The sequence below is a fragment of the Pseudomonas sp. NLJ1 genome (genome assembly GCF_049486705.1).
GTDB classification, from domain to species: Bacteria; Pseudomonadota; Gammaproteobacteria; order Pseudomonadales; family Pseudomonadaceae; genus Aquipseudomonas; species Aquipseudomonas inefficax.
The window spans coordinates 3109275-3337031 of the sequence record NZ_CP137735.1; the positions used below are offsets into that span (position 1 = coordinate 3109275).

The 227757-nt window shown below is 61.6% G+C and carries 204 protein-coding genes, 8 tRNA genes, 3 rRNA genes and 2 pseudogenes (2 of these 217 running past the window's edge); 130 read left to right on the top strand and 87 right to left on the bottom strand.

What is annotated here, in order from left to right:
• A protein-coding gene (locus R9B85_RS13950; protein ID WP_112251374.1) for a hypothetical protein crosses the window boundary here: on the bottom strand, positions 1 to 325 show its 5' portion. It extends 119 nt beyond the left edge of the window; the window shows 325 of its 444 coding nt (coding positions 1–325); the start codon lies at positions 323 to 325; its stop codon lies off the left edge, out of view.
• A gap of 233 nt (positions 326 to 558) precedes the next feature.
• On the opposite strand from R9B85_RS13950, the gene R9B85_RS13955 reads away from it, so the two are divergent.
• Positions 559 to 792, top strand: coding sequence for a hypothetical protein (locus R9B85_RS13955; protein ID WP_112251376.1), 234 nt, complete (start codon positions 559 to 561; stop codon positions 790 to 792).
• Positions 793 to 846: 54 nt separating this feature from the next.
• Here R9B85_RS13955 and ppk2 read toward each other — a convergent pair whose 3' ends face one another.
• Positions 847 to 1827, bottom strand: a complete 981-nt coding sequence (gene ppk2, locus R9B85_RS13960; protein WP_112251378.1) for a polyphosphate kinase 2 — start codon at positions 1825 to 1827, stop codon at positions 847 to 849.
• Positions 1828 to 1975: 148 nt separating this feature from the next.
• Between ppk2 and R9B85_RS13965 the strand changes: the two genes are divergently transcribed.
• Both R9B85_RS13965 and R9B85_RS13970 read left to right on the top strand, forming a co-directional pair.
• Positions 1976 to 2266: a type II toxin-antitoxin system RelE/ParE family toxin gene (locus R9B85_RS13965; RefSeq protein ID WP_112251380.1), complete on the top strand. Its 291-nt coding sequence runs from the start codon at positions 1976 to 1978 to the stop codon at positions 2264 to 2266.
• Positions 2267 to 2275: 9 nt separating this feature from the next.
• Positions 2276 to 2578 carry an addiction module antidote protein gene (locus tag R9B85_RS13970; protein ID WP_423770303.1) on the top strand — a complete coding sequence of 101 codons (303 nt, stop codon included), beginning with the start codon at positions 2276 to 2278 and terminating at the stop codon, positions 2576 to 2578.
• 137 nt (positions 2579 to 2715) lie between these two features.
• On the opposite strand, the gene R9B85_RS13975 is transcribed toward R9B85_RS13970, so the two are convergent.
• From R9B85_RS13975 to R9B85_RS13990, 4 genes are all read right to left on the bottom strand, one after another.
• Positions 2716 to 2791, bottom strand: a tRNA-Phe gene (locus tag R9B85_RS13975).
• Positions 2792 to 2881: 90 nt separating this feature from the next.
• On the bottom strand, positions 2882 to 3154 hold the full coding sequence (locus tag R9B85_RS13980; RefSeq protein WP_003257478.1) for an oxidative damage protection protein: 273 nt from the start codon (positions 3152 to 3154) through the stop codon (positions 2882 to 2884).
• Positions 3151 to 4218, bottom strand: a complete 1068-nt coding sequence (mutY, locus tag R9B85_RS13985; protein WP_112251384.1) for an A/G-specific adenine glycosylase — start codon at positions 4216 to 4218, stop codon at positions 3151 to 3153. The genes R9B85_RS13980 and mutY overlap by 4 nt, the downstream gene beginning before the upstream one ends.
• A complete protein-coding gene (locus R9B85_RS13990) occupies positions 4215 to 6461 on the bottom strand; it encodes an AsmA family protein (protein WP_207878605.1) in 2247 nt (748 codons plus the stop codon). The genes mutY and R9B85_RS13990 overlap by 4 nt, the downstream gene beginning before the upstream one ends.
• A 388-nt stretch (positions 6462 to 6849) precedes the next feature.
• Here R9B85_RS13990 and R9B85_RS13995 point away from each other — a divergent pair, with 388 nt between their 5' ends.
• The 6 genes from R9B85_RS13995 (at position 6850) to hisF (ending at position 11823) form a co-directional block, all read left to right on the top strand.
• Positions 6850 to 8511 (top strand): OFA family MFS transporter, encoded by a 1662-nt coding sequence (locus tag R9B85_RS13995; RefSeq protein ID WP_112251388.1) that lies wholly within the window; start codon positions 6850 to 6852, stop codon positions 8509 to 8511.
• 272 nt (positions 8512 to 8783) lie between these two features.
• Positions 8784 to 9377 (top strand): imidazoleglycerol-phosphate dehydratase HisB, encoded by a 594-nt coding sequence (gene hisB, locus R9B85_RS14000; protein ID WP_003255736.1) that lies wholly within the window; start codon positions 8784 to 8786, stop codon positions 9375 to 9377.
• Positions 9378 to 10016 (top strand): imidazole glycerol phosphate synthase subunit HisH, encoded by a 639-nt coding sequence (hisH, locus tag R9B85_RS14005; protein ID WP_013970493.1) that lies wholly within the window; start codon positions 9378 to 9380, stop codon positions 10014 to 10016.
• Positions 10017 to 10277, top strand: a complete 261-nt coding sequence (locus tag R9B85_RS14010) for a DUF2164 domain-containing protein (RefSeq protein WP_046614499.1) — start codon at positions 10017 to 10019, stop codon at positions 10275 to 10277.
• A gap of 27 nt (positions 10278 to 10304) precedes the next feature.
• Positions 10305 to 11042: a 1-(5-phosphoribosyl)-5-[(5-phosphoribosylamino)methylideneamino]imidazole-4-carboxamide isomerase gene (gene hisA / locus R9B85_RS14015; protein WP_003257484.1), complete on the top strand. Its 738-nt coding sequence runs from the start codon at positions 10305 to 10307 to the stop codon at positions 11040 to 11042.
• 10 nt (positions 11043 to 11052) lie between these two features.
• Complete coding sequence (hisF, locus tag R9B85_RS14020; protein ID WP_025337372.1) at positions 11053 to 11823, top strand: imidazole glycerol phosphate synthase subunit HisF; 771 nt, start codon at positions 11053 to 11055, stop codon at positions 11821 to 11823.
• 120 nt (positions 11824 to 11943) lie between these two features.
• Here the strand turns inward: hisF and choV are convergent, their stop codons facing one another.
• The 3 genes from choV to R9B85_RS14035 all read right to left on the bottom strand — a co-directional run bounded on the left by choV (position 11944) and on the right by R9B85_RS14035 (position 14995).
• Entirely contained in the window at positions 11944 to 13122 is a 1179-nt protein-coding gene (choV, locus tag R9B85_RS14025; protein ID WP_112251390.1) for a choline ABC transporter ATP-binding protein, read from the bottom strand.
• The gene (gene choW, locus R9B85_RS14030; protein WP_181457319.1) at positions 13119 to 13967 is read right to left on the bottom strand and encodes a choline ABC transporter permease subunit; all 849 of its coding nucleotides are present in this window, start codon (positions 13965 to 13967) and stop codon (positions 13119 to 13121) included. The genes choV and choW overlap by 4 nt, the downstream gene beginning before the upstream one ends.
• Before the next feature lie 80 nt (positions 13968 to 14047).
• Entirely contained in the window at positions 14048 to 14995 is a 948-nt protein-coding gene (locus tag R9B85_RS14035; RefSeq protein ID WP_112251394.1) for a choline ABC transporter substrate-binding protein, read from the bottom strand.
• A gap of 453 nt (positions 14996 to 15448) precedes the next feature.
• Between R9B85_RS14035 and R9B85_RS14040 the strand changes: the two genes are divergently transcribed.
• Positions 15449 to 16825 (top strand): L-serine ammonia-lyase, encoded by a 1377-nt coding sequence (locus tag R9B85_RS14040; protein WP_112251396.1) that lies wholly within the window; start codon positions 15449 to 15451, stop codon positions 16823 to 16825.
• A 498-nt stretch (positions 16826 to 17323) separates the two neighbouring features.
• The gene (locus R9B85_RS14045; protein ID WP_112251398.1) at positions 17324 to 18430 is read left to right on the top strand and encodes a GlxA family transcriptional regulator; all 1107 of its coding nucleotides are present in this window, start codon (positions 17324 to 17326) and stop codon (positions 18428 to 18430) included.
• Between the two features lie 119 nt (positions 18431 to 18549).
• On the opposite strand, the gene R9B85_RS14050 is transcribed toward R9B85_RS14045, so the two are convergent.
• From R9B85_RS14050 to choX, 5 genes are all read right to left on the bottom strand, one after another.
• A complete protein-coding gene (locus R9B85_RS14050; RefSeq protein WP_046614493.1) occupies positions 18550 to 18807 on the bottom strand; it encodes a hypothetical protein in 258 nt (85 codons plus the stop codon).
• A gap of 386 nt (positions 18808 to 19193) precedes the next feature.
• Positions 19194 to 19670 (bottom strand): thioesterase family protein, encoded by a 477-nt coding sequence (locus R9B85_RS14055; RefSeq protein ID WP_112251400.1) that lies wholly within the window; start codon positions 19668 to 19670, stop codon positions 19194 to 19196.
• A 10-nt stretch (positions 19671 to 19680) separates the two neighbouring features.
• Positions 19681 to 20646, bottom strand: a complete 966-nt coding sequence (locus tag R9B85_RS14060) for an L-carnitine dehydrogenase (RefSeq protein ID WP_112251402.1) — start codon at positions 20644 to 20646, stop codon at positions 19681 to 19683.
• Positions 20647 to 20666: 20 nt separating this feature from the next.
• A complete protein-coding gene (locus R9B85_RS14065; RefSeq protein ID WP_207878597.1) occupies positions 20667 to 21551 on the bottom strand; it encodes a 3-keto-5-aminohexanoate cleavage protein in 885 nt (294 codons plus the stop codon).
• Between the two features lie 124 nt (positions 21552 to 21675).
• Positions 21676 to 22620: a choline ABC transporter substrate-binding protein gene (gene choX / locus R9B85_RS14070; protein WP_112251406.1), complete on the bottom strand. Its 945-nt coding sequence runs from the start codon at positions 22618 to 22620 to the stop codon at positions 21676 to 21678.
• Positions 22621 to 22765: 145 nt separating this feature from the next.
• Here choX and R9B85_RS14075 point away from each other — a divergent pair, with 145 nt between their 5' ends.
• Positions 22766 to 23710, top strand: coding sequence for a GlxA family transcriptional regulator (locus tag R9B85_RS14075; RefSeq protein ID WP_112251408.1), 945 nt, complete (start codon positions 22766 to 22768; stop codon positions 23708 to 23710).
• A 98-nt stretch (positions 23711 to 23808) separates the two neighbouring features.
• Here the strand turns inward: R9B85_RS14075 and R9B85_RS14080 are convergent, their stop codons facing one another.
• From R9B85_RS14080 to R9B85_RS14090, 3 genes are all read right to left on the bottom strand, one after another.
• Entirely contained in the window at positions 23809 to 24360 is a 552-nt protein-coding gene (locus R9B85_RS14080; RefSeq protein ID WP_423770304.1) for a hypothetical protein, read from the bottom strand.
• A 65-nt stretch (positions 24361 to 24425) separates the two neighbouring features.
• Entirely contained in the window at positions 24426 to 25142 is a 717-nt protein-coding gene (locus R9B85_RS14085) for a hypothetical protein (RefSeq protein ID WP_423770305.1), read from the bottom strand.
• A 116-nt stretch (positions 25143 to 25258) separates the two neighbouring features.
• Complete coding sequence (locus R9B85_RS14090) at positions 25259 to 25660, bottom strand: lysozyme inhibitor LprI family protein (protein ID WP_112251414.1); 402 nt, start codon at positions 25658 to 25660, stop codon at positions 25259 to 25261.
• Between the two features lie 286 nt (positions 25661 to 25946).
• On the opposite strand from R9B85_RS14090, the gene R9B85_RS14095 reads away from it, so the two are divergent.
• The 7 genes from R9B85_RS14095 to R9B85_RS14125 all read left to right on the top strand — a co-directional run bounded on the left by R9B85_RS14095 (position 25947) and on the right by R9B85_RS14125 (position 35284).
• Positions 25947 to 26924: a dipeptidase gene (locus R9B85_RS14095; RefSeq protein ID WP_003257506.1), complete on the top strand. Its 978-nt coding sequence runs from the start codon at positions 25947 to 25949 to the stop codon at positions 26922 to 26924.
• Positions 26925 to 27001: 77 nt separating this feature from the next.
• The gene (locus R9B85_RS14100) at positions 27002 to 27532 is read left to right on the top strand and encodes a DUF5943 domain-containing protein (RefSeq protein ID WP_013970507.1); all 531 of its coding nucleotides are present in this window, start codon (positions 27002 to 27004) and stop codon (positions 27530 to 27532) included.
• 15 nt (positions 27533 to 27547) lie between these two features.
• Positions 27548 to 29608, top strand: coding sequence for a dimethylglycine demethylation protein DgcA (dgcA, locus tag R9B85_RS14105; RefSeq protein ID WP_025337383.1), 2061 nt, complete (start codon positions 27548 to 27550; stop codon positions 29606 to 29608).
• A 187-nt stretch (positions 29609 to 29795) separates the two neighbouring features.
• Positions 29796 to 31748, top strand: a complete 1953-nt coding sequence (gene dgcB, locus R9B85_RS14110) for a dimethylglycine demethylation protein DgcB (RefSeq protein WP_112251416.1) — start codon at positions 29796 to 29798, stop codon at positions 31746 to 31748.
• Positions 31748 to 32980: an electron transfer flavoprotein subunit alpha/FixB family protein gene (locus tag R9B85_RS14115; RefSeq protein WP_252378478.1), complete on the top strand. Its 1233-nt coding sequence runs from the start codon at positions 31748 to 31750 to the stop codon at positions 32978 to 32980. Before dgcB ends, R9B85_RS14115 begins: the two co-directional genes overlap by 1 nt.
• A 10-nt stretch (positions 32981 to 32990) precedes the next feature.
• Positions 32991 to 33761, top strand: coding sequence for an electron transfer flavoprotein subunit beta (locus R9B85_RS14120; RefSeq protein ID WP_112251418.1), 771 nt, complete (start codon positions 32991 to 32993; stop codon positions 33759 to 33761).
• 776 nt (positions 33762 to 34537) lie between these two features.
• Positions 34538 to 35284 (top strand): RHS repeat-associated core domain-containing protein, encoded by a 747-nt coding sequence (locus R9B85_RS14125; RefSeq protein WP_112251419.1) that lies wholly within the window; start codon positions 34538 to 34540, stop codon positions 35282 to 35284.
• Positions 35285 to 35332: 48 nt separating this feature from the next.
• On the opposite strand, the gene gbcA is transcribed toward R9B85_RS14125, so the two are convergent.
• On the bottom strand, positions 35333 to 36625 hold the full coding sequence (gbcA, locus tag R9B85_RS14130) for a glycine-betaine demethylase subunit GbcA (protein ID WP_112251420.1): 1293 nt from the start codon (positions 36623 to 36625) through the stop codon (positions 35333 to 35335).
• Between the two features lie 306 nt (positions 36626 to 36931).
• On the opposite strand from gbcA, the gene gbcB reads away from it, so the two are divergent.
• Positions 36932 to 38032: a glycine-betaine demethylase subunit GbcB gene (gbcB, locus tag R9B85_RS14135; protein WP_085626183.1), complete on the top strand. Its 1101-nt coding sequence runs from the start codon at positions 36932 to 36934 to the stop codon at positions 38030 to 38032.
• Between the two features lie 126 nt (positions 38033 to 38158).
• On the opposite strand, the gene R9B85_RS14140 is transcribed toward gbcB, so the two are convergent.
• The gene (locus R9B85_RS14140; protein WP_404943662.1) at positions 38159 to 39031 is read right to left on the bottom strand and encodes a methyl-accepting chemotaxis protein; all 873 of its coding nucleotides are present in this window, start codon (positions 39029 to 39031) and stop codon (positions 38159 to 38161) included.
• Positions 39014 to 39784, bottom strand: a pseudogene (locus R9B85_RS14145) (MCP four helix bundle domain-containing protein); the annotation flags it as partial. The pseudogene R9B85_RS14145 and the gene R9B85_RS14140, both read right to left, overlap by 18 nt.
• Before the next feature lie 275 nt (positions 39785 to 40059).
• Between R9B85_RS14145 and R9B85_RS14150 the strand changes: the two are divergent.
• The 4 genes and pseudogenes from R9B85_RS14150 (at position 40060) to R9B85_RS14165 (ending at position 42705) form a co-directional block, all read left to right on the top strand.
• On the top strand, positions 40060 to 40290 hold the full coding sequence (locus R9B85_RS14150) for a hypothetical protein (protein ID WP_025337390.1): 231 nt from the start codon (positions 40060 to 40062) through the stop codon (positions 40288 to 40290).
• Complete coding sequence (locus R9B85_RS14155; RefSeq protein ID WP_112251423.1) at positions 40287 to 40589, top strand: cell division protein ZapA; 303 nt, start codon at positions 40287 to 40289, stop codon at positions 40587 to 40589. Before R9B85_RS14150 ends, R9B85_RS14155 begins: the two co-directional genes overlap by 4 nt.
• 223 nt (positions 40590 to 40812) lie before the next feature.
• Positions 40813 to 41841, top strand: a pseudogene (locus R9B85_RS14160) (HAMP domain-containing protein); the annotation flags it as partial.
• Between the two features lie 135 nt (positions 41842 to 41976).
• On the top strand, positions 41977 to 42705 hold the full coding sequence (locus tag R9B85_RS14165) for a methyl-accepting chemotaxis protein (RefSeq protein ID WP_375149417.1): 729 nt from the start codon (positions 41977 to 41979) through the stop codon (positions 42703 to 42705).
• Between the two features lie 153 nt (positions 42706 to 42858).
• Here the strand turns inward: R9B85_RS14165 and R9B85_RS14170 are convergent, their stop codons facing one another.
• Positions 42859 to 43899, bottom strand: a complete 1041-nt coding sequence (locus R9B85_RS14170; RefSeq protein ID WP_112251425.1) for a threonine aldolase family protein — start codon at positions 43897 to 43899, stop codon at positions 42859 to 42861.
• 338 nt (positions 43900 to 44237) lie between these two features.
• Between R9B85_RS14170 and R9B85_RS14175 the strand changes: the two genes are divergently transcribed.
• From R9B85_RS14175 to fdhA, 7 genes are all read left to right on the top strand, one after another.
• Positions 44238 to 45491, top strand: coding sequence for a serine hydroxymethyltransferase (locus tag R9B85_RS14175; RefSeq protein ID WP_003255681.1), 1254 nt, complete (start codon positions 44238 to 44240; stop codon positions 45489 to 45491).
• Positions 45492 to 45506: 15 nt separating this feature from the next.
• Complete coding sequence (locus tag R9B85_RS14180; RefSeq protein ID WP_003255680.1) at positions 45507 to 46757, top strand: sarcosine oxidase subunit beta family protein; 1251 nt, start codon at positions 45507 to 45509, stop codon at positions 46755 to 46757.
• Between the two features lie 14 nt (positions 46758 to 46771).
• Positions 46772 to 47107, top strand: coding sequence for a sarcosine oxidase subunit delta (locus R9B85_RS14185; protein WP_039613194.1), 336 nt, complete (start codon positions 46772 to 46774; stop codon positions 47105 to 47107).
• Positions 47104 to 50121: a sarcosine oxidase subunit alpha gene (locus tag R9B85_RS14190; protein WP_112251426.1), complete on the top strand. Its 3018-nt coding sequence runs from the start codon at positions 47104 to 47106 to the stop codon at positions 50119 to 50121. The genes R9B85_RS14185 and R9B85_RS14190 overlap by 4 nt, the downstream gene beginning before the upstream one ends.
• Positions 50122 to 50293: 172 nt before the next feature.
• Positions 50294 to 50926: a sarcosine oxidase subunit gamma gene (locus R9B85_RS14195; RefSeq protein WP_112251428.1), complete on the top strand. Its 633-nt coding sequence runs from the start codon at positions 50294 to 50296 to the stop codon at positions 50924 to 50926.
• Positions 50927 to 50938: 12 nt separating this feature from the next.
• Complete coding sequence (gene purU, locus R9B85_RS14200; RefSeq protein WP_423770306.1) at positions 50939 to 51796, top strand: formyltetrahydrofolate deformylase; 858 nt, start codon at positions 50939 to 50941, stop codon at positions 51794 to 51796.
• A gap of 305 nt (positions 51797 to 52101) precedes the next feature.
• On the top strand, positions 52102 to 53301 hold the full coding sequence (fdhA, locus tag R9B85_RS14205; RefSeq protein WP_003255673.1) for a formaldehyde dehydrogenase, glutathione-independent: 1200 nt from the start codon (positions 52102 to 52104) through the stop codon (positions 53299 to 53301).
• 42 nt (positions 53302 to 53343) lie between these two features.
• Here the strand turns inward: fdhA and R9B85_RS14210 are convergent, their stop codons facing one another.
• Positions 53344 to 53553: a hypothetical protein gene (locus tag R9B85_RS14210; protein ID WP_112251432.1), complete on the bottom strand. Its 210-nt coding sequence runs from the start codon at positions 53551 to 53553 to the stop codon at positions 53344 to 53346.
• A gap of 515 nt (positions 53554 to 54068) precedes the next feature.
• Positions 54069 to 54995, bottom strand: coding sequence for an RHS repeat-associated core domain-containing protein (locus R9B85_RS14215; protein ID WP_423770307.1), 927 nt, complete (start codon positions 54993 to 54995; stop codon positions 54069 to 54071).
• Positions 54996 to 55160: 165 nt separating this feature from the next.
• On the opposite strand from R9B85_RS14215, the gene R9B85_RS14220 reads away from it, so the two are divergent.
• Entirely contained in the window at positions 55161 to 55748 is a 588-nt protein-coding gene (locus R9B85_RS14220; RefSeq protein WP_112251436.1) for a DUF2780 domain-containing protein, read from the top strand.
• A 247-nt stretch (positions 55749 to 55995) separates the two neighbouring features.
• Here R9B85_RS14220 and R9B85_RS14225 read toward each other — a convergent pair whose 3' ends face one another.
• Both R9B85_RS14225 and R9B85_RS14230 read right to left on the bottom strand, forming a co-directional pair.
• On the bottom strand, positions 55996 to 57345 hold the full coding sequence (locus R9B85_RS14225) for an APC family permease (RefSeq protein WP_423770308.1): 1350 nt from the start codon (positions 57343 to 57345) through the stop codon (positions 55996 to 55998).
• Between the two features lie 245 nt (positions 57346 to 57590).
• The gene (locus R9B85_RS14230) at positions 57591 to 58478 is read right to left on the bottom strand and encodes an acyltransferase (protein ID WP_207878589.1); all 888 of its coding nucleotides are present in this window, start codon (positions 58476 to 58478) and stop codon (positions 57591 to 57593) included.
• Positions 58479 to 58660: 182 nt separating this feature from the next.
• Here R9B85_RS14230 and R9B85_RS14235 point away from each other — a divergent pair, with 182 nt between their 5' ends.
• Positions 58661 to 59161, top strand: a complete 501-nt coding sequence (locus R9B85_RS14235) for an ATP-dependent zinc protease (RefSeq protein ID WP_015268670.1) — start codon at positions 58661 to 58663, stop codon at positions 59159 to 59161.
• 96 nt (positions 59162 to 59257) lie between these two features.
• Here the strand turns inward: R9B85_RS14235 and R9B85_RS14240 are convergent, their stop codons facing one another.
• The 5 genes from R9B85_RS14240 to aceE form a co-directional block, all read right to left on the bottom strand.
• Positions 59258 to 59881: a glutathione S-transferase gene (locus R9B85_RS14240; RefSeq protein WP_207878587.1), complete on the bottom strand. Its 624-nt coding sequence runs from the start codon at positions 59879 to 59881 to the stop codon at positions 59258 to 59260.
• 3 nt (positions 59882 to 59884) lie between these two features.
• Positions 59885 to 60553, bottom strand: coding sequence for a peptide-methionine (S)-S-oxide reductase MsrA (gene msrA, locus R9B85_RS14245; protein ID WP_056805689.1), 669 nt, complete (start codon positions 60551 to 60553; stop codon positions 59885 to 59887).
• A 165-nt stretch (positions 60554 to 60718) separates the two neighbouring features.
• The gene (locus R9B85_RS14250) at positions 60719 to 63409 is read right to left on the bottom strand and encodes a putative bifunctional diguanylate cyclase/phosphodiesterase (protein WP_112251444.1); all 2691 of its coding nucleotides are present in this window, start codon (positions 63407 to 63409) and stop codon (positions 60719 to 60721) included.
• 375 nt (positions 63410 to 63784) lie between these two features.
• Positions 63785 to 65428 (bottom strand): dihydrolipoyllysine-residue acetyltransferase, encoded by a 1644-nt coding sequence (aceF, locus tag R9B85_RS14255; protein ID WP_207878585.1) that lies wholly within the window; start codon positions 65426 to 65428, stop codon positions 63785 to 63787.
• A 13-nt stretch (positions 65429 to 65441) separates the two neighbouring features.
• The gene (gene aceE / locus R9B85_RS14260; protein ID WP_112251448.1) at positions 65442 to 68087 is read right to left on the bottom strand and encodes a pyruvate dehydrogenase (acetyl-transferring), homodimeric type; all 2646 of its coding nucleotides are present in this window, start codon (positions 68085 to 68087) and stop codon (positions 65442 to 65444) included.
• A gap of 383 nt (positions 68088 to 68470) precedes the next feature.
• Between aceE and glnE the strand changes: the two genes are divergently transcribed.
• The 8 genes from glnE (at position 68471) to R9B85_RS14300 (ending at position 78587) form a co-directional block, all read left to right on the top strand.
• On the top strand, positions 68471 to 71404 hold the full coding sequence (gene glnE / locus R9B85_RS14265; protein WP_423770309.1) for a bifunctional [glutamate--ammonia ligase]-adenylyl-L-tyrosine phosphorylase/[glutamate--ammonia-ligase] adenylyltransferase: 2934 nt from the start codon (positions 68471 to 68473) through the stop codon (positions 71402 to 71404).
• 222 nt (positions 71405 to 71626) lie between these two features.
• On the top strand, positions 71627 to 72676 hold the full coding sequence (gene waaF, locus R9B85_RS14270; RefSeq protein ID WP_423770310.1) for a lipopolysaccharide heptosyltransferase II: 1050 nt from the start codon (positions 71627 to 71629) through the stop codon (positions 72674 to 72676).
• The gene (gene waaC / locus R9B85_RS14275; protein WP_015268679.1) at positions 72677 to 73735 is read left to right on the top strand and encodes a lipopolysaccharide heptosyltransferase I; all 1059 of its coding nucleotides are present in this window, start codon (positions 72677 to 72679) and stop codon (positions 73733 to 73735) included.
• Complete coding sequence (locus R9B85_RS14280) at positions 73735 to 74859, top strand: glycosyltransferase family 4 protein (protein WP_207878581.1); 1125 nt, start codon at positions 73735 to 73737, stop codon at positions 74857 to 74859. The genes waaC and R9B85_RS14280 overlap by 1 nt, the downstream gene beginning before the upstream one ends.
• Positions 74856 to 75662, top strand: coding sequence for a lipopolysaccharide core heptose(I) kinase RfaP (gene rfaP / locus R9B85_RS14285; protein ID WP_112251454.1), 807 nt, complete (start codon positions 74856 to 74858; stop codon positions 75660 to 75662). Before R9B85_RS14280 ends, rfaP begins: the two co-directional genes overlap by 4 nt.
• Positions 75662 to 76396, top strand: a complete 735-nt coding sequence (locus tag R9B85_RS14290; RefSeq protein WP_112251455.1) for a lipopolysaccharide kinase InaA family protein — start codon at positions 75662 to 75664, stop codon at positions 76394 to 76396. Before rfaP ends, R9B85_RS14290 begins: the two co-directional genes overlap by 1 nt.
• Positions 76393 to 77145: a lipopolysaccharide kinase InaA family protein gene (locus R9B85_RS14295; RefSeq protein WP_252378483.1), complete on the top strand. Its 753-nt coding sequence runs from the start codon at positions 76393 to 76395 to the stop codon at positions 77143 to 77145. The genes R9B85_RS14290 and R9B85_RS14295 overlap by 4 nt, the downstream gene beginning before the upstream one ends.
• Entirely contained in the window at positions 77145 to 78587 is a 1443-nt protein-coding gene (locus R9B85_RS14300) for a lipopolysaccharide kinase InaA family protein (RefSeq protein ID WP_112251457.1), read from the top strand. Before R9B85_RS14295 ends, R9B85_RS14300 begins: the two co-directional genes overlap by 1 nt.
• Here R9B85_RS14300 and R9B85_RS14305 read toward each other — a convergent pair.
• The 8 genes from R9B85_RS14305 to R9B85_RS14340 all read right to left on the bottom strand — a co-directional run bounded on the left by R9B85_RS14305 (position 78548) and on the right by R9B85_RS14340 (position 89878).
• Entirely contained in the window at positions 78548 to 81367 is a 2820-nt protein-coding gene (locus R9B85_RS14305; RefSeq protein WP_423770311.1) for a dermonecrotic toxin domain-containing protein, read from the bottom strand. The genes R9B85_RS14300 and R9B85_RS14305 overlap by 40 nt on opposite strands.
• A 67-nt stretch (positions 81368 to 81434) precedes the next feature.
• On the bottom strand, positions 81435 to 81620 hold the full coding sequence (locus R9B85_RS14310; protein ID WP_112251460.1) for a hypothetical protein: 186 nt from the start codon (positions 81618 to 81620) through the stop codon (positions 81435 to 81437).
• Positions 81617 to 82729, bottom strand: coding sequence for a PepSY-associated TM helix domain-containing protein (locus R9B85_RS14315; RefSeq protein WP_423770312.1), 1113 nt, complete (start codon positions 82727 to 82729; stop codon positions 81617 to 81619). Before R9B85_RS14315 ends, R9B85_RS14310 begins: the two co-directional genes overlap by 4 nt.
• 142 nt (positions 82730 to 82871) lie before the next feature.
• Positions 82872 to 85307, bottom strand: a complete 2436-nt coding sequence (locus R9B85_RS14320) for a TonB-dependent siderophore receptor (protein ID WP_215521045.1) — start codon at positions 85305 to 85307, stop codon at positions 82872 to 82874.
• A gap of 219 nt (positions 85308 to 85526) precedes the next feature.
• Positions 85527 to 86483 (bottom strand): FecR domain-containing protein, encoded by a 957-nt coding sequence (locus R9B85_RS14325; RefSeq protein ID WP_207878573.1) that lies wholly within the window; start codon positions 86481 to 86483, stop codon positions 85527 to 85529.
• On the bottom strand, positions 86480 to 86998 hold the full coding sequence (locus R9B85_RS14330) for an RNA polymerase sigma factor (protein ID WP_015268687.1): 519 nt from the start codon (positions 86996 to 86998) through the stop codon (positions 86480 to 86482). Before R9B85_RS14330 ends, R9B85_RS14325 begins: the two co-directional genes overlap by 4 nt.
• Positions 86999 to 87233: 235 nt before the next feature.
• Complete coding sequence (locus tag R9B85_RS14335) at positions 87234 to 87944, bottom strand: PolC-type DNA polymerase III (protein WP_423770313.1); 711 nt, start codon at positions 87942 to 87944, stop codon at positions 87234 to 87236.
• A complete protein-coding gene (locus R9B85_RS14340; RefSeq protein ID WP_207878571.1) occupies positions 87941 to 89878 on the bottom strand; it encodes a DUF294 nucleotidyltransferase-like domain-containing protein in 1938 nt (645 codons plus the stop codon). Before R9B85_RS14340 ends, R9B85_RS14335 begins: the two co-directional genes overlap by 4 nt.
• Positions 89879 to 90058: 180 nt before the next feature.
• On the opposite strand from R9B85_RS14340, the gene R9B85_RS14345 reads away from it, so the two are divergent.
• Positions 90059 to 90535 carry a response regulator gene (locus tag R9B85_RS14345; protein ID WP_112251471.1) on the top strand — a complete coding sequence of 159 codons (477 nt, stop codon included), beginning with the start codon at positions 90059 to 90061 and terminating at the stop codon, positions 90533 to 90535.
• Between the two features lie 147 nt (positions 90536 to 90682).
• Here R9B85_RS14345 and R9B85_RS14350 read toward each other — a convergent pair whose 3' ends face one another.
• Positions 90683 to 92860, bottom strand: a complete 2178-nt coding sequence (locus tag R9B85_RS14350) for a malate synthase G (RefSeq protein WP_112251473.1) — start codon at positions 92858 to 92860, stop codon at positions 90683 to 90685.
• Positions 92861 to 93310: 450 nt separating this feature from the next.
• Here R9B85_RS14350 and R9B85_RS14355 point away from each other — a divergent pair, with 450 nt between their 5' ends.
• A complete protein-coding gene (locus R9B85_RS14355; protein ID WP_112251475.1) occupies positions 93311 to 93829 on the top strand; it encodes a glycine cleavage system protein R in 519 nt (172 codons plus the stop codon).
• Positions 93830 to 94075: 246 nt separating this feature from the next.
• Here R9B85_RS14355 and rarD read toward each other — a convergent pair whose 3' ends face one another.
• From rarD to R9B85_RS14375, 4 genes are all read right to left on the bottom strand, one after another.
• A complete protein-coding gene (gene rarD, locus R9B85_RS14360; RefSeq protein WP_252378489.1) occupies positions 94076 to 94963 on the bottom strand; it encodes an EamA family transporter RarD in 888 nt (295 codons plus the stop codon).
• A 64-nt stretch (positions 94964 to 95027) separates the two neighbouring features.
• Positions 95028 to 96002, bottom strand: coding sequence for a serine/threonine protein kinase (locus R9B85_RS14365; protein WP_313852362.1), 975 nt, complete (start codon positions 96000 to 96002; stop codon positions 95028 to 95030).
• A 163-nt stretch (positions 96003 to 96165) separates the two neighbouring features.
• Positions 96166 to 96930: a TOBE domain-containing protein gene (locus tag R9B85_RS14370; RefSeq protein WP_112251481.1), complete on the bottom strand. Its 765-nt coding sequence runs from the start codon at positions 96928 to 96930 to the stop codon at positions 96166 to 96168.
• 172 nt (positions 96931 to 97102) lie between these two features.
• Entirely contained in the window at positions 97103 to 97834 is a 732-nt protein-coding gene (locus R9B85_RS14375; protein WP_112251483.1) for a ComF family protein, read from the bottom strand.
• A gap of 89 nt (positions 97835 to 97923) precedes the next feature.
• On the opposite strand from R9B85_RS14375, the gene bioB reads away from it, so the two are divergent.
• The 9 genes from bioB to R9B85_RS14420 all read left to right on the top strand — a co-directional run bounded on the left by bioB (position 97924) and on the right by R9B85_RS14420 (position 108488).
• Positions 97924 to 98982 (top strand): biotin synthase BioB, encoded by a 1059-nt coding sequence (gene bioB, locus R9B85_RS14380; protein WP_013970556.1) that lies wholly within the window; start codon positions 97924 to 97926, stop codon positions 98980 to 98982.
• A 1-nt stretch (position 98983) separates the two neighbouring features.
• Positions 98984 to 100156 carry an 8-amino-7-oxononanoate synthase gene (gene bioF, locus R9B85_RS14385; RefSeq protein WP_423770314.1) on the top strand — a complete coding sequence of 391 codons (1173 nt, stop codon included), beginning with the start codon at positions 98984 to 98986 and terminating at the stop codon, positions 100154 to 100156.
• Positions 100149 to 100880 (top strand): alpha/beta fold hydrolase, encoded by a 732-nt coding sequence (locus R9B85_RS14390; protein ID WP_252378493.1) that lies wholly within the window; start codon positions 100149 to 100151, stop codon positions 100878 to 100880. Before bioF ends, R9B85_RS14390 begins: the two co-directional genes overlap by 8 nt.
• Complete coding sequence (gene bioC / locus R9B85_RS14395) at positions 100873 to 101691, top strand: malonyl-ACP O-methyltransferase BioC (RefSeq protein WP_347931744.1); 819 nt, start codon at positions 100873 to 100875, stop codon at positions 101689 to 101691. Before R9B85_RS14390 ends, bioC begins: the two co-directional genes overlap by 8 nt.
• Before the next feature lie 10 nt (positions 101692 to 101701).
• Complete coding sequence (bioD, locus tag R9B85_RS14400; RefSeq protein ID WP_133970033.1) at positions 101702 to 102382, top strand: dethiobiotin synthase; 681 nt, start codon at positions 101702 to 101704, stop codon at positions 102380 to 102382.
• 230 nt (positions 102383 to 102612) lie between these two features.
• Positions 102613 to 102909 carry a pyrroloquinoline quinone biosynthesis protein PqqE gene (locus R9B85_RS14405; protein ID WP_112251493.1) on the top strand — a complete coding sequence of 99 codons (297 nt, stop codon included), beginning with the start codon at positions 102613 to 102615 and terminating at the stop codon, positions 102907 to 102909.
• A gap of 288 nt (positions 102910 to 103197) precedes the next feature.
• On the top strand, positions 103198 to 105003 hold the full coding sequence (locus tag R9B85_RS14410) for a phenylacyl-CoA dehydrogenase (protein ID WP_025337435.1): 1806 nt from the start codon (positions 103198 to 103200) through the stop codon (positions 105001 to 105003).
• Positions 105004 to 105302: 299 nt separating this feature from the next.
• A complete protein-coding gene (locus R9B85_RS14415) occupies positions 105303 to 106586 on the top strand; it encodes a GGDEF domain-containing protein (RefSeq protein WP_112251495.1) in 1284 nt (427 codons plus the stop codon).
• Between the two features lie 123 nt (positions 106587 to 106709).
• Positions 106710 to 108488 carry an acyl-CoA dehydrogenase C-terminal domain-containing protein gene (locus tag R9B85_RS14420; RefSeq protein ID WP_423770315.1) on the top strand — a complete coding sequence of 593 codons (1779 nt, stop codon included), beginning with the start codon at positions 106710 to 106712 and terminating at the stop codon, positions 108486 to 108488.
• Between the two features lie 383 nt (positions 108489 to 108871).
• Here R9B85_RS14420 and R9B85_RS14425 read toward each other — a convergent pair whose 3' ends face one another.
• Positions 108872 to 109795, bottom strand: coding sequence for a LysR family transcriptional regulator (locus R9B85_RS14425; RefSeq protein ID WP_112251499.1), 924 nt, complete (start codon positions 109793 to 109795; stop codon positions 108872 to 108874).
• A gap of 209 nt (positions 109796 to 110004) precedes the next feature.
• Here R9B85_RS14425 and R9B85_RS14430 point away from each other — a divergent pair, with 209 nt between their 5' ends.
• Entirely contained in the window at positions 110005 to 111285 is a 1281-nt protein-coding gene (locus R9B85_RS14430) for an aspartate aminotransferase family protein (protein WP_375149415.1), read from the top strand.
• 139 nt (positions 111286 to 111424) lie between these two features.
• Positions 111425 to 111583 carry a YqaE/Pmp3 family membrane protein gene (locus R9B85_RS14435; RefSeq protein WP_009681539.1) on the top strand — a complete coding sequence of 53 codons (159 nt, stop codon included), beginning with the start codon at positions 111425 to 111427 and terminating at the stop codon, positions 111581 to 111583.
• Positions 111584 to 111715: 132 nt separating this feature from the next.
• On the opposite strand, the gene R9B85_RS14440 is transcribed toward R9B85_RS14435, so the two are convergent.
• From R9B85_RS14440 to R9B85_RS14480, 9 genes are all read right to left on the bottom strand, one after another.
• Complete coding sequence (locus tag R9B85_RS14440; protein WP_252378495.1) at positions 111716 to 113539, bottom strand: S9 family peptidase; 1824 nt, start codon at positions 113537 to 113539, stop codon at positions 111716 to 111718.
• Positions 113505 to 114665 carry a pyrroloquinoline quinone biosynthesis protein PqqE gene (pqqE, locus tag R9B85_RS14445; protein ID WP_252378496.1) on the bottom strand — a complete coding sequence of 387 codons (1161 nt, stop codon included), beginning with the start codon at positions 114663 to 114665 and terminating at the stop codon, positions 113505 to 113507. Before pqqE ends, R9B85_RS14440 begins: the two co-directional genes overlap by 35 nt.
• On the bottom strand, positions 114637 to 114912 hold the full coding sequence (pqqD, locus tag R9B85_RS14450; protein WP_085626239.1) for a pyrroloquinoline quinone biosynthesis peptide chaperone PqqD: 276 nt from the start codon (positions 114910 to 114912) through the stop codon (positions 114637 to 114639). The genes pqqE and pqqD overlap by 29 nt, the downstream gene beginning before the upstream one ends.
• Complete coding sequence (gene pqqC / locus R9B85_RS14455; RefSeq protein ID WP_423770316.1) at positions 114909 to 115664, bottom strand: pyrroloquinoline-quinone synthase PqqC; 756 nt, start codon at positions 115662 to 115664, stop codon at positions 114909 to 114911. Before pqqC ends, pqqD begins: the two co-directional genes overlap by 4 nt.
• A gap of 159 nt (positions 115665 to 115823) precedes the next feature.
• Positions 115824 to 116735: a pyrroloquinoline quinone biosynthesis protein PqqB gene (pqqB, locus tag R9B85_RS14460; RefSeq protein ID WP_215521055.1), complete on the bottom strand. Its 912-nt coding sequence runs from the start codon at positions 116733 to 116735 to the stop codon at positions 115824 to 115826.
• Between the two features lie 78 nt (positions 116736 to 116813).
• Positions 116814 to 116885, bottom strand: a complete 72-nt coding sequence (gene pqqA / locus R9B85_RS14465; RefSeq protein WP_003243383.1) for a pyrroloquinoline quinone precursor peptide PqqA — start codon at positions 116883 to 116885, stop codon at positions 116814 to 116816.
• A 158-nt stretch (positions 116886 to 117043) separates the two neighbouring features.
• Complete coding sequence (pqqF, locus tag R9B85_RS14470; protein WP_423770317.1) at positions 117044 to 119344, bottom strand: pyrroloquinoline quinone biosynthesis protein PqqF; 2301 nt, start codon at positions 119342 to 119344, stop codon at positions 117044 to 117046.
• 164 nt (positions 119345 to 119508) lie between these two features.
• Complete coding sequence (locus R9B85_RS14475; RefSeq protein ID WP_423770318.1) at positions 119509 to 120297, bottom strand: carbon-nitrogen hydrolase family protein; 789 nt, start codon at positions 120295 to 120297, stop codon at positions 119509 to 119511.
• Between the two features lie 14 nt (positions 120298 to 120311).
• The gene (locus R9B85_RS14480) at positions 120312 to 121994 is read right to left on the bottom strand and encodes a flavin monoamine oxidase family protein (RefSeq protein ID WP_112251513.1); all 1683 of its coding nucleotides are present in this window, start codon (positions 121992 to 121994) and stop codon (positions 120312 to 120314) included.
• A 604-nt stretch (positions 121995 to 122598) separates the two neighbouring features.
• On the opposite strand from R9B85_RS14480, the gene R9B85_RS14485 reads away from it, so the two are divergent.
• A complete protein-coding gene (locus R9B85_RS14485; protein WP_112251516.1) occupies positions 122599 to 122889 on the top strand; it encodes a hypothetical protein in 291 nt (96 codons plus the stop codon).
• 13 nt (positions 122890 to 122902) lie between these two features.
• On the opposite strand, the gene R9B85_RS14490 is transcribed toward R9B85_RS14485, so the two are convergent.
• Positions 122903 to 123364, bottom strand: coding sequence for an Lrp/AsnC family transcriptional regulator (locus R9B85_RS14490; RefSeq protein WP_112251518.1), 462 nt, complete (start codon positions 123362 to 123364; stop codon positions 122903 to 122905).
• Positions 123365 to 123922: 558 nt separating this feature from the next.
• Between R9B85_RS14490 and R9B85_RS14495 the strand changes: the two genes are divergently transcribed.
• The gene (locus R9B85_RS14495) at positions 123923 to 125119 is read left to right on the top strand and encodes a phospholipase D-like domain-containing protein (RefSeq protein WP_423770319.1); all 1197 of its coding nucleotides are present in this window, start codon (positions 123923 to 123925) and stop codon (positions 125117 to 125119) included.
• On the opposite strand, the gene R9B85_RS14500 is transcribed toward R9B85_RS14495, so the two are convergent.
• The 3 genes from R9B85_RS14500 to mobC form a co-directional block, all read right to left on the bottom strand.
• Positions 125116 to 126744 (bottom strand): Eco57I restriction-modification methylase domain-containing protein, encoded by a 1629-nt coding sequence (locus R9B85_RS14500; protein WP_423770320.1) that lies wholly within the window; start codon positions 126742 to 126744, stop codon positions 125116 to 125118. The two genes, R9B85_RS14495 and R9B85_RS14500, sit on opposite strands and share 4 nt — an antisense overlap.
• 5 nt (positions 126745 to 126749) lie before the next feature.
• On the bottom strand, positions 126750 to 126971 hold the full coding sequence (locus R9B85_RS14505) for a hypothetical protein (protein WP_423770321.1): 222 nt from the start codon (positions 126969 to 126971) through the stop codon (positions 126750 to 126752).
• Positions 126972 to 127218: 247 nt separating this feature from the next.
• Positions 127219 to 127764: a plasmid mobilization relaxosome protein MobC gene (gene mobC / locus R9B85_RS14510; RefSeq protein WP_423770322.1), complete on the bottom strand. Its 546-nt coding sequence runs from the start codon at positions 127762 to 127764 to the stop codon at positions 127219 to 127221.
• 476 nt (positions 127765 to 128240) lie between these two features.
• Here mobC and virB5 point away from each other — a divergent pair, with 476 nt between their 5' ends.
• The 5 genes from virB5 (at position 128241) to R9B85_RS14535 (ending at position 131239) form a co-directional block, all read left to right on the top strand.
• Positions 128241 to 128933, top strand: a complete 693-nt coding sequence (gene virB5 / locus R9B85_RS14515; RefSeq protein WP_423771065.1) for a P-type DNA transfer protein VirB5 — start codon at positions 128241 to 128243, stop codon at positions 128931 to 128933.
• 1 nt (position 128934) lies between these two features.
• Positions 128935 to 129426: a hypothetical protein gene (locus R9B85_RS14520; RefSeq protein WP_423770323.1), complete on the top strand. Its 492-nt coding sequence runs from the start codon at positions 128935 to 128937 to the stop codon at positions 129424 to 129426.
• A complete protein-coding gene (locus R9B85_RS14525) occupies positions 129423 to 129677 on the top strand; it encodes an EexN family lipoprotein (protein WP_119368615.1) in 255 nt (84 codons plus the stop codon). The genes R9B85_RS14520 and R9B85_RS14525 overlap by 4 nt, the downstream gene beginning before the upstream one ends.
• Entirely contained in the window at positions 129674 to 130759 is a 1086-nt protein-coding gene (locus R9B85_RS14530; RefSeq protein WP_423770324.1) for a type IV secretion system protein, read from the top strand. The genes R9B85_RS14525 and R9B85_RS14530 overlap by 4 nt, the downstream gene beginning before the upstream one ends.
• Positions 130760 to 131047: 288 nt before the next feature.
• Positions 131048 to 131239 carry an antitoxin VbhA family protein gene (locus R9B85_RS14535; RefSeq protein ID WP_027917478.1) on the top strand — a complete coding sequence of 64 codons (192 nt, stop codon included), beginning with the start codon at positions 131048 to 131050 and terminating at the stop codon, positions 131237 to 131239.
• Positions 131240 to 131763: 524 nt separating this feature from the next.
• Here R9B85_RS14535 and R9B85_RS14540 read toward each other — a convergent pair.
• The 7 genes from R9B85_RS14540 to rpsU form a co-directional block, all read right to left on the bottom strand.
• Complete coding sequence (locus R9B85_RS14540) at positions 131764 to 132717, bottom strand: hypothetical protein (RefSeq protein ID WP_423770325.1); 954 nt, start codon at positions 132715 to 132717, stop codon at positions 131764 to 131766.
• A gap of 800 nt (positions 132718 to 133517) precedes the next feature.
• Positions 133518 to 134594 carry a tyrosine-type recombinase/integrase gene (locus R9B85_RS14545; RefSeq protein WP_423770326.1) on the bottom strand — a complete coding sequence of 359 codons (1077 nt, stop codon included), beginning with the start codon at positions 134592 to 134594 and terminating at the stop codon, positions 133518 to 133520.
• A 126-nt stretch (positions 134595 to 134720) separates the two neighbouring features.
• Positions 134721 to 134797, bottom strand: a tRNA-Ile gene (locus R9B85_RS14550).
• 16 nt (positions 134798 to 134813) lie between these two features.
• On the bottom strand, positions 134814 to 138557 hold the full coding sequence (locus R9B85_RS14555) for an EAL domain-containing protein (protein ID WP_423770327.1): 3744 nt from the start codon (positions 138555 to 138557) through the stop codon (positions 134814 to 134816).
• A 185-nt stretch (positions 138558 to 138742) separates the two neighbouring features.
• On the bottom strand, positions 138743 to 140593 hold the full coding sequence (rpoD, locus tag R9B85_RS14560) for an RNA polymerase sigma factor RpoD (RefSeq protein WP_112251522.1): 1851 nt from the start codon (positions 140591 to 140593) through the stop codon (positions 138743 to 138745).
• Between the two features lie 67 nt (positions 140594 to 140660).
• Positions 140661 to 142643, bottom strand: a complete 1983-nt coding sequence (dnaG, locus tag R9B85_RS14565; protein ID WP_207879282.1) for a DNA primase — start codon at positions 142641 to 142643, stop codon at positions 140661 to 140663.
• Between the two features lie 303 nt (positions 142644 to 142946).
• A complete protein-coding gene (gene rpsU / locus R9B85_RS14570) occupies positions 142947 to 143162 on the bottom strand; it encodes a 30S ribosomal protein S21 (protein WP_003255575.1) in 216 nt (71 codons plus the stop codon).
• Positions 143163 to 143366: 204 nt separating this feature from the next.
• On the opposite strand from rpsU, the gene tsaD reads away from it, so the two are divergent.
• Positions 143367 to 144392 carry a tRNA (adenosine(37)-N6)-threonylcarbamoyltransferase complex transferase subunit TsaD gene (gene tsaD / locus R9B85_RS14575; protein WP_112251526.1) on the top strand — a complete coding sequence of 342 codons (1026 nt, stop codon included), beginning with the start codon at positions 143367 to 143369 and terminating at the stop codon, positions 144390 to 144392.
• Positions 144393 to 144395: 3 nt separating this feature from the next.
• Here tsaD and plsY read toward each other — a convergent pair whose 3' ends face one another.
• Positions 144396 to 144965, bottom strand: coding sequence for a glycerol-3-phosphate 1-O-acyltransferase PlsY (gene plsY / locus R9B85_RS14580; protein WP_112251528.1), 570 nt, complete (start codon positions 144963 to 144965; stop codon positions 144396 to 144398).
• A 74-nt stretch (positions 144966 to 145039) separates the two neighbouring features.
• Here plsY and folB point away from each other — a divergent pair, with 74 nt between their 5' ends.
• Positions 145040 to 145396: a dihydroneopterin aldolase gene (gene folB, locus R9B85_RS14585; protein ID WP_004375185.1), complete on the top strand. Its 357-nt coding sequence runs from the start codon at positions 145040 to 145042 to the stop codon at positions 145394 to 145396.
• Positions 145387 to 145896: a 2-amino-4-hydroxy-6-hydroxymethyldihydropteridine diphosphokinase gene (folK, locus tag R9B85_RS14590; RefSeq protein ID WP_112251532.1), complete on the top strand. Its 510-nt coding sequence runs from the start codon at positions 145387 to 145389 to the stop codon at positions 145894 to 145896. Before folB ends, folK begins: the two co-directional genes overlap by 10 nt.
• A gap of 111 nt (positions 145897 to 146007) precedes the next feature.
• Here the strand turns inward: folK and R9B85_RS14595 are convergent, their stop codons facing one another.
• The 11 genes from R9B85_RS14595 to R9B85_RS14645 all read right to left on the bottom strand — a co-directional run bounded on the left by R9B85_RS14595 (position 146008) and on the right by R9B85_RS14645 (position 160105).
• Positions 146008 to 147114, bottom strand: a complete 1107-nt coding sequence (locus tag R9B85_RS14595; RefSeq protein WP_112251534.1) for a multifunctional CCA addition/repair protein — start codon at positions 147112 to 147114, stop codon at positions 146008 to 146010.
• 55 nt (positions 147115 to 147169) lie between these two features.
• Positions 147170 to 148738, bottom strand: a complete 1569-nt coding sequence (locus R9B85_RS14600; RefSeq protein WP_112251536.1) for a SpoVR family protein — start codon at positions 148736 to 148738, stop codon at positions 147170 to 147172.
• Positions 148735 to 150006 (bottom strand): YeaH/YhbH family protein, encoded by a 1272-nt coding sequence (locus R9B85_RS14605; RefSeq protein ID WP_112251538.1) that lies wholly within the window; start codon positions 150004 to 150006, stop codon positions 148735 to 148737. The genes R9B85_RS14600 and R9B85_RS14605 overlap by 4 nt, the downstream gene beginning before the upstream one ends.
• A 130-nt stretch (positions 150007 to 150136) precedes the next feature.
• A complete protein-coding gene (locus R9B85_RS14610; protein WP_133970054.1) occupies positions 150137 to 152059 on the bottom strand; it encodes a PrkA family serine protein kinase in 1923 nt (640 codons plus the stop codon).
• A 283-nt stretch (positions 152060 to 152342) separates the two neighbouring features.
• Positions 152343 to 152672 (bottom strand): thiosulfate sulfurtransferase GlpE, encoded by a 330-nt coding sequence (gene glpE, locus R9B85_RS14615; protein ID WP_112251542.1) that lies wholly within the window; start codon positions 152670 to 152672, stop codon positions 152343 to 152345.
• A gap of 14 nt (positions 152673 to 152686) precedes the next feature.
• The gene (locus tag R9B85_RS14620) at positions 152687 to 153553 is read right to left on the bottom strand and encodes a symmetrical bis(5'-nucleosyl)-tetraphosphatase (RefSeq protein WP_423770328.1); all 867 of its coding nucleotides are present in this window, start codon (positions 153551 to 153553) and stop codon (positions 152687 to 152689) included.
• Positions 153553 to 153933, bottom strand: a complete 381-nt coding sequence (gene apaG / locus R9B85_RS14625) for a Co2+/Mg2+ efflux protein ApaG (RefSeq protein WP_012270198.1) — start codon at positions 153931 to 153933, stop codon at positions 153553 to 153555. Before apaG ends, R9B85_RS14620 begins: the two co-directional genes overlap by 1 nt.
• A 287-nt stretch (positions 153934 to 154220) precedes the next feature.
• Positions 154221 to 155021, bottom strand: a complete 801-nt coding sequence (gene rsmA, locus R9B85_RS14630; protein ID WP_423770329.1) for a 16S rRNA (adenine(1518)-N(6)/adenine(1519)-N(6))-dimethyltransferase RsmA — start codon at positions 155019 to 155021, stop codon at positions 154221 to 154223.
• A complete protein-coding gene (pdxA, locus tag R9B85_RS14635) occupies positions 155018 to 156007 on the bottom strand; it encodes a 4-hydroxythreonine-4-phosphate dehydrogenase PdxA (protein WP_112251548.1) in 990 nt (329 codons plus the stop codon). Before pdxA ends, rsmA begins: the two co-directional genes overlap by 4 nt.
• Positions 156004 to 157323 carry a peptidylprolyl isomerase SurA gene (surA, locus tag R9B85_RS14640; protein WP_215521059.1) on the bottom strand — a complete coding sequence of 440 codons (1320 nt, stop codon included), beginning with the start codon at positions 157321 to 157323 and terminating at the stop codon, positions 156004 to 156006. Before surA ends, pdxA begins: the two co-directional genes overlap by 4 nt.
• Complete coding sequence (locus R9B85_RS14645) at positions 157304 to 160105, bottom strand: LPS-assembly protein LptD (protein ID WP_423770330.1); 2802 nt, start codon at positions 160103 to 160105, stop codon at positions 157304 to 157306. The genes surA and R9B85_RS14645 overlap by 20 nt, the downstream gene beginning before the upstream one ends.
• Before the next feature lie 130 nt (positions 160106 to 160235).
• Between R9B85_RS14645 and R9B85_RS14650 the strand changes: the two genes are divergently transcribed.
• Genes R9B85_RS14650 through R9B85_RS14660 form a run of 3 tightly spaced genes read left to right on the top strand, consistent with a single transcriptional unit; the run spans position 160236 to position 162692 of the window.
• Entirely contained in the window at positions 160236 to 161255 is a 1020-nt protein-coding gene (locus tag R9B85_RS14650; RefSeq protein WP_112251554.1) for an aminoglycoside phosphotransferase family protein, read from the top strand.
• Entirely contained in the window at positions 161252 to 161923 is a 672-nt protein-coding gene (gene murU, locus R9B85_RS14655; protein ID WP_112251556.1) for an N-acetylmuramate alpha-1-phosphate uridylyltransferase MurU, read from the top strand. Before R9B85_RS14650 ends, murU begins: the two co-directional genes overlap by 4 nt.
• Before the next feature lies 1 nt (position 161924).
• Positions 161925 to 162692, top strand: coding sequence for a TerB family tellurite resistance protein (locus R9B85_RS14660; RefSeq protein WP_112251558.1), 768 nt, complete (start codon positions 161925 to 161927; stop codon positions 162690 to 162692).
• A 126-nt stretch (positions 162693 to 162818) separates the two neighbouring features.
• Here R9B85_RS14660 and R9B85_RS14665 read toward each other — a convergent pair whose 3' ends face one another.
• A complete protein-coding gene (locus tag R9B85_RS14665) occupies positions 162819 to 163811 on the bottom strand; it encodes an alpha/beta hydrolase family protein (RefSeq protein WP_112251561.1) in 993 nt (330 codons plus the stop codon).
• A gap of 94 nt (positions 163812 to 163905) precedes the next feature.
• Between R9B85_RS14665 and R9B85_RS14670 the strand changes: the two genes are divergently transcribed.
• The 9 genes from R9B85_RS14670 to trpE all read left to right on the top strand — a co-directional run bounded on the left by R9B85_RS14670 (position 163906) and on the right by trpE (position 174812).
• On the top strand, positions 163906 to 166293 hold the full coding sequence (locus R9B85_RS14670) for a PAS domain-containing sensor histidine kinase (RefSeq protein WP_215521061.1): 2388 nt from the start codon (positions 163906 to 163908) through the stop codon (positions 166291 to 166293).
• Positions 166294 to 166300: 7 nt separating this feature from the next.
• Entirely contained in the window at positions 166301 to 166933 is a 633-nt protein-coding gene (locus tag R9B85_RS14675; RefSeq protein ID WP_170929296.1) for a response regulator, read from the top strand.
• Positions 166934 to 167229: 296 nt separating this feature from the next.
• The gene (locus R9B85_RS14680) at positions 167230 to 168354 is read left to right on the top strand and encodes an ABC transporter ATP-binding protein (protein ID WP_112251565.1); all 1125 of its coding nucleotides are present in this window, start codon (positions 167230 to 167232) and stop codon (positions 168352 to 168354) included.
• A 40-nt stretch (positions 168355 to 168394) separates the two neighbouring features.
• On the top strand, positions 168395 to 169429 hold the full coding sequence (locus R9B85_RS14685; protein WP_215521062.1) for an ABC transporter substrate-binding protein: 1035 nt from the start codon (positions 168395 to 168397) through the stop codon (positions 169427 to 169429).
• 61 nt (positions 169430 to 169490) lie between these two features.
• Positions 169491 to 170738 (top strand): ABC transporter permease, encoded by a 1248-nt coding sequence (locus tag R9B85_RS14690; protein WP_013970602.1) that lies wholly within the window; start codon positions 169491 to 169493, stop codon positions 170736 to 170738.
• Between the two features lie 11 nt (positions 170739 to 170749).
• A complete protein-coding gene (locus R9B85_RS14695; protein WP_423770331.1) occupies positions 170750 to 171577 on the top strand; it encodes an ABC transporter permease in 828 nt (275 codons plus the stop codon).
• 194 nt (positions 171578 to 171771) lie between these two features.
• Positions 171772 to 172446 carry a ribulose-phosphate 3-epimerase gene (gene rpe, locus R9B85_RS14700; protein WP_027917448.1) on the top strand — a complete coding sequence of 225 codons (675 nt, stop codon included), beginning with the start codon at positions 171772 to 171774 and terminating at the stop codon, positions 172444 to 172446.
• The gene (locus tag R9B85_RS14705) at positions 172443 to 173261 is read left to right on the top strand and encodes a phosphoglycolate phosphatase (protein ID WP_112251569.1); all 819 of its coding nucleotides are present in this window, start codon (positions 172443 to 172445) and stop codon (positions 173259 to 173261) included. The genes rpe and R9B85_RS14705 overlap by 4 nt, the downstream gene beginning before the upstream one ends.
• Before the next feature lie 69 nt (positions 173262 to 173330).
• Positions 173331 to 174812, top strand: coding sequence for an anthranilate synthase component I (gene trpE, locus R9B85_RS14710; RefSeq protein ID WP_013970606.1), 1482 nt, complete (start codon positions 173331 to 173333; stop codon positions 174810 to 174812).
• 132 nt (positions 174813 to 174944) lie between these two features.
• On the opposite strand, the gene estP is transcribed toward trpE, so the two are convergent.
• Positions 174945 to 176825 carry an esterase EstP gene (estP, locus tag R9B85_RS14715; protein WP_112251571.1) on the bottom strand — a complete coding sequence of 627 codons (1881 nt, stop codon included), beginning with the start codon at positions 176823 to 176825 and terminating at the stop codon, positions 174945 to 174947.
• Between the two features lie 369 nt (positions 176826 to 177194).
• Between estP and R9B85_RS14720 the strand changes: the two genes are divergently transcribed.
• The 4 genes from R9B85_RS14720 to R9B85_RS14735 all read left to right on the top strand — a co-directional run bounded on the left by R9B85_RS14720 (position 177195) and on the right by R9B85_RS14735 (position 180532).
• Positions 177195 to 177788: an aminodeoxychorismate/anthranilate synthase component II gene (locus R9B85_RS14720; protein WP_112251573.1), complete on the top strand. Its 594-nt coding sequence runs from the start codon at positions 177195 to 177197 to the stop codon at positions 177786 to 177788.
• 9 nt (positions 177789 to 177797) lie between these two features.
• The gene (trpD, locus tag R9B85_RS14725; RefSeq protein WP_087502057.1) at positions 177798 to 178847 is read left to right on the top strand and encodes an anthranilate phosphoribosyltransferase; all 1050 of its coding nucleotides are present in this window, start codon (positions 177798 to 177800) and stop codon (positions 178845 to 178847) included.
• Positions 178844 to 179677: an indole-3-glycerol phosphate synthase TrpC gene (trpC, locus tag R9B85_RS14730; RefSeq protein WP_423770332.1), complete on the top strand. Its 834-nt coding sequence runs from the start codon at positions 178844 to 178846 to the stop codon at positions 179675 to 179677. The genes trpD and trpC overlap by 4 nt, the downstream gene beginning before the upstream one ends.
• Before the next feature lie 150 nt (positions 179678 to 179827).
• Positions 179828 to 180532, top strand: coding sequence for a lipoate--protein ligase family protein (locus tag R9B85_RS14735; RefSeq protein WP_423770333.1), 705 nt, complete (start codon positions 179828 to 179830; stop codon positions 180530 to 180532).
• Here R9B85_RS14735 and crp read toward each other — a convergent pair.
• Positions 180529 to 181173, bottom strand: a complete 645-nt coding sequence (gene crp, locus R9B85_RS14740; protein ID WP_112251579.1) for a cAMP-activated global transcriptional regulator CRP — start codon at positions 181171 to 181173, stop codon at positions 180529 to 180531. The two genes, R9B85_RS14735 and crp, sit on opposite strands and share 4 nt — an antisense overlap.
• Before the next feature lie 192 nt (positions 181174 to 181365).
• Here crp and R9B85_RS14745 point away from each other — a divergent pair, with 192 nt between their 5' ends.
• Positions 181366 to 181788, top strand: a complete 423-nt coding sequence (locus R9B85_RS14745; RefSeq protein WP_112251581.1) for an OsmC family protein — start codon at positions 181366 to 181368, stop codon at positions 181786 to 181788.
• A gap of 132 nt (positions 181789 to 181920) precedes the next feature.
• On the opposite strand, the gene R9B85_RS14750 is transcribed toward R9B85_RS14745, so the two are convergent.
• From R9B85_RS14750 to hemJ, 6 genes are all read right to left on the bottom strand, one after another.
• Complete coding sequence (locus R9B85_RS14750; RefSeq protein ID WP_207879300.1) at positions 181921 to 182961, bottom strand: DUF2157 domain-containing protein; 1041 nt, start codon at positions 182959 to 182961, stop codon at positions 181921 to 181923.
• A 10-nt stretch (positions 182962 to 182971) separates the two neighbouring features.
• Positions 182972 to 183619, bottom strand: a complete 648-nt coding sequence (gene coq7 / locus R9B85_RS14755; protein ID WP_003258825.1) for a 2-polyprenyl-3-methyl-6-methoxy-1,4-benzoquinone monooxygenase — start codon at positions 183617 to 183619, stop codon at positions 182972 to 182974.
• A gap of 65 nt (positions 183620 to 183684) precedes the next feature.
• Entirely contained in the window at positions 183685 to 184023 is a 339-nt protein-coding gene (locus R9B85_RS14760) for a histidine triad nucleotide-binding protein (protein WP_012316537.1), read from the bottom strand.
• A gap of 63 nt (positions 184024 to 184086) precedes the next feature.
• The gene (locus R9B85_RS14765) at positions 184087 to 184869 is read right to left on the bottom strand and encodes an SDR family NAD(P)-dependent oxidoreductase (protein ID WP_112251585.1); all 783 of its coding nucleotides are present in this window, start codon (positions 184867 to 184869) and stop codon (positions 184087 to 184089) included.
• 67 nt (positions 184870 to 184936) lie between these two features.
• On the bottom strand, positions 184937 to 185893 hold the full coding sequence (locus R9B85_RS14770; protein ID WP_112251587.1) for an NAD(P)H-dependent flavin oxidoreductase: 957 nt from the start codon (positions 185891 to 185893) through the stop codon (positions 184937 to 184939).
• A gap of 28 nt (positions 185894 to 185921) precedes the next feature.
• Positions 185922 to 186347: a protoporphyrinogen oxidase HemJ gene (gene hemJ, locus R9B85_RS14775; RefSeq protein WP_112251589.1), complete on the bottom strand. Its 426-nt coding sequence runs from the start codon at positions 186345 to 186347 to the stop codon at positions 185922 to 185924.
• A 142-nt stretch (positions 186348 to 186489) separates the two neighbouring features.
• On the opposite strand from hemJ, the gene argC reads away from it, so the two are divergent.
• Both argC and erpA read left to right on the top strand, forming a co-directional pair.
• Positions 186490 to 187524, top strand: a complete 1035-nt coding sequence (argC, locus tag R9B85_RS14780; protein WP_112251591.1) for an N-acetyl-gamma-glutamyl-phosphate reductase — start codon at positions 186490 to 186492, stop codon at positions 187522 to 187524.
• Positions 187525 to 187670: 146 nt separating this feature from the next.
• On the top strand, positions 187671 to 188021 hold the full coding sequence (gene erpA / locus R9B85_RS14785; RefSeq protein WP_015268740.1) for an iron-sulfur cluster insertion protein ErpA: 351 nt from the start codon (positions 187671 to 187673) through the stop codon (positions 188019 to 188021).
• A 57-nt stretch (positions 188022 to 188078) separates the two neighbouring features.
• On the opposite strand, the gene R9B85_RS14790 is transcribed toward erpA, so the two are convergent.
• A complete protein-coding gene (locus R9B85_RS14790) occupies positions 188079 to 189170 on the bottom strand; it encodes an anhydro-N-acetylmuramic acid kinase (RefSeq protein ID WP_112251593.1) in 1092 nt (363 codons plus the stop codon).
• 4 nt (positions 189171 to 189174) lie between these two features.
• Entirely contained in the window at positions 189175 to 190596 is a 1422-nt protein-coding gene (locus R9B85_RS14795) for a peptidoglycan DD-metalloendopeptidase family protein (RefSeq protein ID WP_112251595.1), read from the bottom strand.
• Between the two features lie 213 nt (positions 190597 to 190809).
• On the opposite strand from R9B85_RS14795, the gene tyrS reads away from it, so the two are divergent.
• From tyrS to rplO, 47 genes are all read left to right on the top strand, one after another.
• Positions 190810 to 192009 carry a tyrosine--tRNA ligase gene (gene tyrS, locus R9B85_RS14800; RefSeq protein WP_112251597.1) on the top strand — a complete coding sequence of 400 codons (1200 nt, stop codon included), beginning with the start codon at positions 190810 to 190812 and terminating at the stop codon, positions 192007 to 192009.
• Between the two features lie 714 nt (positions 192010 to 192723).
• Positions 192724 to 194260: ribosomal RNA gene (locus tag R9B85_RS14805) — 16S ribosomal RNA — on the top strand.
• Between the two features lie 85 nt (positions 194261 to 194345).
• Positions 194346 to 194422: transfer RNA gene (locus R9B85_RS14810), tRNA-Ile, on the top strand.
• A gap of 24 nt (positions 194423 to 194446) precedes the next feature.
• Positions 194447 to 194522: transfer RNA gene (locus R9B85_RS14815), tRNA-Ala, on the top strand.
• Between the two features lie 243 nt (positions 194523 to 194765).
• Positions 194766 to 197657 (top strand): 23S ribosomal RNA (locus R9B85_RS14820).
• 144 nt (positions 197658 to 197801) lie between these two features.
• A 5S ribosomal RNA gene (gene rrf / locus R9B85_RS14825) occupies positions 197802 to 197917 on the top strand.
• Together the 16S, 23S and 5S rRNA genes with 2 tRNA genes alongside form the textbook arrangement of a ribosomal RNA operon.
• 295 nt (positions 197918 to 198212) lie before the next feature.
• Positions 198213 to 199172, top strand: coding sequence for a bifunctional biotin--[acetyl-CoA-carboxylase] ligase/biotin operon repressor BirA (gene birA / locus R9B85_RS14830; RefSeq protein WP_112254064.1), 960 nt, complete (start codon positions 198213 to 198215; stop codon positions 199170 to 199172).
• A complete protein-coding gene (locus R9B85_RS14835; RefSeq protein WP_207879403.1) occupies positions 199162 to 199911 on the top strand; it encodes a pantothenate kinase in 750 nt (249 codons plus the stop codon). Before birA ends, R9B85_RS14835 begins: the two co-directional genes overlap by 11 nt.
• Before the next feature lie 7 nt (positions 199912 to 199918).
• Positions 199919 to 200344, top strand: a complete 426-nt coding sequence (locus tag R9B85_RS14840) for a hypothetical protein (RefSeq protein WP_112254065.1) — start codon at positions 199919 to 199921, stop codon at positions 200342 to 200344.
• Between the two features lie 152 nt (positions 200345 to 200496).
• A tRNA-Tyr gene (locus R9B85_RS14845) sits at positions 200497 to 200580 on the top strand.
• A 24-nt stretch (positions 200581 to 200604) separates the two neighbouring features.
• Positions 200605 to 200678: transfer RNA gene (locus R9B85_RS14850), tRNA-Gly, on the top strand.
• Positions 200679 to 200707: 29 nt separating this feature from the next.
• Positions 200708 to 200783, top strand: a tRNA-Thr gene (locus tag R9B85_RS14855).
• A 78-nt stretch (positions 200784 to 200861) separates the two neighbouring features.
• Positions 200862 to 202055, top strand: a complete 1194-nt coding sequence (gene tuf, locus R9B85_RS14860; protein WP_013970626.1) for an elongation factor Tu — start codon at positions 200862 to 200864, stop codon at positions 202053 to 202055.
• A gap of 54 nt (positions 202056 to 202109) precedes the next feature.
• Positions 202110 to 202185, top strand: a tRNA-Trp gene (locus R9B85_RS14865).
• A gap of 44 nt (positions 202186 to 202229) precedes the next feature.
• Complete coding sequence (gene secE / locus R9B85_RS14870; RefSeq protein WP_112249307.1) at positions 202230 to 202598, top strand: preprotein translocase subunit SecE; 369 nt, start codon at positions 202230 to 202232, stop codon at positions 202596 to 202598.
• Positions 202599 to 202607: 9 nt separating this feature from the next.
• Positions 202608 to 203141, top strand: coding sequence for a transcription termination/antitermination protein NusG (gene nusG / locus R9B85_RS14875; RefSeq protein ID WP_003255501.1), 534 nt, complete (start codon positions 202608 to 202610; stop codon positions 203139 to 203141).
• Between the two features lie 119 nt (positions 203142 to 203260).
• Positions 203261 to 203692 (top strand): 50S ribosomal protein L11, encoded by a 432-nt coding sequence (gene rplK, locus R9B85_RS14880; RefSeq protein ID WP_003255500.1) that lies wholly within the window; start codon positions 203261 to 203263, stop codon positions 203690 to 203692.
• On the top strand, positions 203692 to 204387 hold the full coding sequence (rplA, locus tag R9B85_RS14885; protein ID WP_085626170.1) for a 50S ribosomal protein L1: 696 nt from the start codon (positions 203692 to 203694) through the stop codon (positions 204385 to 204387). Before rplK ends, rplA begins: the two co-directional genes overlap by 1 nt.
• 197 nt (positions 204388 to 204584) lie before the next feature.
• Positions 204585 to 205085, top strand: a complete 501-nt coding sequence (gene rplJ, locus R9B85_RS14890) for a 50S ribosomal protein L10 (protein WP_016715872.1) — start codon at positions 204585 to 204587, stop codon at positions 205083 to 205085.
• Between the two features lie 77 nt (positions 205086 to 205162).
• Positions 205163 to 205528 carry a 50S ribosomal protein L7/L12 gene (rplL, locus tag R9B85_RS14895; RefSeq protein WP_003255496.1) on the top strand — a complete coding sequence of 122 codons (366 nt, stop codon included), beginning with the start codon at positions 205163 to 205165 and terminating at the stop codon, positions 205526 to 205528.
• A 220-nt stretch (positions 205529 to 205748) separates the two neighbouring features.
• Entirely contained in the window at positions 205749 to 209822 is a 4074-nt protein-coding gene (rpoB, locus tag R9B85_RS14900) for a DNA-directed RNA polymerase subunit beta (RefSeq protein ID WP_013970631.1), read from the top strand.
• A gap of 64 nt (positions 209823 to 209886) precedes the next feature.
• The gene (gene rpoC / locus R9B85_RS14905; protein ID WP_112249306.1) at positions 209887 to 214086 is read left to right on the top strand and encodes a DNA-directed RNA polymerase subunit beta'; all 4200 of its coding nucleotides are present in this window, start codon (positions 209887 to 209889) and stop codon (positions 214084 to 214086) included.
• Between the two features lie 211 nt (positions 214087 to 214297).
• Positions 214298 to 214669 (top strand): 30S ribosomal protein S12, encoded by a 372-nt coding sequence (gene rpsL / locus R9B85_RS14910; RefSeq protein ID WP_003255492.1) that lies wholly within the window; start codon positions 214298 to 214300, stop codon positions 214667 to 214669.
• Between the two features lie 106 nt (positions 214670 to 214775).
• A complete protein-coding gene (gene rpsG / locus R9B85_RS14915; protein ID WP_003246741.1) occupies positions 214776 to 215246 on the top strand; it encodes a 30S ribosomal protein S7 in 471 nt (156 codons plus the stop codon).
• Between the two features lie 30 nt (positions 215247 to 215276).
• Positions 215277 to 217424, top strand: coding sequence for an elongation factor G (fusA, locus tag R9B85_RS14920; protein ID WP_112249305.1), 2148 nt, complete (start codon positions 215277 to 215279; stop codon positions 217422 to 217424).
• A gap of 27 nt (positions 217425 to 217451) precedes the next feature.
• A complete protein-coding gene (tuf, locus tag R9B85_RS14925) occupies positions 217452 to 218645 on the top strand; it encodes an elongation factor Tu (RefSeq protein WP_013970626.1) in 1194 nt (397 codons plus the stop codon).
• Between the two features lie 141 nt (positions 218646 to 218786).
• Complete coding sequence (rpsJ, locus tag R9B85_RS14930; protein ID WP_003186070.1) at positions 218787 to 219098, top strand: 30S ribosomal protein S10; 312 nt, start codon at positions 218787 to 218789, stop codon at positions 219096 to 219098.
• An 80-nt stretch (positions 219099 to 219178) separates the two neighbouring features.
• Positions 219179 to 219814: a 50S ribosomal protein L3 gene (rplC, locus tag R9B85_RS14935; RefSeq protein ID WP_003257089.1), complete on the top strand. Its 636-nt coding sequence runs from the start codon at positions 219179 to 219181 to the stop codon at positions 219812 to 219814.
• Between the two features lie 12 nt (positions 219815 to 219826).
• Complete coding sequence (gene rplD, locus R9B85_RS14940; protein ID WP_008089819.1) at positions 219827 to 220429, top strand: 50S ribosomal protein L4; 603 nt, start codon at positions 219827 to 219829, stop codon at positions 220427 to 220429.
• Positions 220426 to 220725 carry a 50S ribosomal protein L23 gene (rplW, locus tag R9B85_RS14945; RefSeq protein WP_003255484.1) on the top strand — a complete coding sequence of 100 codons (300 nt, stop codon included), beginning with the start codon at positions 220426 to 220428 and terminating at the stop codon, positions 220723 to 220725. Before rplD ends, rplW begins: the two co-directional genes overlap by 4 nt.
• Positions 220726 to 220739: 14 nt before the next feature.
• Positions 220740 to 221564, top strand: a complete 825-nt coding sequence (gene rplB, locus R9B85_RS14950) for a 50S ribosomal protein L2 (protein WP_003255483.1) — start codon at positions 220740 to 220742, stop codon at positions 221562 to 221564.
• 16 nt (positions 221565 to 221580) lie between these two features.
• A complete protein-coding gene (rpsS, locus tag R9B85_RS14955) occupies positions 221581 to 221856 on the top strand; it encodes a 30S ribosomal protein S19 (RefSeq protein ID WP_003255482.1) in 276 nt (91 codons plus the stop codon).
• 11 nt (positions 221857 to 221867) lie between these two features.
• Complete coding sequence (gene rplV / locus R9B85_RS14960; protein ID WP_003103908.1) at positions 221868 to 222200, top strand: 50S ribosomal protein L22; 333 nt, start codon at positions 221868 to 221870, stop codon at positions 222198 to 222200.
• Positions 222201 to 222213: 13 nt separating this feature from the next.
• On the top strand, positions 222214 to 222900 hold the full coding sequence (gene rpsC, locus R9B85_RS14965) for a 30S ribosomal protein S3 (protein ID WP_003255481.1): 687 nt from the start codon (positions 222214 to 222216) through the stop codon (positions 222898 to 222900).
• Between the two features lie 12 nt (positions 222901 to 222912).
• Positions 222913 to 223326, top strand: coding sequence for a 50S ribosomal protein L16 (gene rplP, locus R9B85_RS14970; protein WP_003255479.1), 414 nt, complete (start codon positions 222913 to 222915; stop codon positions 223324 to 223326).
• Positions 223326 to 223517 (top strand): 50S ribosomal protein L29, encoded by a 192-nt coding sequence (rpmC, locus tag R9B85_RS14975; protein ID WP_002555481.1) that lies wholly within the window; start codon positions 223326 to 223328, stop codon positions 223515 to 223517. Before rplP ends, rpmC begins: the two co-directional genes overlap by 1 nt.
• Before the next feature lie 2 nt (positions 223518 to 223519).
• Complete coding sequence (rpsQ, locus tag R9B85_RS14980) at positions 223520 to 223786, top strand: 30S ribosomal protein S17 (protein WP_008089812.1); 267 nt, start codon at positions 223520 to 223522, stop codon at positions 223784 to 223786.
• 23 nt (positions 223787 to 223809) lie between these two features.
• The gene (gene rplN, locus R9B85_RS14985) at positions 223810 to 224178 is read left to right on the top strand and encodes a 50S ribosomal protein L14 (RefSeq protein WP_002555479.1); all 369 of its coding nucleotides are present in this window, start codon (positions 223810 to 223812) and stop codon (positions 224176 to 224178) included.
• Between the two features lie 11 nt (positions 224179 to 224189).
• A complete protein-coding gene (gene rplX, locus R9B85_RS14990; RefSeq protein ID WP_016715319.1) occupies positions 224190 to 224504 on the top strand; it encodes a 50S ribosomal protein L24 in 315 nt (104 codons plus the stop codon).
• A 20-nt stretch (positions 224505 to 224524) separates the two neighbouring features.
• On the top strand, positions 224525 to 225064 hold the full coding sequence (rplE, locus tag R9B85_RS14995) for a 50S ribosomal protein L5 (RefSeq protein ID WP_003255474.1): 540 nt from the start codon (positions 224525 to 224527) through the stop codon (positions 225062 to 225064).
• Positions 225065 to 225077: 13 nt separating this feature from the next.
• Positions 225078 to 225383, top strand: a complete 306-nt coding sequence (gene rpsN, locus R9B85_RS15000; RefSeq protein WP_110637824.1) for a 30S ribosomal protein S14 — start codon at positions 225078 to 225080, stop codon at positions 225381 to 225383.
• Between the two features lie 209 nt (positions 225384 to 225592).
• Entirely contained in the window at positions 225593 to 225985 is a 393-nt protein-coding gene (rpsH, locus tag R9B85_RS15005; protein WP_009681971.1) for a 30S ribosomal protein S8, read from the top strand.
• Positions 225986 to 225997: 12 nt separating this feature from the next.
• Positions 225998 to 226531, top strand: coding sequence for a 50S ribosomal protein L6 (gene rplF, locus R9B85_RS15010; RefSeq protein WP_009681972.1), 534 nt, complete (start codon positions 225998 to 226000; stop codon positions 226529 to 226531).
• 10 nt (positions 226532 to 226541) lie between these two features.
• Positions 226542 to 226892, top strand: a complete 351-nt coding sequence (rplR, locus tag R9B85_RS15015; RefSeq protein WP_009681973.1) for a 50S ribosomal protein L18 — start codon at positions 226542 to 226544, stop codon at positions 226890 to 226892.
• A 3-nt stretch (positions 226893 to 226895) separates the two neighbouring features.
• Positions 226896 to 227396, top strand: coding sequence for a 30S ribosomal protein S5 (rpsE, locus tag R9B85_RS15020; protein WP_003255465.1), 501 nt, complete (start codon positions 226896 to 226898; stop codon positions 227394 to 227396).
• Between the two features lie 2 nt (positions 227397 to 227398).
• On the top strand, positions 227399 to 227575 hold the full coding sequence (gene rpmD, locus R9B85_RS15025; protein WP_003255463.1) for a 50S ribosomal protein L30: 177 nt from the start codon (positions 227399 to 227401) through the stop codon (positions 227573 to 227575).
• A 3-nt stretch (positions 227576 to 227578) separates the two neighbouring features.
• Positions 227579 to 227757, top strand: partial view of a 50S ribosomal protein L15 gene (gene rplO, locus R9B85_RS15030; RefSeq protein ID WP_003257107.1) — the beginning only. 256 nt of this gene lie beyond the right edge of the window; 179 of the gene's 435 nt are visible here — the first part of the coding sequence; its start codon is at positions 227579 to 227581; its stop codon lies off the right edge, out of view.

Sequence of the window (227757 nt, forward strand, 5' to 3'; positions counted from 1 at the left end):
CCAGCCATTTACGGTAGGCGTTGAACACCAGCACGATGTAGTCGGTGGCGTGTTCTTCCTTGTGCCCCTTGAGCACCAGGGCCAACAGCGGGTCCACCAGGAATACCGAAATCATCGGCACCAGGCCGCCTTCCTGGGCTTCCTTCATTTTCTTGAACAGCGGGTCGTAGCTGCCCGACTCCATGGCCTTGTTGTACACCTGCTCGACGCTGGCGCTGTCACCGGCACTGGCCTTGACCGCCTGGCCGCTGCGCACCATGCGGTTCTGCTTGGCCTTGCTGGCGGCGCGCTTGGCGCGTTTCTGTTGCTTGGTTGGGGTGGCCATGGGGCAATCCTGAGGCTGCTGAAAATTGCGCGTATTGAAGCGCAATTGCCCGATAAACCCAAGCCGTGTGCCGACACTGGGCTGATGCATTCTGCTATGGACATGCCTCCTGCTTATGCCCGCTGCCTGAACTGCATAACGTCTCTGCACCGTCATCCATGTCTGGATGGCGGCTCACTGCTATGTCAATCGGCGTTTGCAAAATGCGCGCAGCTGCGCGTAAGGAGAGAGCCATGAAGCATTATTATCTTGTAACCCTGTATGGCTATGACGAGGAGGGTAAGCTTTTTTATGCCACCGGTTTCGCCGAGTGCGACCGACAGTCGATCACAAAGGCTGACGTTCTTGCAATTAGCGAAAAAGCCGAGAAAGACAGTGAGTTTCCGCTTGGTCTGCACGGAATCTCCTATATGGGCTGCATGACCCAAGATGCTTTCGAGCATCTTCGCTCCATGTCAGGCGACTAAGATGCGCCGGCAGCCCGTCTCGGGCTGCGGCGTTTGTCGATGGCAGGTCGGGCGTCAGCCTGCTGGCTGTGGTGTCTCGTCTTCTTCGAAACCACGTGAAGCCCGGCCTACCAGCTGCGGGTCCGGGGCGTGTGCCACCTGTGGGTCTTTGCCCGGGTAGTCCAGCGAATGCAGGAAATGGCGTATGCAGTTGATCCGCGCCCGTTTCTTGTCATCGGACTTGATCACCGTCCACGGTGCATCGGCCGTGTCGGTATGGAAGAACATTGCCTCCTTGGCGGCGGTGTAGTCGTCCCACTTGTCCAGCGACTTGATGTCGATGGGTGACAGCTTCCAGTGCTTGAGCGGGTCGTCCCGGCGCGAGATGAAACGGCGCAGCTGCTCTTCGCGGTTCACCGAGAACCAGTACTTGAACAGCAGGATACCGCTGTTGCACAGCATCCGTTCCAGGTCCGGGGCCTGGCGCATGAATTCCAGGTACTGCAGCGGCGTGCAGAAATCCATCACCTTCTCGACCCCGGCGCGGTTGTACCAGGAGCGGTCGAAGAACACCATTTCGCCCGCCGTGGGCAGGTGCTGGATGTAGCGCTGGAAGTACCACTGGCCTTTTTCCTGCTCGGAAGGCTTTTCCAGGGCGACGATGCGCGCGCCACGCGGGTTCAGGTGTTCCATGAAGCGCTTGATGGTGCCGCCCTTGCCCGCAGCATCGCGCCCCTCGAACAGGATCACCACGCGCTGGCCGGTTTCCTTCACCCAGCTCTGCACCTTCAGCAGCTCGATCTGCAACGCATGCTTGGCCTTTTCGTAGTCTTGGCGTCGCATACGGGTGCGGTAGGGGTAGCTGCCTGGCAGACGGGCTGATGTGCTGTCTTCGTTGCTGCCCTTGGGGGCGGTGGCAACTTCCAGTGCTGCGGGTTGCTGGCTGATGCTGGTGATCGTCGGCTCCGGCTTGCGCTGGCGGGGGCGGCGCGTGCGGGCTGTGGTGATGGCGGGCTCGCTGGGGGCGGGGAGCAGGAGGGGGGATTCTTCGCTCATGGAGGTCCTTGCTGGTCGAGTCGGGTAGCCTCCGGCATTTTAGGCCCAGCGATTAATGGCCTTTTGATGCTGGTCAACAGTGTGTCGATAAACAGTTTGAAACAGCTGCAAATTGAATGTAGTGTGAACTACGGTTTACATTTTGCTCATGCATACACTAATCCAAACCGAAACTTACCGACGGTGGTTCGCTGCTTTGCGTGATCCGCGGGCAAAGGCTCGCATCAACGTCAGGTTGCGTCGAGCGGAGCTAGGAGTGATGGGTGACTGTAAGCCGGTTGCTGAGGGAGTATTCGAACTGCGGATCGATTATGGTCCGGGCTATCGGGTGTATTTCGTTCAACGAGGCTATGAGGTGATCATCCTCTTGGCGGGTGGCGATAAGGCCAGCCAATCCAGAGATATCAAATCTGCCCTCAAGCTGGCACGCGACCTTTAGGAGGCCACCATGACAAATATCAAGCTGAGCAAATGGGACGTCGTTGACCATTTGAAGACAGAGGAAGACATGGCCTTGTACCTTGAGGCGTGTCTGGAGGAAAACGACCCGGCACTGCTTGCTGCTGCCTTGGGCGACATCGCCCGGGCCCGAGGTATGGCTCAGTTGGCACGTGACACCGGGCTGACACGGGAAGGGCTGTACAAGGCGTTGTCTGCGGAAGGTAACCCGAGTCTGGCGACCATCATGAAAGTGATGGCGGCGCTGGGGGTAAGGCTTCATGCCGAGGTGCTCCCGCGCGCAGCGGGATAAGGTTGGTGCTTGGGATGGATAGCAAGGCCGGTAGGCTGCCATTCTTTCAGCAAAAATGACAGACAACAAAAAACCCGCACTAGGCGGGTTTTTTGTTGTCGCTTCGGGTAACTTTGCAACCACCAGAAGCTTGAAGGTGGTGCCCAGAGACGGAGTCGAACCGCCGACACGAGGATTTTCAATCCTCTGCTCTACCGACTGAGCTATCTGGGCGACGAGGTGAATTAAATAGACTTTCAGACCGCTCGTCAACGACTTTTTGAAAAAATTTTAAATTAATTCCGTCGCTTACGTTCCGTGGGGTCATTCCGACGGTGGAACGTAGCCTTCCGCCTGGGCGTATTCTTCGCCGGCGAAAAACTTGTCCATCTCGCCCTGGAGGAACTTGCGGTCCTCGGCGTTCATCATGTTCAGGCGCTTTTCGTTGATCAGCATGGTCTGGTGCTTCTGCCAGTCGGCCCAGGCCTTCTGCGAGATGTGTTCGAAGATGTCCTGGCCCTTGGCGCCGGGGTAGGGCGGGCGCTCCAGGCCTGGCAGTTCTTCTTTGTACTTGCGGCACATCACGGTGCGGGTCATCGGGCGTCTCCTGCAGTCAGTTCGTCGGCCGCGCGTTTGAGCAGCTTTTTCACCGGGGCGGCGAGGCCCAGGCGCGGCGGGGTGGCGAGGTTATACCAGAGCCAGTCGGCCTCGGCCACGGGCTGGCCGACCGGGTCGACGCGCACCAGCCAGGGCTCGATCGCCAGCTGGAAGTGGCTGAAGGTATGGGTCAGGCCGTCCATGGCGCGGCTGCCAGCCAGGCGCAGGCCGTGCTGGTAGGCCAGGTCGTCGAGCTGGGCGATGTCGTCCAGCTCCGGCAGGCTCCACAAGCCACCCCAAAGGCCGCTGGACGGGCGGCGGTAAAGCAGGATGGCGCCTTCGTGGTTGGCCAGCAGCGGCATCAGTGTGCGGCGTTGCGGCAGTGCCTTGCGCGGCTTTGGCTCTGGGTAACGGGTTTCTTCACCGTGCAGGTGCGCTTCGCAGCCGCGCTGCAGCGGGCAGATCAGGCAACTGGGTTTGCTGCGGGTGCACAGCGTGGCGCCCATGTCCATCATTGCCTGGGTGTAGTGGTTGGCCCGCTGTTGCGGGGTAAAGCGCTCGGCCGTGGCCCACAGTTGGTTGGCCACCTTGGGCTCACCGGGGTAGCCGGCCTGGGCGGTGTAGCGGGCCAGTACGCGTTTGACGTTGCCGTCGAGGATCGGTGCGCGGATGCCCATGCTGATGCTGGCGATGGCACCGGCAGTCGAGCGGCCGATGCCGGGCAGCTCGGTGAGCTGCTCGACACTGCGCGGGAATTCGCCGCCATGCTGTTCGACCACGATCTTCGCGGCCTTTTGCAGGTTACGTGCCCGGGTGTAGTAGCCCAGGCCCGTCCACAGGTGCAGCACTTCGTCCTCCGGCGCTTCGGCCAGGGCTTGCACGGTCGGCAGGGCCTGCATGAAGCGGTCGAAGTAGTTGAGCACGGTGCTGACCTGGGTCTGCTGCAACATGATTTCCGACACCCACACCCGGTACGGGTTGATGCCCTGTTGCCAGGGCAGGTCGTGCCGGCCGTGTTCGTCATACCAGTCCAGCACTGCGCTGGAGAACTGCTCGGGGCTCATCGCTTGAACAGCCCCTTGAGCGCGTCTTTCAGTTCCGGGCTCACTTTGTCTCCGAGTTTTTCATCGATCTTGTCTTGCAGGCGGTTGCCGGCCAGTTTGGCAGCTACCTTGCCCAGGCCGTCCTGGTCCAGGCGGCAGGCCTTGGCGCCCAGCTCCAGCGGGCCGCGGCAGCGCAGCGGTATTTCGACACCGACATAGCGTTCGTTGACCTGGCAGGCCGGGTCCGGCATGGCGCGCTGGTCGCCTTCGACGACCACGCCAACGTTGTAGTCCATGCCCAGTACACGCAGGTCGAGGTCACCATGGCCATTGGCGGTCAGGCCCGGAATGCGCGCCTTGAGGTCCGGGTTGCTGGCGACGCCATTACGCACCACCAGGCTGCCGCGCAGTTCCTGGAACGGGGTGTCCTTGCCGCGTGGCTCGCCGGTGAGCGATTTGCGGTTCAGCGTGGCGATGGCCTTGCACAGCTGCTGTTCCAGGTTGGCATTGACCAGCACGCCGTCGTTGATGACGAAGTTGGCGTTGCCGTTCAAGGTATCGACCAGGGCCTTCTGGCTGTTGCCGGTGGCGGTCAGGTCGCTGGTCAGCGTCAGCAGGCCTTTGACCGGTGGCGTCTGTTCCTTGCCCTCGGTCTTGATGAAATGTTCCACCGGCACCCGCTGGATGCTGGTGTTGACGCCCAGTTGCGGCACGGCAGGGCGCACGTCGACGGTGCCCTTGGCCTCGAAGGTGCCGTTGTACAGTTCACCGCGAAGGGTTTGCAAGGTCAGCAGGCCGCCCTGGCCGATAGCCTTGAGCTGGGCGTCTTCGATCGGCAGTTTGTCCAGGGTCAGCGAGCCGAAGGCCAGGTCGGCCTGCAAGTCGAGGGCGCGCAGGCGGTCGACCGGCAGCAGCTTGTCGTCGCTCCAGGCGACCTGGGTCGGGGCGTTGGGAAGCGGCGTGGTACCAGGGCCGGCGACCGCGCTGGCTTCCTGTTGCTTGACCTCGGCCTGACGCGCGGCGGTGGCGCCCTTGGCTTCTTCACTCTTGGCCGGCAGGTAGCGGTCGGCGTTGAAGGTGTCGCCTTTGAGCTGCAGGCGCAGGGCCTGCTTGGCGAAGTCATCGATGGCCACGCGGCCACTGAAGGTGCTGTCGTCCAGCTTCACCGCCAGGTCTTCCAGGGCCAGGCTGTTCGGCGTGCCCTGCAGGCGGGTGACCAGTTCCAGCTTGGCGAAGGCCGCCGGGTCGTTGGTGGCCGGCAGCGGGCGGCCGATGCTGTCGAGGAAGGTGCGCAGGTCGAACTGGGCGATGGACAGGCCGCCGCTCAGCTGTGGCGCCTTGTCCAGGTCCCGCAGGTTCAGTTCGCCCAGGGCGCGCAGCTGGTTGGCCGAGACTTTCAGGCCGTTCCACGAGGCGACATTGGCGGCCAGGTCGACCAGCAACTGGCCTTGGGCGGCGAAGGTCACGGTCTTGCCGCCGGTGGGCTCACCCGAGGTTTCGCCCGACAGGCGCATGTCTTCGAAGTTGTAGCGCTTGAGCTTGCGGTCAAAGCGCAGTTCGCCGGCCAGTTCGGTGCGAGCCTTGATGTTCGGCTGGCTGGCACTGAGGAAGGCGCTGGCCTTGAGCGGAATGTTCGCCCCTTCGTGGACCGGGCCGGTGCTCAGCTGGATGCTTTCGGCGCTGTAGCTCTGGCCGGTCTTGGCATCGGTGTACTGCACGCGGGCGTTGTTTACGGTCAGGCTGTCGATGTCCAGCTTGACGGCGCGCTCGTTGCTGGCGACCGGTGCCGACGGCTGTTCGGCCGGCGCCTGGGCCGGGGCACCGGCCTGCGTATCGGCGCTGGCACCGTTCTGCGCAGGCAGCGGCTTGCCGATGTCTTCCCAGTTGCCATGGCCGTGTTCGTCACGAGCCAGGGTCAGGTTCAGGCCCTCCACGCGCACGTCGCTCATCTGCACTTCGCGGCGCAGCAGTGGCAGCACACGTACCGACAGGCCGAGCATCTGCAGGTCGGCGAATGGCTCCTTGGGTTTGTTCAAGGTGGCGATGCTCGCCTCGTGCAGCTCCAGGCCCAGCCACGGGAACAGGCTCCAGCCAATGTCACCGTTGAGGGTCAGCTCGACGTGAGCCTTGTCACGTGCCAGCTGGCGAATCTCGTCTTTGTAGTCGTTGGGATCGAAGAGGTGGGTCAGGGCGAAGCCCAGTGCCACGATGATCAGCAGCAACCCGAGAAGCCCAAGTCCCAGGATTTTGCCGAACGCTTTCATGGGCGAGTCCTTGTAGTCCGTTTTTGAAATTCAGGCGGCAGAGTATAGCGCCGCAGTGGTTGCCCCTGCGTATTCGACCAGAGATACGGGGCATTTCCTACGTGTACAGCAGATGGTACGGCTTTCGACAGCCACGATTTTGTCAGTTCCGAATGTGTGGCCTGTACTGGCCCTATCGCCGGCAAGCCAGCTCCCACAGGGATCCCGCTGTTCCCGAGGTCGGTGGGGTACTTGTGGGAGCTGGCTTGCCGGCGATAGGGCCGGTACAGGCCACATGACCGTTTCAGCCGAGCAAAAATTAACGATATCAGATTGCTTTCACGCCACTTGATGCTGCTACCCTTGCGCCGCTTTGCCTGCACCCTCCCTATAAGAAGGATCTAATCCTATGAGCAGTACCGTCGCGGCGGGGACCTTGGCCAGTGCGCCAGGCTTCCTGTCGAAGGAGCGCATCATCGCCCGCCCGGGCTTCAACCGCTGGCTGGTCCCGCCAGCCGCCCTGGCCATCCACCTGTGCATCGGCATGGCCTATGGCTTCTCGGTGTTCTGGCTGCCACTGTCGCAAGCCCTCGGCATCACCGCCCCGGTCGCCTGCGCAGCGGACATGGGCTTCATGGCCCGAATGTTCAGCGCCGAATGCGATTGGCCGATTTCCATGCTGAGCTGGATCTACACCCTGTTCTTCGTCTTCCTCGGTTGCTCGGCAGCCGTGCTGGGTGGTTGGCTGGAACACGCCGGCCCGCGCAAGGCCGGCTTGGTGTCGGCGTTGTGCTGGTGCGGCGGCATGCTTATTTCAGCCATTGGCGTGAAGACCCACCAGCTGTGGCTGATGTGGCTGGGCTCCGGCGTAATCGGCGGTATCGGCCTGGGCCTGGGCTACATCTCGCCGGTTTCGACCCTGATCAAATGGTTCCCGGACAAGCGCGGCATGGCCACCGGCATGGCGATCATGGGCTTCGGTGGCGGGGCCATGGTCGGTGCACCGCTGGCCACCGCGCTGATGGGCCATTTCGGCAATGCGCAGGAAGTGGGCGTGTGGCAGAGCTTCGTCGTCATGGCGGCGATCTACTTCGTGTTCATGACCGCCGGTGCCCTGGCGTATCGCGTACCGCCAACCGGCTGGAAGCCCGAAGGCTGGAGCGCCCCGGTGAAGAAAGCTGGTAACACCATGGTCACCGACCGCCACGTGCACGTCAGCGTGGCCTGGAAGACCCCGCAGTTCGCCCTGATCTGGCTGGTGCTGTGCCTGAACGTGTCGGCGGGTATCGGCATCCTCGGCATGGCTTCGCCGTTGCTGCAGGAAGTGTTCGCCGGCAAGCTGCTGGGCAACGGGTTGAGCTTCAGCGAGCTGAACAGCACCCAGCTGGCGCAGATTGCCGCGATCGCCGCCGGCTTCACCGGCCTGCTGAGCCTGTTCAACATCGGCGGGCGGTTCTTCTGGGCGTCGTTCTCGGACTACATTGGCCGCAAGAACACCTATTTCGCCTTCTTCGCCCTGGGCGTGGGCTTGTACAGCCTGGTACCGAACATGGGGCACCTGGGTAACGTGGCGCTGTTCGTGGCGGCGTTCTGCATCATCCTGTCGATGTACGGCGGTGGCTTTGCCACGGTACCGGCCTACCTGGCCGACCTGTTCGGCACGCAGATGGTCGGTGCCATTCATGGCCGCCTGCTGACCGCCTGGGCGGCGGCGGGAGTGCTGGGGCCGGTGCTTATCACCTACCTGCGCGAGTACCAGTTGGCAGCCGGGGTGGAGCGTGCGGCTGCCTATGACATGACCTTGTACATCCTCGCCGGCCTGCTGGTGCTGGGCTTTGTCTGCAACATGCTGGTGCGACCGGTGGCCGACAGGCATTTCATGAGCGATGCCGAACTGGCTGCCGAGCGGGCGTTGAGCCATGACAAGGGCGCCGATGGGGCGCGCTCGCTGGAGTGGAAGGCGGCACCGGGCAGCCTGCCCCTGGTGCTGCTGGCCTGGGCTGTGGTGGTCGTGCCGTTGGCTTGGGGCGTTTGGATTACCCTGCAGAAGACGGCTGTGCTGTTCCATTGATTTGGGGCGCTTTGCGCCCCATCGCGACACAAGGCCGCTCCTACATTGGTCCCCGTTTCATCTTCGAGCGCGGTCCCCTGTAGGAGCGGCCTTGTGTCGCGATGGGCTGCAAAGCAGCCCCATACCCTCCCGAACCACCTGGTTGTATAGACCGGTAACGGCATCCAGTCCCCGTAATTACGTGCTTTGCCATATGTCATCCGCGTTTCAAGCCGGCGCGTTCTAGGCCTATAATGAAGCCCTTTTCGCCTAATGATTTTGCGGAGCTGGTGATGGTCGAACGTAAGGCTTCCGTCGAGCGCAATACCCTGGAAACCCAGGTCAAGTGCTCGATCAACCTCGATGGCAGTGGCAAGGCCCGATTCGATATCGGTGTGCCTTTCCTTGAACACATGCTGGACCAGATCGCCCGCCATGGGCTGATCGATCTGGATATCGAGTGCAAGGGTGACACGCATATCGACGATCACCATACCGTCGAAGACGTCGGCATCACCCTGGGCATGGCATTCGCCCAGGCCATCGGTGACAAGAAGGGCATCTTCCGCTACGGCCACGCCTACGTGCCTCTGGACGAAGCGCTGTCGCGCGTGGTCATCGACTTCTCCGGTCGCCCGGGCCTGCAGATGCACGTGCCGTACACCCGCGCCAGCGTCGGTGGCTTCGATGTCGACCTGTTCCAGGAGTTCTTCCAGGGCTTCGTCAACCACGCCCTGGTGACCCTGCACATCGACAACCTGCGTGGCCACAACACCCACCACCAGATCGAAACCGTGTTCAAGGCTTTCGGCCGCGCCCTGCGCATGGCCATCACCCTCGACGAGCGCATGGCCGGGCAGATGCCTTCCACCAAAGGGTGCCTGTAAATGCAGACGGTAGCCGTAATCGACTATGGCATGGGTAACCTGCACTCGGTGGCCAAGGCACTCGAGCATGTAGGTGCCGGTAAGGTGCTGGTCACCAGCGATGCCACGGTCATCCGCGAAGCCGACCGCGTGGTATTCCCAGGCGTGGGCGCAATTCGCGACTGCATGGCAGAAATCCGCCGCCTGGGCTTCGACAGCCTGGTGCGCGAAGTCAGCCAGGACCGCCCGTTCCTCGGCATTTGCGTGGGCATGCAGGCATTGCTCGACCACAGCGAAGAAAACGACGGTGTCGACTGCATCGGCCTGTTCCCGGGCCAGGTGCGCTTCTTCGGCAAAGACCTGCAGGAAGACGGCGAGCACCTGAAGGTGCCGCACATGGGCTGGAACGAAGTCGGCCAGACCAACGACCACCCGCTGTGGCACGACATCCCCGACCGCGCGCGGTTCTACTTCGTGCACAGCTACTACATCAATGCCGGCAAGCCGGCCCAGGTGGTCGGCCGCGGCCATTACGGTGTCGATTTCGCCGCTGCGCTGGCCGATGGCTCGCGCTTTGCCGTGCAGTTCCACCCGGAGAAGAGCCATACCCATGGCCTGCAGCTGCTGCAGAACTTCGTCGCCTGGGACGGGCGCTGGTAAATGAGCAGGTCGAAGACCAAGGCCCCGGTCATCACCCTGGCCCCCGAGCAGGAGCGCGAAGCGCTGCACACGCTCAAGCGCTTCCTCGAAGACCGTTTCGAGCTGGAGCTGGGGTCGTTCGAAGTGGCCGAGGTCCTCGAGCTGTTCAGCAAAGAAATTGCACCCCATTACTACAACAGGGCGATTGCCGATGTTCAGCTGCACCTCAAGGAGCGGTTCGAGAGCATCGAAAGCGATCTGTGGGCGCTCGAAAAGCCCTGAAACCCCAAGAACAGACAGGTTCCCAAGATGCTGATTATCCCCGCTATCGATCTGAAGGACGGTGCCTGCGTGCGCCTGCGCCAAGGCCGCATGGAAGACTCCACGGTATTTTCCGACGACCCGGTGAGCATGGCCGCCAAGTGGGTCGAGGGTGGCTGCCGCCGCCTGCACCTGGTCGACCTCAACGGCGCCTTCGAAGGCCAGCCGGTCAACGGTGAAGTGGTCACTGCCATCGCCAAGCGCTACCCGACCCTGCCGATCCAGATCGGCGGTGGCATCCGCTCGCTAGAAACCATCGAGCACTACGTCAAGGCTGGCGTCAGCTACGTGATCATCGGTACCAAGGCGGTCAAGCAGCCGGAGTTCGTCGCCGAAGCGTGCAAGGCCTTCCCGGGCAAGGTCATCGTTGGCCTGGACGCCAAGGACGGCTTCGTCGCCACCGACGGCTGGGCTGAAGTGAGCTCGGTGCAGGTCATCGACCTGGCCAAGCGTTTCGAGGCCGATGGCGTCTCGGCGATCGTCTACACCGACATCGCCAAGGACGGCATGATGCAGGGCTGCAACGTGCCGTTCACCAAGGCGCTGGCAGAAGCCACCTCGATCCCGGTGATCGCCTCGGGCGGCATCCACAACCTGGGTGACATCAAGGCCCTGCTGGACGCCAAGGCCCCGGGCATCATCGGCGCCATCACCGGCCGTGCCATCTACGAAGGCACTCTCGATGTCGCCGAGGCCCAGGCCTTCTGCGACAACTACCAAGGCTGAGGACTGAACCATGGCACTGGCCAAGCGCATCATCCCTTGCCTGGACGTGGACAACGGCCGGGTGGTCAAGGGCGTCAAGTTCGAGAACATCCGTGATGCTGGCGACCCGGTGGAAATCGCCCGTCGCTACGACGAGCAAGGTGCCGACGAAATCACCTTCCTCGACATTACTGCCAGCGTCGATGGCCGTGACACCACCCTGCATACCGTCGAGCGTATGGCCAGCCAGGTGTTCATCCCGCTGACCGTGGGCGGTGGCGTGCGCACCGTACAGGACATCCGCAACCTGCTCAATGCCGGTGCCGACAAGGTCTCGATCAACACGGCCGCGGTGTTCAACCCGGAGTTTGTTGGCGAGGCCGCGGACCGTTTCGGTTCGCAGTGCATCGTTGTGGCCATCGACGCCAAGAAGGTATCCGGCCCGGGTGAGCAGCCGCGTTGGGAGATTTTCACTCACGGCGGGCGCAAGCCGACCGGGCTGGATGCCGTTGAATGGGCGAAGAAGATGGAAGGCCTGGGGGCCGGCGAGATTCTGCTGACCAGCATGGACCAGGACGGCATGAAGAACGGCTTCGATCTTGGCGTTACCCGCGCGATCAGTGATGCGCTGGGTATTCCGGTGATTGCCTCGGGCGGGGTGGGTAACCTGCAGCACCTGGCTGACGGCATTCTGGAAGGGCATGCCAGTGCGGTGCTGGCGGCCAGTATCTTCCACTTTGGCGAGTACACGGTGCCGGAGGCCAAGGCCTACATGGCTTCGCGCGGGATCGTCGTTCGCTGACCCATTGTTGGGAGGGCTTTGCCCTCCTTTCGCGACACAAGGCCGCTCCTACAGGGATATGCGTTCCCCTGTAGGAGCGGCCTTGTGTCGCGAAAGGGCCGCAACGCGGCCCCAATGGCATCAACCGTGGTTCTTGCCGAGCAGCGCGTGATATAGCTCGCTGTCGCCCAGAATCCCCACCACCTTGTCATTCTCCTGCAGCACCAGCTTGTTCCCGGTCTGGTAGCGAATCTGCAGCGCATCGCGCATGCCGATATCCGCATGCACCAGGGTCGGTTTGCGGCCCAGCCCTTCCACCGACTGCCCCGGTGCCCAGTTCTGCATCTCCAGCCCGTTCTGCCCCTGGCGCGCACGCTTGATCGAGTTGCCTTCGCCCAGGTCCAGCCACGAATCGCCACCCGGGTCCAGGCACACCGAGCCATTCACCCGCTTGCAGTTGTCCAGGCTGCGCATCAGGCTGCGCCCGCACAGCACGTTCAGCGGGTTGGTATGGGCGACGAAGGTACGCACATACTCGTCGGCCGGGTTGAGCACGATCTCTTCCGGCTTGCTGTACTGGATGATCCGCCCGTCCTTCATGATGGCGATGCGACTACCCAGCTTCAGCGCTTCGTCCAGGTCGTGGCTGACGAACACGATGGTCTTGCTCAGCTTGGCCTGCAGGCCAAGCAACTCGTCTTGCAGGCCCTGGCGGATCAGCGGGTCCAGTGCCGAGAACGGTTCGTCCATCAGCAGGATGTCGGCATCCATCGCCAGCGCCCGGGCCAGGCCCACGCGCTGCTGCATGCCGCCTGACAGTTCGTCCGGCTTCTTGTTGCGCCACTGGGTCAGGCCCACCAGCTCGAGCTTTTCGTCGACCAGCTTGCGCCGTTCCTTCTCGGGGCGGCCCTGCATTTCCAGGCCAAAGCTGATGTTCTCGCGTACCGTCAGCCAGGGCATCAGGGCGAATTTCTGGAACACCATGGCAATGCGCTTGGTGCGCATCATCTTCAGTTCGGCGGGGGTACAGTGGGCAATGTCGATGTGCTTGCCTTCGTGCTCGACAAACAGCTTGCCGCGGCTGACGGTGTTGAGGCCGTTGATGCAGCGCAGCAAACTCGACTTGCCCGAACCGGACAGGCCCATCAGCACGCAGATTTCGCCCTTCTGGATATCCAGGTTGGCCTTCTCGACCCCCACAACCAGGCCGGTCTGCTTGAGAATCTGCTCGCGGGTCTGGCCTTGGTCGAGCAGGGCCAGCGCTTCGCGCGGCTTGTTGGAGAAGATGACGTCGACGTCTTCGAAACGAATGATGCTCATGCTTCACCCCTTACCGGCAGGTCCGGTTGCTTGCAGATACGGTCGAGCATGATCGCCAGCAGCACGATCGCCAGGCCCGCTTCGAAGCCCAGGGAAATATCGGCGGTGTTCAGTGCGTTGACCACAGGTTTGCCCAGGCCGTCAGCACCGACCAGGGCGGCAATCACTACCATCGACAGCGACAGCATGATGCACTGGGTAACGCCGGCGGCGATGCTCGGCATCGCGTGCGGCAGTTCGATACGGGTGAGCAGCTGGCGCCGCGAGCAGCCAAAGGCCTTGCCGGCGTCCATCAGCTCCTGCGGGACATCGCAGATGCCCAGATAGGTGAGGCGGATCGGCGCGGCGATGGCGAACACCACCGTCGAGATCAGCCCCGGCACCACACCCAGGCCGAACAGGGTCAGGGTGGGGATCAGGTAGACGAATGTAGGTACCGTCTGCATCAGGTCGAGTACCGGGCGCATGGCGGTATAGAACATCGGTTTGTGCGCGGCGACGATGCCCAGTGGCACGCCGATGGCCACGCAAACCACGGTGGCGAAGGTGACCTGCGCCAGGGTTTCCATGGTTTCCTGCCAGTAACCCAGGTTGAGGATCAGCAGGAACGACAGGGCGACGAATGCGGTCAGCGCCCACTTGCGCTGGATGAAATGCGCCAGGGCGGCGAACAGAGCGATGAGCACGAACGGATTGAAGAAGGTCAGGGCACTGGTGACGCCATGGATCATGAACTCCAGGCCCTGCGCGATGGCGTCGAAGTAGTTCGCGCCGTTCTGGGTCAGCCACTCGACGAACGACGCGATGTACTCACCCAGGGGTATTTTCTGATCGATAAGCATGATAGCGAGCTTCCACCTGCATAGATTGAAATCAACCCGGGGCAGGCACGGCCTGCCCCGAGGTAGCGCTATGGCGTATTGCGTTATTGCGTCAGCTTGGCCTTGGCCGCCTCCAGGCCTGGTTTGCCATCAACGGTGGTGACACCGGCCAGCCAGGCATCCAGCTTGCCAGGGTTGTCCTTGAGCCACTTCTTGGCAGCCGCCTCGGGTTTCATCTTGTCGTCCAGGACATAGCCCATCATGGTGCTTTCATCCTTGAGCTCGAACGACAGGTTCTTCAACAGCTGGCCAACGTTGCTGCATTCCTGCACATAGCCCTTGCGGGTGTTGGTCAATACGGTCGCCTTGCCGAAGTCGGGGCCGAAGAACTCGTCCCCACCGGTCAGGTACTGCATCTTGAAGCGGGTGTTCATCGGGTGCGGTTCCCAGCCGAGGAACACCAGCGCCTCGCCGCGTTTCTGCGCGCGGTCGACCTGCGACAGCATGCCGGCCTCGCTGGACTGGACGATCTTGAAGCCGGCGTCCTTCAGGCCGAAGGCGTTCTTGTCGATCATGCTCTGGATGGTGCGGTTGCCATCGTTGCCAGGCTCGATGCCGTAGATCTTGCCGCCCAGTTCCTGCTTGAACTTGGGAATGTCGCTGAAGTCCTTCAGGCCCTTGTCATACAGCGCCTGGGGCACAGCCAAGGTGTACTTGGCGTTTTCCAGGTTGGCGCGCACGGTTTCCACAGTACCTGCGTCGCGGTACTGCTTGATGTCGTTCTCCATGGTCGGCATCCAGTTGCCGAGAAACACGTCCAGGTCCTTGCCGGTGGCCAGCGACTTGTAGGTCACCGGTACCGAGATCATGGTGGTGTGGGTCTTGTAACCCAGTGCTTCGAGCACAACGCTGGTGGTCGCGGTGGTGACCGTGATGTCGGTCCAGCCGACATCCGAGAACCGTACCGTCTTGCATTGCTCGGGTTCGGCGGCCTGGGCCAGCAAAGGCGCGGACAGCATCGCAACCAGCAACAGCGAGGGTGAACCTTTCATGGATGGACTCCTGTGATTTTGTCTTCGGGTTCGCGTGGGTCGCCGGGCTTTCTCAGGGTCCGGTCGACCAGGCCTGCAGAGGGCAGGATGCGTGGCCGTGCTTTACGAGTCGCTTTCGATAATCCTCCAGCGCCGGGCAATCGCCTACTGGTGGGGTCGTAACCAGTACGGAACGGGTCGTATCCAGTATGGGCGATGTCGTTTATGGGTTTTTCCACCCCCTCAGCCGCATTTTTACGTCGCCAGGCCGCCGGAAAGCGGCCTGGTGAGGGCTACTCCCCGGTAGAAAACAGCGCGGCGCTGCTGGACAAAAGTACGTCGGTTGCAGACGGCGAGGGGTGCGGTAAAAGCCCGATGATGCGTGCATTCAAGGCGGCCCGCTGCTTCAGCCTAGCAGCTGCCCCGCCCTGCGCATGGCGCGCAGAGACAAGCCCAGCAAGAGGTGATTCAACAATGGCCATCAGCGTGTTCGACCTGTTCAAGATCGGTGTCGGGCCCTCCAGCTCCCACACCGTCGGCCCCATGCGTGCTGGCGCCCTGTTCGTCCAGGGCCTGCGCGAGCGTGGCGAGCTGGAACGTGTGAAGCGGATCGAAGTGCGCCTGTATGGCTCGCTGTCGGCCACGGGTGTGGGGCATGGCACCGACAATGCCACCATCATGGGCCTGATGGGCGAATGGCCGGACGCCATCGACCCGACCCAGATCGCGCCGCGTATCGCCGACCTGCGCGAAACCAATACCCTGCAGCTGGACCGCCGCCTGCCCATCGAATTCGTCTGGGCCCGCGACATGCTGCTGCTGGACGAGAACCTGCCGTACCACCCCAACGCCATGACCCTGATTGCCGAAGGCGAGCAGGGCGAGCTGCACCGCGACACCTATTACTCGGTGGGTGGCGGCTTTGTGGTCGATGCCGCCCAGGCCGCCAGCGGCGTGCTGGATGCCGACCAGACGGTGCTGCCGTACGACTTCGACAGCGCCGCCGAGCTGCTGCGCCTGTGCAAGCAAAACGACCTCAGCGTGTCGCAATTGATGATGGCCAACGAGAAGGTCTGGCGCAGCGAGGAAGAGATCCGCGCCGGCCTGCACAAGCTCTGGGAAGCCATGCAGGAATGCGTCAACAATGGCCTGAAATACGAAGGCACGCTGCCCGGCGGGCTGAACGTACGCCGTCGCGCCGCCAAGCTGCACCGCAGCCTGCAGGAAATCGGCAAGCCCAACGTGATCGGCTCGACCATGAGCGCCATGGAGTGGGTCAACCTGTTCGCCCTGGCGGTCAACGAAGAAAACGCCGCCGGCGGGCGCATGGTTACCGCGCCGACCAACGGCGCGGCGGGCATCATCCCGGCGGTGTTGCACTACTACATGCGCTTCAGTGATGCGGTGGACGAGTCCAGCGTGGTCGATTTCTTCCTCGCTGCCGCCGCGGTGGGCATTCTGTGCAAGAAGAACGCGTCGATCTCTGGTGCCGAAGTGGGTTGCCAGGGGGAAGTCGGTTCGGCTTGCGCCATGGCCGCGGCGGGCCTCGCTGAGGTGCTGGGCGCGACCCCACCGCAGGTGGAGAACGCTGCCGAGATTGCACTGGAGCACAACCTGGGCCTGACCTGCGACCCGGTCGGCGGGTTGGTGCAGGTGCCGTGCATCGAGCGCAACGCGATTGCCGCGGTCAAGGCCATCAACGCGGTGCAGATGGCCCTGCGTGGTGACGGCGAGCACTTCATTTCCCTCGACCAGGTTATCCGCACCATGCGCGATACCGGGGCCGACATGCACGACAAGTACAAAGAGACCTCGCGTGGTGGCCTGGCGGTCAGCGCCATTGAATGCTGACTCTTGATCTGACCTTAAGGGCCTCTTCGCGGGTGAACCCGCTCCCACAGGGACTGCATCATCCTTGTGGGAGCGGGTTCACCCGCGAAGGGGCCCTTGAGATTGAAACAGGTGCAGCACAGCCACAAATGTCTCTTTATGGTGCAGCGCGACGCATACCGATCGTCGGGTGTCGTTATCAGTGTGGGCGTTGTCGGTGACACTCAAGAGTGTCGTTTCTGGGCATCCTACACTGCGCGTGTCACCAAATTGCTCAGCCGTTACAGGCACAGCGCCTAGCACGCCCGTTCCACGAAGATTGGCCAGCTCGATCAAAGCGCTTGATTTGCCTGATAAAGGCGTCGTTTTCAGGTTTTTTTGGATAGCCGTTCAATTTCAGGCACGGCGTTTGCGTTGAGATTGGCACCAAGGCCCCTGCACATGAAACCGGGGCCATACATAACAAGAAATCAGTGCTCGCCTGAGGCACACCCTGCATTTGTGTGAGGAGAAATCGCGATGACGTCGTACACCTCCGGGACCCCAACCCAGAACCGCACAGCCCCCCAGTCCATCGGGTTTCTCCTACTGGACAATTTCACTCTCATTTCCCTGGCGTCGGCCGTCGAGCCGCTGCGCATGGCCAACCAGCTTTCCGGCCGCGAGCTGTACCGCTGGCACACCCTGACCGTCGATGGCGGCCAGGTGTGGGCCAGCGACGGCCTGCAGATCACTCCCGACGCGGCCATGCACAGCGCCCCGCCGATGGATACAGTGATTGTTTGTGGCGGTGTCGGCATCCAGCGCACCGTTACCCGTGAGCATGTCACCTGGCTGCAGGCCCAGGCTCGCCAGTCGCGACGCCTGGGTGCAGTGTGCACCGGCAGCTGGGCCCTGGCCTGCGCCGGCCTGCTCGATGGCTTTGATTGCAGCGTGCACTGGGAATGCCTGGCTGCCATGCAGGAGGCCTACCCGCGGGTCAACATGAGCACCCGCCTGTTCACCCTCGACCGTAACCGCTTCACCAGCTCCGGCGGCACTGCGCCGCTGGACATGATGCTGCACCTGATCAGCCGCGATCACGGCCGTGAACTGTCGGCGGCAATCTCCGAAATGTTCGTCTACGAACGCATCCGCAACGAGCAGGATCACCAGCGCGTGCCGCTCAAGCACATGCTTGGCACCAACCAGCCGAAGCTGCAGGAAATCGTCGCGCTGATGGAGGCCAACCTCGAAGAGCCGATCGACCTGGACGAACTGGCGGTATACGTGTCGGTATCGCGCCGGCAGCTCGAGCGCCTGTTCCAGAAGTATCTGCACTGTTCGCCGTCGCGTTACTACCTGAAGCTGCGCCTGATCCGCGCCCGGCAGTTGCTGAAGCAGACGCCGATGTCGATCATCGAGGTGGCGTCGGTATGCGGCTTCGTGTCGACCCCGCACTTCTCCAAGTGCTACCGCGAGTACTTCGGCATTCCGCCGCGTGATGAGCGCGTGGGCTCCAACACCGCGCAGCAGGTGGCGATGATGCCGATCCCGCAGGCCATGACTCTGTCGCCGCACAGCGGGCCGATGGCGGCCCTGAGCCAGGCGCGCAACGAGTCGACCTTTGCCAGTGTGAGGCTCTGAAATGGCACTGGCCTCTTCGCGGGTGAATCCGCTCCCACAGGTACTGCACTGCTTTCGAGTTCAGTGCAGAACCTGTGGGAGCGGGTTCACCCGCGAAGAGGCCAGTACAGGAAAACGATTCAGGCGCGCTTGTTGAACTGCGCCAACGCCGGCAACAGCTGTTTGTCGATGGCTTGGCGCACCGCCGGCAGGATCGTCGCACTACCGGTATACATCTGCTCCACCATCCCCTTCAGCGCCCGTGCATTGGGCTCGGTCAGCCCGCGCACCACCGCTTCGCACGCCTGCTCGGCAGTAGCGCCGGCCGGAATCTCGAACCCGCGCGCGCGCAGGTGGCCTGCCAGATCGTCCTGGTCAATCAAATCCGCATGCATCATGGCTGTTGTCCCTTTTATCGCTAAGAGAGTGCTGCTGTGATTTACGACCGATTCTGTGACGCCGGCGACATGCCCGCAACAACAGAATGGCGCCATGGCTGCATTGGCTAAGAACAGGTCGTTTCCGGCTAAATCGAGCACCTTGGAAGGCCGCACACTGAAGCCATTCACGGTACCTGAGGGTTTGGTCACCCTCGTTCATGCACAGTGGATGTTGCTCGCTCTTGGCCCCGGATGCTCACGGCTTTCCGGGGTTATTTTTTTTCCGAAGCAACACTTGAAGGCATGCACAAATCCCTGTGGGAGCGGGTTTACCCGCGAATGCGATGGTGAAGTTACCAAAGCATTCGCGGGTGAACCCGCTCCCACAGGGCGCGCAGTCACCTTCAGGATTTTGTGTTCAGGCCTATTACCCTGCCCAAGAATTCAGCCGACGGCAGGCCCTGCTGCTCATCCACCAACCCTTGCAGCAACCCGACGCTACGCTCACTGAACGGCGCCGACTTCGGCCCCGCCAGGTCCACATGCAGCAGCATCTGCTCACTGGCCGCCAGTGCTTCGTCGAAGCCTGCCCGGTGCAGGCTGTGATAGACATGCAGGCGCTTGCGGTCGAAGCCGATGATCTGCGTCTGCGCCCACACTTCGGTACCCAGCTTCACTTCGTGCAGGTAGTTGATGTGCGCCTCCAGGGTGAACAGCGAGTTACCGCTCTGGCCGCGGCTGTCGGCATCCAGGCCGATGCGCTCCATCAGCGCATCGGTGGCGTAGCTGAAGATCAGCAGGTAGAAGGCATCGCGCAGATGCCCGTTGTAGTCGACCCAGTCCTCCTGGACCGGGGTGCGGTAGGTGATCAGTGCGGGCATCGCGGTCTCCTCAATCGCCGAAAGCCATACCGTGCCTGGCCTTGCTGGTCTTCACCGCCTCCAGCACTGCCAGCAGCGTGTCATCACGATAGCGCTCCAGCGCCGCGATGCTGCGTTCGCCCAGCTGTTCCGAAGTGCCTTCGACCACATCGTCGATCAGCTTGTCGGTCAACTCCGGTGCCGGCAGGTAGGTCCAGGGCAGCTTCAGCGCCGGGCCGAACTGGGCCATGAAGTGGCGCATGCCGGCGTCGCCACCGGCCAGGGTGTAGGTGAGGAAGGTGCCCATGAACGACCAGCGCAGGCCGGCGCCGAAGCGGATCGCGTCGTCGATCTCGCCAGTGCTGGCCACGCCGTCGTTGACCAGGTGCAGGGCCTCGCGCCACAGCGCTTCGAGCAGGCGGTCGGCGATGAAGCCAGGGACTTCCTTGCGCACATGCAGCGGGCGCATGCCGAGTGCGGTGTAGATGGTTTTCGCGGCCTCGATAGCTTCGGGTGCCGTGCGGTTGCCGCCGACGATCTCCACCAGCGGCAGCAGGTAAACCGGGTTGAACGGGTGACCGACCACGCAACGCTCAGGGTGAGTGGATGACTCGTAGAACTCGCTGGGCAGCAGACCCGAGGTACTGGAGCCGATGATTGCATTGGGCTTGGCGGCAGCGCTGATCTTCGCGTGCAGGTCGAGCTTGAGGTCCAGGCGCTCGGGTGCGCTTTCCTGGATGAAATCGGCGTCGCGCACGCATTCCTCGATGGTGGCCACGAATTTCAGCCGGTCTTGCGCTGCACCTGGCGCCAGGCCTTGTTTCTCCAGTGCAGGCCAGGCGTTGGCGATGCGTTTGCGCAGGGCGTGCTCGGCGCCGGGCGCCGGGTCCCAAGCGACCACGTCCAGGCCATGGGCCAGGGCGCGGGCGACCCAGCCGCTGCCGATCACGCCACTACCCAGGGCGGCGAAGGACTTGATCTCGGTGATGAAGGGCATATCGGTCTCCTGAAAGGGAATCAGCGGCGCTTGAGGTTCATTTTTTCCCGGCCTTCTGCCGGGCTGAGCACGCGGCCACCCATGCGGGTGATGATCTCTGCCGCCCGCTCGACCAGCTGACCGTTGCTGGCCAGTACGCCACGGTCCAGGTACAGGTTGTCTTCCAGGCCCACCCGCACGTTGCCACCCAGCAGCACCGCTTGGGCGGCCATCGGCATCTGCATGCGGCCAATGCCGAAGCCGGCCCAGGTGACGTTGGCTGGCAGGTTGTCGACCATGGCCTTCATGGTGGTGGTATCGGCCGGCGCACCCCACGGGATGCCCAGGCACAGCTGGAACAGCGGGTCGTTGAGCAGGCCTTCCTTGATCATCTGCTTGGCGAACCAAAGGTGGCCGGTGTCGAAGATTTCCAGCTCGGCTTTCACTCCCAGCTCGGTGATGCGCTTGGCACCGGCGCGCAGTTGCGCCGGGGTAGAGACGTAGATCGAGTTGCCATCGCCGAAATTGAGGGTGCCGCAGTCGAGGGTGCAAATTTCCGGCAGCAGCGCTTCGACATGGGCCAGACGTTCCAGTGGGCCGATCAGGTCGGTGCCCGGGCCGAATTCCAGTGGTGTTTCACCCGGGCCGATTTCCAGGTCGCCACCCATACCGGCGGTAAGGTTGACGATGATGTCCACGTCAGCTTCGCGGATGCGTTCCATGACTTCGCGATACAGCGCCACGTCACGGCTGAAGCGGCCGGTTTGCGGGTCGCGCACGTGGCAGTGGACTACGGTGGCGCCGGCTTTGGCGGCCTCTACGGCAGACTCGGCGATCTGCTTGGGGGTGACTGGAACAAGGTGGCTTTTCGAGGCGGTGTCGCCAGCGCCGGTGAGGGCGCAGGTGATGATGACGTCGTGGTTCATGGCGGGGGTCCTTGTGGTGTCTGTGGTGGCCTTTTCGCGGGTGAACCCGCTCCCACAGGAGCACCGTGGTGTTCCTGGCATGCGCGTAACCTGTGGGAGCGGGTTTACCCGCGAAGGGGCCGGATCAGTTGGCGCCGAGCTTGAGGTTGTCCGCAGCCGGCTTGCCATCGAAGGTGGTCACACCCTCCAGCCAGCGGGCCTTGTCCTCGGGGTGGTCCTTGAGCCACTGGCGGGCCGATTCCAGCGCGTCCTTGTGGTCGAGCAGCGGCTGCATCATGCGGCTCTCGTCCTCGGCGCTGAAGTTCAGGTTGGCCAGCAGGCGGTGGGCGTTGGGGCAGCGTTCGGCATAGTCCGGCGCAGTCACCGTCCACACTGTCGCGCGGCCTTCGTCAGGGCCCAGGGCGTCCTGGCTGTCGCCCAGATAGACCATGTCGATATTCACGTTCATCGGGTGCGGTGCCCAGCCAAAGAACACCACAGCTTCGTTGCGCCGCACCGCGCGGTCGACGGCGGCGAGCATGCCGGCCTCGCTGGATTCGACCAGCTGGAACTTGCCAAGGCCAAACTGGTTCTTGGTGATCATCGCCTTGATCTGGGTGTTGGCGCCGGAGCCTGGTTCGATGCCGTAGATTTTCCCGCCCAGTTCCTTTTCGAACTTGTGAATATCGGCGAACGTCTTCAGGCCCTTGTCGGCCAGGTACTTGGGCACCGCCAGGGTGGCGCGGGCGTCTTCCAGGCTGGGCTTGTCGAGCACCTTGACCTGCTTGGCATCGACGAACGGGGTGATGGTCTGGGTCATGATCGGGTTCCAGTAACCCAGGAACATGTCCAGGCGTTTGTCGCGGATGCCGGCGAAGATGATCTGCTGCGAAGCGCTGGTCTGCTTGGTCTGGTAGCCAAGGCCATCGAGCAGCACCTGCGCCATGGCGCTGGTGGCGATGACATCGGTCCAGTTGACCACGCCCAGACGGACGTTCTTGCAGGCCGCGGGTTCCGCGGCATACAGCGGGGAAGCGACGATAGTGGTCAGGGCTACGGATAACAGGCTGCGGCGGATCAAGCGTTGCATGGTGGCTCTCCATCGGCAGGGCATTTTTTATAGGGGCCGGCCTCTCTGGGCCGTGTGAACACGCTACGCTGCTGCCAGGGTGGTAAATCGCACCCTGGCGACCAACATTTGCACGGAGGCGACCACCTTTGCCGTGGAGCATGCAATGCCGCAAATCATTCATTTCCTGTTGTTACCCGGTTTCTCGGCCATGGGTTTCATCAGTGCTCTGGAACCACTGCGGGTGGCCAATCGTTTCAAGGGCCCGTTGTATCGCTGGCAGGTGTTGAGCCTGGACGGCGGGCCGGTGCTGGCCAGCAATGGCATGTCGGTAAACGCCGATGCAGCGCTGGCGGCGGGCGAACCTGGCGGCATCCTGCTGATCGTCGCGGGCTTCGAGCCGTTGGCCTGTTACGGGCCGGCACTGCAGCAGGCGCTACGCCGCCTGGACCATGAGGGAGTTGTTCTGGGTGGCATCGATACCGGCGCGGTGGTGCTGGCCGAGGCCGGCCTGCTCGACGGCCACCGCGCCACCGTGCACTGGGAGGCGCTGGAGGCATTCAAGGAGCGCTATCCACGCTTGCAGGTGACCCAGGAGCTATTCGAGATCGATCGGCGGCGCATTACCTGCGCAGGCGGTACCGCGTCAATCGACCTGATGCTTGACCTGATCGGCCAGGCCCATGGCAGCGAGCTGGCTGTGCAGGTATCCGAGCAGTTCGTGCTCGGGCGCATTCGCCAACGCCAGGACCACCAGCGCATGCAGATCGCCAGCCGTTACGGCATCAGCAACAAGAAGCTCGTGAAGGTGATCGGCGAGATGGAGCGAAATATCGAGCAGCCGCTCAATACCCAGGTGCTGGCCGATGCAGTGCAGGTGACCCGGCGGCAGCTGGAGCGCCTGTTCCGCTTGCATCTGGACGACACGCCCAGTGGCTTCTATCTGCGATTGCGACTGGACAAGGCTCGGCAGCTATTGCGCCAGACCGACATGAGTGTGCTGGAGGTGGCGGTGGCGTGCGGGTTCGAGTCGGCGTCGTATTTCACACGGAGTTACCGGGCACGGTTCGAGCGGTGTCCGCGGGAGGATCGGTTGGTCCGAGTGGTGTGACTGGTCCTCGTTAGTCTTCGAGGTTCAACTCTCGCGTTACTGGAAAACCTGTTTGGTTAGACGAGGTGGGACCCCGCGCAGCGTGCAATGCCGCCTGGCTAGAACTGATCGAGATCGGATAGCGCCTGGAGGCGGTTTTCGACCTGTTCTCGCCGCGTCTCGAAAGCCCGGGCGTCGAGCTTCGCGCCCATGTGGTCCAGCTGCAGGGCAAGGCGCGTCCGCGGGGTATCCGGGTCGGTCGAACAGCAAAGGTTAAAGACGATCGCTACCGGGCTACCGCTGTCATCCAGGTCAAATTCGATGCGCAGGTGCGAGCTGGCCGAGGTGCTGCGCAGCAGGGCGAGGTCTGGCTGTTGCAAGCCATGGAGTATGTCCTTGGCAGCCCGCTCGAATTTGAGGTTGCGCCTCTGGGGCGCTGGAATCCAGCCGCTGAAGACGTCTTCGAACACGGCATCCGTGGGTACGTAGTCTAGGCTTTTCGTCGTCCGTTCGATCAGTTTGACACCGCTGTCTTCCAGGCCCTGCAGAAAACGGCTGAACCAGCGCTGGCCATCCTGTTGGCGATCGTGAACCTGGTTGGCCTCCAGTTGCGCCAGGCGCAGGCAGGCATGAAGGTCTTCCCAGGGTTGGTTGGCAGGTTTGGTGGGCATGCTTCTGGCCTCGCGGCAGGAGGAGGAAGGGGAGCCTGGCGCCGCAGGGCGGCGCCAAGTCCAGGTCAGATGTCCAGCGCCAGGATGTCGAACGCCTGGCTGGCCAGTTTCAGCCTGACGGCTTCGCGCATGGCGTCGAAGTGGCGAACACTGAACGAGCCCTGTTGCGAGGCCCGGTATACCCGGGTGTTCGACTTGTCGATGATGCGGCCAGCGGACCCTGCGGTTTTCTCGGCCTTGTCATAGCTCAGCTGAACGCTGGTCATGTGCATGATCGGCAGGCCTTGCGGAGTCATCTCGCAGGCGGAAATCTGAATGGTGCTGGATTTGCCCGAAACGCTCACGCTGCTTTCTTCAAGCAGTTGCTGCGCCTTCGGTGTTTTCACGATCACTTCGAAGGAGCGTTTTACACAGCGGCTCAGGCGGTGGCCGGCGCCGATCTGGACGGTGACGATCTGAGGCACCAGGGTGGCCAGCGTGTGGGTGTCCTTGTCGATTGCTTCCTCGACATGGGCGGCGCCGGTCAGCGTCCAGCCGAACTTGCCCAGGCCGTCGTTGTAGAAGTTGTACCACTCGCGCTGCTGGGTTTCCTTGTCGAACTTCTTGTTCGCCGACAGGTTCATCAGGCGCATGCCATCGAGCACGTCTTCAGCAACGCTGGCGGGTACATCCGGGGCAAAGATGCAGATGGTGTTGGCAACCATGACGGCGCGTTCTTCGCCTTCTTTCTTCAGGGCGGCGATGGCGCTGTTCATGTCGGTCTTGCTGATAGTGGTGGTCATGTCTTGGTTTCCGATCAAGTTCATCATCGGCGCCTCGGGCGAGGCGCCTGGGACGTACTTTGGTTCGGGTCGTCAAGACAGATAAGCCGAAAGCCTTTCCTGCGGAGGAAGGCCCCCTACTGCTGGCCGATGGACTGCAGGTACTCCGAGCGATCATCGCTGCGCTGTGCCACGCAGGTGTTCCACGCCGCTTCGAACGCCTTGCTGCCGGGCTTCTCGGCGTAGGTTTCGACCTTGCAGTCGGCATCGCGCAGTTGCGTCCACAGTTTCTCGGCCGCCTCCATGCGCCCGGCCAAGGCCGCGGCCTTGTCGCCTTCGTCGGCGTACTGGTCGCGAATGCGCTGGATCAGGTCGTCATACGCGGATTTCAGTTCACGCTCGGCCGTCTGCTTGTTGAACGCCGCGCAAGCGAATGTCTGCTGGTCGCTCTCAACGTTGTCGCACGGGGTGCTTTCTTCCTCGCCGGCCTGGGCGCCCGATACCACAGCCAGTAATACCAGCCATGCCATTGATTTCATCCGTTTTCTCCTCAACAAGGCTGACGAATCGGCTGGATTCTCGCTCAGCCGCAGACAAGACGATAGCTCCCTGAAGAAATGTTCATGAAACGGCCGGAAATGTCGTTATCGAGACTGTCTCTCATCGCCAGACAGCGTGCCAGAGGGCGCGATGTCGCGCATTGACGCTTTCGGCAAACCCCCTGTCGTTTTTGCATCGGGGCGCCTTTGGGCACAGGCATATGCTGGCCCCAAAGCGCCGACACAAGGTTTGGCGCAAACCCATTCAATAAAAGGGGACAGCCTGATGAGCCCAGCCGAACTTCACGCCGACAGCATCGTCATCGACGGCCTGATCATTGCCAAATGGAACCGCGAGCTGTTCGAGGACATGCGCAAAGGCGGTTTGACTGCGGCCAACTGCACGGTATCGGTCTGGGAAGGCTTCAAGGCAACTGTCGACAATATCGCCGCCAGCCAGAAGCTGATCCGCGACAACAGCGACCTGGTGATGCCGGTACGCACCACTGCCGACATCCGCAAGGCCAAGGAGCTGGGCAAGACCGGTATCCTCTTCGGCTTCCAGAACGCCCATGCCTTCGAAGACCAGATCGCCTACGTCGACGTGTTCAAGCAGCTGGGCGTGGGCATCGTGCAGATGTGCTACAACACCCAGAACCTGGTCGGCACCGGCTGCTACGAGCGTGACGGCGGCCTGTCGGGCTTCGGCCGCGAGATCGTTGCCGAAATGAACCGCGTCGGCATCATGTGCGACTTGTCCCACGTAGGCTCCAAGACCTCCGAAGAAGTCATCCTCGAGTCGAAAAAGCCGGTCTGCTATTCGCACTGCCTGCCATCTGGCCTGAAAGAGCACCCGCGCAACAAGTCGGACGAAGAGCTGAAGTTCATCGCCGACCACGGCGGCTTCGTCGGCGTGACCATGTTCGCGCCGTTCCTGGCCAAGGGCATCGACTCGACCATCGACGACTACGCCGAAGCCATCGAGTACACCATGAACATCGTCGGTGAAGACGCCATCGGTATCGGTACCGACTTCACCCAGGGCCACGGCCAGGACTTCTTCGAGTACCTGACCCATGACAAGGGTTACGCCCGTCGCCTGACCAACTTCGGCAAGATCATCAACCCGCTGGGCATCCGCACCGTGGGCGAATTCCCCAACCTCACCGAAACCTTGCTCAAGCGCGGCCACTCCGAGCGCGTGGTACGCAAGATCATGGGTGAGAACTGGGTCAACGTCCTCAAGGACGTGTGGGGCGAGTAAGCCGCTCTCCAAGCCTGAAAGCCCCTGCCAGCAACGCCGGGGCATCCCAATAAAAAATTTTATGGAGTTGAGTTTCCATGGCCAAGATCGCCCCGCAATTGCCAATCGAAGTAGACAGCGAGACCGGTGTCTGGACCAGCGACGCCTTGCCGATGCTGTATGTGCCGCGCCATTTCTTCGTCAACAACCACATGGGTATCGAAGAAGTCCTGGGCGCTGACAAGTACGCCGAGATTCTCTACAAGGCCGGCTACAAGTCCGCCTGGCACTGGTGTGAAAAAGAAGCCGAGTGCCACGGCCTGGAAGGCGTGGCGGTGTTCGAGCACTACATGAAGCGCCTGAGCCAGCGTGGCTGGGGCCTGTTCGAAATCCAGGACATCGACCTCGACAAGGGCACCTGTAGCGTCAAGCTCAAGCACTCTGCGTTCGTGTACGTCTATGGCAAGTGCGGCCGCAAGGTCGACTACATGTTCACCGGCTGGTTTGCCGGCGCCATGGACCAGATTCTCGCTGCCCGCGGCAGCTCGATCCGCACCGTGGCCGAACAGGTCTATGGCGGGTCGGAAGAAGGCCACGAAGATGGCCTGTTCGTTACAAAGCCGTTGTAAGCCGGAGATAGCGTCATGGCATTCGAAGCAATGTTCCAGCCGATCCAGATCGGCAAACTGACCATCCGCAACCGTGTGCTCAGCACCGCGCACGCGGAGGTCTACGCCACTGACGGCGGCATGACTACCGACCGCTATGTGAAGTACTACGAAGAAAAGGCCAAGGGCGGTATCGGCCTGGCGATCTGCGGCGGTTCGTCGGTGGTGGCCATCGACAGCCCGCAGGAGTGGTGGGCATCGGTCAACCTGTCGACCGACCGCATCATCCCGCACTTCCAGAACCTGGCCGACGCCATGCACAAGCATGGCGCCAAGATCATGATCCAGATTACCCACATGGGCCGTCGCTCGCGCTGGGACGGTTTCAATTGGCCGACCCTGATGTCGCCGTCGGGTATCCGTGAACCCGTGCACCGCGCCACCTGCAAGACCATCGAGGTGGAAGAGATCTGGCGCGTGATCGGCAACTACGCCCAAGCTGCGCGTCGCGCCAAGGAAGGCGGCCTGGACGGCGTTGAACTGTCGGCCGTGCACCAGCACATGATCGACCAGTTCTGGAGCCCGCGGGTCAACAAGCGTACCGACGAGTGGGGCGGTACCTTCGAAGGCCGCATGAAGTTCGGCCTGGAAGTATTGAAAGCCGTGCGTGCCGAAGTCGGTGACGACTTCTGCGTGGGCATGCGTATCTGTGGTGACGAGTTCCACCCCGATGGCCTCAGCCACGAGGACATGAAGCAGATCGCTGCCTATTACGACGCCACTGGCATGCTCGACTTCATCGGCGTGGTCGGTTCGGGTTGCGACACCCACAACACCCTGGCCAACGTCATCCCGAACATGAGCTACCCGCCGGAGCCGTTCCTGCACCTGGCGGCCGGCATCAAGGAAGTGGTCAAGGTCCCGGTGCTGCACGCGCAGAACATCAAGGACCCGAACCAGGCCACGCGTATCCTCGAAGGCGGCTACGTGGACATGGTCGGCATGACCCGTGCGCACATGGCCGACCCGCACCTGATCGCCAAGATCAAGATGGGCCAGATCGACCAGATCAAGCAGTGCGTCGGTGCCAACTACTGCATCGACCGCCAGTATCAGGGCCTGGATGTGCTGTGCATCCAGAACGCCGCGACCTCCCGTGAATACATGGGCGTGCCGCACATCATCGAGAAGACCACTGGCGCCAAGCGCAAGGTGGTGGTGGTTGGCGCCGGCCCGGCCGGCATGGAAGCGGCCCGCGTGGCTGCCGAACGTGGCCATGACGTGACCCTGTTCGAGAAGAAGGAGCAGATCGGCGGGCAGATCACCATCGCCGCCAAGGCGCCGCAGCGTGACCAGATCGCCGGTATCACCCGCTGGTATCAGCTGGAGCTGGCGCGCCTGAAGGTCGACCTGCGCCTGGGCACCGCCGCCGACGTGGCCGCCATCCAGGACCTGCGCCCGGACATCATCGTGCTGGCGGTGGGTGGGCATTCCTTCCTGGAGCAGAACGAGCACTGGGGCGCTGCCGAAGGGCTGGTGGTCAGCAGCTGGGACGTGCTCGACGGCAAGGTTGCGCCGGGCAAGAACGTGCTGGTGTACGACACCATCTGCGAGTTCACCGGTATGTCGGTGGCGGACTTCATTGCCGACAAGGGCAGCCAGGTCGAGATCGTCACCGACGACATCAAACCGGGTGTGGCCATGGGCGGTACTACCTTCCCGACCTACTACCGCAGCATGTACCCGAAAGAAGTGATCATGACCGGCGACATGATGCTGGAAAAGGTCTACCGCGAAGGCGACAAGCTGGTGGCGGTGCTGGAGAACGAATACACCGGCGCCAAGGAAGAGCGCGTGGTCGACCAGGTGGTTGTAGAGAACGGCGTGCGTCCTGACGAGCAGCTGTATTACGCGCTGAAGGAAGGTTCGCGCAACAAAGGCCAGATCGACGTGGAGGCGCTGTTCGCCATCAAGCCACAGCCGATCCTCAGCCAGCCGGGCGAAGGCTACCTGCTGTACCGCATCGGCGACTGCGTGGCCCAGCGCAACGTGCATGCGGCGATCTACGACGCCTTGCGCCTGTGCAAGGACTTCTGATCGCACTGGCATGAACACCGCCCCCGAGGGCGGGATTGGCCCCCTGTGGGAGCGGGTTCACCCGCGAATGCGTCAGCACTGACAACATCGTTGCCTGATCGGACGCATTCGCGGGTGAACCCGCTCCCACAGGGTCCGCGCCGCCCTTGAGAGTGGCGCAAGAATCCAGCTGTTGTGGGAGCCTCCCATGTTGAACACCCTTCTACCCATCCTGCTGTTCGCTGCCCTTGGCCTGGCGGCGCTCGGCGCCCTGCGCCGGGTGCGCATGTGGCGGCGTGGCCGGCCTTCCAAGGTCAACCTGATCGGCGGCCTGCTGGCCATGCCGCGCCGCTACCTGGTGGACTTGCACCATGTGGTCGAACGCGACAAGTACATGTCCAAGACTCACGTGGCCACTGCTGGCGGCTTCGTGCTGTCAGCCGTGCTGGCGATCCTGGTGCACGGTTTCGGCCTGCAGAGCAAGATCCTCGGCTACGCGTTGCTGGTGGCCACCGTGATCATGTTCAGCGGCGCCATCTTCGTCTTCAAGCGCCGCCTCAACCCGCCTTCGCGCCTGTCCAAAGGCCCGTGGATGCGCCTGCCGAAGAGCCTGCTGGCGTTTGCCGTGAGCTTCTTCATCGCCACCTTGCCAGTCGCCGGCATCCTGCCGGCCAACACCGGCGGTTGGGTGATGGTGGGCATTCTCGGCCTGGGCGTGCTGTGGGGCGTGTCGGAGCTGTTCTTCGGCATGACCTGGGGCGGCCCGATGAAACACGCCTTCGCCGGTGCCCTGCACCTGGCCTGGCACCGCCGCGCCGAACGCTTCGGCGGCGGCCGTTCCACCGGCCTCAAGCCGCTGGACCTGGAAGACCCGAACGCGCCGTTGGGCGTGGAAAAGCCGGTGGACTTCACCTGGAACCAGCTGCTGGGCTTCGACGCCTGCGTGCAGTGCGGTAAATGCGAAGCCATGTGCCCGGCCTTTGCTGCCGGCCAGCCGCTGAACCCGAAAAAGCTCATTCAGGACATGGTCATCGGCCTGGCCGGTGGCACCGACGCGCAGTTCGCCGGCAGCCCATACCCGGGCAAACCGATCGGTGAGCATGGCGGCCATCCGCACCAGCCGATCGTCAATGGCCTGGTCGACGCCGAAACACTCTGGTCGTGCACCACCTGCCGTGCCTGCGTCGAGGAATGCCCGATGATGATCGAGCACGTCGATGCCATCGTCGACATGCGCCGTCACCTCACCCTGGAAAAAGGCGCCACCCCGAACAAGGGCGCCGAAGTGCTGGACAACCTGATCGCCACCGACAACCCGGGCGGCTTCGCTCCTGGCGGGCGCATGAACTGGGCCGCCGACCTCAACCTGCAACTGCTGTCGGAGGTGAAATCCACCGAAGTGCTGTTCTGGGTCGGTGACGGTGCGTTCGACATGCGCAACCAGCGCACCCTGCGCTCGTTCGTCAAAGTGCTCAAGGCTTCTGGCGTGGACTTTGCCGTGCTCGGCCTGGAAGAGCGCGACAGCGGCGACGTGGCGCGTCGTCTGGGCGATGAAGCGACCTTCCAGCAATTGGCCAAACGCAATATCCAGACACTGGCCAAGTACAAGTTCCAGCGCATCGTCACCTGCGACCCGCACAGCTTCCATGTGCTGAAGAACGAGTATGGCGCCCTGGGCGGCGACTATCAGGTGCAGCACCACAGCACCTACATCGCCGAATTGATCGCAGCGAAAAAACTCAACCTGGGCCAGCACAAGGGTGGCAGCGTCACCTACCACGACCCTTGCTACCTGGGCCGTTACAACGGCGAATACGAAGCCCCGCGTGAAGTACTCAAGGCGCTGGGCATCGAAGTGCGCGAAATGGAGCGCTCGGGCTTCCGCTCCCGCTGCTGCGGTGGTGGCGGCGGTGCGCCGATCACCGATATCCCTGGCAAGCAGCGTATCCCGGACATGCGCATGGACGACATTCGCCAGACCGAGGCCGAGCTGGTAGCCGTGGGTTGCCCACAGTGCACCGCGATGCTCGAAGGCGTGGTCGAACCGCGCCCACAGATCAAGGACCTGGCCGAGCTGGTTGCCGACGTATTGATCGAAGAGGATGCGCCGGCCACCGCAAAGCCGCAAACGGCCAAACGTGAACCTGCGGAGGTGCACTGATGAGCGACATTATCCGCCGCGACCCGCGCGCCGAGTGGATCGCCCGTAACCGTCTGCACCCGCTGCATGCAGCGATGCAGACGCAGCAGACCAGCTGGATGGGGCCCAACGGCCTCATCCGCAAGAACCCCCATGCGATTGCCGCAGGTTTCATCGGCCCGGCCGGGCTCAAGCGCATCGACCGCAGCGGCGCCCAGCAGGGCACCGCTGTGGGCGGGCGACGCACAGCGGCGACCGAGGTCAAGCTGCCCCTGCATCAGGTGCCGGCGCCGGCGTTCTACATCGCCGTTGTACCGGACATGGTCGGTGGCCGCCTGAGCAGCCACGACCGTGACCTGCTCGGCCTGGCCCACAGCCTGGCCGGCAGCGACGGTGCGGTGCTGGCAGTGGTGTTTGGCGAGCACAAGGAAAGCAACTTTTCCACAGCCGGGGTTGACCGCCTGCTGGTTATCGAGGGCGAAGCCTTCGAAGGTTATGCACCGGAGCAACTGGTGCAGGGCCTGCGTGCTGTGGATAACCAGTTCACGCCACGTCACTGGCTGCTGCCCGACAGCCGCACCGGTGGCGGCGAACTGGGCCGGCGCCTGGGCGCGGCACTGGGCGAGCGCCCGGCGACGCGGGTTTGGCAGGTCAAGGACGGCCAGTGCATCGGCCGTGCCGGTGCCGGCCAGCAAGACCTGCAGCGCGCCGTCCCACGCCTGATCCTGGCGGCGGCCGAGTGCGCCGAGCCAGTCAGCGAGACCCGTCACGAAGCGCTGCCCGTGGAGTTGTCCACAAGCGTGGCGCGCAGCCTGTCGCGCATCGAAGACCTTGGTTCGGTGGCCGTGGACCCGGCCACCATTGCCATGGCCGAGGCCGAGTTCATCGTCTCGGGCGGCAACGGCGTCAAGGACTGGGACCTGTACCACAGGGCCACCGCGGCCCTGGGTGCCACCGAAGGCGCCTCGCGGGTGGCGGTGGACGACGGCTTCATGCCGCGCAATCGCCAGGTGGGCGCCACCGGCACCTGGGTTACCGCGCGGGTCTACGTGGCTGTGGGTATCTCGGGCGCGATCCAGCATCTGCAGGGCATCGGTGCCTGCGACAAGGTGGTGGCGATCAACATGGACCCGGGCTGCGACATGATCAAACGGGCTGACCTGTCGGTGATTGGCGACAGTTCGGCGATTCTCCAGGCACTGATCGAGGCTGTGGACAACTACCGCAGCGGCGGCCAGCGCGACGCGGCATAAGGGCACGAGCATGAGTACGAAAGTGATCAGCCTGGTTTCCATCGGTGCCCACCCCAGCTCGGGCCGCGCTCGCCGCGCCGAGCAGGATGCACGCGCTGTGGAGCTGGGTTTGCAGCTGGCTGGAGATAACTTGCAGGTGGTGCATGCCGGCGACCCTCGGGAGGAAGCACTGCGCGCCTACCTGGGCATGGGCCTGGACCATCTGGATGTGCTGGAGCAGCCCGCCGGTGCCGACGTACTGGGCGTCCTCGGCGATTACCTGCGCGACGCCGGGGCACAGCTGGTGCTGACCGGCAGCCAGGCCGAAACCGGCGAAGGCTCGGGCATGCTGCCCTTCCTGCTGGCGGAAAAGCTTGGTTGGCCGCTGATTGTCGGGTTGGCTGAAGTGGAGTCGATCGACAACGACACCGCCCAGGTGCTGCAGGCGTTGCCGCGTGGTCAGCGGCGTCGGCTGAAGGTGCGCCTGCCGTTGCTGGCGACTGTGGATAACGCTGCGCCCAAGCCGCGCCAGAGCGCTTTCGGGCCGGCGCGCCGGGGTGTACTGGCGGCGCGCAACGTAGCGATTGTCGAAGATGAACTGCTGGCCGAAGCCGAACTGCAACCAGCTCGCCCGCGGCCCAAGCGGCTTAAGGTGATCAAGGCCAAGAGCGGCGCCGACCGCATGAAGGCAGCGACGGCCAAGGCCAGTGGCGGCGGTGGCAAGGTGCTGAAGGATGTTTCGCCTCAGGAAGGCGCCGAGGCCATCCTCAAGCTGCTGGTGGAAGAGGGCGTGCTGCGCTAGAGCCTGAAGCGTCATGTAACTCTTTGTGGGAGCGGCCTTGTGTCGCGAAAGGGCCGCATAGCGGCCCCAGGTTTCTGCAATATCGCAGAAATTGCCGGGCTGCTACGCAGCCCTTTCGCGACACAAGGCCGCTCCCACATAGATCGCATTGCCTCAAGCCATGCGCAGTCCCTGTAGGAGCCTGGCTTGCCAGCGATGAGGCCCTTACAGACAACCCAACACATTAGCTCCCACTCAATATCCAGAACCACTGCGTATTTTGCCCACCAAATCTGTTCGCCAACATGTGGATAAAGTGTTGGCGCATAGCCGCAGCCCTTGTATGACGGGGTTTCCAAGCTTTTGATCAAAAAACGATCAGTCTTATCCTGCCTTCGCATGCAACGCGCGGCAGCACCCTCCTGATTTTGCCCACAATCGCTGTTAGCCGGTCTGTGGATAATCTGTTCGGTATCTCCTGTAAGCGGCGTAGTGAAAGGGTTTGACAGACTTGCTCAAAAATTGATCAATTCCGCCAGGATCCTCCGGAATGCCTGAAAATCAAGCTCTTGGGTGACTTATCAACAGGGCGATCGCAAAACACTTATGGGTTGCTCACAAACTCTGTTGGTGGCTCTGTGGACAAGGTGTACGAACTCCGCTGTAGCCCAGGAATGACACCGCGTTGGCCGTTATGATCAAATAATGATCAATGTACGGCCTGATATTTTTGCCAGTATCAAAACTTGCAGGCGCTGGTTAGCGTATCCACGAAAGCGCCTAATTGTGGATAAATCATGGCCAGACGTTTGTTGGGGACCGATCGGCAGCATTCGATTTTGAGCGGCATTCCTTTTCAAGTGAATGCATATTCACCCTATGGCGTTATGGCAGCTGCCGCTGTGCCGGGTCTGGCGTTCTGTGGTCAGTATCGTGATCCACTGACGGGTGGCTACCCGTTGGGCAATGGCCACCGCGTCTACAGCCCGAGCCTGGGGCGGTTCATTGGCCCTGACGCGTTAAGCCCGTTCGGCAAGGGGGGGCTCAATGCTTATGCCTACTGCCAAGGCGACCCTGTCAACTTTGTTGACCCAAGTGGTCGTTTCCCCGCCATCATGGCGCCGATCAGGAACATCGTCACGGGGGTGATCAACCTGGCAATCAGTGCCGTGAAAGCGTACCGGAACTACCGTGTCGAGCGAGACTTCGCCCTGAATAGTGGTTACCCGGCAAGCCGCTCTGGGGTTTTGACTTACAACACGGCAGAGCAACCCGTCGCACCATGGACTAAGCAGGATAAGGCGCTTTCGGTCGCTGGAGGCGTCATCGCCTCGATGAGTATTGGCACGGCTATCGGACGGCTGTTCACACCGGCGGCAGAGGGGTTGGCCTGGGTTGATTTTGGGATGTCCTCAGTTGCTACGGCCCTGTCAGCTTATGAGCTTTATGGGTTGGCAACGTCGTCTGCCGAACGGCGCTATCCGATACAACCGATGGCTTATCATGTGCGTACAGACGCACAGCGGCCAGATACAGCGGTGTAAAAGCGCCATGCTTCGGCCTGCTGCCGAAGCATGGCGGGTGTGTATGTATTACTGCGCCTGCACTTCCTTCAAATACGCCGCCGGCTCCGCCCCCAGGTTGTTCAACACTCGCTGGCTGTACCAGTCAATGAAGTTCACCACGCCAAACTCATAAGTCTTCGAGTACGGCCCTGGCTGGTAAGCAGTGGAGTTGATCCCGCGCTGGTTCTCTTCGGCCAGACGACGGTCCTGGTCGTTGGTGGCGTCCCACACCTTGCGCATGTTTTCCGGGTTGTAATCCACGCCTTCCACGGCGTCCTTGTGCACCAGCCACTTGGTGGTGACCATGGTTTCCTGGGCGCTGATCGGCCACACGGTGAACACGATCATGTGGTCGCCCATGCAGTGGTTCCAGGAGTGCGGCAGGTGCAGGATGCGCATCGAGCCCAGGTCCGGGTTCTTGATGCGGCCCATCAGCTTCTGGCAGGCCTGCTTGCCGTCCATGGTCATCGACACGGTGCCCTTGAGCAGCGGCATGCGCACGATACGGTTACGCAGGCCATGGCTCTTGTGCAGGTACGGGATCTTCTCGGCTTCCCAGGCGGCAGCGGAGGCGGCCACGTGGTCCTTGAATTCCTGGCTGGCGCGTGGGTCGTTGGTGTCGTCCCATTCCAGCAGGGTTTGCAGCAGCTCCGGGTGCGAACCGTTGCAGTGGTAGCACTCGCGGTTGTTTTCCAGTACCAGCTTCCAGTTGGCCTTTTCCATCAAGGTGGTCTGTACCGCCACCTTGGTGTTTTCCATGTCGTACGGTTCCATGTAGTGGTCCAGAGTGGCCAGGAACTCGTCGATGGCAGGCGGGTTTTCCGCCAGGCTGATGAAGATGTAGCCGCCGGCAACCTTCACGTTCACTGGCTTCAGGCCATACTGGTTCATGTCGAAGTCGGCACCCATTTCGGTGCCGGCGAACAGCAGGCGGCCGTCCAGCTCGTAGGTCCACTGGTGGTATGGGCAGACCAGCTTGGCCACTTTGCCCTTTTCGCTGACGCACAGGCGCGAACCACGGTGGCGGCAGACGTTGTGGAAGGCATGCACCTTACCTTCGGCGCCACGCACCACGATGATCGGGTTCTTGCCGATCTGCAGGGTGATGTAGTTGCCCTTGGCCGGGATCTCGCAGGTCATGCCGGCGATCAACCACTCCTTGTGGAAGATCTCCTGCATGTCGATCTGGAACAGACGCTCGTCGGTGTAGAAAGGCTGGGGCAGCGAATAGGTGCGTTCGCGGGTCTGCAGCATTTCGGCGGTGGCCTTGCGTGCAGGTTCCAGTGGATCGCCCAGGCTCAGGGTTGCGGTGACGTCCATCGTGTATTCCTCGGGGCCGTGTGCGGCCGGCAAAAGGTGGCTAATCGTTGTTGTGCCGCAAGGCTGTTCTCACGGCTCTTTGTTTCAACAGCAGGCTGGTTGTTTTGCCGTGGAGTGTGCGTCCGAAGGCGTCATGAACCGTATCCATGGGCGACATGGCCGATTTGAATTACGACGCGCCAGCCCTTGCAGCGCGGGGCTGGTCGCGATAAGCACGCCGATGTCGCAGGCAGGAATGTACGTCGTCTTCAGCTTGCGCATTATCCAAGCCATAAAAAGGCCAATAGTCGGCTGCTGGAGATGAACATGTCCGATACCTTCCTCAATCCGGTCACTACCCAGACCTGGGCCAACGGCCGCCACATCGTGCGCTGCGTCAAGGTCATCCAGGAGACCTGGGACGTGCGCACGTTCTGCTTCATGGCCGACCAACCGATCATGTTCTTCTTCAAGCCAGGGCAGTTCGTCACCCTGGAGCTTGAGATCGAAGGCAAGCCGGTGATGCGCTCCTACACCATTTCCAGTTCGCCGTCGGTGCCGTACAGCTTCTCGATCACCGTCAAGCGCGTGCCGGGTGGCCTGGTTTCCAACTTCCTGCACGACACCATGCACGAAGGTGCCGAGCTGCCGGTGCACGGCCCGGTGGGGCTGTTCAACGCCATCGATTTCCCGGCGCAGAAGGTGCTGTACCTTTCCGGCGGTGTCGGTATTACGCCAGTGATGTCGATGGCCCGCTGGTTCTACGATACCAACGGCAATGTCGACATGGTCTTCGTGCACAGCGCCCGTTCGCCGAAGGACATCATCTACCACCGCGAGCTGGAGCAGATGGCCTCGCGCATCCCCAACTTCAGCCTGCACATCATTTGTGAAAAGCACGGCCTGGGTGAGCCTTGGGCGGGTTATCGCGGCTACCTCAACCAGCGCCTGATGGAGCTGATCGCGCCGGACTACATGGAGCGCACGGTGTTCTGCTGCGGCCCGACGCCCTACATGAGCGCGGTCAAGCGCATGCTCGAAGCGGTCGGCTTCGACATGAAGAACTATCACGAGGAATCGTTCGGTGCGACGCCGCCCGAGGCCAAGGCCGATGCGGTGGAGCATGCCGAGCAGGCGGCCGACGCACCGGAGCTGGATGCGGCCGATCTCAACCTGGTGGAGTTCATCGGCAGCGAGAAGAGCATCCGCATCGCCCCGGGCGAGACCGTGCACGCGGCGGCTGCCAAGGTAGGCCTGATGATCCCGAAAGCCTGCGGCATGGGTATCTGCGGCACCTGCAAGGTACTCAAGCTGGGCGGCGAAGTGGAGATGGAACACAACGGCGGCATTACCGAAGAGGACGAAGCCGAGGGCTACATCCTGTCGTGCTGCAGCGTGCCGAAAGGGGATGTGCGGATCGATTACTGATCCGGCTATGCAGGGGGCTGCCTTGCAGCCCATCGCCGGCAAGCGCGGCTCCCACAGGTACTGCGCTTGCGGCCGGTGTGGGAGCCGCGCTTGCCGGCGATGGGCCGCAAAGCGGCCCCAGCTTCTTCAGGTGCGGAAACGGGCTACGAGGCCGTTGAGGTCTACAGCAAGGCGCGACAACTCCGCACTCGCCGCACTGGTCTGATGCGCCCCGGTAGCACTTTGCACCGACAGATCATTGATGTTCACCAGGTTGCGGTCCACTTCCCGCGCCACCTGCGCCTGCTCTTCCGCCGCGCTGGCAATCACCAGGTTACGCTCGTTGATCTGCGCCACCGCCCCGGCGATGGTGTCCAGCGCCATACCTGCGCCACGTGCAATGTTCAGGGTGGATTCGGCGCGCTCGGTGCTGGTGCGCATCGATTCCACCGCTTCTTCCGTGCCCCCCTGAATACTGCCGATCATCCGCTCGATCTCACTGGTCGACTGCTGGGTACGATGAGCCAGCGCCCGCACCTCATCGGCCACCACGGCAAACCCACGGCCCGCCTCACCGGCACGTGCCGCCTCGATGGCGGCGTTCAGCGCCAGCAGGTTGGTCTGGTCGGCCAGGCCACGGATCACGTCCAGCACCTTGCCAATATCGCGCGACTGTTCGGCCAGGTGAGTAATCAGTTTGGCAGTGGCCTGCACATCGCCGCTCATGCGCTCGATGGCACCCACGGTCTCCATTACCAGGTCACGCCCATCGCCGGTGGAGCGGCTGGCTTCACTGGACGCTTCCGAGGTGCTTACGGCATTGCGCGCCACTTCTTCCACAGCGCTGGTCATTTCAGTCACCGCAGTGGCAGCCTGCTCGATCTCGTTGTTCTGCTGCTGCAGGCCACGGGCACTTTCGTCGGTGACGGCATTCAATTCTTCGGCCGCCGAGGCCAGCTGGGTAGCGGAGCCCGCGATCTGTTGCAGGGTGTCGCGCAGCTTGTCCTGCATGCGGGCCATGGCGCGCAGCAGGCGCGCGGCTTCATCGGTGCCTTCGGCGCGGATGATGTGGGTCAGGTCTCCGTCGGCGACCTGTTCGGCGCTTTTGAGTGCTTCTTCAATCGGTTTGACGATGCTGCGGGTCAGCAGGAAGGCGCAGACGAAAGTCAGCACGGTGGCGGCGACCAGCAGGCCGATCACCAGGGCGAAGGCAGCGGCATACTGGTTGGCAGCCTTCTCGTTGGTGGCGCGGGTCTGGTCGGTGTTGATGCGCACCAAGGTGTCCATGACCTTGTTGATCTGTTCGGAGTTGGCCAGCAGGTCGCGGTTGAGCAGGTCGCGCAGTTCGTCGACGCGGTCGGCCTGGCTCAGGCTGCGCAAGCGCGACTCAAGCTGGCGGTACTGGTTGAGCAACAGGCCGTACTGGTCGAACGCAGCTTGCTCGTCGGCGGCGCCGATCATCGGCAGGTAGGCCTGGCGTGCACGGTCGATCTGGCTGTTGCGCTCGTCCAGCAGGCTAAGGGTCTCGCGCTGGGTTGCCGGCTCGCGGTTGAGCAGCAGGCGATAGGAGAGGGTGCGCATGCGCAGGTTCAGGGCGGTGAGCTCGTCGAGGATCTTGATGCTGGGCACGCTGACCTGTTCGATTACGACGCCGGCCTGGCGGATGTTGCCCATCTGGATGAGCGAGAAAATACCGAGGCCAAGCATCAGCAGGCCGATGAGCGCGAAGCCGAGCAGCGCGCGCGGGGCGATGTTCATATTGCGTAGAGACATGGAGGGGACGATCCAGGCAAGGGAAAAATGGTGCGCAAGTGCGACAAAACATGACTTGCCGGGCTATCGGTTGTGACTGCTCAGTCTTGAGTGCTATTGGCGAAAATTGTGAGGTTGCTAACCTTTTCCTGACCGGCGGTTGACCCAGGTCGGAACAAGGGGGTGGTTCCTCTGTCAATCTGCGGGTTAGACACCTCGTGAATCCGATATTTAATGGCGATGGGCCGCACTTTTCTTTATCGTGTGCGCCCCTCGCAACAACCTGAGATAGACCCATGCTGGAAGCTTCCCTTAACCAAATCGAGCAACTGGTCAGCGACCTGATGCAGAAGAACGCTCAACTCACCGAGCAGAACACCGCCCTCGGCCAGGAACTGGCCCAGGCCAAGGAAGAGAACGAAACCCTGCAGCTGTCGCTGATGGAGCAGGAAGAGAAGAACGGCAGCACCGCCGCACGCCTGCAGGCCCTGCTCGAGCGCGCCAACGCCGGCGTCGTAGGCGCATGACACTGCAAGCGCAGCCGATCAATGTCGTGTCGATCCTCGGCAACGACTATTCGATCAAGGCGCCTGAAGGCCAGGAAGCGACCCTGGCCCAGGCGGTGCAGATGCTCAACACCGCCCTGGCCCAGACCAAGCGTCAGTACCCGACCCTGATCGGCGACAAGTTGCTGGTACTGGCCGCGCTGAACCTGTGTTCGCGGCAGATCGAACTACAGGATGAGCACCGCAAGACGTTGGAGCGTACCCAGGCGCAGATCGACGCCACGGTGGACGCCATCGTGCGGACCATAGCCGAACAATAAGGCCTTGCATCGACCTCTGTGGGAGCGGGTTCACCCGCGAATGCGTCAGTGCATTCAGCATCGCATTCGCGGGTAAACCCGCTCCCACAGGGCATATGATTGCTTCAGATCACTGGATTAACTGGATACGCAAGTGTATACACTTTCCGCAAAACAATAATTATGCGGGGAGTAGGGCATGCGTATCTGGCGCAAGAGCATCCAGTGGCAGTTGATCACCAGCATGGGCGCTGCCCTGCTGGCGAGTATCCTGGTGGTGGTCATCATTTTCACGGTGGCGCTCAACCGCCTCACCGAGCGCTACCTGGTCGACACGGCCCTGCCCGCCAGCATCGAGGCCATCCGCAACGACATCGAGCGCATGTTTGGCCAGCCGCTGGTGGCGGCGGCGGACATCGCCGGCAACACCCTGCTGCGCGACTGGCTAGCCGCCGGCGAAGACCCCGCGCAGGTCGCACCATTCATCGAATACCTGACCGCCGCCAAGCAGCGCAACCAGGCCTTCACCACTTTATTCGTCTCGACCGAAACCGGCCGCTACTACAACGAGAATGGCCTGGACCGTACCCTCAGCCGCAGCAATCCCAAGGACAAATGGTTCTACGGCTACATCGACAGCGGCGCCGAACGCCTGATCAACATCGATATCGACGGTGCTACCGGCGAGCTCGCCCTGTTCATCGACTATCGCGTGGAAAAGAACGGCCAACTGGTCGGTGTGGCCGGCATGGGCCTGCGCATGACCGAGCTGTCGAAACTGATCCATGACTTTAAGTTTGGCGAGCACGGCAAGGTGTTCCTGGTGCGTAACGATGGCCTGATCCAGGTTCATCCGGATGCTGCCTTCAGCGGCAAACGCCAGCTCACGGAACAGCTTGGCGCGGATGCCGCCAAGGCGCTGATGACCGGCGGCGAAGGCCTGCGCAGCAGCCGCTTCAGCCGTGACGACGAAAGCTACCTGGCGCTCGGCCTGCCGCTGCGCGACCTCAACTGGACCTTGGTGGCCGAGGTGCCCGAGGAGGAAATCTACGCGCAAATGCATCAGGCGGTATGGCTGACAAGTCTGATCGGTGGAGCCGTGGCCCTGGTGTCGCTGCTGCTGGTGGTGCTGCTGGCGCGTGGCTTGGTGCGGCCGATCCGCCGCGTCACAGCGGCGCTGGTGCAGATTGGCAGCGGCGCGGGTGACCTCAGCCACCGGCTGGACGATTCACGCCAGGACGAACTGGGTGACCTGGCGCGTGGCTTCAACCGTTTCCTCGACAGCCAGCGCCGCTTGATCGGCGAGGTACTGCACACTTCCGAGCGGCTGCACCTGGCGGTCGAGCAGGTGACACAGGTGGTGGACAACACCGCCGAGCGTTCCGGACGCCAGCAGGAAATGACCGAAATGGTCGCTACCGCCGTGCACGAAATGGGTTTGACCGTGCAGGACATTGCCCGCAATGCCGGCGATGCGGCCCAGGCCTCGCAGTCGGCGCGGGAGGAAGCCTTGCAGGCGCGTGAAGTGGTGCAACGCTCGATCCGGGGTATCGAGGGGATGTCGGGTGATATCGGCAAGGCGGCCGATGCAGTCAGCCAGTTGGCTGATGAAGTGGCCTCGATCGACGAAGTTCTCGCGGTGATTCGTAGTATTTCCGAACAGACCAACCTGCTGGCGCTGAATGCCGCCATCGAGGCGGCCAGGGCAGGGGAGATGGGGCGTGGATTTGCCGTGGTGGCTGATGAGGTGCGTACTTTGGCCCGGCGCACGCAGCTGTCCACCGACGAAGTGCAGCAGATGATCCAGCGCTTGAAGCAGGGCGCGGGTTCGGCGGTGAGTTCGATGCAGGCGGGGCAGCAGGCTACCGGCAGTGGCGTGGAGTCGAGCCAGCGTACCGGGGCGTCGTTGGGCGCGATTACCGACCAGGTGGAGCACATCAGCGACATGAACCATCAGGTGGCTACTGCGACCGAAGAGCAATCGGCGGTGACCGAGGAGATCAACCTTACGGTGCAGGGGATTTCCGACCTGGCGCGGGAGACGGCGGCAGAGGTGCAGGGGTGCCGCGAAGAGTGCCAGGCGCTGCGTGGCCTGGCGGATGACCTGGCGCGGCAGATGGGCGGGTTCAGGCTTTAGATCAGTGTTGGCTTCTTCGCGGGTAAACCCGCTCCCACAGGTTCATCATTGCTCTTGAGGGCAGAGCTGTATCTGTAGCTCCCACAGGCTCACCTCAGGCCTTGAAACCTGCGCGATCCCTGTGGGAGCGGGTTTACCCGCGAATGCGGCCTGTCAGGCGCCGATGATGGCGCGGATATCCGCCGCCAGTTCGCGCACCCGCTCTTCCTCGGTATCCCACGAGCACATGAACCGCGCCCCGCCGCTACCAATGAAGGTATAGAACCGCCACCCTCTGCCGCGCAGCGCTTCGATCGCGTGCTCCGGCATCTGCAAGAACACCCCGTTGGCCTCCACCGGGAACATCAGCTCCACCCCCGGCAAGTCACTCACCAGCGAGGCGAGCAGCTGCGCACAATGGTTGGCATGCGCGCCATGGCGCAGCCAGGCGCCATCTTCCAGCAGGCCTACCCAAGGCGCCGACAGGAAGCGCATCTTCGATGCCAGTTGCCCGGCCTGCTTGCAGCGGTAGTCGAAGTCCTCGGCCAGCTGGCGGTTGAAGAACAGGATCGCCTCGCCCACCGCCATGCCGTTCTTGGTGCCACCGAAGCACAGCACGTCGACGCCGGCCTTCCAGGTCAGCTCTGCCGGGCTGCAGCCCAGGAACGAGCAGGCATTGCTGAAGCGTGCGCCGTCCATGTGCAGGTTCAGGCCCAGCTCCTTGCAGGTGGCGCTGATCGCCTTGAGCTCATCGGGGCGGTAGATGGTCCCGACCTCGGTGGCCTGGGTCAGGGTCACCACCCGTGGCTTGGGGTAGTGGATGTCCTGGCGCTTCAGCGCCACTTCGCGGATCGACTGCGGCGTCAGCTTGCCGTTGACGCTGGGCGCGGTCAGCAGCTTGGAGCCGTTGGAGAAGAACTCTGGCGCGCCGCACTCATCGGTTTCGACGTGGGCGGTCTCGGAGCAGATCACACTGTGGTAGCTCTGGCACAGCGAGGCCAGGGCCAGGGAGTTGGCGGCGGTGCCATTGAAGGCGAAGAACACCTCGCAGTCGGTTTCGAACAGCTTGCGGAAGTATTCCGCGGCGCGTTCGGTCCACTGGTCGTCGCCGTAGGCGCGGTCGTGGCCATGGTTGGCTTTTTCCATCGCCGCCCAGGCTTCGGGGCAGATACCGGAATAGTTGTCGCTGGCGAATTGTTGGCTCTTGTCTGTCATGGCACTGTCCTGTGAACGACGCAGAACAGCACTGTAAACCATCGATTCAGCGGTTGCCTATACAAGCTGTGGATCGTTTGATTTCGGCATTGCCTGTACTCGCCTCTTCGCGGCTAAAGCCGCTCCCACAGGGACATTACAAGCATTAAAGCATCGCCGTACCTGTGGGAGCGGGTTCACCCGCGAAAGGGCCGGCATGGTCAACACAAATGCCAATGTCGTAAACGCGCCATTGCAAGGCGTGCGCAGGCATCTGACCCGTCCCGGCCAGTCATAACATCGCCACAAAGGGCCACAGTGCCCCAAGACAAGAAATGATCGCTGCCGGGAGATACACGATGTTCAGCAAGCAAGACCAGATCCAGGGTTACGACGATGCACTGCTGGCGGCGATGAATGCCGAAGAACAGCGCCAGGAAGACCACATCGAGCTGATCGCCTCGGAAAACTACACCTCCAAGCGCGTGATGCAGGCCCAAGGCAGCGGCCTGACCAACAAGTACGCCGAAGGCTACCCGGGCAAGCGCTACTACGGTGGCTGCGAGCACGTGGACAAGGTCGAGGCCCTGGCCATCGAGCGCGCCAAGCAGCTGTTCGGTGCCGACTACGCCAACGTCCAGCCGCACTCCGGCTCCTCGGCCAACGGCGCTGTCTACCTGGCCCTGCTGCAGGCTGGTGACACCATCCTCGGCATGAGCCTGGCTCACGGCGGCCACCTGACCCACGGCGCCAAGGTGTCGTCCTCGGGCAAACTGTACAACGCTGTGCAATACGGCATCGACACCAACACTGGCCTGATCGACTACGACGAAGTCGAGCGCCTGGCTGTCGAGCACAAGCCGAAAATGATCGTTGCCGGCTTCTCGGCCTACTCCAAGACCCTCGACTTCCCACGCTTCCGCGCCATCGCCGACAAGGTCGGTGCGCTGCTGTTCGTCGACATGGCCCACGTAGCCGGCCTGGTTGCCGCTGGCCTGTACCCGAACCCGATCCCGTTCGCCGATGTGGTTACCACCACCACCCACAAGACCCTGCGCGGCCCACGTGGCGGCCTGATCCTGGCCAAGTCGAACGAAGAGATCGAGAAGAAGCTGAACGCTGCGGTGTTCCCTGGTGCCCAGGGCGGGCCGCTGATGCACGTGATCGCCGCCAAGGCCGTGTGCTTCAAGGAAGCGCTGGAGCCTGGATTCAAGGCCTACCAGCAACAAGTGATCGAAAACGCCCAGGCCATGGCCCAGGTGTTCATCGACCGCGGCTACGACGTGGTTTCCGGTGGCACCGACAACCACCTGTTCCTGGTCAGCCTGATCCGCCAGGGCCTCACCGGCAAAGATGCCGACGCCGCCCTGGGCCGCGCGCACATCACCGTCAACAAGAACGCCGTGCCGAATGACCCACAGTCGCCATTCGTCACTTCGGGCCTGCGCATCGGCACCCCGGCCGTTACCACCCGTGGCTTCAAGGTCGCGCAATGTGTAGCCCTGGCCGGCTGGATCTGCGACATCCTCGACAACCTCGGTGACGCAGACGTCGAAGCCGATGTGGCGAAGAACGTCGCGGCCCTGTGCGCAGATTTCCCTGTTTACCGCTGAGTGGAGTCACACACCATGCAACGTTACTCGGGCTTCGGCCTTTTCAAGCACTCCCTCAGCCACCACGAGAACTGGCAGCGCATGTGGCGCACGCCAACCCCTAAAAAGGTCTACGACGTGGTCATCGTCGGCGGTGGCGGCCATGGCCTGGCAACCGCCTACTACCTGGCCAAAGAACACGGCATCACCAACGTTGCCGTGATCGAGAAAGGCTACCTGGGCGGCGGCAACACCGCCCGTAACACCACCATCGTGCGTTCCAACTACCTGTGGGACGAGTCGGCGCACCTGTATGAGCACGCCATGAAGCTGTGGGAGGGCCTGTCCCAGGACCTCAACTACAACGTGATGTTCTCCCAGCGCGGCGTGTACAACCTGTGCCACACCCTGCAGGACATGCGTGACTCCGAGCGCCGGGTCAGCGCCAACCGCCTGAACGGCGTGGACGGCGAGCTGCTCAACACCGCCCAGGTCGCAGCCGAGATCCCGTACCTGGATTGCTCGAAGAACACCCGCTACCCGATCCTCGGTGCCACCGTGCAGCGCCGTGGCGGCGTGGCCCGTCACGACGCCGTAGCCTGGGGCTTCGCCCGTGCCGCCGACGCCCTGGGCGTGGACCTGATCCAGCAGACCGAAGTAATCGGCTTCCGCAAGGAAAACGGCGCGGTCATCGGCGTGGAAACCAACAAAGGCTTCATCGGCGCCAAGCGCGTCGGCGTGGTCACCGCCGGTAACTCCGGGCACATGGCCAAGCTGGCCGGCTTCCGCCTGCCGCTGGAATCGCACCCGCTGCAAGCACTGGTATCCGAGCCGATCAAGCCGATCATCGACAGCGTGATCATGTCCAACGCCGTGCACGGCTATATCAGCCAGTCCGACAAGGGCGACCTGGTGATCGGTGCCGGTATCGACGGTTGGGTCGGCTACGGCCAGCGCGGTTCGTACCCGGTGATCGAGCACACCCTGCAGGCCATCGTCGAGATGTTCCCCAACCTCTCGCGCGTGCGCATGAACCGTCAGTGGGGCGGCATCGTCGATACCTCGCCGGACGCTTGCCCGATCATCACCAAGACCCCGGTCAAGAACATGTTCTTCAACTGCGGCTGGGGTACTGGCGGCTTCAAGGCGACCCCGGGTTCGGGCAACGTCTTCGCCGCGAGCCTGGCCAAGGGCGAAATGCACCCACTGGCCGCGCCGTTCTCCATGGACCGCTTCTACAACGGCGCACTGATCGACGAACACGGCGCCGCCGCCGTCGCCCACTAACCGGAGACACCGTCATGTTGCATATTTTCTGTCCCCACTGCGGCGAGCTGCGCTCCGAAGAAGAGTTCCACGCCTCTGGCCAGGCCCACATCGCCCGCCCGCTGGACCCCAACGCCTGCTCCGACGAGGAGTGGGGTACCTACATGTTCTACCGTGACAACCCGCGCGGTATTCACCACGAACTGTGGGACCACGTTGCCGGCTGCCGCCAGTACTTCAACGTCACCCGTGACACCGTGACCTACGAGATTCTGGAAACCTACAAGATTGGCGAGAAGCCGCAAGTGACCGCCAGCGGCAAGCAAAGCAGCGCCGCGTCGACCGTCAAAGGCCAAGGGGAAAAAGTATGAGCCAGACCTATCGCCTCGCCAGCGGCGGCCGTATCGACCGCAGCAAGGTCCTGAACTTCACTTTCAACGGCAAGACCTACCAGGGTTATGCCGGTGACAGCCTGGCCGCCGCGTTGCTGGCCAACGGCGTCGACATTGTCGGCCGCAGCTTCAAGTACTCGCGTCCGCGCGGCATCATCGCCGCCGGTACCGAAGAGCCGAATGCCATCCTGCAGATCGGCTCCAGCGAAGCCACCCAGATCCCCAACGTGCGTGCCACCCAGCAGGCGCTGTACGCCGGGCTTGTAGCCACCAGCACCAATGGCTGGCCGAACGTCAACAACGACGTCATGGGCATCCTTGGCAAGGTTGGCGGCAGCATGATGCCGCCGGGCTTCTACTACAAAACCTTCATGTACCCGAAATCGTTCTGGATGACTTACGAGAAGTACATCCGTAAAGCGGCAGGCCTTGGCCGCGCGCCGCTGCAGAACGACCCGGACAGCTACGACTACATGAACCAGCACTGCGACGTGCTGATCGTCGGCGCCGGCCCTGCTGGCCTGGCCGCCGCGCTGGCCGCTGCCCGCAGCGGTGCCCGCGTGATCCTGGCTGACGAACAGGAAGAGTTCGGCGGCAGCCTGCTCGACACCCGCGAAACCCTCGACGGCAAGCCTGCCACCGACTGGGTCAACGCCGTGGTCAAGGAGCTGGAAAGCCTGCCGGAAGTGACCCTGCTGCCACGCGCCACGGTCAACGGCTACCACGACCATAACTTCCTGACCATTCACGAGCGCCTCACCGACCACCTCGGCGACCGCGCCCCGATCGGCCAGGTGCGCCACCGCGTGCACCGCGTCCGCGCCAAGCGCGTGGTGCTGGCTGCCGGCGCCCACGAGCGCCCGCTGGTGTACGGCAACAACGACGTGCCGGGCAACATGCTGGCCGGTGCAGTTTCCACCTACGTGCGCCGCTACGGCGTGGCCCCGGGCCGCAAGCTGGTGCTGTCGACCAACAACGACCACGCCTACCGCGCCGCGCTGGACTGGCACGATGCCGGCCTGCAAGTGGTCGCCATTGCCGACGCTCGCCACAACCCGCGTGGCTCGCTGGTTGAAGAAGCACGTGCCAAAGGCATCCGCATCCTCACATCCAGCGCCGTGATCGAGGCCAAGGGCACCAAGCACGTTACCGGCGCCCGTGTGGCCGCCATCGACGTGCAGGCACACAAGGTCACCAGCCCGGGCGAAACCCTCGACTGCGACCTCATCGCTACCTCCGGTGGTTACAGCCCGATCGTGCACCTGGCTTCGCACCTGGGTGGTCGCCCGGTATGGCGTGAAGACATCCTCGGCTTCGTACCGGGCGATGCTCCGCAGAAACGCGAATGCGTGGGTGGCATCAACGGCGTCTACGCCCTGGGCGACGTGATCGCCGATGGCTTCGAAGGCGGCGTTCGCGCAGCCACCGAAGCGGGCTTCAAGGCCACCGTCGGCAGCCTGCCGAAAACCGTTGCGCGCAAGGAAGAGGCCACCGTGGCGCTGTTCCAGGTGCCGCACGACAAGGGCACTGCCCGCGCACCCAAGCAGTTCGTCGACCAGCAGAACGACGTCACCGCAGCCGCCATCGAACTGGCCACCCGCGAAGGCTTCGAGTCGGTCGAGCACGTAAAACGCTACACCGCGCTGGGCTTCGGTACCGACCAGGGCAAACTGGGCAACATCAATGGCCTGGCCATCGCCGCCCGTTCGATCGGCATCACCATCCCGGAAATGGGCACCACCATGTTCCGCCCCAACTACACGCCGGTAACCTTCGGCGCGGTAGCGGGCCGTCACTGTGGTCACCTGTTCGAGCCCGTACGCTTCACTGCCCTGCATGCCTGGCACGTGAAGAACGGCGCCGAGTTCGAAGACGTCGGCCAGTGGAAGCGCCCCTGGTACTTCCCGAAAGCCGGTGAAGACATCCACGCCGCCGTGACCCGTGAATGCAAGGCCGTGCGCGACAGCGTGGGCCTGCTGGACGCTTCGACCCTGGGCAAGATCGACATCCAGGGCCCCGATGCGCGTGAGTTCCTCAACCGCATCTACACCAACGCCTGGACCAAGCTCGACGTGGGCAAGGCCCGCTATGGCCTGATGTGCAAGGAAGACGGCATGGTCTTCGACGACGGCGTAACCGCCTGCGTCGGCGACAACCACTTCATCATGACCACCACCACCGGCGGCGCCGCCCGCGTGCTGCAGTGGATGGAGCTGTACCACCAGACCGAATGGCCGGAACTGAAGGTGTACTTCACCTCGGTCACCGACCACTGGGCCACCATGACCCTGTCCGGCCCCAACAGCCGCAAGCTGCTGAGCGAGCTGACCGACATCGACATGGACAAGGAAGCCTTCCCGTTCATGACCTGGAAGGAAGGCAACGTCGGCGGCGTACCGGCCCGGGTGTTCCGTATCTCGTTCACCGGCGAGCTGTCGTACGAAGTCAACGTGCAGGCCAACTACGCCATGGGCGTGCTGGAACAGATCATCGAGGCAGGCAAGAAATACAACCTGACCCCGTATGGCACCGAGACCATGCACGTACTGCGTGCCGAGAAGGGCTTCATCATCGTTGGCCAGGACACCGACGGCTCGATGAACCCGGACGACCTGAACATGAGCTGGTGCGTAGGCCGCAACAAGCCATTCTCGTGGATCGGCCTGCGTGGCATGAACCGCGAAGACTGCCTGCGCGAGAACCGCAAGCAGCTGGTAGGCCTGAAGCCGATCGACCCGACCAAATGGCTGCCGGAAGGCGCCCAGCTGGTGTTCGATCCGAAGCAACCGATCCCGATGGACATGGTTGGCCACGTCACCTCCAGCTACGCCTCCAACTCCCTGGGCTATTCGTTCGCCATGGGTGTGGTCAAGGGCGGCCTCAAACGCATGGGCGAGCGCGTCTACTCGCCGCAGGCGGATGGCAGCGTGATCGAGGCGGAGATCGTGTCTTCGGTGTTCTTCGATCCGAAGGGTGAGCGGCAGAACGTCTAAGGCCCCGGATGGCACACGGTGCCTGGCTGGTAATGAGGTCCCTGTGGGAGCGGGTTCACCCGCGAAGAGGGCGGTGAATCCACCATCGCATTTGCGGGTAAACCCGCTCCCACAGAGTGCACCAACAGCCACAGCACCGCATGCGACCTACAGAATTCAAGGCAGGTAAGAAATGAGCGCTATCAACGTCTTCCAGCAAAACCCCGGCGCCGAGGCCAAGGCCCAGTCGCCACTGCACCACGCCGACCTGGCCAGCCTGGTTGGCAAAGGCCGCAAGAACGCAGGCGTGACCCTGCGTGAACGCAAGTTCCTCGGCCACCTGACCCTCCGTGGCGACGGCCACGACCCGGAATTCGCCGCCGGCGTGCACAAGGCCCTGGGCCTGGAGCTGCCAGTGGCCCTGACCGTGGTCGCCAACAACGAAATGTCGCTGCAATGGGTCGGCCCAGACGAGTGGCTGCTGATCGTGCCAGGCGGCCAGGAGCTGGCGGTCGAGCAGAAACTGCGCGCCGCCCTCGAAGGCCAGCACATCCAGGTGGTCAATGTCAGCGGTGGGCAGAGCCTGCTGGAACTGCGCGGCCCCAACGTGCGTGAAGTGCTGATGAAGTCCACCAGCTATGATGTTCACCCGAACAACTTCCCGGTTGGCAAGGCAGTCGGCACCGTGTTCGCCAAGTCGCAACTGGTGATCCGCCGTACCGCCGAAGACACCTGGGAGCTGGTGATTCGCCGCAGCTTCGCCGACTACTGGTGGCTGTGGCTGCAGGACGCTTCGGCCGAGTACGGCCTGAGCATCGAGGCTTAAGGAGAGCAGAACATGAGTCGGGCACCGGATACCTGGATTCTCACCGCCGACTGCCCGAGCATGCTCGGCACCGTCGACGTGGTGACGCGTTACCTCTTCGAGCAGCGCTGCTACGTGACGGAGCACCATTCCTTCGATGACCGGCTGTCGGGGCGTTTCTTCATTCGCGTGGAGTTCCGCCAGCCGGACGATTTCGACGAGGCAGGTTTCCGGGCCGGCCTCGCCGAGCGCAGCAATGCGTTCGGCATGACCTTCGAGCTGACCGCCCCTAACCACCGCCCCAAGGTGGTGATCATGGTGTCCAAGGCCGACCATTGCCTTAACGACCTGCTGTATCGCCAGCGTATCGGTCAGCTGGCCATGGACGTGGTCGCGGTGGTGTCCAACCACGCCGATCTCGAACCCCTGGCGCACTGGCACAAGATCCCTTACTACCACTTCGCCCTCGACCCCAAGGACAAGCCTGGGCAAGAGCGCAAGGTGCTTCAGGTGATCGAGGAAACCGGCGCCGAGCTGGTGATTCTTGCGCGCTATATGCAGGTGCTGTCGCCAGAGCTGTGCCGGCGACTGGATGGTTGGGCGATCAACATTCACCACTCGTTGCTGCCAGGGTTCAAGGGCGCCAAGCCTTATCACCAGGCATACAACAAAGGCGTGAAGATGGTCGGTGCCACGGCGCACTACATCAACAACGACCTCGACGAAGGGCCGATCATTGCCCAGGGTGTGGAAGTGGTCGACCACAGCCATTACCCCGAAGACCTGATTGCCAAAGGGCGCGACATCGAATGCCTGACCCTGGCGCGGGCTGTCGGTTATCACATCGAGCGGCGGGTGTTCCTCAACGCCAACCGGACCGTTGTTCTGTAACAACCTGTACCGGCCTCTTCGCGGCTAAAGCCGCTCCCACAGAGTTTGTGCAGGTTTAAAGACTGGCGCAGTACCTGTGGGAGCGGCTTCAGCCGCGAAGAGGCCAGCACACGCCGCCACCTTTGTTTGCCCCCATATCTTCCAACGACAATCCTGCCGCTAAATGGCATCTCCCTGTCGCTCCCAGTCAGTGCATCCCGCCCTATCAGGCCCACAATTCCCCTCATTCCAGAAACACATGCCGCCCACGGAAGGCGGCGCGTTCAACCACCGCTGCATAAATAAAAATCAAGCGAGGTAAGAGCATGTCTGGCAATCGTGGAGTGGTATATCTCGGCGCCGGCAAGGTCGAGGTGCAGAAGATCGACTACCCGAAAATGCAGGACCCACGCGGCAAGAAGATCGAGCACGGCGTGATCCTGAAGGTGGTCTCCACCAACATCTGCGGCTCCGACCAGCACATGGTCCGTGGCCGCACCACTGCCCAGGTCGGCCTGGTCCTGGGCCACGAAATCACTGGCGAGATCGTCGAGAAGGGCCGTGACGTCGAGCGCATGCAGATTGGCGACCTGGTCTCGGTGCCATTCAACGTCGCCTGTGGCCGCTGCCGCTCCTGCAAGGAAATGCACACCGGTGTCTGCCTCACCGTCAACCCGGCCCGCGCCGGCGGTGCCTACGGTTACGTCGACATGGGCGACTGGACCGGCGGCCAGGCCGAATACGTGCTGGTGCCTTACGCCGACTTCAACCTGCTGAAACTGCCCGAGCGCGACAAGGCCATGGAGAAGATCCGTGACCTTACCTGCCTGTCCGACATCTTGCCGACCGGCTACCACGGTGCCGTGACTGCTGGCGTCGGCCCAGGCAGCACCGTCTACGTGGCTGGCGCTGGTCCGGTCGGCCTGGCCGCCGCTGCCTCGGCGCGCCTGCTGGGCGCTGCCTGCGTCATCGTCGGCGACTTGAACCCGGCCCGCCTGGCCCACGCCAAGTCCCAGGGCTTCGAAGTGGTCGACCTGTCCAAGGACACCCCGCTGCACGAGCAGATCGTCGACATCCTCGGTGAACCGGAAGTGGACTGTGCCGTCGACGCCGTAGGCTTCGAAGCCCGCGGCCATGGCCACGAAGGTGCCAAGCACGAAGCGCCAGCCACCGTGCTGAACTCGCTGATGCAGGTGACCCGCGTTGCCGGCAACATCGGTATCCCGGGCCTGTACGTGACCGAAGACCCGGGCGCGGTGGATGCCGCCGCCAAGATCGGCGCGCTGAGCATCCGCTTCGGCCTGGGCTGGGCCAAGTCGCACAGCTTCCACACTGGTCAGACCCCGACCATGAAGTACAACCGCCAGCTGATGCAGGCGATCATGTGGGACCGCATCAACATCGCTGAAGTGGTGGGTGTGCAGGTGATCAACCTGGATCAGGCGCCGGAAGGTTATGGCGAGTTCGATGCAGGTGTGCCGAAGAAATTCGTGATCGACCCGCACAAGATGTGGGGCGCGGCGTGATCGCGTGATGTAATAACGAGCCCCTCGATATGAGGGGCTTTTTTATGGCTGCTCGCCGGCGTCCTGCACGACAAGGACAGAGCCTTTGTCATCGGTGGCCAACAAGCCTCCGGTGTGGGTTTCGTCTGTACTCAGCTCTGCCAGCGGTTGTGCCCCGTTGCGGAAAATGGCGCGTTGCTGGTCGCCTTGTTTCACAGTGATCAGCTTGTCGCCCTGGTAGAAGAAAAGCGTACCGTTCGTTGCTTTGCTCATGGTTCAAGTCCCTGCGGTGCTGGATGAATGGGGGCTGCTTGCAGCCCATTCTGAACAGCCGCAGGGATTTTGATACTGGCAGAAATAACAGTTTTCGACGCTCACGCGGGCTCTGTGGGAGCTGGCTTGCCGGCGATGAGGCCAGCACAAGGCTCAGCGCATCATTCCCAGTTCGGCATCATCCATCAGCGCCTTGGCCAGCGCGACCAGATAGCGGCAAAAGTCATGTGGTTGACGAAGGTGGCCTGTCAAAGCCGGTCACTGATTTCGCAGCGACCGTCCGAGACTAGAGCCCAGTCCAGATCATCGCAATGGCTTAAGCGGCTTGGGACTGTAATTCAGAAGCGTCCAGCAAGTAAGGGGGAAATTCCGAAATTCTGAGAGCGATTGTTGTGCTGAGCACCCGAGCCTCAATATTAGTGCCCCTTGCGGAGCAACGGCCTTCAGCAGGTAGATCAGCTAGTAAATCAAGAAGCGACATGGGATCCGCGCCGCAATAGCTAAATCAGTAGATGTTAGGGGGACGCTCTAACTTGTGTCTGCTGTTGAGTAAGCGTTGCATAGCCAGGTAGCTCATTATTAGTCGCTGGTGTTTGAGATGCAACTAATTGCTGGGCGTTGAGAAATTTTTCGTGGGTGCGCTCAATGTATGCTTCTAGTTTTGTCAGTTTGTTGTCCTGTTTGTTAAGTTTGGCTTCATTTCTGCCTATATCGTGATTTAGGGTTGCTACTTGCTCTGAGGGTCGATTGCCGCGCCGATCAGGGTAATTATTGTCTAAGGCCGCTGTTCGCCACTGGTTTCTCTCGCCGGTAAGTTCCTGAATTTTCGTCTCGTAATGTGAAATTTTATTTTTGATCTTTATTTCTTTGTCTGCCAGTAATTGTTTTTTGGTGGTGTAGTGGCTAAGTTTCGAAATTGGGCTCCGTTTAAGGAAAGGGATCCTGAAATGCCCATTAGCATCAGTGTTATTTACCGGGTCGCCTATGCAGTATGCGTAGGCATTCAAGCCGCCTCTACCGAAGGGGCTCATAGAATCCTGGCAGCAAAACCGCATTAGGCACGAATTAAATAGTCTATAGCCGCTACCTAGTAAATACCCCTGTGTTATTGGGTCGTACTCGTACCCGTTGTAAGCGAGAAGCGCATTTGAATGTATTGCGTGCAGATAGCCATAGGGCGAATAGGTCATCGAGTTCGGAGGCATGCCCATAACAGATTTGGAGCTGTCAGTGAGCAGCATTTTTGGCGCTTGTTTTTGCTCAAGCTGAGCCAATGCCACGTCTTGCATCCGGAGAAGTTGAAAACTCCTCTGCGCAGAAACTTTGGTAGTCAGCAAGTCATTTTGGTAAAAATGCATATGGCTAACATTTTTCTCCTTGCTTGGCTGCACCTTGATGGTAGCCGCTGCATCTCCGTTGCTGGGTTCGACGTTGTTGGTCATGGTTTGTCACCCAAGGAACTGTGCGATGTTGATTTGACTGTGCCCAACATTTTCGACCGCTACAACTAGCAGTTTTGTCAGGTAACGAATGGTCGGAACAAACCCCCAACCCACGAGTCAAACCCCTCGTTTCCCAGGCCATCCCGGCCAACGAGGTCCCTCCCGATGAAAGCAGTCACCCTGGCAACCCTGATGACCCTGGCCGCAAGCCCGGTGTTCGCCTTCAACCTCAGCGACGCCGCCAACGCCGTGTCGGCCATGCAGAACCAGAATCAAAGCCAGCAAGGCCAGGTGCAGGCGCCCGAGGCGCAGGCCAATCTGCTCAACACCTTGGGCAGCGAATTGAAGATCACCCCCGAACAAGCCGTGGGTGGGGCAGGGGCGATGTTGGGGTTGGCGCGTAACAACCTCAGCAGCGAGGACTATGGCCAGCTGACCAAGGCGGTGCCGGGGCTGGACCTGCTGGCTGGCGCCAGTGCGCTGGGTGGGTTGAGTGGGTTGGGTGATTTGCTGGGCAAGAACAGTGAGAACCCGTCGGCGTTGAGCAATGCGCTGGGTAGCAATGTGCAGAACCGCAGTGACCTGGACAATGCGTTCAAGGCACTGGGCATGGATACCGGGATGATCGGGCAGTTTGCGCCGTTGCTGCTGCAGTACCTGGGGCAGCAGGGTATTGCCGGGGCTTTGTTGCAGAACCTGGGGAGCTTGTGGACTACGCCGACGCCGGCGCCGTTGGCCCAGCCTTCGGTCTGAAGGTTTTGTAGGGGCAGTGCTGGCCCTATCGCCGGCAAGCAGCTCCCACGGGGTTATCACAGGCCTCAAGGACTGGCGCTGTACCTGTGGGGCATCTGTCTTGATCAAAGTTCAAGAGCCTGCGCTGTTTTTGTGGGAGCGGGCATGCCCGCGAACTCCGGCGAAGCCGGTGCCAGACACCGCGCTGAATTCTTCGCGGGCGCGCCCGCTCCCACAAAACAAAAGCAGATCTGCGTCGGGCCGGCAGTCAGGCAGCTTCAGTGAAGTCCACCAGGCGCACCGGGCGGCGGAAGCCGGCGGTCAGTACTGCCAGGTACGCAAGACCCAGAGCGAACCAGCACAAGCCAATCACCAAGGTAAGCGCCGACAGGCTGGTCCACAGCCAAAGTGTCAACCCCAACCCCACCAGCGGCACCAGGCCATAGCTCAGCAACTCCTTGAGGTTACGCTGGGCGCCATCATCCATCAGGTGGGTTTTCACTACCGCCAGGTTCACCGCCGAAAACGCTACCAGCGCCCCGAAGCTGATCAGTGAGGCAAGGGTCGCCAGGTCGATCACCAACGCCAGCAACGAGAACGCCGAAACCAGCAGAATGGCGAACACCGGCGTGCCAAAATGCGGTGACAGGTAGCCGAATGTTCGCCGCGGCAGTACGTTATCGCGCCCCATGGTGAACAGGATGCGCGACACCGCCGCCTGCGAGGCCAGCGCCGAGCCCAGGCTGCCGGCGACATACGCAGCAGTGAAGAAGTTGGCCAGAAACTGCCCGCCCGCCTTGAACATCACCTCGTTGGCCGCCGCATCGGCATTGGCAAAGGTAGTGCCCGGCAGTACCAGTTGGCTTACATAGGCCAGCACGGTGAACAGCAAACCGGCGAACAGGGTGGTGAGGATGATTGCCCGTGGCACATCGCGGCGGGCATCGCGGCATTCTTCGGCCAAGGTCGAGACAGCGTCAAAGCCGAGGAACGACAGGCAAAGCACCGCTGCACCAGCCATCAGCGCACCAAAGCCAGGCTGCGAGCCGTCGCCCAGCAGTGGCGACAGCAGGTCGAGCGGCTGGCCGGCCAGGGACTGGCAGGACAGGGCGACGAACACCACGATGAAGACGATCTGTGCGCCGACGATCAAGTTGCTGGTCTTGGCAACAGAGTGAATGCCGACCACGTTGAGCACGGTAACCAGGGCGATCGATGCCAGTGCAATGGACCAGGCCGGGATGGCCGGGAAGGCGAGGTTGAGGAACAGGCCGATCAGCAGATAGTTGATCATCGGCAGGAACAGGTAGTCGAGCAGCAGCGACCAGCCGGCCAGGAAGCCAACGTTCGGGCCGAAGGCCATGTTGGTGTAGGAGTACGCAGAGCCAGCGACCGGGAAGCGTTTGACCATGAAGCTGTAGGAGGTGGCGGTGAACAGCATGGCCACCAGTGTGACGATGTAGGCGCCAGCCGTACGGCCACCAGTAAGTTCGGTGACGATGCCGTAGGTGGTGAAGATGGTCAGCGGGACCATGTACACCAGGCCGAAGAACACCAGGGCGGGTAGGCCGAGAACACGGCGAAGCTGGACGGGGGTAGAGCTGGGTGGGTTGGCCATCGTTCGATCCAGAGCATTTTTGTAGTTGTGCTTTGGTCGATTTTTATCCACTTAGGTGGGGGATGACAAAAAAGTAATCCTTATGCTGATTATTAGCCTGGGTTCTAATCAGTTTTCTGTAGTGCCTGGTCTGGCCTCTTCGCGGGTGAACCCGCTCCCACAGGATTACCACAGGCGTTGAAGGTGGCGTGATCCCTGTGGGAGCGGGTTTACCCGCGAAGAGGCCTGGGCAGGCGAAAAAGACCTCAGCCCATCTCCCCCCGCAATTGCTCGATCCGCTGGTCCTTGTCCACCCACAACTGGTTCACCCAAGCCTGCACGGTCTGCCTGAACTCAGGATCATTCTCGTAATCCCCCGCCCACAGCATCGGGTCCAGTTCACGCACGCGAATGTCGATAATCACCCGGTTGATGCTGCCATTGAGCAAATCCCAGAACCCCGGCGCCTTGTTGCCGGGGTAGACGATGGTCACGTCCAGCAAGGCATCCAGTTGTTCGCCCAATGCCGCCAGCACGAACGCCACGCCACCCGCCTTGGGCTTGAGCAGGTAGCGATACGGCGATTGCTGCTGCTGACGCTTGGCTTCGGTGAAGCGTGTGCCTTCCAGGTAGTTGACCACGGTCACCGGCTGGCGCTTGAACAGTTCGCAAGCAGCCTTGGTGATTTCCAGGTCCTTGCCTTTCAGCTCGGGGTGCTTCTCCAGGAAGGCCTTGCTGTAGCGCTTCATGAACGGGTAGTCCAGCCCCCACCAGGCCAGACCCAGCAGAGGTACCCAGATCAGCTCCTTCTTCAGGAAGAACTTGAAGAACGGTGTACGGCGGTTGAGGCTCTCGATCAGCGCCGGAATATCGACCCAGGTCTGGTGGTTGCTGACGGCCAGATACGAAGTGTCCTTGCGCAGGTTCTCGACGCCGCGGATGTCCCACTGGGTCGGAATGCACAGGGCAAAGATGGCCTTGTCGATCTCCGACCAGGTCTCGGCCACCCACATCACCGCCCACGAGGCATAATCACGGCCACGCCCCGGCAGCACCAGTTTGAGCAGCGCGAAGACCAGCAGCGGGCAGATCAACACCAGGGTATTGAGCAGCAGCAGGATGGTAGTGAGGATGCCGGTCAGCAGGCGACGCATAAAGAGACTCTTGTTGTAGGAGATAAACGGTTGGCAATGATAAGCAGGGCCGCGGCCTACGCCAAATTTCCAGTGCGCTGCGGCGAGGACAAATGTTTCACATTATGTTGGTTAGGCTTGTGACAGCGAACCTATCCTGCCAGTGCAGTCTAAGCACTGACACTCCTCAAGGAAGCCTGCCTGTGAAACCTCTGCTTGCCCTGTTGTCGTTGTTGGCACTGCCGGTCATGGCCGCTGAACCCACTATCTACGGCCGTTACGAGAACATAGCCCTGCCCGAACTGGGCGAAACCCTGAAAGCCAAGATGGATACCGGTGCCTTTACCGCGTCGCTGTCGGCCAAGGATATCGAGCTATTTACCCGCGATGGTGACGAGTGGGTACGCTTCCGCCTGGCAACCAAGGACTCGGACGGCAAGGTGTACGAGCACAAGGTCTCGCGCATCAGCAAGATCAAGGGCCGGGCCGATGAAGAGGAGGAAGGCGATGCGCCGGAAATCTCCAAGCGCCCGGTGGTCGACCTGGAGCTGTGCCTGGGTGACGTGAAGCGCACCGTGGAGGTCAACCTGGTCGACCGCAGCAGCTTCAACTACCCCCTGCTGGTGGGCTCCAAGGCGTTACGCGAGTTCAAGGCAGCGGTCAACCCGGCCAAGAAGTTTACCGCTGGCAAGCCGGGCTGCTGATGGCGAGGCGCCTGTAGCGGCCCTTTCGCGGGCACGCCCGCTCCTACAGGTAGGGCGCATACCCTGTGGGAGCGGGCGTGCCCGCGAAGAGGCCCTTCAGGCTACCGGCGCGGTGGCAACCATAGAAGGCCGCTTGATCACCTCGGCATACCACGCCGCCAACCCAGGCTGCTGCTCACGCCAGCCGAACTCGGGCTGGCGCAAATCCAGATACCCCAGCGCACAGGCCACTCCAATCGCTGCCAGGTCGAACCCGGACATCAGCTCAGGCAAATGCGCCTGCTCCAGGTTGGCCAGGCTACGGCGAATCTTGTCGCCCTGTGCCTGCAGCCAGCCGTCCCAGCGCTTGTCTTCAGGCCGCAGGAAGCTCTCATAGCGCGACGACACCGCCGCATCCATGATCGCATCGGCCTGTGACACCAGCGTCAAGCGGCGCCAACGTGCCGAGCCTTCGCGCGGCAGCAGCGGCAGGCCGACATGCTGCAGGTCGAGGTACTCGCAGATCACCCGGCTGTCATGCAGCACGGTGCCGTCCTCCAGGCGCAGGGCCGGGATCTTGCCGATCGGGTTGTCCTGGTTCAGGTTTGGGTCGCCGCTGACCGGGCTGATGTTTACCGGCTGCACTTGCACGCGTTCAAGCTGGCCGGTCTCGTGCAACACCACCATGACCTTGCGCACGAAAGGCGACAACGGCGAGTGGAACAGGGTCATCGTGCTCATGCGTCAGTTACCCTGCAGGCTGGGTGGCAGGCACACACCGGTGCCGCCGATGCCGCAGTAGCCGTCCGGGTTCTTGGCCAGGTACTGCTGGTGGTAGGCCTCGGCGAAATACACGGTTGGTGCCTGGTCGATTTCGGTGGTGATCTCGCCGAAGCCGGCCTTGCTCAGTTCGGCCTGGAAGGCGTCGCGGCTGGCCTTGGCCTGTTCCAGCTGTTCTGGGCTGGTGCAGTAGATGGCCGAGCGGTACTGGGTGCCGATATCGTTGCCCTGGCGCATGCCCTGGGTCGGGTTGTGCAGCTCCCAGAACATCGCCAGCAGCTCGCGGTAGCTGACCTTGTCCTTGTCAAACACCACCAGCACCACCTCGGTGTGGCCGGTCAGGCCCGAGCAGACCTCTTCGTAGGTGGGGTGGGGGGTGAAGCCGCCGGCGTAGCCGACCACGGTGCTGACCACGCCTTCACGCTGCCAGAAGCGGCGCTCGGCGCCCCAGAAGCAACCCAGGCCGAAGATGGCGAAGTCGATGGCGCCTTCGAAGAAGGGGCCGAGCAGCGGCGTGTCCTTGAACACGTAGTGGAACTCGGGCAGCTTCATTGGCGTTTCGCGGCCAGGCAGGGCCTGCTCCGCTGTTGGCATGACGTTTTTGTTCACCAGGATTTCCGAACGCAGGACCATGGCCGTTCCTCTGAATGTCAGTTGAATAGGTGTTGGGGCATTCGCGGGTAAACCCGCTCCCACAGATACCCCACAGATTTCGAATATTGTGGTGTACCTGTGGGAGCGGGTTTACCCGCGAAGGGACCCGTATAGGTTCTATAGTGCCCGAGGTTTACCCGGCTGTCAGGCCAGTGGGCCACGCGGATAGCGCTTCAGCCGTTCAGCCAGCTCGCGCCCCGGAATCGGCCGGTCGAACAGGTAGCCCTGGCCCACATCGCAGCGGTGCCGACGCAGGAACGCCAGTTGCTCCGGCGTCTCGATCCCTTCGGCCACCACCTTCAATTTCAGGTTATGCGCCATGGCCACCACCGCCGAGGTGATTTCCATGTCGTCCTGGTTGTCCGGGATCTCGTTGATGAAGCTGCGGTCGATCTTGAGGATGTCGATCGGAAACTTCTTCAGGTAGCTCAGCGACGAATAACCGGTGCCGAAATCGTCCATGGCCAGGGTCAGGCCCAGGGCCTTCAGCTCATCCAGCTGGCGGTGGGTATCTTCGCTGGCTTCCAGCAGCAGGCCTTCGGTCAGCTCCAGCTCCAGCAGGTGCGGGGGCAGGGCTTCTTCCTCGAGGATGGTGCTGATCGATGCCACCAGGTCCGGGTCGGAGAACTGCTTGGGGGACAGGTTGATGGCCACATGCAGGTTGCCCATGCCGGCCTCGCGCAGTTGCTGGCTCATGCGGCACGACTGGCGCACCACCCATTTGCCGATGGGGATGATCAGGCCGGTTTCTTCCGCCACGCTGATGAACTGGTCCGGGCGGATCATGCCGCGCTCGGGGTGGTTCCAGCGCAGCAGTGCTTCCAGCCCCAGCAGGCGGCCGCTGCGCAGGCACAGCTTGGGCTGGTAGAACACCTCCAGCTCGTTCTGAGTCAGGGCGCGCCGCAGGTTGTTCTCGACGAACAGCTTGTAGCTGGCTTCGGCATTGAGCACTTCGGTAAACACCTGCACCTGGTGCTTGCCGTTGGCCTTGGCCTTGTGCAGTGCCAGGCCGGCGTTTTTCATCAGGCTGGCCGGGTCGGCGCCGTGCAGCGGAGCGCAGGCCAGGCCCACCGAGGCGGTCACGTTGATCAGCTGGTTGTCGACGAACATCGGCTTGTCGAGGGTGCGCAGCAATTGCTGGGCGACGCCCTGGCCATCTTCCAGGCTGGTGTCGTCGAGCAGTACGGCGAACTCGTTACTGGCAAAGCGCGCCAGGATACCGCCGGTGTGCAGGCTGTTGCGCAAGCGCCGGGCCAGGCTGATCAGCAGCTTGTCGCCGGTCTGGTGGCCGAGGCTGTCGTTGATGCGCTTGAAGTTGTCGATGTCCACCAGCAGCAGGCACATCGAGTGCTCGCCATCACGGGCAAAGCGCTCGTCCAGGCTGCGGATGAACGCCGGGCGGTTGCCCAGGTTGGTCAGGTTGTCGGTGTAGGCCAGGCGCTCGATGCGTTGCTGGGCCAGCTTGGTCTGGGTGACGTCTTCGTAGATGCCGATGTAATGGGTCAGCTCACGGTTGTCGCCGTATACCTTGGAAATCGACAGCTGGCCCCAATAGGGCTCGAGGTTCTTGCGCCGGCTCTTGAACTCGCCCTGCCAGCTGTTGCCCATGGCCAGGCTCGAGGGCGAGTCGAACAGCAGCTCGCTCAGGTTCTCCAGCGCCGGCAGCTCGCCCAGGTGGCGGCCTTGCACTTCCTCGGTGCTGTACTGGGTGATCGCGGTAAAGCTGGGGTTGACGTACTCCACCACGCCGTCACGGTTCACCAGCAGGAAGGCGCTGGCGCTCTGCTCGACCGCACGCTGGAACAGGTGCAGGGCGCTGGCGGCGGTGCGCCGGTTGTGGTTGGTGATGACCTGGGCGAACTGGTCGGCCAGTTCGCCGGCAAAGGCTATTTCGTCCGATTGCCAGGCGCGTGTCTGGCCGGTCTGCTCCAGGCACAGCACGCCGACTACCTGGCCATCGACACGGATGCTGGCATCGAGCATGGCCTTGTTTTCCGGACACATGCTTTGCGCCAGGGCGCGGGTACGCGGGTCATGGCCGGCATTGTGGGCGTCGATGGCACGGCTGGCGTGCAGCGCGTCGAGGTAGTCGGGGAAGCGACTGGCATCGATGGCTTCGGGCTGGCGGTGCTCCTGCGCGTCCCGGTACCAGGCGATGATCGGCTCCAGGCGCTGGTCTTCCAGATGCCAGATGCTGGCGCTGTCGACCTTGTAGATCTCGCAGGCGCTCTGGGTAATCAGCTGGGCGGCTTCGCGCAGCGAATTCCCGGCGCTGTAGCGCTGGCGGGCCAGGCGCAGGATCAGGTCTTGCTGGCCACGAACCCGTTCCAGGTGCTCGAGTTGTTCCTGCTGCGTGCGCTGGTTCAGTTGCAGCGCCAATTGCAGGCGGTTGTTGCGCGATTCCAGGTCGCTGGCACCGGCCTCGCCGGTATCTTCGGCGTGGTCGTCGAGCACACTCAGGTAGCCGCGCAACAGGTGGCGGTTGTGCTGCTTGTAGGCTTCCCCGGTTTCCAGCAGGCGTAGCGATGCAGTTGGCGTGTGCAAGGTGTATCGCACGCGGAAGTAGCCGCGCTGGGCCAGTTGCGACTGGATCTCGTCGTGCAGCCGGTAGCGGGCTTCGGGTTCCATCAAGCTGGCGTAGGGTGCGTCTACCAGGGCGCAAAGGTCGCCGGCGTGCAGGCCGAACTGGCGCTCGCAGGCCGGGTCGAGGTAGAGCATGGTCCAGGTGGCTTCGTTGAGCCTTTCGAAACGCAGCATGCCGAGCCGCGAGGGCACGGGTAACTGCGTGACGACCTCGGCCGCCACACGGCTGGCGGCATCGGGTTGGCTTTTCATCGAAGACTCGCTTGAAGAGGGAACGCGGCCTTTGGGGCGGCAGGTCTGGCAAGGTTGCATCATGTCCCGGGGGCTGGCAAGCGGCCGAGCTTGATGCTGTGGATGGGTTATCGGCTGTTTGGTCGGAATCTGTAGGTTGACTGGAGATCCTGGGGCCGCTTTGCGGCCTGTGGGAGCGGGTTTACCCGCGATGAATCCAACACAGTACATGGCACCGGCTGCGCCGGTGTTCGCGGGTGAACCCGCTCCCACAGAGGGTGCAGCCCACCGGGAAAATCAAGGCAAAAAAAAGCCCCGCCAATCGACGGGGTTGAGGTACGAGCGTGGCAGCTCGAAAAGGGTACTGCCCCTCGCAGAGAGGGGCAGTGTGCTGCCTTACAGCAGCATGGTGCGGATATCGCCCAGCACGTCGCCCAGGCGCTTGGTGAAGCGCGCGGCGGCAGCGCCGTTGATCACACGGTGATCGTAGGACAGCGACAGCGGCAGCATCAGCTTCGGCTGGAAGGCCTTGCCATCCCAGACCGGCTGCATGGTCGCCTTGGAGACGCCCAGGATAGCCACTTCCGGCGCGTTGACGATCGGCGTGAAGCCGGTGCCGCCAATGTGGCCGAGGCTGGAGATGGTGAAGCAGGCGCCTTGCATCTCGTCGGCCGAGAGCTTCTTGGTGCGGGCTTTTTCGGCCAGCGCAGCCGCTTCGGCAGCCAGTTGCAGCAGGCTCTTCTGGTCGACGTTCTTGATCACAGGGACCAGCAGGCCGTCCGGGGTGTCCACGGCAAAGCCGATGTGCACGTACTTCTTGCGGATGATGGCCTTGCCGCTTGGCGCCAGCGAGCTGTTGAAGTCCGGCAGTTCCTTGAGCAGGAAGGCGCAGGCCTTGAGCAGCAGTGGCAGCACGGTCAGCTTCACGCCAGCCTTCTCGGCCACGGCCTTCTGCGCAACGCGGAAGGCTTCCAGCTCGGTGATGTCGGCAGAGTCGAACTGGGTCACGTGCGGCACGTTCAGCCAGCTGCGGTGCAGGTTGGCAGCACCGACCTGCATCAGGCGGGTCAGGGCCACTTCTTCCACTTCACCGAACTTGCTGAAGTCCACGGCAGGGATCGGCGGGATGCCGGCGCCACCGGTTGCACCAGCGGCTGCCGGTGCGGCCGATGCCTTCTGCATCATCGCCTTGACGTAGACCTGCACGTCTTCTTTCAGGATGCGGCCGTGCGGACCGGTCGCGGCAACCGCGCCCAGGTCGACGCCGAATTCACGGGCCAGCTGACGAACCGCCGGGCCTGCGTGAACCTTGGCGTTGCTGCCGGCAGCCGGTGCGGTAGCAACCGGTGCAGGGGCAGCAGCCGAGGCAGCAGCGGCAGGTGCGGCGGCTGGAGCCGCCTCAGCCTTGGCCGGGGCAGCAGCAGCGGCAGGTGCCGGAGCAGCAGCCGGGGCAGCGCCGGCGACTTTCAGCTTGAAGATCAGGTCGCCAGTGCCGACTTCGTCTTCCAGCTTGCACAGGACTTCTTCGACCACGCCGGCAGCCGGCGACGGGATTTCCATGGAGGCCTTATCGGACTCCAGGGTAATCAGCGACTGGTCGGCTTCGACGGTGTCGCCGACCTTGACCAGCACTTCGATGATCTTGGCCTTGCCCGACGAACCGATGTCCGGCACGTGGATGTCCTGCACGCTGGCGGCAGCCGGGGCTGCGGCCGGAGCAGGGGCAGGGGCGGCTTCGGCGGCAGGAGCCGGCGCAGCAGCCTGGGCCGGAGCAGCGGCCGGGGCCTCAGGGGCCGCAGCAGCGGCGCCCTCGGCTTCCAGGACCAGCAGCTCGTCGCCTTCTTTCAGGCGGTCGCCCAGCTTGACCTTCAGTTCCTTGATCACGCCGGCCTTGGGAGCCGGGATCTCCATGGAGGCCTTGTCGGACTCCAGGGTCAGCAGGCTCTGGTCAGCCTCGATACGATCACCGACCTTGACGAACAGCTCGATGATTTCACCTTCACCGCTGCCGATGTCAGGTACGCGAATGAGTTCGCTCACTTAAAAATACTCCTCAGCAGTCCAGTGGGTTGCGCTTGTCCGGGTCGATACCGAACTTGACGATAGCGTCTGCAACAACCTTTGGTTCGATCTCGCCACGGTCAGCCAGGGCTTCCAGGGCAGCCAGCACCACGAAGTGGCGGTCGACTTCGAAGAAGTGGCGCAGCTTCTTGCGGCTGTCGCTGCGACCGTAACCGTCGGTACCCAGGACCTTGAACTCTTTGCTCGGTACCCACTGGCGAATCTGCTCGGCGAACAGCTTCATGTAGTCGGTGGAGGCGATGACCGGGCCCTTGCGACCGTTCAGGCACTGCTCGACGTAGGTCTGCTGTGGCTTCTGGCCAGGCTTCAGGCGGTTGGCGCGTTCCACGGCCAGGCCGTCACGACGCAGTTCGTTGAAGCTGGTGACGCTCCATACGTCGGCACCGACGTTGAACTCTTCACGCAGGATCTTCGCGGCTTCGCGGACTTCGCGCAGGATGGTGCCGGAGCCCATCAGCTGTACGTGATGCGCGGCATCGCGGGTGTCTTCTTCCAGCAGGTACATGCCCTTGATGATGCCTTCCTCGACACCGGCCGGCATGGCTGGCTGCTGGTAGGATTCGTTCATCACGGTGATGTAGTAGAAGATGTCCTGTTGCTCTTCGGTCATCTTCTTCATGCCGTCCTGGATGATCACCGCCAGCTCGTAGCCGTAGGTCGGATCGTAGGTGCGGCAGTTCGGGATGGTGCCCGCCATCATGTGGCTGTGACCGTCTTCGTGCTGCAGGCCTTCACCGTTCAGGGTGGTACGGCCGGCGGTACCGCCGATCAGGAAACCACGGGTGCGGCTGTCGCCGGCAGCCCAGGCCAGGTCGCCAATACGCTGGAAGCCGAACATCGAGTAGAAGATGTAGAACGGCAGCATCGGCTGGTTGTGGCAGCTGTACGAGGTACCGGCAGCGATGAACGACGACATGGCGCCGGCTTCGTTGATGCCTTCCTCGAGGATCTGGCCCTTCTTGTCTTCGCGGTAGAACATCACCTGGTCTTTATCGACTGGCTCGTAGAGCTGGCCGACCGACGAGTAGATGCCCAGCTGGCGGAACATGCCTTCCATACCGAAGGTACGGGCTTCGTCCGGGATGATCGGGACGATGCGCTGGCCGATTTCCTTGTCCTTGACCAGCTGCGCCAGAATACGCACGAAGGCCATGGTGGTGGAGATTTCGCGGTCACCCGAGCCGTCCAGGATCGCTTTCAGCGTTTCCAGTGGCGGGGTCGGCACGCTGAAGCTCTTGGCACGGCGCTGAGGTACGAAACCGCCCAGGGCAGCACGGCGCTCGGCCAGGTACTTGGCTTCGGCAGAACCTTCTTCCGGCTTGAAGAACGGCAGGTTCTCAAGGTCGGCATCCTTGACCGGGATGTCGAAGCGGTCACGGAAGTGACGCAGGCTGTCGACGTCGACCTTCTTGGTATTGTGCGCGGTGTTCTTGGCTTCGCCGGCACCGGTACCGTAACCCTTGATGGTCTTGGCCAGGATGACGGTAGGCTGGTCCTTGTGGTTGACCGCCTGGTGGTACGCCGCGTAGACCTTGTACGGGTCGTGGCCGCCACGGTTGAGCTTCCAGATCTCTTCGTCGGACAGGTCTTCGACCATGGCCTTGAGCTCTGGGGTGTTGAAGAAGTTCTCACGAACGTACGCGCCGTCTTTGGCTTTGTAGTTCTGGTACTCGCCGTCGATGACTTCGTCCATGCGGCGCTGCAGGGCACCGTTGGTGTCCTTGGCGAACAGTGGGTCCCAGAAACGGCCCCAGACGACCTTGTTGACGTTCCAGCCACCGCCACGGAACACGCCTTCGAGTTCCTGGATGATCTTGCCATTGCCGCGAACCGGGCCGTCGAGGCGCTGCAGGTTGCAGTTGATGACGAAGATCAGGTTGTCCAGCTTCTCGCGGCCGGCCAGGGCGATTGCGCCCAGGGATTCCGGCTCGTCGCACTCGCCGTCGCCCATGAAGCACCAGACCTTCTGCTTGCCGGCCGGGATGAAGCCACGGGCTTCAAGGTACTTCATGAAACGTGCCTGGTAGATGGCCTGGATCGGGCCCAGACCCATCGATACGGTCGGGAACTGCCAGAAGTCAGGCATCAGCCATGGGTGCGGGTACGAAGACAGGCCGTTGCCGTCCACTTCCTGACGGAAGTTGTTCATCTGGTCTTCGCTGATGCGGCCTTCCATGAAGGCACGGGCGTAGACGCCTGGCGAAGCATGGCCCTGGAAGAAGATCAGGTCGCCGCCGTGTTCTTCGGTCGGGGCCTGGAAGAAGTAGTTGAAGCCGATGTCGTACAGGGTGGCGCTGGAGGCGAAGCTGGAGATGTGTCCGCCCAGGTCCGAGTCTTTCAGGTTGGTACGCATGACCATGGCCAGGGCGTTCCAACGCACCATCGAGCGAATGCGGCGTTCCATGAACAGGTCGCCAGGCATGCGTGCTTCGTGGGTGACAGGGATGGTGTTGCGGTATGGCGTGGTGATCGCATACGGCAGCTGGGAGCCACTACGGGTGGCCAGCTCGCCCATACGGGTCATCAGGTAATGAGCGCGGTCTTCGCCTTCTTTGTCGAGGACCGACTCCAGGGCATCCAGCCATTCCTGGGTTTCGATTGGATCGAGGTCTTGCATGGCTTGCTCCAGGGCGGAAAGGCAACCAGAATCGATTGCCTGAAGTTGCGACTGGCCTTATGGGCAGACGTCGTGAATTCTTGGATTACCGGGGTGTCCTCCGGCGCCGTGTAGTTTTACTACATTTGCTTTCGCATTTCATGCTTTTACACGACACGAGTAGTAGTAAAACTACATTTGTGCGACGTTTCGTCGCATGTTGGCTTGTGAGGAAAAACGTTCATGTTGGTTGGCGTTGTGTCGCGAGCGGGTAATTCTTGATGTTTGCTACCAATTTTCCGTTTTTTTCAGCTATTTCCAACTTTTGTACGACAGTCCAACCGTGGTCCGGCTTCCCCTTGGCCGCTTGTTCCCCTCTCTTTCACGCCGATCAAGGATAGACCATGCGCCTACCTTTGCCGTCCGATCTGCCCGCCACCTTGCAGCCGCTGATCATTCGCAACCAGCAATTCCTCAGCGATGCGGTGGCTGCCCACCCGGAACTCGACCTGCACATCTGGAGCCCGCTGCATCGGCAACAGTTCGACCAGGTAGCCGCCGCCAGCGACTTCGTCCTCGGCCTGGCCCGGCGCGAGCCGGCCATGCTGTTCGGCCTGCTGGCCAGCGGCGAGCTGGACCGGCGCTACGCTGCCGGTGAACTGCGCGGGCACATCGCCGCCACGGCCCAGGCGGCGCAGAGCGAAGACGAGCTGGCGCGCAACCTGCGCCGCGAGCGCAACCGTCAACAGCTGCGCATCATCTGGCGCGATATCACTCGCCAGGCCGAGTTGGGCGAAACCTGCCGCGACCTGTCCGACCTGGCCGATGCCGCCATCGACGAAGCCTACCAGTGGCTGTACCCGCGCCACTGCCAGCAGTTCGGTACGCCTGTCGGTAACCGCAGCGGCCAGCCGCAGCACATGGTGGTGCTGGGCATGGGCAAGCTGGGCGCGGTGGAGCTGAACCTGTCGTCGGACATCGACCTGATCTTCGCCTTCCCCGAAGGTGGCGAAACCGAAGGGGTGAAGCGCTCGCTAGACAACCAGGAGTTCTTCACCCGTCTGGGCCAGCGCCTGATCAAGGCCCTGGACCCGGTCACCGTCGACGGTTTCGTGTTCCGCGTCGACATGCGCCTGCGCCCCTACGGATCGGCCGGTGCGCTGGTGCTCAGCTTCAATGCCCTGGAGCAGTACTACCAGGACCAGGGCCGCGACTGGGAACGCTACGCGATGATCAAGGCGCGGGTGGTGGCCGGCGACCAGGCGGCCGGCGCGCAGCTGCAGGAGATGCTGCGGCCGTTCGTGTACCGCCGCTACCTGGATTTTTCCGCGATCGAAGCGCTGCGCACCATGAAGCAGCTGATCCAGCAGGAAGTGCGGCGCAAGGGCATGGCCGACAATATCAAGCTGGGTGCCGGGGGCATTCGCGAGGTGGAATTCATCGCCCAGGCCTTCCAGCTGATCCACGGCGGGCGCGACCTCAGCCTGCAACAGCGGCCGCTGCTGAAAGTGCTGGCCACCCTCGAGGGCCAGGGCTACCTGCCGCCAGCCGTGGTCGCCGAGCTGCGCGAGGGTTATGAATTCCTGCGCTATACCGAGCACGCCATCCAGGCCATCGCCGACCGCCAGACGCAGATGCTGCCGGACAGCGAGACCGATCAGGCGCGGGTGGCCTACATGCTCGGTTATGCCGACTGGCAAAGCTTCCATGACCAACTGACGCACTGGCGTGGCCGCATTGACTGGCATTTCCGTCAGGTGATCGCCGACCCGGATGATGAAGACGGCGAAGGCGAGCTGGTGGTGGGTGGCGAATGGTCGCCGCTGTGGGAGCAGGCGCAGGATGAAGAGGCCGCTGGCCGTCAGCTGCAGGAGGCCGGCTTCCAGCAGCCCGCCGAAGCCCTGCGGCGCCTGGCCGCGCTGCGCTCCAGCCCGCAGCTGCGTTCGATGCAGCGGATTGGCCGTGAGCGCCTGGACGCCTTTATCCCGCGGTTGCTGGCCCAGGCTGTGGAGCATGACAACCCCGACCTGGTGCTCGAGCGCGTGTTGCCGCTGGTCGAGGCCGTGGCGCGGCGTTCTGCCTACCTGGTGTTGCTCACCGAAAACCCCGGCGCCTTGCGCCGCCTGCTGACCCTGTGCGCCGCCAGCCCATGGATTGCCGAGCAGATTGCCCGCTACCCGCTGCTGCTCGACGAGCTGCTCAATGAAGGCCGCCTGTTCAGCCCGCCACTGGCGCCGGAGCTGGCCAGCGAATTGCGCGAACGCCTGACGCGCATCCCCGAGGACGACCTGGAACAGCAAATGGAGGCGCTGCGCCACTTCAAGCTGGCCCACAGCCTGCGCGTGGCCGCCTCGGAAATCAGCGGCAACCTGCCGCTGATGAAGGTCAGCGACTACCTGACCTGGCTGGCTGAGGCCATCCTCGACCAGGTACTGGCCCTGGCCTGGCGCCAGACCGTGGCCCGCCACGGCCAGCCCAAGCGCAGCGACGGCAGCCTGTGCGACCCGGGCTTCATCATCATCGGCTACGGCAAGGTAGGTGGCCTGGAGCTGGGTCACGGCTCGGACCTGGACCTGGTATTCATCCATGACGGCGACCCGCAGGCGGAAACCGACGGCGCCAAGCCGATCGACAGTGCGCAGTTCTTCACCCGCCTGGGCCAACGCATCATTCACCTGCTGACTACCCAGACCAACTCGGGCCAGCTGTATGACGTGGACATGCGCCTGCGCCCGTCGGGTGCCTCGGGCCTGCTGGTGAGCTCGCTGGGTGCGTTCGAGCGCTACCAGCAGAACGAGGCCTGGACCTGGGAGCACCAGGCCTTGGTGCGGGCCCGGGTGCTGGGGGGCTGCAAGCAGGTGGGCACGGCATTCGAAGGTGTGCGCGCCAAGGTTCTGGGCCAGGCCCGCGACCTGGAAAAACTGCGCAGCGAAGTGAGCGAAATGCGCGCCAAGATGCGCGATAACCTCGGCACCAAGGCCACCGCTGCCGGTACCGCAGCCAACGCTTTCGAGGCCGGTGTGCCGTTCGATATCAAGCAGGATGCCGGCGGTATCGTCGATATCGAATTTATGGTGCAATACGCCGCTTTGGCCTGGTCCCACGACCACCCGGCCATACTCCGATGGACCGATAACATCCGCATTCTGGAAGAGCTGGAGCAGGCGGGTTTGATGCCGGCCAGTGACGCGGTGCTGTTGCGTGAAGTGTACAAGGCGTTCCGCTCGGCCTCGCACCGCCAGGCTCTGCAAAAGGAGGCTGGGGTGATCGATGCAGCGCAGTTTGCCGATGAACGCCGTGAGGTGCGGCGGATCTGGGGTGAATTGGGTCTGACTTGAAGGCCTCGCCAACCCTGTGGGAGCGGGTTCACCCGCGAAAAGGCCACGCGGTGCATGGCACCGGCTTCGCCGGTGTTCGCGGGTAAACCCGCTCCCACAGGGTCTGCAGTCAGCGACGGATATGCCTGAGTGGTACACTGTCCGCCACATAGCCTGAATATAAAGAGGGGAGGCCAGGCTGTACCGCAGCCTGTAGCCTCCCCGAGCGTTTCTGGACTAAGCATGAGAATACTGATCATTGGCCCCAGCTGGGTCGGCGACATGGTGATGGCGCAGACCCTGTTCCAGTGCCTGAAACAGCAGCACCCCGACTGCGTGATCGATGTGTTGGCCCCCGAGTGGAGCCGGCCGATCCTGGAGCGCATGCCCGAGGTCCGTCAGGCCCTGAGCTTCCCGCTCGGCCACGGCGCACTGGAACTGGCCACGCGGCGACGCATCGGCAAGTCCCTGGCCGGCCAGTACGACCAGGCCATCCTGCTGCCCAACTCGCTCAAGTCGGCGCTGGTGCCGTTCTTTGCCGGTATCCCCAAGCGCACCGGCTGGCGCGGCGAAATGCGCTTCGGCCTGCTCAACGACGTGCGCAAGCTGGACAAGGCCCGCTACCCGCTGATGATCGAGCGCTTCATGGCCCTGGCCTACGCACCCGGCGCCGAGCTGCCGCAGCCGTACCCGCGGCCCAGCCTGCAGATCGAAGCGCAAAGCCGTGACGCCGCCCTGGCCAAGTTCGGCCTGGAGCTGGACCGCCCGGTGCTGGCGCTGTGCCCCGGTGCCGAGTTCGGCGAGGCCAAGCGCTGGCCGGCCGAGCACTACGCCAGCGTGGCCGATGCGATGATCCGCCAGGGCTGGCAGGTGTGGCTGTTCGGCTCGAAGAACGATCACCCGGTCGGTGAGCAGGTCCGCGACCGGCTGATCCCGGGGCTGCGTGAAGAATCGTCCAACCTGGCCGGCGAAACCTCGTTGGCCGAGGCCATCGACCTGATGTCCTGCGCCCATGCCGTGGTGTCCAACGACTCGGGCCTGATGCACGTGGCCGCCGCGCTGAACCGCCCGTTGGTGGCGGTGTACGGCTCGACTTCGCCGGGCTTCACCCCGCCGCTGGCCGAGCACGTGGAAGTGGTGCGCACCGGCATCGAGTGCAGCCCGTGCTTCGACCGCACCTGCCGCTTCGGCCACTACAACTGCCTGCGCCTGCTGGAACCTGGCAAAGTCATTGCCGCCCTGCACAGCCTGAGCGGGCCGGACCTGATCGATACCGTGGCCGAGGTCGACTAAGTGCGGGTACTGATCATCAAGACTTCGTCGCTGGGGGATGTGATCCACACCTTGCCGGCGCTTACCGATGCGGCCCACGCCATCCCGGGCATCCGCTTCGACTGGGTGGTGGAAGAAGGCTTCGCCGAAATCCCCAGCTGGCACCCGGCGGTCGACCAGGTGATCCCGGTGGCCATCCGCCGCTGGCGCAAGAACCTCTGGCAAACCATCAAGAGTGGCGAGTGGAAGGCGTTCAAGCAACGTGTACGCGAGCGCAAGTACGACCTGGTGATCGACGCCCAGGGCCTGGTCAAGTCGGCCTGGCTGACCCGCTATGTGAAGGCGCCGGTGGCTGGCCTGGACCGCTACTCGGCCCGCGAAGGCTGGGCCAGCCGCTTCTATGACCGGCGCCTGTCGGTTGCTACCGGCCAGCACGCGGTTGAGCGGGTGCGCCAGCTGTTCGCCATGGCCCTGGCCTATGACCTGCCGGAAGGCATCGGCAATTACGGCCTCGACCTCGAGCGCCTGCAACTGCCGCCTGCCGCCCCCTATGTGGTGTTCCTGCATGGCACCACCTGGGCGACCAAGCACTGGCCCGAAGCCTACTGGCGCGAACTGGCCGAGCGCATGGGCCGGCGCAAGCTGGAGGTGCGCCTGCCGTGGGGCAACCCTGCCGAGAAGGCGCGGGCCGAGCGCATCGCCCAGGGGTTGAACAATTGCCAGGTACTCCCCAAATTGAACCTTGCCGGCGTCGCCCGCGTGTTGGCGGCGGCAAAAGCCTGTGTGGCGGTCGATACCGGCCTTGGCCACCTGGCGGCGGCACTTGATGTGCCCACCATTTCGCTGTTCGGCCCGACCAACCCGGGCCTGACCGGCGCCTACGGACGGACCCAGATTCACCAGGCCAGTGACTGGCCCTGCGCGCCCTGCCTGCAGAAAAAGTGCACCTATAAACCGAGCGCCGACGACCTGCGCCGGTTCGATCTGAAACGCGAGTGGCCGCTGTGCTTCACTCGCCTGAATCCCGAGCATGTGGCGAGCCGCTTGAGCGCGTTGCTGCTGGCTGAGGATGTCCGTTGATGCAACTGGCTTTCGTACTTTACAAATATTTCCCCTTCGGCGGGCTGCAGCGCGACTTCATGCGCATTGCCCTGGAATGCCAGAAGCGGGGCCATCAGATCCGTGTGTACACGCTGATCTGGGAGGGTGACATTCCGCCGGGCTTCGAAGTGCTGGTGGCGCCGGTGAAGGCGATTTTCAACCACCGCCGCAACGAGAAGCTCAGCGCCTGGATGGCCGCCGACCTGGCCAAGCGCCCGGTCGACCGCCTGATCGGCTTCAACAAGATGCCTGGGCTGGATGTGTACTACGCCGCCGATGGCTGCTTCGAGGACAAGGCGCAGACCCTGCGTGGCGGCCTGTACCGCCGCTGGGGCCGCTACCGGCACTTTGCCGAGTACGAACGTGCGGTGTTCGCCAAGGATGCCCATACCGAAGTGCTGATGATTTCCGAAGTTCAGCAGCCGCTGTTCATCAAGCACTACGGCACCCCGGTGGAGCGTTTCCACCTGCTGCCGCCGGGCATTTCCCAGGACCGCCGCGCGCCGGCCAATGCCAGCGAGATCCGCGCGGAGTTCCGCAAGGAATTCAACCTGGGCGACGACGACCTGCTGCTGGTGCAGATTGGCTCGGGCTTCAAGACCAAGGGCGTCGACCGCAGCCTCAAGGCCCTGGCCGCACTGCCTTCGGCCCTGCGCAAGCGCACCAGGCTGATGGTGATCGGCCAGGATGACCCCAAGGTGTTCCAGCTGCAAAGCGCTACCTTGGGCCTGGGCGATCAGGTGCAGTTCCTCAAGGGCCGCAGCGACATCCCGCGCTTCCTGCTGGGCGCCGACCTGCTGATCCACCCGGCGTACAACGAGAACACCGGCACGGTGCTGCTCGAGGCGCTGGTGGCCGGCCTGCCGGTGCTGGTCTCCAAAGTGTGCGGCTACGCCCACTACATTGCCGAAGCCGACAGCGGGCTGGTGCTGGACGAGCCGTTCGAGCAGGAACAGCTCAATGGCTACCTGCAGCGCATGCTCGAGGACCAACAGGCCCGCGCCAGCTGGTCGCGCAACGGCCTGGCGTTTGCTGAAACCGCCGACCTGTACAGCATGCCGCAGCATGCCGCTGATGTGATCCTGGGGCAGGAGTCCGCATGAAGCTGATACTGGCCGAACCGTTCAAGCGCCTGTGGGCCGGGCGTGATGCCTTCGATGCCGTTGAGGCGCTGCAAGGCGAGGTCTATCGCGAACTGGAAGGGCGCCGCACGCTACGCACCGAAGTCGCTGGCGAGGGCTTCTTCGTCAAGATCCACCGCGGCATCGGCTGGGGCGAGATCTTCAAGAACCTGCTCACCGCCAAGCTGCCGGTGCTCGGCGCCGGCCAGGAATGGCAGGCCATCCAGCGCCTGCACCAGGTTGGCGTGCCGACCATGACTGCCGTCGCCTATGGCGAGCGTGGCAGCAACCCGGCCGCGCAGCACTCGTTCATCATCACCGAAGAACTGGCGCCGACCATCAGCCTGGAAGACTTCAGCATCGACTGGGTCAGGCAGCCGCCCGAGCCGCGCCTCAAGCGTGCGCTGATCGCCGAAGTGGCGAAGATGACCGGCGGCATGCACCGCGCCGGGGTCAACCACCGCGACTGCTACATCTGCCACTTCCTGCTGCACACCGACCGCCCGGTGACGGCGGACGACTTCAAACTGTCGGTGATCGACCTGCACCGCGCGCAGACCCGGGCGAGAATCAGCCGCCGCTGGCGCGACAAGGACCTGGCCGCGCTGTACTTCTCGGCGCTGGACATCGGCCTGACTCAGCGCGACAAGCTGCGCTTCCTGCGCGGTTACTTCCAGCGCCCGCTGCGGCAGATCCTGAAGGACGAAGCCGCGCTGCTCGCCTGGCTGGAGCGCAAGGCGCAGAAACTCTACGATCGCAAGCAACGCTATGGAGATGCACTCTGATGGCGGGGTGGACACTGGCGCCGGGCTATGAACACCTGGCGGCGGACTTCGGCAGCCTGGAAGCGGTATTCGCCTTGCAAGGCGAGCGCCTGACCCGCGACCCGATCAGCGAGGTGGTGCGCGTCGAACGTGGCGGGGTCAACTACTACGTCAAGCGTTACACCGGGGCCGGCAAGCACATGCGCCGTTACCTGGGCCGGCCGCGGATCAAGGCCGAATGGCAGAACCTCAAACAGTTCGACAAATGGGGCATCCCCACTGCCGAAGTGGTGGCCTGGGGCCTGGAGCGCAATGGCCTGGCGTTTGGTCGGGGGGCGATGATCACCCGCGAACTGCCACGCACCGAAGACCTGTCGGCGCTGGCCGAGCGCAACGATGCACGCTTGGCCGATCGCGCCTGGGTAGGGCATGTCAGCAGCCAGCTGGCGCGCCATACTCGGGTCATGCACCAGCACCACTTCGCGCATAACGACCTGAAGTGGCGCAACCTGCTGGTCGACGACCATGGCACGCTATTCTTCATCGACTGCCCCACCGGTGATTTCTGGCGCGGCTTCATGTGGCGGCACCGGATGATCAAGGACCTGGCGTGCCTGGACAAAGTGGCCAAATACCACCTGTCGGCAACCCAGCGCCTGCGTTTCTACCTGCAATACCGTGGCCGCGACCGGCTGAATGTGCGTGACAAGAAACGCATTCGCCAGGTGGTGAGCTTTTTCGAGGGAAGGGAATGACCGATTATCTGGCCAGCGCGGACATCGCGCTGCTCAAACGCCATGGCCTGGACGACTTCGAGGCGCTGTGGGCACTGCAACTGGATGCCGTGGACGAACCGAACACCGGCCGCGGTGGCTGGAGCAGCGTGTTCCGCCTGGAGCTCGAAGGCAAGGGCTACTACCTCAAGCGCCAGAGCGACTACCTGACCCGTACCCTGCACCGGCCATTTGGCGAACCGACCTTCGCCCGCGAATTCCGCAACATCAGCCGTTACCAGAAGCTGCAGATCCCGGCCTTGCAGGCGGTGTTCTATGGCGAGCGCAAGCAAGGCGGCACGCACCGGGCGATTCTGATGACTCGCGCTCTGGACGAATGGGCCGACCTCGACAGCCTGCTGGCCCGGTGGCCACAACTGAGCGATGCTGAACGCAACGGCATCCTGCAGGCTTGCGGCCAGCTGGCGCGTACCCTGCACAGCGCCGGCCAGGTGCACGGCTGCTTCTACCCCAAGCACATCTTCCTGCGCCAGCGCCGCGAAGGCTGGGACGCGCAACTGATCGACCTGGAGAAGACCCGCCCCCTGCTGTTCGGCATGCGTGACCGTCTCAAGGATCTGGAGCCGCTGCTGCGTCGCGCCCCTGTCTGGAGCGGGCGCGATGTACGTAGCTTGCTGGCCAGCTACCTGGCGCAGCCTGCCGACGGCACGCTGGTCGATACCTGGCTGCAACGCCTGACGCAACGCCGTCGTGAAAAAGAGGCCCGCTGATGCGTTTGTCTGAATTGAAAGAGGCCGGGCGCAGCCCTTCGTTGCCCCTGAGTATCACCCTGGCCGATGCCGCCGGCACGGCCGACCTGCAATTGCTCAGCCTGCTGCGCGTGCTGCCGGGCCAGCGCTATGTGGGCGCCGGCGTGTGGCGCGGTACACCGGTGTTGGCCAAACTGCTGGTCGGTGGTAACGCTGCACGGCATTTCCAGCGCGAACTGCAAGGCGTGAAGCTGCTGGCCGAGCAGGGCCTGACCACGCCGAAGCTGCTGGCCGATGGCCTCAAGGAAGGCGAGGGTGGCTGGCTGCTGTTCGAGTTCCTCGACGGGGCCGAAAGCCTGGCCGATGCCTGGGCGGCAGTGGAGAGCTTGCCGGTGCTGGCCGATGAGCAGCATCTGGTGCTGGGCGAGGCGCTCACCGCAGTGGCGCACATGCACGCCCAAGGCCTGTGGCAGGAAGACCTGCACCTGGACAACCTGCTGCGCCATGGGGGCAAGCTTTACCTGATCGACGGCGCCGGCATCAAGGCGGAAACACCTGGCCAGCAGCTGTCGCGCCCGCGTGTGCTGGAAAACCTTGGGGTATTCTTCGCCCAGCTACCCAAGCGCCTGGAACCGTTCATCGAAGAGCTGCTGGTGCACTATCTGCTGGCCAACGCCGAGCATGCGTTGCCGCTGGAAGCCTTGCAGAAGCAGGTGGACAAGGTGCGCAGCTGGCGCCAGAAGGATTACCTGGAAAAGGCTGGCCGTGAATGCAGCCTGTTCAGTGTCGAGCGCAGCCTTTCGGGCTTGCGGGCGGTCCGCCGCAACGAGGTTGAAGCCATGCTGCCGGTGTTGGAGCAGGCCGACGCGTTGATCGACCAGGGCCACCTGTACAAGACCGGTGGCGCTGCCAGTGTGGCGCGCATCGAGGTTGGCGGCCGCACACTGGTGCTCAAGCGCTACAACATCAAGAACACCGCACACTGGTTCAAGCGCTTCTGGCGGCCGAGCCGGGCCTGGCATTCGTGGATCGAAGGGCATCGCCTGGAGTTCCTCGACATCGCCACGCCGCGCCCGTTGGCGGTGCTGGAGCAGCGGGTCATGGGCCTGCGCAGCCGTGCCTACCTGGTCACCGAGTATGTCGATGGCCCGGACTTGGCCGAGTGCTTCGCACCCTATGTGGAAAACGGCGATGCACCCGAAGAGCAGGTCGATGCCCTGGTACATGTGATGCAGCAGCTGATTCGCGAGCGTATCAGCCATGGCGATTTCAAGGGCCATAACCTGTTCTGGGACAACGGCCAGTGGTCGCTGATCGACCTCGATGCCATGTGCCAGCACGCCACCCAGCTCAGCTTCGCCCCGGCCTACGCCCGTGACCGGGCGCGGTTGCTGCGCAACTGGCCGAGTGGCAGTGCCCTGCATCAGCGGCTGGACCGGCTGCTGCCCAGGCTGGCCGAGTAATCCGCCGGCAGTGTCAGCCAGTCGCTGCTGCGGCCTGGCTGGCGCACGCGAATGCGCCACTGGCCGTCCTGGCGGCGCAGCACCGCCCAGGCGTGCACAGCGCCGAGCGCGTGTTGCGGGATGCCTAGATGGTAATGGCCTGGGAGCAGGTGCCGGCGCACCGGTAGCTGCTTGCCCGCCAGCAGCAGGTAAAGTTGCCCATCGGCCTCGTACAGGTCGTCCTCGGTCGCTAGCGCCAGGCCTTCGCGTTCGGGTTGCAGGCGGCAGGTTTCGAACAGGTGGCTGAGGTCGGGCAAACCGTCGTGCCAGAGCACGGGCGAGTCGACCACCCAGGTACCATCGCGAAGGCGCTTTAGCGGCAGTTGCACGTAGGCGTCCGGCTGCCTGGGGTCCAGTGCCCGCCAGCGCTGGCCGTCGAAGTTTACGCTGTACATGCGCCCATGGCTGTCCTTGACGAAATAGCGGTCCGGCCCTGCTGTAGCACTGATCTGTTCGTAGACCTTCTCCCCGTGAATACCGTCGATCCGGTAGCGCAGCTTGCTGATGTCGACCGCGGCTTCGTGGCTTTTCGGTAGCGGCCGCGGTGGCTGCGGTGGCAAGCCACGCAGTGCCCGGCGCATCAAGGTTGAGCCGGCAAAACTGTTTAGCCCGTCGGCGGTGTGGCTGAGCGCGGCAATGGCGTGGTGCAGGGTGGCTTCGTAGTCGTCCCGATGCATCGCTTCCACGCCATCCCAGATGGAAATGGCCATGCGCCCGAAGGCCAGTGCCGACATGGCGGGTGCAGGCAGCACCAAGCTGATCAGGTCGAGGATAAGGCGCAGGGTGGCCAGGCTGAACTCGCCCAGCACTTCGTTGTTGCTGCGGCTGTTGCTGTCGGCCTCGGCCATCAGCATTTGCACCTCTGCCCGGTAGCAGGCTTGGTACAGGTTGCCGGTAATGATCGGTCGTTGCACGTAGGGCCCCAGGCGCCCCATGCGCAGCAGTTTGTCCAGCCGTTTGCGGTTGGCTTGGGGCGCCCGTTGAATCACGTATTCGCGCAGCGCCGGGGTATTGCGCAAGGTCCGTAACAGGTCGCGGGTGTTGCGGAATTCGCGCCAGGCACGGCGGTCGGGCGCATCCGGGGTGTAGACCACCAACGACTGGACACTGGCGACCTCGGCATTGAGCAGCAGTACACCGTGCAGGGTATGGCCGTCGATGAGCAACTGGCGGACCACGATGCGGTGTTCCTCGATGGTCGGCCGCCAGCCGCTGTCTGGGTAGTGAATGATTGCCCTGACCCAGCGATAGCCCTGCTCCAGCGGGTCGTTCAGGAAGTGCCCGGCGTAGCGGGCCTTGGCCGCTTCGGCGTGCATGCGCGCACGGTTTATGGCGCCATGGGCCTGCATGCGCCAGCGACCGGCGGCGGAGTCGAGCAGGTGGTGGCGCAGGTAGCGAAGGTAGCCACTGCCAGCATCCAGGTTGCGCACCAGTCGTTTGACATGCGCAGGCGTGAGCCTGGGCAAGGCGCTTCCGTCAGCGCGCTGGACTCGTGCGGTCAGCCAGTATTCGACATCGAACCAGGCGATGTTGAGCAGAGCCAACTCGTCCAGGCGGTAGCTGAGCGGTACCATTTCGATGGTATCGCCCACCTGTGGGCGGCTTGCTGCTGCGATGTAGCTGGAGGGTGCCAGCGGATTGAGCAGCGGGCCTTTGCGCCGGGCCATGGTGACCTTGACGAGGATCTGCTCGGCAGGCGTGTGGATGCCGTGTTCCCGGCGCAGCTGTTCGCCCAGGCGGTCACGGACCCATGCCAGCAAGTGATTATGCTGGCTGAACTGCTCCAGGGTCAGCAGCCCGGGCGCGGCGGCCTGGGTGATGGCTCCGGCGAGCTCCTGCATGGTTTGCATGATGTGCGCCAAACCTTGTGCGGAAGCATTGCGCAGCCAGCTGGGCAAATGTTTTTCCAGCAGCAGTGCATAACGCGTGGCCAGGGCATGCTTGCAACCCATGAGGCTCAGCAAGCCTTGCTGGTTGGCCAGCATGGCGCTGAAGTCTGCCAGGTCGGGCGCATGCTCATGCTGCCAGGCGGTTTGCCAGGTAATTGCCAGGCGTTCGCGCTGCATATCGATCAGGTCTTGAACCTGCTGCTCGACCATGTCCTCGGCAAACCACTCGTAACGCAGCTGGTCTGCTTGCTGAATCAGTTGCTGGTCTTCAATGCGAGGCAGCAACTGCAGCATGGGTTGGCTTTGCAGCGGGTCGTCGAGACGTTCGCACAGCTCGGTGTGCAGTTCGGCGAGGTTGGCGAATGCCTCGATGCCATGTGAAAGGCTGCACAGCAAGGCCAGGCCGCTGGCTGTGCCGGGTAATGCAGCGCTGCCCTCCGGGCTACCGGCCACCAGCACCAGTGCGCCCCGCAGATGCAGCCGGCGGTTGGGGCTCAGGCTGCTGAAAACCGGGCGGTACAGCTGTGCGCGCTGCATGGTGGGCAGATGTCGGCGCTGCCAGGCCCGTGGCGAAGCCAGGCAGGTGCGTAGCAACACGATAGCATCGTAGCCGAGGGTCTGGTCGGCCAGACGCAGCTCAAGCTCCGCAAGCAGCTGCTCGTGACGCAGTTGCAGCAAGCGCTGGAAGCGGCTTTGGCCCCCGGCAGGGGCTTCCTTCCAGAACAGTGCCAGGTCACCGAAAAAGCGCTGGCGCAGCTGCAAGTGCGCCAGGCCGTCGACCGGGGCGGGCTGCCCTCGTTGCAGGGCAGTGATCTGGGTGTCCAGGGCTTCGAGGCGTTGTAGCGGGGTCATGGTGTAGTTCCGTGGGTTAAGGGAGCCACACCATGTCGAGGCAATGTGCGAGGTGGGTGGTAGCCGGTTATTGCCGGCGCCGGGGCCACAAGCCACGCAGGCCCAGCACGGCCGAAACGCCCAGGCCTAGCCAGGCGAGGCTGTCCCAGATGCCGTCGCCCAGCAGGGCTGCGAATAACCCGCCGGCACTGAGCAGGGCGATAAGCGCCGGCCAGGCGTAGATGCGCCGGGTTGACCGCGACTTGTGGCTCATGCGGTTGCCCCCTTGGGCTTGCGCTGCTTGCCCCACCACAGGTACAGGCCACTGCCGAGCACGATGATGGTCAGCACGTCGAGCACGGCCCAGAGGACCTGCATCGGCCGCCCTCCGTAATCGCCGAAGTGCAGCGGTTGCGACAGGCCCATGGCGTCCATGTACCAGGGGCGTTCACCGACCGCAGTAACTTCCAGCGTGCGTGCATCGATCAGCACCGGGGTGAGCAGGTGCGAGGTCAGGTGCGTGGCGCCTTTCATGAACACCGCGTAGTGGTGTTCGCTGGAGAAGCGGGTGCCGGGGAAGGCGATGAAGTCCGGGCGCATGCCGGGTGCGGCCTGTTCGGCGATGCCTAGCAGGCGGGTGGCCGGGGCGCGCTCGATGAGCGGTGGGGCATCACGGTAGGGCGCGACCATGGCGGCCAGGCTGTCATTGCGCCAGGCGGCGATGACCAGGTCGGACAGGGCGCTGATCACACCGGTCACGCCTACCGTCAGTGCCCAGGCCAGGGTGACCACGCCGATCAGGTTGTGCAGGTCGAGCCAGCGCAGGCGGCGGGATTTGCCGTGGCGTACCGTGGCGAAGTCCAGGCGGCGCATGAATGGTGCATAGAGCACGGTGCCGGAGATGATTGCCACGACGAACAGCACGCCCATGAAGGCCAGCAGCAGCTTGCCGGGCAGGCCGGCGAACATGTCCACGTGCAGGCGCAGCATGGTCATCATGAAGCCGCCGTTGGCGGCCGGCATGGCCACGGCTTCGCCGGTGCGGGCGTCAAGCATGAAGGTGTGCGACGAATTAGGTTCGGTGCCGGCGGTGGCGGCGGTGATGGCCACCACACCGTTGGCTTCGTCCTCGTCGTAGCCAAAGTACTGCATGACCTCGCCGGGGCGGTGCTGCTCGGCCTTGATCACCAACTGCTGCAGGTCGAGGTGTGGGGTGCCTGCCGGCATTTCTCGCAGTTCGGGCGCGTCGCCGAGCAGGTGTTCGAGTTCGTGGTGGAAGATCAGCGGCAGGCCGGTGACTGCCAGCAACAGCAGGAAAAGGGTGCAGACCAGGCTGCTCCAGGTGTGGATCACCGACCAGCGGCGAATGGTTGGGCTTTTCATCACGGTACCGATTTTTTGCCTGTTGGAAGCTGGGGCTGCTGCGCAGCCCTTTTGCGACACAAGGCCGCTCCTACAGGGGAGCACGTTTTCCTGTAGGAGCGGCCTTGTGTCGCGAAAGGGCCGCAAAGCGGCCCCCGTTCACTCAGAACTTGTAATTGACACTGGCCACCACGTTGCGCTCGTCGCCGTAGTAGCAGTAGTAGCCGTCACAGGTAGACAGGTAGTCCTTGTTGAACAGGTTCTTCGCATCCACGGCTACGGTCACGCCCTTGAGGGTGCTGTTCAGGCGGCCCAGGTCGTAGTGCACCGAAGCGTCGTAGACGGTGTAGGACCCCACATGGCCCCAATCGGTGTTAGTGGTATTACCGTAGGTGTCGCCCACGTAGCGCACGCCAACGCCGACCCCAAACCCATCCAGTGGCCCGCTGTGCCAGGTGTAGTCGGCCCAGGCAGTGGCCTGGTTGCGCGGCACCTGCGCCATGCGCTTGCCTTTCTCGTCACTGGTGCCCTTGATGATCTCGCTGTCGTTGTAGGTGTACGAGCCCACCAGCTTGAGATTCTCGGTTACATCCGAAGTAGCCTCCAGCTCCAGGCCTTTGACGCGCACTTCGCCAACCTGGCGGGTCACACCACCCTCGGTCACCGACATGTTCTCCTGCGTCAGGTCGAACACAGCCGCGGTGAACAAGCTGTTGCTGCCTGGAGGCTGGTACTTGATGCCCAGTTCGTACTGTTTCCCTTCGGTAGGTTTGAAGGCATCGGTGCTGTTGACGGTGGAGCCGGTAGCAGCCTGGAACGACTCGGCATAGGAGATGTAAGGCGTCAGGCCGTTGTCGAACACATAGCTGAGCGCTGCGTTGCCACTGAATTTCTTGTCGCGTTGGGTGTTGGTGGCGTCGCCCTGGTTGTGGAAGGTGGTGCCGGTGTGCACCCAGTCCTCACGGCCACCAAGAGTCAGACGCCAGTTGTCCAGGGCCATCTGGTCCTGGATATACAGGCCGGTCTGTTGGGTTTTCTGGTCGTAGTCGTACATGTCGAAGTAATCGACGTTCGAGAAATCCTGACCGTAGATCGGGTTGTGGATATTGCTTGGTGGCACACCAGCCGAGCCCCAGCGCCAGCGGGCATTGCTGTCCGAGCGCTGGTGGTCGAGACCCAGCAGCAGGGTGTGGGCAACCTGGCCGGTCTGGAAGTCGGCCTGGAAGTTGTTGTCCAGGGCGAACTGGGAGATGTCCTCTTCCACGATGCCGGCGGTGCGCTGCACGGTGCCATCGGCGCTGACAGCTTCGTCCGGGCCGGCTGGCCAGATGGAACCACCGGCGGTAATGCCCTTGAAGTCCAGTTCGTTACGCGCATAGCGCAGGTTCTGACGGAACTGCCAGGTATCGTTCAGGCGGGTCTCGAACGCATAGCCCAGGTGGTAGTAGGTGCGGTCGTAGGATTCCCAATCCGGGTCGCCGAGGTTCTTGTGGTGCGAAATCTTGCCTGCGGGGCTATCCAGCTTGGTGCCTTGCAGTGGCAGGAACTGCCCGGTGATGCCGGTATCATCGCGGGTGTACTGGCTGATGAAAGTCAGCTTGGTGTCGTCGTTGATATTCCAGGTCAGGCTGGGCGCTATGTTGTAGCGCTTGTCCGGGATGTGGTCGACTGGCGAACCGCTGTCTCGCACGGTACCGCTCACTCGGTACAGGAACTGGCCTGCATCGTCGAGCTTGCCGGTGCTGTCGAAGTTGATCTGCTTGTGGTTGTTGCTGCCAACCTGGGCTTCGACTTCGTGGCTGCTTTCCAGCTGCGGCCGACGGCTGGTCATGTCGAGCAGACCACCTGGTGGCGTCTGGCCGTAGACCGAAGAAGCCGGGCCACGCAGCACGGCGATGCGCTCCAGGTTCCAGGGCTCGATCTTGGGGGTGGCGTAGTTGCCCCTGGGCAATGGCAGGCCATCGAGGAACTGGGTAGGCACAAAACCACGTACCAGCAACCAGTCGCTGCGCGAGTCGGAGCCATAGCCGCTGCTCTGCACGCCAGCGGTGTAGCGAAGGGCATCGTTCAGGCTGAGCACCGGGCGATCTTCCATCTGCTGGCGGGTGATCACACTTACCGAGCGGGGGAGTTCGGCGATGGCGGTGTCGGTCTTGGTGCCAGCTGCTGTCCGGGTGGCGGTGTAACCCTCTACCGGTCCCCAGGCGCTTTCATAGGTTGAAGTCGCATTGATCGCAGTCTCCGGCAACGCCAGTGTCCCTTCCGGCGTAGCCACCAGGCTGTAGCTGCCCACGCTGCTTTGCTGCAGCTGCAGGCCGGTGCCGCGCAGGGCAGCCTGCAGGGCACCAAGGCCATCGTACTGCCCACTCACCGGGGCCGAGGTACGACCGCTGACCAGTGCCGGGTCGATGGCCAGGGTAATGCCGGCCTGGCTGGCGATCTGGTTGAGGGTGGTGGCCAGCGGGGCGCTGGGCAGGTCGTAGGCACGCTGAGCGGATTGCTCGGCGGCGAACAGGGCAGGGCTGGCCAATGGCGCGGCCACGGCGATGGCCAGGGCCATCAGGCTGGGGCGCAAGATACGATCAACAGCACGGGACATGCAGCGGCTCCTCGACGGATAAGTGCTTTCTGCTTCCTTGCCGAGCGAGATTTGAAAAGTGACAGGGCGAATCTGAAAAAAATTGAGAATTATTTGAAGTTGGTTTCTGCTTGTACCGGCCTTTTCGCGGGTAAACCCGCTCCCACAGGGATCGCGGGGGCTTTGAGGCTGGTGCAATCCTGTGGAAGCGGGTTTACCCGCGAAGAGGCCGGTGCAGGCCTACTTGGGACCGACGGTCACCCACCACTGGGTATGCCGCTCGACCTTCACCGGCAGTGCCGGCACCAGCGACGAAAGCGCCAGGTCGGTGTCGGTCAGCGGGAAGCTGCCGGTCACCCGCAGATCGGCGACCTTGTCGTCTACCCCGAGGTAACCGCTGCGGTACTGGCCAAGCGCGGCCAGCAGGTCGGCCAGGCGCACGTTGTCCACCACCAGCATGCCGCGGGTCCAGGCGTCGGCTCCGGCTGGCACCGTGCCGACCCGGCCAAGGCCGTTGGCGTTCATCAGCACCTGCTGGCCTTCGCGCAGCACCTGTTCGTCGCCGCTGTTCAGCGGCATGGCGGCGACCGAGGCTTGCAGCACTTCCAGGCGGGTGCCGTCATCCTCGCGGCGCACCAGGAAGCGCGTGCCCAGTGGGCGCAGGCGGCCATCGTCGGTGCGCACCAGCAGCGGACGCGGGTCCTGATGGCCGGTTTCGACCGAGATCTCGCCCTGGTGCAGCACGATCACCCGTTGCTCGCCGGCGTAGTCGATGTCCACGGCAGTGTGGCTGTTCAGGCTCAGCAAGGTGCCGTCTTCCAGGCGCAGGGTGCGCAGTTCGCCGGTAGCGGTGCGCTGGTCGGCCAGCCAGTAGCTCGGTGCCAGCGATGGCGCGCCGACCCAGGCCAGCAGCGAGCCCAGAAGAAACATGCCGGCCAGCCCGCCGCCGACCTTGCCGATACGTCGGCGCAGGCCGGCGCGCGATTGCAGCAGGGCCTGGCGTGCCGGGCCGGCAGCGGCGTTCACCCGCTGGTCCATGGCACCGAGTTGGCGCCAGGCGCGGGCGTGCTCCTCGCTGGCGGCATGCCAGCGCATGAATTCGCTGCGCTCGTCGGGTGTGCCGCTGCCGTTGTCGAGGCTGAGTTTCCAGGCAATGGCGGCTTCCAGCACCCGAGACGAAACCGGTGCACTGCTCACGTCGGCTCCCCGTACAGAGCCACGTAGCACTGGCGCATACCCTGGGCGATGTACTGGCGCACCCGCGACACCGAAACCCCCATGCGCTCGGCGATTTCGGCATGGCTCATACCGTCCAGGCGATTGTGCAGGAATGCTGCGCGGGCCTTGCTCGACAGCTTGCCGAGCAGGCGGTCGATGGCCTTGAGGTCCTCGAGGATCAGATGCTGCACTTCCGGGGAAGGTTGTTCGGCTTCCGGCATCAGGGCCAGTTCGGCCAGGTAGGCCTGTTCCAGCGCGGCGCGGCGGAAGTGGTCGAACATCAGGCCTTTGGCCACGGCGGCCAGGAATGCGCGGGGTTCGCGGGGCGTATCCAGTTGCGCACGGCCGAGCAGGCGCACGAAGGTGTCCTGGCTCAGGTCTTCGGCACGTTGGCGGCAGGCCATGCTGCGTTGCAGCCAGGCGAGCAGCCAGCCGCGGTGGTCGCGGTACAGCGCACCGACCAGATCGGCGTGTGGGCTCTGTGCAGAAGACAAGCAGCGTCCCCCCGGAACGAATGCATTAACTAACGATAATTATTCGCGATTGTTGCAGAGGGGAGGGGGTGGGTGCAATGGACGCTTATCGGATGGCCATCATGGAAGGTGCATCACCTGTACAGGCCTCTTCGCGGGTAAACCCGCTCCCACAGGTACGGCGCAGGCCTGAGCATTGCACAGTACCTGTGGGAGCGGGTTTACCCGCGAAGAGGTCTGCAAGGGCAATGCAAGGCTACAGGCCGTGGCTTTGCACCTTGCGCCGCCGCCAGCCGCGCAACCGCTGCTCCAGCTGCAGCGGGCTGTCCAGTTGCTGGCGCCGGGCCTGGCTGAACAGGATCAGCGCCAGTTCGGCGGTCACCAAGGCATCGGCGCTGGCATGATGGCGCTCTTCCACGTGCAGGCCAAACCGCGCCACCCAGTCATCCAGCCCGGCCTCGCGCAGCACTGTGTCGGGGTTGAGCATCGGCGCCAGCTCGGCAACATCCAGGAAGTGCGACTGCAAGCGGTGGCCCAGGCTTTCCTTCAGCGCGCGGGCCAGCATGCGCTGGTCGAATGGCGCATGGAATGCCAGCACCGGGCTATTGCCAATGAAGTCGAGCAGATCGAGCAAGGCCTCGGCAGGGTCGCAACCGGCAGCCAGGGCACTCGGGCCCAGGCCGTGGATCAGCACGCTGGCGTTGGTCTTCTGCAAAGGCCGGTGCAGGGTGCGTTCGAACTGCTGGGCAAAGTCGATGGCGCCATCCTCGATGGCCACGGCGCCAACCGACAGTACCTGGTCACGGTTGGGGTTCAGGCCGCTGGTCTCCAGGTCCAGCACCACCCAGCGCTGCTCGCGCAGGGTACACACCCCCAGTGGTGCGGCCTTGGGCAGCCGGGCCAGGCGCTGGCGCATGGCATGGTCCAGTTCGGGCGCACTGGGGCGCAGCCAGGCGAACAGGCTCATAGCTGGTACCGCAAGGCCAGGCTGCTTTGCAGGCGCTGGGCCTGACGCAGGGACTCGCGCAGGATGCGCCGGTCCAGGTGGTTGAGGCTGTCCGGGTCCAGGCGGTTGGAATACGGCAGGTTGTCGCGGGTCTGGCGCTGGTGCTGCTGCATGCGGGTTTGCTGGATGAAGTGGTAGGCCTCTTCATATGCTGCGCCGTCCAGTGCCTCGATCACGCCCTTGGCCACCAGCTGACGTAGACGTTCCAGGGTATTGCAGGCACCGATGCCGTTGGCCAGGGCCAGCAGCCTGGCACCATCGACGAAGGGCGTCAGGCCCTGGACCTTGAGGTCGAGGGTGGCGGCCTTGTCGTTGCCTTGGCGGGTCAGCACGAACTCGCGCAGGCGGCCTACCGGCGGGCGCTGGCGCAGGGCGTTGTCAGCCAGCATGCGCTGGAAGATGCGGTTGTCAGCCACCTGGTCCAGCAGGCCTTGGCGCAGCTGCTCACAGCCTTGCTCGTCGCCCCACACCACGCGCAGGTCGAAATAGATGCTCGAGCCCAGCAGGTTCTCCGGGCTGGCCTCGCGGACAAAACCGGCAAAACGCCGCGCCCACTCACTGCGGGACAGGCACAGCTCGGGGTTGCCGGCCATGACGTTGCCCTTGCACAGGGTGAAGCCACACTGGGCCAGGCACTGGTTGATGTATTGCGCCAGCGGGAGCAGGCGCGCGCGGATGGCGTCGGCCTCGTCGCTGTCGGCGGCTTCGAAGAGGATGCCGTTGTCCTGGTCGGTATGCAGGGTTTGTTCACGTCGCCCTTCGCTGCCAAAGCACAGCCAGCTGAACGGCACGCCCGGGTCACCGCGCTCGGCCAGCGCCAGCTCGATCACCCGGCACACGGTGTGGTCGTTGAGCAGGGTGATGATCTGGGTGATCTGCGTGGAGGACGCGCCATGGGCCAGCATGCGCTCGACCAACTGGCTGATTTCGCCACGCAGCGAGACCAGGGTATCCAGGCGCGGCGCGTGGCGGATGGTGCGTGCCAGGTGCACCAGGTCGACCCGTTGCAGGGAGAACAGGTCGCGCTCCGAAACCACACCGCACAGGCGCTGGTTTTCCACCAGGCAGACATGGGCGATATGCCGTTCGGTCATGGCCATAGCTGCGTCGAAGGCGCTGGCCTGGGGGCTGAGGTAGAACGGCTGGGCGGTCATGTGGCGCGCGATGGGCGCACCCAGGTCGGCATCGGCGGCGGCCACCACCTGGCGCAGGTCGCGCAGGGTGAAGATACCGGTGGGGTAGCGCTGCGGGTCGACCACCACGATGCTGCCGACCTGCTGCTCGTGCATCAGCCGCACGGCGTCGCGCAGGGGCGTCTCGGGGTTGCACACTACCGGGTGGCGCATGGCCAGTTCTCCCAGTGGCGTATTCAGCGAATACTGGGTGCCGAGGGTTTCCACCGCGCGCTGGCGTACCTGCTGGTTGACCTGGTCGAGCAGGCTGCTGACCCCGCGCAGGGCAAAATCCCGAAACACTTCCGACATGGAGAATACGCGGATGAACGCGGGCTTGTTCAGTTGCAGGCAGAAGGTGTCCTCACCCGCGAGGTGCTCGGTTCGAGTCGCTCGCTCGCCGAGCAGGGCCGCCAGCGGGAAGCATTCGCCGCTGGTGATTTCGAAGGTGGTCTCCACACCAGGCTTGACCAGGTGCTGGCGCTCACCCACCACGCGGCCTTGCTTGACGACGTAGAAGTGCTCGACCGGCCCGTCGGCAGGTTTGACGATGCTTTCGCCGCTGGCATAGAAGCGCAGCTGGCACTGTTCGACCAGGTAGGCCAGGTGGCTGTGTTCCATCTGGTTGAATGGCGGAAAACGCTGCAGGAACTGCAGGGTACCCTGGATGTTCTGCAGCACTGCCGTCCTGCCCGCCTGGCTGTAGGCGTCCTTTTTGCTCATGAAACTGACCGTATCGCTATGCCGAACTATATATCTATATATATATAGGTGCCGGCCATGTTGTTCTCTGCCTCCATGGTCGGCTTGCGGCGAGGTGGTGCCCATTGGACGTAAGTCTATGAGCGCCCTGTCAAAGACCCGACGAAAGGCCAGCCGGGTTACGCAAGTTCTGCGGTCCTAATGCTGAAGCGGAATTTTTTTGACGAGATGAGCATGCCTGAGCAACACGACATCCTGAGCGACGCCGAGCGCGAGGCATTGGCCGTCGTGAGTGCGCCTGTGGCAGCCAAGCCGCTGGTGCTGGTGGTGGATGACAATGCAGTGAACCGTGAGGCGCTGATCCTGTACCTGAAAAGCCGGGGCATTGACTGCGTAGGCGCGGATGGGGCCGAGGAAGCCAGGCTTTACCTGCATTACCAGCAGCGGATCGGCTTGATGATCACGGATTTGCGCATGCAGCCCGAGGATGGCCTGGAGCTGATCCGGCAGATTCGCGAGTCGGAGCGGGCGGCGTTGTCGATCATCGTGGTGTCAGGCGACACCGATGTGGAAGAGGCGGTGGACGTGATGCACCTTGGGGTGGTGGATTTTCTGCTGAAGCCGGTGGATCTGGACAGGCTGCTGGAGCTGGTGAAGAAAGAACTGAAGATCCAGTAGTGCAGGAGTGGGGCTGCTTTGCAGCCCTTTCGCGACACAAGGCCGCTCCCACAAGTACCGCGCCAGACTTCAGCCTTGCGCGGTACCTGTAGGAGCGGCCTTGTGTCGCGAAAGGGCCGCAAAGCGGCCCCCTGTCGCAGATGTCGCTTACAACCCGTTACGCGCCTTGAACTCGCGGCGACGGCGGTGCAGTACCGGCTCGGTGTAACCGTTCGGCTGCTTTCCACCTTCCAGTACCAACTCCACAGCGGCCTGGAATGCGATGTTGTCGTCGAAGTCAGGTGCCATCGGGCGATACAGGGCATCACCGGCGTTCTGCTGGTCAACCACCACCGCCATGCGCTTGAGGCTTTCCAGTACCTGCTCCTGGCTGACCACGCCATGGCGCAGCCAGTTGGCCAGCAACTGGGCCGAAATGCGCAGGGTGGCGCGGTCTTCCATCAGGCCGACGTTGTTGATGTCTGGCACCTTCGAGCAACCCACACCCTGGTCGATCCAGCGCACCACGTAGCCGAGGATGCCTTGGGCGTTGTTGTCCAGTTCGTTGCGGATCTCTTCGGCCGACCAGTTGGTGTCGGCGGCCAGCGGGATGGTCAGGATGTCGTCTACCGACGCCGGGGTGCGCGAAGCCAGTTCACGCTGACGTGCCTGTACGTCCACCTTGTGGTAGTGCAGGGCATGCAGGGTGGCTGCAGTCGGCGACGGCACCCAGGCGGTGTTGGCACCGGCCAGCGGGTGGGCGATCTTCTGCTCGAGCATGGCCGCCATCAGGTCGGGCATGGCCCACATGCCCTTGCCGATCTGCGCACGGCCTTGCAGGCCGGTGGCCAGGCCGACGTCGACGTTGTTGTTCTCGTAGGCACCGATCCACTTCTCGTTCTTCATGGCACCCTTGCGCACCACGGCGCCGGCTTCCATCGAGGTGTGGATTTCATCGCCGGTGCGGTCGAGGAAGCCGGTATTGATGAACACCACGCGCTCGGCTGCGGCCTTGATGCACGACTTGAGGTTGACCGTGGTACGGCGCTCCTCGTCCATGATGCCGACCTTGACGGTGTTGCGCTTCATGCCCAGCAGGTCTTCGACCTGGCTGAAGATCTCGGCTGCGAAGGCTACTTCTTCCGGGCCGTGCATCTTCGGCTTGACGATGTACACGCTGCCGCTGCGGGTGTTCTTGCGGCTGGTGTTGCCATTGAGGTTGTGCAGGGCGATCAGGTTGGTGAACAGCCCGTCCTGGATGCCCTCGGGGATTTCGTTGCCCTGGGCGTCGAGGATCGCCGGGTTGGTCATCAGGTGGCCAACGTTGCGCACGAACAGCAACGAACGGCCGTGCAGGGTCACGCTGCCGCCGTTGGGCGCGGCGTACTCGCGGTCCGGGTTCATGGTGCGGGTGAAGGTCTTGCCACCCTTGCTGACGCTTTCGGCCAGGTCGCCTTTCATCAGGCCCAGCCAGTTGCGGTAGACGACCACCTTGTCGTCGGCGTCGACGGCGGCAACCGAGTCTTCGCAGTCCATGATGGTGGTCAGCGCCGATTCCATCAGGATGTCTTTCACGCCGGCGGCGTCGGTGCTGCCGACCGGGGTGCTGGCATCGACCTGGATTTCGAAGTGCAGGCCGTTGTGCTTGAGCAGCACGGCAGTCGGCGCGGCGGCATCGCCATGGAAGCCGATCAGCTGGGCGTCGTCACGCAGGCCGCTGTTGCTGCCGCCTTTCAGGGCAACTACCAGCTTGCCGCCTTCGATGCGGTAGCCGGTGGAATCGACGTGCGAGCCGGCTGCCAGTGGCGCGGCTTCGTCGAGGAAGGCGCGGGCGAAGGCGATGACCTTGTCGCCACGCACCTTGTTGTAGCCTTGGCCTTTCTCTGCGCCGCCTTCATCGCTGATGGCATCGGTGCCATACAGCGCGTCGTACAGCGAACCCCAACGGGCGTTGGCGGCGTTCAGGGCGAAGCGGGCGTTCATCACCGGTACGACCAGCTGCGGGCCGGCCATGTGGGCGATTTCTTCGTCGACGTTCTGGGTGGTGGCCTGGAAATCGTCGGCTTGTGGCAGCAGGTAGCCGATTTCCTGGAGGAATGCTTTGTAGGCTACGGCGTCATGGGCCTGGCCTTTGCGTGCCTGGTGCCAGGCGTCGATCTTGGCTTGCAGCTCGTCGCGTTTGGCGAGCAGGGCTTTGTTCTTTGGAGCGAGGTCATTGATGATCTTCTCTGCACCCGCCCAGAACTGCTCGGCGACGATGCCGGTCCCTGGGATCGCTTCGTTGTTCACGAAGTCGTACAGGACCTTGGCGACCTGAAGGCCACCGACTTGAACGTATCCAGTCATTGCTTGCCTCACTCTGCTCAGCTATTTCGCTCTTCTGTATTAAGCCTGTAGCGCTTCTCTAAACACGGCACCAGTGCATGCCCCCGAGTAGAGCCCGAGCGCGGCTGGGTGCGGCCTGCCAGACTGGCTGGCAGACAGTGTGCGTATTTTCACAGGCGCCTTGGCAGACATCCAAACGACGTTTTGTAGTCCGCGCCACGGGATACTACATGAAGCAGTAGGCGGGGCAAAATCAGACTAAAAGCGCCGTTATGCGACCCGTTGGTCGCGTATGGTCACGCTGGGAGTGGGTATGTTCGCAAAAAACAGGTGGATTGTTCCAGATAAATCTTGAAACAGTACACGATTCGTTGTGCAGATTGCCCTGCGGCAGGTTGCCGCGCCTTGCCTATACTGAGTCGATCCCCCGATTTTCTGCCGCACGGCGCGGTCCGACACGAGGAAGGGCTTGTGGATCATCTTGTACTGACTGTAATTGCCCCTGACAAGGCCGGCCAGGTCGAGCGCATTGCCCAGTGCATCGCTGACCACAGTGGCAACTGGCTGGAAAGCCGCATGTCGCGTATGGCCGGGCAGTTTGCCGGCATCCTGCGGGTGGCGGTGCCGGCGGAAAACTACGACGAGCTGGTGGCTTCGCTGCAGGGGTTGGCCCGATATGACATTCGTGTGCTGATCGCCGAGAGCGGAATCGAGCCGTCTTGTACTTGGAAGCCGATTGCCATGGAGCTGGTAGGGAATGACCGGCCGGGGATCGTGCGTGACATCACCCGCTTGCTGGCGGACCTGGGGGTGAACCTTGAGCGGTTTACCACGGAGGTGCGGCCGGCGCCCATGAGCAGCGAGCCGCTATTCCATGCCGATGCCTTGCTGGCATTGCCGTTGACCCTGTCGCTGGAGGATTTGCAGCAGAAGCTGGAAAGCTTGGCGGACGATCTGATGGTCGAGTTGAAACTGCGGCCGGAGGAGTGATCCGGAATCGCCGGGGGCCGCTTTGCGGCCCTCGGTTATCCCGATATCACGGGGAAGGCCTTGTGGATAACCTGGGGGCTCACCTCTCCAGGCCAGGCAAATCAGGCCCTCCGAGGATTTGCTCAAAAAACAGCCAATAATCAGCAGCTTGTGCACAAAGCACGGGGACGAGGGTGTGGATAACCTTTGGAGATGTCTCTGCAGGCCACGAAGCACAAGGCCTGCAGGGTTATGATCATTTTTTGATCAGCTACGCTTGCGCAAACTGACCCACGCATCGACGCTATAAATCGCCAAACCCGCCCAGATGAACATGAACGCCACCAAAGTGCTTGACGACAAGTGCTCATCGAAAAGCAGCACCGCCTGCAGCAACACCAGCGTCGGCGCCAGGTACTGCAGGAAGCCCAGCGTGGTGTACGGCAAGTGCCGCGCGGCAGCGTTGAAGCACACCAGCGGCACCAGGGTCACCGGCCCCGCAGCCATCAGCCACAAAGCTTCGCTGCTGGTGTAGAACGCGCCCTGGGCACTTGTTGCCGCCGGGTGCAGCAACAGCCAGCCAAGGGCCAGCGGTACCAGCATCCAGGTTTCCACCACCAGGCCCGGCAGTGCCGCTACCGGTGCCTGTTTGCGAATCAGCCCATAGAAGCCGAAGCTCAGCGCCAGTACCAGCGACACCCACGGCAGGCTGCCTACCTGCCACACCTGCTGGGCAACACCCACGGTGGCCATGGCTACCGCAAGCCACTGCATACGGCGCAGGCGCTCGCCGAGAATCAGCATGCCCAGCAGCACATTGATCAGCGGGTTGATGTAGTAACCCAGGCTGGCCTCGAGCATGCGCCCGTTGTTCACCGACCATACGTAGGTCAGCCAGTTGCCGGCGATCAGTGCCCCGCTCAGGGCCAGGATGCCCAGCCGGCGCGGGTTTTCCCGCAGTTCACGCCACCAGCCGGGGTGTTTCCACACCAGTAGCAGCAACGAGCCGAACAAAGCCGACCACAGCACCCGGTGGACAATGATCTCCACCGCCGGGACGCTCTGGATTGCCTTGAAGTACAGGGGGAACAAGCCCCAGATGATGTAGGCGCTGAGGCCTAGTAAATACCCGCGACGCGGGTTTGCGGCATGCATGCAGAATCCTTGCTTAGGTAGCTAAATAAAGCGACGCCTATTGTAGACAGAGGCGGGCGCGCTTCTAGAACAATTTCAGCGGCGCTTCATCCAGTGCTGCCATTTGCTCGCGCAGGGCGAGGATCTGGTCTCCCCAGTAGCGTGGCTGGCCAAACCAGGGGAAGCTGGGCGGGAATGCCGGGTCGTCCCAGCGCCGCGCCAGCCAGGCGCTGTAGTGCAACTGGCGCAGGGCGCGCAGGGGTTCGATCAGGGCCAGCTCGCGCGGGTCGAAGTCGTGGAACTCGTTGTAGCCGTCGATCAGTTCGGCCAGCTGCCCCAGGCGCTCCTCGCGGCTGCCGGCCAGCATCATCCACAGGTCCTGCACCGCCGGGCCCATGCGGCAGTCGTCGAGGTCGACCACGTGGTACACCTCGTCGCGGTGCATCAGGTTGCCGGGGTGCAGGTCGCCATGCAGGCGAATGAGCTGGTGCGGCGAGCGGGCGTAGATGTCCTCCACTCGCTTTAGCAGGTCGCGGGCTACCGATTCGAAAGCCGGCAGCAGTTCGCGGGGTACGAAGTCACCTTGCAGCAGGGTATTGAGCGAGGCGTGGCCGAAGTTGTCCACAGCCAGCGCCTCGCGGTGCTCGAACGGTTTGCTGGCGCCCACGGCATGCAGGCGGCCGAGCAACTGGCCGAGGCGGTAGAGCTGGTCGAGGTTGCCCGGCTCTGGCGCGTGGCCGCCGCGGCGGGGGAACAGGGTGAAACGGAAGCCCTGGTGCTCGAACAAGGTGCGACCGTCGTGGTGCAGCGGGGCGACCACCGGCACTTCGCAGTCGGCCAGTTCGGCGGTGAAGCTGTGCTCTTCGAGGATGGCCGCGTCGCTCCAGCGGCCTGGGCGGTAGAACTTGGCAATCAGCGGTTGTGCATCTTCGATGCCCACTTGGTAGACGCGGTTCTCGTAGCTGTTCAGTGCCATCACCCGGGCATCGCTGAGAAAGCCAATGCTTTCCACTGCGTCCAGGACCAGGTCGGGGGTGAGGGTGTCGAAGGGGTGGGACATGGTGGCTCCGGGGGTAGGCGGCGTGGGGGCCATGGTAGCGCGTTAATGCCTGTACCGGCCTCTTCGCGGGTGAACCCGCTCCCACAGGTACGGCGCAGCCGCCAGGGAAACGATGCACCTGTGGGAGCGGGTTTACCCGCGAACCGCGCAAAGCGCGGCCAGGCTATGCAGGAACCCCGAGCAATACATAGGAGGGATGAAACTGAACCCGCACCGAACTGCCTTCTGCCACCCGCTGCCCAGCCAACCAATCCGCCTCGGCAAACGCACACAACGTCTGCCCATTACCCAGCGCCAACCTGACCTCTCCAGGCCCATCAGCCTCTGCCAGCACTTCTTCCACCGTCGCCAGCAGGCAATTGCTACCCGCTTCGGCCTCTTCCTCGTCGGCCAACAACCGCACCCACCCCGCCTTGAGCAGCGCCACCACCATCGTCCCCAGCGTCAGCTCAAGCCGCGCAGTGCTGTCGTGGGTGATCAACGCCTCGATCTGCAGCCCACCGCCCAACGCCAGGCTGACGCGATCATGCCGGCCCTCACGGCGCAGGCCGCTGACTTGGCCCTGCAACTGGTTGCGTGCGCTGGTACGCAACATAAGCCGGCCGAGCAAGTCGAGGTCGCTGGACTCCTCGGCCGCTTCGAGAATTTGCGCCTGAAGGGCCTGCAGCCTCTGATACAGGCGCAGCACCCGCTGGCCTTCCGGCGACAGGCGGGCACCACCGCCACCACGCCCCCCGGTACTGCGCTCCACCAGGGGCTGGCTGGCCAGGTTGTTGAGTTCGTCGATGGCGTCCCAGGCGGCCTTGTAGCTGATGCCCGCAGCCTTGGCGGCGCGGGTGATCGATCCTTGTTCGGCAATGTGCTGCAGCAGCGCGATGCGCTGGGGGCGGCGGGCGATGTGCTGGGTGAGGTGGGGGGGCAGGGGCATGGGTATTTGGTCTTGTGGGGGCCTGAGGGTGGATAGTGTGTAGGAGCGGCCTTGTGTCGCGAAAGGGGCGCGAAGCGGCCCCAAGATTCATGCCTTGGCAAATATCGCTGGGGCTGCTGCGCAGCCCGATCGCGACACAAGGCCGCTCCGACACCGGGCGATCCGCACTTGCTCATACGTACCCCGGCTTGGGCGTACGCGCCAGGCAATACACATCCACCCGTCGCGCACCGGCCTGGCGCAGCACTTCGGCAACCGCCTGTGCGGTAGCACCGGTGGTCAACACGTCATCGACAATGGCGACGTGCTTGCCTGTCAGCTCGCCCGTGACCGCAAACGCCTGGCGCAAATTGCGTCGCCTGGCCTTCGCGTCCAGTTGTTGCTGCGCAGGTGTCTCCCGTGTGCGCAGCAGCAACCGCTCGTCGCAATGTACCCCCAGGTGCGACGACAGCCAGCGCCCGAGCATCGCCGCCTGGTTGAACCCACGCTCGCGTAGTCGACGTTTAGCCAAGGGTACAGGCAACAACAGATCGGGGCGGGGTAGCCCCTCTGCAAAGCGGTAAAGCAGCCCATGTCCGAGCAATTCGGCCATCAGGCGCCCCAAAGGCCATTGGCGGTTGTGCTTGAAACGGCTGATCAGCGTGTCCACCGGAAAGCCGAAATGCCACAGTGCAAGCACCTGCTCGAAGGCCGGTGCGTGGCGGCGACACGGGGCGCAAACCAGGCCGGCCATCGGCAATGGCAGGGCGCAGCGCAGACACTGATCGCCCAGCCAGGGCAGTTCCTGCTCGCAGGCGACGCACAGCGGGTAGGCCTGCTCGGCGGGTTCATCGCACAGCAAGCACGATTGATTAATAAGTGAGCACTTGTAAACCAGTGTTTTCCAGTGTGGTTGACAGTTCATAGGCCTTCCATGACTATGCGAGCTATCCGTGATGCGCTGGAGGGCTTTCCTGTCCCGGCGCCTGCTTGAGCCTAAACAAGGAAACGCCAATGAGCGCCAGCACAACTGCAACAACACGTCACGACTGGTCCCTGGCCGAGGTCAAGGCGCTGTTCCAGCAACCGTTCAATGACCTGTTGTTCCAGGCGCAGACCGTGCATCGCGCGCATTTCGACCCGAACCGCGTACAGGTTTCGACCCTGCTGTCGATCAAGACCGGCGCCTGCCCGGAAGATTGCAAATATTGTCCACAGTCCGGCCACTACAACACCGGGCTGGAAAAACAGAAGCTGATGGAAGTGCAAAAGGTGCTGGAAGAAGCAGCCCGCGCCAAAGCCATTGGTTCTACCCGCTTCTGCATGGGTGCGGCGTGGAAGCACCCATCGGCCAAAGACATGCCCTACGTGCTGGAGATGGTCAAAGGCGTGAAGGCCATGGGCCTGGAAACCTGCATGACCCTCGGCAAGCTCGACCAGGAGCAGACCAAGGCCCTGGCCCAGGCCGGCCTGGACTACTACAACCACAACCTCGACACCTCGCCGGAGTTCTACGGCAGCATCATCACCACCCGCACCTACAGCGAGCGCCTGCAGACCTTGGCTTATGTGCGCGATGCCGGGATGAAGATCTGCTCCGGCGGTATCCTCGGCATGGGTGAGTCGCTGGACGACCGCGCCGGCCTGCTGATCCAGCTGGCCAACCTGCCCGAGCACCCGGAATCGGTACCGATCAACATGCTGGTCAAGGTGGCCGGCACGCCGCTGGCCGAGGAAGAGGACGTCGACCCGTTCGACTTCATCCGCATGCTGGCCGTGGCTCGTATCCTCATGCCCAAGTCGCACGTGCGCCTGTCCGCTGGCCGCGAGCAGATGAACGAACAGATGCAGGCCCTGGCCTTCATGGCTGGCGCCAACTCGATCTTCTACGGCGAAAAACTGCTGACCACCGCCAACCCGCAGGCCGACAAGGACATGCAACTGTTCGCACGCCTGGGCATCAAGCCCGAAGCGCGTGAAGAACACGCCGACGAAGTGCACCAGGCGGCCATCGAGCAGGCGCTGGTCGAACAGCGCAGCAGCGAGATGTTCTACAACGCCGCGACGGCCTGAGATGGCCTTCGACCTGGCGGCGCGCCTGGCCGAACGGCGCGCCGCAGACCTGTATCGGCAGCGGCCGCTGCTGCAGAGCCCGCAGGGGCCGGAAGTGGTTGTCGATGGCCAGCGCTTGCTGGCTTTCTGCAGCAATGACTATCTGGGCCTGGCCAACCATCCTGAGGTGATTGCCGCCTGGCAGGCCGGCGCCGAGCGCTGGGGTGTCGGCGGCGGTGCCTCGCACCTGGTGATCGGCCACAGTACGCCGCACCACCAGGTGGAAGAGGCCTTGGCCGAGCTCACCGGGCGCCCGCGTGCGCTGCTGTTCTCCACCGGCTACATGGCCAACCTGGGCGCCATCACCGCGCTGGTGGGGCAGGGTGACACAGTGCTGCAAGACCGTTTGAATCATGCCTCCCTGCTGGATGGCGGGCTGCTCAGCGGCGCCCGTTTCAACCGCTACCTGCACAACGACCCGGCCAGCCTGGCCAGCCGCCTGGACAAGGCCGTCGGCAATACCCTTGTGGTGACCGACGGCGTGTTCAGCATGGACGGCGACCTGGCCGACCTGCCGGCGCTGGCCGATGTCGCCCGCGCGCGCGGTGCCTGGCTGATGGTTGACGATGCCCATGGCCTGGGCACCCTCGGCACCCAGGGCGGCGGTATCGTCGAACACTTCGGCCTGGGCGTTGAAGATGTGCCGGTGTTGATCGGTACGCTGGGCAAGGCCTGTGGTACCGCTGGTGCCTTTGTGGCCGGCAGCGAAGAGTTGATCGAGGCGCTGGTGCAGTTCGCCCGCCCGTACATCTACACCACCAGCCAGCCACCGGCGCTGGCCTGCGCCACCCTCAAGAGCCTGGAGTTGCTGCGCCGCGAGACCTGGCGCCGCGAGCATCTGGCCGCGCTGGTCCGCCAGTTCCGTGAAGGCGCGCAGCAGATCGGCCTGGAATTGATGGACAGCCCGACCCCGATCCAGCCCATCGTCATCGGCGACAGCGCGCAGGCCCTGCGCCTGTCACGCATGCTGCGCGAGCGCGGCTTGCTGGTGACGGCCATCCGCCCGCCCACTGTGCCGGCGGGCAGCGCACGCCTGCGGGTGACTTTGAGCGCCGCACACAGCGAGGCGCAGGTGCAGCTATTGTTGAATGCATTGGCCGAGTGTTATCCACAATTGGAGAGCGCCGATGCGTAATCGACTTGTTCTGTTGCCTGGCTGGGGCCTGGGCACTGCTTCCCTGGAGCCGCTGGCCGCCAGCCTGCGCGCCCAGGACGCCCGCCTGCAGGTGGAGCTGATGCCCTTGCCGGAGCTGGCCGACAGCGATGTGCAGGCCTGGGTCGACCACCTCGACCGCAAGCTGCCGAGCGATGTCTGGCTGGGTGGCTGGTCGTTAGGCGGCATGCTGGCCAGCGCGCTGGCGCACAAGCGCGGCGACCATTGCTGTGGCCTGCTGACCTTGGCCAGCAACCCCAGTTTCGTGGCTCGCCCCGACTGGCCCCACGGCATGGCCGAAGACACTTTCGGCACCTTCCTCGACGGCTGCCGCAGCCATACCCAGGTCACCCTGAAGCGCTTCCGTACCTTGTGCAGCGACGGTGCCCAGCAGTCGCGTACCCTGCTGCGCCAGCTGGGTGTCGGCGTGCCGGACACCGACCCGCTGTATCTGGCCACCGGCCTTGAGGTGCTGGCCAAGCTGGATACCCGCGAAGCACTGCAGGCCTACGGTGGCCCGCAGCTGCACCTGTTCGCCGGCAGCGATGCGCTGGTGCCGGCAGACGCGGCAAAAGCGCTGAGTGAGCTGCTGCCCGATGTGGAAGTGGGCCTGGTTGAAGACAGTTCCCACGCGTTCCTGCTGGAGTACCCGCAGGAACTGGCGGCGGGCATCAAGAGTTTCCTGCATGAGAGTGGCGATGACTGACCTTTCCCGTCCGACCCTGCCCGGCGCGCTGCCCGACAAGCGCCAGGTAGCGGCCTCGTTCTCCCGCGCCGCCGCCAGCTACGACAGCGTGGCAGCCTTGCAGCGTGCGGTGGGTTCGAGCTTGCTGGAGCAGTTGCCAGAAGGCCTGCAGCCGTCACGCTGGCTGGATCTGGGCAGCGGCACCGGTCATTTCAGCCGGGCGCTGGCCGAGCGTTTCCCCCAGGCCAGCGGCGTGGCGGTGGATATCGCCGAGGGTATGTTGTGCCATGCCCGCAACGAACAGGGCGGGGCTCTCTATCACGTGGCCGGTGACGCCGAGCGTTTGCCGCTGCGCGATGCCAGCGTCGACCTGGTGTTCACCAGCCTGGCCGTGCAGTGGTGCGATCAGTTCGCCAGCGTGCTGGCAGAAGCGCTGCGAGTGCTGCGCCCGGGCGGCGTTTTGGCCTTCAGCAGCCTGTGTGTGGGCACCCTCGATGAACTGCGCGCCAGTTGGCAGGCGGTGGATGGCCTGGTGCATGTGAACCGCTTCCGCCGTTTCGAGGATTATCAGCGCCTGTGCGCCGCCAGCGGCTTCGAACAGCTTGGGCTGCAGCGCTGCCCACACGTGCTGCACTACCCGGATGTACGCAGCTTGACCCATGAGCTCAAGGCCCTCGGCGCCCACAACCTGAACCCCGGCCGACCTTCCGGGCTTACCGGCCGGGCGCGCATGCAGGGCTTGCTGCAGGCTTATGAGGCGTTTCGCCAGCCCGAGGGGCTGCCCGCCACCTATCAGGTGGTCTATGGTTTGTTGCGCAAGCCACAGGCGTAAGGGAGGCGAGATGAACCAGGCCTATTTCATTGCCGGTACCGATACCGATGTTGGCAAGACCACCATCGCTGCCGGGCTGTTGCATGCGGCACGGTTGCAGGGCATGAGTACGCTGGGGGCCAAGCCGGTGGCCTCCGGTTGCACGATGACATCGAAAGGCTTGCGCAACAGCGACGCTCAGGCGTTGATCGATGAGAGCACGATCAAGCTGCCCTACGAGCAGGTCAACCCGTTTGCCTTCGAACCGGCTATCGCACCCCATGTGGCAGCGCGCGAGGCGGGGGTAACGCTTGCCGTGTCGGAGCTGTTGGCGGCGATGCGCAATGTGCTGCAACAGAATGCCGACTTTACCCTGATCGAAGGGGCTGGTGGCTGGCGCGTGCCGTTGTCGGGGCAAGACAACTTGTCCGATCTGGCCATTGCCCTCAAGCTGCCGGTGATCCTGGTGGTGGGAGTGCGGCTGGGGTGCATCAGCCACGCCTTGCTCAGCGCCGAGGCGATTGCCCGTGACGGCCTGCAATTGGCGGGGTGGGTGGCGAACATCATAGAGCCGCGTACTTCGCGGCTGGAAGAGAACCTGGCCAGCCTGGCCGAGCGCTTGCCGGCGCCATGCCTGGGGCGGGTGCCCAAATTGAAGCAGGCCAGTGCCGACATGGTGGCTGAACATTTGCAGCTGGATCTGCTGGATTAGCCGTTTCCAGGCTTGGCCTTTTCGCGGGTAAACCCGCTCCCACAGGATCTCCACAGTTTTGGAGACTTGTGCAGTACCTGTGGGAGCGGGTTTACCCGCGAAGAGGCCAGTGCAGGAATACCCAAGGCCTATCAACTGGCACCGGGCCATTAGGGATTTAAACGGGCCTTTTCGCCCCTGGCCTGCTTTAATTGGGCCTGTTCGTCATCCAGCGTCAATGGAGTCCTGACATGGAAATCACCGGTAGCTCCGCCTATTACGCGGGCCTGAGCGCAATCCAGACCGGCCAGAACCGCGTCGATCAGGCTGCCAGCCAGATCGCCAGCACCACCGCCGAACGTAGCGCCACCAGCCAGTCCAGCGATTATCAGGCCGAACGCCTGCGCGCGGTCGACCGCAGCCAGCAGATGGACCTGGCCACCAGCACCGTGCAGCTGGCCGTGGGCAAACTTGAGGTCGAGCTTGGCGCAAAGGTCGCCAAGGCATCCGACGAAATGCTCGGCCGGTTCATCGATACCTACGCCTGATCTTTGGCGTCTTCCCCAATACCAGCGCCCTCAACCTGTGGGAGCGGGTTTACCCGCGAATGCGTCAGCCCGGACAACTTTGTTTTCCGGGCCGGCCTCTTCGCGGGTAAACCCGCTCCCACAGGTATCACGCCATGCTTTGGCGGCTTTGCCATTTTTCGTGGCGTAAATGACACCATAGTCCATCCTTGACATAAGGCGGAGCTAAACGTAAGTTTCAAACAACTGTTTGATTGACGGCCGCCAAGCGCGTGTCACCCCACAGAACTCACCTAGAGGTTCATCGCAATGCCTGATTACAAAGCCCCCTTGCGTGATATCCGCTTCGTTCGCGACGAGCTGCTCGGTTATGAGGCGCACTATCAGAGCCTGCCGGGTTGCCAGGACGCCACGCCCGACATGGTCGACGCGATCCTCGAAGAAGGCGCGAAGTTCTGTGAGCAGGTGCTGTCGCCGCTGAACCGTGTGGGTGATCAGGAAGGCTGCACCTGGAGCGAATCGGGCGTGAAAACCCCGACCGGCTTCAAAGAGGCCTACCAGCAGTTCGTCGAAGGCGGCTGGCCCAGCCTGGCGCATGACGTCGAGCACGGCGGCCAAGGCCTTCCGGAGTCGCTGGGCCTGGCACTGAGCGAGATGGTCGGCGGTTCGAACTGGTCCTGGGGCATGTACCCGGGCCTGTCGCACGGCGCGATGAACACCATCTCCGCGCACGGTACTGCCGAGCAGCAGCACACCTACCTGACCAAGCTGGTATCCGGCGAGTGGACCGGCACCATGTGCCTGACCGAGCCGCACTGCGGTACCGACCTGGGCATGCTGCGCACCAAGGCCGAGCCACAGGCCGACGGCAGCTACAAGGTGTCGGGCACCAAGATCTTCATTTCGGCCGGTGAGCACGACATGGCCGACAACATCGTCCATATCGTCCTGGCCCGCCTGCCGGACGCACCGGCTGGCACCAAGGGCATCTCGCTGTTCATCGTGCCGAAGTTCCTGCCCAACGCCGAAGGCGGTGTAGGCGAGCGCAACGGCGTGAGCTGCGGCTCGATCGAACACAAGATGGGTATCCACGGCAACGCCACCTGCGTGATGAACTTCGACGGCGCTACCGGCTACCTGATCGGCCCAGCCAACAAAGGCCTGAACTGCATGTTCACCTTCATGAACACCGCTCGCCTGGGTACCGCGCTGCAAGGCCTGGCCCACGCCGAGGTGGCGTTCCAGGGTGGCCTGAAGTACGCCCGTGAGCGCCTGCAGATGCGTTCGCTGACTGGCCCGAAGGCACCGGACAAGGCTGCTGACCCGATCATCGTCCACCCGGACGTGCGTCGCATGCTGCTGACCATGAAGGCCTTCGCCGAAGGCAACCGCGCGATGGTGTACTTCACTGCCAAGCAGGTGGACATCGTCAAGTACAGCCAGGATGAAGAAGAACGCAAGAAGGCCGATGCCCTGCTGGCGTTCCTGACCCCGATCGCCAAGGCGTTCATGACCGAAGTCGGCTTCGAAGCCGCCAATCATGGCGTGCAGATCTACGGCGGCCACGGCTTCATCGCCGAGTGGGGCATGGAGCAGAACGTACGCGACAGCCGTATTTCCATGCTGTACGAAGGCACCACTGGTATTCAGGCCCTGGACCTGCTCGGTCGCAAGGTGCTGATGACCCAGGGCGAAGCGCTGAAGGGCTTCACCAAGATCGTGCACAAGTTCTGCCAGGCGCAGGAAGGCAACGAAGCGGTCAAGGAGTTCGTCGAACCGCTGGCGGCGCTGAACAAGGAATGGGGCGAGCTGACCATGAAAGTGGGTATGGCCGCCATGAAGGACCGCGAGGAAGTGGGTGCGGCCTCGGTCGATTACCTGATGTATTCCGGCTACGCCTGCCTGGCCTACTTCTGGGCCGACATCGCCCGCCTGGCGGCCGAAAAACTGGCTGCCGGCACCAGCGAAGAAGCGTTCTACACCGCCAAGCTGCAGACCGCGCGCTTCTACTTCCAGCGCATCCTGCCGCGTACCCGTACTCATGTGGCGACCATGCTCTCGGGTGCCAACAACCTGATGGCGATGGACGAAGAACACTTCGGCCTGTCGTACTGATCCTGCCGCTGTAAAGCAAACCCGCCTGCCTTCACCGGCAGGCGGGTTTTTGCATTTTGGGGCTGCACGCGATCCCTGTGTTTTACACGATCCTTGTGGGAGCGGGTTTACCCGCGAAGAATGCGACGCGGTATATGGCACCGGCTTTGCCGGTGTTCGCGGGTAAACCCGCTCCCACAATGATCGAGTGCACGCCGGAATTTGCTGTTCATTCCATCCGCATATTCAACTGTTCATGTGCACTGCCGATGAAGTAAGGGCACAATGCCATTATTGATCTGCCGGGTCGGAGATTACCCTTGTTTCGTCTTAACGCTGTTCGCGCGAGCCACTTCCTGCCGTCGCTGATTCTTTTGCTGGCAGGCCTCGCCGCGGCCTATGTGAGAGACCTCAGTGTCTTTTTCACATCGCTGTTCAATGTCCTGCCCACCTTGGTCCTGCTGCTGGGCGGTGCCTACTGTGCGGTGTACCGTCGCCAGCGCGAGCTGTTCCTGATGCTCACGGTGTACATCGCCTACTACCTGCTCGACACCCAGACCGACTTCTACCGTGACCATGGCCGCGTGCGCGAGGACGCGGCGGTGATCTTCCACCTCGTGTGCCTGCTGCTGCCCGCCCTGTTCGGGCTGTATGGTGCCTGGCAGGAGCGTACCCACCTGCTGCAGGACCTGCTCGCCCGTGGCGCGGTGCTGTTCGCCGTGGGCAGCGTGGCAGTGGCCCTGGAGCAAAGCTACCCGGAAGCACTGCTGACCTGGTTGGCAGAAATCCGCTGGCCAACCTTGCATGGCCAGTGGATGAGTCTTATCCAGATGGTCTACCCGCTGTTCCTCGGCGTGTTCATCCTGCTGGTGGTGCAATACCTGCGTGCGCCACGGCCGCTGCATGCTGCGCAGGTGATGGGCCTGCTGGGTATCTTCTGGATGCTGCCGCAAACCTTCATCTTGCCGTTTACCCTGAATATCATGTGCAGCCAGGTAATGCTGATGATCGCCGCAGCGGTGGCGCACGAGGCCTACCAGATGGCCTTCCGCGACGAACTGACCGGGCTGCCGGGGCGCCGTGCGCTGAACGAGCGCATGCAGCGCCTGGGGCGCAACTATGTGATCGCCATGACCGATGTCGACCACTTCAAGAAATTCAACGACACCCACGGCCACGATGTCGGCGACCAGGTGCTGCGCCTGGTTGCCAGCCGCCTGTCCAAGGTCACCGGGGGTGGCCGCGCCTACCGCTATGGCGGCGAGGAGTTCGCCCTGGTGTTTGCCGGCAAGACCGCCGAGGAATGCGTGCCGCATGTGGAAGCCGTGCGCGAAGTGATCGCCAACTACGTGATGCACCTGCGCGACCAGCACAACCGCCCGCAGGACGATACCGCCGGGCGCCAGCGACGGGCGGGCAGCAGTGGCGGCTCGGTGTCGGTCACCATCAGCATCGGCGTGGCCGAGCGCCAGGCCGATCATCGCAACCCCGAGGCAGTGTTGAAATCTGCCGACCAGGCGCTGTACAGCGCCAAGGGCGCGGGGCGCAATTGTGTCATGGTGCATGGGCAACAATCGCAGCGAGGGGCAGTGCGCACGGCGTGACCGAAATAGACTATGCGGTCTAGTGATGACCCTATGTCTCGTAAAAGTTGTTCGGTTACACTGCCTGCAACCCAGTGTCGCGGTTCCCCGAGACCGCCCCGACCCGACTAGCGAGAGGTTGTCATGGCTGAATATAAAGCGCCCCTGCGCGACATGCGCTTCGTACTGAATGAAGTCTTCAACGTGACCGAGCAATGGGCGCAACTGCCCGGGCTGGCCGATGTTGTCGACACCGACACGGCCATGGCGGTGCTGGAAGAAGCCGGCAAGGTCACTGCCCGGTCCATCGCGCCGCTCAGCCGCGCTGCCGATGAAGAGGGCTGCCACTGGGACAACGGCGCGGTGCGCACGCCGGCCGGTTTCATCGAGGCCTACAACACCTACGCCGAAGGCGGGTGGGTGGGCGTGGGCGGTGACCCGCTGTTCGGCGGCATGGGCATGCCCAAGGTCATCTCGGCCCAGGTCGAGGAAATGGTCAATGCCTCCAGCCTGTCCTTTGGCCTGTACCCGATGCTGACTGCCGGCGCCTGCCTGTCGATCAATGCCCACGCCAGTGAAGCGCTGAAGGAAAAGTACCTGCCGAACATGTACGCCGGCGTGTGGGCCGGTTCCATGTGCCTGACCGAGCCGCACGCCGGTACCGACCTGGGCATCATCCGCACCAAGGCCGAGCCCCAGGCCGACGGCAGCTACAAGGTCAGCGGCACCAAGATCTTCATCACTGGTGGCGAGCACGACCTGACGGAGAACATCATCCACCTGGTGCTGGCCAAGCTGCCGGACGCACCGGCAGGGCCGAAAGGCATTTCGCTGTTCCTGGTGCCGAAGTTCCTGGTAAATGAAGACGGCAGCCTGGGCGCCCGCAACGCGGCCACCTGTGGCTCGATCGAGCACAAGATGGGCATCCAGGCTTCGGCCACCTGTGTGATGAACTTCGACGAGGCGGTCGGTTACATCGTCGGTGAACCGAACAAAGGCCTGGCGGCCATGTTCACCATGATGAACTACGAGCGCCTGGGCGTTGGTATCCAGGGCCTGGCCTCGGCCGAGCGCTCCTACCAGAATGCCGTGGAGTACGCCCGCGACCGCCTGCAGAGCCGCGCCCCGACCGGGCCACAAGCCAAGGACAAGGCCGCTGACCCGATCATCGTTCACCCTGATGTTCGCCGCATGCTGCTGACCATGAAGTCGCTGATCGAGGGTGGCCGTGCCTTCTCCAGCTACGTGGCCATGCAACTGGACAGTGCCAAGTACAGCGAAGACGCCGCCGTGCGCAAGCGCAGCGAAGAGCTGGTGGCACTGCTGACACCGGTGGCCAAGGCCTTCCTCACCGACCTGGGCCTGGAGTGCACGGTGCACGGCCAGCAGGTGTTCGGCGGGCATGGCTACATTCGCGAATGGGGGCAGGAGCAACTGGTGCGCGATGTGCGTATTACGCAGATTTATGAAGGCACCAACGGTATCCAGGCCCTCGACCTGATGGGGCGCAAGGTGGTGGCCAGTGGTGGGGCGTACTACCGACTGTTCTCCGACGAGATTCGCCAGTTCATCGCCAGCGCGGGCAGCGAGCTGGATGAATTTGCCAAGCCGTTGGGTGCTTATCTCGATCAACTCGACGGGCTGACCGAGTGGGTGCTGGAGCAGGCCAAGGGCAACCCGAACGAAATTGGCGCGGCTTCGGTCGAGTACCTGCATGCCTTTGGTTATGTCGCCTATGCCTACATGTGGGCGTTGATGGCGCAGGCGGCCAGGGCGGGTGAAGGGGACGAGGCGTTCTACTCGGGCAAGCTGGGCACGGCGCGGTTCTTCTTTGCGCGGTTGCTGCCGAGGGTGGATTCGCTGGTGGCTTCGGTGAAGGCGGGGAGTGAGTCGCTGTACTTGCTGGATGCCGAGCAGTTCTGAGGGGTTTTTGGGGGCTGCTTTGCAGCCCATCGCGACACAAGGCCGCTCCTACAGGTACAGCGCAGGCCCTTAGGGTGTTGCGGTCCCTGTGTAGGAGCGGCCTTGTGTCGCGATGGGCCGCAAAGCGGCTCCAATCCAGGCAAATCTGGGAATGAATCCCCCTTTGTAAGCTTTTTCCTACACAACGTGGTGACTTTTCGCCACTGTTCTCAGATTGGATCCAGGGCTAATCTTTACCACATGGACGTTGCGCAGGAAGCGCAAAGGACAGATCAAGGACGACGACGAAGGACCACCTGCCAGGATGGCGGGGCGATACGGATGTCACAGGGAAACAGTCTGGAAAACCCCGCTTCGGCGGGGTTTTCTTTGTGCGCGTGTTTTCAACCCAGCACATCCAGCGGTGATGCGCCCGACAGGCGTGCGTCCGTCTCTTCCTCCAACAGCGTGCGCAGCAGCTCCACAGAAGCCTGCTGGCGCTGGGCGTCGCGGAATACCAAACCAACCTTCAGCGGTACTCGCGGCTCGCTCAACGGCTTCCACAGCAGCCCTTGGTCATCCTCGGCGGCCTCCTTGGCCCGCCCTGGCAGGATGGTGGCCAGCGCGGTATGGGCAAGGCTGTCGAGAATCCCTGCCATGTTGTTCATCTCTGCCTGTACCTGCGGCCGACGCCCCTGGCTGGCCAGCTGCGCCTGCCAGATCTGGCGGATCTGGAATTCCTCGCCCAGCATCAGCATGGGCAGCTCGGCGGCCTGGCGGATGGACACCTTCTTGAAGTCCTTCAGCGGGTGGGTAGCGGGGATGACCAGTTGCAACTCATCTTCGTACAGCAGCAGACCATGCAGCCCTGGCTGGCGTGGCGGCAGGTAGCTGATGCCGATGTCCAGGCTGCCATTGAGCAGGCGCCGTTCTATCTCCAGCCCCGACAATTCGTAGATCTGCACCACAAGGTGCGGCTGTGCCCTGCGCAGGCGCTCGAGCAACTGCGGTACCAGGCTCGGCCGCACGGTCTGCAGCACGCCGATGGCCAAGGTACGCAACGACTGGCCCTTGAAATTGCGCATGGCCTCATGGGCGCGCTGCAGGCCGTCGAGCAGCGGCAGGGCGTGGTTGTACAGGGTATGGGCGGCCAGCGTTGGCAGCAGGCGCTTGTTGCTGCGTTCGAACAGGCTCAGGTCAAGGCTGTGCTCCAGCTGGCGGATCTGCTGGGAAAGCGCTGGCTGGGACAGCGACAGGCGCTCGGCGGCGCGGCCCACGTGACCTTCTTCATACACCGCGACGAAATAACGCAGTTGGCGGAAATCCATAAGTACTACTTATCGAAAATGCTGGAAAAACGAAATGGTCGAAAACCCTCGTGAGGCCTAGTCTATCGCCGTATTCCAATGGGTTACAGCGATGAAACGGTCGATTGTTACCCCGGATGAAAAACACTTTTGATAGGAAAGGCAAAATATCGAGTGCCGGTACCCAGACCGCACCGTGGCCGCCCCTGTCGTGATTGGTTGGAGCCCTGATGAACCTGTTCAACCTGCGCCGCCCGGCCCCTGCTGCCGTCGCCGAGCCCAAGCGTGCGCCGGTGATCCTGCCGGAAGCGCCGCAGCTTTCGCGCGAGCGCCTGATGCCCAGCACCGAACGCGCAGCACAGGTGTTCGTGCGTGGCCAGGGCTCCTGGTTGTGGGATAACGAAGGGCATGCCTACCTGGACTTCACCCAAGGGGGCGCAGTCAACAGCCTCGGCCACAGCCCCAGCGTGCTGGTGAAGGCGCTGGGCAACCAGGCCCAGGCGCTGATCAACCCGGGTTCGGGCTTTCACAGTCGTGGCCTGCTGGGGCTGGCCAATCGCCTGTGCCAGAGCACCGGCAGCGACCAGGCGTACCTGCTCAACAGTGGTGCCGAAGCCTGCGAAGGTGCGATCAAACTGGCCCGCAAATGGGGCCAACTGCACCGCAACGGCGCCTATCACATCATCACCGCCACCCAGGCCTGCCATGGTCGCAGCCTGGGCGCGTTGTCGGCGTCCGACCCGCTGCCGTGCAACCGCTGCGAGCCAGGCCTGCCGGGCTTCAGCAAGGTGCCGTTCAACGACCTGGGGGCGCTGCACGCCGAGGTGGACTCGCGCACCGTGGCGATCATGCTTGAGCCGATCCAGGGCGAGGCGGGTGTCATTCCGGCCACGCAGGAGTATCTCAAGGGTGTGGAAACGCTGTGCCGCGAGCTGGGCATCCTGCTGATCCTTGATGAGGTGCAGACCGGCATCGGCCGCTGTGGCGCGCTGCTGGCTGAAGAAACCTATGGCGTGCGCGCCGACATCATCACCCTGGGCAAGGGGCTGGGCGGGGGCGTGCCGCTGGCGGCGTTGCTGGCTCGGGGTACGGCGTGCTGCGCAGAGCCTGGCGAACTGGAAGGCAGCCACCATGGCAACGCGCTGATGTGCGCCGCTGGCCTGGCCGTGCTGGATACCGTGCTGGAGCCTGGCTTCTTCGCCCAGGTGCAGGACAACGGCCGCCACCTGCGTGACGGCCTGAGCCGGCTGGCCGGGCGTTATGGCCAGGGCGAAGTGCGCGGGCAAGGCCTGCTGTGGGCCCTGCAGATGCAGGAAAGCCTGGCTCGCGAACTGGTGGCGGCTGCCTTGCACGAAGGCCTGTTGCTCAACGCACCGCAGGCGGATGTGGTGCGTTTTTCGCCGGCGCTGACGGTGAGCAAGGGCAACATCGACGAAATGCTGCTGCGCCTGGCCCGCGCCTTTGCCCGCTTGCACACCCGGCAGCAGGCCCGCCGGGAAGTACCGGCCTGATCCGAATTTTACGAACCGTCTGGCGTTCCTGCGCATCGCCCCTGGCCTGTTTCATTCGGCCCGGGGCGTTTTTTTTTGCCTGTTGAACCTCTGTGGCGGGCAGCTAGTCTCTGATGTAACCCCTTCAGGAGAGACTCGCATGGACTTCATACGCATCATCATCGCCATCATCCTGCCGCCGCTGGGCGTGTTCCTGCAGGTGGGATTTGGCGGGGCGTTCTGGCTGAATATTTTGCTGACCCTGCTGGGGTACATTCCGGGGATCGTGCATGCGGTGTATATCATCGCCAAGCGCTGAGATTTTTGGGGCTGCTTTGCAGCCCATCGCGACACAAGGCCGCTCCTACAGGTACAGCGCCACATTCGGGCTTGTGCGATCCCTGTAGGAGCGGCCTTGTGTCGCGATGGGCCGCAAAGCGGCCCCAGAATCTCAGCCCCCCAACACCCGGCAATAGAACTTCCACTCTTCTTCCAAGGCATGCGCCAGGTTCTCCGCCTTGCGGAAGCCATGCCGCTCCCCCGCATAGAAGTGCCCTTCGGCCTTTATCCCGTTAGCCTGCAGCGCCGCCAACATCGACCGCGTCTGCTCCGGCACCACCACCGCATCCAGTTCGCCCTGGAAGAAAATCACCGGCACCTTGATCTGCCCCGCATGCAGTAGCGGCGTACGCTGGCGATAGCGCTCGGCGTCCTGCAGCGGGTCGCCGATCAGCCAGTCCAGGTAGTCCCCTTCGAACTTGTGGGTGGCCCTGCCCAGGGCAACTGGGTCGCTGACCCCGTACAGGCTGGCGCCGGCGCGGAACACATCATGGAACGCCAGGGCGCACAGTGTGGTGTAGCCGCCCGCGCTACCGCCGCGGATGAACGCCTTGCGGCTGTCGACCAGCCCACGTCCGGCCAGGTATTCCACCGCCGCGCAAGCATCGGCCACATCGCTTTCGCCCCAGCGCAGATGCAAGGCCTGACGGTATTCACGGCCATAGCCGGTGCTGCCCCGGTAGTTCAGGTCGGCGACGGCGAAACCGCGTTGGGTCCAGTACTGGATGCGCGGATCGAGTACGGGATAACAGGCCGAGGTTGGCCCGCCATGGATGAACACCACCAGCGGCGAGGCACCTTGCGAGCGGGCTGCCGGGTAGAAGAAGCCGTGGGCGCGGTGACCGTCACTGCCGTAGTGGATCGACTGCGGCAGGCTGATATGGCTTGCCGGCAGCACTTCGGCGCCACCAGCGAGCACACTGACTTCGTGGTTGCTACGGGCGATGGCGATGACCGTCGGCGGGCTGATCGGCGAGGCGGCAATGGCGTACAGGTGTTCTGCATCCATGGCCAGGCTGCGAAAGCGCGTGTAGGCGCTGGCGAAACGCTCCACGCGGCCATCGGCAGTGCGCAGCCCCAGTTGCCCGAAGCCGTCTTCGAACCAGCTGGCCAGATAACTTTGCTGCCCCAGCGCCAACCAGGTACTGGAGCCCAGTTGCCAGGGGGCTGCAGCGTGGTCCGCGGGCTCGGCAGGCAAGGCCTGCCAGCAGCCATCGACCTCGCCCCAGGGTTGCCAGAAGCCATCGCGGTCGGACAGGCAATAGAGTCGGCCTTCGCTATCGAAGCGCGGCTGCTGTAGCGACTCGTCAGCACTGGCAATACATTGCACCGGGCCCCAGTGGCCACTTGCATCACGTGCGCGGCACATCAGCCTGGTGATGGTCCAGGGTTGTGCCGGGCGATCCCATTCGACCCACGCCAGGCGCTGGCCATCGGCACTCACCGTAGGCGAAGCATAGAAGTCGGCACCCTCGGCAAGCACTTCGCGGGCATGTTCACCCAGGGCGACCAGACGATGCTCGACCCGTTCGCCATGCTGCTCCTCGACTGCCAGCACCCGGCCGTCGTGCCACTGCACATCGCCGTAGCGGCAGCTGGCATCTTCGGTCAGGGCACGCGGTACCGCGCCTTCCAGGGCCTGGGTATAGACCTGCTGGTCTTTTTCGTTGACGAACACCAACCCGTCACCACCCAGGCAAAAACTGCCACCGCCATATTCGTAGACCCGGCTACGCACACTGAAACCATCCGGTGTCAGGCAGCGGGCCTGCTGATGCTGCCAGTGCCAGATGCGACAGGCGCCATCGGCCGGGCGGAATTCGTTCCAGAACAGCCCCGCGTCGCTGACCTTGAGTTCGGCGAAGTCGGTGCCTGCGGCAACAGCCTGGGCAGCACTGAACTCAGCCGCGGACGATGACACGGGAGTTTCGTTCATTGCGGAAGGTCATCTGTTCAATGGTGAGCTGGGCGCTTTCCGCCTCTTCGCGGGCCTTGAGGATGATGCCGTGGTCGGCCGACTTGGCGCACACCGGGTCGGCGTTGCTGGCATCGCCGGTGAGCATGAAGGCCTGGCAGCGGCAGCCGCCGAAGTCCTTTTCCTTCTCGTCGCAGGAGCGGCAGGGTTCGGGCATCCACTCATAGCCACGGAAGCGGTTGAAGCCGAACGAGTCGTACCAGATGTGGTGCAGGTCGTGGTCGCGCACGTTGGGAAACCGCACCGGCAACTGACGCGCGCCGTGGCAGGGCAGGGCGGTGCCGTCCGGGGTGATGGTGAGGAACAGGCTGCCCCAGCCGTTCATGCAGGCCTTGGGGCGCTCCTCATAGTAGTCCGGGGTGACGAAGATCAGCTTGCACGGGTTGCCCTCGGCCTTGAGCTTGTCCCGATACTCGTTGGTGATGCGTTCGGCCCGTTCCAGCTGCGCGCGGGTCGGCAGCAGGCCCAGCCGGTTGAGGTGGGCCCAGCCGTAGAACTGGCAGGTGGCGAGCTCGACGAAGTCGGCCTCAAGGGCGATACACAGCTCGATGATGCGGTCGATCTTGTCGATGTTGTGCCGGTGGGTGACGAAGTTGAGCACCATTGGGTAGCCATGGGCCTTCACCGCACGGGCCATTTCCAGCTTTTGCGCAAAGGCCTTCTTCGAGCCGGCCAGCAGGTTGTTCACCTGCTCGTCGCTGGCCTGGAAGCTGATCTGGATATGGTCCAGGCCGGCTTTCTTGAAGTCGGCGATGCGCGCTTCGGTCAGGCCGATGCCCGAGGTGATCAGGTTGGTGTAGTAGCCCAGCCGGCGGGCCTCGCCGATCAGTTCGGCGAGGTCCTGGCGTACCAGCGGTTCTCCGCCGGAAAAGCCGATTTGCGCGGCACCCATTTCCCGGGCTTCGGCCATTACCTTGAACCACTGCGCGGTGCTCAGCTCCTGGCCCTGGGCTGCGAAGTCCAGCGGGTTGGAGCAGTACGGGCACTGCAGCGGGCAACGGTAGGTCAGCTCGGCCAGCAGCCAAAGCGGCAGGCCGACTGCTGGCGTGGGCGGTAACTCAGGCGAGGACGATCCAGTGTTCGGCACGGGCCACCTCCATGAACTGCTCGATGTCATCGGCCACTTCCGGGACACCGGGGAACTGTTGTTCGAGTTCGCTGATGATCGCGGCAACGTCGCGTTGGCCGTCGATCAGGCCACCGATCAGGGCCGCGCTGTCGTTGAGCTTGATCATGCCCTCTGGGTACAGCAGCACATGGCCCTTTTGCGCCGGTTCGTACTGGAAGCGATAACCGGGGCGCCAGTTCGGCACTTGATTACGGTTGAAACTCATAGGGTGATCCCTTTGTGCCACACCCGTTCCTGGGTGACGGAGTGATAGGGCGGGCGGTTCAGCTCGTAGGCCATGCTCATCGCGTCGAGCATGCTCCACAGGATATCCAGCTTGAACTGCAGTATCTCCAGCATACGCTCCTGGCCCGCGCGGGTGGTGTAGTGCTGCAGGGTAATCGCCAGGCCGTGCTCCACGTCACGTCGGGCCTGGCCCAGGCGGGTGCGGAAGTATTCATAGCCCGCGGGGTCGATCCACGGGTAATGCTGCGGCCAGCTGTCCAGGCGCGACTGGTGGATCTGCGGGGCGAACAGCTCGGTCAGCGAACTGCTGGCTGCTTCCTGCCAGCTGGCCCGGCGGACGAAGTTGACGTAGGCGTCCACGGCGAAGCGCACGCCGGGCAGTACCAGCTCCTGTGAGCGCAACTGATCCGGGTCCAGCCCGACGGCCTGGCCCAGGCGCAGCCAGGCTTCGATACCACCGTCCTCGCCGGGTGCGCCATCGTGGTCGAGCAGGCGCTGGATCCACTCGCGGCGCACTTCGCGGTCGGGGCAGTTGGCCAGGATCGCGGCATCCTTCATCGGGATGTTGACCTGGTAGTAGAAGCGGTTGGCCACCCAGCCCTGGATCTGTTCGCGGGTGGCGCGGCCTTGGTACATCGCCACGTGGTACGGGTGATGAATGTGATAGTAGGCGCCCTTGGCGCGCAGGGCCTGCTCGAATTCGGCAGGGGACATTGGCAGTGCGTCGCTCATTCGGCTGGCTCCTGTACGACAAACTTGTTAGCTGGCACGCACCCTGTGGGAGCGGGTTTACCCGCGAACACCGGCGAAGCCGGTGCCATACACTGTGTGGGAGTCTTCGCGGGTGAACCCGCTCCCACAGGGCCTGTGTTGCTTTGTGCGATCTGGCTGTTACAACTCGATACTCATGCCATCAAAGGCCACTTCCACACCCCGGCGCAGCACTTCGGCACGCTCGGGCGAGTCTTCGTCGAGAATCGGGTTGGTGTTGTTGATGTGGATAAGTACCTTGCGCTGGCGCGGGAAGCCATCCAGCACCTCCAGCATGCCGCCGGGGCCGTTCTGCGCCAGGTGGCCCATCTCGCGGCCGGTACGGGTACCCACGCCACGGCGCTGCATTTCATCATCTTCCCACAGGGTGCCGTCGACCAGCAGGCAGTCGGCGCCGTCCATCATCGTCAGCAGCTTGTCGTCCACCTGGCCCAGGCCCGGAGCGTAGAACAGCTTGCCGCCGGTGCGGGTGTCCTCGACCAGCAGGCCAAGGTTGTCGCCCGGGTGCGGGTCGAAGCGGTGCGGCGAATAGGGCGGGGCGGCGCTGCGCAGGGGGAACGGGGTGAAGCGCAGGTTGGGGCAGGCGTCGATGACGAAGCTGCCTTCCAGCTCGATGCGGTTCCACTGCAGGCCGCCGTTCCAGTGGCTGAGCATGTTGAACAGCGGGAAGCCGGTGGTCAGGTCCTGATGGACCATGTCGGTGCACCATACCTGATGTGGGCAGCCTTCGCGCAGGCTGAGCAGGCCGGTGGTGTGGTCGATCTGGCTGTCCAGCAGAATGATGGCGTTGATGCCGGTGTCGCGCAGGGCGCGGGCCGGCTGCATCGGGGCAAAGGCTTGAAGCTGCGCGCGAATGTCGGGCGAGGCATTGCACAGCACCCAGTGCACGCCATCGTCGGACAGGGCGATGGACGACTGGGTGCGCGGCGTGGCCCGCAGGGTACCGTCACGCAAGCCCTTGCAGTTGACGCAGTTGCAGTTCCACTGTGGGAACCCGCCGCCGGCGGCGGAACCGAGAACCTGGATGTACATGGCCACTCTCTCTGCAGAAACCGTAGCGAAAAAACGAAAACGCCCCGGCAGGCCGAGGCGTTGAACCGTAAGCCGGGCTTAGCGGTTGGCGAAGTACATGGTGACTTCGAAGCCGATGCGCAGATCAGTGTATGCAGGTTTGGTCCACATGGAATTACTCCTTCCGGATGAGGGGGTGGGTTTGTCAGCTACTACTTGGGTACCGCCATTGGCTGGAGGTTCCCCTGGCTGGGATTGCGCTATCTTACAAGAAAAATTTGTACCGAAAGGTTAATTATTCGAAAACTCCCTTGCGGTTTTCGTAACAATCATGGGGTCGAGCCCAGCCAGGAAGCATCTGGTGCGGCAGCGTTGGCAAGGCATAGCCAAGGGGAACCTGTATCGAGCAGATGGCTCAGCAGGTGGTCCAGATCCGTCTGCCGCGTTTTCAGGATAGACCTGCGCAATGCATCCAGCCTGCCGGGTTGTGTGGCCAGGTATGTCTGCCACGCCCATTCGGCGACTTCGGCGTTGCCCATCGCCGCTTCATCGAATTGCCCGGCCAGGGCCTGACGAGCGGCAGGGGCCAGGGTAACGCCCCGGCGCAGCAAGGTGAGCAGGTGGTCGAGGATCTGTACCTGGCTGGCATGAGGCGACTGGACCCCGAACAGCAGGCCGCCGACCCCCTCCACCTGACGAAAGGTACTGAACACCGCATAGCCGAGTTGCAATTCTACCCGCAGCCGTTGATAAACCGGCCCTTGCAGCAATTGGGCGAGCAGACGGCCAGGGGCTTCCATGGCCGCCGGCAGTGGGCAGAACAGCAGCAGGGCATGCTCGCTGCCGGGTACTTCGGCATGTTGCCAACGGCGGCTGGCCCATGCGGGTAGAGGGCCAGGCGCCGAGCCTTGGCCAGGGCAGTGCTGCAACACACTGCCCAATGCGTTCAGGGCGGCATCGTCGAAGCCGGTAGCCAGGCCGTGCCAGCGTGTTTGCTGCCACAGGTTGTCGAGATGCGTTTGTGTCAGGTTGCAGGCCGGAACAGGTGCAGGCCTGGCGCCCAGCACAGCGTCGGGCAACTGCTTGAGCAGTGCCCGGATGGGGATCAGTGCCGGAGGCTGCGTCGAACAGGGTAGCCAGCTGCCTGCCGGGGGCTCGAGCATCGGTGCCAAGGCCTGTTCCACAGTGCGCAGCACCGCTGCCGGTAGCCCGGCGCAGCGCAGTTGCCAGTATTCGCCAGCGGCACTGAACTGCAACTGCACCGATACCCGCTCGCAGCGCTCCTGCAGGGGCTGCAGGGCACGTTCGAGCTGCGCATGCAGGCGCTGGCGCAAGGGTGAAGGAACATGCCAGCGCAGGTACAGCGCCGCATACTGACGAGCGCCAGGCAGTTGGTCGCTGACCTTCAGTGCCGCTGGCAGCGGCTGCGGCCTGGCAGCAGGCAAATCGGCCAGGAGCAAGGGGTCGACCGCCGGCAGTTGCCAGTGCCCATGCTCGCGGCCCGGCAGTCCTTCCAGCAGGGCACGAAGGGCCTGCAAGCCTTGTGTGTCCAAACCGCTGAACGGCTGGCCGGCGCTGTCCCGGCGGGCCAGCTCAAGCGCACTGGCACTGCGTTCGCGGCTTTGCTGCAGCAGTTCGAATTCGGTATTCAATTGCCCAGGGTCGGACTGGCGGATAAAGCCGAACCAGCCCTGCAACAGGGCACCGGCTTCCTCTACACAGGCGTCCTCGCTGAGCTTCAGTTCAATGTGCCACAGCAACTGCCCGGCGAAGGCGTACAGCGCCTCGGCCTTGAAGCCTTGCAGCCAGCCACGCTGGCGAAGCCCATCCAGCCAGGTGCCCGGGCGGCTATCGCCGAGGCAGGCGATCAGCAACTCAAGGGCCTGCTCGGCACCTGCCGGCAGGTTTTCGTGGCTGAACAGCAGGTGCGTGTCGGTCGCCGATAAAGGCGGTGGCAGAGCTTGTGGCACCCGTTCACCCGTTGCGAACAGTTTGGCATGCTGCCGGCCCAGCGATTCCAGTTCATCCAGCGGTTGCGGGCCGCACAGGCTCAAGGTGATCTGGCCGCCTTGGTAGAAGCGCTGGTGAAAGCCACCGAGCGCTTGCTGGAAGGCAGGATCCTGCAAGGCCAGGGTGTGCCGGTTACCGGCATGAAAAGCGCCCAGTGGATGGCCTGGTGCTGCGGATTGCAGCAAGGCGAACTGCTGCTGGGCCTGAGGGTTACGCGACCAGGCAATGAATTCGGCATGGATTACTTCACGTTCGCGCCGTTGGCGCTCGATGCCCAGGTCTGGCTCGGCCAACATCTGGCACAGGCGCTCCAGCCCCCCGGCCAGGGCGCCGGGCGGGACCTCGAAGAAAAAGTCGGTGGTGCGTTCGCGGGTGCTGGCATTGACCTGGCCGCCGAGGGCCTGCACGTAACGCATCAGGCCGTCGTCCAGAGGGAAGCGCGAGGTGCCGAGGAAGAACAGGTGCTCCAGGAAGTGGGCCAGGCCGGGCCATCTGCTCGGCGCATCGTGGCTGCCCGCATGTACCCGCAGTGCGGCGGCCGAGCGCTTCAGGCGCGGGGCGTGGCGCAGGGTTAGCTGCAGGCCGTTGGCGAGGGTGAGGTGGCGGGTGGCGTCAGGCATGGGAGCTCCGGTAACTGCTGTCCATGCTAACCCATTTGTTTGCAGGCTCGGCCTCTTCGCGGGCACGCCCGCTCCCACAGGCACTGCACAGCTTTCAGACCTGTAATTTAACCTGTGGGAGCGGGTTTACCCGCGAATGGGCCGCACAGCGGCCCCTGTCAGCCTTAACGCAGGTGCAGTTCCTGGCGCAGATCGCTCAGGTAAGGAAACGCCGCCCGCCCCTGCACCACCCGCTCATGCTCCAGCTCCGCCAGCAACTGGCACTCGTCCCGCCCGGCCATGGCCAGCAGGCTGCCATCCGGGCCGATGATGCTGCTCTGCCCGCAATACTGGATCTCGCCTTCCGAGCCGCAATAGTTGGCATACACCAGGTAGCACTGGTTCTCCTGCGCCCGGGCCCTCACGGTCACCTGGCAGATGAAGTCGTACGGCGACATGTTCGCCGTCGGCACCAGGATCAGCTCGGCACCGTCCAGCGCCAGGCGCCGGGCGTTTTCCGGGAACTCGATGTCGTAGCAGATCAGCAGGCCGACCTTCCAGCCATCGAGCTCCACCACCGGGAAATGGTCGGAGCCCGCGCTGAACATCGAGCGGTCCAGCTCGCCGAACAGGTGGGTCTTGCGATAGTTGCTCAGGCAGCGGCCGTGCGCATCGATCAACTGCACACTGTTGTAGATCGCGCCATCATCACCACGCTCCGGGTAGCCGTAGACGATGGCGATGCGGTGTGCCTGGGCGATCTCCACCACCTCCATGGCCGCAGGGCCATCGACGGCCTCCGCCAGCCGCTCGGCCTGGGCCAGGCCGATGTTGTAGCCGGTCAGGAACATCTCCGGGCACACCAGCAACCGGGCGCCGCGTTCGGCCGCCAGTTGCGCCTGATGACGCAACCGTTGCAGGTTGCCGGGCACGTCCAGTGGCTTGGGTGCGCCCTGGAACAGAGCAATGCGCATGCTGCCTCCTTGTCTCAGTCCGGCAGAGCGATCGGGCCGATCTCGTCGAACACGTCGCCTGGGCCGGGGTTGTCCGGGTGAGTGCGGCCACCGAAGTGGTTCATGATACCCCACACCGCATTCAGCGATGTCTGTACCGCGCCTTCCACCCAGGCCGGCGTCCACGACACGTCGTCACCGGCGATGAACATGCCGCGCTGCTCGGCAGGCATGTCCTGCTGCATGAAGTGCGCGTACATGCGCTGGTTGTAGCGGTAGTGACCCGGCAGGGCGCCCTTGAAGGCGCCGAGGAAGTGCGGGTCGGCTTCCCAGGAAACGGTGATCGGGTCGCCGATGATGTGCCCGGCGATGTCGGTCTTCGGGTAGATCTTCTTCAGTGCGTCCAGGGCCAGTTGCACGCGTTTTTCCACCGGGTGCGGCAGCATCTTCAGCGCGTCGCTCATCCACGAGTACGACAGGCAGATCACTCCCGGCTTGTCGTTGCCGTTGTCGAATAGGTAGGTGCCGCGGGTGAGGCGATCGGTAAGGGTCATGCTCATCAGGTCGCGGCCGGTTTCCGGATCCTTGTCCTTCCAGAACGGCCGGTCGACCATGACGAAGGTCTTTGACGACTGCATGTAGCGGGTGCGGTCCAGAGCCATCCACATCTTTTGCGAGAACAGCGATTCCTCGCAGTCGATCTGGGTGGTCAGCAGCCAGGTTTGGCAGGTGGCGAGCACGGCACTGTAGTGACGAGTGTCGCCCCAGTTGTCGGTGACCGCCAGGCGGCCATCGGCGGCGCGGGCGATGCGCTTGACCCCGGTACGCGGCGCGCCGCCATGCAGAGCGCTCAGGCTGGTGCCTTCCGGCCAATGCACGCAGCGCTCCGGTACATGGCGCCAGATGCCTTGCGGTACCTGCTCGACACCGCCGACTACCAGATGCTGGTGGTCGTCGCAGTTGGTCATCACCACGCGGAAGATTTCCAGCATCGAGTTGGGGAAGTCCGAGTCCCAGCCGCCGGTGCCGAAACCGACCTGGCCGAACACTTCGCGGTGCTGGAAGCTCAACTTGGCGAACGAGCGCGAGGTGGCGACGAAATCGTAGAAGGTGCGGTCGTCCCAAAGCGGTACCAGTTTGTTCCACAGCTCTTTCAGGCGCGGTACGTCACGGTCGCGGATGGCCTGCTGGATGTCGGCGAACTGGGCACCGCTTTCCAGCGCGTCGGCCCAGGCGTCGGCCACTTCGTGGAACAGCTTGGGCAGGTCGGTGGGTTTTTCGGCGTAGTAGGTCTGGCCTTCCAGGTCAATCACCGTGCTGCCCGAAGCCGGAGTCAGCGGGTTGGGGAACGGTTTGGTCTCCAGGCCCAGCTTGTCCACGTAGTGGTAGAAGGCGGTGGACGACACCGGGAAGCGCATGCCACCCAGTTCGGCGATGACCCCGTCGGTGCCGTTGAAGGTTTGCGAGCGCAGCCGGCCACCCAGTTTGGAGGCTTCGTACACCACCGGCTTGAGGCCCAGCTTCATCAGTTCGTAGGCCGCTACCAGGCCGGCGATACCGGCGCCCACGATTGCCACTTCCGCACCATGGTGCTCGGCCGGGATGCTGCCCAGGCCTGCGGGGTGCTCCAACCAGTCGTCGAAGGCGAAGGGGAAGTCCGGGCCGAAGATGGTGATGGGCTTTTTGCCGTCGGCGGGGTGGCGGTTTTTCTTGTTCATGAAGTGACCTTGCCAGAGAGGCTGCGCAGCGGGCGGAGCCTGAGTATAGGAGATGCCTGGGGGCCATTTTAGGGAGTGGGATGTTCGTTATTAAGATGCAGAGTGTTGTCTGAATGTCGCTTGTTTCGTCTAAATAAATGATTTTTCATCTTTTATGACGAATGTAGAGATCTCCAGGGGCAGCACCGGTCTCTGTGGGAGCGGGTTTACCCGCGAATGCTGCAGTGAATCTACCGACGCGTTCGCGGGTAAACCCGCTCCCACAGGGGGCTGTGTTGTGCTTGGGATCGTGGATGATCAGCAAATTCCTACACCCATGGCGGGAATTAAAGAATTACCCTACGCCCGCTATAGCCTCGGTCTGGCTGCGTGGGAAAAGCCTCATTGTTAACTTCACTGGGTCGCCGCTGTTCGGGCGACTGGGTGTGAGAACCCATCTCCAACTTCGTACCAAGGCTTATGTCATGGCAGCCGTCGCGGGCAGGCTTTCGCCTGGCCGGATTTCCAAGTTGGCCGGTTCTCACCCCGTGCATGGCTGCCACCCATTTCCCGTGAGAAGGAGTTGGTGAGCGGTTTCCTCAAGACTCAATTTGGAAATTGCATCATGAAGAAGACTGATTCCAACCAACCCGAAAAGCTTAAACCCACCGCAGAAAAAACCTTCTGCAACTGCGAATCCAGCCACCCGCCATTATTCGCCATCCGCCCCGGCATCGACGCCGCAGACGCCTTGGTCCACGCCTGCCTGCTGGCCCGTGGCCTCGATCAGATCGCCACCGACTACGCCCAGCATCACGCCCCCGAACGCAGCCGCGACATCGTCTGGTCGATGCAGCATTCCGCCGAAAGCCTTTCGGCGATTCTGGAAAGCCTGCTCGACGGCCAGGAAGCCTGACCGCCAGCCAGGTTCAGAGCGGCTGCCCGCGGTCCACCTTGCTGCTGAGAATGATCGATGTGGTGGTCTTCTCCACCCCGTCGACACTGCCGATCTGATCGAGCAACTGGTCCAGTTGCTCGGGCGAATCCGTACGCAGCCAGGCCACATAGTCGAACTCACCGCTCACGGCGCACAACTGCTGCACCTGGCCCATCGCACTCAGGCGCCGCACCACCTCCTTGCCCGAGCGCGGCTGCACCTTGATCCCCACATACGCCTGCAGCCCACCGCCCAGCACCCGCTGGCCCAGGCGCACGCCATAGCCGGAGATGACCTTGTTCTTCTCCAGCCGTTCAAGGCGCGAGTTCACGGTGGTGCGGGCGATGCCCAACTGGCGGGCGAGGGTGGCGACGCTTTCGCGGGCGTTGATCTGCAGCAGGGCGATCAGCTGGCGATCGATTTCATCCAGCGTGATGGAGCGGGAGTCCGACATGGCGAGTCTCTACGGTTGGCCTGCTAGCCTAGCCAGCCAGTGATGGCCAGAGCAAGGGCAGTCACAGCTGGCCGCGCCATCGCGGTCCCTTTGTAGGAGCGGCCTTGTGTCGCGAAAGGGCCGCAAAGCGGCCTCAGGATTTCAGCGTCGATGCAGATATTGCTGGGGCCGCTTTGCGGCCCTTTCGCGACACAAGGCCGCTCCTACAGCTACCGCGGCGGCCTGGCCCAGGATGTAAACATCAGCCGTAGCTTTTTCATCCGGCAGAACTGCCGAAAAGAAAAAGGCCTACGTTCTGCAACGTAGGCCTTTGAGTTTTCTGGTGGGCCCACACGGACTCGAACCGTGGACCAAAGGATTATGAGTTCGGCATGAATGCCGATAACTAAGCGAAACCGTACCATCGTAAGCGTAAGTACAGCAAGGCCATACTAGCGGGCAAAGCGGAGTTTAGCGTAAATTTGCGAAATGGGAAGGAACCTACCACTGTACCTAAGCTGTACCGGTGAAAGGTCTCCACGAAAACGGCAGTGGTAACACTTGGTGGTGGGAGCGAGCTTGGAATTTTCAACAGTTGTACAACCTCAGCGACAGCTAGGTACTGAGATCGGCAATCTGCTAGAAGCGCGTCAGCTGAAGCGTTTGTGTTTGGTTTCCGCTTTCGTGGGGCTACGAGCAATTTTGCGTCTACGAGACGCGATTATCGAGCAAAAGGAAAACGGTGCCGAGGTTGTTATCATTGTTGGGATTGATCTCGGGGGAACCACGAAAGAAGTTCTGGAAGAGCTTCTAAGGTGGGGTTGTAAAGTTTATGTTGCGCATAATGCTGTCCCGAGAGCTACATTCCATCCTAAGTGTTATATTTTTGAGGGTGAGAATAATGCAGTTGCTTTTGTAGGGTCTAACAATTTAACTGATGGTGGTATGTACAGTAACTATGAGGTTGCTGCCGAGTATAAATTTTCACTGCCTGCAGATTCAGGGGCTTATAATGATTTCTTACGGCAGCTTTCACCTATAACTTCCCCTGCGGAAGATATAATGCAAGAGCTGACAGTCGAATTGATTGCCGCGCTAGTACGACGGAGTCAGATACCAACTCAACAAGAAATTGGTGAGTTGCGCAAGCGCCAGCGTATAGTTGTACGCCGAGGCAGTGATGTTCCAGAAAACCCATTCCCATCCGTACCCACCCCTAGGGCACCGCTTTTAGACAAAGCGCTTCGTAGTGAAAATGACGTGGTAGCTGTGGCTCCGGAAGTTAATGGCGAGGGCGAAGGTTTGCCTCCGGTTGATCTTTCAACGGTGGCTAAATCACTAGTATGGCAGAAAAAACTGCCCGCCACAGACTCCTTACAGGTGAAGCCAGGTACTAAACATGTGGGCGGCGTGCGTTTGGTGCAGGCAAAATTCCGGGGGACGGACGGTGAGGTAATCGATCAAACCACTTATTTCCGAGAGTTATTCGACGGATACAAATGGGAACGGGAAGAGGGGCGGCATAGGAAAGCGGACCAAGAGCATACATTTATTGCAATGCGATTGGTTATCGATGATGTGAATTATGGGGTGAGAAATTTTGAAATCAGCCACAAGCCTGATGGTGAAGCTGGGCAGGATAATTACACAACAATTTTACGGTGGGGCCGAGACCTGAACGGTTTCATACAGGAGCGAAATATCACCGGGAAAATCTTGCGCCTGTACGAAACTGTAGGGGATGAAGCTGATTACCTAATTGATATTAGGGACTAATTATCGTCAGATCCCTTTCGCTGCCGGCGATTTTTTAGCGATACCCAAGCATCAAGGAGCTCCTGCGATTGGTGCTTGGTGAAGCCTGCTAGCTCAAGAACTTTTAGGCCGTGTCCCGTTAATACCTCAGTCATGTTCTTGGTTCGAACAAAAGTATCAAGCTGTTTTATATCTAAATTGCTATGTTTAGGTAGCGGGATCAACAGCTTTTCAATCTCTGATGGCACGAGTTCTAAAACTCCGCCTCCATAGGTCCTGCCCTCAAGCTCTGCGGAGAGCGCTGTCAATGGATTTAAAAAGGCTGTCACTAATGCACTGGAGTCTACGATTTTCGATGAAATTCGGTATGCGGTATCGGTAGTGTATGCCTCTGCAGCATTTAAGATTAATCTTGGAACGTCATGGGATCGTTTTAACATTCCGATTTGGCTGCTTGAAACGGACGGTACGGTATACCAGCACTTTCTGATACGAGTTTTGTATCTGGTGTGCAGATCCTGTTCAACACCAATTTTTATGTAGTCTGCCACCTCTTTGTATATGTCTGCGCTTCCTTCGGGAAACCAAAGAAAATTGGATGGTAGGCCTTTACTGCTATTTTCCGCATGCTGCCTGTCGTCGTAGATTACTCCTGGGCAATGTTCGCTTCTGCCGAACATAGGGTGCGACCAGCTACTTAGTCTATGAGTTCTAACGGTCTCATCATTTACGAGGAAGAAACTGTTAGCTCCGGTGACAATGCCCACGTCTACCTTTGCAATACTTTTGAAGCGGTGAACCGTCTCTAGTTGCTCCGCGGCGTCAAGTAGCTCTAAAGAGGACTTGCTGAGAAATGCTTTAGTCCACTTTCCCTCAACAGTGCGACCATTTATTGCGGCGACTGAATCAAATAATGCCGTTGGGCTCTGCGTCAAGAACTGATCACCCTTAACTTGAACAATTCCTAAACCGTGACCATAGTCTGACTCAGACCACTTTTTTTCGGCCATGATAATGACCGCGCCCTGCAATGTCCCCTCGAACCAAATTTCCTCAGGGTCAATGATGACTATTTTTTTGCAAAGATGCCCAAGCAGCGTGCGCAGAGACTGTGCGTGTAGAACGTGGATGATTTCCGAAGGGATGACCATCCCTAGACGTCCACCGGGCTTTAGCATTGCTATGGCTGCCATTATAAATGGCACCCAAGCATTCGTATGCTTGGTAAATTTACAGCCAAGCTGTTTGAAAATCGCTTCGGCTAAATTTTGAAACTCGGATGGTAGATACTGATATCGGATGAATGGCGGATTTCCAATGACGGCATCATATTCCTGATTTTTCATCGTGAGATCGTCAAGTGCTACTCTCAGGAAGTCAGTATTTTTGATGCGGGCATGAATCTTCTTTTGATCTGCAAGGGCGGCCGCCTTCTTAGCCTCAATGGGGTCAAGTTCGAAAGCGTTAACCGTAATTGAGTCATCAAAGCCAGTATCAGCTAGCGCGGCCAAAAAAGCCCCATCCCCGCAGCTAGGCTCTAGAAATACCTTTGCATTTGATTCTTTCATCCACCTAGTGATGAAGGTTGCAATCTTTATAGGTGTGTAATAACCACCGCGCAGCTTTTGTGCGCTTTCATTAGCCATGAAATTCATGCTGGTTTTTTGCTCTTCAAGGAGTCTGGTAGCGAAGAATATTGGTTTGAACCAAACTCAAGCATGTGCTCTTCAGCAGACTTTATAAACCAATCTTTCAGCGTCATTCCTTGAGCTGCTAGTGCCGAATAGAGGCGATTTTTAAGTTCTACCTCTACCTCAATGACGATACGGCCTGAGCTTCCCTTTGCCATGCCTTTGCTCCAAAAAATTTCCATGTAATGTAACATATGTTATGTGACATTGGTAGATTTTTCGCCTATTCACAGCATGTACGTGTAAGCGCACGAGGCTCCGGGATGGCCGAAAGTGCTCGACGACTGCGCAAGGGGTCTACGAGGCTCCATCATCCGGGGCTCGATATGATTTCGTCATGACGAAATGGCTAAGGGCAGCAGGCCGCGAAATGCATGGACATTGATCTATGCATAATGCTGGTCCTAGCATGAACTGGAAGTCTTGAAATCAAAGTTTTTTAACTATGCTCCAGCGTTCTAGGCTCGCCCTAATCGCATCGCTCACGGCATCCGTATGCTTATCTATTAAACGACTCAGAGCTTCTATGCGCTCGATAGTTATCGGTTCGTAGTGACCTTCATTCAATCGTCGAGCAATTTGATTGAGGTTTCGACCCAGGGCTAGCAACTGGTAGTTAGACTCCCCCAGTGCATCGATTTCGAGCATGGATAATTGCGGTTCGTTGGTAAGCCCAGCCCGAATGGCATCCACAATCCACCGGCGCATTGAACAGCGTTCAGTGGTTGCACGGTCTTTGACGGCCGCTTTTTCTGAGATGGTTAGCAGGATTTCGAAACGCTCTTTAGTCTCCTTATCAGTCTCGGTTTGCCGATAGGTCTTTGGCTGCGGGTTAGCTTCTGCTTTGGCTAGCTGCTGCTCGATAGCCTCTTTAATGGCTGCGCCGGGTTTCTTCCCAAGCGTCTTGCAGTAGTTAGCCCAAGGTTCCTTAACCGGCCCCAGATAGACGTTCAAATAGGCGTTCTTCTTCTCCACATTACCCTCCAATAACACTAGCGACGCCCATTTAGGGCGAGCAAACAAGCGCATACGCGCGTAGTTTACCGGCGGTTAGCCTATCCTGCAGTAGTCATTCGTTGCAATGAGGATTTAGTCATGACGAAGAAATGGGATGTATGGCACTTCTAGATATGGAGTCAAAATGAGATAATGCATTTCGCCAAAATGTAATGTTTTGGTTTGTTAGATGAACACTGCAACCGCTTCGCTGATGCCTAACGCATTATGGGCGCGGCCCTTAAAAGACGGGGCCTACACCGGGTAAGACTGGCGCATAGTCACCCCAAGAACGGTATAACCGTGCCGGGTGCGATTCCTAAACAGATCGACAGGCCGGACAGACGGCCCAGTGTTCACCATTGTTCAATGGAGAGATGACTATGGATCTGTTTATGCGTCCAGCCTGGAAAGGTGTCCGATCATTTGGTTTCGCGACAATATCTGCGTCGCTGATGTGTTCACAGCAGAGTTTCGCGCAAATTCCCGTAACCGTTACTACTCAAGTTACGGATTCTCCTATGACTGTTGCCGAGTTCGCGTCTAACACGACTCGCTGGGCCCAACAGGTTCAGCAGATGGCGTCCCAGATTGACCAGATGAAACAGCAGTACGGTGCGCTCACGGGGTCGCGTGGGCTCGGTCGAGTATTTGATGATCCGCAGCTGCGAGCCTATCTGCCTCAAGACTGGCAGGCAGTGTATGACGCAGTGAAGCATGGCGGCTATTCAGGCCTGAATGGTCGTGCTGGTTCGATCTATGCGGACAACAAGGTGTTCGATGCCTGCGAAAGCCTGGTTCAGGATCAGCAGCGCGATGCTTGCCGAGCACAGGCGGTGAAGCCGTCACAGGATAAAGCGTTTGCTCTGGAGGCCTATGACCAGGCCGAAGCCCGACTGCGCCAGATTGACCAGCTCATGGGGCAGATCAATCAAACGCAAGATCCCAAAGGGATCGCAGAGCTGCAGGGTCGCATCGCTGCTGAGCAAGCGATGATCCAGAACGAGCAGACCAAATTGCAGATGTTCCAAATGGTCGCTGAGGCTGAGGGCAAGATCCAGGAGCAGCGACAACGGGAATTGAATGCCCAGGTGCTCGACAAGAGAGGCTACAAGAATCGCGAATTGCTGAACCTGGGAGGCAACTGAAATGATCTCATACGCTCATATCCTCCCCTTGGTCGTGTGCTTCTTCATCCTCACTTCCTTACGACGATTCTGGATTTGCATTGGCCGGTTCGGGGCTTTGAAAGAGGTGTCACGACGTGCACCTGAGTTGATCCAGAGCGATCTCCTGGCGGCATCGGCCGCGATCATGCCTTTTTTATTGGCGCTTGCCGATTGGCTGCAGGTAGTGCCACCCCGAGCAGCTGGGCCAATCTCCCCAGCGCTCGCCGTTTTGATCTCGTTCGCATGTGCACTGGGTTCGTCGCTATTGATTTCGAGGTCCGAATATCGCATCGCGGGTAGTTGGGCAGGGACAAGGGAAAGCGCGTTGAGAACGCTTGCAGCACTTCAGATTATCAACGCTGCTGAGCTGGCCTATTCGCTGAAATTTGCTGGGGAATTCCGCACGGAGGCGGAGCATGTGCTGCCTTGTGATGTGAATGGGGCGGATCAGAATCGGGAGGGCCGGAAATGACAGCCTCTCGTTTCTCAATTGTCGTTTTGTTTCTGCTCACGGGCTGCGGGGCGGATGAACCGGTCCATTCTGTCGATTGGTACAAAGCCCACAGCTCGGAAAGGGATATCCATATATCGGAGTGCGAGCGACATGCCGGGACTCTGGCTCTTACGCCGAACTGCGTTAATGCCAAGCAAGCCAGGAATGAGCAGCAGCTTGATCAGCGCGGCTATCGGAAGCGTGAAATGCTGAATCTGGAGGGGCAATGACCATGCAGTCCAATTTTTACGAATGGGTAGGTGGCTCAATCGACTTGGTATTAAACGGCTATGTGCAACTCATGGCACATGGTGTCATTGATAATTCCTCGGGCTTGTTCGTTGCTGGCGGCGGCCTTTTCTTCATGATCCTGGGCCTTTTGTCAGTCGGTGGCTTCATCGAGCATCCTCTCCCGCATGTCTTCAAGCTCATGTTGAAATGGGTATTCATCGGCGCCTTGGCACTCAATGCCGATACGTACCTTGGTTGGGTCGTGGAAGCGATTCGCGGCCTGGAGGTTGGCTTGGCAGATGCGTTCTCGCCAAACGGCAAAGGTGTAGCTGCAACGTCGGTGTATCAGGTGATTGATAGAGCCATGACCGACGGATTTGATATCGCTTCCGATCTGATTGCTCGCGCAGGACGTCGTGGCATGACCGAGATAGGCATGATTCTTTATGACTGGCTTATCGCTGGAACGATGCTCATCGCAACATTTCTGATTACGCTACCCGCTGGAGCGATGATCATCACAGCCAAGGTGCTGTTGGCATTTTTGCTGGGGTGCGGCCCGCTATTCATCGCACTACTGCTGTTCGGTCAAATGACCAGCAAATTGTTCGATCAATGGTTCGCCCAAGTGATGACATACATCATTCAGTGCGCCGCGATCACTTCAGTGCTTACGCTGGGGATGAAGTTCTTCTCGACAATGCTGGCTGATGTGCAGCCCACTGCTGGAAACGGTCCAACGACCGACATGCTGGAGATCCTCGCGTTGAGTGGGATCGTGCTCTACATGGTTTATCAGGCTTACTCATTGGGAGGTCAGCTTGCAGGTGGTCTGTCGTCCAGTGCGATCACATTGCGGCAGATGACTCAGGCTGCGTTAAACCCAGCCAAGGCGGTCTTCAACACCGTTAACCCGATGTCAACGCGCCGAGACCTGCAGTCGGGCATGATGACCACTGCAAGAGGTTTGAATCATGTGATCGCAGGAAACAGCGTTTGGAACCCAGCCTACCGGCAGCATGTCATGCAGAACCTAGGCAAGAACTGGGGTAGGGCGAGAGGAGGGAAGGTCGGTAGTTAGCGGCCGGATATCAGTATTGTGGACCCTGCTGCGCGCCCTGGCGGGCTTGCCCAAAGGGGCTCTGCCCCTCTGGACTTCCCGCCCTCGCCGGTAGCAGGGGCTGCTGGGAAAAACACCCAGCAGCCCCGCAAATAGGATTGGGGGGGCGCAGCGTCAAGGGTGCGCTTCGCCGTCATCCTCGCCCGGTCCCGTTTCACGGGCTGCGGCCTCCGGTGACGCCCTTGACCCTCGTTTATCTGCTCAGCGCTGAAATTGTCTTGCTTCAGTCACCGACACGAGGGGAAGCCTATGAATACTTCGGAGAGCATCATCATCACGAGTGCTGAGCGGGAGCGGCGTCGGAAGGCTGTCGAGTATGCTTGCGCGTCAATCGGGCTCGAGGGCTTTGTATTGAGCGCTGAAGAAAAGCGACGCGCTCAAGCTTTTGTGGACGGGAAGCTAACCTTGACCGAATTTGTTTCAGCCAGCATCCACGAATAGCTGGAAGCTGGGTCAAGGGCATCACCGCAAGCCGCAGCGGAGCGCAGCCCGGAGGGCGAGCACCGAACGGGTGAGGATGATGGGCGTAGCCGTACCCTTGATGCAGCTGTAAGCGACCAAGCCTAACGACAGGGGGAGGAACAAGGCGAAGCCGCCGGACCTGCCCCTGCCGCCCGTCCGGCAAGGATAGGACGCGGGATGCAACCGAAGGGGTTGCCCAAGCGAAGCGCGGAGTGCTGTGTTTTGTGTTTAGTTGGCTACCGCACAGGATGGTAGCAATCCCCGCCTTCTGATTCTTTTAAGACCTACTGGTTAAGGTCCGACACCTAAGAAACCGCTTGCCGACACTTAACGGTAACGCTTCATGACGGCGCGGCCACGTGCCTGTGGATAACTTCGAAGTCGGGTGAGTTATGGGGATAGCCAGAGAGGGAGGGGGTTGGTTTCGGCCGGAGAACCCTGTTTTGAGGCTGTTTCTTGCCTCTTTGACGCCTTGCGGGCGTGGGGAGGCCTGCCAGATAAGGCTAGGCGGTGAGTCGTCCTGCTTTAGCTGTCTTGGCTGTGTAGCGTTGCCTGAGGATCTGGTCAGCTTCGGCGTTTACCTCTGCCGCTGTCTTACCTGGGTTCGCTTTCAAGATCGCTATCGCCAGTTCGGTGCGTGCTAGGGAATATGTTTGAGCGTCAGCCCCCGCAGGTATGGCCTGGGGAATTTGTGGTGACCTAACGGCCGCTGCAAGCCCCGTGGTGGCCTTGGCTATCGTTGGCTGGGAGTGGTCACTTGCTGATGCCTTCACAGGCTTCGTGTTTTTGATGCCCCCAATTACCAGCCTGTTGCGGGCCCAACTGGTCATGGTGCCGCCCGCCTTCTTGACCTTCTTGGCCAGTCGATCTTTAGCGCGCTCCGTTTCCCTTTCCAAGCGCTTACCGAGGCCAAAGGCGGTGAATAACATTTTGTTCACCGCCTTTACTGCCGCCAGGCCGCGATAAGTGCCGTCTTCATTCAGCTTTCGCGGCTGGCTGCAGGTGATGAGGTTCGCACGCTTTAAGTCGGCTATGGCGCGTTCTGCGCGGCGCATGTGCAAGCCTGTGTATTCGACTAGATAATCTAGGGTCAGTGACATAAAACCTTGCTTCGTCGGCACGCCGCAGCGTAGCGACACAAGGTCTGTATAGGAAACGATGACTGCCAGCATCAGAAGACACGCTTCGCGGCGTTCGCTGCGCTGCTGACGGCCACCGGGGTTGTGGTTTGCATTGCGGAGAGAGGGCAGGATGGCGGGTTTGATGTAGTAGCGTTTAACCCGTTCTTTGAGTTCGGTCAAAATGCCGGGCAGAGCTTTTCCAGGGCTCACAGCGTCATACACCAGCTCCAGACGCGGGTTTTCTGGCGAGTGGCCGCAATAGTTACCGCCGTGATTCACACGTTGGACATAGGGCCTGCTGCGTCTTCCTGATTGAGCTACGGAGATTGAATCCATAATCCCGCCATTCGGCGGTGAGTGATAAAAGCCGCATTCTTTGACTTGTGCGAAGCCGAAGTGCTAGCCATAATCGGCTCACCTTCTTATGTAAATCGAGTAGGTTCACGAACAGGTTTCTACCGTCGAAAGAGAAAACTTGTTCTGAAAAATCCGAGGAGCCCGGTTGCCACACCGGGCTTTTTGGTATTTGCTACGTGGTCGCTGTAGTTTGGTTTAACGGCATGTCTGATATCAGGAAGAGCTTCATACCGTTCGGTTAGTGATAGTAATTTGGTGTAATTTCGGCCGCTGGGCCTAGTGTTTTCACTAACCGAGAGCTTTGCCCAGCCCCGGTCCAAAGCGTTGGTCATTCCAGACTTCCATCTAAGCCTAGGGCGTCGTTTACTTGAATTGTGCGGAAAAACACTCGGCGTCCAATACGGACTACCGTTGGCTTCAATTTTCGCGACAGGTCGGAATCGGTGTACATGGCGACTCTAACCCCTTCTGGAGAGCGTCCCAGTATCGCAGCGATGTCTACGATGCTCATAAGCGGACCAAAGCGCCCAAGCAAATACTGTTCGGTCGTCATCATCAATCAACCATAGTTGCCAATAGTTAGGCGTATCTTTGGGTTCTTACAGGAAATCGTCAAATGGCTACGCCTTGGTTTTCGACCAAGGCGCATGAGTTTGGATTGTTGGGTTTACTTATCTGTATTTGCCAAATTATGTAACTTTGGTAGCGGGTGCGTCTGAGATAGCCAATGAATACAGGGGGTGGATCGATATCTATCGCTGGAGCAAAATTGATAGAAATTATTTTTTATTTATTTTTCTGACTTTCAAGCTATCAAGCCTCACCACAAGATCTTCCGCACGAAGATGCGTATATCGCTTCAACATTTGCATTGATTTATGGCCGCTGATGCTGGAAACCTCTTGATCTGAAAGCCCACCTTCCACCAATCGACTGACTGCTTCATGGCGAAGGTCATGGAATCGGAAATCTGGCATGCCCAGCTTAGATTTGAGCAACCCCCAGATTTTCGTGAATGCATAGGGGCGTCGTTTTCCGTCTTTTCCGGGTTCGCCAAAGAAGATCAGATCACAATCGATGGGTCGCACAGGGTTTTGAAGCGCTGCTTGGAATGCGGCAGCAGCGAGCTTGCTAAGGGGGACGGTCCGGGCGCTGTCGTTCTTCGTTGTCACAAGGCGCGCAACGCGCTTTTTGACATCGACCTGATGCCGACGTAGCCCTGTGATTTCGGAGGATCGCATACCGGTCTCCAAAGCGATGCTGACGATCCACCCGAGCATAGGGTTGCTGTGCTTGTTTACAGCTGTTAGTAAGCGACGCTCCTCGTCTGCCGTGAGGCGACGATTTCGGCCCTCCCCTGGGCTCGGCTTCCGAATGTTTAGCACTGGGTTGAATGTGAGCCCAAGGCCCCATTCCTGAATGGCTACCGTGAACAGATGGCTGAGCAAAGCCAACTCCAGCCGAACGGTATTGTTGCTCACTGGTTTACCGCGGCTGGTCAACGAACCAAGTCGAGTATCGCGATAGCTCGCAATCACCTCTGACGACAGGGCTGCCAGCGAGTATTTCCCCAGGTGCTTGATCAACTGCTGAGCCTTGGTTGCCTCAGCCTTCTGCGTGGTGGGCTTTTTGGTAGGGCTGACTTCACGCAGATATCGCTGCAGCGCACTTTCGAGTGTCAGTCGCTCGGACCCGCTGCGCTGGATATAGACACCCCGCACCATTTCATCTTCGGTGCGTCGTGACCAATCTTCGGCGTCGCGTTTGGTGCGGAAGGTTTTGGCGTTGGTCGGCCATCCGGTCTTGCGGATGACGGCCTTCCAGGTGCCGGCAGGGGTTTTGACGATTGTGGCCATCTGAAGGACTCCAAAGGCGTGCAAGCGAAGCCGCACTGTACCTAATTTGTACCTTCGGACCATAGGACTGATCCGGCTGCCACAAACCCAAAAAGCCGAAAGCCGCGTAATACGCGGCTTCAAGGTTGGTGGGCCCACACGGACTCGAACCGTGGACCAAAGGATTATGAGTCCTCTGCTCTAACCAACTGAGCTATAGGCCCTCAGTAAGTCGCCGGATTATAACGAGGGTTTCGCACCAGTGCCATCTGAAAGATCCGATAGTGCTATGCGAAGAAACGTCGCCGCGAACTCCTCCGGCGGCAGGGGCAGGCTGACGATGTAGCCCTGGATCTGCTCACAGCCTTCAGCCGCCAGGAACCGTTGCTGGGCCTGGTTCTCCACACCCTCGGCAATGATGGTCAGCTGCATGCTGCGGCCCAGGGCGATGATCGCTCGGGCGATGGCAGCGTCGTGGGGATCGTCGGGCAGGCCGCGGATGAACGACTTGTCGATCTTGAGGATGTCCAGCGGCAGGCGCTTGAGGTAGCTCAGCGATGAATAACCGGTGCCGAAGTCGTCGATGGCCAGTTGCACGCCCAGTTTCTTCAGCTGGTACAGCACGGCCAGGGCTTCCTCTGCCTGGCTCATGATGAAGTTTTCGGTGATTTCCAGCTGCAGGTCGCCGGCCTTGAGCTGGTAGTGCTTCAGCAACTGTTCGATGCGCCGGGCGAGGTGAGGTTGGCGCAGCTGGGCGCCGGCGAGGTTGATCGACAATGGGCCGAACGGTTCGTAGTGCAGCTTCCAGGCCTGCATCTGCCGGCAGGCCTGTTCCAGTACCCAGTCGCCGATCTGGAGGATGGTGCCGTTCTCTTCAGCCAGGTGGATGAAGTGCTCTGGCGGCACTTCACCAAAGCTCGGGTGGCTCCAGCGGATCAGTGCTTCGGCGCCGACCAGGCTTTGGGTCTTGAGGCTGAGCTTGGGCTGGAAGCACAGGCTCAGTTCGTTGCGTTCGATGGCGCGGCGCAGTTCGTGCTCCAGGGCGATGCGTTCGCTGGCCTGGGCGGTGAGGTCGAGGGTGTAGGTTTCGACGCGGTTGCGGCCCTTGGCCTTGGAGCGGTACATGGCGGCGTCGGCGTTGCGAATCAGTGTGGCAACGTCGGTGCCGTCCTGTGGATAAAGGCTGATGCCGATGCTGGCGCTGGTGAAGAACTCGTGCTCGCCGGCCTGGAACGGCGCGTTGAAGCAGGTCAGCAGCTTGTTGGCAATGGCGCTGGCGTCGCTGGGTTTGTGCAGGCCGGGCAGCAGGATGATGAACTCGTCGCCACCCAGGCGGGCCACGGTGTCGACATCACGCACCTGCTCCTTCAGGCGTTGGGCGATGCCCTTGAGCAGCAGGTCGCCGACCGGGTGACCGAGGCTGTCATTGATGTGCTTGAAACGGTCCAGGTCAAGGAACAGCACCGCGCCCTTGCGGTTGGACAGCTGCGAGCAGGTCAGTGCGGCCTGCAGGCGGTTCTCGAACAGGGCGCGGTTGGGCAGGCCGGTCAGCGGGTCGTGGTGGGCTTGGTAGTCGAGCTTGGCCTGGGCGTGCTTGAGGCTGGAAATGTCGGCGAACACGGCGACGAAATGGGTGATTTCGCGCTCTCTGTTGCGCACGGCGCTGATGGTCAGCCAGCCGGGGTACAGCTCGCCGTTCTTGCGTTTGTTGTAGATCTCGCCTTGCCAGTGGCCCTCATCGGTCAGCTGGTGCCACATGGCGACATAGAACGCGCTGTCGTGCTGGCCGGAAGCGAGCAGGCGCGGGGTCTGGCCGAGGGCTTCGATCTCGCTGTAACCGGTGATTTCGCTGAAGGCGCGGTTGACGGCACTGATGCGCTGGTCGATGTCGGTGATCAGCACACCTTCGGCGGTGTTCTCGAACACTGTGGCGGCCAGCTGCAGCTTTTCCTGCATCAAGTGGCGCTCGGTGATGTCGCGGGCGATGGTCAGCATGCAGTCGTCGCCAGCAATCGGCAGCGGCCGTGCAGAGAGCTCGCAGAGGCGAATCTGCCCATCGCTGCGGCGCAGGTGGCAGGTGAAGTCGCGAACGAAACCGTCGCGGTTGAGCTGTTCGACCAGGCGCTTGCGCTCGTTGAGGTCGACCCAGATGCCCAGGTCCAGCGAGGTCTGGTCGAGGGTCGGGCTAAGGTCATAGCCGGTGAGGCGGCAGAAGCCTTCATTGACTTCGAGCAGCAAGCCGTCGCTCTGGCGCGACAGCAGCAGGCCGTCGGGCGAGGCGTGGAAGGCCTTGGCGAACTTTTCTTCGGAGGTCTGCAACTGCTCCTGGGTTTCCTTGAGCTGGCTGATGTCACGTACAGCCACCACCAGCGCGAGGTTGCCGTCGAGTTCGAAGGTTTCGGCTGAGGTCAGGCCGGTGAACAGTTGGCCGTTGCTGCGACGGAAGCTCATTTCCAGATTGCGGATACCGCCCCGGTGCAGGCGTTCGAGCAACCGCGGGCCGGTGCCTTCGACGCCCCACAGGTTGAGCTCGGTGGCGGTGCGGCCGATTACCTGGCCAGGGGTGAGGCCAATCTGCTCTTCGAAGGCTTCGTTCACTTCCAGCAGGCAGCCGTCGCTGTGGCGGGCGATCAGCAGAATGTCGGGGCACTGCTGGAACACCGAGGCGAACTTCTGCTCGGACAGGCGCAGAGCGTCCTCGGTGCGCTTGGTTTCGCTGATATCGATCATCAGGCCACGCATCACTGGCCGGTGGCCATGCTCGATCATGCTGACGATGTTGCGTACCCACAGTGGCTGGCCATCGGCCCTGATCACGCGGTAGTCGAGGCTGTGGTCGCGCCCGGCAGCCGTTTCGCTGTCGCAGTAGGCCTGGGCCCAGAGCGCATCATCCGGGTGCAGGATGCTGCGCCAGAAGCCGGGTTTGAGCCAGTCAGCCAGTGGGTAGCCGAGCAGGCCTTCGGCATGGGGTGAGACGTAGCTGTAGGTGAAGTCGTTGGCGTCGGCCTCCCAGGCGATGGCGGACAGGCTCTCGACCAGGCTGCGATAGTGGTACTCGCTGCTGCGCAGTTCCTGTTCCAGGGCGATGCGCCGGGAAATTTCCGAACTGAGCCGGCGGTTGATGCGGATGACCACTGCCAGCACTGCCATCAATACCAGCACTGCGGGCAGGCCATATACCAGCAGGTCCGACCAGAACATGCGTTGGTCGACCACATTGCCCACCCAGCGTTGCTGGATCTGGCTGACCTCGGCGCTGCTCATGTCGGCTATCACTTTGTCGAGAATGCCGACCAGTTCCTTCTTGTCGCGGGGGGTGGCCATGGCCAGCTGGTAGCGATAGGGCGTTTCGCCGCTGACGTAGAGGCCGTCGAGCTTGAGCTGGCGCAGGCTCCAGATGCTTGAAGCGAGGTCGCCGACCACCGCATCCACTTCATCGGTGGCCAAGGCCTGCAGGGTAGAACTGACGTTGGGCAGGGCCACCAGGTTGAGGTCTGGATGGTGGGTGCGCAGCAGTTCGTGCGGGGCGTAGTTTTCGACCACGGCAATCTTCAGGCCGTAAAGGTCGTCCAGGTTGCGCGGCTGTGCGCCGCCTTTGTGGGCGAGAATGACGATGGGGAAGTCGAGGTACGGTCGGGTGAAGGCCAGGTAGCCTTGGCGTTCGGGGGTGGACATGATGCCGGGCAGCAGGTCGATGCGGCTTTCGCGGGCTTGCGCCAGTACCTCGGTCCAGCTACTGGGTTCGACCGGTTTGAGCGTCACACCCAGGCGTTGCTGGATCGTGGCGATGTAATCGGCGGCCAATCCCTGGTACCGGCCCTCCTGGTCGCGAAACTCGAACGGTGGCCAAGAGGCGTCTACACCCAGGCTCAGCTGCGGATGGGCAGCCAACCAGGCTTTCTCCTCGTCTGTCAGGGTCAGGGCGCCGGCCGTTGTGTTCCACAAAATCAGGAGCAGCAACAGGATGGCCGGCATCGGGTGCATAGCGGCCTCGCATTCAAATGGTATGAAGTCGAGTGTAGACCGGCATTGCTGCAGCTGTGCAGTGGAAGGGCGGGCTTTGTGTTCTGGCTGTCGGAAGGGGTAAAAGGGGCTGCTGCGCAGCCCATCGCCAGAACAGGCAGTGCAAGGTGGAAAGAAAAACCCCGGCCTGGGCCGGGGTTTTGTCATCACTCGTCGAGGAAGGAGCGCAGATGCTCGCTGCGAGTCGGGTGGCGCAGTTTGCGCAACGCCTTCGCTTCGATCTGACGGATCCGCTCGCGGGTCACATCGAACTGCTTGCCTACCTCTTCGAGGGTGTGGTCGGTGTTCATGTCGATACCGAAACGCATGCGCAGCACCTTGGCTTCGCGTGCGGTCAGGCCCGAGAGCACGTCACGGGTGGCTTCCTTGAGGCTTTCGACCGTGGCCACATCGATCGGGGACTGCATGGTCGAGTCCTCGATGAAGTCGCCCAGGTGCGAATCTTCGTCATCACCGATCGGGGTTTCCATGGAGATCGGCTCTTTGGCGATCTTCAGTACCTTGCGGATCTTGTCCTCAGGCATTTCCATGCGCTCGCCAAGCTCTTCCGGGGTCGGTTCGCGACCCATTTCCTGCAGCATCTGGCGGGAAATACGGTTGAGCTTGTTGATCGTCTCGATCATGTGCACCGGAATACGGATGGTGCGTGCCTGGTCGGCGATCGAACGGGTGATCGCCTGGCGAATCCACCAGGTGGCGTAGGTCGAGAACTTGTAGCCGCGACGGTATTCGAACTTGTCCACCGCTTTCATCAAGCCGATGTTGCCTTCCTGGATCAGGTCGAGGAACTGCAGGCCACGGTTGGTGTACTTCTTGGCGATGGAGATAACCAGACGCAGGTTCGCCTCGACCATTTCTTTCTTGGCGCGGCGGGCCTTGGCTTCACCGATCGACATGCGACGGTTGATTTCCTTGATCTCGGCAACGGTCAGGCCGGTTTCGGTCTCAAGGTCGATCAGCTTCTGTTGGCAAGCGACGATGGCAGCGTCCTTTTCACCCAGGGCGGCAGCCCACTTGGTGTTGCGCTTGGCCAGGTCACCGCTCCAGGTCTGGTCGGTTTCGTTGCTCGGGAACATGCGCAGGAAGTCGGCACGCGGCATGCGGGCGTCACGCACGCACAGCTGCATGATGGCGCGTTCCTGCTGACGCAGGCGGTTCAAGGCGTCACGAACACGCTCTACCAGTACCTCGAACTGCTTCGGTACCAGCTTGATCGGCATGAACAGGTCGGCCAGAGCCTGCAGGGCCTCGACGCTTTCCTTGTGGGCACGACCATTTTTCTTCAGAACCTTGTTGGTGGCCTGCAGCTGGTCGTTGACCGCACCGAAACGCTGGCGCGCGACTTCCGGGTCCGGGCCGCTCTCGGCCTCTTCCTCGTCGTCACCGCTTTCGGATTCTTCCTCTTCGTCGTCGGACTCTTCCTTCGCGGCGGCGGCCTTGGCGCCTGGGATCGGCACTTCTTCGGTCGGCGCGGCGATATTGTCGTCAGGGTCGATGTAACCGCTGAGAACGTCGGACAGACGGCCACCTTCGGTGGTGACACGGTCATATTCGCCGAGAATGTAGTCGACAGTGCCCGGGAAGTGGGCGATGGCGCCCATGACTTCACGAATGCCTTCCTCGATACGCTTGGCGATTTCGATTTCGCCTTCGCGGGTCAGCAGCTCGACGGTACCCATTTCGCGCATGTACATGCGCACCGGGTCGGTCGTGCGGCCGATATCGGTTTCAACTGCCGCCAACGCAGCAGCGGCTTCTTCGGCCGCGGCTTCGTCGGTGTCGGCTTCCGCCAACAGAAGGGCATCCGCATCCGGAGCACTCTCGAATACGTTGATCCCCATGTCGTTGATCATGCGGATGATGTCTTCCACCTGTTCAGGATCTGAAATATCCTCAGGCAGGTGGTCGTTGACCTCCGCGTAAGTCAGGTAGCCCTGCTCACGACCGCGGGTGATCAACTCTTTGATACGAGACTGCTGTTGCGCTTTTCCGGACATAACACCCTATCCACTGAAGGTCTTGGCGGGCAAAAAACAAGCCGAGGATTATACCCGAGCATGGGCCTCACGCGCCAGATGAGGTCGGCGTTTGTGCGGGAACATTCCGGCTCAGCAGGGCGAGGAGCTGGGTTTTTTCCTCGCTGGTCAATTCGCTTTGACGTGATTTCCTGAGCAGTTGTTCCAGGCTGCGCTCGCGTTGGCGGGCGGACAAGCTAGTTATAGTGTCGAAAAACTGTTGTTCAAGGTTGTCGGCAACGATCAGCCATTCCTTTTCCGCCAGGGCCCGCAGCAGGCGCCCCTGTTCGGTGCCGTGCCATCGTGCGATCAGCTGCATTGAGCTTAGCCCAGGATTTTTCTGCGCGGCTTCGATCAGTGCGACCAACAGCTGGCTGTAGAGGTGTTCTTCGTCGGCGAAGTGGCTGGCATCCTCCACCTTGCCGGCCAGCAGCGGGTGGTGCAGCAGGGTGCGCAGGGCGGCCAGGGTAGGCGGCTCGACCGGGGCCGGCACGCGCGGCGGCGCTTCGTCGCGTTGCTGCCATGGCTTGCCGCCCTTGCGGTTCTTGTCCCAGGGTTTGTCGCTCCACTGCTTCTTGCCGGCGCCCTTGCTCGGCTTCCATTCCTGTTCCTGATGAACGGGGGCGAAGTCGTGCTGCGGCATGTCGCCGTAATCGGGGGTGTAACTGGCCATGGCATCGTAGTCGTAGCCAGGGTCGTAGTCCGGCACGCTGCTGGTGGCCGGAGCGTGTTGTGCCAGTTGTTCGACCTGCTGTGGGTCGAGGCCGGTGATTTCCTTCAGGCGGTTGCGCATCAGCTGGCGCAGGTTGGCACCGGGGATCTTTTCGATCAGCGGTGCGGCCAGGGTCGCCATGTGCGCCTTGCCTTCCAGCGAGCGCGGGTCGGCTTCGACGCCTAGTTGCTCGAAGAAGTAATCGGCCAGCGGCTGGGCGTGCTGGTTGATGCGGGCCATGAAGGCATCGGTGCCTTCGGCGCGCACCAGGCTGTCCGGGTCTTCGCCTTCGGGCAGGAACAGGAAGCGCGCGCGGCGGCCGTCCTGCAGGTTCGACAGGGTCGATTCCAAGGCGCGCCATGCGGCCTTGCGCCCGGCCTGGTCGCCGTCGAAGCAGAACAGCACGCTGGGTACCACGCGGAACAGGCGCTTGAGGTGCTCTTCGCTGGTGGCGGTGCCGAGGGTGGCCACGGCGTTGCGCAGGCCCTGCTGGGCCAGGGCAATGACGTCCATGTAGCCTTCGACGACGATGATTTCGTCAAGGTTGCGGTTGTGCTTGCGCGCCTCGTACAGGCCATACAGTTCCTGGCCCTTGTGGAACACCGGGGTTTCCGGGGAGTTCAGGTACTTGGGCTTGTCGTCGCCAAGCACCCGGCCACCGAAGGCGATGATGCGCCCGCGGCTGTCGCGGATCGGGAACATCACCCGGTCGCGGAAGCGGTCGTAGCGCTTGCCGCTTTCGGCGTTCTCGATCAGCAAGCCAGCATCGATCATCACCTTCTGCTGCAGGGTGTCGGCACCCAGGTGCTTGAGCAGATTGTCCCAGCCTGGCGGGGCGAAACCCAGGCCGAAGTCACGGGCGATCTCCCCGGACAGGCCGCGGCCCTTGAGGTAATCCACCGCCGCCTTGCGGGTCGGGTGGCTGCGCAGGGCCTGGCGGTAGAACTCCGAGGCGGCGTCCAGCAGCGGGTACAGCGGCGAATCAGTTGGCTGGCGCGGCTTGTGGTCGCGGCGGCCTTGCTCGCGGGGTACTTCCATGCCGGCGGCGCGAGCCAGTTCCTCGACGGCCTGGGGGAAGTCCAGGTTGTCGTGGTCCATGACGAAACCCAGGGCGTTGCCGCCGGCGCCGCAACCGAAGCAGTAGTAGAACTGCTTGTCGGGGCTGACCGTGAAGGAAGGGGTCTTTTCCTTGTGGAACGGGCAGCATGCGGAGTAGTTCTTGCCGGTTTTTTTCAGCTGGACGCGCGAACTCACCACATCGACGATGTCGAGGCGGTTGATAAGGTCGTCAATGAAACTCTGGGGAATCAGCCCGGCCATGGCAGTCTCGTCATCTGGCAACTGGCAAGTCTAATCGCTCACGCGCCGAATGGGGCGAGTGCCGTTTGGGGAAGTGCGAGGGAATGTGTGCTCGTCGCCAGCCCCTGAGGGCCCGTCAGTCGGACGTGCACGTCTGGTCATACAACAAGGAGGACCAGCTCTGACGTTTCAGGCAGGTTGCCCATGTGCAGTTCGCATGACGCTCGTGCAGGGCCTTGAGCTAGCTGCTCAAGTTTGAAACTGCCACTGCCATCGCCCGGCGGTTAGCCGGGCAGGGCAGAAGCTTTGCGTAGAACGTCTGTATTAGTACAGACGAACGGCGCGGCGCTGTTCGCGCTGAACTTTCTTGGCGTGACGCTTAACAGCAGCAGCTGCTTTGCGCTTACGCTCGGCGGTCGGCTTCTCGTAAAACTCGCGGCTACGAACTTCAGCCAGTACACCGGCTTTTTCGCAGGAGCGCTTGAAACGACGCAGAGCTACGTCGAAGGGTTCGTTCTCTTTAACTTTGACGGCTGGCATCCAGGGCTACCTTAATTCATTACCGGGGTAGACGTGCTCCTGGCAAAACAAAGGTGTGCTGGAGAACGTCGGTTTTCAAGGGTTGCGGATGTTAACCCTTAGCAAGCCGGAATGCAAAGCCTCTGATCGAAAACCGCTGGTCGGCATCCAACACGGGGACTATCATGCGCGGCTTCGAATTCAGCCCCCACAAGGGACGAACCCATGCTAGTACTGGGATTGGAAACATCCTGCGACGAAACTGGCGTCGCATTATACGACAGCGAGCGCGGTTTGTTGGCCGACGCGCTGTTCAGCCAGATCGACCTGCACCGCGTGTTCGGCGGTGTGGTGCCGGAGCTTGCCTCGCGTGACCACGTCAAGCGCATGCTGCCGCTCATCCGCCAGGTGCTGGACGAGGCCGGCTGCGTCGCCACCGAGATCGACGCCATCGCCTACACCGCGGGCCCTGGCCTGGTCGGTGCCCTGCTGGTGGGGGCCTCCTGCGCCCAGGCGCTGGCCTTTGCCTGGGACATTCCGGCTATTGGCGTACACCACATGGAAGGCCACCTGCTGGCACCCATGCTGGAAGAAAACCCTCCGGAGTTTCCGTTCGTCGCTTTGTTGGTTTCCGGTGGCCACACCCAGCTGGTGCGGGTCGATGGTATCGGTCACTACGAGCTGCTGGGCGAGAGCCTGGACGACGCTGCCGGCGAAGCGTTCGACAAGACCGCCAAGCTGATCGGCCTGAACTACCCCGGTGGCCCGGAAATCGCCCGCCTGGCCGAGCGCGGCGTGCCCGGCCGCTTCGTGTTCCCGCGGCCGATGACCGACCGCCCGGGCCTGGAGTTCAGCTTCAGCGGCCTGAAAACCTTTGCCCTGAATACCTGGCAGCAGTGCCGCGATGCCGGCGACGACAGTGAGCAAACCCGTTGCGACCTGTCCCTGGCATTCCAGCAGGCGGTGGTGGAGACTTTGACCATCAAGTGCAAGCGGGCGTTGAAGCAGACCGGCCTCAAGCGCCTGGTCATTGCCGGTGGCGTCAGCGCCAACAAGGCCCTGCGTGCGTCCCTCGAGGACATGCTCGGCAGCATCAAGGGCAACGTGTACTACGCGCGTCCGCAGTTCTGCACCGACAACGGCGCAATGATTGCCTATGCCGGCTGCCAGCGGTTGTTGGCCGGGCAGCAGCAGGACCTGGCAATCAGCGTGCAGGCACGCTGGCCAATGGAGCAGCTGCCGCCGGTTTGAGCGTTAGAAGTGCCGTTCACGGCCCGCGAACAGGTCGCGCAGGTTGCTGCGGTGGCGCCATACGATCATCGCCGTCAGTACGGTTATCGGTAGCAGGGCCTCTGGCTCGCGCCAGGCCAGCAATGGCAGGGTCAGGGGTGTGGCGATCAGCGCCGCCAGCGAACTGGTGCGGGTGAGGTAGAAGGTCAGCAGCCAGGCGCCAATGGCCAGCAGCGCGGCCGGGAAGTACAGGGCCATGAGCATGCCGGCGGCTGTTGCCACGCCCTTGCCGCCCTGGAAGCGGAAGTACAGCGGGAACAGGTGGCCCAGCACTGCGCACACGCCAACCCAGGCCTGCGCGTGCAGGTCCAGCCCGGTACCGCGGGCGAGCAATACCGGCAACAGGCCCTTGCACAGGTCGCCAAGCAGGGTCAGGATCGCCAGTTTACGGCCTGCCAGGCGTAGCATGTTGGTGGCGCCGGCATTGCCTGAACCGCTGGAACGCGGGTCCGGGCTGCCTGTAAGGCGGCTGAGGACGATGGCGAAGGACAGCGAGCCGAGCAGGTAGGCGAGCAACGCCAGTAACCAAAACATGCTAACTATTCCGGGCGAGGACGCCCTGATTCTAACGGCGCCAGTCGCCCTTGTCGTGCTGTGGAGAGAAGTGCTTGGACAGAGTGTTCATCGAAGGCCTGGAAGTCGATACCGTTATCGGTGCCTATGACTGGGAGCGGGATATTCGCCAGTGCTTGCGCCTGGACCTGAGCTTTGCCTGGGACAACCGCCCGGCTGCGGCCGGTGACGACCTGAACCTGGCGCTGGACTATGCCAGTGTATCGGCGCGCATCCAGGCGTTTGCCGAACAGGCCCGTTTCGAGCTGGTGGAAACCTTCGCCGAGCGCCTGGTGGCGACGTTGATGGAGGAGTTCCACATCCCATGGGTGCGGTTGAAGCTGACCAAGCCAGGTGCGGTGCCGGCGGCCCGTGGTGGTGTTGGCGTGGAGATCGAGCGCGGATGTCTCTGAGCACGGTTTACCTGGGCCTTGGCAGCAATGTCGACCGCGAGGTGCACTTGTGCGCCGGGCTCGATGCGTTGGCGGGCATCCTGACCGACATGCGCTGTTCGCCGGCGTTCGAAAGCCAGGCGGTGGGGATCAAGAGCGGGCCGTTCATCAACTTCGTGGTGACCGGGCAGACCGCGTTGCCGTTGATCGAACTGGACCGCCGGTTGAAGTTCATCGAGGCCGACAATGGCCGCTATGCGCCGGACCGCAAGGGGCTGCCGCTGGATATCGATGTGCTGATGTATGACGACTTGAACGGCACCTTCGATGGGCTGGTGTTGCCTCGTGCCGAGATCCTGAAGAACGCCTTTGTGCTGTGGCCGCTGTCGCTGCTGGCGCCCGAGTTGTTGCATCCGGGGGTAGGCAAGACAATGGCGCAGTTGTGGCAGGAGGCGCGGATTGATCAGGTGTTGGCTCCGGTTGCCTTCGAGTGGCGGGGGCTGCAGCTGACTCCAGCATGAGCCTGTACTGGCCCTTTCGCGGCTAAAGCCGCTCCCACAGGTTTAGGTGCGAGGTTCAGAAAATGCGCGGTTCCTGTGGGAGCGGCTTTAGCCGCGAAAGGGCCGGTATGTTCAACCGAGCTTGTAAGCCTCGAGCGCTTTCAGCCGCTCACTTTTGAGCGCTTCACCCAAGCCCTGGCCAGTCAGCCCTGCCTGCACCAACGGCTTCACATCCACTGCCCGCGCCGCCGCTGCTGCCCCTCGCAGATAGTCGGCCTGTGGATAAACCGATTTGCCCTCGCCCAGTGCTGTCATCTCGCAAACGATCAGGAAGTCCTCGAATCGCTGCGGCCGTCGATACACATCGAACTGGTGCAACAACTCCAGCACTGCCGTGGCAGGCAACTCCGGCGCCTGGCCAGCTTTCGCCAGGCACTCACCGGTCAGCAACGCCAGTTCCTGGCATTCCCGCGGCGCCTTGAGGCGCTGGTTAACCGCCTTGATCGAGGCGGGGGGCAGCGTGTGCAACAGGCAGGCCCAGCGCACGTGCAGAGCCTGTTCGTGCAGCGCGGCCTGCTCCAGCGCTGCCAGGCCTTGGGTATCGTCATCGAGCTCAGGCAGCAGCTCTGGCAAGGCCCCGCAAACGCGCAGCACCTGGAAGAACACCTGCGGCTGCGCCTCCATCAGCGCGCGCTCGATTTCTTTCCAGCTGCGCTCGGCGGTCAGTGCCTGCAACTCGCCCGAGGCACTGATCAGGCGCATCAACTCCAGGGTCTGGTCGGCAACCCTGAAACCCAGCGGTGCATAGCGGGCAGCAAAGCGCGCGACACGCAGCACGCGCAATGGATCTTCGGCGAATGCCGGGGAAACATGCCGCAAAAGGCGCTGATCGAGATCTTGCTGACCGTTGTACGGGTCATAAACCGTGCCGGCTTCATCCTCGGCCATTGCATTGATCGTGAGGTCGCGGCGGATCAGGTCTTCTTCCAAGGTCACATCTGGGCTGGCGTGAAACGTGAACCCGCCGTAGCCGCGGCCGCTCTTGCGTTCGGTACGCGCCAGGGCGTATTCCTCGCCAGTTTTCGGGTGCAGGAACACCGGGAAATCAGCCCCGACCGGGCGATAACCTTTGGCAAGCATTTCTTCGACGCTAGCGCCGACCACCAGCCAGTCGATATCGCTGACAGGGCGGCCGAGCAGGCGGTCGCGTACCGCGCCGCCGACTTTGTAGATGTGCATGTGCAACTCTCCATAACTGCCGACAGGATAACCCGTCGGCAGCCATGGGGTAGCATCAGAGGTGGTGGATGACCGCCAGGTCCATGCGCCCGTAATCGGCGTTTTCGCCGTGCTCGCCGCGTGGTGGCATATGGTGCGTCTTCATCACCTGCTCGCCCTGGACGGTCTCCAGATGGATGTCGAAGCCCCACAGGCGGTGCAGGTGCTTGAGCACTTCCTCGGTCGAGTCGCCCAGCGGTTTGCGGTTGTGTTGCTGGTGACGCAAGGTCAGCGAGCGGTCACCGCGGCGGTCGACGCTCCAGATCTGTACGTTTGGCTCGCGGTTGCCCAGGTTGTACTGCGCCGCCAGTAGTTCGCGAATGGTCCGGTAGCCGGCCTCGTCGTGGATGGCAGGTACATACAGGTCGTCGCGCTGGTCGTCATCGAGGATGCTGAACAGCTTGAGATCGCGCATGACCTTTGGCGACAGGTACTGCAGGATGAAGCTCTCGTCCTTGAAGCTGCTCATGGCGAACTTGATGGTAGAAAGCCAGTCACTGCCGGCAATGTCGGGGAACCAGCGGCGATCTTCTTCGGTCGGGTTTTCGCACATGCGGCGGATGTCGGTGTACATCGCAAAGCCCAGTGCGTAGGGGTTGATGCCGTTGTAGTAGGGGCTGTCGAAGCCGGGCTGGAACACTACGCTGGTGTGCGACTGCAGGAACTCCATCATGAAGCCTTCGGTGATAAGCCCCTCGTCATACAGGTCGTTCATCAGCGTGTAGTGCCAGAATGTCGCCCAGCCTTCGTTCATCACCTGGGTCTGGCGCTGCGGGTAGAAATACTGGGCGATCTTGCGCACGATGCGCACCACTTCACGCTGCCAGGGCTCCAGCAGCGGGGCGTTCTTCTCGATGAAATAGAGGATGTTTTCCTGCGGTTCGGCGGGGAAGCGCGCATCATCTCGATCGTTACCCTTGTCGGCGCTCTTCGGAATGGTTCGCCACAGGTCATTGATCTGCCGCTGCAGGTGTTCCTCGCGCTCCTTCTGCCGCCGCCGCTCCTCTTCGGCGGAAATCGGATAAGGCCGCTTGTAACGGTCGACACCGTAGTTCATCAGGGCATGACAGGAGTCGATCAGGTCTTCCACGGCATCGATGCCATGGCGCTCTTCGCACTGGGCGATGTACTGCTTGGCGAACACCAGGTAGTCAATGATCGAGCTGGCGTCGGTCCAGGTGCGGAACAGGTAGTTGCCCTTGAAGAAACTGTTATGGCCGTAGCAGGCATGGGCGATCACCAGTGCCTGCATGCACATGGTGTTTTCTTCCATCAGGTAGGCGATGCACGGGTCGGAGTTGATCACGATCTCGTAGGCCAGGCCCATCTGGCCACGGCTGTAGGACTTCTCCGTGCTGAGGAACTGCTTGCCGTAGGACCAATGGTGATAACCCAGCGGCATGCCGACCGAGGCATAGGCGTCCATCATCTGCTCGGCGGTAATCACCTCGATCTGGTTGGGGTAGGTGTCCAGGGCGTAACGCTCGGCCAGGCGGCTGATTTCCCGGTCGTAGGTCTGGATCAGTTCGAACGTCCACTCGGACCCGGTGGAAATAGGTTGGCGTCTCTGTGCTCTGGCGGTCATGTGGCTAACCTGCGCTGGAAGAGTTCACGGAAGACCGGGTAGATATCGCCGGCCGATACCAACTGCTGCTGGGCGAACGTGTCGGGGAAGGCTTCGCCTATGCGCTCGTATTCGTACCACAGCGCCTGGTGTTCACGAGGAGTGATTTCAACGTAAGTGTAGTACTGCACATGCGGCATGATCTGCTTGGCCAGGATGTCGCGGCAGATCGGCGAGTCGTCGTTCCAATTGTCGCCGTCGGAAGCCTGGGCGGCGTAGATGTTCCAGTCGCTGGCCGGGTAGCGTTCGGCCATGACCTCCTGCATCAGCTTCAGCGCGCTGGAAACGATGGTGCCGCCGGTTTCCCGCGAATAGAAGAATTCTTCCTCGTCGACTTCACGGGCGCTGGTGTGGTGGCGGATGAATACCACTTCGATGCGGTCGTAGTTTCGCTTGAGGAACAGGTACAGCAGGATGAAAAAGCGCTTGGCGATGTCCTTGGTGGCCTGGGTCATCGAGCCGGACACGTCCATCAGACAGAACATCACCGCCTTGGAGCTGGGGTTGGGTTGCTTGACCAGCAGGTTGTACTTGAGGTCGAAAGTGTCGAGGAAGGGCAGGCGATTGATACGTGCCTTCAGGCGTTCGATCTCGTGTTCGACTTCCTGGATATCGGTGAAATTATCCGGTTCCTCAACCTTCAGGCGGGCGAGTTCCTTCTGCGCTTCGCGCAGCAGTGCGCGGCTGCTGCCGGTCAGGGCGATGCGCCGGGCATGGGCCGAACGCAGGGTGCGCACGATGTTGATGCGTGACGGGTTGCCTTCGTTGGCGATACCGGCGCGCACGGTCTTGAAGGTGTCGGCCCCGGTCAGGTGACGTTTGACCAGGTTGGGCAGCTCGAGGTCCTCGAACATGAACTCGAGGAATTCTTCCTGGGTGATCTGGAAGACGAAGTCGTCCATGCCCTCGCCGGAATTGCCGGCCTTGCCACGGCCGCCGCCACCGCCGCCACCCTGTGGCCTGGGGATGTGTTCACCGGCGGTGAATTCCTTGTTGCCTGGGTGCACGATGGTCTGCTTGCCCCCGCGACCATGGTGCAGCACCGGTTCGTCGATGTCGCGCCCCGGGATGCTGATCTGCTCGCCATGTTCCATGTCCATGATGGAACGGCGGCTTACCGCCTCTTCGACGGCTTTCTTGATATGTTCGCGGTACCGCCGCAGGAAGCGCTGGCGGTTCACCGTGCTCTTGTTCTTGCCGTTCAGGCGTCGATCTATAACGTAGCTCATGGTCCCTCCGGTAGCTGGGAACAGCTGCACGCTTCAAGCTACGAGCTGCTGCAAGCAATGGCAGCAAAGCAGCTGCCGCCGCCCAGGGCTGGCATAGCAGCCCTGGGCGCGCGGTGGGTAGCTTGTCGCTTTATTGCGATTTCCTGACCCGCAGGTACCATTCCGACAGCAGACGAACCTGTTTGTCGGTGTAGCCACGCTCCACCATGCGCGTGACGAAGTCGTTGTGTTTCTGTTGGTCCTCCTTGCTTGCCTTGGCGTTGAAGCTGATGACCGGCAGCAGGTCCTCGGTGTTGGAGAACATTTTCTTCTCGATCACCACCCGCAGCTTTTCGTAGCTCAGCCAGCTCGGATTCTTGCCGTTGTTGTTGGCACGGGCACGCAGCACGAAGTTGACGATTTCGTTGCGGAAATCTTTCGGGTTGCTGATGCCGGCCGGCTTCTCGATCTTCTCCAGTTCTTCGTTGAGAGCGATACGGTTGAGAATTTCGCCGGTTTCCGGATCGCGGTATTCCTGGTCCTGGATCCAGAAATCGGCGTACAGCACGTAGCGGTCGAAAATGTTCTGGCCGTATTCGCTGTAGGACTCCAGGTAGGCGGTCTGGATTTCCTTGCCGATGAACTCGATGTAGCGTGGGGCCAGGTACTCCTTCAGGTAGCGCAGGTAGCGTTCGCGCACTTCGGCCGGGAACTGTTCCTGCTCGATCTGCTGCTCCAGCACATACAGCAGGTGCACCGGGTTGGCGGCCACTTCATGCGGGTCGAAGTTGAACACCTTGGACAGGATCTTGAACGCAAAGCGGGTCGACAGGCCGTTCATGCCTTCGTCGACGCCGGCGGAATCGCGGTACTCCTGGATCGACTTGGCCTTCGGATCGGTGTCCTTGAGGTTTTCCCCGTCGTACACCCGCATCTTCGAATAGATGTTGGAGTTTTCCGGCTCTTTCAGGCGCGACAGCACGGTGAACTGGGCGAGCATCTTCAGCGTGTCTGGCGCGCAGTGGGCCTTGGCCAGCGAGCTGTTGATCAGTAGCTTGTCGTAGATCTTGATTTCGTCGCTGACGCGCAGGCAGTACGGCACCTTGACGATGTAGATCCGGTCGATGAACGCCTCGTTGTTCTTGTTGTTGCGGAAGGTGTGCCACTCCGATTCGTTGGAGTGGGCCAGCAAGATCCCGGAGTAGGGGATGGCGCCGAGGCCTTCGGTACTGTTGTAGTTGCCTTCCTGGGTGGCAGTGAGCAGCGGGTGCAGGACCTTGATCGGGGCCTTGAACATCTCGACGAATTCCATCAGGCCCTGGTTGGCCCGGCACAGCGCACCCGAATAGGCATAGGCGTCGGCGTCGTTCTGCGGGAATTCTTCGAGCTTGCGGATATCGACCTTGCCGACCAGGGCCGAAATGTCCTGGTTGTTCTCGTCGCCGGGTTCGGTCTTGGCGATGGCGATCTGGTTGAGAATCGACGGGTACAGTTTCACCACCTTGAACTTGCTGATGTCGCCGCCGAACTCCTGCAGGCGTTTGGTGGCCCAGGGCGACATGATGGTGTTCAGGTAGCGCCGCGGGATGCCGAACTCTTCCTCGAGAATGGCCCCGTCTTCGGTGGCGTTGAACAGCCCCAGGGGCGACTCGAATACCGGCGAGCCCTTGATGGCGTAAAACGGTACCTTTTCCATCAGCTGCTTGAGTTTTTCGGCCAGCGACGACTTGCCGCCGCCCACCGGGCCCAGCAGGTAGAGGATCTGTTTCTTTTCCTCCAGGCCTTGAGCGGCGTGGCGGAAGTAGGACACGATCTGGTCGATGCACTCTTCCATGCCATGGAAGTCGGCAAAGGCCGGATAGCGGCGGATAACCTTGTTGGAGAAGATTCGCGACAGTCTGGAGTTGGTTGAGGTGTCGATCAGCTCCGGCTCACCGATGGCCAGCAACAGCCGTTCGGCCGCCGATGCGTAGGCACTGCGATCCTCTTTGCACAGCTCGAGGTACTCCTGCAGCGAGAGTTCTTCCTGGCGCGTAGACTCGAAACGTTGTTGGAAGTGGCTAAAAATACTCATGACGTCACCTCGCTCGATACGTGGAGACGACGCCGGATCAGTCAGCTGATGCTGGCATGCAACCGGGTTTGCCGGCTGCTGTATACCCCCCAGAACACCCTGTAACGCTACCGATGACCCGCACGCCGGTGTACCGGCTCTCCCCTTTTTCTGGATGGCCTGCGCTTAAGAATAGTTGGTTATCCGCAAGGTCAAGGGCGAGGGGCGGAGAAGTTGCGAACGACCGTTCGTCAGATAAGCCGCAAGCCCGCACGGGGCGCGGGCTGCAGTAAAAATGAAAAAATTATTCGGCAGTGCCTTGGGCAGTCTCGGCCGGGTAAGTGGCGCGCCACAGCTCAAAGCCGCCGTCGACGCTGTATACGTCCGAGAAGCCCTGGTTCACCAGATAGGCCGCGGCGCTCTGGCTGGAATTGCCGTGATAGCACACCACCAGGGTCGGGGCATCAAGGTCGGCATTGCGGATGAACTCGGCGACCGAATGGTTATCCAGATGCTTGGCACCGGTGATGTGGCCGGCGGCAAAGGCCTGCGGGTCGCGAATGTCGACGACTACCGCACCTTGCGCGCGCAGGGCCAGGGCCTGATCGGGAGGGATGCGCTTGAATTCGCTCATGGGTACGGCTTCCTTCAGTTTTGATCGTTCAGTGTAGGCGTTTGGCTGGGGAGGCGTAAGTTGCCGTCGTCGCTGCAGTCACAGCGGTGGTATTCGCCGCTGTCGACGTTGTACAGGGTCATGGCACCGCCCCACACGCAACCGGTGTCCAGGGCAATGATGCCAGGCTCGTCGACCTGCCCTTGCAGGGCGGCCCAGTGGCCAAAGATGATTTTCACGTGGCGTGAGCGGCGACCCTTGTGTGCATACCACGGCTTGTAGCCTTTGGGGGCGGTATCCAGGCCTTCCTTGCTCTTGAGGTCGAGCTTGCCCTCGGCGGTGCAGAAGCGCATGCGCGTGAGGTAGTTGGTGATGACCCGCAGGCGCTCGATACCGCTGAGGTTCTTGCTCCACTTGTTCGGCTCGTTGCCGTACATGCCGTCCAGGTACAGTTTCAGGCGCTCGTCGTCGCGCAGCACTTCCTCGACCTCGGCGGCCAGCTCCAGGGCTTTGCCCAAGGTCCATTGCGGTGGAATGCCGGCGTGAACCAGGGCAATGCCACGAGGTTCGTCGTAATGCAGCAGTTTTTGCTGGCGCAGCCAGTCGAACAGCTGGTCGGCGTCCGGCGCTTCGATGATTTCGCGCAGTGTGTCGCTTTTCTTCAGGCGTTCGACATTGTGCCAGGCGGCCAGCAGGTGCAGGTCATGGTTGCCCAGCACGCACACCAGCGACTGGCGGATCGAATAAAGGAAGCGCAGGGTTTCCAGCGACTCGGGGCCGCGGTTGACCAGGTCACCGACCAGCCATAGACGATCGACGGCGGGGTTGAATTTGACCCGTTCGAGCAGGCACTTGAGTGGTTGCAGGCAGCCCTGCAGGTCACCGACGGCGTAGGTAGCCATCAGTGCAGCGCCCCGGGCACCGCCAGGCGGAAGGGGGCGATCTCGGCATCGAAGCGTTTGCCGTCTTCGGCGAACATCTGGTAGCTGCCCTGCATGGTGCCCACGCGGGTGCTGATGACCGCGCCGCTGCTATAGGTATGGCTCTGGCCTGGGTCGATATTGGGCTGCTGGCCGACCACGCCGGCGCCACGCACCTCCTCGACCTCACCGTCACCGTTGGTGATCAGCCAGTGGCGCGACAGCAGCTTGGCCTTGAGCGAGCCATTGTTCTGCACGGTGATGGTGTAGGCGAAAGCGAAACGACTGTTTTCGGGGTCGGATTGTTCTTTGAGGTAGCGGGTCACGACGCTGACGTCGATCTGATAGCGGGGGTCGGACATGCAAGGGCCTTGGGCGAACTGACGCAATAATGCAGTCTAGGCCATTGGGAGGGGGGAGGGCCAGCGCCATCCTGATCGGCTGGCGCGGTCAGTTGTAGGAGCGGCCTTGTGTCGCGAAAGGGCCGCTGAGCGGCCCCGGCGATATCTGCAGCGAGGCTGAAAGTCTGGGGCCGCTGTGCGGCCCTTTCGCGACACAAGGCCGCTCCTACAAGGGACCACACAGATTTCAAGGATTGTGCAATTCCTGTGGGAGCGGGATTACCCGCGAAGAGGCCGGTACAGGCGAATCAGGCTTGCTGATCGGCCAACTGGTCAGCCAGGCGCACGAATGCGGCCAGGTCCAGCTGTTCAGGGCGCAGGCTGCCGTCCACGCCGGCAGCTTCGATGGCCGCACTGTCGAGCAGCCCTTTCATGGTGTTGCGCAGGGTCTTGCGGCGCTGGTTGAAGGCTTCGCGTACCACCTGCTCCAGCAGTTTTGCATCTTTGGCCGGGTGTGGCAGCACTTCGTGCGGCACCAGGCGGACGATGGCCGAGTCCACTTTCGGCGGCGGGTTGAAGGCGCCGGGGCCAACGTTGAACAGGTGCTCGACCCGGCAGTGGTACTGCACCATGATCGACAAACGCCCCCAGTCACCACCACCCGGGCCGGCGGCCATGCGCTCGACCACTTCCTTCTGCAACATGAAGTGCATGTCGCGGATCAGCCCGGCATGGCTGAGCAGGTGGAAGATCAGTGGGGTGGAGATGTTGTAGGGCAGGTTGCCCACCACCTTGAGGCTGCGCGGTGGCACGCCCAGCTGGTTGAAGTCGAACTTCAGGGCGTCGCCCTGGTGCAGGCGGAAATTGCTGCGGTCGGCGAACTTGTGCTGCAGGATCGGCACCAGGTCCTTGTCCAGTTCCACCACGTCCAGCTGTGCCCCGCTGCCCAGCAGGCCTTCTGTCAGGGCGCCCTGGCCGGGGCCGATTTCCAGCAGATGTTCGCCGGACTTGGCATTGATGGCACGCAGGATGCGGTCGATGATGCCGGCGTCGTGCAGGAAGTTCTGGCCGAAGCGCTTGCGCGCCCGGTGTTGGTATTGCTCGTTCATGGTCGGTTCTCGGCCATCTGGTAGGCGGTTTCCAGCGCGACGCGCAGGCTGCCGGTGTCGACCTTGCCGGTGCCGGCCAGGTCCAGGGCGGTGCCGTGGTCTACCGACGTGCGGATGATCGGCAGGCCCAGGGTAACGTTGACCGCAGCGCCGAAGCCTTTGTACTTGAGTACGGGCAGGCCCTGGTCGTGGTACATCGCCAGCACCGCATCGCAGTGCTCCAGATATTTGGGGGTAAACAGGGTATCGGCCGGCAGCGGCCCGCGCAGGTCCATGCCTTCGGTGCGCAGGCGGGCCAGTGTCGGCTCGATGATGTCGATTTCTTCGCGGCCCAGATGGCCACCCTCGCCCGCGTGCGGGTTGAGGCCGCACACCAGGATGCGCGGGTTGGCAATGCCGAACTTGTCGCGCATGTCGGCATGCAGGATACGGGTTACACGCTCGACGCGTTCGGCAGTGATGGCGTCGGCAATGTCGCGCAGCGGCAGGTGCGTGGTTACCAGGGCCACGCGCAGGCCCCGGGTAGCCAGCATCATCACCACTTGCGCGGTGTGGGTCAGTTCGGCAAGGAATTCGGTATGCCCGGAGAAGGCGATACCGCTTTCGTTGATCACGCCCTTGTGTACCGGGGCGGTGATCATCCCGGCGAAATGCCCGTCCAGGCAACCTTGCCCGGCACGGGTCAGGGTTTCCAGCACGAACGACGCATTGGCCTTGTCGAGCTGGCCTGGCACTACCGGGGCCGCCAGAGCGGTATCCCAGACGTACAGGCTACCCGCTGGTGCCGGCTGCTCGGGCCATTGGCCCGGCGCTACCGGCAGCAGGTTGACGGCCAGCCCCAGCTGCGTGGCCCGCTCGGCGAGCAGGTCACGGCTGGTGATGGCGATCAGGGGGTGGGGCTGGGCGTCTGCGGCGAGCAGCAGGCACAGGTCGGGGCCTATGCCGGCCGGCTCGCCGGGGGTGACGGCGAAGCGCAGGGGCTTCACTGGGCGGCCTGGTCAGCGCCAGGCAGCTTGATTTCAACGTAGGCTTCGTCGCGGATCTGGCGCAGCCAGGTCTGCAGCTCTTCGTCGTACTTGCGGTTGCGCAGTACGTTCATGGCCTGTTGCTCACGCGCCTGCTCGGTGCTGTCGGTGGCGCGACGGCCCAGCACTTCCAGGACATGCCAGCCGTACTGGGTCTTGAACGGACGGGTGACTTCGCCTTGGGCGGCGTTGGCCATCTGCTCGCGGAACTCCGGTACCAGGCTGTTCGGGTCAACCCAGTTGAGGTCACCGCCGTTGAGCGCCGAACCCGGGTCTTCCGAGAAGCTCTTGGCCAACTCGCCGAAGTCTTCGCCGTTCTTGATGCGCTCGTACAGGCGCTCAGCCAGTTGCTCGGTGGCCGCCTCGCTGCGGATTTCGCTCGGCTTGATCAGGATGTGGCGCACGTGCACTTCGTCACGCAGCACGTTCTCGCTGCCACCGCGCTTCTCTTCCAGTTTGAGGATGATGAAGCCGTTGGGGATGCGGATCGGCTGGGTGATTTCACCTACCGGCATGCTGCTGAGCATCTTGGCGAAGTCCGGTGGCAGCTGGCCGGCTTTACGCCAACCCATTTCGCCGCCTTCCAGGGCGTTCTCGCTGGCCGAGTTGGCAATCGCCATCTGGCCGAAGTCAGCGCCTTGCTTGAGCTGCTGGTAGACATCGCCGACCTTGCGCGCAGCCTTCTGGATGTCGTCCGAGTTGGCCGCTTCCGGGGTTGGGATGAGGATGTTGGCCAGACGGTACTCTTCCGACATCTGCATCTTGCCCAGGTCCGAGTTGAGGAAGTTCTTCACTTCCTGCTCGGAGACCTGGATGCGCTCGGCCACACGGCGCTGGCGCACGCGGCTGATGATCATCTCGCGCTTGATCTGCTCGCGGGCGTCGTCGAACGACATGCCGTCACGGGCCAGGGCGGCGCGGAACTGCTCCAGCGACATGCCGTTGCGCTGGGCAATGGTGCCCATGGCCTGGTTCAGTTCCTCGTCGGTGATGCGGATGCCGGAGCGCTCGCCGATCTGCAGCTGCAGGTTCTCGACGATCAGGCGTTCCAGTACCTGCTGGTCCAGCGCACCGGCAGGCGGCATGCCGCCGCCGCGCTTGGCGATGGTTTGCTGGACCTCGCGGACACGCTGGTCCAGCTGGCTTTGCATGACCACGTCGTTGTCGACGATGGCCACCACGCGATCAAGAGGTTGCACCGCGGCATGCACCGCGCCACTCAGCAATGCAACGCCCAGCAACGCCGGGCGCAGTCGATCAATAAGCTTGGTCTTCACGTTCACGATAACCTTGAATGCCTTGGTCGAGGAAAGATTCGACCTTGTTGCCGACTACACCACCGAGGCCTTTCAGGACGATCTGAAGGAAGATGCCGTGGTCGCCTTTTTCGTTTGCCGGAAGGGCTTGGCTGAAGTCGTCGTAATCGATCCAGTAGCGGTTAATCAGGCGCAGCTTCCAGCAGCAGTTGTCGTACTCGAAACCGCCCATGGCTTCCAGGGTGCGGTTGCGGTTGTAGTCATGCTGCCAGCGAGCGATGACGCTCCACTGCGGGACGATCGGCCAGATGACCGAGAAGTCATGCTGCTGGATCTTGTAGTAGTCCTTGATGTAGTTCTCGCTGCCTGGGACGCCATAGTCGCCACCGCCCACTTTCCAGGTACCGGTCGTGGAGTCGTAGGAGATGGTGTCGTTTCGGTAGCGATAACCGAGGTTGACCACTTTGTTCGGGTTGTCTTCAGGCTGGTAGTGGAACATCGCGCTACCCGAGCGGGTGCTGCGGCTGTCCGGGTCCCAGTTGAAGTCCGAATTGAAGCGCCAGTCGCGGTTGAAGAAGTAGTTGTACACCAGGGCGTACGGGGACACGTCGGACTGCGAGTCCGCGCGCTCTTTGTAATTGATGCCTGGCAGCTGGACCTTGCGATCCTTGAAGTAGTAAGCCTGACCGATACTGAAGTTCTGACGCTCGAAACCGTTTTCTTCGATCCAGCGGGTGGTCACGCCCAGCGACAGCTTGTTCTCGTCACCGATACGGTCGGTGCCGCTGAAGCGGTTGTCGCGGAACAGCGAATCGTAGCTGAACAGGGTTTCACCCGAGTCGAACAGCGGGATGTCCTTCTGGTCCTTGTATGGGACGTAGAGGTAGAACAGACGCGGCTCGAGGGTTTGCTTGTAGTCGGTGCCGAACAGCGACGTTTTACGGTCGAAGTACAGGCCGCTGTCGACGCTGAAGATCGGGACGTCGCGGTTCAGCGAGCTGTTATAGCTGCCGTACGCTGGGTTGGCCGATTGCGCGATAGCCTGGGTTTTGCCCTGGCTGTCCAAATCCAGATCGTAGTGGGTATACGCATACTTCAGCTTGGGGGTCAGGAAGCCGTAGCTGGCTTCCATCGGCAGGCTGATCGACGGTGCAACGTTGAAACGGTTGCCGTTGGCGCGAGCGATGCCACTGACGTTCTGGTCCAGGCGACGACCAGGCGCACCAGCCGAGGTGTCTGGAAGCCCGTCTTCATTCAATACGAAGTCGTCTTTCAGGTCACGATCGAAACGGACTGCCTCGGTTTCGTAGGCAATATTGAGCCCACCCGGCTCGTACGGCAGTTTGCCATTGAAGGTAATCTGCGGCAGACGGTCATACGGCGTGATCTTCGAGATGGTCGCCATCTCGTAGGCATGCACGTTCAACCGCGCGGTGTAGTTGTCACCACGATAGGTCAGTGCACCCTGCTGGTTCAGCAGGTCCTGGGTTTCAACACCAATCTGGTCGGATTCCAGGTCCTGGAAGTAGAACGGGTCGCTGATGTCGGTGTAATCCACCTCGGTCATCAACCGCTCGTTCAACCCGCCTTTGTGCTGCCAGTTGGTCATCCAGCGCTGTTCTTTGTAGTCAGTCTGGTCTTTGCGGTCGTCGTTCTTGTCGTTGAGGTACGCAGCACCGAACTGGCCTTCGCTGGAAGGCGTCAGGTAGCGGAACTCGCCTTCCATCAGCAGGCCGCGCTTGGTCATGTAGCGCGGGTACAACGTGGCATCGTAGTTCGGTGCCAGGTTGAAGTAGTACGGCGTGACCAGCATGAAGCCGGTATCGCTGGTGCTGCTGAACGATGGCGGCAGGAAGCCGGACTGGCGACGGTCGTCGATCGGGAAGTAGATGTACGGTGTGTAGAACACCGGGAAATCCTTGACCCGCAGCGTGACGTTGGTCGCGGTACCGAAACCGGTGGCCGGGTTCAGGGTGATGTTGTTGCCCTTCAGCTGCCAGGCGTTGCTGCCCGGTTCGCAGGTGGTGTACGTACCGTCCTTGAGGCGGATGATGGCGTTCTCGCCACGCTTGGCGTACAGGGCACTGCCGCGGATGTGCGACTTGTGCATCACGTATTCGGCGTTGTCGACCTGGGCTTCGCCCGTGTCGAGCTGGATCTGTGCCTCGTCACCGACCACCAGCGAACCGTTGTCACGGATCTTGACGTTGCCCTTGAGCTCGCCACGGTTTTCGGTCTGGTAGAGGTTGGCCTCGTCGGCCTCGGCCTGCATGCTGCCTTGGCGCATTACCACATCACCGGCGAGGGTAGCGATCTGCTGCTCCTGCTGGTACTTGGATACCTTGGCGTTGATGTAGGTCGGCGACTCGTCCTTCGGCGTGGTGTCGGCCATGCCTGGGCGGGTTGGCTCGATGTACGCGCCACCGCAGTACGGGCCGGTTTCGGCCAGCTGTGCGGCGGTGAGCTTTTCACGCGGAACCCAGTCCAGGTGGCTGTAGTCTTCGCTACGCGACTTCAGGCCACGGCCTTTGGCCTCGGTGACCAGCATAGGCCGGTCCGCGGTTTCGCCTTCGCTTGCGGCTTCGGTGCCGGTGCTGACAGCAGCACCCTCGTGCACCGGGCGCGGCGGCAGGTTGTTGGCTGGGGTCTTGGGCTTGCAGTCCCAACCACCGGAGGCGGACACTTGGCAGTCAAACTGTTCGGCTGCCACCACGTAAGACGTGGCCAGAGGTTGCAGGGCCAGCAGACCGCCGGTTACCAGCAACGGAAACTTTCTACGAAACGCGGGGGATTTCAATGCCATCTTATTAGTCCGGGCTTCCTGCGTGCCATCTGCCCGCGTGTGGGGCCGCACGCCTCTCGATGGTCTGAAAAAGATGCTGGATAATAAAGCATGACCCGCTTGACGGCTAGGGCCGTCGGAGACCCTTGTAATGCCTGAACACGATGTACGCCTGCAACAACTGACGGTCTGGCTCGATGAGCAGCTCAATGATCTTTTCCGGAAAAACGCCTGGGGCGATGTCCCCGCAGGCAGCCTGACCGCGGCCAGCAGCGATGCCAGCTTCCGTCGTTATTTCCGCTGGCAGGGCGCCGGCCACAGCTTCGTGATCATGGATGCGCCACCGCCGCAGGAAAACTGCCGACCGTTCGTCGCCATCGACCACCTGCTGGCCAGCGCCGACGTGCACGTGCCGCTGATCCACGCCCAGGACCTGGAGCGTGGCTTCCTGCTGCTGGGTGACCTGGGCCACCAGACATACCTTGATATCATTGATGCAGACAACGCCGACGGCCTGTTCGCCGATGCCATCGACGCGCTGCTGGCGTTCCAGCGCCTGCCGATGGACGCACCGTTGCCCAGCTACGACGATGCGCTGCTGCGCCGTGAAGTCGAACTATTCCCCGAGTGGTACGTGGGTCGTGAGCTTGGCCTGGCCTTCAGCGATGCCCAGAAAGCCACCTGGCAACGAGTCAGTCAGCTGCTGATCGACAGCGCGCTGGCCCAGCCCAAGGTGCTGGTGCACCGCGACTACATGCCGCGCAACCTGATGCAGAGCACACCCAACCCAGGCGTGCTGGACTTCCAGGATGCCGTATATGGCCCTGTCACCTACGACATCACCTGCCTGTTCAAGGACGCCTTCCTCAGCTGGCCGCAGGCGCGGGTCGAAGGCTGGCTGCGCGACTACTGGCAGAAGGCACAGGCTGCCGGCATCCCGGTGCAGGCCGACTTCGAGGCGTTCCAGCGTGCCAGTGACCTGATGGGTGTGCAGCGCCACCTGAAGGTGATCGGTATTTTCGCCCGTATCTGCCACCGCGACGGCAAACCCCGTTACCTGGGCGACGTGCCGCGCTTCTTCGCCTATATAGAAGAAGTGATCAGCCGCCGGCCCGAATTGGCGGAGCTGGGTGAGCTGATTGCCGAGTTGCAGGCCGGAGCGCGTGCATGAAGGCAATGATTTTGGCTGCGGGCAAAGGCGAGCGCATGCGCCCGCTGACTCTGCACACCCCTAAACCGCTGGTCCCGGTCGCCGGTCAGCCACTGATCGAGTACCACCTGCGGGCCCTGGCTGCAGCAGGCGTGACCGAGGTGGTGATCAACCACGCCTGGCTCGGCCAGCAGATCGAGGACCACCTGGGTGACGGCAGCCGTTTCGGCTTGAGCATCCGCTATTCGCCCGAAGGCGAGCCGCTGGAAACCGGCGGTGGCATCTTCAAGGCCCTGCCATTGCTGGGTGATGCGCCGTTTCTGCTGGTGAACGGCGATGTCTGGACCGACTACGACTTCGCGCGACTGCTGGCCCCACTGCAAGGCCTGGCCCACCTGGTGCTGGTCGATAACCCTGGCCATCACGGCCGTGGCGACTTCCGCCTGGTGGGCGAGCGGGTGGTCGATGGTGACGATGCGCCTGGCACGCTGACCTTCAGCGGCCTTTCGGTGCTGCACCCGGCGCTGTTCGAAGGCTGCCAGCCTGGCGCCTTCAAGCTGGCGCCGTTGCTGCGCCAGGCCATGGCTGCGGGGCAGGTCAGTGGTGAGCACTACCGTGGGCACTGGGTGGATGTCGGTACGCTCGAACGCCTGGCCGAGGCCGAGCGCCTGATCGGCGAGCGCGCCTGACATGTGGTGGCCAAGCACGGTGATTGGTGCCGGTGCCGGCTTTGCGGTTGCCAGCATTCCCGGGGCCTTGCTCGGCGCGTTGCTTGGGCAGGCCATGGACCGCCGCCTGCGTTTGCAGGGCTGGGAGGACATGCGTGAGCGCCTTGGCGGGCGCCCGGCCTTGCAGGATGACGAGTTGCTGTTCGTGATGCTCGGCCGCCTGGCCAAGTGCGATGGCCGGGTGGGCGAGCAGCATATCCAGCAGGCGCGTCAGGAGATGGTGCGCCTGGACCTGGCCGAAGCGGCCCGGCTGCGCGCGATTGCCGCGTTCAACCGTGGCAAGGCGGGCAAGGACCGGCTGGGTGGGCACCTACGGCGCATTCGCCAGCAGCCGCATGCGGCCGAGGGCACCCTGCGTGCCTGTTGGCGCATGGTCTGGGCCGACGGCAAGATGGGCAACAAGGAGCGAGAACTGCTGCTGGACTGGGGGCAGAAACTGGGCCTGAGCCGGCGGCAGGTACAGGCCATGTCGCTGGAGTACGAGCCACGCAAGGCGGCGGTTCCGGAAGGGGTCGCCATGACCTATGCGGCGGCCTTGCGCTTGCTGGCGGTAGAGGCGGATACCGATGGCGACAAGGTCAAGCAGGCGTATCGTCGGCTGGTCAGCCGGCACCACCCGGACAAGCTGGCGGGCACTGGTGCCAGCGAGGCGCAGGTGCGTGAAGCGACCGAGCGGACCCGTGAGCTGCATCAGGCTTATGCCATGATCCGCAAGCGGCGGGGGCTTTGATGGCCTGCGCGGTAGCTGTAGGAGCGGCCTTGTGTCGCGATGGGGCGCGTAGCGGCCCCAAGTAGTCAGCTTCCCAACAGATACCGCTGGGGCCGCTTTGCGGCCCATCGCGACACAAGGCCGCTCCTACAGGCTCATCCACCCCCGCACCCGGCGGAACAGTTGCTCTTGCTCGGCCGCCTTGTTCCCCGGCATGGCAATCAGCGACAACTGCCGGTACTGGCTGTCCTTCTGCCGCTTGCTGGCCTGCAGGCGCTGCGCGGCTGCATTGCGGTCCGCGCTGCGGGTGGCGTAGTAGATGTCGGCAGTCGGCACTTTCAAGGTCGGCGCCAGGCTTTCCAGGTCATGCTCCACCCGCGCTGGCGTCTGCGCGGCGACCATCACCAGTTTCTGCACCTGCGGTGGCTGTTTCTCGCTCAGGTAGCGGGCCGCCCAATATGCGCCGCTGCCATGGCCAATCAGCACGATGCTGCGGGCGTTGTGCTGCTGGGCAAAGGCCACCGCAGCATCCAGTCGGGCAAAAACGCGCTCGGCATCGGCCGGGTCGGTTTGCTCGCTGGCCTGTTTGGCGTCAGTGCTCTCTGCGGTGTCTGCATCGGCTGCCGTAGCCTGGGCGACGTTGGCATTGGCATCGGCCGGCACATCCTTGGCCGGGGCGCTTTCGCCCTTGTCTGGCTCCGGCTCGGCAGCCGGCTTGGCCTCGACCCGCGCCTGCGGGCTGTCGGCCAGCAGGTCGGGCAGGCTGATGCTCAGGCTGTGCCAGCCGACATCGGGGAACTTCTGCCGCAGCGGGCCGACCGCGTTTGGCCAGTCAGCTGTTTCGCCAGCCCCCGGGACGATGATGACCGCCCCCTGTGGATCGCTGTCGTTGGCCGGCTTCCACAGGGCCAGGAAGCTGTCAGCGCCGGCTTGCAGCGTCTGCTGTTCGGCCTTGGGCACCAGCCGCTCGAGCGCCTGGGCATCCTCCTGGCTACGCTCCAGCAGCGGTGGGCGAGGGGCTTGGACAGCGGGTGCCTCGGTGCTGGTGGATGGTTTTTCGGCATCGGCGGCCAGGGCGCCGATTGGAAGGATCGAGGCCAGGCAGCACATTGCCAGCGTCGTGCGATAAAGTGTGGACATGAGTCAACCCAGGGCCAGAATGATACCGGCAGCCTAATAGTATTTGCCCGTGACGGCCATGCTGCATGGCCGCTTTGCCAAGACGAGCGTGTAGATGAAGCGAGTGCGTCGCCTGTTGGTTATCGGCTGCTTGTGGCTGCCCTTGATTGCATTAGCCAGGCCCGAGGCCGTGCCCACGGTTGCCCTGGAACCTGCCCAGCAGCAATGGCTGGATACACACCGCAGCCTGCGTGTCGGCCTGGTGTTGCAGGCGCCTTACGCTCAGTTCGACCGGCGCCTGCAGCAGCTGTACGGGGCCAATGTGGAACTGGTGAGCAGCCTGGCGCGGGCGCTGCGACTGGACCTTACCTGGCGCAACTTCGCTGACCAGGCCAGCCTCGAGCATGCCCTGCAGGCCGGTGAAATCGACTTTGCCCCGGGGCTTACCCAGACCCCCGCCAGCCTGCGTCTGTGGCTGTTCAGCGACCCGTACATGCGCGTGCCGCAACTGGTGGTGGGGCCGCGCACCGGGAACATGGCCGTGGAACTGGAAACGCTCGAGGCCGAGCAGCGGGTGGCGGTGCGCATGCCCAGCCAACTGGCGGACTACCTGCGCGGCAACTACGGCAACCTCAACCTGCAAGGGGTGCCCAACGAGCGCGAGGCCCTGCAACTGGTGGTGGGCGGCCAGGCCAGTTTCGCGGTGCTGGATGAAGCCCAGCTCAGCCGCCTGTCGCGCGAAAGCGAGTTCGGCGAGCTGGCTGTGGTCGGCGATATCGGCCTGCCGCAACTGTTGCGTATCGGTTCGAGGCGCGACTGGCCGCTGCTGGCCGATGTGCTCGAGCGTGGCCTGCAGGCGCTGCCGGCCAAGGAGCTGGAGCAACTGCACCAGCGTTGGCTGCAGCCAAAGTACCCACGTCTGAGTGAGTCGACGGGTTTCTGGCAGAACCTGGCCTTGCTGTCCGCCATGCTGCTGTTGTGCGCGCTGGCCACCCTGGTGTGGCAACGTCGGCAGCAGCGCCAGCTGGAGCGCAGCCTGCTGGCGACGCGCGAAAGCCTGGTGGAGCGGCAAGTGCGTGAAGAAGCATTGCGCCTGAGCCAATTCGCCATCGACCAGAGCACTGTGGGTATCCTCTGGGTCAACTGGGACAGCCACGTACGCTACGCCAACCATGCCGCCGAACGCATGCTGGGCTACGGCGAAGGCGCGCTGCTGGAGCGGCCGCTGAGCGACTTTGAACCCAGCCTGACCATGGACCGCTGGCTGGAGCTGTGGAAGGGCGCGCGCACCGGTGCGGGCGGTGTCGGCCAGTTCGAAACGCAGTGCCGGCGGGCTGACCACAGCCTGCTGCCGGTCGAGCTGTCGCTGAGCTTTCTGCGCTTTCGTGACTCCGAATACCTGGTGGTGTACCTCGCCGATGTCACCGAGCGCCACCGCGCCCTGGCGGCCCTGCGCGAAAGCGAGGCGCGGCTCAAGGGCATTGCCGGCAACGTGCCGGGGCTGGTGTTCCGCCTGGAGCGCGACCCGGCTGAGGGCGACCTGGAATTCCCTTACATCAGCGAGGGCAGCGAGGCCTTGGTAGGCTATTCGCCCAGCGAGATCCAGCACCCGCAGATGGGCCTGCGCAATCTGGTACATCCCGACGACCGCGCCGATTACCACCGGGTACAGGACCTGGCCCTGGCCAGCGACCAGGACTGGTCCTGGCAAGGGCGCATCCTCACCCGCCAGGGTGAGCAGCGCTGGGCCGACATCAAGGCCAGTACCCGGCGCCTGGGCAATGGCCAGGTAGTGTGGGACGGAGTGGTGTGGGATATCACCCAGGGCAAGCGGGCCGAGCTGGCGCTGGCCAAGTCCCAGGAGCAGTTGCGCGAACTGTCGGCCCACCTGGAGAGCGTGCGTGAAGAGGAAAAGGCCCGCATCGCCCGGGAAGTGCACGATGAACTGGGGCAGATGTTGACTGTGCTCAAGCTGGAGGTGTCGATGTGCGAGCTGGCCTTCGCCGAGCTGGACCCGGGCTTGAACGAGCGGCTGGCCAGCATGAAGCGCCTGATCGCCCAACTGTTCCAGTTGGTACGCGACGTGGCCACCGCTCTGCGTCCGCCGATTCTCGATGCCGGCATCGCTTCGGCGATCGAATGGCAGGCGCGGCGTTTTGAAACACGCACGCAAATCCCCTGCCTGGTGCAAGTACCGGATAATCTGCCAGCATTGAGCGACGCCAAGGCCACCGGGCTGTTCCGTATTCTCCAGGAGGCGCTGACCAACGTGATGCGCCATGCCCAGGCGCACAGCGTGGAAATCGAACTGGTGCGTGAGCACGGGCAATTGCGCATGACTGTCAGCGACGATGGCCAGGGCTTTTGCCGCGACCAGCCCCGGCCCACCTCGTTCGGCCTGGTAGGGGTGCGTGAGCGGGTGCTGATGCTGGGCGGCAGCATGGCGCTGGACAGTGAACCGGGCGAAGGCACCAGCCTGAGCGTAGCCATACCGTTGGAGTAGGAGAGCGATCGTGATTCGAGTGTTGGTGGCCGAAGACCACACCATTGTCCGTGAGGGCATCAAGCAGTTGATTGGCCTGGCCAAGGACATGCAGGTGGCGGGGGAGGCCGGTAACGGCGAGCAGTTGCTGGAAACCTTGCGCCATACGCCGTGCGAGGTGGTACTGCTGGATATCTCGATGCCGGGTGTGAATGGCCTGGAGGCTATCCCACGGATTCGCGCGCTGCACGACGCCCCGGCGATCCTGATGCTGTCGATGCACGATGAAGCGCAGATGGCGGCGCGGGCGCTGAAGGCCGGGGCGGCGGGCTATGCCACCAAGGACAGCGACCCGGCGCTGTTGCTGACCGCGATTCGCCGGGTTGCCGCTGGCGGGCGCTATATCGACCCGGCGTTGGCCGACCGTATGGTCTTCGAGGTGGGCCTTACCGAGTCGAGGCCGTTGCACACGCTGCTGTCGGAGCGGGAGTTTTCGGTGTTCGAACGCCTGGCCCAGGGCGCCAACGTCAACGACATCGCCCAGCAGCTGGCGCTGTCGAGCAAGACCATCAGCACCCACAAGGCGCGCCTGATGCAGAAGCTGAAAGTGAACTCGCTGGCGGAGCTGGTGAAGTACGCCATGGAGCACAAGCTGGTCTGATTGCGACATGCACTTCCTGCGCCTGCAACGTGTCCCCTGTGGGAGCGGGTTCACCCGCGAAAGGGCCCGACCTGCCATGCGCGGTGCCTGGGCCGGCCTCTTCGCGGGTGAACCCGCTCCCACAGGGGGCGCCGCAGGCCTGAGGGGAGGCATTCCAAACCCGCCATCTTTGTAGGGGAATCCCTACAACAAATCTTCCATCCGGATGATGGCATTCTCTCAGCACCCCCGATTTTCCGGCGCTTGCCGCTTGTCTAGTCTTTGTCTACGCAGTCATCCAACAAGAAGGTGCAGGCATGAGCGAGGCGAAGTCGAACGCTGCAACCAGCGAAACGCTGGTCAGCTTCCGTGGTGTGCAGAAGAGCTACGACGGCGAGTCGCTGATCGTCAAAAACCTCAACCTGGATATTCGCAAGGGCGAGTTCCTTACCCTGCTTGGCCCGTCCGGCTCGGGCAAGACCACCAGCCTGATGATGCTGGCCGGCTTCGAAACCCCCACCGCCGGTGAAATCCAGTTGGCCGGGCGTTCTATCAACAACGTGCCGCCGCACAAGCGCGACATCGGCATGGTGTTCCAGAACTACGCGCTGTTCCCGCACATGACCGTGGCCGAGAACCTGGCCTTTCCGCTGACCGTGCGCAACCTGAGCAAGACCGACATCAGTGAGCGGGTCAAGCGGGTGCTGAACATGGTCCAGCTCGACGCCTTCGCCAAGCGTTACCCCGGCCAGCTGTCAGGCGGCCAGCAGCAGCGTGTGGCCCTGGCCCGGGCACTGGTGTTCGAGCCGCAGCTGGTGCTGATGGACGAACCGCTGGGCGCGCTGGACAAGCAGCTGCGCGAGCACATGCAGATGGAGATCAAGCACATCCACCAGCGCCTGGGCGTGACCGTGGTGTACGTGACCCATGACCAGGGCGAAGCGCTGACCATGTCCGACCGGGTGGCCGTGTTCCACCAGGGCGAAATCCAGCAGATCGCCGACCCGCGCACGCTGTATGAAGAACCCTGCAACACCTTTGTCGCCAACTTCATCGGCGAGAACAACCGCATCAACGGCACCTTGCTCGCCAGTGACGGCAAGCGCTGCCAGGTGCAGTTGCCGCGCGGCGAGCGGGTCGAGGCGCTGGCGGTGAATGTCGGCCAGGCCGGCGAGCCGGTGACCCTGTCGATCCGCCCGGAGCGCGTGCGCCTGAACGGCCATAGCGAAAGCTGCGTGAACCGCTTCTCGGGCCGGGTGGCCGAATTCATTTACCTGGGTGACCACGTGCGGGTGCGCCTGGAAGTTTGCGGCAAGGGCGACTTCTTCGTGAAACAGCCGATTGCCGAACTCGACCCGGCCCTGGCCGTGGGCGATGTGGTACCGCTGGGCTGGGAGGTGGAGCACGCCCGCGCGCTCGATCCGATTGCCGAAGCCCATTGATGGATTGCTTCACCAACCCTGTACTGTGGAGAGAATAATAATGCGCAAGCAGTTGAAACTGACCGCCCTGGCCCTGGGGCTGTTCGCCGCCGGCCAAACCATGGCCGCAGACCTTACCGTGGTCTCGTTCGGTGGCGCCAACAAGGCGGCCCAGGTCAAGGCGTTCTACGAGCCGTGGGAAAAGGCCGGCAAGGGCAAGATCGTCGCGGGTGAGTACAACGGCGAAATGGCCAAGGTCAAAGCCATGGTCGACACCAAGAGCGTGTCGTGGAATCTGGTGGAAGTGGAGTCGCCAGAACTGGCCCGCGGCTGTGACGAGGGCATGTTCGAAGAACTCGACCCGGCCCTGTTCGGCAATGAGGCCGACTATGTGCCGGGTGCCATCCAGCCATGCGGCGTGGGCTTCTTCGTATGGTCCACGGTGCTGGCCTACAACGCCGACAAGCTGAAGACTGCACCGACCAGCTGGGCCGACTTCTGGGACACCAAGAAATTCCCGGGCAAACGCGGCCTGCGCAAGGGTGCCAAGTACACCCTGGAATTCGCCCTGATGGCCGATGGTGTGGCGCCGAAGGATGTGTACCAGGTGCTGGGCACCAAAGAGGGCGTGGACCGCGCCTTCAAGAAGCTCGACGAACTCAAGCCAAGCATCCAGTGGTGGGAAGCCGGCGCCCAGCCGCCACAGTACCTGGCCTCGGGTGACGTGGTCATGAGCTCGGCCTACAACGGTCGCATTGCTGCAGTGCAGAAAGAGAGCAACCTGAAGGTTGTGTGGAATGGCGGCATCTATGACTTCGACGCCTGGGCCATCCCGAAAGGTGCCAAGGATATCGAAGAAGCGAAGAAATTCATCGCCTTCAGCGTGCAGCCTGAGCAGCAGAAGACCTACTCCGAGAACATTGCGTACGGCCCGGCCAATTCCAAGGCCGTGAGCCTGTTGTCGGATGATGTGAAGAAGGACATGCCGACCACGCCTGAAAACATTGCCAACCAGGTGCAGATCGACGTGGCCTTCTGGGCTGACAACAGCGAGCAGCTGGAGCAACGCTTCAATGCCTGGGCGGCGAAGAAGTAAAGGACCAGCGTAGGGGGCTGCGCAGCAGCCCCATCTTTCAGTTTGTATCGCGGAGTTCGCCATGGCCATTGCAGTGCCCCTCAAAGAAGGCGCAGGTCCAAGCCTCAAGCAGCGCCTCAAGCACGCCGAGCGGGTCAACCGCTGGAAGGCGCAGGCGTTGATCGCGCCGCTGGCGCTGTTCCTTTTGCTGGTGTTCCTGGTGCCGATCGCGGCGCTGCTGTACAAGAGCGTCGGCAACCCGGAAGTGGTCGGCGGCCTGCCGCGCACCGTGGGCGTCATCACCCAGTGGGACGGCAAGAGCCTGCCGGGCGAAGACGTGTACAAGGCGTTGAGCCAGGACCTGGCCGAATCGCGCAAGAACCAGACCCTGGGCGACCTTTCCAAGCGCCTGAACATGGAGCTGGCCGGTTACCGCAGCCTGTTGGCCAAGACCGCGCGGGCGCTGCCGTTCAAGAGCGAACCCGCTTCCTATAAAGATGCCTTGCAGGCCCTCGACGAGCGTTGGGGCGACCCGGCCTACTGGCAGGCGATCCGCCGCAACACCAGCACGGTCACCTCGTTCTACCTGCTGGCTTCGCTCGACCACCGTATCGATGACCTTGGCGAACTGGCCAAGGCCACCCCGGACCAGGCCATCTACCTGGACATCTTCGCCCGCACCCTGTGGATGGGTGTGGTGATTACCGCCATCTGCCTGGTACTGGCCTACCCGCTGGCCTACCTGCTGGCCAACCTGCCGACCCGGCAGAGCAACCTGCTGATGATCCTGGTGCTGCTGCCATTCTGGACCTCGATCCTGGTGCGGGTAGCAGCGTGGATCGTGCTGCTGCAGTCGGGTGGCCTGATCAACAGCGCGCTGATGGCCATGGGCATCATCGACCAGCCGCTGGAACTGGTGTTCAACCGCACCGGCGTGTACATCTCGATGGTGCACATCCTGTTGCCGTTCATGATCCTGCCGCTCTACAGCGTGATGAAGGGTATTTCGCCCAGCTACATGCGTGCGGCGATCTCGCTGGGCTGCCACCCGTTCGCCAGCTTCTGGCGGGTGTACTTCCCGCAGACCTACGCCGGGGTTGGCGCTGGCTGCCTGCTGGTGTTCATCCTGGCCATCGGCTACTACATTACCCCGGCATTGCTGGGCAGCCCGAATGACCAGATGGTCAGCTACTTCGTGGCCTTCTATACCAACACCAGCATCAACTGGGGCATGGCCACCGCGCTGGGCGGGCTGTTGCTGCTGGCGACCGTGCTGTTGTACTTGATCTATAGCTGGCTGGTCGGCGCCAGCCGCCTGCGCCTGAGCTGAGGAGCCTTGTCATGATGAGCCCTTACATGTCGCCCGTGGAGCGGGTGTGGTTCTACAGCCTGCGCATTCTTTGCGGTTTGATCCTGCTGTTCCTCATACTGCCGGTGCTGGTGATCGTGCCGCTGTCGTTCAACAGTGGCAGTTTCCTGGTGTACCCGCTGCAGGGCTTCTCGCTGCAGTGGTACCAGGACTTCTTCGGCTCGGCCGAGTGGATGCGGGCCCTGAAGAACAGCATCATCGTCGCCCCGGCAGCCACGGTGCTGGCCATGGTGTTCGGCACCCTGGCGGCAATCGGCCTGACCCGTGGCGACTTCCCGGGCAAGTCGCTGGTGATGGCGCTGGTGATTTCGCCGATGGTGGTGCCGGTGGTGATCATCGGCGTGGCCAGCTACCTGTTCTTTGCCCCCCTGGGCATGGGCAACAGCTTCACCTCGCTGATCCTGGTGCATGCGGTACTGGGCGTGCCGTTCGTCATCATTACCGTGTCGGCGACCTTGCAGGGCTTCAACTACAACCTGGTGCGCGCCGCGGCCAGCCTGGGCGCCTCGCCACTGCTGACGTTCCGCCGGGTGACCCTGCCGCTGATCGCGCCGGGGGTAATTTCGGGTGCGTTGTTCGCCTTTGCCACGTCGTTTGACGAAGTCGTGGTGACACTGTTCCTGGCCGGGCCGGAGCAGGCGACCCTGCCGCGGCAGATGTTCAGCGGTATTCGCGAGAACCTGAGCCCGACCATTGCCGCGGCGGCGACCTTGCTGATTGCCTTCTCGGTGGTGTTGCTGCTGACCCTGGAGTGGTTGCGTGGGCGTAGCGAGAAGCTGAGGACCCAGCAGCCTGGTTGAAGGGGTGTTGCCTGTACCGGCCTCTTCGCGGCTAAAGCCGCTCCCACAGGATTTGTGCGGCTTTCGAGGCCTGCGCGGTCCCTGTGGGAGCGGCTTTAGCCGCGAAGAGGCCGGCACAGGTTGATGCTAATCAGCCTTCATCCGCTTCCCTGGGTTACAATGCGCGCCACCGTGATTCTGCCAACAGGTGCGCCATGCAGCCCTACGCTATTGCCCCCTCCATTCTCTCCGCCGATTTCGCCCGCCTGGGCGAGGACGTCGACAAGGTATTGGCTGCGGGTGCCGACATCGTCCACTTCGATGTCATGGACAACCATTACGTCCCCAACCTGACCATCGGCCCGATGGTCTGCACCGCCCTGCGCAAGTACGGTGTCACCGCCCCGATCGACGTGCACCTGATGGTCAGCCCGGTCGACCGCATCATCGGCGACTTCATCGAAGCTGGCGCCACCTACATCACCTTCCACCCGGAAGCCTCGCAGCACATCGACCGTTCGCTGCAGCTGATCAAGGATGGTGGTTGCAAGGCCGGCCTGGTGTTCAACCCGGCCACCAGCCTGGACGCCCTGAAGTACGTGATGGACAAGGTCGACATGGTACTGCTGATGAGCGTCAACCCGGGCTTTGGCGGGCAGAAGTTCATCCCTGGCACCCTCGACAAGCTGCGCGAAGCGCGTGCGCTGATCGACGCCAGCGGCCGTGATATCCGTCTGGAAATCGACGGTGGCGTCAACGTCAACAACATCCGCGAGATCGCTGCCGCTGGCGCCGATACGTTCGTTGCCGGCTCGGCGATCTTCAATGCCCCGGACTATCAGGAAGTCATCGCCAAGATGCGCGCCGAACTGGCCCAGGCCCGCCCATGAGTGGCTTCGAGCAGCTGTTCCCCGGGACGCTGCCCAGGCTGGTGATGTTCGATCTGGACGGTACCCTGATCGACTCGGTACCGGACCTGGCCGCCGCCGTGGACCGCATGCTGCTCGAACTGGGCCGTCCGCCTGCTGGCCTCGAGGCCGTGCGCCACTGGGTCGGCAATGGTGCCCAGGTCCTGGTACGCCGGGCCCTGGCCGGCAGCATCGACCACGCTGCCGTGGACGATGCGCTGGCCGACCAGGCACTGGCGCTGTTCATGGACGCCTATGCCGAAAGCCACGAACTGACCGTGGTCTACCCCGGTGTGCAGGATACCCTGCGCTGGCTGCGCAAGCAGGGCGTGGAAATGGCCCTGATCACCAACAAGCCCGAGCGCTTCGTTGGCCCGCTGCTGGACCAGATGAAGATTGGCAACTACTTCCGCTGGATCATTGGTGGCGACACCCTGCCGCAGAAAAAGCCAGACCCTGCGGCGCTGCTGTTCGTCATGCAGATGGCCGGTGTTACCCCGCAGCAGTCGCTGTTCGTCGGCGATTCGCGCAGCGACGTGCTGGCGGCCAAGGCGGCTGGCGTACAGTGCGTGGGCCTGACCTACGGCTACAACCACGGCCGGCCGATCCACGACGAATCCCCCAGCCTGGTGATCGACGACCTGCGCGCACTGCTGCCCGGTTGCGCAGACCCGGCCACTGGGATAACGTTGGCGGACCTTCAAGCCTCACAAGACAGAGAGTCCACCGTGGCGGTTACCGGCAAATTCTGGATGAAAGTCATCAAGGCCCTGGCCCGTTGGCGTTGGCGCGCCTGACTTCCGCCTGCCGGCGCGTGCCGGCCCGTCCGTTTGCCTGACCTATTGCTGCTTGCCACGAGGCTACCCATGACCCGCGAAGAATTCCTGCGCCTGGCCGCTGCCGGCTACAACCGCATTCCCCTGGCCTGCGAAACCCTGGCCGACTTCGACACGCCGCTGTCGATCTACCTGAAACTGGCCGACCAGCCCAACTCGTATCTGCTCGAATCGGTGCAGGGCGGCGAGAAGTGGGGCCGTTACTCGATGATCGGCCTGCCGTCGCGTACCGTGATGCGTGTGCACGGTTACCACGTCAGCATCCTGCAGGATGGCGTTGAGGTGGAAAGCCACGACGTCGAAGACCCGCTGGCCTTCGTCGAAACCTTCAAGGACCGTTACAAGGTCGCCGATATCCCTGGCCTGCCGCGCTTCAACGGCGGCCTGGTCGGCTACTTCGGCTACGACTGCGTGCGCTATGTGGAAAAGCGCCTGGGCGCCAGCCCCAACCCGGACCCGCTGGGTGTGCCGGATATCCTGTTGATGGTGTCCGATGCAGTGGTGGTGTTCGACAACCTGGCGGGGAAGATGCACGCGATCGTGCTGGTCGACCCGGCTGAAGAGCAGGCTTTCGAACAGGGCCAGGCACGCCTGCAAGGCCTGCTGGAAACCCTGCGTCAGCCGATCACCCCACGCCGTGGCCTGGACCTGAGTGGCCCGCAGGCTGCCGAGCCGGAATTCCGCTCCAGCTATACCCGCGAGGATTACGAGAACGCTGTCGGCCGTATCAAGGAATACATCCTGGCCGGTGACTGCATGCAGGTGGTGCCGTCGCAGCGCATGTCGATCGACTTCAAGGCTGCGCCAATCGACCTGTACCGTGCGCTGCGCTGCTTCAACCCGACGCCGTACATGTACTTCTTCAATTTTGGCGATTTTCATGTGGTCGGCAGCTCGCCCGAGGTGCTGGTGCGCGTCGAGGACAACCTGGTCACCGTGCGCCCGATTGCCGGCACCCGCCCGCGTGGTGCTACCGAAGAGGCCGACCGCGCGCTGGAAGACGACCTGCTGTCGGATGACAAGGAAATTGCCGAGCACCTGATGCTGATCGACCTGGGCCGTAACGACGTCGGGCGCGTGTCCTCGACCGGCAGCGTGCGCCTGACCGAGAAGATGGTAATCGAGCGTTACTCCAACGTGATGCACATTGTGTCCAACGTCACCGGCCAGCTGCGCGAAGGGCTGACGGCGATGGACGCACTGCGGGCGATCCTGCCGGCCGGTACCTTGTCGGGTGCGCCGAAGATTCGTGCGATGGAGATCATCGACGAGCTGGAGCCGGTCAAGCGTGGGGTTTACGGCGGTGCCGTCGGTTACTTCGCGTGGAACGGCAACATGGATACCGCGATTGCCATCCGTACTGCGGTGATCAAGGACGGTGAACTGCATGTGCAGGCCGGGGGCGGCATCGTCGCCGACTCGGTGCCGGCGCTGGAGTGGGAAGAGACCATCAACAAGCGCCGGGCGATGTTCCGCGCGGTGGCGCTGGCTGAGCAGACTTCCGCCAAATAAATTGATTGGGGCTGCTGTGCAGCCCATCGCGACACAAGGCCGCTCCTACAGGGGATCGCTTTTTTTTCGGCAATCGCATTCCCCTGTAGGAGCGGCCTTGTGTCGCGATGGGCCGCAAAGCGGCCCCAAGATTCAGAAGTCCACACTAACCCCCAAACTCACCCCCTGCTGCGTCAACTCATCACTCTTGCGCCAGTTGTAGTTACCGCGCAAATGCACCCCCGCCACCACTTCATGGTTGACCCCCAGGCTCGCCCGGGTCAGGTCGCTGTGCGGCGTATACCCAGTCAGGGTGAAGTCATTCGCCGGCAGGCTGGTCAGGTGCATCGTCACATCCTGCTGGTCATCCTCGAACTCATGCTCCTGCGCCACTTCGGCGAACAGTCGGGTACTCGGCAGCACCTGCACACTGCCCAGCAATCCCACGCCCAAACGGCGTGATGTACGTTCCTGATCATCGAAGCCCAGCGCCGTCGAGCGCCCGCTTTTCTCGTCATAGCCATCCACCTTCACCCGCGCATAGTCGGCGCTGATGAACGGCGCCAGCTGCCAGCTGCTGCTCTCGGCCGCCAGGTTGTAGCCCAGCCGCCCCGACATCGCCCAGGCTTCGCCATCGGTATCACCCTTTTCGCTGCGGTCGTTCACGCCAAGGGCGAAGGTGCGCTTGAGGTCGCTGTAGTCCAGGTGCCCGGCGGTCAGCGCCGCGTCGGCCCACCAGCGGTCCTGGCGGTATTGGGCGAAGACGCTGGCAAGGTAGCTGTCCAGCTTGTAGTCCGAGTCCTGCTCGCCGGCTTCCAGCTTCTGCCGGTACACGCCGCCGGCCAGGCCCAGGCGCCAGGCGTCATTCAGGCGGTAGCTGCCGCCCAGGGTCAGGTTGTAGCCCCGGCCGTCACCGCTGGCCGCGCTGCGTTGGCCGTCGTAATCCAGGTCTTGGGCGCCGCTGGCGACAAAGGCTTGCCACTGGCCCACCGCCTGCCAGGGTGTCTGCCACTGGTTGCGCAGTTCGTCCTGGTGGGCGCGTACGCTGGCGTGGGCCATTTCGGGCAGCAGCGTCAGTTCCCATGGGGCGGAAAGGATCGAGTAGGCGTAATCGGCGATCAATTGCTGGCCGGCGATGGTCGGGTGCACCGAGTCGTTGAACAGCAGCTTGGTCGGGTCCGGCGTGGCGCCGTTGGCACCATACTCCGGGTTTTCCACGCATCCCTCACCGCTGTAGCAGGTGCCGACCAGGTTCTGGCCGCTGGCCAGGCCGAACTGCTCGGGGCTGGCCAATGCCTCGCTCAGCAGCACGGGGATATTAAGCGGAATGATTTCGGCATCGATCTGCCCCAGCTGGCTGAGCAGCGACTGGTTGAACGCGCCGGATAGCAGCGATAGCGGGTCTTGTTGCGGTGTACCGCTGAAGTTCGGTGTTTGCCCGAGGTCGGGCAGCAGCCAGACCATGATGTAGCGGGCGCCGCCTTGCTGCAGGGCCTGCGCGCTGGCGGCCAGGCGGGAACCGGCGGCCACGGCGTCGGCCGGGCTGTTGACCAGGCCTTGCAGGAAGTCGTTGCCGCCGCCGGTCAGGTAGTACAGTGCGTTGGGGTCGGCACGCAGGCCGTTGGCCAGGTAGCCCGGTCTGTCACGCAGTACCAGCCCGGCCCCGGGGCGCCCTGGTGGGATGATGGTTTCGGAGGTGGTGGTGATCGAATCCAGAATCTGCTGGGTGGTGTAACCGCCAACTGCCCAGTTGTTGCCATCAGGCACCCCAAGGATGGGGTTGATCGGCGAGGTGGAGGGGCCAAGTTCAGCCGGGTTCACGCCCAGTCGTCCGCCCAGGATCATGGGTGACACGGGCGCATAATTGCCATTGGCATCGCGGTTGGTGAAACGTATGCCGCCAAACTGCCCCGAGTCGCTGAGGCTGTCGCCGAACACGATCATGCTGGAGTAGGGCGACGGTGCCGCGAACGCCTGGCTGCAGGCCAGCGCCAGTGAGGCGAGGGTAAAGCGCAGGAATGGTGCTTTTCGCATCGGTGAACATCCTTTTCCTTGTATTTATGAAGGATTGCCCGATCGACCTTAGCAAATCGCGGTGCATCCCTCCCAAGTCCATTCGTTTCCCCGTGTTTACGGGCATATTGCGCCCGCCGCGCCGGTAGGCTACTGTGCCGGGACGTATGAGCGAGACCTATCCTGTGTTGATCGTCAGCAAACTCTTGATGCGCGTAATCAAGGCCCACGCCCGTTGGCGTTGGCGCGCCTGACTTTATCCCCTGCCGGCCCGTCCGGCCCGCCCCCGTTTGCCTTCCTGTCTACCGCCCCTTGTGGCAAAGCCGCGCCTGTTGGCTGGTGCAGAAAGGTTCGAATTCTGAAGTCAGTAGATTCAAGAGGTTTAACCCGATGTTACTGATGATCGACAATTACGACTCATTCACTTACAACGTCGTTCAGTACCTTGGCGAGCTGGGTGCCGAGGTAAAGGTCATTCGCAATGACGAAATGACCATCGCCCAGATCGAAGCCCTCGCCCCCGAGCGCATCGTCGTGTCCCCTGGCCCATGCACGCCGAGCGAGGCGGGCGTATCCATCGAGGCCATCCTGCACTTTGCCGGCAAGCTGCCGATTCTCGGTGTATGCCTGGGCCATCAGTCCATCGGCCAGGCCTTTGGCGGTGATGTGGTTCGTGCCCGCCAGGTGATGCACGGCAAGACCAGCCCGGTACATCATCGTGACCTGGGCGTGTTCGCTGGCCTCAACAACCCTTTGACCGTGACCCGTTACCACTCCTTGGTGGTAAAGCGCGAAACCTTGCCAGAGTGCCTGGAAGTGACCGCCTGGACCGCCCATGCTGACGGTTCGGTCGACGAGATCATGGGCCTGCGCCACAAGACGCTGAATATCGAAGGGGTGCAATTCCATCCCGAGTCGATCCTGACCGAACAGGGCCACGAACTGTTCGCCAACTTCCTCAAGCAGACCGGCGGCCGCCGCTAAGGATCGAACATGGATATCAAGAGCGCGTTGAGCCGTATCGTCGGCCAACTGGACCTTTCAACCGAAGAAATGCGCGACGTCATGCGCCAGATCATGACCGGCCAGTGCAGCGAAGCGCAGATCGGCGCCTTCCTGATGGGCATGCGCATGAAGAGCGAAAGCATCGACGAGATCGTTGGTGCGGTGTCGGTAATGCGCGAGCTGGCCGAAAAGGTCGAACTGCAAAGCCTCGATGGCGTGGTCGATATCGTCGGTACCGGCGGTGATGGCGCCAACATCTTCAACGTGTCCACCGCCTCGTCGTTCGTCCTGGCGGCGGCGGGTTGCACCGTTGCCAAGCATGGCAACCGCGCGGTGTCGGGCAAGAGCGGCAGTGCCGACCTGCTGGAAGCCGCCGGCATTTACCTTAACCTGACGCCAACCCAGGTGGCCCGCTGCATCGATAGCCTGGGCATCGGCTTCATGTTCGCGCAAAGCCATCATTCGGCCATGAAGCACGCTGCCGGCCCGCGTCGCGACCTGGGGCTGCGTACCCTGTTCAACATGCTCGGCCCGCTTACGAATCCGGCCGGGGTGAAGCACCAGGTGGTCGGCGTGTTCGCCCAGGCCCTGTGCCGCCCGCTGGCCGAGGTGCTGCAGCGCCTGGGCAGCAAGCATGTATTGGTGGTGCACTCGAAGGACGGCCTGGACGAGTTCAGCCTGGCTGCGCCTACCTTTGTCGCCGAATTGAAGAATGGCGAGATCACCGAATACTGGGTAGAGCCGGAAGACCTCGGCATGAAGAGCCAGAGCTTGCACGGCCTGGCCGTCGAGAACCCGCAGGCGTCGCTGGAGCTGATCCGCGATGCGTTGGGCCGGCGCAAGACCGAAAACGGCCAGAAGGCTGCCGAGATGATCGTGCTCAATGCGGGCGCGGCGCTGTATGCCGCTGACCATGCCATGAGCCTGAAAGCCGGTGTGGAACTGGCCCACGACGTACTGCACACCGGGCTGGCCTGGGAGAAGCTGCAGGAGCTGGGTGCCTTTACTGCAGTATTCAAGGTGGAGAACGAAGCATGAGTGTGCCGACGGTGCTGGAAAGGATCATTGCCCGCAAGTTTCAGGAAGTGGCCGAGCGCAGCGCGCGCGTCAGCCTCGCCGAACTGGAGGGCCTGGCCAAGGCTGCCGACGCTCCGCGTGGCTTTGCCAAGGCCCTGATCGAGCAAGCTGCGCGCAAGCAGCCGGCGGTAATTGCCGAAATCAAGAAGGCGTCGCCGAGCAAGGGCGTGATTCGCGACCATTTCGTGCCGGCGGAAATCGCCGTCAGCTACGAGAAGGGCGGGGCAACTTGCCTGTCGGTGCTGACCGATGTGGATTACTTCCAGGGCGCCGACGAGTACCTGCAGCAGGCCCGTGCGGCGGTGTCGCTGCCGGTGATCCGCAAGGACTTCATGGTTGACCCGTACCAGATCGTCGAGGCCCGGGCCCTGGCCGCGGACTGTGTGTTGCTGATCGTGTCGGCGCTGGATGATGTGAAAATGGCCGAACTGGCGGCTACGGCCAAGGATGTCGGCCTCGACGTGCTGGTGGAAGTGCACGACGGCGATGAACTGGAGCGCGCGTTGAAAACCCTGGATACCCCGCTGGTGGGGGTGAACAACCGCAACCTGCACACCTTCGAGGTCAGCCTGGAAACCACCCTCGACCTGCTGCCACGTATTCCGCGTGATCGCCTGGCGATTACCGAGAGCGGCATCTTGAACCGGGTCGATGTGGAGCTGATGACGATCAACGAAGTCTATTCGTTCCTGGTGGGTGAAGCGTTCATGCGCGCCGAGCAGCCAGGGCTGGAACTGCAGCGGTTGTTCTTCCCGGAACAGGTGAAGAAGACTGTTCAGCAACTGGACTGATCAAATGAAGCCGGCGTTTTTGTCGGCTTTTTTGTACTCCTGCCATGGTCCCATTCGCGGGTACTCCACAGGTCTTGAACACCGTGGTTATCCTGTGGGAGCGGGTTCACCCGCGAAGAGGCCCTCGAAAACAATATCAAAGGTGGATCAATGACCGATCACCCCCTGGCCCTGACCGTCGAACAAGGCCTGCACGCCGAACAGGAACTGCTGGCCGCTGTCTGCCGCGGCGAGCGCGACAGTGGCGTGCTGTTCTGGCGCCCGACCGACCAAGCACTGGTCATGCCCCGGCGCATGAGCCGCCTGGGCAATTTCGAAGCCGCCTGCGCGGAGCTGGCAATTGCCGGCTGGCCGGTGCTGCTGCGCGAAACCGGCGGCGAGCCGGTGCCGCAGTCACACGCCACGGTGAACGTTGCCCTGGTCTATGTTGCCCCCCGCAGCGAAGGCGATCACGGCCGTATCGAAAATGCCTACGAGCGCTTGTGCCTGCCGCTGTGCGATGTGCTGCGCGAGTGGGGCGGGGTGGCGTCGGTGGGCGAAATCGACGGCGCTTTCTGCGATGGTCGCTATAACGTCAACCTTAATGGCCGCAAGCTGGTGGGCACTGCCCAGCGCTGGCGCCAAGGGCTGGGCGGCAAGCGCCCGGTGGTGCTGGTGCACGGTGCGCTGCTGCTGGACAACGAGCGTGAATCGATGGTGGCGGCGGTCAACCGTTTCAACGAGTGCTGCGACCTTGAACAGCGCTGCCGCGCCGATGCGCACATCGCCCTGCATGAGGTAGCGCCCGCGGCCCCATGGTTCGAGCGTCTGTCGCAGGCCTATGCCAAGGTACTGGCTGACCTGCCCAGGGACTAGCGGGTACCGTACACCACCATGGTCTTGCCTTTGACCTGCACCAGGCTGCGCTCTTCAAGGTCCTTGAGGACGCGGCCGACCATTTCCCGCGAGCAACCGACGATGCGGCCGATTTCCTGGCGGGTGATCTTGATCTGCATGCCATCGGGGTGGGTCATGGCGTCGGGTTGCTTGCACAGCTCCAGCAGGCAACGGGCGACACGCCCGGTAACGTCGAAGAACGCCAGGTCGCCGACCTTGCGCGTTGTATTACGCAGGCGCTGGGCCATCTGGCTGCCCAGGGCGTAGAGGATTTCCGGGTCCTGGCGCGCGAGTTCGCGAAACTTCTCATAACTGATTTCGGCTACTTCGCATTCGGTCTTGGCGCGCACCCAGGCACTGCGTTGCTGATCGCCTTCGGCCGGTTCGAACAGGCCCAGCTCGCCGAAGAAGTCGCCACTGTTCAGGTAGGCGATGATCATTTCATGGCCGTTGTCGTCCTCGATGAGAATGGTGACCGAGCCCTTGATGATGAACGACAGTGTCTCGGCCCGGTCGCCGGCGCAGATGATATTGCTTTTGGCGGTATAGCGACGGCGCTGGCAGTGCACCAGCAGCTTGTCGATGTTCTTGATCTTGGCGGGTAGGGCAGAAGCAACCATCACGAAATCCTGTTCGATATGACGCATAGGCTTTTTTATAAAGGTTGGCTGGCGGTGCGCGCCAGTCATTTGGCGCCAGCTTATCAGACACTACAGGATGTTTCGGTACTAAACCGACACGACTCGTACTTTTCCCACAGCCGCACAAGGTCTAAGCTGACACCCTTTTCCGTAAATCAGGAGTCCGGGTAGATGAAGGCACGTATCCAGTGGGCCGGTGAGGCGATGTTCCTCGGCGAATCGGGGAGCGGCCATGTCGTTGTGATGGACGGCCCGCCCGAGGCCGGCGGCCGCAACCTGGGCGTGCGCCCGATGGAAATGCTGTTGCTGGGCCTGGGTGGCTGCAGCAGCTTTGATGTGGTCAGCATTCTGAAGAAGTCCCGCCAGGCGGTGGAAAGCTGCGAGGCGTTCCTGGAGGCCGAGCGTGCCAGCGAAGACCCGAAGGTGTTTACCAAGATCCACATGAACTTCGTGGTGAAGGGGCGTGGGCTGAAGGAGGCCCAAGTCAAGCGTGCGGTAGAGCTGTCGGCGGAGAAATATTGCTCGGCTTCGATCATGCTCGAGCGTGCCGGGGTTGAGATTACCCACGGCCATGAAATCGTAGAACTGGGTTAAAGCCATGATTGTTGGGCTGCTGCGCAGCCCATGTGGGAGCGGGTTTACCCGCGAAGCAGGCGACGCGGTGGGTGGCACCGGCTGCGCCGGTGTTCGCGGGTAAACCCGCTCCCACATACGGCCCTGGCAATTTCAGCTGCGAAGCGCCGGCAGTGCGGCCCTCACCCATCCTGGCAAGTATCCACGCATCACCCGGCTCAACCGCTCTCGCCGCTTCTGGTAAACCAGCCCTAACCCGATAACCCCCAGTCCGATCAGGGTTACCACCACTGGGAACAGCAGCGACTCGGCAAATACCTCGTACGACAGGTACCCCAGGTAAGCCGCCACGCCCAACGCCCCGAACACCATGAACACCGGCCGGCGCAGCAGCACCGCCATGCCCATCAGGGCAATGTTGATCAGGCAGTACAGGGCCTTGCCCAGCTCACTGCCGCTGTCCATCAGCGTCAGCCCACCCCAGAATGCCGCCAACCCGGCCAGGTAACCCCAGCGGGCGTAATCGTCGCGAGTGCGCCCGTCCACCACCAGGAATACTACAAGCAACCCCAGCCCGAACCACAACGAAACCTCGCGGCGTTGCTCCCAGCTGAATGGCGAACCGAAGAACCATTCGCTCAGGTCCATCGACATGAACCACAAAGCCACGGCAATCGGCATGACGATGAACGGGTAGGGAATCAACCTCAGCATCAGCAACCCGGCGAGCACCGTGGCCGCTTCCATTGCCAGCCAGCCGCCCTGCACGTAGGTGTAGTACTGGTGGTAGTCGGCCTGCGCATCATCCATCGGCCACCAGCCGGCCAGCCGTTCGATGGCGAATACCACCAGCGGCACGATGCTGACCGCGACCGCCGCCAGTACCCCGGCCGCGACGGGTTGTGCGCGCCGTTGCAGGTTAACGGCGAACAGCGTGAGCAAAAGGAAATAGAGGCTGGCGATGACCAGCAGCGCCCAGTCGCCGATGCGCATCCAGGCTTCGGTGAGCAACCAGCCCATTGCAGCCATGATCAGCATGGCGCCAAAGTAAAAGGCGACATGGGCCAGCTGGAAGCTACCACGTTGTGCTGGTTGCTGGCGCAGGAAGGCCAGCAGGGCCTGGTCCTGGCCCGGCTGGAGAATGCCGGCTTGCACGGCGCGCGCCAGGTCCTTGGCGTCGAAACGGTCCGTCATGGCGATGCCTTCAGATACGGTAGGTGCTCTTGGTCATGACCTTGGCCAACAGGCTCATGCCAAAGCGGACAGGGGCAGGGAAACGATAGCCGCCGGCTTCCAGTGCGGACTCGGCGTGTTGCTCCTCATCGACGCGCATCTGTTCGAGGATGGCCCGGGACTTTTCGTCTTCCTGCGGGATCTGCTCCAGGTGTTCGTCGAGGTGCTTGCACACCTGGTGCTCGGTAGCGGCGACGAAGCCCAGGCTGACCTTGTCGCTGACCAGCCCGGCGAGTGCGCCGATGCCGAACGACATGCCGTAGAACAATGGGTTGAGCACGCTGGGGTGGCTGTTCAGCTGGCGAATACGCTGTTCGCACCAGGCCAGGTGGTCCACTTCTTCCTCGGCGGCGTGCTCCATGGCCTTGCGCACTTCGGGCAGCTTGGCGGTCAGGGCCTGGCCTTGGTACAGCGCCTGGGCGCAGACTTCACCGGTGTGGTTGATACGCATCAGCCCGGCAACATGGCGGGCCTGTTGTTCGTCCAGGTCGACGTCCGGCTGGACGATGGCCGGCGATGGGCGGGCGGGTTGGCCGCTGAAGGGCAGCAAGGTACGCATGGCCGTATCGGCCTGCAGCAACAAGCGGTCAAGCGGCGAGTAGTGACGTTCGGTAGCCATCGGGCACCTCCGCAAGAATGTGCCCGATAGTTTACCGCAATAGTGGCAGGGTCGCTTGCCGTGGATCAGCCCGGCGGCCAGTGCATCTGGCGCTGGCCAAGCACGTGCATGTGGATGTGGTAGACGGTCTGGCCGCCTTGCTCGTTACAGTTCATGACCACGCGGAAGCCGTCCTCGCAGCCAAGTTCCTTGGCCAGGCGCTGGGCGGTGAACAAGATGTGGCCAGCCAGGCCTTTGTCTTCTTCGGTCAAGTCATTGAGGGTGCGGATGTGCTTTTTCGGGATGACCAGAAAATGCACGGGCGCCTGGGGGGCGATATCGTGGAACGCCAGGACCTGGTCGTCTTCGTAGATGATCTTCGCCGGGATTTCCCGGTTGATGATCTTGATGAATAAATCGTCCACAGCACTTGCTCCATGGTGAGGGTCGGGCCGAGTGTACTCAGCCGGGCGCCGCTCGCCCAGTAGCTATTCCATGCCGACCGGGCAATAGCGGCGGTGGATGGCCCCGGCCAGCTTGCGCACCAGCCAACGCGGCAGCAGGCGTGGGGCGAACGCCAGCCAACGGTTGCGCCGGCCGGGCAGGATAAGTGCGCGGTTCTTGTCCAGCGCGCGCACGGTATACAGGGCCACCTCCTCAGGGCTGAGGCAGCGCGGCTTGCCATCCAGCCGTGGAATGCGCCGGCGCGAGGAACGCACCGGGCCGGGGCACAGTACCGAGACCTTGATGCCGGTGCGTTTGAGTTCTTCGCGCAAGGCCTGGGAGAAGCTCAGCACATAGGCCTTGCTGGCGGAATAGGCGGCCATCCACGGGCCAGGCGCCACCCCGGCCAGGCCGGCGACATTGAGGATTTGCCCGCCGCCCTGCACGGCCATCAGGTTGCCGATGGCGTGGCACAGGCGGCTCAGGGCCAGCACGTTGACTTCCAGCAGGTCCTGCTCGTCGGCCCACTCATGGGCCAGGAATGGCCCGTAGGTGCGCAGGCCGGCACAATTGACCAGCAGGTCGATGCGCCGCTCGCCTTCTTCCAGTTCCAGCACGAAGCCCGACAGGCGCAACGGTTGGCTGAGGTCGCAGGCACGGAACAGCACCTCCACCCCGAAACGTTGGGTCAATTCGATGGCCACCGGCTCCAGCGTTTCACGCTGGCGTGCCACCAGGATCAGGTTGCGCCCGCGCCGCGCCAGGGCTTCCGCCAGGGCCAGGCCCAGGCCGCTGGAAGCACCAGTGATCATGGCGTAACGGGTCATGCAAGGCTCCTGGGGGCTGAAGAGGGCGCCTAGTGTACAGCTTGGCCAGGCAAGGTGTTGCCTTTTGCTACGGGGTACGGGTGCGCAGGGCCTGACAGCGTTCCAGGGCGTCCCGGTACTCGTGATGCAGCCGCTCGATCAGCGCGCTGGCGCTGGGCAGGTCGTCGATACCGCCGACGCCCTGGCCCGCCGACCACACGGTCTTCCAGGCCTTGGCTTCGTCGTCGATCGGCTTGAGTTTGCCTTGCTCGTGGCCTCCCTTCAGGGCTTCCATGTCGTAGCCAGCCTGCTCCAGGCTCGGGCGCAGGAAGCTGGCAGGGACGCCGGACACCGCCGGGGTGTGAATGATGTCGGCGGCATGGGAATCGAGCAGCATCTGCTTGTAGGCGCCCGGAGCCTGGCTTTCTGCGGTGGCGATGAAGCGGGTGCCCATGTACGCAAGATCCGCCCCCAGCATTTGCGCGGCGAGGATCTCGTGGCCGTGGTTGAGGCAGCCGGCCAGCAGCAAGGTCTTGTCGAAGAACTGACGAATTTCCGCGGCCAGGGCGAACGGGCTCCAGGTGCCGGCATGGCCGCCTGCTCCTGCGGCGACGGCGATCAGGCCGTCGACACCGGCTTCGGCGGCTTTCTCGGCATGGCGGCGGGTGGTGACATCATGGAACACCAGGCCGCCGTAGCCATGCACGGCATCGACCACTTCCTTCACCGCGCCGAGGCTGGTGATGACGATTGGTACGCGGTGCTCCACGCACAACGCCAGGTCGGCCTGCAGGCGCGGGTTGGTCGGGTGGACGATCAGGTTGACGGCATAGGGCGCTGGCGCCTGCAGTTGCGCCAGGCCCGCCTCGATTTCCTCTAACCAGGCCTTGAAGCCGGCGCTGTCGCGCTGGTTGAGGGCCGGGAAGCTGCCGACCACGCCGCTGGAGCAGCAAGCCAGAACCAGCCTGGGGTTGGAGATCAGGAACATCGGTGCGGCAACCACGGGCAGGCGCAGGCGTTGTTCGAGGGAGGCAGGTAACGACATGGCAAGGCTCCTTGAGCGGGTGGCTATGTCAGAACGGTTTGACCACCACCAGAATTACGATACCCAGCAGGAACAGCACGGGCACTTCGTTGAACCAGCGATAGTAGACGTGGCTGCGGGTGTTGCTACCGCTGGCGAAGCGCTTGCGCTGGGCGCCGCACACGTGATGGTAGCCGGTCAGCAGGATGACCAGGGTCAGCTTGGCATGCAGCCAGCCCTGACTCAGCCAGCCCGGGTTGAGATAGAGCATCCAGGCGCCGAACACGTAGGTGGCGATCATTGCCGGGTTCATGATGCCGCGGTACAGCTTGCGCTCCATGGTCACGAAGCGGTCCTGGCTGATGCTGTCCTGGCTCTGGGCGTGGTAGACGAACAACCGCGGCAGGTAGAACAGGCCGGCGAACCAGCAGACCACGCTGACGATATGCAGCGCTTTGATCCATAGGTAAAGCATGGGGGGAGTTCCTTCAGGGATTCACGGTCGTCAGATAGTAGTGGTCAAGCGCCCGAAGGGTCACCCGAAGAGTTGTTACAGGCGCCTTGCGCCCCTATTATCGTGCGCTTTCCAGACGGCTCGTTGATAAGGGGCAAGCGTTATGATCAAGGTCGGTATCGTCGGCGGCACGGGTTACACCGGCGTCGAACTGTTGCGTCTGCTGGCACAGCATCCACAGGCCGAAGTGGCGGTCATCACTTCGCGCTCCGAGGCGGGCGTTGCGGTGGCGGACATGTACCCGAACCTGCGCGGCCACTATGACGGGCTGGCGTTCAGCGTGCCAGATAGCAAGACCTTGGCCGCCTGCGATGTGGTGTTCTTCGCCACCCCGCACGGTGTTGCCCACGCCCTGGCCGGCGAGCTGCTGGCGGCGGGTACCAAGGTGATCGACCTGTCTGCCGACTTCCGCTTGCAGGACGCCGCCGAGTGGGGCAAGTGGTACGGCCAGCCGCACGGTGCGCCAGAGCTGCTCAAGGACGCGGTATACGGCCTGCCTGAAGTCAACCGCGAGAAGATTCGCCAGGCGCGCCTGATTGCTGTTCCAGGTTGCTACCCGACCGCCACCCAACTGGGCTTCCTGCCGCTGCTGGAAGCTGGCCTGGCCGACCCGTCGCGCCTGATCGCCGACTGCAAGTCGGGTGTCAGCGGTGCTGGCCGTGGTGCGGCGGTGGGCTCGCTGTTCTGCGAAGCCGGCGAAAGCATGAAAGCGTACGCAGTGAAGGGCCATCGCCACCTGCCGGAAATCAGCCAGGGCTTGCGCCTGGCCGCTGGCAAGGATATCGGCCTGACTTTCGTGCCGCACCTGACGCCAATGATCCGTGGCATCCACGCCACCCTGTACGCTACCGTTGCCGACACTTCGATCGACCTGCAGGCGCTGTTCGAGAAACGCTATGCCGCTGAACCGTTCGTCGATGTGATGCCAGCTGGCAGCCATCCGGAAACCCGCAGCGTGCGCGGTGCCAACGTCTGCCGTATTGCCGTTCATCGCCCGCAGGGTGGCGACTTGGTGGTGGTGCTGTCGGTGATCGACAACCTGGTCAAGGGCGCGTCTGGCCAGGCGGTGCAGAACCTCAACATCCTGTTTGGCCTGGACGAGCGCATGGGCCTCTCCCACGCGGGCCTGCTGCCGTAAGCAGCCAGCGTTCGAAAAGGCCCGCGTCGTGCGGGCCTTTTTGTATGTCGCGACTAAAGCCGCACAATTCTTGACCGATTTTCTCGGGAAAGCGGATAATGCGCGTCATCGAGTTTTATGGCGGCTACCACGCCGGGAGAATCAACATGAGCGTCGAAACCTTCACCCCTACCGCTTTGGAATTCACCCACGGCGCTGCGCAAAAGGTGAAGAACCTGGTTTCCGAAGAAGGCAACGATCGTCTGAAACTGCGCGTGTTCGTCACCGGTGGCGGTTGCTCGGGCTTCCAGTATGGCTTCACCTTCGATGAAGACGTGGCTGAAGACGACACCATCGTCGAGCGCGAGGGTGTTTCCCTTGTGGTCGACCCGATGAGCTTCCAGTACCTGGCCGGTGCCGAAGTGGATTACCAGGAAGGCCTGGAAGGCTCGCGCTTCGTGATCAAGAACCCGAACGCTGCTACCACCTGTGGCTGCGGTTCCTCGTTCTCGATCTGAGGCCTGGCCATACGAAAACGCCGTGCAATTGCGCGGCGTTTTGCTTTCTGGCTTAGTTCAGGCCGGGTAGATTGCGCCGAGTACGCGCAGGCCCTTGGCCGCTGTCACGCTTGGGCGGTTGGCGGCTATGCCCTCCAGGCAGCAGTGGGCCAGCCAGGCGAAAGCCATGGCTTCGACCCAGTCCGGGTCCACGCCATGGGCGCCGGTGCTGGCGACACGGGTGTCGGGCAGCAACTGGCTGAGGCGCGTCATCAGGGCGCCGTTGCGCGCACCGCCACCGCAAACCAGCAGCGCTTCGGTGCCTTGCTGGGCGTTGCTCAACGAGTCGATGATGCTGCGTGCGGTCAGTTCCAGCAAGGTAGCCTGTACGTCCTCGTCGCGGTAAGCGGGCAGGCGGGCCAGGTGACCATCCAGCCAGGGGAGGTTGAACACTTCGCGGCCGGTGCTCTTCGGGCCGCTGCCGGCGAAGAACGGGTCGGCCAGCAATGCGTCGAGCAAGTCGGCCTGCACCACGCCCGAGGCAGCCCAAGCCCCATCCGCATCGTAGGCCTGGCCGCGCTTGCGTTCGACCCAGGCATCCAGCAGCACGTTGCCCGGACCGCAGTCGAAGCCATGGACCGGCTTGTCGTGTTCGATCAGGCTGAGGTTGCTGAAACCACCCACATTGAGAATGGCCAGGCGTTGGCCCAAGTGGCTGAACAGGGTTTCATGGAAGGCCGGCACCAGGGGTGCACCTTGCCCACCGGCGGCCACATCGCGACGGCGGAAGTCGGCGACCACGCTGATACCGGTAAGCTCGGCCAGCAGCGCCGGGTTGCCGATCTGCACGGTAAAACCGCGTGCAGGCTCGTGGCGGATGGTCTGGCCGTGGCTGCCGATGGCGCGGATGGCTTCGGCCTGCAGCCCCTGCCTGACCAGCAGTTGGCGGATACCTTCGCCTGCCAGGCTGGCCCAGCGGTTTTCTGCCAGTGCGGCGCGGGCGATCTCGTCAGGGCCGCTGCTGCAAAGGCTCAGCAGCTCCTGGCGCAGGTCGCCGGGCATCGGCAGGTAGTGGGTGGCGAGCAGTTCTAGCTGCTCGCCTTGCTTGATCAAGGCAATGTCCACGCCATCGAGGCTGGTGCCGGACATCACTCCCAGGTAGAGCGCCATTGGATTAACGCTTGTTCGCTGCGAGCAGGGTGGCCTTTTCCTGATCCATGCGGGCGATCAGGGGCTGGCTCTGCTGCAGGAAACGCTGGCGCTCGTTCCTGGCTATCGGGTCGGCCATCGGCACTTTCTGGCTTAGCGGGTCGACGTGCACACCGTTGACCTGGAACTCGTAGTGCAGGTGCGGGCCGGTGGACAGGCCGGTGGTGCCGATGTAGCCGATGATCTGGCCCTGCTTGACCGAGCTGCCGGTCTTGATGCCCTTGGCAAAGCCCTGCATGTGGCCGTACAGCGTCTTGTAGCGGTTGCCATGCTGGATGATCACGGTGTTGCCGTAACCACCGCGACGCCCGGCCAGCTCGATGCGGCCGTCACCGGCTGCCTTGATCGGAGTGCCGCGTGGGGCGGCATAGTCGACGCCTTTGTGGGCGCGGATCTTGTTCAGGATCGGGTGCTTGCGGCCGGCGGAAAAGCGCGAGCTGATGCGGGCGAAGTCGACCGGGGTGCGGATGAAGGCCTTGCGCAGGCTGTTGCCATCGGCGGTGTAGTAGCTGGTGTTGCCCTGCTTGTTGGTATAGCGCACGGCGGTGTAGGTCTTGCCGCGGTTGGTGAAGCGCGCGGACAGGATGTTGCCTGTGCCGACGACCTTGCCGTCCATCACCTTCTGCTCGTAGACCACATCGAATTCATCGCCCGGACGAATGTCCTGGGCGAAATCGATGTCGTAACCCAGCACGCGTGCCATGTCCATGGTCATGCTGTGGGACAGGCCGGCGCGCTGGGCCGAAGCTGACAGCGAGCTTTTGATCACGCCGTGGGCGTAGGCGGTACGCACTACCGGCTTGCTGATTTCGCGATTGAAGGTGTAGCCCTTGTCGGTCTTGGTCAGGCGAATGGTTTCGAGGTTGCTGACCTTGCTGTGCAGGCTGGCCAGCTGGCCGTCCTTGTCGAGTTCGAACTGCAGCACCTGGCCATGCTTGAGCTGGCTGAACTGCTTGGCCTGCTTGTTGCTGGCCAACAGGTCGTGCACCGCATTGCTTGGCAGGCCGACCTTGGCGAACAGAGTGGACAGGGTGTCACCACGAGCCACGGTGACTTCGCGGTGGCTGGGTTCCTTGGTGGCTTCGACGACCGGCGCGGCGCCAGGGGCTTCCTGTTCGGCCTTCTGGGTTTCGGGGGCTGCATCCTCTATCTGGGCGAATGGCGAGCTTTGCTCACCTTCTGCCTGCACCAGGGGGGCAGCGCGGGATTCGTCCTTCAACTGTTCGGCAGGGCTCTCCAGCTCGAGGTTGAGGGTGGTTTTCTTGGCTTCCACTTCGCTGGAAGGGAACACCAGCAGGGCCAGGCTGAGCAGGGCGGCGATGCCGCTGGCGGCCAACAGATGGCTTTTCGGATAAAGCGGGGGCGCTTTAGGCGGTTCGTTGGTCATGGGCAAGGTGACTTTGAAAAAGGTGAAATGGAAAAGATGAATGACATGATGAAGATGAAATAACTGTATAAAATATAACCAAATCCATTTTCACGCAAGGGCGCGTAGACGCCGGAAGCCCGTGTTCGGGTCACATTCCTTTGCGAAACTTGTAATTGACGGCCGATCTTGTATGGTTGGCTCCCCCTGAATCTGAGCCTTGCGGGTTTGTCTATGAAGTCGGTTGAAGAGCAGCTGGCGCTTATCAAGCGCGGTGCGGAAGAAGTACTGGTCGAGTCGGAACTGGTGGAGAAGCTCAAGCGCGGCCAGCCTCTGCGCATCAAGGCCGGCTTCGACCCGACCGCCCCCGACCTGCACCTTGGGCACACGGTGCTGATCAACAAGCTGCGCCAGTTCCAGGACCTGGGGCACCAGGTCATCTTCCTGATCGGTGACTTCACCGGCATGATCGGCGACCCGAGCGGCAAGAGCGCCACTCGCCCGCCGTTGACCCGCGAGCAGGTGCTGGAAAACGCCGAGACCTACAAACAGCAGGTGTTCAAGATCCTCGACCCGGCCAAGACCGAGGTTGCGTTCAACTCCACCTGGATGGACAAGCTGACCCCGGCCGACTTCATTCGCCTGGCGTCGCAGTACACCGTGGCGCGCATGCTGGAGCGTGATGACTTCGACAAGCGCTACACCACCAACCAGCCTATTGCCATACACGAATTCCTGTACCCGCTGGTGCAGGGCTATGACTCGGTGGCGCTGAAGGCTGATGTCGAGCTGGGTGGTACTGACCAGAAATTCAACCTGCTGATGGGGCGGGAACTGCAGCGCGCCTATGGCCAGGAAGCGCAGAACATCGTGACCATGCCGCTGCTCGAAGGGCTCGACGGCGTGAAGAAGATGTCCAAGTCGCTGGGCAACTATGTAGGTATCCAGGAAGCGCCGGGGGTGATGTACAGCAAGCTGGTGTCGATCCCGGATACCCTGATGTGGCGCTACTTCGAGCTGCTGAGCTTCCGTTCGATGGACGAGATCGAGCAGTTCCGTGCCGATGTCGCCAATGGTGCCAACCCGCGCGACATCAAGATCAAGCTGGCGGAAGAAATCGTCGCGCGCTTCCATGGCGAGGAGGCCGCGGCCAACGCTCACCGTGCCGCGGGCAACCGTATGAAGGAAGGCGAGCTGCCGGAAGACCTGCCGGAAGTTGAAGTGGCTGCGGCGGAAAGCCTGCCGATTGCTGCCGTGCTGAACCGGGCTGGCCTGGTGAAGAACTCGGCTCAGGCGCGGGATTTGCTGAGCGGCGGTGCGGTCAAGGTTGATGGCGCAGTGGTCGATCGTGACTTCATGTTTGCGCTGGGTGCCACCCATGTGTGCCAGGCGGGCAAAAAATCCTTTGCGCGGGTAACCTTGAAGGCTGAGTGATTGTCTTGGGGTGTAGCTATATAGAAGCGGGGAGGCCGGTAGGCCTCCCCGCTTTGTTTTTGGGGTTTGGGTTTTGGTTGTTGCTGTAGCGGGTGTCAGGTGGGGGTTATGGGCCTGTCTTGGGATGGCATTGGTTTTGAGATCTGCCTGCCTTGGGTTTTCTGGCGCCTGCGAGCACCTGGTGGCCTCGATAAGGTCTTCGCCTGGAATATTTCAAATATATGAAATTAAAGGTTGACGCCCCTCCGAATCCCCTTATAATGCGCCCCACTTCCAGCGACATCGGAACGAAAAACTCCTTGTTAATCAACGAGTTAAGTAGTCAAGAAGAAGCCGGAAGCGCTACGATCGAATGATCAAAAGCGGTTGAGATGATGGTTGACAGCGCTTTTAAACGCTGTATGATTCGCCTCCCGCTACGAGAGATCGCAGCGAGTCAAGTGTTTGAAGCTAAACGAGTTTCTCGCAAAAAACTTCAAAATAAACGCTTGACAGCAAATGAGGAAAGCGTAGAATGCGCGCCTCGGTTGAGACGAAAGGCTCTTAACCAAACGCTCTTTAACAAATCGAATCAAGCAATTCGTGTGGGTGCTTGTGAGTACGGACTGATAGTCACAAAGATTATCAGCATCACAAGTGGCCATGCGAGAAATCACATAGTCATTTGAGATTGCTGAGCCAAGTTTAGGGTTTCTTAAAAACCCAAGCAGTATTGAACTGAAGAGTTTGATCATGGCTCAGATTGAACGCTGGCGGCAGGCCTAACACATGCAAGTCGAGCGGATGACGGGAGCTTGCTCCTTGATTCAGCGGCGGACGGGTGAGTAATGCCTAGGAATCTGCCTGGTAGTGGGGGACAACGTTTCGAAAGGAACGCTAATACCGCATACGTCCTACGGGAGAAAGCAGGGGACCTTCGGGCCTTGCGCTATCAGATGAGCCTAGGTCGGATTAGCTAGTTGGTGGGGTAATGGCTCACCAAGGCGACGATCCGTAACTGGTCTGAGAGGATGATCAGTCACACTGGAACTGAGACACGGTCCAGACTCCTACGGGAGGCAGCAGTGGGGAATATTGGACAATGGGCGAAAGCCTGATCCAGCCATGCCGCGTGTGTGAAGAAGGTCTTCGGATTGTAAAGCACTTTAAGTTGGGAGGAAGGGCAGTAAGCTAATACCTTGCTGTTTTGACGTTACCGACAGAATAAGCACCGGCTAACTCTGTGCCAGCAGCCGCGGTAATACAGAGGGTGCAAGCGTTAATCGGAATTACTGGGCGTAAAGCGCGCGTAGGTGGTTCGTTAAGTTGGATGTGAAAGCCCCGGGCTCAACCTGGGAACTGCATCCAAAACTGGCGAGCTAGAGTACGGTAGAGGGTGGTGGAATTTCCTGTGTAGCGGTGAAATGCGTAGATATAGGAAGGAACACCAGTGGCGAAGGCGACCACCTGGACTGATACTGACACTGAGGTGCGAAAGCGTGGGGAGCAAACAGGATTAGATACCCTGGTAGTCCACGCCGTAAACGATGTCAACTAGCCGTTGGAATCCTTGAGATTTTAGTGGCGCAGCTAACGCATTAAGTTGACCGCCTGGGGAGTACGGCCGCAAGGTTAAAACTCAAATGAATTGACGGGGGCCCGCACAAGCGGTGGAGCATGTGGTTTAATTCGAAGCAACGCGAAGAACCTTACCAGGCCTTGACATGCAGAGAACTTTCCAGAGATGGATTGGTGCCTTCGGGAACTCTGACACAGGTGCTGCATGGCTGTCGTCAGCTCGTGTCGTGAGATGTTGGGTTAAGTCCCGTAACGAGCGCAACCCTTGTCCTTAGTTACCAGCACGTTATGGTGGGCACTCTAAGGAGACTGCCGGTGACAAACCGGAGGAAGGTGGGGATGACGTCAAGTCATCATGGCCCTTACGGCCTGGGCTACACACGTGCTACAATGGTCGGTACAGAGGGTTGCCAAGCCGCGAGGTGGAGCTAATCTCACAAAACCGATCGTAGTCCGGATCGCAGTCTGCAACTCGACTGCGTGAAGTCGGAATCGCTAGTAATCGCGAATCAGAATGTCGCGGTGAATACGTTCCCGGGCCTTGTACACACCGCCCGTCACACCATGGGAGTGGGTTGCACCAGAAGTAGCTAGTCTAACCTTCGGGAGGACGGTTACCACGGTGTGATTCATGACTGGGGTGAAGTCGTAACAAGGTAGCCGTAGGGGAACCTGCGGCTGGATCACCTCCTTAATCGACGACATCAGCCTGCTGATGAGCTCCCACACGAATTGCTTGATTCATTGTAAAAGACGATGCTGTAACGCGACCCTGTTATAGGTCTGTAGCTCAGTTGGTTAGAGCGCACCCCTGATAAGGGTGAGGTCGGCAGTTCAAATCTGCCCAGACCTACCATTACATGGTTCAGCCGTAGAATACGGGGCCATAGCTCAGCTGGGAGAGCGCCTGCCTTGCACGCAGGAGGTCAGCGGTTCGATCCCGCTTGGCTCCACCACTTCCGCAGTACACAGTAACTTGTCAGAACTTAGAAATGAGCATTCAGATCGAATGTTGATTTCTGACTTTTGTCAGATCGTTCTTTAAAAATTCGGATATGTGATAGATATAGACTGATAACCAGTTTCACTGCTGGTTAATCAGGCTAAGGTAAAATTTGTGAGTTCTGCTCGAAAGAGCAACATGCGAATTTTCGGCGAATGTCGTCTTCACAGTATAACCAGATTGCTTGGGGTTATATGGTCAAGTGAAGAAGCGCATACGGTGGATGCCTTGGCAGTCAGAGGCGATGAAAGACGTGGTAGCCTGCGATAAGCTTTGGGGAGTCGGCAAACAGACTGTGATCCAGAGATCTCTGAATGGGGGAACCCACTCAGCATAAGCTGAGTATCTTGTACTGAATACATAGGTGCAAGAGGCGAACCAGGGGAACTGAAACATCTAAGTACCCTGAGGAAAAGAAATCAACCGAGATTCCCTTAGTAGTGGCGAGCGAACGGGGACCAGCCCTTAAGTTGATTTGAGATTAGTGGAACGCTCTGGAAAGTGCGGCCATAGTGGGTGATAGCCCCGTACACGAAAATCTCTTGTCAATGAAATCGAGTAGGACGGAGCACGAGAAACTTTGTCTGAATATGGGGGGACCATCCTCCAAGGCTAAATACTACTGACTGACCGATAGTGAACCAGTACCGTGAGGGAAAGGCGAAAAGAACCCCGGAGAGGGGAGTGAAATAGAACCTGAAACCGTATGCGTACAAGCAGTGGGAGCCTACTTTGTTAGGTGACTGCGTACCTTTTGTATAATGGGTCAGCGACTTATATTCAGTGGCGAGCTTAACCGAATAGGGGAGGCGTAGCGAAAGCGAGTCTTAATAGGGCGTTTAGTCGCTGGGTATAGACCCGAAACCGGGCGATCTATCCATGGGCAGGTTGAAGGTTAGGTAACACTGACTGGAGGACCGAACCGACTACCGTTGAAAAGTTAGCGGATGACCTGTGGATCGGAGTGAAAGGCTAATCAAGCTCGGAGATAGCTGGTTCTCCTCGAAAGCTATTTAGGTAGCGCCTCATGTATCACTGTAGGGGGTAGAGCACTGTTTCGGCTAGGGGGTCATCCCGACTTACCAAACCGATGCAAACTCCGAATACCTACAAGTGCCGAGCATGGGAGACACACGGCGGGTGCTAACGTCCGTCGTGAAAAGGGAAACAACCCAGACCGTCAGCTAAGGTCCCAAAGTCATGGTTAAGTGGGAAACGATGTGGGAAGGCTTAGACAGCTAGGAGGTTGGCTTAGAAGCAGCCACCCTTTAAAGAAAGCGTAATAGCTCACTAGTCGAGTCGGCCTGCGCGGAAGATGTAACGGGGCTCAAACCATGCACCGAAGCTACGGGTGTCATCTTTGATGACGCGGTAGAGGAGCGTTCTGTAAGCCTGTGAAGGTGAGTTGAGAAGCTTGCTGGAGGTATCAGAAGTGCGAATGCTGACATGAGTAACGACAATGCGAGTGAAAAACTCGCACGCCGAAAGACCAAGGTTTCCTGCGCAACGTTAATCGACGCAGGGTTAGTCGGTCCCTAAGGCGAGGCTGAAAAGCGTAGTCGATGGAAAACAGGTTAATATTCCTGTACTTCCAGTTATTGCGATGGAGGGACGGAGAAGGTTAGGCCAGCCTGGCGTTGGTTGTCCAGGTTTAAGGTGGTAGGCTGAAATCTTAGGCAAATCCGGGATTTCAAGGCCGAGAGCTGATGACGAGTTGCCGTTAGGCGACGAAGTGGTTGATACCATGCTTCCAAGAAAAGCTCCTAAGCTTCAGATAACTGGGAACCGTACCCCAAACCGACACAGGTGGTTAGGTAGAGAATACCAAGGCGCTTGAGAGAACTCGGGTGAAGGAACTAGGCAAAATGGCACCGTAACTTCGGGAGAAGGTGCGCCGGCGAGGGTGAAGGACTTGCTCCGTAAGCCCATGCCGGTCGAAGATACCAGGCCGCTGCGACTGTTTATTAAAAACACAGCACTCTGCAAACACGAAAGTGGACGTATAGGGTGTGACGCCTGCCCGGTGCCGGAAGGTTAATTGATGGGGTTAGCGCAAGCGAAGCTCTTGATCGAAGCCCCGGTAAACGGCGGCCGTAACTATAACGGTCCTAAGGTAGCGAAATTCCTTGTCGGGTAAGTTCCGACCTGCACGAATGGCGTAACGATGGCGGCGCTGTCTCCACCCGAGACTCAGTGAAATTGAAATCGCTGTGAAGATGCAGTGTATCCGCGGCTAGACGGAAAGACCCCGTGAACCTTTACTATAGCTTTGCACTGGACTTTGAATTTGCTTGTGTAGGATAGGTGGGAGGCTTTGAAGTGGGGACGCCAGTTCTCATGGAGCCATCCTTGAAATACCACCCTGGCAACTTTGAGGTTCTAACTCAGGTCCGTTATCCGGATCGAGGACAGTGTATGGTGGGTAGTTTGACTGGGGCGGTCTCCTCCCAAAGAGTAACGGAGGAGTACGAAGGTGCGCTCAGACCGGTCGGAAATCGGTCGTAGAGTATAAAGGCAAAAGCGCGCTTGACTGCGAGACAAACACGTCGAGCAGGTACGAAAGTAGGTCTTAGTGATCCGGTGGTTCTGTATGGAAGGGCCATCGCTCAACGGATAAAAGGTACTCCGGGGATAACAGGCTGATACCGCCCAAGAGTTCATATCGACGGCGGTGTTTGGCACCTCGATGTCGGCTCATCACATCCTGGGGCTGAAGCCGGTCCCAAGGGTATGGCTGTTCGCCATTTAAAGTGGTACGCGAGCTGGGTTTAGAACGTCGTGAGACAGTTCGGTCCCTATCTGCCGTGGACGTTTGAGATTTGAGAGGGGCTGCTCCTAGTACGAGAGGACCGGAGTGGACGAACCTCTGGTGTTCCGGTTGTCACGCCAGTGGCATTGCCGGGTAGCTATGTTCGGAAGAGATAACCGCTGAAAGCATCTAAGCGGGAAACTTGCCTCAAGATGAGATCTCACTGGGATCTTGAATCCCCTGAAGGGCCGTCGAAGACTACGACGTTGATAGGTTGGGTGTGTAAGCGCTGTGAGGCGTTGAGCTAACCAATACTAATTGCCCGTGAGGCTTGACCATATAACACCCAAGCAATTTGCTAGCGCGAATTGCGGTGGTGAAGACGAAACGAACCGAAAGTTCGCACTGCTCACAAAAGCACCACAAATATCGCATATCCGAATTCGCTGGGCTGTCCATCTGGACATTCTGGCAACAGAATTTCTTGACGACCATAGAGCATTGGAACCACCTGATCCCATCCCGAACTCAGCAGTGAAACGATGCATCGCCGATGGTAGTGTGGGGTTTCCCCATGTGAGAGTAGGTCATCGTCAAGATTCATTTCGCAAAACCCCTATCTGCGCATGCAGGTAGGGGTTTTGTCTTTGTGGCCCGGAAGCCACAGGCCTGCACAACCCTTCTCTGTGGGAGTGGGTTCACCCGCGAACACCGGCAAAGCCGGTGCCATCCACCGCGCTGTCTGCTTCGCGGTTAAAGCCCTCAAGTGCGGCGCGGTCTTCGAGGGGGGGGGGGGCTGCGGGGGGTGGCCTCCATCCTGCCGGCAGGCCCTTTTCCTATGCAAGCCAACAGCCCATAGCTATCATGCCTGCCTTATTCCAAGTCGAGACTGGCATGCTGAAGTTGTTGAATCTCCTCAAGGATGGACGGTTCCATTCCGGAGAAGCTCTGGGGGCCGCCCTCGGGGTAAGTCGCAGCGCTGTTTGGAAGCAGCTGCAGCACCTGGAGAGCGAACTGAACCTCACTATTCACAAGGTTCGTGGGCGCGGCTATCAGCTATCGGCGCCACTGGCTTTGCTCGATGCACAAGCGATTGCCGAGTTTACCGAAGGCGAGCAGTGGCCTGTTTTTATCCACGACACCATCGATTCGACCAATGCCGAAGGCCTGCGGCTCGCCGCGGAAGGGCAGATTGCTCCATTCCTGATCCTGGCTGAGCGCCAGAGCGCCGGCCGTGGTCGGCGCGGTCGGCAGTGGGTCAGCCCGTTTGCCGAAAACCTGTATTACAGCCTGGTACTCCGTGTGGATGGCGGCATGCGCCAGCTCGAGGGCTTGAGTCTAGTGGTGGGGTTGGCGGTTATGCGTACCCTGCAGGCGTTTGGGGTGAAGGATGTAGGGCTCAAATGGCCCAATGATGTCCTCGTTCGCGGACAGAAGATCACCGGTATCCTCTTGGAATTGGTGGGCGACCCGGCAGATGTATGCCATGTGGTGCTGGGTATCGGCATCAATGTGAACATGCAGCTCAACGATCAGGTCGACCAGCTGTGGACCTCGATGCGCCGCGAAGCAGGGGCGGCAGTCGACCGTAACCGGCTGGTAGCGTTGCTCAGCCAGCAGTTGCAGCACGAATTGGCGCGGCATCGTCGCTACGGGTTTGCTGCATTCCAGGAAGAATGGGAGCAGGCGCACCTCTGGCAGGGGCGCAAGGTTTCTCTGATTGCCGGTAACACACATATCGATGGTGTGGTTCTTGGTGTCGACGGGCAGGGCGGTTTGCGCCTTGAGGTGGACGGGGTGGAAAAGAGCTTTAGTGGTGGTGAGCTCAGTTTGAGGTTGCGCGATGATTCTTGAGCTCGATTGCGGTAACAGTTTCATCAAGTGGCGGGTAATCCATGTCGCTGATGCAGCGATCGAAAGCGGCGGTATCGTCGACTCCGATCAGGCGCTGGTGGCCGAGGTGGCTGCACTTGCTTCCGTGCGTCTTACCGGCTGCCGCATTGTCAGTGTGCGCAGTGAAGAAGAAACCGACGCGCTTTGCGCGCTGATTGCCCAGGCGTTTGCCGTGCAAGCGCGAGTGGCGCACCCGGCCCAGGAACTGGCGGGTGTGCGCAATGGCTATGACGACTACCAGCGCCTGGGCATGGACCGTTGGTTGGCGGCGTTGGGAGCCTTTCACCTGGCCGGGCGCTCATGCCTGGTCATTGATCTGGGCACCGCTGCAAAAGCGGATTTCGTTGCAGCGGACGGCGAGCACCTGGGTGGCTACATCTGCCCGGGTATGCCATTGATGCGTAGCCAGTTGCGTACGCACACCCGGCGTATCCGTTATGACGATGCCTCGGCTGAGCGTGCATTGGCCAGCCTGGCGCCAGGGCGTTCGACTGTCGAGGCGGTCGAGCGCGGATGCGTTTTGATGCTCCAGGGTTTCGCGCGTACCCAGCTCGAACAGGCGCGGGCGCTGTGGGGGGACGATTTTGCAGTCTTTCTCACCGGCGGTGATGCGCCGTTGGTAAAAGAGGCCGTGCCGCAGGCGCGCGTCGTGCCTGACCTGGTTTTCGTTGGCTTGGCCATGGCCTGCCCATTGGATTGAGGTGCCTATGCGTTGGTTGTTTCTGCTGTTACTGGTGCTCAACGTCTTTTATTACGTGTGGCACCAGCAGGAAGCCCCGCTGAAGGTCAAGGAAGTGGCACCCCTTTCGCTGTACAAGGGGAATCAGCAAGAAATCCGTCTGTTGCGTGAAACAGGTGTGTCGGCGCCACCCAAACGTCGGGATGAGTGCCTGGTAGTCGGCGGCGTTATGGGTCAGGGGGAGCTCGATGCACTGCGTCAGCGTCTGTTAAGCCTGGATATTTCCACGCTACCGGTGGCGGGCCAGCTAGCGGGAGCGGAGGGTCGTTGGCTCAAGGTTGCCGCTGAAAGCGAGCGTTTGCTGGACCAAACCGTCATCGCAATTCTTTCCAACGATTTCAAAGACTTAAAACACAAAATTATTTTCTGCCAGGGTATTGCAACTGGCGAATAGCTTGATAGAATGGCGCCCGCTTCACAGGGAACACCACTCAGGTGGTAGAGCTGGAAGCGGTGTCAAAGCAGCTAAGTTTCAGATTTGATTGAAAAAATTTGAAAAAACGCTTGACACTAGGACGGCAGACAAATAGAATGCCGGCCACATCTGGAGGGATTCCCGAGCGGTCAAAGGGGACGGACTGTAAATCCGTTGCGAGAGCTTCGAAGGTTCGAATCCTTCTCCCTCCACCAGTTTTAGCGAGAGCCGCAAGCTCCGCGGGTATAGTTTAGTGGTAGAACCTCAGCCTTCCAAGCTGATGATGCGGGTTCGATTCCCGCTACCCGCTCCAAGTTTGCTGGATTTTGCACAAAGTGTTTCGCTCTTGTAGCTCAGTTGGTAGAGCACACCCTTGGTAAGGGTGAGGTCAGCGGTTCAAGTCCGCTCAAGAGCTCCATATAAACAAGGCAGATATGAAAATATCTGCCTTTGTTTTATCAGCGCAAGACTATTTCTTCTGCGGAGGATTGTATCGATGGCTAAGGAAAAGTTTGATCGTTCCCTTCCCCACGTTAACGTCGGCACTATCGGCCACGTTGACCACGGTAAGACCACTCTGACCGCAGCTCTGACTCGCGTCTGCTCCGAAGTTTTCGGTTCGGCAGTCGTTGAGTTCGACAAGATCGACTCGGCTCCGGAAGAAAAAGCGCGCGGTATCACCATCAACACCGCTCACGTCGAGTACAACTCGAACATTCGTCACTACGCTCACGTTGACTGCCCAGGTCACGCTGACTACGTGAAGAACATGATCACCGGTGCTGCCCAGATGGACGGCGCGATCCTGGTTTGCTCGGCCGCCGATGGTCCGATGCCACAAACCCGTGAGCACATCCTGCTGTCCCGTCAGGTAGGCGTTCCTTACATCGTGGTCTTCCTGAACAAGGCTGACCTGGTAGACGACGCCGAGCTGCTGGAACTGGTCGAGATGGAAGTTCGCGACCTGCTGTCCACCTACGACTTCCCAGGCGACGACACCCCGATCATCATCGGTTCGGCTCGTATGGCGCTGGAAGGCAAAGACGACAACGAAATGGGTACTACCGCTGTCAAGAAGCTGGTAGAAACTCTGGATGCCTACATCCCTGAGCCAGTTCGTGCCGTTGACCAGCCGTTCCTGATGCCGATCGAAGACGTATTCTCGATCTCGGGTCGTGGTACCGTTGTTACCGGTCGTATCGAGCGTGGTATCGTCCGCGTTCAGGATCCGCTGGAAATCGTTGGTCTGCGTGACACCACCACCACCACCTGCACCGGTGTTGAGATGTTCCGCAAGCTGCTGGACGAAGGCCGTGCTGGCGAGAACTGCGGCGTTCTGCTGCGTGGTACCAAGCGTGACGACGTTGAGCGTGGCCAGGTTCTGGTCAAGCCAGGTTCGGTCAAGCCGCACACCAAGTTCACCGCAGAAGTCTACGTTCTGTCGAAGGAAGAAGGCGGTCGTCACACTCCGTTCTTCAAAGGCTACCGTCCTCAGTTCTACTTCCGTACCACTGACGTGACCGGTAACTGCGAACTGCCGGAAGGCGTTGAAATGGTAATGCCAGGTGACAACATTCAGATGACTGTTACCCTGATCAAGACCATCGCAATGGAAGACGGTCTGCGCTTCGCTATCCGTGAAGGCGGTCGTACCGTCGGCGCCGGCGTCGTAGCAAAAATTATTGAATAAGTAGTTGATTTACTTGATCAGGCCGGTATAATGGCCGGCCTGATACAGCGTTACAGGTCAGTAGCTCAATTGGCAGAGCGACGGTCTCCAAAACCGTAGGTTGGGGGTTCGATTCCCTCCTGACCTGCCATTTCACTTCGGTGTGATGGCTTTCTTCTTACAGGATCCTCCTCGATGACTCCCAAAACTGAAGCCCAAGAATCGCGTTTTGATCTGTTCAAGTGGCTGGCTGTAGTGGCTTTGGTGGTTGTCGGCGTAGTGGGTAACCAGTATTACTCCGCGTCCCCGATCCTGTATCGCGTCCTTGCACTTCTCGTCCTGGCTGCTGTCGCGGGCTTTGTTGCCTTGCAGACTGCGAAGGGCAAGTCGTTCTTTACGCTGGCGAAGGAAGCTCGTACCGAGATTCGTAAAGTCGTGTGGCCGACCCGCCAGGAAACCACCCAGACCACGCTGATTGTCGTGGCTGTCGTGCTGGTTATGGCACTGCTGCTGTGGGGTCTTGATTCCCTGCTCGGCTGGGCGGTCTCCTTGATCGTTGGCTAAAGGTGATCCGTGGCTAAGCGTTGGTATGTTGTGCATGCTTACTCGGGTTACGAGAAGCATGTAATGCGCTCCCTGATCGAGCGCGTCAAGCTGGCTGGCATGGAAGACGGTTTCGGCGAGATCCTGGTCCCGACCGAAGAAGTCGTCGAAATGCGCAACGGCCAGAAGCGCAAGAGTGAGCGTAAATTCTTCCCTGGCTATGTATTGGTCCAGATGGAGATGAACGAAGGGACTTGGCACTTGGTCAAGGATACCCCTCGTGTGATGGGCTTTATTGGTGGTACCGCAGACAAGCCTGCGCCGATCACTGATAAAGAAGCTGAGGCCATCCTGCGTCGCGTAGCCGACGGTAGCGACAAGCCGAAGCCGAAGACACTGTTCGAGCCGGGTGAAGTGGTTCGAGTCATTGACGGTCCGTTCGCTGACTTCAATGGTAGTGTCGAAGAGGTTAACTACGAGAAGAGCCGCCTGCAGGTTGCAGTGCTCATTTTCGGTCGCTCTACTCCGGTAGAGCTCGAGTTCAGCCAGGTCGAAAAGGTCTAGGCGGACGAAGCATCCCATACCCCGCAGCCCTGTGTGCTGCGGGGTTTTGTCGTCACTGGGATAAAACGCAAGTCATCCGGGGAGCCATCAGGCGTTCGTACCCGATTTTGGAGTAGCTCATGGCTAAGAAGATTCAGGCTTACATCAAGCTGCAAGTTAAGGCCGGCCAGGCCAACCCAAGCCCACCCGTTGGTCCAGCACTGGGTCAACACGGTGTGAACATCATGGAATTCTGCAAGGCCTTCAACGCCCGTACTCAGGGTCAAGAAGCCGGCCTGCCGACTCCTGTGATCATCACTGTCTACAGCGACCGTAGCTTCACCTTCGAGACCAAGAGCACCCCTGCCTCGGTTCTGCTGAAGAAAGCTGCTGGCCTGACCAGTGGTTCGGCTCGTCCGAACACCGTTAAAGTCGGTACCGTTACCCGTGCTCAGCTGGAAGACATCGCCAAGGCTAAACAGGCTGATCTGACTGCCGCTGACCTGGACGCTGCTGTACGCACCATCGCTGGCTCTGCCCGCAGCATGGGCCTGAACGTGGAGGGTGTGTAATGGCTAAGCTGACCAAACGCCAAAAGGCAATCGCCGAGAAAATCGAAGCAGGCAAGGCCTACAACTTCGAAGAAGCGGCCACTCTGCTGGCTTCGCTGCCGGCTGCCAAGTTCGTAGAGTCCTACGACATCGCCGTTAACCTCGGTGTTGACCCGCGTAAATCCGACCAGGTCGTACGTAGCGCTACCGTGCTGCCACACGGCACTGGCAAGACCGTTCGCGTTGCTGTCTTCACCCAGGGTCCAGCTGCTGAAGCCGCTCTGGCTGCCGGCGCTGACCGCGTAGGTATGGACGATCTGGCTGCCGAAATGAAAGGCGGCGACCTGAACTATGACGTCGTCATCGCATCGCCTGATGCCATGCGCGTTGTAGGTCAGCTGGGTCAGGTTCTGGGTCCTCGCGGCCTGATGCCTAACCCGAAAGTTGGTACCGTAACCCCAGACGTAGCCGGCGCCGTCAAGAACGCCAAGGCTGGTCAGGTTCGCTACCGTACCGACAAGAACGGTATCATCCACACCTCCGTTGGCAAGATCGGCTTCGAAGCCGGCAAGCTGAAGGAAAACGTTGAAGCCCTGATCGCTGATCTGAAGCGTATCAAGCCAGCTTCCTCGAAAGGTATCTACGTCAAGCGCGTTACCCTGAGCACCACCATGGGCCCAGGTCTGGTCATCGATCAGAGCTCGCTGAACGTGTAAGAACATGGTGGCGCGACTTGTCGCGCCACCTGCAAAAATTGGGGTCCCTGCCTGGCGGGGGCTATCCAAGACCGTAGGCGGCGCGAGCCTTAAAACACCAGCCCACGCAGATGGTGCTCCCGATTCGTTACCGAATCAGACACCAAAACGACATCCGGCTTCGGCCAGATGAAACGGTAAAAACCAGGAGTAAACCCGTGGCAATTAAACTCGAAGACAAGAAGGCCATCGTCGCTGAAGTCAACGAGGCTGCCAAAGTCGCTCTGTCCGCTGTCGTGGCTGATGCCCGTGGTGTGACTGTAAGCGCAATGACCGGACTCCGTAAAGAGGCCCGCGAAGCTGGCGTTTACGTACGTGTCGTACGTAACACCCTGCTCAAGCGCGCTGTTGAAGGCACCGAATTCTCGATCCTCAACGACGCGTTCAAAGGCCCGACCCTGATTGCTTTCTCCAACGAACACCCGGGCGCTGCTGCTCGTCTGTTCAAAGAGTTCGCCAAGGGTCAGGACAAGTTCGAGATCAAGGCAGCTGCGTTTGACGGCAATTTCATTGCAGCGAACCAGATCGACGTGTTGGCTACCCTGCCGACCCGCGACGAAGCTATCGCAAAACTGATGAGCGTTATTCAAGGCGCCACCAGCAAGCTGGCTCGTACTCTGGCAGCCATTCGCGACCAGAAAGAAGCTACCGCCGCCTAACGCGTGCGAACTCTTTCAAAATCATACGTTTAATTTGATGGCTGCGTAGGCTGTCACCCCAATACAGGATTTAAGTCATGTCTCTGACTAACGAACAAATCATCGAAGCAATCGGCCAGAAAACCGTTCTGGAAGTTGTTGAGCTGATCAAAGCTATGGAAGAAACCTTCGGCGTTACCGCTGCTGTTGCCGCTGCTGGCCCAGCTGCTGCTGCTGCCGTTGTTGAAGAGCAGACCGAGTTCAACGTTGTTCTGGTTGAAGCCGGCGACAAGAAAGTGAACGTGATCAAAGCCGTTCGCGAACTGACCGGTCTGGGCCTGAAAGAAGCCAAAGAGAAAGTCGATGGCGCTCCTCAGGTTGTAGCTGAAGGCGTTTCGAAAGAAGCCGCTGAAGACGCTAAGAAGAAGCTGGAAGAAGCTGGCGCTAAAGTCGAGCTGAAGTAATCTCGACCTTGCGACTCCAGTCCGAGCGTTGAGCGAAGGGCTGATGGCTGGTGGCTTATGCCACCGGCCTTTTTCCGTTATTGGTGGCCGGTCAGGCCGGCCCCGATAACAAGCTGCAAGACACCCATGTGGGTGGCGCAAACCAAGGGGTTTGCACGATTTTCTGGCTGCTCCCGCCGGGAGAAGCCAAACAAGCAGGTGACCAAGCTGGGGAACGCTGATGGCTTACTCATACACTGAGAAAAAACGTATCCGCAAGGACTTTAGCAAGTTGCCGGACGTCATGGATGTGCCTTACCTCCTGGCCATCCAGCTGGATTCGTATCGCGAATTCCTGCAAGCGGGAGCATCCAAGGATCAGTTCCGCGACGTCGGCCTGCACGCGGCCTTCAAATCGGTATTTCCGATCATCAGCTACTCCGGCAATGCTGCCCTGGAGTACGTAGGCTATCGCCTGGGCGAACCCGCCTTCGATGTGAAGGAATGTGTCCTGCGTGGCGTGACCTTTGCAGTCCCACTGCGGGTCAAGGTGCGCCTGATCATCTTCGACAAGGAATCGTCGAACAAAGCGATCAAGGACATCAAAGAGCAAGAAGTCTACATGGGTGAAATCCCCCTGATGACTGAGAACGGTACCTTCGTTATCAACGGTACCGAGCGTGTGATCGTTTCCCAGCTGCACCGTTCGCCTGGTGTGTTCTTCGACCACGACCGTGGCAAGACTCACAGCTCCGGCAAGCTGCTGTACTCCGCTCGCATCATCCCTTACCGCGGCTCCTGGCTGGACTTCGAGTTCGACCCGAAGGACTGCGTGTTCGTACGTATCGACCGTCGCCGCAAACTGCCGGCCTCGGTGCTGCTGCGTGCCCTGGGCTACAGCACTGAAGAAGTGCTGAACACCTTCTACACCACCAACGTGTTCCACATTTCCGGCGAGAAACTCAGCCTGGAACTGGTACCGCAGCGTCTGCGTGGTGAGGTTGCAGTCATGGATATCCATGACGAAACCGGCAAAGTCATCGTCGAGCAGGGCCGCCGTATTACCGCGCGCCACATCAACCAGCTCGAGAAGGCCGGCGTCAAGCAGCTGGACGTTCCTATGGAATACGTCCTGGGCCGCACTACCGCCAAGGCCATCGTGCATCCGGCTACCGGCGAGATCCTGGCCGAATGCAATACCGAGATGACCACCGAACTGCTGATCAAGGTCGCCAAGGCACAGGTCGTCCGTATCGAGACCCTGTACACCAACGACATCGACTGCGGTCCGTTCATCTCCGATACCCTGAAGATCGACACTACCAGCAACCAGCTGGAAGCCCTGGTCGAGATCTACCGCATGATGCGTCCTGGCGAGCCGCCAACCAAGGACGCTGCCGAGACCCTGTTCAACAACCTGTTCTTCAGCGCCGAGCGTTACGACCTGTCCGCCGTTGGCCGCATGAAGTTCAACCGTCGTATCGGTCGTACCGAGATCGAAGGTTCGGGCGTGCTGAGCAAGGAAGATATCGTCGAGGTTCTGAAGACCCTGGTCGACATCCGTAACGGCAAAGGCATCGTCGACGACATCGACCACCTGGGTAACCGTCGCGTACGTTGCGTCGGCGAGATGGCCGAGAACCAGTTCCGCGTTGGCCTGGTGCGCGTCGAGCGCGCGGTCAAGGAACGCCTGTCGATGGCGGAAAGCGAAGGCCTGATGCCGCAGGACCTGATCAATGCCAAGCCGGTAGCGGCGGCAGTGAAAGAGTTCTTCGGTTCCAGCCAGCTGTCCCAGTTCATGGACCAGAACAACCCGCTCTCCGAGATCACCCACAAGCGCCGCGTCTCCGCGCTCGGCCCTGGCGGTCTGACCCGTGAGCGTGCCGGCTTCGAAGTCCGTGACGTACACCCGACCCACTACGGCCGTGTGTGCCCGATCGAGACCCCTGAAGGTCCGAACATCGGTCTGATCAACTCCCTGGCAGCCTACGCCCGCACCAACCAGTACGGCTTCCTGGAAAGCCCGTACCGCGTGGTGAAGGAAGGCGTGGTCAGCGACGACATCGTGTTCCTGTCGGCCATTGAAGAAGCGGATCATGTCATCGCCCAGGCTTCGGCCGCGATGAACGAGAAGAAGCAACTGATCGATGAGCTGGTAGCTGTTCGTCACCTGAACGAATTCACCGTCAAGGCGCCGGAAGACGTCACCCTGATGGACGTTTCGCCGAAGCAGGTTGTTTCGGTCGCTGCGTCGCTGATTCCGTTCCTCGAGCACGACGACGCCAACCGTGCGTTGATGGGTTCGAACATGCAGCGTCAGGCTGTACCGACCCTGCGCGCCGACAAGCCGCTGGTAGGTACCGGCATGGAGCGCAACGTTGCTCGTGACTCCGGTGTCTGCGTGGTTGCTCGCCGCGGTGGTGTGATCGACTCGGTCGATGCCAGCCGTATCGTTGTTCGCGTTGCCGACGACGAAGTGGAAACCGGCGAAGCAGGTGTGGATATCTACAACCTGACCAAGTACACCCGTTCGAACCAGAACACCTGCATCAACCAGCGTCCGCTGGTGAGCAAGGGTGACAAGGTTCAGCGTGGCGACATCATGGCCGACGGCCCGTCCACCGATATGGGTGAACTGGCACTGGGTCAGAACATGCGCATCGCGTTCATGGCGTGGAACGGCTTCAACTTCGAAGACTCCATCTGCCTGTCCGAGCGTGTGGTCCAGGAAGACCGCTTCACCACCATCCACATCCAGGAACTGACCTGTGTGGCGCGTGACACCAAGCTTGGCCCAGAGGAAATCACTGCGGACATCCCGAACGTGGGTGAAGCCGCACTGAACAAGCTGGACGAAGCCGGTATCGTCTACGTGGGTGCCGAAGTCGGCGCTGGCGACATCCTGGTCGGCAAGGTCACGCCAAAAGGCGAAACCCAGCTGACTCCGGAAGAAAAACTGCTGCGCGCAATCTTCGGTGAGAAGGCCAGCGACGTTAAGGACACCTCCCTGCGCGTGCCGACCGGCACCAAGGGTACCGTCATCGACGTACAGGTCTTCACCCGTGATGGCGTCGAGCGCGACAGCCGCGCCCTGGCCATCGAGAAGATGCAGCTGGACGAGATCCGCAAGGACCTCAACGAAGAGTTCCGCATCGTCGAAGGCGCAACCTTCGAGCGTCTGCGTTCCGCCCTGAACGGCCAGGTGGTCGACGGTGGCGCGGGCCTGAAGAAAGGCACCGTGATCACTGACGAAGTGCTGGACGGTCTGGAGCACGGCCAGTGGTTCAAACTGCGCATGGCTGAAGATGCACTGAACGAGCAGCTGGAAAAGGCTCAGCAGTACATCGTCGACCGTCGCCGTCTGCTGGACGACAAGTTCGAAGACAAGAAGCGCAAGCTGCAGCAGGGCGATGACCTGGCACCGGGCGTACTGAAGATCGTCAAGGTTTACCTGGCAATCCGCCGTCGCATCCAGCCGGGTGACAAGATGGCCGGTCGTCACGGTAACAAGGGTGTTGTCTCGGTAATCATGCCGGTCGAAGACATGCCGCACGACGCCAACGGTACTCCGGTCGATGTCGTACTGAACCCGTTGGGCGTACCTTCGCGTATGAACGTCGGTCAGATCCTCGAAACCCACCTGGGCCTCGCAGCCAAAGGGCTGGGCGAGAAGATCGATCGCATGATCGAAGAGCAGCGCAAGGCCGCTGAACTGCGCGTGTTCCTGACCGAGGTCTACAACGAGATCGGCGGTCGTCAGGAAAACCTCGACGAGTTCACCGACGAAGAGATCCTGGCCCTGGCCCACAACCTGAAGAAGGGCGTGCCAATGGCTACCCCGGTCTTCGACGGTGCCAAGGAGCGCGAGATCAAGGCCATGCTGAAGCTGGCCGACCTGCCAGAGAGCGGCCAGATGGTGCTGTTCGATGGCCGTACCGGCAACAAGTTCGAGCGTCCTGTGACCGTTGGTTACATGTACATGCTTAAGCTGAACCACTTGGTGGACGACAAGATGCACGCGCGTTCCACTGGTTCCTACAGCCTGGTTACCCAGCAGCCGCTGGGTGGTAAGGCGCAGTTCGGTGGTCAGCGTTTCGGGGAGATGGAAGTGTGGGCGCTGGAAGCATACGGCGCGGCATACACCCTGCAAGAAATGCTCACAGTGAAGTCGGACGACGTGAACGGCCGTACCAAGATGTACAAGAACATCGTGGATGGCGATCACCGTATGGAGCCGGGCATGCCCGAGTCCTTCAACGTGTTGATCAAAGAGATCCGTTCGCTCGGTATCGATATCGATCTGGAAACCGAATAACACGTGACGCGAAGGGGAGTGGGGCAGGTAATGCCCGCTCCCTGCTCCGCCAGGAGGAAAGGCCTTGAAAGACCTACTGAATTTGCTGAAAAACCAGGGTCAAGTCGAAGAGTTCGACGCCATCCGCATCGGTCTGGCGTCGCCTGAAATGATCCGTTCGTGGTCGTTCGGTGAAGTTAAGAAGCCGGAAACCATCAACTACCGTACGTTCAAACCTGAGCGTGACGGCCTGTTCTGCGCCAAGATCTTTGGCCCAGTCAAGGACTACGAGTGCCTGTGCGGCAAGTACAAGCGCCTCAAGCACCGCGGCGTGATCTGCGAGAAGTGCGGCGTTGAAGTTGCCTTGGCAAAAGTTCGTCGTGAGCGCATGGCGCACATCGAACTGGCCTCGCCTGTTGCCCACATCTGGTTCCTGAAGTCGCTGCCGTCCCGTATCGGCCTGCTGATGGACATGACCCTGCGTGACATCGAGCGCGTGCTCTACTTCGAGAGCTACGTCGTTATCGACCCGGGCATGACCACTCTGGAAAAGGGTCAGCTGCTGAACGACGAGCAGTACTTCGAAGCGCTGGAAGAGTTCGGTGACGACTTCGACGCCCGCATGGGTGCCGAAGCTGTCCGCGAGCTGCTGCACGCTATCGACCTGGAGCACGAGATCGGTCGCCTGCGCGAAGAGATTCCGCAGACCAACTCGGAAACCAAGATCAAGAAGCTGTCCAAGCGCCTGAAGCTGATGGAAGCTTTCCAGGGCTCGGGCAACCTGCCTGAGTGGATGGTCCTGACCGTCTTGCCAGTGCTGCCGCCGGACCTGCGTCCGCTGGTACCGCTGGATGGTGGCCGCTTCGCGACCTCCGACCTGAACGACCTGTATCGTCGGGTGATCAACCGTAACAACCGTCTGAAGCGCCTGCTGGATCTGTCGGCGCCGGACATCATCGTGCGCAACGAAAAGCGCATGTTGCAGGAAGCGGTCGACGCCCTGCTGGACAACGGCCGTCGCGGTCGCGCCATCACTGGCTCGAACAAGCGTCCGCTGAAGTCCCTGGCCGACATGATCAAAGGTAAGCAAGGTCGCTTCCGTCAGAACCTGCTCGGTAAGCGTGTGGACTACTCCGGCCGTTCGGTAATTACCGTAGGCCCGACCCTGCGTCTGCACCAGTGCGGTCTGCCGAAGAAAATGGCTCTCGAGCTGTTCAAGCCGTTCATTTTCGGCAAGCTGGAAATGCGTGGTCTGGCGACCACCATCAAGGCTGCCAAGAAGATGGTCGAGCGCGAGCTGCCAGAGGTGTGGGACGTGCTCGCCGAGGTGATCCGCGAACACCCCGTGCTGCTCAACCGTGCACCGACCCTGCACCGTCTGGGTATCCAGGCCTTTGAACCGGTTCTGATCGAAGGTAAGGCCATCCAGCTGCACCCACTGGTCTGCGCCGCGTACAACGCCGACTTCGACGGTGACCAGATGGCCGTTCACGTGCCGCTGACCCTGGAAGCCCAGCTCGAAGCGCGCGCGCTGATGATGTCGACCAACAACATCTTGTCGCCAGCCAACGGTGAGCCAATCATCGTTCCGTCGCAGGACGTGGTACTGGGTCTGTACTACATGACCCGTGAAGCCATCAATGCCAAGGGCGAAGGTCGCGTATTCGCCGACCTGCAGGAAGTCGACCGCGTATTCCGCGCCGGCGAGGCTGCCCTGCACGCGAAAATCAAGGTTCGTATCAACGAAACCGTGAAAGAGCGTGATGGTTCCGTGGTCAAGAACACCCGTATCGTCGACACCACCGTCGGCCGTGCGCTGCTGTTCCAGGTTGTACCGGCAGGTCTGCCGTACGACGTGGTCAACCAGCCTATGAAGAAGAAGGCGATCTCCAAGCTGATCAACCAGTGCTATCGCGTGGTTGGTCTGAAAGAGACCGTGATCTTCGCTGACCAGCTGATGTACACCGGTTTCGCTTACTCGACCATTTCCGGCGTTTCCATCGGTGTTAACGACTTCGTTATCCCGGATGAAAAAGCCCGCATCATCGGTACCGCTACCGACGAAGTGAAGGAGATCGAGAGCCAGTACGCCTCCGGCCTCGTAACCCAGGGCGAGAAGTACAACAAGGTCATCGACTTGTGGTCGAAGGCGAACGACGAAGTGTCCAAGGCGATGATGGCCAACCTCTCGAAAGAGAAGGTCATCGACCGCGAAGGCAAGGAAGTCGAGCAAGAGTCCTTCAACTCGATGTACATGATGGCTGACTCCGGTGCGCGGGGTTCCGCAGCCCAGATCCGTCAGCTGGCCGGTATGCGTGGCCTGATGGCCAAGCCGGACGGCTCCATCATCGAGACGCCGATCACGGCGAACTTCCGTGAAGGCCTGAGCGTTCTGCAGTACTTCATTTCGACCCACGGTGCTCGTAAGGGTCTGGCGGATACCGCACTGAAGACTGCTAACTCCGGTTACCTGACTCGTCGTCTGGTAGACGTTGCCCAGGATCTGGTGGTTACCGAGATCGACTGCGGCACCGACCAGGGCCTGCTGATGACCCCGCACATCGAAGGTGGCGATGTTGTAGAGCCGCTGGGTGAGCGTGTACTGGGTCGTGTCATCGCCCGTGACGTGTTCAAGCCAGGCACCGAGGACGTCATCGTTCCGGCCGGCACCTTGGTCGACGAGAAGTGGGTAGAGTTCATCGAGCTGAACAGCATCGACGAAGTAGTCGTGCGTTCGCCGATCAACTGCGAAACCCGCTACGGTATCTGCGCCAAGTGCTACGGTCGTGACCTGGCTCGCGGTCACCAGGTGAACATCGGTGAAGCTGTCGGTGTTATCGCTGCACAGTCGATCGGTGAGCCGGGTACCCAGCTGACCATGCGTACGTTCCACATCGGTGGTGCTGCAAGCCGTACCTCGGCTGCCGACAGCGTCCAGGTGAAGAACGGCGGTATGGTGCGTCTGCACAACCTGAAGCAGGTAGAGCGTGCCGATGGCAACCTGGTTGCTGTATCGCGTTCGGGCGAGTTGGCGATTGCCGACGAGTTCGGTCGTGAGCGTGAGCGCTACAAGCTGCCTTACGGTGCGGTGATTTCGGTCAAGGAAGGTGACAAGGTCGAAGCTGGCGCCATCGTCGCCAAGTGGGACCCGCACACCCACCCGATCGTTACCGAGCTGAAAGGTACCGTGACCTTCGTGGGCATGGAAGAAAACATCACCATCAAGCGTCAGACCGACGAACTGACCGGTTTGACCAACATCGAAGTCCTGGACGTCAAGGATCGCCCTGCCGCTGGCAAGGAAATCCGTCCGGCAATCAAGATGGTCGATGCTTCTGGCAAGGATCTGTATCTGCCAGGTACCGACGTACCTGCCCAGTACTTCCTGCCGGCCAACGCCCTTGTCGGTGTGGCTGACGGTGCCCAGATCGGCGTTGGTGACGTTATCGCGCGTATCCCGCAAGAAACGTCGAAGACCCGTGACATCACCGGTGGTCTGCCGCGCGTTGCCGACCTGTTCGAAGCGCGCCGTCCGAAAGAAGCCTCGATTCTGGCTGAAGTCAGCGGCACCATCGCGTTCGGTAAAGAGACCAAGGGCAAGCGTCGTCTGGTCATCACTCCGACCGACGGTAGCGATCCGTACGAAGAGCTGATTCCGAAGTGGCGCCACCTGAACGTCTTCGAAGGCGAACAGGTAAACCGCGGCGAAGTTATCTCCGACGGCCCGAGCGATCCGCACGACATCCTGCGTCTGCTGGGTGTGAGCGCGCTGGCGAAGTACATCGTCAACGAGATCCAGGACGTTTACCGTCTGCAAGGCGTTAAGATCAACGACAAGCACATCGAGACCATCCTGCGTCAGATGCTGCGCAAGGTCGAGATCTCCGAGTCGGGCGATTCCAGCTTCATCAAGGGCGACCAGATGGAACTGACCCAGGTACTGGTAGAGAACGAGCGTCTCGCCGCCGAGGACAAGTTCGTCTCCAAGTTCACCCGCGTGCTGCTGGGTATCACCAAGGCGTCGCTGTCGACCGAGTCGTTCATCTCCGCGGCTTCCTTCCAGGAAACCACCCGCGTACTGACCGAAGCGGCGGTAACCGGCAAGCGCGATTACCTGCGCGGCCTGAAAGAGAACGTGGTCGTGGGTCGTCTGATCCCGGCCGGTACTGGTCTGGCCTACCACAGCGAGCGCAAGCGTCGCCGTGATGCCGACAAGCCGCTGCGTGTGAGCGCCAGTGAGGTGGAAGCCGCACTGACCGAAGCGCTGAACTCCAGCGGTAACTAAGTACAGGGCAGGGCCCCGGCAAGCCTCGAACGGTCATCGACGACATGAAATGTTGCCGATGATCGGGCGGGGAGGGCCGGGGCCTCGTCTTGACTGGGTGCAAGATCCTCTTTAGACTTTTGTACCCTTAAATTTGGTGAGGCTCCGTCTCGCCAATTTTTGGCTTTCTTGCAAGACAATAGAGTCGCAAGACAATCAGTGGAGCTAGTAGATGGCAACTATCAACCAGCTGGTACGTCAGCCGCGTAAGCGTTCGGTCGAGAAGTCCGACGTTCCTGCGCTGCAGAACTGCCCGCAGCGTCGTGGCGTGTGCACCCGCGTGTACACCACCACGCCGAAAAAACCTAACTCGGCACTGCGTAAAGTATGCCGTGTGCGTCTGACCAACGGTTTCGAGGTTTCCTCGTACATCGGTGGTGAAGGCCACAACCTGCAAGAGCACAGCGTCGTCCTGATTCGTGGCGGCCGTGTAAAAGACTTGCCAGGTGTTCGTTACCACACCGTTCGCGGCTCTCTGGATACTTCGGGCGTCAAAGGCCGTAACCAGGGTCGTTCGAAGTACGGTACCAAGCGTCCGAAGTAATCGGTCGTTTGCAGACATCCATTTATTTGAGTCGATAAGAGTAAGGTCGGGCAGGGGTCGAAGACCCACGTCCCGGGCTAACCTGAAGACCGTTTGAGGGCTTATCATGCCAAGACGTCGTGTAGCAGCAAAACGTGAGATCCTTGACGATCCGAAGTACGGATCCCAGATTCTCGCCAAGTTCATGAACCACGTGATGGAAAGCGGCAAGAAGGCCGTAGCCGAGCGCATCGTTTACGGTGCCCTGGATACCGTCAAAGCACGCAAGAACAGCGACCCCCTGGAAATCTTCGAGAAAGCTCTCGACGCCATCGCTCCGCTGGTCGAAGTAAAGTCCCGCCGTGTCGGCGGTGCCACTTACCAGGTTCCGGTTGAAGTTCGTCCATCCCGTCGTAACGCTCTGGCAATGCGCTGGCTCGTAGACTACGCCCGCAAGCGCGGCGAGAAGTCGATGGCCCTGCGCCTGGCCGGCGAACTGCTGGATGCTGCTGAAGGCAAGGGTGCTGCAGTCAAGAAGCGTGAAGACGTGCACCGTATGGCCGAAGCCAACAAAGCGTTCTCGCACTACCGCTTCTAATTCAAGCATCAATTATTTTGCGAGGGCTTTATGGCTCGTACTACAGCAATTAACCGCTACCGTAACATCGGTATCTGTGCCCACGTTGACGCGGGCAAGACTACCACTACCGAGCGGATCCTGTTCTACACAGGTCTGAGCCACAAGATGGGCGAGGTGCACGACGGCGCCGCGACCACCGACTGGATGGTGCAGGAGCAGGAGCGCGGTATCACCATTACCTCCGCTGCCGTTACCACCTTCTGGAAAGGTTCCCGTGGTCAGTACGACAACTACCGCGTAAACGTCATCGATACCCCCGGCCACGTTGACTTCACCATTGAAGTAGAGCGTTCGCTGCGTGTACTCGACGGCGCGGTCGTTGTGTTCTGCGGCACCTCCGGCGTTGAGCCGCAGTCCGAAACCGTATGGCGTCAGGCCAACAAGTACGGCGTTCCACGTGTTGTCTACGTGAACAAGATGGACCGTGCCGGTGCCAACTTCCTGCGCGTTGTCGGCCAGATCAAGAACCGCCTGGGTCACACCCCGGTTCCGGTCCAGCTGGCTATCGGTGCAGAAGACGACTTCCAGGGTCAGGTCGACCTGATCAAGATGAAAGCCATCTACTGGAACGACGACGACAAGGGCACTACCTACCGCGAGGAAGAAATTCCTGCGGATATGGTCGAGCTGGCTAACGAATGGCGCAACAACATGGTTGAAGCCGCCGCCGAAGCCAACGAAGAGCTGATGAACAAGTACCTTGAAGAAGGTGAGCTGACCGTCGAAGAGATCAAGGCAGGCCTGCGCGCGCGCACCCTGGCCAGCGAGATCGTTCCGGCTGTCTGCGGTTCGTCGTTCAAGAACAAGGGCGTTCCCCTGGTTCTCGACGCCGTTATCGACTTCCTGCCTGCTCCGACCGAAATCCCGGCGATCAAGGGTATCCACCCTGACCTGATCGACGTGCCGAAGGACGAAGTCAAGCCTGAGCAGTTCGACGAGCGTCACGCTGACGACAACGAGCCGTTCTCGGCCCTGGCGTTCAAGATTGCCACCGACCCGTTCGTTGGTACTCTGACCTTCGTTCGTGTTTACTCGGGCTTCCTGACCTCCGGTGACTCCGTCATCAACTCGGTCAAGGGCAAGAAAGAACGCGTTGGTCGTATGGTGCAGATGCACGCCAACCAGCGTGAAGAAATCAAGGAAGTACGTGCAGGCGACATCGCTGCTCTGATCGGCATGAAGGACGTCACCACCGGTGACACCCTGTGCAACGCCGACAAGCCGATCATCCTCGAGCGTATGGACTTCCCTGAGCCTGTGATTTCGCTCTCCGTAGAGCCGAAAACCAAGGCCGACCAGGAGAAGATGGGTATCGCACTGGGCAAGCTGGCTCAGGAAGACCCGTCGTTCCGCGTCAAGACCGACGAAGAAACTGGTCAGACCATCATCTCCGGTATGGGTGAGCTGCACCTGGACATCCTCGTTGACCGCATGAAGCGCGAGTTCAACGTCGAGGCCAACATCGGCAAGCCGCAGGTTTCGTACCGCGAGAAGATCACCAAGTCCAACGTCGAGATCGAAGGCAAGTTCGTTCGTCAGTCGGGCGGTCGTGGTCAGTTCGGTCACTGCTGGATCCGTTTCTCGGAGCCGGATCAGGACGACAAGGGCAACATCACCGAAGGTCTGGTGTTCTCCAACGAAGTCGTTGGCGGTGTGATTCCTAAGGAATACATCCCTGCGATCCAGAAGGGTATCGAAGAGCAGATGAAAAACGGCGTTGTTGCCGGTTATCCTCTGATCGGCCTGAAGGCCGCGGTATTCGACGGTTCGTACCACGACGTCGACTCCAACGAAATGGCGTTCAAGATCGCTGCTTCGATGGCAACCAAGCAACTGGCCCAGAAAGGCGGTGGCGTGGTTCTCGAGCCGATCATGAAGGTCGAAGTTGTAACCCCGGAAGACTACCTGGGTGACGTGATGGGTGACCTGAACCGTCGTCGTGGTCTGGTCCAGGGTATGGATGAGTCGGTCTCTGGCCGCGTCGTCCGCGCTGAAGTTCCGCTCGGAGAGATGTTCGGTTACGCAACCGACGTTCGTTCCATGTCTCAGGGTCGCGCAAGCTACTCCATGGAATTCTCCAAATACGCCGAAGCTCCGTCGAACATCGTCGAAGCACTCGTTAAAAAACAAGGCTAATCCCCTTTAGGCAAGAGGTTCACTGTCGTGGCTAAAGAAAAATTTGATCGTTCCCTTCCCCACGTTAACGTCGGCACTATCGGCCACGTTGACCACGGTAAGACCACTCTGACCGCAGCTCTGACTCGCGTCTGCTCCGAAGTTTTCGGTTCGGCAGTCGTTGAGTTCGACAAGATCGACTCGGCTCCGGAAGAAAAAGCGCGCGGTATCACCATCAACACCGCTCACGTCGAGTACAACTCGAACATTCGTCACTACGCTCACGTTGACTGCCCAGGTCACGCTGACTACGTGAAGAACATGATCACCGGTGCTGCCCAGATGGACGGCGCGATCCTGGTTTGCTCGGCCGCCGATGGTCCGATGCCACAAACCCGTGAGCACATCCTGCTGTCCCGTCAGGTAGGCGTTCCTTACATCGTGGTCTTCCTGAACAAGGCTGACCTGGTAGACGACGCCGAGCTGCTGGAACTGGTCGAGATGGAAGTTCGCGACCTGCTGTCCACCTACGACTTCCCAGGCGACGACACCCCGATCATCATCGGTTCGGCTCGTATGGCGCTGGAAGGCAAAGACGACAACGAAATGGGTACTACCGCTGTCAAGAAGCTGGTAGAAACTCTGGATGCCTACATCCCTGAGCCAGTTCGTGCCGTTGACCAGCCGTTCCTGATGCCGATCGAAGACGTATTCTCGATCTCGGGTCGTGGTACCGTTGTTACCGGTCGTATCGAGCGTGGTATCGTCCGCGTTCAGGATCCGCTGGAAATCGTTGGTCTGCGTGACACCACCACCACCACCTGCACCGGTGTTGAGATGTTCCGCAAGCTGCTGGACGAAGGCCGTGCTGGCGAGAACTGCGGCGTTCTGCTGCGTGGTACCAAGCGTGACGACGTTGAGCGTGGCCAGGTTCTGGTCAAGCCAGGTTCGGTCAAGCCGCACACCAAGTTCACCGCAGAAGTCTACGTTCTGTCGAAGGAAGAAGGCGGTCGTCACACTCCGTTCTTCAAAGGCTACCGTCCTCAGTTCTACTTCCGTACCACTGACGTGACCGGTAACTGCGAACTGCCGGAAGGCGTTGAAATGGTAATGCCAGGTGACAACATTCAGATGACTGTTACCCTGATCAAGACCATCGCAATGGAAGACGGTCTGCGCTTCGCTATCCGTGAAGGCGGTCGTACCGTCGGCGCCGGCGTCGTAGCCAAAATCATCGAGTAATCACTCGACCGATTGAAAAAACCCCCGCTCAGCGGGGGTTTTTTTTATTGGGTTGACACTAAATGGGGGCGTCTATAGAATCACGCCTCCTTTTAGCGGGCGTAGTGCGTCCGTTGGGAACAGCCTGGAGTCTGAAATCCAATGCAAAATCAGCAAATCCGTATCAGGTTGAAGGCTTTCGACCATCGCCTGATCGACCAATCCACCCAGGAAATCGTGGAAACCGCGAAACGTACTGGTGCACAAGTGCGTGGTCCAATTCCACTGCCTACCCGCAAAGAGCGTTTCACCGTTCTGGTTTCCCCGCACGTCAACAAAGACGCGCGCGACCAGTACGAGATCCGCACTCATAAGCGTGTTCTGGACATCGTCCAGCCAACGGATAAAACCGTTGACGCGCTGATGAAGCTTGATCTGGCGGCAGGTGTGGAAGTACAGATCAGCCTCGGCTAAGACTTCGGTCTAGTCGTGTAACGCTCTGAAATGGGCGGCCATAGCGGGTGAAAGCCCCGTACACTCATGAGGTTTACAACATGACTATTGGTGTAATCGGTCGCAAGTGCGGTATGACCCGCATTTTCACCGAAGAAGGTGTCTCCATTCCGGTCACGGTCATTGAGATCGAGCCGAATCGCGTCACCCAGTTCAAAACTGAAGAAACCGATGGCTACCGTGCAGTGCAAGTCACTGTCGGCGAGCGTCGTGCTTCGCGTGTGACTGCCGCTCAGGCAGGTCACTTCGCCAAGGCCAACGTTGCCGCTGGTCGCGGTGTCTGGGAGTTCCGTCTTGAAGAAGGCGATTTCCAGGCTGGCGATCTGATCAAAGCTGAACTCTTCACTGCAGGCCAGCTGGTAGACGTTACTGGTCAGTCCAAAGGTAAAGGCTTCGCCGGTACCATCAAGCGCTGGAACTTCCGTGGCCAGGACAACACCCACGGTAACTCCGTGTCGCACCGTGTCCCAGGTTCCATCGGCCAGTGCCAGACTCCTGGTCGTGTGTTCAAGGGCAAGAAAATGTCCGGTCACATGGGCGCCGAGCGCGTGACTGTTCAGTCCCTGGAAGTTGTTCGCGTAGACGCTGAACGCAACCTGCTGCTGGTCAAGGGTGCCGTTCCAGGCGCTACTGGCGGCGACGTGGTTGTACGTCCAGCTGTCAAGGCTCGCGGTTAAGGGGAAACTGACATGCAACTCAATGTAAATGACGCTCAGGCGATCGAAGTTTCCGAACTGACTTTCGGTGGCGAATTCAACGAGACGCTGGTACACCAAGCAGTCGTGGCCTACATGGCCGGCGGCCGTCAGGGCACCAAGCAGCAGAAGACCCGTTCCGACGTGGCTGGTGGCGGTAAGCGCCCATGGCGTCAGAAGGGTACTGGCCGTGCTCGTGCTGGTACCACTCGTGGTCCGATCTGGCGTGGCGGTGGTGTAACCTTCGCAGCTCGCCCTCAAGATCACTCGCAGAAGCTCAACAAGAAGATGTACCGCGCAGCCCTGCGCTCCATCCTCGCTGAGCTGGTGCGTAGCGACCGTCTGGTCGTGGTTCAGGACTTCGCTGTTGAAGCGCCGAAAACCAAAGATCTGCTGAACAAGCTGAACGGCATGGGTCTGAACGACGTACTGATCGTTTCCGACGCTGTTGATCAGAACCTGTACCTGGCTGCTCGCAACCTGCCGCACGTCGATGTACGTGACGTACAAGGTTCCGACCCGGTCAGTCTGATCGCATACGAGAAAGTGTTGATCACTGTCTCGGCCGTGAAGAAATTCGAGGAGCTGCTGGGATGAACCAGGAACGCGTATTCAAAGTCCTCCTTGGCCCGCACGTTTCCGAGAAGGCTACCGTTCTGGCTGAGAAAAAAGGCCAGTTCGTATTCAAGGTTGCTACCGATGCAACCAAGCTGGAAATCAAGAAAGCTGTCGAAGGCCTGTTCAACGTAAAAGTTGAAAACGTGTCGACTGTTAACGTCCTGGGTAAAACCAAGCGTACCGCACGTGGTCTGGGCAAGCGTAATGACTGGAAGAAGGCGATCGTCTCCCTTCAGCCAGGCCAAGATCTCGATTTCAGCAGCAGTGCTGAGTAAGGAAGGGGTGCATCATGGCAATCGTTAAATGCAAACCGACTTCCCCTGGCCGCCGTTTCGTGGTCAAGGTGGTCAACAAGGAGCTGCACAAAGGCGCTCCTCACGCACCGCTGATCGAGAAAAAATCGAAGTCTGGTGGTCGTAACAACAATGGCCGCATTACCACTCGTCACGTTGGTGGTGGTCACAAGCAGCATTACCGTCTGGTCGACTTCCGTCGCAACGACAAAGATGGCATTCCAGCCACTGTCGAGCGTATCGAATACGACCCGAACCGTACTGCTCACATCGCCCTGCTGTGCTACGCAGACGGTGAGCGTCGCTACATCATCGCCCCTAAAGGCGTGAGCGCTGGCGACCAGCTGATCGCAGGTGCCCTGGCCCCAATCAAGGCCGGTAACTCCCTGCAGCTGCGCAACATTCCAGTAGGTAGCACCATTCACGGCATCGAACTGAAGCCGGGTAAAGGTGCTCAGATCGCTCGTTCCGCTGGTGCTTCGGCTCAGCTGATCGCTCGCGAAGGTGTCTACGTGACCCTGCGTCTGCGCTCTGGTGAAATGCGTAAAGTCCTGGCTGAGTGCCGTGCGACCCTGGGCGAAGTCTCGAACTCCGAGCACAGCCTGCGTTCGCTGGGTAAAGCTGGTGCCAAACGCTGGCGCGGCGTTCGCCCAACCGTTCGTGGTGTTGCCATGAACCCGGTTGACCACCCACACGGTGGTGGTGAAGGTCGTACCTCCGGTGGTCGTCATCCGGTATCGCCATGGGGCTTCCCAACCAAGGGTGCTAAAACCCGTGGTAATAAGCGTACCGACAACATGATCGTCCGTCGTCGCAAGTAACTAGAGGGATACGACAGTGCCACGTTCTCTGAAAAAAGGTCCTTTTATCGATCTTCACCTGCTGAAGAAGGTCGAAGTGGCGGTGGAGAAGAACGATCGCAAGCCAGTTAAAACCTGGTCGCGCCGTTCGATGATCCTGCCACAAATGGTCGGTCTGACCATCGCGGTACACAACGGTCGTCAACATGTCCCAGTTCTGGTGAACGAAGACATGGTCGGCCACAAACTGGGCGAGTTCGCCGGTACCCGCACCTACCGCGGGCACGTGGCTGACAAGAAAGCCAAGCGTTAAGGGGTAAGGAAATGGAAGTAGCCGCTAAGTTGTCGGGCGCTCGCATCTCCGCCCAGAAAGCCCGCTTGGTCGCCGACCAGATCCGCGGGAAGAAGGTGGGCGAAGCGCTCAACCTGTTGGCCTTCAGCAGCAAAAAAGCCGCTGAAATCATGAAGAAAGTCCTCGAGTCGGCCGTTGCCAACGCCGAACACAACGAAGGCGCAGACGTTGATGACCTGAAGGTCTCCACCGTCTTCGTCAACGAAGGGCGTTCGCTGAAGCGCATCATGCCACGTGCCAAAGGCCGTGCTGATCGCATCGTCAAGCGGTCTTGCCATATCACTGTCAAGGTTGCGGACAAGTAACGGAGTCGATCAGATGGGTCAGAAAGTACATCCCACTGGCATTCGCCTGGGAATCGTCAAGGAGCACACCTCCGTCTGGTACGCAGACGGTGCTACTTACGCAGATTACCTGTTGAAGGATCTGAAAACGCGTGAGTACCTCCAAGACAAACTAAAAAGCGCGTCCGTAAGCCGTATCGATATTCATCGTCCGGCTCAAACTGCACGCATCACCATCCACACCGCTCGTCCCGGTATCGTTATCGGTAAGAAAGGTGAAGATGTCGAGAAGCTGCGTCAGGACCTGACCAAGCAGATGGGTGTGCCTGTGCACATCAACATCGAAGAGATCCGCAAGCCGGAACTCGACGCTATGCTGGTTGCGCAGAGCGTAGCTCAGCAGCTGGAACGCCGCGTAATGTTCCGTCGCGCCATGAAGCGCGCCGTACAGAACGCCATGCGTATTGGTGCCAAGGGCATCAAGATCCAGGTGAGCGGTCGTCTCGGCGGTGCTGAGATTGCTCGTACCGAGTGGTATCGCGAAGGTCGTGTGCCTCTGCACACCCTGCGTGCCGATATCGACTACAACACCTACGAAGCTCACACCACCTACGGTGTGATCGGTGTGAAGGTTTGGATCTTCAAAGGCGAAGTTATTGGTGGTCGCCAAGAAGAACTGAAACCACAAGCACCAGCGCCTCGTAAAAAAGCTGCTAAGTAAGGGGTACGCCAAATGTTGCAACCAAAGCGTACAAAATTCCGCAAGCAGATGACTGGCCACAACCGTGGTCTGGCACTGCGCGGTAGCAAAGTCAGCTTCGGCGAATTCGCCCTGAAAGCTGTTGCTCGCGGTCGCCTCACCGCTCGCCAGATCGAGTCCGCACGTCGTGCGCTGACCCGTCACGTCAAGCGTGGCGGTAAGATCTGGATCCGTGTGTTCCCGGACAAGCCGATCTCCAAGAAGCCTCTCGAGGTTCGTATGGGTAAAGGTAAGGGCTCCGTGGAATACTGGGTTGCCCAGATTCAGCCAGGCAAAGTCCTGTATGAAATCGAAGGTGTTTCTGAAGAGCTGGCGCGCGAAGCTTTCGCCCTGGCTGCTGCAAAGCTGCCTCTCGCCACCTCCTTTGTTAAGCGGACGGTGATGTGATGAAAGCGAATGAACTTCGTGAAAAATCTGCACAGCAACTGAATGAGCAACTGCTCGGCTTGCTGCGCGACCAGTTCAATCTGCGTATGCAGAAAGCAACTGGCCAGTTGGGGCAGTCGCACCTGCTCTCGCAAGTTAAGCGTGACATCGCTCGCGTGAAAACTGTGCTCAACCAGCAGGCAGGTAAGTGATCATGGCTGAAGCTGAAAAAACCGTCCGTACGCTGACTGGCCGTGTCGTCAGCGACAAAATGGACAAGACCATCACCGTTCTGATCGAGCGTCGCGTAAAGCACCCGATCTACGGTAAATACGTTAAGCGTTCGACTAAGCTGCACGCGCACGACGAATCCAACCAGTGCAAGATCGGCGACAAGGTTTCCATCCGTGAAACCCGTCCGCTGGCCAAGACCAAGTCCTGGGCACTGGTTGAAGTCCTCGAACGCGCTGTTGAAGTCTAAGGGCTAGGGGTCGGAGAAATTTTATGATTCAGACTCAATCCATGCTCGATGTGGCCGATAACAGCGGCGCTCGTCGCGTCATGTGCATCAAGGTTCTCGGCGGTTCGCACCGCCGTTACGCCGGCATCGGTGACATCATCAAAGTAACCGTCAAGGAAGCAATTCCGCGCGGTAAGGTCAAGAAAGGCCAGGTGATGACCGCTGTTGTCGTCCGTACCCGTCACGGTGTACGTCGCGCTGACGGTTCCATCATTCGTTTCGACGGCAACGCTGCTGTTCTGCTGAACAACAAGCAAGAGCCGATCGGCACTCGCATCTTCGGGCCAGTGACCCGTGAACTTCGTACCGAGAAGTTCATGAAGATCGTCTCGCTCGCCCCTGAAGTGCTGTAAGGAGATCCGACATGCAAAAGATTCGTCGTGACGACGAGATCATCGTGATCGCCGGCAAAGACAAAGGTAAGCGCGGTAAGGTGCTGAAGGTTCTGGCTGATGACCGTCTGGTCGTTGGTGGTGTGAACCTGGTCAAGCGTCATACCAAGCCTAACCCGATGGCGGGCGTTCAGGGCGGTATCGTCGAGAAAGAAGCGCCTCTGCACGCTTCCAACGTTGCCATCTTCAACGGCGAAACCAACAAGGCTGACCGCGTTGGTTTCAAAGTAGAAGACGGTAAGAAAATTCGTGTCTTCAAGTCGACCCAAAAAGCGGTTGATGCTTGAACACTGCTAGGTAGAAGACCATGGCACGACTGAAAGAGATTTACCGGAACGAAATCGCTCCTAAGCTTAAGGAAGAACTTAAGCTGTCGAACGTGATGGAAGTTCCTCGCGTTACCAAGATCACCCTGAACATGGGTCTGGGCGAAGCGATCGGCGACAAGAAAGTCATCGAGCACGCAGTAGCTGACCTGGAAAAGATCACCGGTCAAAAGCCGGTCGTGACTTTCGCTCGCAAATCCATCGCTGGCTTCAAAGTCCGCGAAGGCTGGCCGATCGGCGTCAAGGTGACCCTGCGTAGCGACAAGATGTACGAATTCCTGGACCGCCTGCTGGCGATCTCCCTGCCTCGGGTTCGCGACTTCCGCGGCCTGAATGCCAAGTCCTTCGATGGTCGTGGCAACTACAGCATGGGCGTGAAAGAGCAGATCATCTTCCCGGAAATCGACTACGACAAGATCGATGCTCTGCGCGGTTTGGACATCACCCTGACCACCACTGCTCGTTCGGACGACGAAGGCCGCGCTCTGCTGCGTGCTTTCAAGTTCCCGTTCCGCAACTGATTGGAGTAGGAAAATGGCCAAGAAGAGCATGAAGAACCGCGAGCTGAAGCGTCAGCTCACGGTAGCCAAGTTCGCTAAGAAGCGTGCTGAGCTGAAAGCGACCATCGTCAACCAGAACGCCTCTCCAGAAGAGCGTTTCGCTGCCGTTGTCGCTCTGCAGAAGCAGCCACGTGACGCTAGCGCCTCGCGCCTGCGCAACCGTTGCCGCCTGACCGGTCGTCCTCACGGTGTATACCGTAAGTTCGGCCTGGGCCGTAACATGCTGCGTCAAGCTGCAATGCGCGGTGACGTACCAGGTCTGGTCAAGGCCTCCTGGTAATCACTGCAGGCTGGATCCCGGCGGAAGGGGAGCAATCTTCCGACCGCCGGTGACCTCGCCAACAAACAAGCCCCTATATGGGGCTTGTTTCGTTTCTACCTTGTGTCTAGAATGACCGGCTCACCTGAGCCTGGGTTTTTTGCCCTGTCCGCTCAGGTGGTTGTGATAGCCGCAAGGCTAATAATTCTTGTATCAGGAGCATCTAGCCCATGAGTATGCAGGACCCGTTAGCGGACATGCTAACTCGCATCCGTAATGCCCAGATGGCTGAAAAGTCCGTCGTAAGCATGCCTTCCTCCACCCTGAAGGTCGCGGTTGCCAAAGTTCTGAAAGACGAAGGTTACATCGCTGGCTACCAGGTTACTGGTGAGGCCAAGCCTTCCCTGTCGATCGAACTGAAGTACTTCGAAGGCCGTCCGGTCATCGAGGAACTGAAGCGCTCCAGCCGTCCAGGCCTGCGCCAGTACAAGTCCGTCGCAGAACTGCCGAAAGTACGTGGCGGCCTGGGCGTGTCTATCGTCTCCACCAACAAAGGTGTGATGACTGATCGCGCTGCGCGCGCTGCCGGTGTCGGCGGCGAAGTTCTGTGCACAGTGTTCTAAGGGGAGATAGGCATGTCTCGCGTCGCTAAGAACCCCGTTAAGCTGCCAGCAGGCGTCGAAGTCAAATTCGCCGGCCAGCAGCTTTCGGTGAAGGGTGCCAAAGGCACTCTCGAACTGAACGTTCACTCGTCTGTTGAAGTTACCGAAGAATCTGGCGAGCTGCGTTTCGTCGCTCGCAACGGTGACCAGCAAGCTCGCGCCATGGCCGGTACTACCCGTGCTCTGGTGAACAACATGGTCCAGGGCGTAAGCCAAGGCTTCGAGCGCAAGCTCCAGCTGGTCGGTGTTGGTTACAAGGCACAGGCCAAGGGCACCGTCCTGAACCTGGCCCTGGGCTTCTCGCACCCAGTGGACTACGAACTGCCAGCCGGCATCACCGCTGAAACCCCAAGCCAGACCGACATCCTGATCAAGGGTATCGACAAGCAGCTGGTGGGTCAGGTGGCCGCTGAAATCCGCGACTTCCGTCCGCCAGAGCCTTACAAGGGCAAGGGTGTGCGTTACGCGGACGAAGTAGTCCGTCGTAAAGAAGCCAAGAAGAAGTAGGGCCTAGCAAATGACCGACAAAAAAGTTATCCGACTGCGTCGCGCTCGCAAAGCACGCCTCAAGATGCACGAACTCGAAGTCGTGCGCCTGTGCGTGTTCCGCTCCTCGCAGCACATCTATGCCCAGGTCATTTCGGCCGACGGCAGCAAGGTTCTGGCAAGCGCCTCGACCTTGGACAAAGAACTGCGTGATGGCGCCACTGGCAACATCGACGCGGCCACTAAGGTTGGCAAGCTGGTAGCTGAGCGTGCGAAAGCCGCCGGTGTATCTCAAGTTGCCTTTGACCGTTCCGGCTTCAAGTACCATGGCCGCGTCAAAGCGCTGGCTGATGCTGCTCGTGAAGGCGGGCTGGAGTTCTAAGTTATGGCAAATAACGATCAAAAGCGCGACGAAGGCTACATCGAGAAGCTGGTTCAAGTTAACCGCGTTGCCAAAACCGTAAAAGGCGGCCGTATCTTCACCTTCACCGCGCTGACCGTGGTAGGTGATGGTAAAGGTCGTGTTGGCTTCGGCCGTGGCAAGTCGCGCGAAGTACCTGCCGCGATCCAGAAAGCCATGGAAGCTGCTCGCCGCAACATGATCCAGGTTGACCTGAAGGGCACCACCCTGCAGTACGCCACCAAGGCCGCCCACGGCGCCTCGAAGGTTTACATGCAGCCTGCCTCGGAAGGTACCGGTATCATCGCCGGTGGCGCAATGCGTGCTGTCCTGGAAGTTGCTGGTGTTCAGAACGTTCTGGCCAAGTGCTACGGTTCGACCAACCCTGTGAACGTGGTTTACGCCACCTTCAAGGGTCTGAAAGCCATGCAATCTCCTGAATCCATTGCTGCCAAGCGCGGCAAGAGCGTCGAGGAGATCTTCTGATCATGGCAACCGTAAAAGTAACGCTGATCAAGAGCGTCTCGGGCCGTCTGCCTAACCACAAGCTGTGCGTTAAAGGCCTGGGTCTGCGTCGCATCGGTCACACTGTAGAAGTCCAGGATACTCCCGAGAACCGCGGGATGATCAACAAGGCTTACTACATGCTGAAGGTCGAGGGTTAATCGATGAAACTCAATGATCTGAGTCCAGCGCCGGGTTCCCGTCGCGAGAAGCATCGTCCAGGTCGTGGTATCGGTAGCGGTCTGGGCAAGACCGGCGGCCGTGGCCACAAAGGTCAGACTTCCCGTTCGGGTGGTTCGATCGCTCCTGGCTTCGAAGGCGGTCAACAGCCGCTGCACCGTCG

Excerpts from the sequence above, each read along its gene's own strand:
- R9B85_RS13955 (WP_112251376.1), top strand. The coding sequence starts at position 559 with ATGAAGCATTATTATCTTGTAACCCTGTATGGCTATGACGAGGAGGGT.
- ppk2 (WP_112251378.1), bottom strand. The coding sequence starts at position 1,827 with ATGAGCGAAGAATCCCCCCTCCTGCTCCCCGCCCCCAGCGAGCCCGCC.
- R9B85_RS13965 (WP_112251380.1), top strand. The coding sequence starts at position 1,976 with ATGCATACACTAATCCAAACCGAAACTTACCGACGGTGGTTCGCTGCT.
- R9B85_RS13970 (WP_423770303.1), top strand. The coding sequence starts at position 2,276 with ATGACAAATATCAAGCTGAGCAAATGGGACGTCGTTGACCATTTGAAG.
- R9B85_RS13980 (WP_003257478.1), bottom strand. The coding sequence starts at position 3,154 with ATGACCCGCACCGTGATGTGCCGCAAGTACAAAGAAGAACTGCCAGGC.
- mutY (WP_112251384.1), bottom strand. The coding sequence starts at position 4,218 with ATGAGCCCCGAGCAGTTCTCCAGCGCAGTGCTGGACTGGTATGACGAA.
- R9B85_RS13990 (WP_207878605.1), bottom strand. The coding sequence starts at position 6,461 with ATGAAAGCGTTCGGCAAAATCCTGGGACTTGGGCTTCTCGGGTTGCTG.
- R9B85_RS13995 (WP_112251388.1), top strand. The coding sequence starts at position 6,850 with ATGAGCAGTACCGTCGCGGCGGGGACCTTGGCCAGTGCGCCAGGCTTC.
- hisB (WP_003255736.1), top strand. The coding sequence starts at position 8,784 with ATGGTCGAACGTAAGGCTTCCGTCGAGCGCAATACCCTGGAAACCCAG.
- hisH (WP_013970493.1), top strand. The coding sequence starts at position 9,378 with ATGCAGACGGTAGCCGTAATCGACTATGGCATGGGTAACCTGCACTCG.
- R9B85_RS14010 (WP_046614499.1), top strand. The coding sequence starts at position 10,017 with ATGAGCAGGTCGAAGACCAAGGCCCCGGTCATCACCCTGGCCCCCGAG.
- hisA (WP_003257484.1), top strand. The coding sequence starts at position 10,305 with ATGCTGATTATCCCCGCTATCGATCTGAAGGACGGTGCCTGCGTGCGC.
- hisF (WP_025337372.1), top strand. The coding sequence starts at position 11,053 with ATGGCACTGGCCAAGCGCATCATCCCTTGCCTGGACGTGGACAACGGC.
- choV (WP_112251390.1), bottom strand. The coding sequence starts at position 13,122 with ATGAGCATCATTCGTTTCGAAGACGTCGACGTCATCTTCTCCAACAAG.
- R9B85_RS14035 (WP_112251394.1), bottom strand. The coding sequence starts at position 14,995 with ATGAAAGGTTCACCCTCGCTGTTGCTGGTTGCGATGCTGTCCGCGCCT.
- R9B85_RS14040 (WP_112251396.1), top strand. The coding sequence starts at position 15,449 with ATGGCCATCAGCGTGTTCGACCTGTTCAAGATCGGTGTCGGGCCCTCC.
- R9B85_RS14045 (WP_112251398.1), top strand. The coding sequence starts at position 17,324 with ATGACGTCGTACACCTCCGGGACCCCAACCCAGAACCGCACAGCCCCC.
- R9B85_RS14050 (WP_046614493.1), bottom strand. The coding sequence starts at position 18,807 with ATGATGCATGCGGATTTGATTGACCAGGACGATCTGGCAGGCCACCTG.
- R9B85_RS14055 (WP_112251400.1), bottom strand. The coding sequence starts at position 19,670 with ATGCCCGCACTGATCACCTACCGCACCCCGGTCCAGGAGGACTGGGTC.
- R9B85_RS14060 (WP_112251402.1), bottom strand. The coding sequence starts at position 20,646 with ATGCCCTTCATCACCGAGATCAAGTCCTTCGCCGCCCTGGGTAGTGGC.
- R9B85_RS14065 (WP_207878597.1), bottom strand. The coding sequence starts at position 21,551 with ATGAACCACGACGTCATCATCACCTGCGCCCTCACCGGCGCTGGCGAC.
- choX (WP_112251406.1), bottom strand. The coding sequence starts at position 22,620 with ATGCAACGCTTGATCCGCCGCAGCCTGTTATCCGTAGCCCTGACCACT.
- R9B85_RS14075 (WP_112251408.1), top strand. The coding sequence starts at position 22,766 with ATGCCGCAAATCATTCATTTCCTGTTGTTACCCGGTTTCTCGGCCATG.
- R9B85_RS14080 (WP_423770304.1), bottom strand. The coding sequence starts at position 24,360 with ATGCCCACCAAACCTGCCAACCAACCCTGGGAAGACCTTCATGCCTGC.
- R9B85_RS14085 (WP_423770305.1), bottom strand. The coding sequence starts at position 25,142 with ATGACCACCACTATCAGCAAGACCGACATGAACAGCGCCATCGCCGCC.
- R9B85_RS14090 (WP_112251414.1), bottom strand. The coding sequence starts at position 25,660 with ATGAAATCAATGGCATGGCTGGTATTACTGGCTGTGGTATCGGGCGCC.
- R9B85_RS14095 (WP_003257506.1), top strand. The coding sequence starts at position 25,947 with ATGAGCCCAGCCGAACTTCACGCCGACAGCATCGTCATCGACGGCCTG.
- R9B85_RS14100 (WP_013970507.1), top strand. The coding sequence starts at position 27,002 with ATGGCCAAGATCGCCCCGCAATTGCCAATCGAAGTAGACAGCGAGACC.
- dgcA (WP_025337383.1), top strand. The coding sequence starts at position 27,548 with ATGGCATTCGAAGCAATGTTCCAGCCGATCCAGATCGGCAAACTGACC.
- dgcB (WP_112251416.1), top strand. The coding sequence starts at position 29,796 with ATGTTGAACACCCTTCTACCCATCCTGCTGTTCGCTGCCCTTGGCCTG.
- R9B85_RS14115 (WP_252378478.1), top strand. The coding sequence starts at position 31,748 with ATGAGCGACATTATCCGCCGCGACCCGCGCGCCGAGTGGATCGCCCGT.
- R9B85_RS14120 (WP_112251418.1), top strand. The coding sequence starts at position 32,991 with ATGAGTACGAAAGTGATCAGCCTGGTTTCCATCGGTGCCCACCCCAGC.
- R9B85_RS14125 (WP_112251419.1), top strand. The coding sequence starts at position 34,538 with ATGGCCAGACGTTTGTTGGGGACCGATCGGCAGCATTCGATTTTGAGC.
- gbcA (WP_112251420.1), bottom strand. The coding sequence starts at position 36,625 with ATGGACGTCACCGCAACCCTGAGCCTGGGCGATCCACTGGAACCTGCA.
- gbcB (WP_085626183.1), top strand. The coding sequence starts at position 36,932 with ATGTCCGATACCTTCCTCAATCCGGTCACTACCCAGACCTGGGCCAAC.
- R9B85_RS14140 (WP_404943662.1), bottom strand. The coding sequence starts at position 39,031 with ATGGCCCGCATGCAGGACAAGCTGCGCGACACCCTGCAACAGATCGCG.
- R9B85_RS14150 (WP_025337390.1), top strand. The coding sequence starts at position 40,060 with ATGCTGGAAGCTTCCCTTAACCAAATCGAGCAACTGGTCAGCGACCTG.
- R9B85_RS14155 (WP_112251423.1), top strand. The coding sequence starts at position 40,287 with ATGACACTGCAAGCGCAGCCGATCAATGTCGTGTCGATCCTCGGCAAC.
- R9B85_RS14165 (WP_375149417.1), top strand. The coding sequence starts at position 41,977 with ATGGTCGCTACCGCCGTGCACGAAATGGGTTTGACCGTGCAGGACATT.
- R9B85_RS14170 (WP_112251425.1), bottom strand. The coding sequence starts at position 43,899 with ATGACAGACAAGAGCCAACAATTCGCCAGCGACAACTATTCCGGTATC.
- R9B85_RS14175 (WP_003255681.1), top strand. The coding sequence starts at position 44,238 with ATGTTCAGCAAGCAAGACCAGATCCAGGGTTACGACGATGCACTGCTG.
- R9B85_RS14180 (WP_003255680.1), top strand. The coding sequence starts at position 45,507 with ATGCAACGTTACTCGGGCTTCGGCCTTTTCAAGCACTCCCTCAGCCAC.
- R9B85_RS14185 (WP_039613194.1), top strand. The coding sequence starts at position 46,772 with ATGTTGCATATTTTCTGTCCCCACTGCGGCGAGCTGCGCTCCGAAGAA.
- R9B85_RS14190 (WP_112251426.1), top strand. The coding sequence starts at position 47,104 with ATGAGCCAGACCTATCGCCTCGCCAGCGGCGGCCGTATCGACCGCAGC.
- R9B85_RS14195 (WP_112251428.1), top strand. The coding sequence starts at position 50,294 with ATGAGCGCTATCAACGTCTTCCAGCAAAACCCCGGCGCCGAGGCCAAG.
- purU (WP_423770306.1), top strand. The coding sequence starts at position 50,939 with ATGAGTCGGGCACCGGATACCTGGATTCTCACCGCCGACTGCCCGAGC.
- fdhA (WP_003255673.1), top strand. The coding sequence starts at position 52,102 with ATGTCTGGCAATCGTGGAGTGGTATATCTCGGCGCCGGCAAGGTCGAG.
- R9B85_RS14210 (WP_112251432.1), bottom strand. The coding sequence starts at position 53,553 with ATGAGCAAAGCAACGAACGGTACGCTTTTCTTCTACCAGGGCGACAAG.
- R9B85_RS14215 (WP_423770307.1), bottom strand. The coding sequence starts at position 54,995 with ATGACCAACAACGTCGAACCCAGCAACGGAGATGCAGCGGCTACCATC.
- R9B85_RS14220 (WP_112251436.1), top strand. The coding sequence starts at position 55,161 with ATGAAAGCAGTCACCCTGGCAACCCTGATGACCCTGGCCGCAAGCCCG.
- R9B85_RS14225 (WP_423770308.1), bottom strand. The coding sequence starts at position 57,345 with ATGGCCAACCCACCCAGCTCTACCCCCGTCCAGCTTCGCCGTGTTCTC.
- R9B85_RS14230 (WP_207878589.1), bottom strand. The coding sequence starts at position 58,478 with ATGCGTCGCCTGCTGACCGGCATCCTCACTACCATCCTGCTGCTGCTC.
- R9B85_RS14240 (WP_207878587.1), bottom strand. The coding sequence starts at position 59,881 with ATGAGCACGATGACCCTGTTCCACTCGCCGTTGTCGCCTTTCGTGCGC.
- msrA (WP_056805689.1), bottom strand. The coding sequence starts at position 60,553 with ATGGTCCTGCGTTCGGAAATCCTGGTGAACAAAAACGTCATGCCAACA.
- R9B85_RS14250 (WP_112251444.1), bottom strand. The coding sequence starts at position 63,409 with ATGAAAAGCCAACCCGATGCCGCCAGCCGTGTGGCGGCCGAGGTCGTC.
- aceE (WP_112251448.1), bottom strand. The coding sequence starts at position 68,087 with ATGCAAGACCTCGATCCAATCGAAACCCAGGAATGGCTGGATGCCCTG.
- glnE (WP_423770309.1), top strand. The coding sequence starts at position 68,471 with ATGCGCCTACCTTTGCCGTCCGATCTGCCCGCCACCTTGCAGCCGCTG.
- waaF (WP_423770310.1), top strand. The coding sequence starts at position 71,627 with ATGAGAATACTGATCATTGGCCCCAGCTGGGTCGGCGACATGGTGATG.
- R9B85_RS14280 (WP_207878581.1), top strand. The coding sequence starts at position 73,735 with ATGCAACTGGCTTTCGTACTTTACAAATATTTCCCCTTCGGCGGGCTG.
- rfaP (WP_112251454.1), top strand. The coding sequence starts at position 74,856 with ATGAAGCTGATACTGGCCGAACCGTTCAAGCGCCTGTGGGCCGGGCGT.
- R9B85_RS14290 (WP_112251455.1), top strand. The coding sequence starts at position 75,662 with ATGGCGGGGTGGACACTGGCGCCGGGCTATGAACACCTGGCGGCGGAC.
- R9B85_RS14295 (WP_252378483.1), top strand. The coding sequence starts at position 76,393 with ATGACCGATTATCTGGCCAGCGCGGACATCGCGCTGCTCAAACGCCAT.
- R9B85_RS14300 (WP_112251457.1), top strand. The coding sequence starts at position 77,145 with ATGCGTTTGTCTGAATTGAAAGAGGCCGGGCGCAGCCCTTCGTTGCCC.
- R9B85_RS14305 (WP_423770311.1), bottom strand. The coding sequence starts at position 81,367 with ATGACCCCGCTACAACGCCTCGAAGCCCTGGACACCCAGATCACTGCC.
- R9B85_RS14310 (WP_112251460.1), bottom strand. The coding sequence starts at position 81,620 with ATGAGCCACAAGTCGCGGTCAACCCGGCGCATCTACGCCTGGCCGGCG.
- R9B85_RS14315 (WP_423770312.1), bottom strand. The coding sequence starts at position 82,729 with ATGAAAAGCCCAACCATTCGCCGCTGGTCGGTGATCCACACCTGGAGC.
- R9B85_RS14320 (WP_215521045.1), bottom strand. The coding sequence starts at position 85,307 with ATGTCCCGTGCTGTTGATCGTATCTTGCGCCCCAGCCTGATGGCCCTG.
- R9B85_RS14335 (WP_423770313.1), bottom strand. The coding sequence starts at position 87,944 with ATGAGCCTGTTCGCCTGGCTGCGCCCCAGTGCGCCCGAACTGGACCAT.
- R9B85_RS14340 (WP_207878571.1), bottom strand. The coding sequence starts at position 89,878 with ATGAGCAAAAAGGACGCCTACAGCCAGGCGGGCAGGACGGCAGTGCTG.
- R9B85_RS14345 (WP_112251471.1), top strand. The coding sequence starts at position 90,059 with ATGCTGAAGCGGAATTTTTTTGACGAGATGAGCATGCCTGAGCAACAC.
- R9B85_RS14350 (WP_112251473.1), bottom strand. The coding sequence starts at position 92,860 with ATGACTGGATACGTTCAAGTCGGTGGCCTTCAGGTCGCCAAGGTCCTG.
- rarD (WP_252378489.1), bottom strand. The coding sequence starts at position 94,963 with ATGCATGCCGCAAACCCGCGTCGCGGGTATTTACTAGGCCTCAGCGCC.
- R9B85_RS14365 (WP_313852362.1), bottom strand. The coding sequence starts at position 96,002 with ATGTCCCACCCCTTCGACACCCTCACCCCCGACCTGGTCCTGGACGCA.
- R9B85_RS14370 (WP_112251481.1), bottom strand. The coding sequence starts at position 96,930 with ATGCCCCTGCCCCCCCACCTCACCCAGCACATCGCCCGCCGCCCCCAG.
- R9B85_RS14375 (WP_112251483.1), bottom strand. The coding sequence starts at position 97,834 with ATGAACTGTCAACCACACTGGAAAACACTGGTTTACAAGTGCTCACTT.
- bioB (WP_013970556.1), top strand. The coding sequence starts at position 97,924 with ATGAGCGCCAGCACAACTGCAACAACACGTCACGACTGGTCCCTGGCC.
- bioF (WP_423770314.1), top strand. The coding sequence starts at position 98,984 with ATGGCCTTCGACCTGGCGGCGCGCCTGGCCGAACGGCGCGCCGCAGAC.
- R9B85_RS14390 (WP_252378493.1), top strand. The coding sequence starts at position 100,149 with ATGCGTAATCGACTTGTTCTGTTGCCTGGCTGGGGCCTGGGCACTGCT.
- bioC (WP_347931744.1), top strand. The coding sequence starts at position 100,873 with ATGACTGACCTTTCCCGTCCGACCCTGCCCGGCGCGCTGCCCGACAAG.
- bioD (WP_133970033.1), top strand. The coding sequence starts at position 101,702 with ATGAACCAGGCCTATTTCATTGCCGGTACCGATACCGATGTTGGCAAG.
- R9B85_RS14405 (WP_112251493.1), top strand. The coding sequence starts at position 102,613 with ATGGAAATCACCGGTAGCTCCGCCTATTACGCGGGCCTGAGCGCAATC.
- R9B85_RS14410 (WP_025337435.1), top strand. The coding sequence starts at position 103,198 with ATGCCTGATTACAAAGCCCCCTTGCGTGATATCCGCTTCGTTCGCGAC.
- R9B85_RS14420 (WP_423770315.1), top strand. The coding sequence starts at position 106,710 with ATGGCTGAATATAAAGCGCCCCTGCGCGACATGCGCTTCGTACTGAAT.
- R9B85_RS14425 (WP_112251499.1), bottom strand. The coding sequence starts at position 109,795 with ATGGATTTCCGCCAACTGCGTTATTTCGTCGCGGTGTATGAAGAAGGT.
- R9B85_RS14430 (WP_375149415.1), top strand. The coding sequence starts at position 110,005 with ATGAACCTGTTCAACCTGCGCCGCCCGGCCCCTGCTGCCGTCGCCGAG.
- R9B85_RS14435 (WP_009681539.1), top strand. The coding sequence starts at position 111,425 with ATGGACTTCATACGCATCATCATCGCCATCATCCTGCCGCCGCTGGGC.
- R9B85_RS14440 (WP_252378495.1), bottom strand. The coding sequence starts at position 113,539 with ATGAACGAAACTCCCGTGTCATCGTCCGCGGCTGAGTTCAGTGCTGCC.
- pqqD (WP_085626239.1), bottom strand. The coding sequence starts at position 114,912 with ATGAGTTTCAACCGTAATCAAGTGCCGAACTGGCGCCCCGGTTATCGC.
- pqqC (WP_423770316.1), bottom strand. The coding sequence starts at position 115,664 with ATGAGCGACGCACTGCCAATGTCCCCTGCCGAATTCGAGCAGGCCCTG.
- pqqB (WP_215521055.1), bottom strand. The coding sequence starts at position 116,735 with ATGTACATCCAGGTTCTCGGTTCCGCCGCCGGCGGCGGGTTCCCACAG.
- pqqF (WP_423770317.1), bottom strand. The coding sequence starts at position 119,344 with ATGCCTGACGCCACCCGCCACCTCACCCTCGCCAACGGCCTGCAGCTA.
- R9B85_RS14475 (WP_423770318.1), bottom strand. The coding sequence starts at position 120,297 with ATGCGCATTGCTCTGTTCCAGGGCGCACCCAAGCCACTGGACGTGCCC.
- R9B85_RS14480 (WP_112251513.1), bottom strand. The coding sequence starts at position 121,994 with ATGAACAAGAAAAACCGCCACCCCGCCGACGGCAAAAAGCCCATCACC.
- R9B85_RS14485 (WP_112251516.1), top strand. The coding sequence starts at position 122,599 with ATGAAGAAGACTGATTCCAACCAACCCGAAAAGCTTAAACCCACCGCA.
- R9B85_RS14490 (WP_112251518.1), bottom strand. The coding sequence starts at position 123,364 with ATGTCGGACTCCCGCTCCATCACGCTGGATGAAATCGATCGCCAGCTG.
- R9B85_RS14500 (WP_423770320.1), bottom strand. The coding sequence starts at position 126,744 with ATGGCTAATGAAAGCGCACAAAAGCTGCGCGGTGGTTATTACACACCT.
- R9B85_RS14505 (WP_423770321.1), bottom strand. The coding sequence starts at position 126,971 with ATGGAAATTTTTTGGAGCAAAGGCATGGCAAAGGGAAGCTCAGGCCGT.
- virB5 (WP_423771065.1), top strand. The coding sequence starts at position 128,241 with ATGTGTTCACAGCAGAGTTTCGCGCAAATTCCCGTAACCGTTACTACT.
- R9B85_RS14520 (WP_423770323.1), top strand. The coding sequence starts at position 128,935 with ATGATCTCATACGCTCATATCCTCCCCTTGGTCGTGTGCTTCTTCATC.
- R9B85_RS14525 (WP_119368615.1), top strand. The coding sequence starts at position 129,423 with ATGACAGCCTCTCGTTTCTCAATTGTCGTTTTGTTTCTGCTCACGGGC.
- R9B85_RS14530 (WP_423770324.1), top strand. The coding sequence starts at position 129,674 with ATGACCATGCAGTCCAATTTTTACGAATGGGTAGGTGGCTCAATCGAC.
- R9B85_RS14535 (WP_027917478.1), top strand. The coding sequence starts at position 131,048 with ATGAATACTTCGGAGAGCATCATCATCACGAGTGCTGAGCGGGAGCGG.
- R9B85_RS14540 (WP_423770325.1), bottom strand. The coding sequence starts at position 132,717 with ATGGATTCAATCTCCGTAGCTCAATCAGGAAGACGCAGCAGGCCCTAT.
- R9B85_RS14545 (WP_423770326.1), bottom strand. The coding sequence starts at position 134,594 with ATGGCCACAATCGTCAAAACCCCTGCCGGCACCTGGAAGGCCGTCATC.
- R9B85_RS14555 (WP_423770327.1), bottom strand. The coding sequence starts at position 138,557 with ATGCACCCGATGCCGGCCATCCTGTTGCTGCTCCTGATTTTGTGGAAC.
- rpoD (WP_112251522.1), bottom strand. The coding sequence starts at position 140,593 with ATGTCCGGAAAAGCGCAACAGCAGTCTCGTATCAAAGAGTTGATCACC.
- dnaG (WP_207879282.1), bottom strand. The coding sequence starts at position 142,643 with ATGGCCGGGCTGATTCCCCAGAGTTTCATTGACGACCTTATCAACCGC.
- rpsU (WP_003255575.1), bottom strand. The coding sequence starts at position 143,162 with ATGCCAGCCGTCAAAGTTAAAGAGAACGAACCCTTCGACGTAGCTCTG.
- tsaD (WP_112251526.1), top strand. The coding sequence starts at position 143,367 with ATGCTAGTACTGGGATTGGAAACATCCTGCGACGAAACTGGCGTCGCA.
- plsY (WP_112251528.1), bottom strand. The coding sequence starts at position 144,965 with ATGTTTTGGTTACTGGCGTTGCTCGCCTACCTGCTCGGCTCGCTGTCC.
- folK (WP_112251532.1), top strand. The coding sequence starts at position 145,387 with ATGTCTCTGAGCACGGTTTACCTGGGCCTTGGCAGCAATGTCGACCGC.
- R9B85_RS14595 (WP_112251534.1), bottom strand. The coding sequence starts at position 147,114 with ATGCACATCTACAAAGTCGGCGGCGCGGTACGCGACCGCCTGCTCGGC.
- R9B85_RS14600 (WP_112251536.1), bottom strand. The coding sequence starts at position 148,738 with ATGACCGCCAGAGCACAGAGACGCCAACCTATTTCCACCGGGTCCGAG.
- R9B85_RS14605 (WP_112251538.1), bottom strand. The coding sequence starts at position 150,006 with ATGAGCTACGTTATAGATCGACGCCTGAACGGCAAGAACAAGAGCACG.
- R9B85_RS14610 (WP_133970054.1), bottom strand. The coding sequence starts at position 152,059 with ATGAGTATTTTTAGCCACTTCCAACAACGTTTCGAGTCTACGCGCCAG.
- glpE (WP_112251542.1), bottom strand. The coding sequence starts at position 152,672 with ATGAGCGAATTCAAGCGCATCCCTCCCGATCAGGCCCTGGCCCTGCGC.
- R9B85_RS14620 (WP_423770328.1), bottom strand. The coding sequence starts at position 153,553 with ATGGCTACCTACGCCGTCGGTGACCTGCAGGGCTGCCTGCAACCACTC.
- apaG (WP_012270198.1), bottom strand. The coding sequence starts at position 153,933 with ATGTCCGACCCCCGCTATCAGATCGACGTCAGCGTCGTGACCCGCTAC.
- rsmA (WP_423770329.1), bottom strand. The coding sequence starts at position 155,021 with ATGAACGAGCAATACCAACACCGGGCGCGCAAGCGCTTCGGCCAGAAC.
- R9B85_RS14645 (WP_423770330.1), bottom strand. The coding sequence starts at position 160,105 with ATGGCATTGAAATCCCCCGCGTTTCGTAGAAAGTTTCCGTTGCTGGTA.
- R9B85_RS14650 (WP_112251554.1), top strand. The coding sequence starts at position 160,236 with ATGCCTGAACACGATGTACGCCTGCAACAACTGACGGTCTGGCTCGAT.
- murU (WP_112251556.1), top strand. The coding sequence starts at position 161,252 with ATGAAGGCAATGATTTTGGCTGCGGGCAAAGGCGAGCGCATGCGCCCG.
- R9B85_RS14660 (WP_112251558.1), top strand. The coding sequence starts at position 161,925 with ATGTGGTGGCCAAGCACGGTGATTGGTGCCGGTGCCGGCTTTGCGGTT.
- R9B85_RS14665 (WP_112251561.1), bottom strand. The coding sequence starts at position 163,811 with ATGTCCACACTTTATCGCACGACGCTGGCAATGTGCTGCCTGGCCTCG.
- R9B85_RS14670 (WP_215521061.1), top strand. The coding sequence starts at position 163,906 with ATGAAGCGAGTGCGTCGCCTGTTGGTTATCGGCTGCTTGTGGCTGCCC.
- R9B85_RS14680 (WP_112251565.1), top strand. The coding sequence starts at position 167,230 with ATGAGCGAGGCGAAGTCGAACGCTGCAACCAGCGAAACGCTGGTCAGC.
- R9B85_RS14685 (WP_215521062.1), top strand. The coding sequence starts at position 168,395 with ATGCGCAAGCAGTTGAAACTGACCGCCCTGGCCCTGGGGCTGTTCGCC.
- R9B85_RS14690 (WP_013970602.1), top strand. The coding sequence starts at position 169,491 with ATGGCCATTGCAGTGCCCCTCAAAGAAGGCGCAGGTCCAAGCCTCAAG.
- R9B85_RS14695 (WP_423770331.1), top strand. The coding sequence starts at position 170,750 with ATGATGAGCCCTTACATGTCGCCCGTGGAGCGGGTGTGGTTCTACAGC.
- rpe (WP_027917448.1), top strand. The coding sequence starts at position 171,772 with ATGCAGCCCTACGCTATTGCCCCCTCCATTCTCTCCGCCGATTTCGCC.
- R9B85_RS14705 (WP_112251569.1), top strand. The coding sequence starts at position 172,443 with ATGAGTGGCTTCGAGCAGCTGTTCCCCGGGACGCTGCCCAGGCTGGTG.
- trpE (WP_013970606.1), top strand. The coding sequence starts at position 173,331 with ATGACCCGCGAAGAATTCCTGCGCCTGGCCGCTGCCGGCTACAACCGC.
- estP (WP_112251571.1), bottom strand. The coding sequence starts at position 176,825 with ATGCGAAAAGCACCATTCCTGCGCTTTACCCTCGCCTCACTGGCGCTG.
- R9B85_RS14720 (WP_112251573.1), top strand. The coding sequence starts at position 177,195 with ATGTTACTGATGATCGACAATTACGACTCATTCACTTACAACGTCGTT.
- trpD (WP_087502057.1), top strand. The coding sequence starts at position 177,798 with ATGGATATCAAGAGCGCGTTGAGCCGTATCGTCGGCCAACTGGACCTT.
- trpC (WP_423770332.1), top strand. The coding sequence starts at position 178,844 with ATGAGTGTGCCGACGGTGCTGGAAAGGATCATTGCCCGCAAGTTTCAG.
- R9B85_RS14735 (WP_423770333.1), top strand. The coding sequence starts at position 179,828 with ATGACCGATCACCCCCTGGCCCTGACCGTCGAACAAGGCCTGCACGCC.
- crp (WP_112251579.1), bottom strand. The coding sequence starts at position 181,173 with ATGGTTGCTTCTGCCCTACCCGCCAAGATCAAGAACATCGACAAGCTG.
- R9B85_RS14745 (WP_112251581.1), top strand. The coding sequence starts at position 181,366 with ATGAAGGCACGTATCCAGTGGGCCGGTGAGGCGATGTTCCTCGGCGAA.
- R9B85_RS14750 (WP_207879300.1), bottom strand. The coding sequence starts at position 182,961 with ATGACGGACCGTTTCGACGCCAAGGACCTGGCGCGCGCCGTGCAAGCC.
- coq7 (WP_003258825.1), bottom strand. The coding sequence starts at position 183,619 with ATGGCTACCGAACGTCACTACTCGCCGCTTGACCGCTTGTTGCTGCAG.
- R9B85_RS14765 (WP_112251585.1), bottom strand. The coding sequence starts at position 184,869 with ATGACCCGTTACGCCATGATCACTGGTGCTTCCAGCGGCCTGGGCCTG.
- R9B85_RS14770 (WP_112251587.1), bottom strand. The coding sequence starts at position 185,893 with ATGTCGTTACCTGCCTCCCTCGAACAACGCCTGCGCCTGCCCGTGGTT.
- hemJ (WP_112251589.1), bottom strand. The coding sequence starts at position 186,347 with ATGCTTTACCTATGGATCAAAGCGCTGCATATCGTCAGCGTGGTCTGC.
- argC (WP_112251591.1), top strand. The coding sequence starts at position 186,490 with ATGATCAAGGTCGGTATCGTCGGCGGCACGGGTTACACCGGCGTCGAA.
- erpA (WP_015268740.1), top strand. The coding sequence starts at position 187,671 with ATGAGCGTCGAAACCTTCACCCCTACCGCTTTGGAATTCACCCACGGC.
- R9B85_RS14790 (WP_112251593.1), bottom strand. The coding sequence starts at position 189,170 with ATGGCGCTCTACCTGGGAGTGATGTCCGGCACCAGCCTCGATGGCGTG.
- R9B85_RS14795 (WP_112251595.1), bottom strand. The coding sequence starts at position 190,596 with ATGACCAACGAACCGCCTAAAGCGCCCCCGCTTTATCCGAAAAGCCAT.
- tyrS (WP_112251597.1), top strand. The coding sequence starts at position 190,810 with ATGAAGTCGGTTGAAGAGCAGCTGGCGCTTATCAAGCGCGGTGCGGAA.
- birA (WP_112254064.1), top strand. The coding sequence starts at position 198,213 with ATGCTGAAGTTGTTGAATCTCCTCAAGGATGGACGGTTCCATTCCGGA.
- R9B85_RS14835 (WP_207879403.1), top strand. The coding sequence starts at position 199,162 with ATGATTCTTGAGCTCGATTGCGGTAACAGTTTCATCAAGTGGCGGGTA.
- R9B85_RS14840 (WP_112254065.1), top strand. The coding sequence starts at position 199,919 with ATGCGTTGGTTGTTTCTGCTGTTACTGGTGCTCAACGTCTTTTATTAC.
- tuf (WP_013970626.1), top strand. The coding sequence starts at position 200,862 with ATGGCTAAGGAAAAGTTTGATCGTTCCCTTCCCCACGTTAACGTCGGC.
- secE (WP_112249307.1), top strand. The coding sequence starts at position 202,230 with ATGACTCCCAAAACTGAAGCCCAAGAATCGCGTTTTGATCTGTTCAAG.
- rplK (WP_003255500.1), top strand. The coding sequence starts at position 203,261 with ATGGCTAAGAAGATTCAGGCTTACATCAAGCTGCAAGTTAAGGCCGGC.
- rplA (WP_085626170.1), top strand. The coding sequence starts at position 203,692 with ATGGCTAAGCTGACCAAACGCCAAAAGGCAATCGCCGAGAAAATCGAA.
- rplL (WP_003255496.1), top strand. The coding sequence starts at position 205,163 with ATGTCTCTGACTAACGAACAAATCATCGAAGCAATCGGCCAGAAAACC.
- rpoB (WP_013970631.1), top strand. The coding sequence starts at position 205,749 with ATGGCTTACTCATACACTGAGAAAAAACGTATCCGCAAGGACTTTAGC.
- rpsL (WP_003255492.1), top strand. The coding sequence starts at position 214,298 with ATGGCAACTATCAACCAGCTGGTACGTCAGCCGCGTAAGCGTTCGGTC.
- rpsG (WP_003246741.1), top strand. The coding sequence starts at position 214,776 with ATGCCAAGACGTCGTGTAGCAGCAAAACGTGAGATCCTTGACGATCCG.
- fusA (WP_112249305.1), top strand. The coding sequence starts at position 215,277 with ATGGCTCGTACTACAGCAATTAACCGCTACCGTAACATCGGTATCTGT.
- rpsJ (WP_003186070.1), top strand. The coding sequence starts at position 218,787 with ATGCAAAATCAGCAAATCCGTATCAGGTTGAAGGCTTTCGACCATCGC.
- rplC (WP_003257089.1), top strand. The coding sequence starts at position 219,179 with ATGACTATTGGTGTAATCGGTCGCAAGTGCGGTATGACCCGCATTTTC.
- rplD (WP_008089819.1), top strand. The coding sequence starts at position 219,827 with ATGCAACTCAATGTAAATGACGCTCAGGCGATCGAAGTTTCCGAACTG.
- rplW (WP_003255484.1), top strand. The coding sequence starts at position 220,426 with ATGAACCAGGAACGCGTATTCAAAGTCCTCCTTGGCCCGCACGTTTCC.
- rplB (WP_003255483.1), top strand. The coding sequence starts at position 220,740 with ATGGCAATCGTTAAATGCAAACCGACTTCCCCTGGCCGCCGTTTCGTG.
- rplV (WP_003103908.1), top strand. The coding sequence starts at position 221,868 with ATGGAAGTAGCCGCTAAGTTGTCGGGCGCTCGCATCTCCGCCCAGAAA.
- rpsC (WP_003255481.1), top strand. The coding sequence starts at position 222,214 with ATGGGTCAGAAAGTACATCCCACTGGCATTCGCCTGGGAATCGTCAAG.
- rplP (WP_003255479.1), top strand. The coding sequence starts at position 222,913 with ATGTTGCAACCAAAGCGTACAAAATTCCGCAAGCAGATGACTGGCCAC.
- rpmC (WP_002555481.1), top strand. The coding sequence starts at position 223,326 with ATGAAAGCGAATGAACTTCGTGAAAAATCTGCACAGCAACTGAATGAG.
- rpsQ (WP_008089812.1), top strand. The coding sequence starts at position 223,520 with ATGGCTGAAGCTGAAAAAACCGTCCGTACGCTGACTGGCCGTGTCGTC.
- rplN (WP_002555479.1), top strand. The coding sequence starts at position 223,810 with ATGATTCAGACTCAATCCATGCTCGATGTGGCCGATAACAGCGGCGCT.
- rplX (WP_016715319.1), top strand. The coding sequence starts at position 224,190 with ATGCAAAAGATTCGTCGTGACGACGAGATCATCGTGATCGCCGGCAAA.
- rplE (WP_003255474.1), top strand. The coding sequence starts at position 224,525 with ATGGCACGACTGAAAGAGATTTACCGGAACGAAATCGCTCCTAAGCTT.
- rpsN (WP_110637824.1), top strand. The coding sequence starts at position 225,078 with ATGGCCAAGAAGAGCATGAAGAACCGCGAGCTGAAGCGTCAGCTCACG.
- rpsH (WP_009681971.1), top strand. The coding sequence starts at position 225,593 with ATGAGTATGCAGGACCCGTTAGCGGACATGCTAACTCGCATCCGTAAT.
- rplF (WP_009681972.1), top strand. The coding sequence starts at position 225,998 with ATGTCTCGCGTCGCTAAGAACCCCGTTAAGCTGCCAGCAGGCGTCGAA.
- rplR (WP_009681973.1), top strand. The coding sequence starts at position 226,542 with ATGACCGACAAAAAAGTTATCCGACTGCGTCGCGCTCGCAAAGCACGC.
- rpsE (WP_003255465.1), top strand. The coding sequence starts at position 226,896 with ATGGCAAATAACGATCAAAAGCGCGACGAAGGCTACATCGAGAAGCTG.
- rpmD (WP_003255463.1), top strand. The coding sequence starts at position 227,399 with ATGGCAACCGTAAAAGTAACGCTGATCAAGAGCGTCTCGGGCCGTCTG.